Source organism: Prochlorococcus marinus XMU1406 (assembly GCF_017696055.1).
GTDB classification, from domain to species: Bacteria; Cyanobacteriota; Cyanobacteriia; order PCC-6307; family Cyanobiaceae; genus Prochlorococcus_A; species Prochlorococcus_A marinus_W.
The window spans coordinates 1-230686 of the sequence record NZ_JAAORG010000001.1 but is presented as its reverse complement, the minus strand read 5'-3'; the positions used below and the strand labels follow the sequence as shown (position 1 = coordinate 230686).

The window sequence follows — 230686 nt, the reverse complement described above, 5'->3', positions numbered from 1 at the left end:
CTGAATATTTTCCACAATTTTTAGCTGAAATTTTGTCTTTTGAGGTTTAACAACCATTTTGCATTAAACTAAGCGGCTTCAGAGTTTGATTGAATCTTAGTATTTCCTTCTAATAATTCAAGTAATGCTTCTAACTGAGCCATTAAGCTTCTTAATTCGCCTGGTTCAGGGAAAAAGTCATCTTCTTTTATTCCTAAATGCATTTCTCTGAGCTCTTGCCTTAAATAGCGTATGTGACTAATGACTTGCTCTCTTTTGGTTTGCGACATGATATAAATTTTACACCAACATTTTAAGAAATAATATTTTTGAAAAGGAGATTTTGTATATTTATGACTGAGAATGAAGATAAATGACCTAACAACAATTTGAAAAGATTCTGAAAATTGAAAATTATCATAATACTTGAAAATATGTACTTAATTCTCATATCAATTTTAAATAATTACTTGAGGCTTTATTATTAGAGTATATTGACTTGAATCAATATGAAATTCATTTCTGAAAATAAAATAAGTGAGGAACTAGTAAATTCTTTTGACGAAGAAATGACCCTTGAGCTCGCTAAAAGGCTAGAGGAAGATAATTATAATACTCCATTTGATGGTTTAAAAGACTGGCACTTACTTAGGGCTCTTGCAATCAATAGACCTGAATTAACAACTAATTATACCCATCTCCTCGATCAGGAACCTTTCGATGAAAACTAAAAGTAAGGACTCCAAAATAAAGGTTCTTTTATTAATAACTGGGAGTATTGCAGCTGTAAGAGTTCCATTATTAGTAAGCCAATTAGCGAAAGAAAATTATGAAATAAGATGCGTTTTATCAAAAAATGCAGAAAAATTAATAAAGCCGCTTTCTCTTTCTATTTTAAGTAGAAACCCGTGCATTTTAGAAAATGATCAATGGTCTGATAGTCAATCAACACCTCTTCACATAGAACTAAGTAATTGGGCTGATATTTTAATCATCGCCCCTTTAACAGCGACAACGTTAGCAAAATGGGTAACTGGAAATGCAGAGGGATTAATCCCAAGCATCTTAATAGCAAATATAAAGCCAATTATTGTTGCACCAGCAATGAATACACAAATGTGGCTAAATAAAGCTGTCCAAAAAAATTATGAGAATTTACAGAATTACGAAAATGTTTTGTCTTTACAACCAACTGAAGGACTCTTAGCATGTGATGCTATTGGCATCGGTAAGATACCTCCAAATGATCTAATCCAATTAGCTCTTGAATTTATAGCTTCACACAAACAAAATGAATATCGCAAAGATTTACTTAATAAAGAAATTTTAATAACTGGAGGGTGTACCTCAGAGAAAATTGACGCGGCAAGACATATTACTAACAAAAGTTCTGGAGCTATGGGCCTACTACTTTCTCAAGTAGCGAGGTTCAGAGGAGCACAAGTAAAATATGTTCATGGGCCTCTGAAAATCGATAAGAATCTTACTGATGGAATAAAAAGATATGAAATTGAAACTAGTGTTGATTTAATTAGGGCACTTAATAATGAAATATCAAATTGCGATTATTTTTTCATGAATGCAGCAGTATCTGATTTCAAGATAAACTCTGATAATTCAGCTAAAATTCCAAAAAATCAAATTAATGCTCATTTGAATCAAAACTTTGAGCTAGTCCCAGATATTTTAAAAACAATTAGTAAATCAAAAAAAGATAACCAAGTTTTTGTAGGCTTTTGTGCTTTTACAGGATCTATCGAAGAAGCACGAATGACGATTAAAGAAAAGATTATCCAAAAGGGTTGTGATTATCTATTCGCGAATCCAATTGATCTTGAAGGGCAAGGATTTGGCTTTTTAGCACAAAATGAAGGTTGGCTATTCGATACTAACAATATGGAACACTACATTAACAAGACATCAAAAATTGACTTAGCAAATAAATTAATAACCCAAATTGTTTCATTAAAAAAATAAAAAAAATTTTTTAATTTGTATTTTTTTGTAATCTTAATCATTAAAAATAATGTGATAGCTTAAAATAATTCCAGTTTTTTAAAATCTAAAAAGCTACGGGTTGTTTCGAGGATTTAATAGTCCTATCTTTTATGGTCCTTTCCCTTGTAATATCCGTACTGAACTTATTAGATGACCTTTAATCTATCGTCACAGAACTTTACTGCAACTTTAATTATGAGAATTCGTTCTTTCTTAGCTTTTGTTATTTCAATTTGTATAACTTTTGCTTTCGTGCCTGTTAAAACATTTGCCTTTTCTGAAAGAGGAAATGCACAATTCACAGATGTTGTTAACACAGGAAAAGCTAATGATTGCCCTACATTAGACTCATCTCTTGTCGGATCAATATCTCTAGGGAATGGAGATAGCCTTAAAGGAATATGCATGCATCCAACAGAAGTTTATGTAAAAGTGCCAGGGACAAAACGAAAAGCTGCAGAATTTGTTTCTACAAAAATTATTAGTCCTAGAAATAACACCACAGTGACAGAAGTTTATGGAGATATAGATTCAGGAACTTTCACTGAAAAGGGTGGTATTGATTTTCAACTTATCACTGTATTAACTCCTGGTGGTTTAGAGGTACCATTTGCATTCTCAGCTAAAGATCTTACAGCTGATTTGCCTTCATCTATTGAGCCAGGCACTGAGGTAAGTGGTTCAACATTTACACCTAACTACAGAACTGGTGACTTTCTAGATCCTAAGGCAAGAGCTAAAAATACAGGTGTTGAATATGCTCAAGGTTTAGTTGCATTAGGAGGAGATGACGAAGAACTTGCAAAAGAAAATATTAAAGTTGATGTAAACGGTACTGGCGTTATTACTCTTTCAATCAACAATGTAGATTCTGACACAGACGAATTTGCTGGTACTTTTGAAGCTATCCAACCTTCAGATACAGATATGGGTTCAAAGGATCCACTTGATGTAAAAATAATTGGGGAGCTTTACGGAAGAAAGGCATAAATCCTACTTAACAGAAAAAGGGGGTTAAACCCCTCTTTTTTTTTCAAAATTTTTCTTTATCAATTTAAAAAATGGAATTACAACAAAAAACTAAAACAGATACTAATGGACTAATACCGCCTTATGGAGGGGAACTAAAAAATTTAATTATCAAAGATAAAAACCTTAAAAATGATCTTATCTCTAAAGCTACTTATGAGATCGAATGTAGCGAGAGAAATGCATGCGATGTAGAACTTTTGATGGTTGGAGCTTTTTCTCCGTTGGAAGGTTTTATGGATGAAAATAACTACAATTCGGTAATTAAAAATAATAGAAATACAAACGGGTTGCTTTTTGGCTTGCCTATTGTATTTGATTCAAATAATGAAAAAGTAAAAACTGGAGAGACAATATTGCTTACTTATAAAAAACAAAAAATAGCAGTTTTAGAAGTTAGCTCTAAATGGGAGCCTGACAAATCCTTAGAGGCTGAACTTTGTTATGGTACTAATTCTTTAGATCATCCTGCTGTTAAGATGATTTTTAACGAGAGAGGGAGATTTTATATAGGAGGAAGAGTTTATGGTTTCGAACTACCAATTAGAGAATTCCCCTGCAAAACCCCAGAAGAAGTTAGATCTACACTGCCATCAAATCATGATGTAGTTGCATTTCAATGCAGAAATCCAATTCATAGAGCACATTATGAATTATTTACTAATGCCTTACTTTCAGATAATGTATCCTCTAACTCAGTTGTTTTAGTTCATCCAACTTGTGGGCCAACTCAACAAGATGATATCCCTGGAAAAGTTAGATATTTGACCTATAAAGAATTAGAAGAGGAAATATCAGATAAAAGAATAAAATGGGCTTTTTTACCTTATTCAATGCATATGGCAGGGCCAAGAGAAGCTCTTCAACATATGATAATCAGAAGAAATTATGGCTGCACCCACTTTATTATTGGTAGAGATATGGCTGGTTGTAAGTCGTCATCAACTGGTGAAGATTTTTATGGTCCATATGATGCCCAGAATTTTGCGAATAAGTGCGCAGATGAATTGATGATGAAAACTGTTCCTTCAAAAAATTTAGTTTATACGAAGGAAAAAGGATATATAACAGCTGAAGAAGCTAAAGAATTTAATTATGAAATTATGAAACTTAGTGGTACTGAATTTAGAAAGAAATTGAGGAATGGCGAACCAATTCCTGAATGGTTTGCATTCAAAAGTGTAGTAGATGTTCTAAGACGCTCTTAATATTGTTTTATTATTAGTATTATAGATTTATTAAAGATTTTTTATCGTGAACAAACGTTGGAGAAACGTAGGGCTTTATGTCCTAGCTGTCATTACTGTAATTTTCATTGGTACTTCAGTTTTTGATAAGCCTAGTACTGAAAGTTCTACAAAGACCTTGAGATATAGTGATTTTATAGAGGCAGTACAAGATAAAGAAATCAGTAGAGTCTTAATATCTCCAGATAATGCCACAGCTCAAGTTGTTGAAAATGATGGGAGCAGGTCTGAGGTCAATTTAGCCCCTGACAAAGATTTATTAAAAATACTGACTGAGAATAATGTAGATATAGCTGTAACTCCTACAAAATTAGCCAATCCATGGCAACAAGCTGTAAGTAGCTTAATTTTCCCAGTACTTTTGATTGGAGGCCTATTTTTTCTTTTCAGAAGATCCCAAAGTGGTAATGCTGGAGGTGGTAACCCTGCCATGAGTTTTGGCAAGAGCAAAGCTAGACTGCAAATGGAACCATCTACACAAGTAACCTTTTCAGATGTTGCTGGTGTTGAAGGTGCAAAATTAGAACTCACAGAAGTTGTAGATTTTCTTAAGAGTCCAGATAGATTTACTGCAGTCGGAGCAAAAATTCCAAAGGGAGTTCTTCTTGTTGGCCCTCCTGGTACAGGAAAAACATTATTAGCAAAAGCAGTAGCTGGAGAAGCAGGTGTACCTTTTTTCTCAATATCTGGTTCAGAATTTGTAGAGATGTTTGTAGGAGTTGGAGCTAGCAGAGTTAGAGATCTTTTTGAACAAGCTAAAAAGAATGCTCCTTGTATTGTGTTTATTGACGAAATAGATGCAGTTGGAAGACAAAGAGGCGCTGGTATGGGCGGAGGAAATGATGAAAGAGAACAAACATTAAATCAGCTCCTAACTGAAATGGATGGTTTCGAAGGTAATTCAGGAATAATAATAGTTGCTGCAACCAACAGACCTGATGTCTTAGATTCAGCTTTAATGCGCCCTGGAAGATTCGATAGACAGGTAACAGTAGATAGACCAGATTATGCTGGAAGATTACAGATATTAAATGTTCATGCGAAAGATAAAACTCTTTCAAAAGACGTTGATTTAGATAAAGTTGCTAGAAGAACACCAGGATTTACTGGTGCAGATTTAGCTAATCTTTTAAATGAAGCAGCAATACTAGCAGCTAGAAAAGATTTAGATAAAGTAAGTAATGATGAAGTCGGTGATGCTATTGAAAGAGTTATGGCTGGTCCAGAAAAGAAAGATAGAGTCATTAGTGATAAGAAAAAAGAATTAGTTGCTTATCATGAAGCTGGTCATGCACTCGTTGGAGCATTAATGCCTGATTATGATCCCGTAGCAAAAGTTTCAATAATTCCTAGAGGTCAAGCTGGGGGTTTAACCTTCTTCACTCCAAGTGAAGAAAGAATGGAATCTGGTCTTTACTCTCGTTCTTACCTTCAAAATCAAATGGCTGTAGCTCTTGGTGGAAGAGTTGCTGAAGAAATAGTTTATGGTGAAGAAGAGGTAACAACCGGAGCTTCAAATGATTTACAACAAGTTGCCAATGTAGCAAGACAAATGATCACTAAATTTGGTATGAGTGACAAAATAGGTCCAGTAGCTCTAGGTCAATCTCAAGGTGGAATGTTTCTCGGAAGAGATATGAGTTCTACGAGAGACTTCTCTGAAGACACAGCCGCCACAATTGATGTAGAGGTTTCAGAACTTGTTGATGTTGCCTATAAGAGAGCTACAAAAGTTTTATCAGATAATAGAACTGTTCTTGACGAAATGGCTCAAATGCTAATTGAAAGAGAAACTATAGACACTGAAGATATCCAAGATTTGCTCAACCGATCAGAAGTAAAAGTCGCAAACTATATTTAATGGCGAAAGTTTAAATTTTTAATGAATAATAAAGAAGATTCTTTTTCGGAGTTCCTGAAAAAAGAGTCTTTTTTTTTACTAATAAAACCAGAAGATAATATTTACTCAAATACCTCTATAAGAAATTCATTTTTTGAAGAATTAGAAAGTTTAGTAAAATTAGGATTAAAGAATATTGAAATAAGTTGGTCAAACAACGAAAATTGGTCAGATTTTGTTTCCGATATCAAAATTAAGTATCCAAAAATTAATTTAGGCTCTGCCTCCATAGTTAATAAGCAATCAATAGAGGATTCTTTAAAAATTGGATTAAATTTTTCGATGATGAAATTTTGGGATAAAGATCTTTTCAATTATGCGCAGTCAAAGAATTATTTATTAATTCCAGGAATTAATAATTTAAAGGATCTTAAGGAAGCGATAAATTTTAATTGCAACATCATCAAAATTTACCCAATAAAAAGTAAAGATTGTTCGATAGATATACTCAACTTTAAAAATATTGATTTCATTGCTGCTGGAGGACTATCAATCAATGATTTAAAAACTTTTAAATCTTTAGGGTATAAATCAGTCGTAATTGGAGATAAAGCTATCATAAATAAAAAATTTGATCCAAAAATATTTGAATGGCTCAAAAATAATTGAATTAAGGATGAATATATTTATTCAACAAAACAACTACTTATTTATTAAGTCACATTGGGCATGATTTAGAAGCAAATGATCAGCGAGTACTAAAGCGACCATAGCATCAACCATAGGAACTGCTCTTGGTAGAACGCATGGATCATGTCTCCCTTTTGCTTTCATCAGTACCTCTTTCCCTTCAGCATTCACTGTTTTCTGTTCTTTCCCGATGGTTGCTGTAGGTTTAAAAGCTATCTTCATCTCAATATTTTCACCATTACTTATTCCTCCCTGTATACCTCCTGAATTGTTAGATGTTGTTCTTAACTTACTAGAATCATCAGACTTAATGAACGAATCATTATGTTCGCTTCCTTTTAAATAAGTTCCAGAGAAACCTGAACCTATTTCAAAGCCTTTCGTAGCGGGCAAAGACATCAAAGCCTTTGCTAAATCAGCTTCTAATTTATCAAAAACAGGCATTCCAAGACCAGAGGGGGCATTTCTTACTAGACATTCAATAACACCGCCGCAAGAGTCTCCTTGACGCTTTAATTCCTTAATCCTCTCTATCATTTGCGCTGATACTTTTTCATCAGGACATCTAACAATATTAGAGTCTATTTTTTTTAGAGAAATCTTCTCTTTATTTATATCAGAATCAATATCATGTATACGCTTTACCCAAGATAGTATTTCAATGTTACAGAAGGTTTTTAATAATTGTTTCGCTACAGCACCAGCAGCAACTCTGCCAATTGTTTCTCTGGCAGAGGCTCTTCCACCGCCAGAACTTGCCTGAATTCCATATTTGATATGATATGTACCATCTGCATGAGAAGGTCTAAATACCTGCTCCAAATTATTATAATCGCCTGGTCTTTGATCTTTGTTTCTTACCAACATTGCTATTGGAGTTCCAAGTGTTAACCCTTCCTTTATCCCACTTAATATTTCAATTTTATCTTCTTCATTTCGGGGTGTTGTAATGTCACTTTGGCCAGGTCTGCGCCTATCTAAATCATTTTGTATCAGATTTATATCTACTTTTAACTTAGGGGGACATCCATCAAGGATAACTCCTACTGCACCACCATGTGATTCTCCAAAAGTACTTACACGAAAAATCTTTCCAAAACTACTACTCATAGAAATATCAAATGTTTTATTTATATATAAACATTATATGAAACCAATTGAAAATTAAACAAAAAAAAACCCCCGAAAGGGGGCTTGTAAATTTAAGAACTTTAAGCTTAACCGATAGCTGGAGCTGAAAGAGCTACTGTTGTAGACTCAGCTGCTGCTAGATCAAGTGGGAAGTTGTGAGCGTTACGCTCGTGCATTACTTCCATACCTAGGTTTGCTCTGTTAAGAACGTCACCCCATGTAGGAACAATCTTACCGTTTGCATCAACAACTGACTGGTTGAAGTTGAAACCGTTAAGGTTGAATGCCATTGTGCAGATACCCATTGAAGTTAACCATACACAAACAACTGGGAATACAGCTAGGAAGAAGTGAAGACTTCTGCTGTTGTTGAAACTTGCATATTGGAAGATCAAACGACCGAAGTAGCCATGAGCTGCAACGATGTTATATGTTTCTTCTTCTTGTCCAAACTTGTAACCGTAGTTCTGAGATTCTGTCTCAGTTGTTTCTCTGATTAGAGATGAAGTAACAAGTGAACCGTGCATAGCTGAGAATAATGATCCTCCGAACATACCAGCAACACCAGCCATATGGAATGGGTGCATAAGAATGTTGTGCTCTGCCTGGAAAACAAACATGAAGTTGAATGTTCCAGAGATACCTAGAGGCATTCCGTCAGAGAATGAACCTTGACCGAATGGGTATACAAGGAATACTGCGAAAGCTGCTGAAACTGGTGCAGAGTATGCAACACAGATCCATGGACGCATACCTAAACGGTATGAAAGCTCCCACTGTCTTCCCATGTATGCTGAGATACCAATTAGGAAGTGGAAAATTACAAGCTGGTAAGGACCACCGTTGTATAACCACTCATCTACAGTAGCTGCTTCCCAAATTGGGTAGAAGTGTAGACCAATAGCGTTAGATGAAGGAACAACTGCACCTGAGATGATGTTGTTTCCATATAGGAATGAACCAGCAACTGGCTCTCTAATTCCATCAATGTCTACTGGTGGTGCTGCGATGAATGCAACGATGAAGCAAGCCGCTGCTGCAAGTAGGCATGGAATCATTAAGACGCCGAACCAACCAACATAAATTCTGTTGTTAGTTGATGTTACCCACTCACAAAACTGTGGCCAACCTTTTAACAGCGAAGAACGCTGCTGCTGAATAGTTGTCATGAGTTCGTAAAGTATGTCTCTAATGTGAGACGTGTAAATAAAAACGGAAATATATTCCGCTTCGAAGATTTTAGACCAAAATCGCTAAAAATGTGTAATTTTTTTTCTTTAAGTAAACTTATTTTTTGGAATATCAAAGAAAAGAACCTCCATGTCTTAATATTTTCTTTGTTATTGAGGATTTAACTTGGTAATAATCGAATGGCTTCTTAACGGAAAAAGATCGAAAGAGGTGGTTTCCTTAAGAGAGGCTAAGCAAAGAAGACTGCAATTAGAGGCTTTTGGAGCTTTTATTTATTGGAGCGAAAGAATTTAAGGTTTTAAGGATTGAGACTTAGCAAAAAAATAAAAGCATTAAATATTAAATAAACTTATCTTTTAAATAAAAAATCCTTATTAGTTTTCAACAATTTATTGTTCCGGTTTCTTAATTTAAAGACTTTCAAACTCATAAACCCATTGTTTTTTGGAACAAATCACTTCTTTCTTCGTGTAGCTCATCGCAATTTTTTTTTCCTTATAGGCGACTTCACCAATAAAAACAGGCCAAATCGATTCTTCTCCATCATATTTATGAATTATTCCTTGGCTATCAAGAAATAATGGATCTCCTTTTTTAATCATTTTCCAATCTTGGTTTATTCTTTCAGGATGTATTAGGCCATCAATATATCCTTTTTCATCTCTTGGATAATCTATACTCCCTTGATGAACATGAACAACCAATTCCTTTGGAAGTTCTATGAGGTTGTTTTTTAATTTATCTATCTCTTCCCTTAAAGATCTAATAATTATTAAGAATCTATCAATGATTGTTGGATCATAAAAATTTTGTGCGACAGCTCCTATTTCAATAACTAAACCACATGGCCAAGCTTCTACAAGAAAGCCTGTTTGAGCTTTGTCTTTTTCGTGCAAATAAATAGGCAATCCAAATTTGTTCTGTAGTAATGCAGCTAAACAAAAATCTTTGAATCTCCTCCCATATAAAACAATGCTTGTTCCCATATTTGCAGTAGTAGTATGCAAATCAATTGCAATTTGACACGGCTTAGATCCATGGATTCCAAATTGATCGACTAAAAAATTAGCTCTATTAATTTCATAAACACTATTATTGTCTTGATCATGATTTTTAATTTTTTTGAAAGATCTATTTAAATCTTCATCTATATATCTATAACCTTTTTGATAGGCAACTGGATTTCCTATGATGTACTCATACTTGATACCATGATTTAAACTATTTTCCTCTCTATTAAATTTCTTAACCGCCCAAACAGGATTAATTTCATTCCCATGAGTGCCTGAAATGATAAGTATTCTTTGAACAGTCATTTTTTCATTAAAAATAAAATTTTATGCAAAATAAATACCTTATAAAATCCACCAGAAAATTCTGGTTTTGGTTTTGGACCCAATTAATGAATGGCTTCGCACCATCAGATATATATGGTAACTATAAAAGGCCTAAAGGGATAACAATTGATAGTGAATACGATATTAATAATGAGAATGGACAAATTTATTTATTGGTAGGGAATTCTTGTCCATGGTGTCAAAGAACTTTACTCGTCCAAGAAATAAAACATTTATCTAAAAAAGTTAAAGTTATTTTTTTAAAAGCAGATCTTGAACATGGCGAATGGATTTTCAATAGAAAGTTTAAGGGATGCATGAGACTTTCAGACCTTTACAAAAAAGCTAATAAAAAGATTATTTTTAGAGCGACATTGCCTCTTTTAATTAGTTTTGTAAAAGATGAAGTAAATATTTTGTCTAATGAAAGTTCACAGATTATAAGACTACTCAATTCAATAAAAATTCAATCAAAAATTCAGATATTAACTATTAAAGACTGTAATCAAAAATTTTTGGATTTAATTAATAACAGCATTAATGATGGCGTATATAAATGTGGTTTCGCCAGAAACCAGTCAGCTTACGAAAATGCAAGTCAAAATCTTTTCGCAGCTATAAATGAAGTTGAAAATTTTCTACAGAAAAACAAAGGGGACTGGATATTTGGAGAAGAGTTAACCTATGCAGATATTTACCTTTTTCCAACGCTTATAAGATGGGAATTGATATATAGCAAACTTTTCAAATGTACTGAACAAGAACTATCAAGTTTCGAAAAGATTATTGAATGGAGATTAAAATTCTTTAAATTAACTAATGTTAGTAAGACTTGTTATGGCAATGAATGGAAAAAAGATTACTACAAAGCTTTATTCCCTTTAAACCCAAATCAACTAATCCCAGTTTTACCATCGCTAAATGAAATACTGAAAGTAGAGACCTAAAAAATACAAAAATCAATTTCGAAAAAAAAATGATGTTGTAATGAACACTTATTTAGTTCATAGATAATGCAATTTTAATTGAAATTAACTATGTTATGTATGTCTACTAAAGTACGAAAAGCTTAAAATGAAATCCATTGACGAACACATCCAAAAAGATCAATCGGAAATCGAATCTGCCAAAGCAGAGGGCAATCTTCCAAAGGTCAGACATTTAACTGAAGAACTAAAAGAACTCGAAGAATATAAGGATCATCATCCAGAGGATAAACATGATCCTAATGCTTTGGAACTATTCTGCGATGCCAACCCGGATGAACCAGAATGTCTTGTTTATGATGATTAATTTTTCTTTTGATAGATAATTCACAATAAAAAGGGGCTCTAAAAGCCCTTTTTTTTATTTATTAATTCTATTAGTAATCTCTATTAAAGTCAGATGGACTTCCTGTAAGTGAACATACAACCGACTCTTCATTTTTCATTTCCTTGACTTCTACAATTGGTCTTCCCATTTTCTTCAAAACCTCAATATCTTGGATGGTTTGACATCTAGCTATTATTTTTCCTTGTTGGTCAAAGCAAGTATAGAAATTCATATTGTGTTTAAAGAAGTATCTTATTTATGACTAATTTTCATTATTAAATCAAGTGTTTTTTTTACAAAAAAATTTTAAATTCAAGTTAGATCCTTTTCCATACTTCAGAAAGCAGTGAAGATAAACCTTTTTTTAAAGATGAAGAAATAACTAAAACTTTCTTTTTAGATAAATCTTCTAACTTTTTTTTAATTATTTTCAAATAATCATCATCTACAAGCTCCATTTTATTCAAAACTATTATCCTCTCTTTCTCTAAAAGACCTTTTCCATATTTTTTTAATTCCTGCTCAATAATCTCAAAATCATGTAAAGGATTTTCTGCTATTGCATCAATTAAATGAACAAGTATCTTCGTTCTTTGGATGTGCCTTAAAAAATCATGGCCTAAACCTACTCCATCAGCTGCCCCTGATATTAATCCAGGAATATCCGCAAAAAGGCAACCATTCCCATCCATTTTTCTTACTACACCTAAGTTAGGTATTAGAGTTGTGAAAGGATAATTTGCGATTTTTGGACGGGCAGATGACACAACAGAAATCAAGGTACTTTTCCCAGCATTTGGAAGGCCTATAATCCCAACCTCTGCAAGAAGTTTTAGTTCTAATTGAACCTCCCATATCTCACCATCTTTTCCTTCAGTGAATGATTCTGGAGCTCTATTTTGATTACTTAAATAGTAAGCATTACCATGTCCACCTCTTCCTCCAATGGCAATAATTAAATTCTGTTTATCTTTAGTTAAGTCTCCTAAAATAATACCGGTTTTAATATCCCTTATTTCTGTACCGCAGGGTACTTTAAGGATTGTATCCTCACCTGAAGCACCTGATCTCTTGTTAGGACCTCCTTTGCATCCATCTTCAGCAATTATTTCACGTTTGAATTTGAAATCTAATAATGTTTGAAGATTATTATCAGCCATCAAAATAACTGAACCCCCTCTTCCACCATTTCCCCCCGAAGGTCCTCCAGCAGGAACGAATTTTTCTCTTCTAAATGAAACTATTCCATTTCCACCTTTTCCAGCTTTAAGAATAATGTTGGCTTGATCAATAAATTGCACTTAATTACGCTTATTAAATTGTTTTCTAGGTATTTTAAATTTTATTTTATCCACGCAATACTGCAACCAGGGCCACCCTCGTTGTTGGCTGCATCTTCAATCTTATCAACATAATTTAAACCTGATAACCAATTTCTTAGTCCTTTTTTTAATTTTCCTGTGCCAATTCCATGAACAATCCATAGCGGTCCATGAAATTTTCTTATTTTCTCCTCAATAATTATTTCGGCTTCATGAACTCTTAACCCTCTTACGTCAATTGTATTTTTACTCGTTCTAATTTTAGAAAAAGAAAAATCTTCTCTTGTAGAATTGATCTCAATTTTTGACCTTTTGAAATTAGGCTTTTCTCCATTAATACCTTCAAAGTCATTTACAGATAATGTGCTTCTGAATGAACCACATTTAATTTCATAAAAACCACCTTTTTTATCTAAATCTACAATTTGTCCCGTACTATTTAGACTTTTAATTTTTACAAAATCACCTACCTGAGGGTTCCAAGATATTGACTTTTCAGATTTTTTTTGGGTTAAATGTTCAGTTTCAATTTCCTTTAATCTTTTTCCAATAATTCTCGTATCCTCTCCATTAACATTTTTATCTCTTAATTTTTTAATCAAATCTATCACCTCTTTTTTAGCGGCTACAATATGTTTTGATAATTTAGACCTTTCAATTTCCTGGATTTTTTCAGCATTTATTTTTTGATATTCATAATTTTTCTTCAGTTCATCATGTAATATTTCAGTCCTTGCAATCAATTCTGCAGCAGCTTCTGCAGAATTTTGTTGTTTAATCTTCTCTTGCTCAAGTCCTTTAATAATACTGTTAATATTGTCAACTTCTTTTGGCTTTAGATAATTTGCAGCTTCATTGAGTATGCTTTCATCGAGACCAATTCTCTTTGAAATTGACAAAGCATTACTTCTCCCTGGAATACCCCAGTTGAGTATATATTTTGGCTTCAAAGAATCCTCATCAAAGGCAACTGATACGTTTTCAAATCTTGAGTCGTTATATTTTAAAGCCTTAACATCTCCATAATGTGTAGTTGCAAAAGTGATATCAGATTTATTTGCAAATTCTTTTAATAAAGCCATCGCAAGAGCACTTCCTTCAAGAGGATCTGTGCCAGATCCAATCTCATCTAGCAAAACAACTGATAATCCTTTCTTATAATCAAGTGAATCTAATATCTCTTTTATGCGAGATATATGCCCACTGAAGGTAGATAAATTTTCTTCTAATGATTGATTATCTCCTATATCCACATATATATTTGGACAAAAAGGGATAATAGGATTATTAGTTGAAGGTATCAATAATCCTGCTCTAGCCATAAGCAAAGACAAGCCCAAACCTTTTAAAGCTGCTGTTTTACCTCCAGTATTTGGACCTGTAATAGCTACAACCTTAATATTTCTATTTATATAAAAATCAACAGCTACTGGTGGAGCTGCTCCTTTTTTCTTATGTTCCCAAATCAATAACGGATGAGAAAAACCAATTAAGGAAATAATAGGATTTTTCTCAAACGTAGGAGTTTTGCCTCCAATCCATTTCGAATATCTTGAACGAGTTAGGGCATTTTCTAATTTCAATAAAATAGATGCCATTTCAATAAGATTTTCTGAATTATCACTAACAACTTGGGACCATTTCTTAAGTAATTTAAATTCTTCTGCTGTGATCCTAGCCTCCAAGGAAGCAATCTTATTACCTTTAGTTACTACACTTTCAGGCTCAAAATATACTGTATTTCCTGAAGATGAAGAATCATGAATTATACCTTTAAATTTTTCTACATAATTAACTTTTACTGCTAAAACCGGCCTGCCATATCGGTCTCCAATAGTAGTATCTTGCAAATAAGCTAAATTCTTTTGAATAAATTTCTCAACTAATATTTTTCTTTCAAGTTTCTTAGATAATAATTCTTTTCTAAGAATAGATAGTTCATTACTAGCATTATCTGAAATCCTTCCATTTGATTCAATTCCTTTTTTAAAAATCGTTTCGATATTCTGATGGTCAATTAAATTTTTTATAAATGATGAAATATAGGGCCTTTGTTCAAAATCTAATAAGATTTTTTTTAAATTTCTGGCCGCAGCAATTGTTTTCGCTATTTCTAATAAATCAGAAGATAAAATTACACCTCCCTTGGAACAAATTTCAATATTTCGACTAATATCAAAAACACCAGAAAAACTAATTGATTTATCTAAATTATTTTCTAGCTCAGTTATTTCAACCGTTTCATTCAAAAGTCTTTTAGATAATTCGTATTCTGAAGGAATTTCAAAACTTAAAATTGCTCTTTTACCCATTTCTGTAGAGGCAAATGAGGCTAAATGAGTTTTTAGTGAATCCCACTCTAAAAGGGTTATAGATTCATCTTCTAAGGTTGTTTCTGAATATGATTTTTTAGAATGAGTTTTCTCTTGCATACCAAAAAAAAGAATCAAACATTCGATTGAATCCCTTCTGGAGGAACATAAAGCATCTCGAGCCAGTTTCCTTCAGTATCCTTCATATAAAAGGATGCTGTTCCATCTCTATGTTCATGTAAAGGACCAACTTTTAAACCAGAATTTTTTAAATCATTTTGAATATTTACGACTTCTTTTTTATTTTCAAAATGAAAAGCGAAGTGCGGTCCTGCAGCTTTATAGCTTGGGCCTAACAATGCGAGTCCATCTTTACCTTTACCAGCTTCCAAATAAGACCAATCTTTATCATCCCAAACCAAGTTCATACCCAATTTAATATAAAAAGATTTCGCCCTTTCGAGATTCTCTACTCTTAGTGCGATGTGACCAATCCTATTTACTCCTTGTGAAAACTTCAAAACAAAGACATGAATTTATTATTAATCTAAGAATAAACCAAATTTTTGTTAATAATGAGTTTTTAAGTATCCTTCAACCATTGAGATGCATCACAAGCATGATAAGTAAGTATTAATTTTGCTCCTGCTCTTTTAAAACTAAGCAATGTTTCTAAAACAATATCTTTTTCATTAATCCAGTTCTTCATAGCTGCAGACTTCACCATGGAATACTCGCCACTTACGTTGTATGCAGCTATAGGTTTATTTGAAAAAGTGCTTAGTCTATAAACAATATCTAAATATGAAATTCCAGGTTTTACCATCAAAATATCTGCTCCTTCATATTGATCCAATGCAGATTCAATTAAAGCCTCTTTTGAATTTGCAGGGTCCATTTGATATGTAGACTTATTATCTGGAATTATTTTCTTACTATTTTCTCTTGGAGCTGAATCTAAAGCAGTTCTAAACGGACCATAATAAGCAGATGAATATTTTGCTGTGTAACTAATAATACCTACATCACAAAATCCTTGACTATCAAGAGCATTTCTAATTGCTCCAACTCTCCCATCCATCATGTCACTAGGGCCAATAAAATCTGCTCCTGCACTAGCTTGTGTTAAAGCTTGTTTTTTCAAAATTTCGATTGTTTCATCGTTCAATATTTTTCCAGTTTCATCAACTAATCCATCATGACCATCACAGGAGTATGGATCCAAGGCAACATCTGTCATTATTGCCATTTCTGGAATCTCTTTTTTTAATATTCGAATAGCTCTAGGTATTAAACCTTTTTCATTAAAACACTCTGCACCATCTTCAGTCTTTAAGCTATCGTTGATTTTTGGGAAAAGAACCACACACCTTATTCCCAATTCCCATGCCCTAGTAACTTCCTTGATTAAGCCATTTATATCCCATCTAAAAGTTCCTGGCATTGCCGAAATTTCCTCTTTAAAATCTTTTTCATGAATAAATAATGGATATATAAAGTCCGAAGCTTTTAGATGGTTTTCTCTTACCATTTCTCTAATTGCCTCAGACCTTCTTAATCTTCTTGGACGAATAATCGAATTCATTTGAATATTATTTAAATTAAAAAATATTTATTTAATACATTAATCGCTCACCTCACACTTAAATCAATCAGAGACTCCTTTTGTTCAGGAAAATTAACTAAAATTTATGTAAATAAGAGAAAAAAAGTTACAAAAATATTTTGCACAAAGTTCATTTTTCACAAATTTACGTCATTTAGAGATAATATCTTCTAGTTAAGTATTTATTTTAAGGAGAGCATCTTTGAAAATAATTAATGGATTTCATCTAAAAAATGTAAGAGGCGATATTCTTGGAGGCATCACAGCCGCAGTGGTAGCTTTACCTCTCGCTCTTGCTTTTGGTAATGCTGCGTTAGGACCTGGCGGAGCAATTTATGGACTATATGGAGCAGTAGTAGTTGGTTTTTTAGCAGCATTATTCGGCGGAACACCTGCTCAAGTTAGTGGACCTACAGGTCCCATGAGTGTTACTGTTGCAGGTGTAGTGGCAGGCTTAGCAGCCATAGGGGTTCCAAGAGATCTTTCTGCAGGACAAATTTTACCTTTAGTTATGGCAGCGGTAGTCATTGGCGGCTTACTGCAAATATTATTCGGAATTTTAAAATTAGGTAAATACATTACTTTAGTTCCATATTCTGTTGTTTCAGGATTTATGTCTGGTATTGGAGTAATAATAATTGCGCTTCAGATTGGACCATTACTTGGAATTAGCACTCGAGGTGGAGTTGTCGAATCTTTAACTACTGTATTTTCAAATTTCCAGCCCAATGGTGCTGCTATTGGAGTAGCAATAATGACACTAGGTATAGTATTTCTTACTCCTAGAAAAATAAGTCAGTGGGTTCCTTCTCCTCTCTTGGCCCTATTGATAGTTACCCCAATATCAATATTAATTTTTGGAGATGGAGCTATTGATAGAATTGGAGAAATCCCAAGGGGAATTCCATCTTTAAATTTCCCAAGTTTTAATCAATATTTCCCAATTATTTTCAAAGCAGGATTAGTCCTAGCAGTTCTTGGCGCAATTGACTCCTTACTGACATCTCTTGTAGCAGACAATATCTCTCAAACAAAACATAATTCTGATAGAGAACTTATTGGTCAAGGAATAGGAAATGCTGTTGCAGGTCTGTTTTCAGGTTTACCTGGAGCAGGAGCAACAATGAGAACAGTTATAAATGTTAAATCTGGAGGATCAACTCCAATTTCTGGTATGGTTCACTCGGTTGTGTTGTTGATAGTTTTAGTTGGTGCAGGACCTTTGGCTGAGCAAATACCAACTGCATTGCTAGCAGGAATTCTTATAAAAGTAGGTCTAGATATTATTGATTGGGGATTCTTGAGGAGGGCTCACAAATTATCTTTAAAAACATCATTAGTAATGTACGGAGTACTTTTAATGACTGTTTTTTGGGATTTAATTTGGGCAGTTTTAGTCGGTGTATTCATAGCAAATATGCTCACTATTGATTCAATAACCGAAACTCAACTAGAAGGTATGGATGAGGATAATCCTTTATCAGAAGATGATCAAGGGAAAAATGCTTTGCCTGCTGATGAAAAAGCACTTCTAGATAGATGTTCAGGCGAGGTAATGCTTTTTAGACTTAAAGGTCCACTTAGTTTTGGAGCAGCTAAAGGCATATCTGAGAGAATGATGCTTGTAAGAAACTACAAAGTTTTGATATTAGATATTACTGATGTACCACGACTTGGAGTTACCGCGACTCTTGCAATAGAGGATATGATGCAAGAAGCAAAAAATAATTCCAGAAAAGCATTTGTTGCTGGTGCTAATGAAAAAGTAAAAGATAGATTAGCTAAGTTTGGAGTTGAAGGCATTATTGAAACAAGAAAAGAAGCTTTAGAAACTGCTCTAAATGAAATATCCTAGTAATTTATGGAAATAAATCCAATTCTGCAAAATGTATTAGCCCCGCCCGTTCTTTTCTTTTTGATTGGAGCAATTTCGGTACTCTTTAAATCTGATTTAGAAATACCAGCTCCATTACCTAAACTCTTCTCCTTATATCTGCTACTAGCTATTGGGTTTAAAGGAGGTATAGAGATACAGAAAAGTGGTTTTACAGATCAAGTATTGCCTACTTTAAGTGCTGCAATACTGATGTCACTTCTAATCCCGCTGATTGGATTTTTAATTTTAAGATTTAAGTTTGATGTCTTTAATTCAGCTGCAATAGCAGCAGCATACGGTTCAATTAGTGCTGTGACATTTATTTCCGCAGAAAGTTTTTTGGAAAGTCAAAAAATAGCCTTTGATGGGTTTATGGTTGGCGCCTTAGCTTTAATGGAATCTCCTGCAATAATTGTTGGATTATTACTTGTAAAATTTGCAGCTCCCCAAAATAGACCAAAATCAAGAAAAATGCATCTAAGCGCAATTTTACACGAATCACTTTTGAATGGATCAGTTTATTTATTGCTCTCAAGCTTAATTGTAGGATTTCTGACTGCTTCCAGTAATCCCTCAGGGATTGCAAAAATGGAGCCTTTTACTGGACAATTATTCTATGGAGCAGAATGCTTCTTCTTGCTAGATATGGGAATAGTCGCTGCTCAAAGATTGCCGAGACTTAAGAATGCGGGTTCTTTCTTGATTGGCTTTGCCATTTTTATGCCTTTGTTTAACGCATTTATTGGTGTTTTCGTTGCAAGATTTTTATCTTTAGGTCCTGGCAACGCACTTTTATTTGTGGTTTTATGTGCAAGCGCCTCTTATTTAGCAGTTCCTACAGCGATGAGGATGACAGTTCCAGAAGCCAAATCTAGTTATTATATTTCAACTACACTAGGTCTAACTTTCCCATTCAATATAGTTCTTGGCATTCCCATATATATGAGTTTAGTAAATACCATTATCCCATTGTCCCCTCTATAAAAATGAAAAGATTAGACTTGATATTTAGTGAAAGAGAACTAGATGCAATCATTAAAACATTAGAAAAAGCTAATGTTCCTGGATATACAGTTATGAAACACGCTACAGGCAGAGGGCCTGAAAGAGTTGTTACTGAAGATATGGAATTTACAGGATTAGGAGCAAATGCTCATGTAATTGTTTTTTGTGAGCAAGAATTAATAGATAAAATGAGAGATAACATAAGAGACGATTTAAGCTACTACGGAGGAGTTGCTTATATTTCAGAAGCAACACCCCTTTAAATTAGAGAAGCAAGATTTATTTTTAAGAATGAATCCAATCAACTCTTATATTTTTTCGACTATTTAAGTATCTATCAATTGACATTGCAGCAATACATCCATCAGAAGCCGCAACTACGGCTTGCTTAAATGGTGTATTTCTTATATCTCCAATAGCCCATACTCCATCAGAGTTTGTAGACATAAAATCATCAACAATAACTCCTCCGTCTTCTTTTAAAGCAATTTGATCCCCTAAAAAATCAGTAATCGGCTTTGAACCACTCATGTAGACAAACACTCCATCTAAATTTAAATTGATAGGATTTTCTTCTTGTTTATTTTTCACAACAACCCCATTCACTCCCATATCATCGCCCAATATTTCCAATAATCTTGTTCTACTCCAATGTTTTATATTTGAATTATCCATCAATTCCATAGCTTCTTCATTATCTGATTTAGGATCACTTGATGTAATCCAATGCACAGTTGATGCAAATTTAGTTAGAACAGTTGCCTCCTCAATTGCCTCCTTATTCACTCCAACAACGGCAACTTCTCTATTTTTATAAAAAGCCCCATCACATGTAGCACAATAACTTACTCCTTTGCCAAGAAAATCGGCTTCGCCCTTAAATGATGCAGGCCTACCCATGGCTCCACTTGCAAGTACAAGTGCTTTAGCTTTGAAAGTACCTTCGGGCGTATAAACCATTTTCCATTCTCCACTAGCGTCTATTCCAAACACTTGCGCTCTTCTATAATCTGTGCCGTATTGCACAGCCTGCTCTCTCATTAGAGTAAGTAATTTTTCTCCACTTATATCAACCGGAACACCTGGATAATTAGCTATTTGATGAGTTATTGCTAAGGCGCCAACAGATGGATTTTTATCTAAAATTACTGTCTTTAAGTTTGAACGAGATGTATAAAGTGCGCAAGTACATCCGGCGGGGCCTCCTCCGATAATAACTACATCTGACTCAATGATTTCCAATTTTTAAAAACTCCTTTTTTAGTAGTTAATTAGATGAGTTCTTGGTTAGAAGATATTTTTAGAGTAAATACCTGAACCTTTATATAGATATAAGTTAAAAGAAAAAAGAGAAAAAAGCTTAATATAGAAACAAACTTACATAGGAAAAACATAAAAAATTAATTATCAAAATGATCAGTTACGTGAAATGTTCTGTATTGATCTATTATTAGGTCATATCGAAAAATCAATTGCCGTTGAAACATTATATTTTTCATGACCAACTCTGATTACCTTTTAAAAGCTGCCATTAAGAAAGTAACCGAAAAATTAAACGAAATATTGGTTGAAAAAATTGAAGAAGCAACAAATATTGCACAGGACGCTCCAGAAATTCTCAAAAAAGAATTTGATAGTTTAAAAGAATCCATAATCGAAGAAGCATCAAGACTGGAAAAAGCCGAAAATATTCAAGAAAATGAGTCTAAAAATACTTATCAAGATTCCAAAATAAATAAAGCTTTAAATGAAATTGAAGGTATCAATAAGCAAATTGATCTCTTTAACAAAAATATAAATAATCAAATTAAATGAGTTATCACATTCTTCATTATCCTTTAAAAAAATTGAAGAGGGCCTTTCTTATTTGGATAACTCTGATTTCGCTTTTAATAAATTTATGGATAGATAATATCAGATTTACAATTTTCCAAAATAAGAATAATGAAAAAAGTAGGGTCCAAATTAAAAGAGCTAGGTGGTTTACTAATCAATTAATAACGCTTGGATCAGCATTTATTAAAATTGGACAATTATTATCAGCGAGACCTGATTTAATTCCTAATACCTGGATACAGGAATTGTCTAAATTGCAGGATCAAGTTCCTAATTTTTCATTTGCGCAAGTTGAAGAAACTATAAGAGAAGAACTAGGATGTAAGTTTAATGAAATAGATCAAATAATATGTGAACCGGTTGGATCAGCATCACTAGCTCAGGTCCATAGGGCGACTTTAAAAGATGGTAAGAAAGTAGTTTTTAAAGTTCAAAGGCCTAACTTAAAAGAATTGTTTATTATAGATTTGGGCATAATGCAGCAAATAGCAGGATTATTGCAGAAAAATAAGAATTGGAGTCGAGGTAGAAACTGGGTTGAGATTGCTAAAGAGTGTAGGAAAGTTCTCATGAAGGAGCTTGATTTTAATTCTGAAGCACAATATGCAGCAAGATTTAGACAGCAATTTCTTGATGATGAAAATGTTGAAGTTCCTGAAGTAATTTGGGATATGAGCAGTGAAAAAGTCCTTTGTTTAAGTTATCTAGAAGGAACAAAAATAAGCGATTTAGAAAAATTACAATCACAAGAAATTGATTTACCTAAAATCGCAGAAATAGGCGCCATCAGTTATTTGAAACAATTAGTAAATTACGGTTTTTTTCATGCAGACCCTCATCCAGGGAATCTAGCAGTTTCAAATGAAGGTAAATTGATTTTTTATGATTTTGGAATGATGGGCAATATCTCAAATAATCTTCAAACAAGATTAGGGGGGATGGTTAAGGCTGCTGCTTTAAGAGACGCCTCATCACTTGTCAGTCAATTACAACAAGCTGGACTAATTTCAAAAGATATTGATGTAGGACCAGTCAGAAGATTAGTCAGATTGATGCTTAAAGAAGCCTTAACTCCACCATTTAGTCCAAATATTATTGAAAAATTATCTGGAGATTTATACGAACTTGTTTATGAAACACCATTTCAACTACCAGTAGATTTAATCTTTGTGATGAGAGCTTTATCAACTTTTGAAGGAGTTGGTAGAATGCTTGATCCAGGGTTTAACCTTGTATCAGTTACCAAGCCTTATTTAATAGAACTTATGACTTCAAATAATCAAACTCCCAACGATTTAATTAACCAATTTGGAAGGCAAGTAGGTGAACTAGGATCGAAAGCTGTTGGCATTCCCAAAAGAATAGATGAAAGTTTAGAAAGATTAGAGCAGGGCGATTTACAATTGCAAATAAGAATGGGAGAGTCTGATAGGCAATTCAAAAAAATGTTTACTGCTCAAAAAACTTTAGGCCATTCAATTCTTATAGGAAGCTTATCAATTGCATCTGCTTTACTAGTAACCAATAAACAAAATAATTTTGCATTGTTGCCACTTTTTTTTGCACTACCAATAAGTATTGATTGGATAAAGTGCCAATTAAGTATGAGAAAAGGCTCACGTTTAGAAAAACTTAAGCGCTAAAAACTATATATTTTTGGGACCTAATCCTAAAGCTCCAGCGAATCTTGCTTGATTTCCCAATTCCTCCTCAATTTTTAAAAGCCTATTGTATTTTGCAATCCTTTCACTTCTGCTTAACGAGCCTGTCTTGATCTGACCCGCTCTTGTGGCTACAGATAAATCTGCAATTGTTGTATCTTCAGTCTCACCACTTCTATGACTAATAACACTTGTGAAACCAGATATTTTAGCTAACTCAATAGCTTCCAAAGTTTCAGTTAATGTTCCAATTTGATTTACCTTTATTAGGATTGAATTGGCAGATTTTTCCATAATCCCTTTCCTTAATCTTTCTGTATTAGTAACGAATAGATCATCACCTACAAGCTGAACTTTATTTCCTAATTCTTTGTTTAATTCTGACCAACCCTCCCAATCATCCTCAGCTAAACCGTCCTCTATTGAAACTATTGGATAATTAGAAACTAATCTTGAAAGATATGAAATCATTTCAGAACTATTTAAACTTTTACCTTCATATTTATAAATACCATCACTATAAAATTCAGTACTAGCAGCATCTAAAGCTAAAGATACCTGCTCACCAGGCTTAAATCCGGCTTTTTGAATTGCTTCTAATAATAAGTCCCCTGCTTCTTCGCTTGATGACAAATTAGGTGCAAATCCACCCTCATCCCCTACAGCAGTAGATAGACCTTTTTGATCAAGTAATGATTTTAATGAGTGAAAAATTTCAGTACCCATTCTTAATGATTCACTGAAATTATTAACTCCATGTGGGACAAGCATAAATTCCTGAAAATCAAGACTATTTGGTGCATGAGCACCACCATTTATTACATTCATTAATGGGACTGGAAGGAGATTGGATAATGGATCTCCAAGATACCTATATAGTGGAACGTCTAAAGCATTTGCTGATGCTCTGGCAGTTGCAAGACTTACTGCAAGGATTGAATTTGCTCCAAGGTTAGATTTATTAGGAGTTCCATCAATTTCAATCATTAATTTATCTACTGCAGTTTGATCTAAAGCTGACAAACCACATAAAGCCGGGGATATTGTTTCATGAATTTTATTAACAGCATTTAAAACACCCTTCCCCATATATTTTGAACCACCATCCCTTAATTCATGTGCCTCATGAGCACCAGTGCTAGCTCCGCTGGGAACAATTGCTCTACCACTTGCACCACATTCCAAAAATACTTCTGCCTCTACAGTTGGATTACCTCTTGAATCAAGGACTTGCCTTGCTTCAATAGTATCAATAAGAAAATCAATAGTTTCTTTCACAATTTAATTATTACTATTTAAATCCTATTAATAGCTGAACTATTTGGCTAATATCTGAAATATATATGTTAAACAATTATAATTTTTAGTTTCATAACAACTCAAATATTAGTTAACGCTTTTATTAATTCTAAAGTCCCTGCAACCCCTCTTATGAACATATTTTTCAAATTCATCTTACAATTTAAAAATTATTGGATGATTATTAATGCAGATACTATTTAGAATATTAATTAATAATCAACTATAGTTTTTATAGTTTATGAGAGAAACACTTACATCCAGTCCTGAACTATTTAGCGATATCAGTTGGAATCTTCTTTTATTAGGGGAAGAAACAGCAAAAAAATGGGATCATAGCGAGTTTAATATTGAACACATAATTCATACATTGTTCTCATCAAGTGAATTTTTTGCTTTTATAGAAAAATTATCAATTGACCAAGATACAGTTTTAGATATAACAGAAGATTTTTTAGAAGATACTCCAACAAATGAGTCAGATATTTTTACTATCGGAGAAGATTTAGAAATTTTATTAGATAATGCGAATCAGATTAAAATTCAATGGGGATCGAGATTCATAGAAATCCCTCATTTACTAATTGCTCTTGGAAGAGATTTAAGAATTGGAAATTATGTTTTTGAAGAAGGCAACCTTTCGATGGAAAAATTAGAAGAAGAATTAAAGTTTTTCCCAAATATTAATCAATCAAAAGATTCTTTTAATTATGAGAATGTACTTGAAATAAATAATCAATCAAATAAAGAGACTTTAGTTAAAGAAGAAAAATTTAAAGAAACTATTGTCCCATTACCCAAAAGTAAACTTCAAATTGAAACCAAAAAACAAGTTGGGAAAGATGAAAATGCTCTCTTAATTTATGGAAAAGATTTAACAGAATCAGCTACAAAAGGCTTACTGGATCCTGTTTTAGGGAGAGAAAATGAGATCAATAATTTAATGAGGGTACTTTGCAGAAGAAACAAAAATAATCCTATACTTATCGGCAATCCTGGAGTTGGTAAAACCTCAATTGCAAAATTACTTGCGCAATTAATTGTAGACAAAAAAGTTCCTGATTCTTTAACAGACTTTAAAATTATTTCGCTTGACTTAGGTGCTTTAGTTTCTGGGACAAAATTTAGAGGCCAACTAGAAGAAAGGCTAAGCTTAATAATGCAAGAACTAAGCAATCCAAACCAAGGAATGATTCTATTTATTGATGAAATTCATTCAATATTAAGTTCTGAAAGATCTTCTACCGACATTAGCAATATCTTAAAACCTTTACTGGCTGAAGGAGAACTTAGATGTATCGGTACAACAACTCCTGAGAAATTTCGTGAAACTATTGAAAAAGATCAGGCATTAAATAATTGCTTTCAAAAGATAGTTGTTAATGAACCTTCAGTAGAATTAAGCGCAAAAATACTGCAAGGTATAAAAAAGAAATATGAATCACATCATGGAATAAAAATTTCTGAAGAAGCTGTAAACTATTCTGCAAAATTGGCCGACAGATACATCAGTGATAAATGTCTTCCTGATAAAGCAATAGATTTAATTGATGAAGCAGCTGCAGAGTTAAAAATCGAGTCTAATAAAAAGCCTCAAATAATTCTCCAACAAGAAAATAAACTTCATACTATTAATGAAAAACTGAATAATTTGCAAGGAGAAAATATCGAAGCTCAAGAAAAACTGCTGAATATGAGGCAACAATCAGAGTCAAAATTGAACGTTCTTTTGGACAATTGGAACATTTTAAGGGAAGAAATGGAGCAATTATCTATTTTAATGAAAGAAGAAGATAAGCTAACAAAACAAATTAAAGATAAATCAAATCGCAAAATTGAAAATGATCTGGATTATTTAGAAAAGCTTGAAGAAGAGTTAAATGAAATAGAAAATGAAATACAAAAAGTTGAAGAGAACTTTAATAAAATAAAGAAAAATAGAAATTTCCCTTTTAAATATCAAGTTGAACCTGATGATATTGCGGATGTTGTCTCAAAAATTACAGGTATTCCAATTTCTAAAGTAGTTTCAAATGAACGTAAGAAATTAGTCAATCTAGAAATAGAACTTAGTGAAAAAGTTATTGGACAAGAAAAAGCTATAGAAGCTGTTTCTGCTGCAATTAGAAGAGCTCGCGTTGGCATGAAAAGTCCTAAAAGACCTATCGGATCTTTTTTATTTATGGGTCCTACAGGTGTTGGTAAAACAGAATTAGCAAAATCTCTTGCAACAGCTTTATTTGATGAAGAAGACGCACTTTTAAGATTAGACATGAGTGAATATATGGAGAAAAATGCCGTAGCAAGACTTTTGGGAGCTCCTCCAGGTTATGTTGGTTATGAAGAGGGAGGTCAATTAACTGAAGCTGTAAGACGTAAACCCTATTCAGTAATACTTCTTGATGAGATAGAAAAAGCACATTCAGAAGTTTTTAATATCCTTTTACAAGTCTTAGATGAGGGAAGATTAACGGACTCTCAAGGAAGGACCGTAGACTTCAAAAATACCGTAATCATTATGACAAGCAACCTAGCGGGTAAATCTATACTGGAGTATTCACAAAAGATTTCTAAAAGTGAGGGAAAGTTAGAAAAAGACCAACAAATCTTAGATGATTCCATTAGTAATACATTGTCTTCAATTTTTAGACCTGAATTTTTAAATAGAATTGACGAAGTTGTAAAGTTTAATCCATTATCTATTGATGAACTTCAAAAAATAATAATTTTACAAACAGAAGATTTAAAAAACCTGCTACTTGAACAGAAAATAAATATAGCTATAGACAAAAAAGTTATTAATAAAATTGCAAACGATTCTTACGAACCTGAATATGGTGCTAGGCCACTTAGCAGGGAACTTAGAAGACAAATAGAAAATCCCTTGGCTGCAAAACTTTTAGAGGATAACTTCAAAAACAAAAAAAATATAACAATTAAACTTAACCCTGCTAAAAAAGATGAGATCGTTTTCAAACCTAGCTGAGGAGTAAATCAATAAGCTAAAATAAAAATTAAAGCCTAAAGCTTAATTTCAAAAAAAATTTTGTGACAAGTCCTACTACTAATAAAGAACCTCTTAAAAAGGATTCTCCTGAAGTTGAAGAGCCTAAAAAAAATAATAATTTTTTTAGATCTACCTACGATGAGCTTAAACTTGTCGTGTGGCCTAACAAACAACAACTTTTTAGCGAATCAGTAGCAGTTATAATTATGGTATCGTTTTCTGCTGCAGCCATTGCTTCTGTTAGCAGATTCTATGGATGGGCAGCCTCGCAAATTTTTGGTTGAATTATCTCCCGAATATCCATTAATAAAGATCTTAATTAAGCTTCCAGAAAAATGAGTAATGAATTAACTACAAGCCTTGCTTCTTCAAAAGCAAATACAAGCATCGCAAGATGGTATGCAGTTCAAGTAGCATCAAGCTGTGAAAAAAAAGTAAAAGCGACTCTTGAGCAGAGATCAGTAACTTTAGGTGTTAATAATAGAATCATTGAAATTGAAATTCCCCAAACTCCAGGAATTAAATTAAAAAAAGATGGAAGCAGACAAACTACTGAAGAAAAAGTTTTTCCAGGTTATGTCCTCGTAAGAATGATTTTGGATGAAGATACAATGATGGCTGTTAAAAGTACTCCAAATGTAATTAACTTTGTCGGTGCTGAAGACGGTAGAGGCAGCGGAAGATCGCGAGGTCATATCAAACCTCGACCATTATCAAGACAAGAAGTTAATAGAATCTTTAAGCGCGCATCAGAGAAAAAAGCTGTAATCAAGTTAGATATTGAAGAAAAAGATAGAATCATTGTAACTAGTGGTCCATTCAAGGATTTCCAGGGAGAAGTTATAGAAGTTTCTGGAGAAAGAAATAAATTAAAAGCATTACTATCAATATTTGGGCGCGAGACTCCTGTAGAATTAGAATTCTCCCAAATCAATAAACAAAATTAATTTCTAATTGTTCTTGTTTATCGAGTAAAATTATGATTTTCTACTTCAGCTTAAATTCTCTAATCTAATGGCAAAAAAAATTGTTGCAGTTATCAAGCTTGCTCTACAAGCAGGCAAAGCAAATCCTGCTCCTCCTGTAGGGCCAGCTTTAGGACAACATGGTGTCAATATCATGGCATTTTGCAAAGAATACAATGCAAGGACACAAGATAAAGCAGGTTTTGTAATTCCAGTCGAGATTTCTGTTTTTGAAGATAGAAGCTTTACTTTTATCACAAAAACACCTCCTGCTTCCGTCTTAATAACAAAAGCAGCTGGTATAGAGAAAGGATCAGGTGAATCTGCAAAAGGCTCTGTTGGGAATATAAGTAAAGCTCAATTAGAAGAAATAGCCAAAACTAAGCTTCCTGATCTAAACTGTTCTAGTGTTGAATCAGCAATGAAAGTAATTGAGGGTACTGCTCGTAATATGGGCGTTTCTATTACTGATTGAGTTCAATACAAAATTTCTCACTATTTAGGGGAGGTTAGTTAATAACCGTTTGCACCCAATATTATTATGAAAAAACTATCCAAAAGAATGGCGGCTCTATCAACAAAGATAGAAGATCGCATTTACGCACCACTTGAAGCTCTTAGTATTATCAAGGAAAATGCTAATGCAAAATTTGATGAAACTATTGAAGCACATATACGTTTAGGTATTGATCCAAAATATACTGATCAACAATTAAGGACCACTGTTGCATTACCGAATGGTACTGGCCAAAGCATCAAAATTGCAGTAATTACAAGCGGGGAGAATGTATCAAAAGCTAAGGCTGCTGGTGCAGATTTATTTGGCGAAGAAGATCTTGTGGAAAGCATCAACAAAGGAAATATGGAGTTTGATCTACTTATTGCGACTCCAGATATGATGCCAAAGGTTGCAAAATTAGGAAGAGTTTTAGGACCTAGAGGTTTAATGCCTAATCCTAAAGCTGGAACAGTAACTAATGACATTGCTAATGCTATAAAAGAATTCAAAGCTGGTAAGCTCGAATTTAGAGCAGATAAGGCTGGAATCGTTCATGTCCGGTTTGGAAAAGCAAGTTTCACAAAAGAAGCTCTATTTGACAATTTAAAAACCTTACAAGAATCAATTGATAAAAATAAACCAAGTGGAGCTAAGGGAAAGTATTGGAAAACTTTTTATGTAACTTCAACAATGGGGCCTTCAGTTCAAGTTGACATAAATGCTGTACAAGATTACCAACCTGAAGGTTAACGCGTTGTAGTATAATTTAAATTGCAATAATACGGCCAAAGAAAGTAGGTTAATTTAGTTACTCTAAATTTTTAATTCCTACCGAGGACTCGTCTTAAATTATTTCTTTTTGGATCTAATAAAAGCGGCCTCTTTAAAAGGACTTTGCCGCATTTCCTGCTCTCCCTAAATTACGATCCAAAAAACATCAATGGGCCGAACACTAGAGAATAAGCAACAAATCGTTACTGAGATTAAATCTCTATTAAACGATTCGGAAATGGCTGTAGTTCTTGACTATAAAGGTTTAACTATCAAAGAAATGTCAGATTTGCGATCTAGATTGCAAACAACTAACGGCATTTGCAAAGTTACTAAAAATTCATTAATGCGTAAAGCTATTGATGGAGATAGTAATTGGAACGATCTTGAATCTTTACTGACTGGAACAAATGCTTTTGTCTTAATCAAAGAAGATGTTGGAGGTGCTGTAAAAGCTATCCAATCTTTTCAAAAAGACACCCAAAAATCCGAAACCAAAGGAGCTTTATTTGAAGGCAGACTACTAAGCGATTCTGAAATAAAAGAAATTGCAAGTCTTCCATCTAAAGAAGTATTGATGGCAAAAATTGCTGGCGCTCTTAATGGCGTTGCAACAAAAATTGCGATCTCTATTAATGAAGTACCTTCTGGACTTGCTAGATCACTTAAACAACATTCTGAAAAATCAGAATCCTAAATTCAAAACCTAATTAACTTTTAAGAAAATGTCCGCAAAAACTGAAGAAATTCTTGAATCATTAAAATCCCTATCACTTTTAGAAGCATCTGAGCTTGTAAAGCAAATTGAAGAGGCTTTTGGTGTATCTGCTGCAGCTTCTGCAGGTGTAGTAATGGCAGCTCCAGGAGCAGCTGGCGGTGATGCAGATGGTGGCGCTGCTGAAGAAAAAACTGAATTTGATGTAGTTCTCGAAAGCTTTGATGCAGCTGCAAAAATCAAAGTCCTTAAGGTTGTAAGGAATGCAACTGGTCTTGGTCTTGGCGATGCAAAAGCACTTGTCGAGTCAGCACCAAAAACAGTAAAAGAAGGAATTGCTAAAGCAGATGCTGAATCTTTAAAGAAAGAGATTGAAGAAGCTGGCGGTAAAGTTACACTTAAGTAAGAGAAGATTTTTACAAGCCGATAATCTTAATATCGGCTTCAAAAATTATGAATAGTGATAGTATTGCAATTGAAGCTGCAACTGATGGAGCCTGCAGTGGCAATCCAGGTCCAGGTGGTTGGGGTGGTCTAATAATTTTTGACGACAACAGTGAATTAGAAATAGGTGGCTCCGAACAAAATACCACTAATAATAGAATGGAGCTCACTGCGGCCATAAAAACACTTGAGAAATTAAAAAGCTATAAATTAAAAGAGAACTTTAAATTAAGAACTGATAGTAAATATGTCATAGAAGGGTATACAAAATGGATTATTAATTGGAAAAAAAATGGATGGAAAACAAGCTCAGGAAAATCAGTTCAAAATCTTGATTTATGGCAAAAAATTGATCAATTAAGAATTAATGGCCTTGTAATGGAATATGTTAAGGGCCATAGCGGTGACAAACAAAATGATAGGGTTGATAAAATCGCGACCAACTATAGTAAAGGTATATCTTTAATAAGTAACTTTAAAGAGTCCGAATCTTCAGTAGACTTTTTTGAAAAAAATGCACCTTCAGAAATTCAGGAATTATTTACAAGAAATCAATTAATTCAAAAATTTGCAGAAAAAAAGTACTTATTAAGTTCACCAGAACTAAGCACCTTGTTAGGTGAAGATAACCACTTAAAGATAAAACAATATTCACTTTTTCAATGGCGTAATTGGATATTGATTCCCAAAGATAAAAAATATTGGATAATAGAAAAAAAAGAAGCCTAATTTTTTATGAATGAACAGAAGGGAGGATTTAAAAATCTATATAAAAACTTGATTACCCCTGTATTAAAAAGAGACTCTGGAATTGACGCAGAATACTTAACTAATTTATCTCTTAGCCTTCTATCATTCAGTTCAAGGAAATATAATTGGCCTATCGTTTCATCAATCCTAAAAAATCTAAATGAAGAATTTTCTATAGTTGATAAAAGGTTAAGTCAGAACATATGTGGAATAAATTTTTGTAATCCAATTGGTTTAGCTGCGGGTTTTGATAAAAATGGAAATGCTGCAAATATATGGAAAGATTTTGGTTTTGGATTTGCTGAACTTGGTACAGTAACTAAATTTGCACAGAATGGAAATCCCAAACCAAGATTGTTTAGATTGGCAGAGGAAGAGGCAGCATTAAATAGAATGGGTTTCAATAATAATGGTGCTGAAAATCTAGTTAAAAACTTTGTCGAACAAGGAATTGAGTTTAAAGAAAATAGAAAGAATATTTGTTTAGGGATAAATTTTGGCAAGTCAAAAATTACAGAATTATCTCAAGCAAAAGATGATTATTTAACATCTCTAAAATTATTAATTCCATATTGTGATTACGCAGCAATAAACGTAAGTTCTCCAAATACTGAAGGACTAAGAAAGTTGCAAGATCCAATTCTTCTAAAAGAACTTATTAAAGAAATTAAAAACTTACCCAATTGTCCACCATTATTTGTCAAAATTGCGCCAGATTTAAGCTTTAAAGATATTGAAGATATTTGCCAATTAATAATCGCGGAAAACATCGATGGAATAATTGCTACTAACACCAGCATAGATAGATTAGGTCTTGAAAATAGAAAGATCATGCAAACCGGATTATTACTTTCTGAAGAGAATGGAGGATTAAGTGGAAGGCCTCTACAAAAAAAAGCAAATCAAATAATAAAACATATACATAATATTGATAAAAAAATTATTTTAATTGGCGTTGGTGGAATAGATAGTCCTGAGTCAGCATGGGAAAGAATTTGTTCTGGAGCATCATTAATTCAACTTTATACAGGATGGATATATAAGGGTCCACAATTAGTACCAGATATACTTCAAGGAATTTTAATGCAACTCAATAACCATAAATTATCAAATATAAAAGAAGCCATTGGATCAGATTTAAAATGGATTGAATAAAGAATAAAATGAATAATGAATAATGAATAAATCGGAAACTAATGATTACAAAATATTAGCAATGCAATCATCAAACTTAAAGCATGGGGGGAATGTATATGCAAAAGCAAAGAAATTAAATTTATTACCCTCTGAAATTATTGACGCAAGTGCCTCATTAGTACCCTTTGATCCCCCTGAAATCTTAATAGATTCATTAAATGCAGAAATTAAGAATCTTGGATTTAGATATTACCCTGAGAGAAACTTAAGTGATTTGAAAGAAATAATTGGTAAATTTCATGGGATAAATCCAGACAATATATTGCCTGGAAATGGAGCTTCTGAGCTAATAACCTGGGCAGGGTATGAAGCATCCAAATTTGGAATTAGTTGTATTCCCTCTCCAAGCTTTGTTGATTATGAGAGATCTTTAAATTGTTGGAATAGCAATTTCGTTCATTGCGAATTACCAAAAAAATGGGAAAATATTTTTCCTCAATCATTTCCGCTTTATCCTAAAGGAGATGTTATTTGGATAACAAATCCACATAACCCTACTGGTCAATTGTGGGGGAAATATTCATTAGAGAAAATTATAAAAAAATATAAATTAGTTATCTGTGATGAGGCTTTCTTATCCATAACACCTAATGGAGATAAAGAATCTTTAATACCATTAATCCAAAAATATGATAATTTATTAGTCTTGAGAAGCTTAACCAAAATCTTCAATATTCCAGGGCTTAGATTGGGTTACGTTATTGGCTCATCGAAAACACTTAAACAATGGAAAATTAATAGAGATCCTTGGCCTTTAAATTCTTTTGCTATCAAAGCCGGAATTGAATTACTAAGTAATAAGAAATTCTATGAAAAATGGACAAGTCAGATTCACCGCTGGATAAATATTGAAAGAGAGAGAGTATGTAAAAAATTATCAAAAATAGAAAACCTTAAAGTTCATAACTCTTCAACCAACTTTTTTTTAATAGAAAGTAAAACATCATTGTCGCCAAATATAAAATACCTAGAAAGTAAGGGAATATTGCTTAGAGAATGTACTTCATTTAGATTTCTTGACGACAAGTGGGCAAGAATAAGTTTGCAGAGTAAGAAAAATAACACTCTTTTATGTAATGAAATTCAAAATTCCTTTAAAAAATAATTAATAAATTTTTTAATCTCAATTTTAGATTGAATTTTATTATTATTTTTCATATTCTTCTTCATAAGATCTAATATTTCGTAGTTATTTTTTCCATTTTTTAATTTTATTTTAAAAATTCTCTCTAGAGTTTCTTCAAAAACTTCTTTGGAAATATTATTTTGATTCATTAAAACTGAGCCGCCACTTTCAGCAAGAATCATTGCATTTTTCTCCTGGTGATCATTTTTAGAATAAGGATATGGAATTAAAATTGAAGGTTTTTCAGTTTCTATTAGTTCAGTTATTATTCCTGCACCAGATCTCGATATTACAAGATCACAGTTTTGAATTAAAGCTGCGATTTCATTAGTAAATTTCTTTTGAACATAATTTTTTGAATTTTTTAAATGAAAGATTTTTTGATTACATTCTCCAACAATATGAACTATCCGAAACTGTTTTTTCATTAAAAATTCTAGAGATTCAAGAAGAATTTGATTTATAGCTTTAGCTCCTTGACTACCTCCCACAACAATCAAAAGAGGTCCTTTCCCTTTAGGAACCCATTCTGGTAAGAGATTAGATTTATAGAATTGTTCTCTTAAAGGGGTGCCAGTAAAAATAGTTTTGCAATTTTTTAAATAAGAATTTGTTTTATTAAATCCTAAAAGGACATAGTTACATAAAAAACCAAAATATTTAGTTACCATTCCTGGTACTAAATTTGATTCATGAATAATTATAGGTATCCTAAGAAGTTTTGAAGCAACAATAGTAGGCGCTGATATATATCCTCCAGTGGTAAAAACTAAGTTAATTTTTTTTTCTTTTAAAATCCTAATTATTTGTAAAGTTGACATTAAAATTTTTATATATTGATAAAACAAAAAAACATTTTTTCTTGGTGTCTTTATATTCAAAGTCTTCAAATTATATTTTTTGGGAATAAAATTTCCATCAAGTCTTTTATGAACCCCCAACCAATGAATATTCCATTCATCTTCTATCTCTTTACAAACGGCTAAAGCTGGGAAAATATGGCCACCTGTTCCACTAGCTGCAACTAACAAATTATTTTTTTTAGACATAAAAACTTTAATTAGTAAAATGAAAATAACACATAATAAATATGTTTAATTTAGACTTATTCAAAAATATAGGAGTTTCTCTCTACTTATTTATTTATCTCATTATTCCTTATCCAGCAATAACGCAAACTTTAAAAGTTGAATTTATCAGAAATCTAGAAAGCTCTTTAAATGCTAGAGATTTAGAATTTTTAAAAAAAAATTTTAGGAATGATGATAACCAGAATATCCAAAAACAATTTTCAAAGATAATAAATGATTTCCCTGAAAGCAAATGGAAGATCAAAAAATTAAAATCTAATATTCCAAATAAAGATATTTTGCGAATAAAAGTTTCTGGAAAAAAAATAGTTAACGGAGAAATACATATACTCGAATCCAATTTTGATTATTTATTTTCAATCGTAAATGGAAAAATAGCTGAAGGGATTATCAAAAATTTATTCACAACAATAAGAAATGATGATAAAAAGATAAATATTAATTTTAAAATTCCTGATAGAGTTCTTACTGGTTCAAAATATGATATTGATATAATTCTAAATGAGCCTCTTGAAGAAGTCATTATTGCTGGAGCTATAAAACCTCATCAAGTTAATTCATTTTTCGAACAAGAAATATTATTGGAGCCATTGGTATCAGGGGGGATTTTTAAAATGACAAGAGCTCCTTCAAAACCCGGTATACAAATTTGGTCAGGAATCATAGCTCACCCTGAGGGAATGATTACTTTCACAAAGAGTATTAATATTGTTGATGAGTTATAACCTAGGCGTCGTTTAAAGCAGCTACACCAGGTAAGGTTTTACCTTCTAAAAGTTCCAAACTCGCGCCACCACCAGTAGATATATGAGACATTTTCTCAGCTAATCCTGCTTTCTCAACTGCTGCAACTGAATCTCCACCACCAATTATTGTACAAACTTCAGAAAAAGCACTTAAGTCAGCAAGGGTCGTAGCTATTGCATTTGTACCTTCTGCAAATTTATCAAATTCAAAAACTCCCATTGGACCATTCCAAATAATAGTCTTACATTCTGCAAGAGCATTCTGAAAAACTTTTATGGAATCTGGACCAATATCGAGACCCATCCAATCCCCACTAATTGAATCAATTTGAGATATTTTGCTTTCGGCATCAGGAGAAAATTCATTAGCTAAAACAACATCAGTGGGTAATAATAATTCAACTCCTTTTGCTTTTGCTTTTGCTTCTAAATCTTTAGCAAGCTCAAGTTTATCTTCTTCTACAAGGCTTTTCCCGACATCTAGACCTCTAGCTTTATAAAAAGTAAAAATCATACCTCCACCAATCATGATTTTGTCACACTTATCTAGTAAAGAATCAAGCACTCCTATTTTGCTACTCACCTTTGATCCTCCAACTATTGCTGCCAATGGGCGCTTTGGAGCATCTATTGCTCCTTGTAAGTATTTCAATTCTTTTTCTAAAAGGAATCCAGCTACTGAGGGATTTAAATAATTAGTAACACCCTGAGTTGAAGCATGAGCTCTGTGAGCAGCACCAAAAGCATCATTTACATACATATCTGCATGTGATGCTAAATTTTTAGCAAAATCCAAGTCGTTCTTTTCCTCTTCTTCAAAAAAACGAACATTTTCAAGTAAAAGAACATCTCCATTATCTAAATTATTTGATTCTGCAACTGCTTCATCACCTATACAACTATTAGTAAGAGCTACATTTTTTCCTAACAATTCAGTTAATCTTCCTGCTACTGGAGTTAATCTCATTTTTTCATTTACCTGACCCTTTGGTCTTCCAAAATGGGCAGCTAAAATAACTTTTGCAGAATTATTAATCAGATATTCAATTGTTGGGATCGCTGCTCTAATGCGTGTATCGTCAGTTATCTGGCCACTTTCATTTAATGGAACATTAAAATCTACTCTTACAAGAACTTTTTTGCCTTCTAAATGTGTCTTATCAAGACTGGAAAGAGATAATTTTGACATTAAATAAACTATTTTAATCTTAAGACCCTAACGTTTATTTGGACTTATTGGGTTAAAAAGTAGTAACTGTTACCTATGCCTTAATAAATTTTAAAAATTAACTATGATAAAAATTTTTTTAGTTATTTAATTTATACTAAAATTTAAAAGTAAATGCTTTTGAAACTAATAAAAATTAAAAGGAATACAAAATTTTATTTATTTTATTGAAGTGGACATACCCAAAATTCAATGGTACCCAGGCCATATCGCAAAAGCAGAAAAAAAATTATCTGAAGTCATCAATAAAGTAGATTTAGTTATAGAAGTTAGAGATGCACGAATCCCAATATCAACAGGGCACCCACATTTAAATAAATGGATCAACAATAAAAAACATATTCTTGTTATTAATAGATCAGACATGATCTCTCCTGACACAATAACTAGTTGGAATAAATGGTTTAATGAAAAAGATCAATATCCGCATTGGTGTGATGCTAAAAGAGGTATAGGTATTAACGAAATTTGTAAATCTGCAAAAGAATCTAGATCATCAATTGATGCTAGAAGGATTTCTAGAGGTATGAGAATAAGGCCAATAAGAGCCCTCACACTTGGTTTCCCAAACGTAGGTAAATCAGCATTAATTAATAGAATTGCAAAAAAAAGAGTTGTCGATAGTGCTAGGAAAGCTGGAGTCACACGTCATTTAAGATGGATAAAATTAGATGGTGGTATTGATCTACTAGATGCTCCTGGTGTTATACCTCCTAATTTAGAAAATCAAAAATCAGCACTTAATCTTGCACTATGTGACGATATTGGAGAAGCTGCTTATGAAATAGAGAGTGTCGCAATTGGATTTATCAAAATTATGTCCACTCTAAACAAAGATAAAAATGCGAATATCTCAGTAAAAAAAATATCTAATAGATATGGAGTTGATATTGCAAAAGGCTTTGAAAGTCCTTCTGATTGGATTGATGAAGCAGCTTCAAAACATACCTCAGGCGATAAAAGAAGAATGTCTCATAAATTATTGGAAGATTATAGAAATCAAATGCTTGGTAAAATTGCTTTAGAAGTCCCACCATGGAATTAGATACTAAAAATTCTTTCGGTATTGGAGAGGGTGAACTTATAGAAATTATTTATGAGCTACCTCTTCCTATGAGACTAGATAGATGGTTGGTAAGTAAAAGGCCAGAACAAAGTAGAGCAAGAATTCAACATTTTATCAATTCAGGGTTAGTACTTGTAAACTATAAGACTGCGAAAGCAAAGACCCCATTAAAAAATGGCGACAATGTTCAAATCTGGATGCCTCCTCCAGAACCTCTTGTATATTTGAAACCTGAAAAAATGGATTTAGAAATCCTTTTTGAAGACGAACACATCATAGTAATCAATAAACAATCAGGACTAATTGTTCATCCAGCCCCGGGACACAAATCAGGAACTCTAGTCAATGGATTACTTTTTCACTGTAATGATCTTCCTGGAATTAATGGGAAACTAAGACCTGGTATTGTTCACAGATTAGATAAAGATACCTCCGGATGTATGGTGGTAGCAAAAAGCCAAGAAGCATTGGTAAATCTCCAGAAACAAATAAAAGAAAAAATAGCTTCACGCGAATATATTGCAGTAATACATGGAGCACCTAATTCTGAAGAAGGCCAAATAGTAGGACATATTGGCAGAGATAAATTCAATAGATTGAAATATAAAGTAGTTGAAGAAGCTGCAGGAAGATATGCCTGCACTTATTGGAAATTAAAAGAAAGATTGGGTAATTACTCATTAATGAATTTCAAATTAGATACTGGTCGAACGCATCAAATAAGAGTTCATTGCGCTCACATTAATCATCCTATTGTGGGTGATCCTTTATATGGAAGATGCAAAAAACTTCCATGTAAATTAGAGGGCCAAGCATTACACGCTTTTAAGCTTGGCCTTATACATCCAATCAATGGCAAAGAAATGATATTTGAAGCAGAATTACCATTAGATTTTCAAAAATTACTAAACGTTCTTAAAGCTAAATAATATTTAAAGAAGAATTTAAAAGAGATTTTGTATAGATGTTTTTAGTTTTAGTGAATATTGTAGAACTTTCTCCTTCATCAACTATCTTTCCCTGATTCATTACTAGCAACCTATTACAAAATCTTTTAGCAATTCCTAAATCATGTGTGATAAAGATAATGGTTAAATCCATTTTTTCTTGCAAGACTCTAAGTAATGAAAGAATTTCTATTTTTACTGAAGCATCTAACATATTAACGCTCTCATCACAAATCAAAATTTTTGGTTTCAACAATAGCGCTCTGGCTAATGAAATTCTTTGCAATTGACCACCAGATAATTGGCTAGGATAAGAATTTAAAAATTCACTCTTAAAAGGAAGACTTAAATTTCTAAACATGAGTTTTATTTCTTTTTCAATTTTTCTTTTATCTGAAATTTTTTGAATAAAAAATATATCTTCCAAAATATTTTTAATTGTCATTTTCGGATTCAAACTTGAAAAAGGATCTTGAAAAATAATTTGCATATTATTGTGCTTTTTAAAAATTTTATTTTTTTTTGATGCATGATTTTTATTATAAATTTTTATTTCACCGCCTCTTACTTTCAGAAGTCCAATTAAAGCCCTACATAATGTACTTTTACCGCTACCTGAAGAACCAACTATTCCAAGAGTCTCATTCTTATATAATTTAAAACTAACTTCATTTAAAGCCTTATTCCATTTATTTATAAAAATTGAAGAATTTAATTTATACCAATGTCTTAAGTTATTTACCTCTAGAACAACCTCATCTCGAACATTATTTTTAGCATTTAATTCTAATAATATTTTTGAGGCATTTACTAACTTTATCCCAATATCTGATTTTGGTGATTGAAAAATATCTAATATATTTCCTTTTTCAACAAGCAATCCTTTTTCAATTATTGCAACTTTTTTACACCACTTTGCTGCAAGATTAATATCGTGACTAATTAAAATCAAAGTAGTATCGAATTCATTACATAACTCAATAATTTCTTGCATAATTTCAAAACTTGTTTTGGTATCTAAGCTTGTTGTAGGTTCATCAGCTATTAATAATTTAGGTTTTAAAGCAAGAGCCATTGCTATAGAAACTCTCTGTCTCATTCCACCGCTAAATTGATGTGGGAAAGAATCAAGTCTGCTTTCTTCAATTCCTACTTTTTGAAAAACTTCTTTTACTAATTTTTTTATAAGTAAAGATGATTTAGTTTGATCATGAGTTTTAAATAATTCATATAAATGATCCCCAACTCTCATTAGTGGATTAAGTTTTTTTATGGAATCTTGATAGATAAATCCAAAATTTTTTCTTCTAAATATTTGCGCTTCTTTGTTATTTATTTTCCTAGGATCTACGCTAGAAATCGCCAAATACCCTTCAGAAGTGGCTTTATCAGGCAATATATTTACTAATGTTTTTGCAAAAGTAGTCTTCCCACATCCAGAGGGTCCTATTATGGCCAAATGATCTCCTTTATCTATTTCAAGATTAAAATTTTTGATGATAGGTTGCTGTATTAAACCATATTTAACAGTAAGATTTTTAACTACAAGAATTTTTTCTTTATTTATTTCCATGATTTTATAGCAAATTTTTCTAGACCTAAATAAAATACATCTAAAGCAATATAAAATGTCTGAGGCAGCTGCAAATTCAAAAGAAAAAAACGAAATTAAAGTTTCCAAAACTATTTTGCCTGAAAATAAAAAATTTGAAAGTAAATCTTTGAATAATCAAATAAAAATACCCGATTGGCTTCTTAACGATATTAATAATTTTGAAAAATCAAATAAACAAAATAATGATAATCAAAACCTTATAGTGAAGGCTTTTAAACTTGCTTATAAAGCTCATGATGGACAATTCCGAGCGAGTGGCGAGCCATACATTATCCACCCAGTTGCCGTAGCAAATCTCCTCAAAGAAATAGGTGCTAGTTCATCTGTTATTGCTGCAGGACTTTTACATGATGTTGTTGAAGATACTGGTGTTGATTTATCCGAAATAGAAACAAATTTTGGATTAGAAGTAAAAATACTTGTGGAGGGTGTAACAAAATTAGGAGGTATTCACTTTAATAACAGGACTGAAGCACAAGCTGAAAATCTTAGAAAAATGTTTATGGCTATGGCTAGCGATATCAGAGTTGTTTTAGTAAAACTGGCAGATCGACTTCATAACATGAGAACAATTGAATGGTTAAATGATGAGAGAAAAAAAAGAATAGCCAGAGAAACAAGAGAGATTTATGCACCTTTAGCTAATCGATTAGGAATAAATAGATTTAAATGGGAATTAGAAGATTTAGCGTTTAAATTTCTGGAACCTAAAGAATATCAAGATCTAAAAGATCAAATCGCTGTGAAAAGGAGTGATAGAGAAAAAAGATTAAAAGTAACCCTGAATCTTATGAAAGAAAACTTAGTCGCAGCAGGTTTAAAAAACTTTGAAATAACTGGAAGACCAAAACATCTTTATGGCATCTGGAGTAAAATGGAAAGACAGCAAAAACAGTTTCATGAAATTTATGATGTTGCTGCTCTAAGAATTATCGTTGATAATTCAGATAGTTGTTATAGAGCTTTAGCGGTTGTACATGATACTTTCAAACCAATTCCAGGAAGATTTAAAGATTATATAGGTTTACCAAAACCTAATGGATATCAGTCCTTACATACTTCAGTAATTGGGAGACATCGACCTATTGAAGTACAAATTAGAACTACTTCTATGCATCAAATAGCAGAATATGGAATTGCTGCTCATTGGCAATATAAAGAGGGTGGTTCTCCTGCTAAAAGCAATGCTGAAAGATTTAATTGGCTAAGACAGCTAGTCGAATGGCAACAAGAAGGTAATGAAGGTGATCATAATGATTATTTAGCTTCAATTAAAGAAGATTTATTTGATGAAGAAGTATTTGTAATTACTCCTAAAGGAGACGTTGTTGGTTTAAGAAAAGGATCTACCGCAATAGATTTCGCCTACAGAATTCATTCTGAAGTTGGAAATCACTGTAATGGAATAAGAATTAATGAAAAGCTTTCTCCATTATCTACAGCACTTCAAAATGGTGACTTCATAGAAATTTTGACAAATAATAATGCCACTCCGAGCTTGGATTGGCTTAACTTTGTAGTTACGCCAACTGCTAAAAATAGAATCCGCCAATGGTATAAGAAAAGCCATAGGGATGAGACGATTAAAAGAGGTAGAGATTTACTCGAAAAAGAAGTAGGTCGAAATGGTTTTGAAACATTACTTTCAAGTGATGCTATGAAAAAAGTTGCGAATCGATGCAATTTAAAAAATACTGAAGACCTTCTTGCATCACTTGGTTTTGGTGGTTTAACTTTACATCAAGTATTAAACAGACTAAGAGAAGAAATAAAATTACAGACAGAGGATATTAAAAATGATTCTGATTCTGAAATAGCAAAATCTCTTAAAAACAATAGTAATTTATCCACCAATAAAACTTATACAACGACTAAATCACCAATTTCCGGGATAGAAGGTCTTGATTACAGAATAGGTAAATGCTGCACCCCACTTCCAGGCGAGGATATTGTCGGAACTGTCTCGCTCGGCAACCACGGTATAACCATACATAGGGCAGATTGTGAAAATGTCATGCCAATTCCATTCGAGAGAAGATTACCTGTTTGTTGGAATCAAGATAATAAAACTGGCGATAATAAGTTCCCAATTCAGCTCCGCATAGAAGTAATTGATAGAGTTGGAGTCCTTAAAGATATTCTTATGCGGTTATCTGATAAAGGTATAAATGTTAGCGATGCCAATGTTAAAACTGCTTATGGCAAACCAGCTATTATCAATCTCTGCGTAGGTCTAGAAAGTTATAATCAACTTCATAAAACAATTGACCAAATTAAATCAATGGCAGATGTTTTAGATATAGCCAGAGTTGAACAAAGTTAATTTCAAAACCAGATCAATCTATCTTTTACTTTTTATCTTGTAGATAAAGAAAACAATACTGCCGCAAATCAAAGCTAATAAAATACCTACACAAGATGAACCTAAAAGTAATTTTAGGGAAAAAATTTTACCTTGTTTCCATAAGTCATCAATAACTAAATTTTTTTCAAGAATTGTATTAGAAGAATTATTTAAAAAAATCGAACCAACTTTATAGTTAAAATAATAAAGTGGAATATAAGTAAAAGGGTTGCTAATCCAGGTACCAATTGCAGCTAGAACAATATTTCCCTTAGCTATTTTTGCAAAAAATATCCCTATTAAAGTCTGAAACCCAAAAAAAGGAAAGCAGCCACTAAATACCCCTATAGCTAAACCTTTAGCATTAAATAAAGGACTTCCATTTTGATTCCTAAATAATGATAGAATTTTCTTATAGGTAATAGCTCTTTTAAATCTCATTCAGAAAGAAAATTTCAAAATTAAATTCTTGATAATCTTACTTAATTATCCATAACAAAGCGAGAGATGGATTCGATAGTTACTACAGAAGATACGATAGCGGCAATTGCTTCAGCTATAAGTATAGGAAAAGGAGGAGTTGCGATAATAAGAGTATCAGGGAAAGACTCAATAAATTCTTGCAAAAAGATTGTTCAAACTAAATCTAAATATGCATGGGAATCACATAGAGTTTTTCATGGTTTTATTAAGGAAAATAAACAAAATAAATTTATAGATGAAGTTTTAATATTAGTGATGAAATCACCAAATAGCTTCACAGGAGAGGATGTTGTTGAACTTCATTGCCATGGAGGAATTATCCTAGTAAATAAAGTTCTAAAGAGATTATTATCTAGTAATTCTAGAGTTAGACTTGCAAACCCAGGAGAATTTAGTCAAAGAGCTTTTCTTAATGGGAAAATAGACCTTACTCAAGCCGAATCGATTAATCAATTAATTAATGCAAGCAATACCAGATCAGCAGAGTTAGCTTTTAGTGGAGTTCAAGGGAAAATAAAGAAAAAAATTAATGATATTAAAAATGACCTTATAAATCAACTTTGCGAAATAGAAGCGAGAGTTGATTTTGAAGAAAACTTTACAGATTTTGATTATACCAAATTTCTAAAAAACATTAAAAAAGTGAAAGAAAAAATAGAGTTACTTATAGAAAATTCACAAAGAAATTCATATATTCATAATGGTATATCCATTGCGCTTATAGGTAAAACAAATGTTGGTAAAAGTTCTTTGCTAAATTTGCTAGCAAAAAAAGAGAAAGCAATTGTAACTAATATTCCTGGAACGACACGAGATGTTATTGAAGTTAATTTAACTATTAATGACATTCCAATGAAAATAATTGATACTGCTGGCATAAGAGAAACTCATGAACAAATTGAAAGTATTGGAATTAAAAAAAGTTTTGGGAAAATTAAAGAGTCAGATTTTATAATTTATATTTATAGTCTTGAAGAAGGATTTAATGAAGAAGACAAAAAAATAATAAAAAAAATACCCAAAGAAAAATTAATTACTATTTTGGGTAATAAAAAAGATTTAATTGAATCTAAAAATATTAATTCAAATGAGTTGAAAAACACAATTCTTATGAGCATTAAGAATAACGATGGTGAAAGATTATTAATCAACACAATCAAAAAAAAATGTGGATTAAAACAATTAGAAAATATCAATATATTTTTAAACGAAAGACATCTAACGAATTTGTCTGCTTGCCTATCTAATTTAAATGATACTGATACAATAGTTAAAAATAGATTGCCATTTGATTTATTATCAATAGAACTTAGAGATGGTATTCAAAACTTATCTAAAATAACTGGTCAAGAATTAACAGAGGAGCTGCTAGATAATATTTTTTCTAAGTTTTGTATTGGTAAATAAATTTGAGTTAAATTACATAGTGATTTATAGTTAATTCTCTAACTTCAGTTGAATTTTTATCAATTATTTTTTAGTTTAGTGGATCTGAATACTCCAAAAATAAGTAAGATCATTGAAAATTGGATCGATGAAGATATAGGTAGGGGAGATCTAACAAGTTCCTCTATTACAGAAGAGAATGGCAATGCATATTGGATTGCAAAAGAGGAGGGTATATTTTGTGGGGTTGATATTATAAAAGAAATTTTTAAAAAAATTGATTTAAAAATCAGTCCAAAATTTAATATCTCGGATGGAGATAAATTTATTAAAGATCAAAAACTCTTAGAAATATATGGACCTTCAAAAAGTTTACTCGCTAGTGAAAGGATCAGCTTAAATATAGCAATGCATTTATCTGGAATATCAACACATACAAAGAATCTTGTAGATAAGTTAGAAGGCACAAATATAAAATTAGCAGATACTAGAAAAACGACTCCTGGCTTAAGAATATTTGAAAAATATGCATTCAAATGCGGAGGTGGAGTGAATCATAGAATGGGATTATACGATGCGGCTATGATAAAAGAAAATCATATTGCATGGACAGATAATCTTAAGAATGCAGTACAAAAAATTCGCCTAAATTCGCCTTTTACAACTCATATCATTATTGAAGCTGAGAATATCGAACAGGCAAAAGAAGCAGTATTAGCGGGAGCAGATAGTGTCTTATTAGATGAACTTAGTCCTGAAACAATCAAAAAAAACGTTCAAGAATTAAGAGATTTATCAATTAATAGCTTAAAAAAAGAAGTCAATAAAAATTTGATAATAGAAATTTCTGGAATTAACCCTGAAGAAATTAGTAAATATCTAATAAAAGGTATTGATTTGATTTCAACAAGTTCTTCAATTACCAAAAGTGATTGGATTGATTTAAGTATGCGTTATATTAATTAATCATATAGAAAAATAATTGAATAAATAATGCTAATCATTTTTAAAGAATTAACAAATAACTTTGAACAATCTCTTTTAGATAGTCTTAAAAAAAATGATAAAGAAAGAGAGTTCGAAATCCTTAGAAAAAATTTAATTACACAATCGTCAAAAGAGGAATTTGGTGATTATCAATGTAATGTTTGTTTAAGTTTATCTAAAATATATAAAAAGAATCCAAGAGAGATTTCTAATGATTTAATTAACCTTTTAAATAAAAATAAAAGCATATCAAAATTATGTAAGAGTCTAGAAATAGCTGGACCTGGATTTATAAATATAAAATTAAAAGATGAAGTTCTCATAAATGAAATTAAATCAAATATTCAATCCCAAAGGGCTGGAATACCTCAAATTAAAAAAGATTTAAATAGTGGCTTATCAAATAAAGTCATTGTAGATTTTTCTAGTCCTAATATTGCTAAAGAAATGCATGTAGGACATTTAAGATCAACAATAATAGGCGATTCAATATCCAGAATTTTCGAGTTAAGAGGTTATCAAGTATTAAGACTAAATCATGTTGGCGATTGGGGAACGCAATTTGGAATGCTTATTAATCAGCTCAAAGATTTATATTCAAATGATTTAGAAGAGATAGGGAAAATCAAGATAAGTGATTTAGTTGAATTTTATAAAGAATCAAAAAAAAGATTTGATAATGAATCAGAATTCCAAAAAAGATCTAGAGAGGAAGTAGTAAAGTTACAAAGTGGAGATATTAAATCGATTAAAGCTTGGAAATTATTATGTGATCAATCTAGAAAAGAATTTGATGAAATATATAAAAATTTAAAAATAAAAATAGAAGAAAGAGGTGAATCTTTTTATAATCCCTTCTTAAAATCAGTTATTGACGATTTAAATTTAAAAAAAATATTAGTAGAAGATCAAGGAGCAAAATGTGTATTTTTAGATGGGATGACTAATAAAGAAGGCAAACCTTTACCGCTAATTATTCAAAAAAAAGATGGGGGTTTTAACTATGCCACCACAGATCTTGCTGCTATAAGATATAGATTCAATAAACCTCCTAATGGGGATGATGCTTCAAGAATTATTTATGTAACTGATCATGGACAAGCAAATCATTTTGCTGGAGTTTTTCAAGTTGCAAAAAAAGCAAAATGGATCCCAGACAATTGTCAAGTAGACCATGTTCCTTTTGGATTAGTTCAAGGAATTGATGGCAAAAAACTAAAGACAAGGGAAGGTAAAACAATACGTTTAAAAGATTTATTAAAAGAAGCCGTTAGAAGAGCAAAAGAAGATTTATTGAAAAGATTAGAAGATGAAAATCGTTATGAGACAGAAGATTTTATTGAAAATACTTCAAGAATCATTGGATTAGGAGCTGTTAAATATGCAGATTTAAGCCAAAATAGGATTACTAATTATCAATTTAGTTTTGATAAAATGCTTTCCCTGAATGGTAATACGGCGCCTTATTTGTTATATACACTTGTAAGAATTGCAGGAATTAAAAGAAAAAATGATTTTGCTTATGACTCTAAAGATTTTCAATATATAAATTATGAACATAAATCTGAGTGGAAACTTATAAGAAAATTACTTAAATTCGATGAAGTCATAATATCTATTGAAAAAGACTTAATGCCAAATAGATTATGCAATTATCTGTTTGAGCTATGTCAAACTTTTAATAGATTCTATGATCAAGTTCCAATACTCAAAGAAGAAAAATATATAAAAATTTCTAGACTTAATTTATGTGATCTAACTGCAAAAACACTAAAATTAAGCTTAGAGCTTCTAGGAATTGAAACTTTAGAAAGAATGTAATGAATGATTTTGATCAATTAAATAATCTTTTCCCAAAACCAAGAGAAGAAATAATAAATATGCAGTCTTACTCTGCACCTTTAGAAAATAGAAGAAATTTACTCCGCTTAGACTTTAATGAAAATACTCTAGGTCCAAGTCCTATTGTTTTCGAGGCATTACAAGGGATAAAATTGGATGAGATTTCAATTTATCCAGAATATAATTTATTAAAAAAATTTTTATGTGATAAATATCTTGATTCAAGAAAATTTGATAATGATGAAATAGGAATTTTCAATGGAGCAGACGCAGCAATAAATGCAATTTTCAATTGCTTTGGAGAAAAAGATCAAATATTTCTAACGACGAATCCAACTTTTGGTTACTATTCTCCTTGTTCAGAAATGCGAGGAATGAAGAAAATAACTTGTTCTTACATTGGAGAAAATTTTCTATTCCCCATCGAAGAATTTAATGAAAAAATCATAAAGTATAGTCCAAAGTTAATATTTATTTGTAATCCAAATAATCCAACAGGAACAGTTTTAAGTGCTCAAGAGATAATTAACTTAGCAAATATCAAAAACGATTCATTGATAATTGTTGATGAACTATATGAAAAATTTAATGGAGATAGTCTTCTTGAATCGATAGATTTTGAAAAGAATAACAATATACTTATAATCCAATCCCTCTCAAAAACAGCTGGTTTAGCTGGTTTAAGAATAGGTTTTACTTTTGGCAATAAAAATTTAATTAATTACATTAATAAAGTTACGGGACCATATGATGTAAATAGCTTTGCTATAACGGCAGCATTAGCAGCACTTAAAGACAAATCATATATTGATAATTATGTTTTAGAAGTAAAAAAAGCAAGGGAATGGATTTTAAATAAATTTAAATCAACAAAAATCAGAACTCACTTTAGTGGTGGTAATTATTTCTTAATTTGGCCAAAAAAAGATCCTAAAATTTTAATACAACAAATGAGAGAAAAAGGAATTCTTATCAGAAGTATGGAAAATAAAAAAGATATTGATAAGTCAATAAGGGTTAGTATTGGAACTAAAGAACAAATGATTTTTTTCTGGGACAATTACAAGGTTTTAGATTTAATAAATTAATTACCAAAAATATAAATTGTATTTTGATCGATTCTTTTAGGTTTTATTTTAAAATCTTTTCCAACATATTTTACTTTAAAATCTTTCATATTTTCGATAAATAAATCAGCATTTGAGAAATCACATTCTTTATTAATTTTTTTGCCACGAGCAAAGTGAACAGGAATAACTACCTTAGGTTTTAGAAGCTTAACTATTCTTGAAGCCTCTTGCCCATCATAAGATTTTATTCCTCCTCCAATTGAAATAAATAAGATATCTGGGCGAGACAAAATAATTTGACTATTAATATCAATATCACCAGCAGCGCCTCCCATATGAACAATTTTAAGATCATTCTGCTCCCAACTCCAAACAGTTGCCATACCAAATCTTCTTCCATCCACTCTGTCATGTGGGACGGAAATTCCATTCAATAAAATATCCTCAAATTGATAGATTCCGGGTTCAACAAACATTAATTGATCATTAGGGTTATATCCTTCATCTGGAAGCCTAGAACTAGCCAAAATAAAATCGGCATTGACTTCTTTTGGCTCCTTTAAATTGCTTGCACAACCTATTGCTTTAAAGGGATTTATAAGAATCGATTTTTCTGTACTATTAATTAAAAAACTACTATGTCCCAGACTTTTTATTAATAAATTCCTAGCCAATAATGGGGTAGGTAAGAGAGAGATAAATAATATAAAAAAGAAAATGTTTTTAATTTTAGAAATCATAATATTAATTTTTTTGTATTTTACTTTTGTTCAGCCATTTTTAGAAAATTACTAATTAATTTATGACCAAATTGTGTCAATACACTTTCAGGATGAAACTGTACACCATTTAAATGTTTATATTCTTTGTGAGAAATAGCCATAATAGTTGAGTCTTCTAAAGTCGCAGTTATATCGAAACAAGATGGTAATGAACTTGAATCAACTATAAGACTATGATATCTAGTCGCCACAAATGGAGTCTCGATATCTTTAAACAAACCTTTTTGATTATGAAATATTTTGGATGTTTTACCATGCATAAGTTCTTTCCCAACTACAACCTTACCTCCAAAAGCTTGGGCCAAAGCTTGATGCCCTAAACAAACTCCTAATGTAGGAATATTTTTAGATAATTTTTTTAGTATTGGCAGACAAATTCCAGATTGATCTGGATTGCCAGGACCTGGAGATAATAGGATGCCACTAGGATTTAGTTTGATAATTTCTTCTAAAGTAATTTCATCATTTCTTTTAACTATTAATTCTCTAGTTATTTCATGCTCAACAGAAAGTTCTCCTAAATATTGAACAAGGTTATATGTAAAACTATCGTAATTATCAATAACAAGAAACATATTTATATGGATTCAAATAACAACTTTATTTTAGGAACAAAGATATATACAGCAATAATAACAGAATTAATGGAAGCTAATAAGACTGCTCCTGCAGAAGTATCTTTTGAAATTTTAGCCAAATTACTAAATTCTTTTTTCACTACTAAATCAACTATTGATTCAATAGATGTGTTTAAAATTTCTAATATTAAAACAGACATAATTGTGGCAATCAAAATTACATAATTTCTTTGACTAATTTGCAGTAAAAAACCAATCATTAAACTTGTAACTGCAAAAATTAATTGAATTTTAAAATTTCTTGAAGTTTTTAATACGTAACTAATTCCACTAAAAGCATACTTAAAACTTTTTAATAGATTACTAGAAGTTTTGTATGATTCTATTCTATTTTTTAAAGAGTTTATTTTTTTTTCCATATATTTTTAATCTAATTTTTTAATTAAATATTCCTGAAAATTTAACATATTTTCTAAATCAAAATCATTATTATGTTCCCATCCCAAAAGATGTAAAAATCCATGACTAGCCAACCAGAGCATTTCTCTATAGATTGAATGTTTGTATTCATAAGATTGCTCAATTGCAGTCTCTAATGATATAAATATATCTCCCAACTCTAAATGATCTAAATTATTTAGAGATTGATCAGAAATGATTGGAAAAGATAGAACATCAGTTGGTCCATTTTTTTGCATCCACTTCTGGTTCATAAAAGCAATTTCTTGATTAGATATTATCTGTAAGCCTAATGAAAAAGATTTTTTTTCAAAAATTAAATTTAACAATTTATAATCGTCTTTTTTTAATATTATTTTTATCCAAGATAAAAAAACTTTCTCCCAAAAAATAGATTCAAAAATAAGCTTATTTTTAGAATCTTTTAACTTATTTGAAAATTGGGAAAATTGATTACATTTAAAAACCAAGTCTAAATTTATTTCAGAAATAATTTTTTCTGTCATACATTCTTATACAGGAATATTGGGCTTACCTATTGTGGCTATAAGTATTAATATCCCAATTAAAACTAGAAAGGTTATTGAAAAATGAGAAATACTTTTTGAACCCTTCCTTACCATATTTCGCATAGCAAGCTTTATAAAGCTTGGAGGAGCAACTTTTTTTTCTATATTTTCGTTTTTATTTTTCATTAGTTATTCAATAGATTCATTAGAAGAAATATTCATACGTAATAATTCATGAATAAATGGTTCAAGCCCACCATCTAAAACACTATCTAAGTCGTTAGTCTCCTGCATAGTCCTGAGATCTTTTACCATTTGATAGGGATGGAAAACATAATTTCTTATTTGATTGCCCCATGCAGCTTCCACAATATCACCTTTAATATCAGCGACTTCTGCAGCTCGTTGTTCTTTAGCAATCACTAGTAGTTTAGACTTAAGAAGTAACATAGCTTTTTCTTTATTTTGTAATTGAGATCTTTCTTGGGTACATCTTACTGAAATCCCTGAAGGCAAATGAACAATTCTTACTGCTGTTTCTACTTTATTAACATTTTGTCCTCCAGCCCCTCCGGATCTACTTGTTGTAATTTCTAAATCTTTTTCAGGTATATCAAGTGAAATATTTTCATCTAATTTTGGCATTACCTCTACCCCAGCAAAGCTGGTTTGTCTTTTACCATTAGCATTGAAAGGAGAAATTCTTACTAATCTATGAGTTCCTTTTTCATGTTGTAAATATCCGTATGCATATTTTCCATCAATTTCAAAAGTTACACTTTTAATACCTGCTTCTTCTCCTTGAGATAATTCATTGATGATAAAACTCATTTGATTATTATCAGCCCATCTTGAATACATTCTCAATAAGATCTCTACCCAATCCTGTGCATCTGTTCCACCAGCACCTGCATTAATAGAAACTACTGCTCCTTCCTTATCGTATTCACCACATAACAATCTTTCAAATTCCCATTTATCTAGATTCTCTCTTAATTTCTTTAGGCCCTGCTTGGATTCCAAAATCATTTCCTCCTCTGGTTCTAAAGAATAAAGCTCAAGAGAAGCATTAGCATCAGAAATAAAAGTTTTCCATTTATCCAACAATGCGAGTTGTGCCTTAACATCATCAAGGATTAACATTTGTTTTTTAGCTTCTTCTTGATTCTCCCAAAATTCAGGCTGAGCAGAAATTTGCTCTAACTCTCTCCTTTTCGCTTTTAATCTTGGAACGTCAAAGACAATCCTGAGCATTACCCAGGCGCTCTGTTAGTTCCGAAAGATCTTTTTTGAAATCCGTAATATCTATCAAAATAGAATTTATTCGTTATTTATAATCTAACAAGCACTTTTATTTAATAGTATAAACTAAGTATTATTTTAAAAAAATGTCTAATGTTGAAATTTATACTTGGCAATATTGTCCATTCTGTATTCGAGCAAAATCTCTACTCAAGAAAAAAAATATAAATTTTACAGAATATAAAATTGATGGCGATGAAGATGCCAGAGCATTGATGACTGAAAGAGCAGATGGTAGAAGAACATTACCACAAATATTTATAGATAATGCGGGTATCGGAGGATGCGATGATCTCTACACATTAGAAAATGAAAATAAATTAGACGCATTATTAAACTAGATCTTATGAAATTTCTATTCGTCATAGATCCAATAAAAAATATAAATCCCTCAAAAGATTCATCTGCTGCTTTAATGCAAGCATCATCCAAAAAAAATATTGAAATCTGGAGTTGTACTCCTCAAGACCTTGAAGCTAGAGGTGATGAAGTATGGGCGTCTTCCGTAAAAGTTGAAGTAAATCCTTGGATTTCTTTCAAAGAGAATAATTGCATTCCTCTAGCCGAATTTAATTGCATTTGGATGAGAAAAGATCCCCCTGTAAATGAGGCTTATTTATATGCAACCCATCTTTTAGAAGTTGCCGAAAGAAAAGGAGTAAAAGTAATTAACAAACCTTCATCGTTAAGAGCATGGAATGAAAAACTAGGTGCTTTGAGATACAGCCACTTAATGGCCCCTACAATAGTTGCGAGTAAGGTAAAAGATCTTATTAATTTTGCAAATATAAATAATGAAGTAGTCATAAAACCACTTGGAGGGAAAGGTGGTCAAGGAGTTATAAGGATAAATAAAAAATCTCCAGGTATTAAATCAATCATTGAATTAATTACTTCTCAAGAAGAATTACCCGTTATGATGCAAAAATTTATTCCTGAAGTTATAGAGGGTGATAAAAGAATAATTATCGTAAATGGTGAAGCAATTGGATCTATAAATAGAATTCCTCAAGGAGGTGATTTTAGGAGTAATTTGGCAATGGGCGGGAAGGCCGAACCTACATTACTTACAGAAAAAGAAAAAAGTATCTGCTCAGAGTTATCTCAGCACTTCAAAGATGAAGGTTTATTTTTTGTTGGTATTGATGTTATAAATGGAATGCTTAGCGAGATTAATGTAACCAGTCCAACAGGTTTAAGAGAAATAGAAAATTTATCCAATAAGAATGTTTCAGAGGAAGTTATTGAAAAATTAGTAGAAATTATCTCGGATTTTTAGCGAAACATATTTGTTTTACTATTGATTCAAATTTTAATTTAATCTCATCTATTTCTTTATCTATAACAGAACCTGAAACTATGCCTGAACCTGCAGTAAATTCAATATTTTCTTCAATATATCTTGCACCTCTTATTGCTAAAAGAAATGAAGCATTTCCAGATGCATCAACCCAACCCATTGGAGAAGCATAATTTCCTCTAGGAAAAGACTCAAGAGTGTTTATCCAATCTAATGCTGCATTTTTTGGGTATCCACAAACAGCAGGAGATGGATGCAAATTTTTAAGCAATTCAAAAGGACATATATTTTCAACTTTAGAGAAAATGAGTGTCTGCAAATGTGAAATATCTCCAAATGAATTTACCTTGATATCACTTTTTTTAAAGTTTGTTATTTTTGAAACTTCTAAACATTTAATCAAATATTGTATTACATAATTATGTTCTTTTAAGTCTTTAGTACTTTTTAGGAGTTTCTTAAAATTTGAATTAGTAGAGATAGTCCCAGCAAGAGCCTCCAAAGTTAAATTAGGTTTAGTATAAGAAAATAATTTTTCTGGAGATGCTCCAAACAAAATATCCTTACTATTCCTTTTCCAAACGTATCTGCATGTATTTGGTTGATTCTTTTTTAATCTTTTTAAAATTGCTACTAAATCTAATTTATTTTTAAGTTTTATTTTAATCCTATTTGCTAAAACTATCTTTTCGAGTATACCTTTCTCTACTAATTGAATTCCTTTGTTTACTACTTTTTTCAAATTTGTATTAGAATTTTCTAAGGAGTGCAAAAAATCATCAATAATAGATAAATCAAAACTAGTTTTTAAGCCAGGTAATTTTATTAATTCTGGGCCAGAATTAATAACTTGATTTCTAATTGTCCATATTTCTTCAATTAATGTTCTTAATGATGATTTACCTTCAACATGACCATTTATTCTTAACCAGCAATTCTTATCACTTTTAATAATTAATATTTTTGGTAAGATAGCTTCCAAACTTGGGACATCTGAAGATAAATTCTTATTATTCAAATTTTCAGAAAAAGAAAATAAATAAATTATTTTTGAAAGTGCAGAATTATGAGATTCATTAGTTAAGTTAATTAAATTTTTAAAATTCTCAGAATTAAACTCTTTTGCTAATTCAAATCTTTTTGGACCATCCAAAGTAACATATTTACATTTCTCGAAAGCAATATATGAAATGCCATCAGATTCCTCCCAAAATGAAGAAAACGAATATTTATTTATAAACAATTCATATACATGAAATAAATCAATACAAGGAATCTCAACACAAATACTTACTAATCCAGAATTTTCCACTTTCTTATCGAAAGAGGAAAATAAATCTTTTAAAAAATCTGTTAAGTTTAAATCATTTTTCATTACTTATTGAAAATAACTAAAAATCATGCAATAAAGTAAAAAATGTAACTCAATTTATAAACTACGTTTAATAATTATCTTATTTTGTGTGTTAATTAAAAATGGACGAAGATAAAAAAAAATTATGGAAACAAGCAATAAAATGGCCTCTTTATTCTGTTGCCATACTTCCTGTTTTAATAACAGGGGCTTATTTACTCAATCAATATGAAAAGGTAAAAATTTATAATTTAATTGCATTTACTTTAGCTGCAATTTTGATATTACTTTGGGAAAATCTAACTAATGATTTATTCGACGCAGAAACAGGGATAGATGAATTTAAATTCCATTCAATTGTAAATCTTGTAAAAAATAAAAAAATAATTTCATTTATTGCATATACATCTTTAGTTGTTGGTTTATCAATAATTTCAATTATTTCAGTATCAACAAGTATAAACATTTTGATTTTAGTAGCAGCTAGCTGCTTCTTAGGATACTTATATCAAGGACCTCCTTTTAGATTTGGCTATCAAGGTTTAGGAGAACCATTATGCTGGCTTGCATTTGGACCTTTTGCTTACTCTGCAGTCTTAATTGCGTTAAATTCATCTAATATTTACTTCGAAGATATTCCCTGGAAAGTTTCTTTATTACTTGGTTCAGGACCTTCCATGGCAACAACTCTTGTATTATTTTGTTCTCATTTTCATCAAATTTCTGAAGATAAAAAGCATGGGAAAAATTCACCTTTAGTTCGCTTAGGGGCAAAAAAAGGTTCTCAATTTGTGCCATGGATAATTTTTATAATATATATTTTTCAACTATTCACTATAGTTACTGGATTTATTCCAGTTTTTTGTATCCTTTATTTGATTAGTTTTCCTCCAGCAATAAGACTTATAAATTTATTAAAATCTTCATATAAAAAACCTTTTGCAATTAAAAATTGCAAATTCATCGCAATAAAATTTCAAACTCTTAATGGATTTGGCTTGATCACAGGATTAATATTTAATTACTTGCTTAATAAATGAACTTAATATTTCAAAAAAAATCTTATAGTTTTAAGTTATCCACCAAACTAAAAAATTCTAAAACCACTTACCTTAAAAAATTGGGATGGATAATTAAATTAACAAGTAATGATAAAAAAATTGGGTTTGGAGAAGTTTCACCGCTTTATAAAGAAGACTTAAAAAAGTGTGCGAAACAACTAGATATGATCCCTGATTATGTAGAAGTATTTAATTTATCTGAGCAAATCAATATTTTTCACCCATGCATCCAATCTGCAATAAATTCTGCATTAGCTGAGATAAATGGAAAAATAATTTTTAAAGAAAACTGTTACTTTGATGAAATTGATAAAACAGCCATACTATTAAATCCTGAAAATGTAATTTCAGATCTAAATAAAATTAAAAAAATACAATCTAATATTGGAAAGTCAGTAACCATAAAATGGAAAGTAGCATTAAAAAATAATCATCAGGAAGAAGCAAATTTAGAAGAAATTTTAAGCCAAATAGATAATAATATTAAGTTAAGAATTGATGCTAATGGTTCTTGGGGAAGAGAAATAGCTAATAGATGGGCTGATATTTTGAAGAATAACAAAAATCTAGATTGGTTAGAACAACCTCTCTGTGTTGATGATATTGATGGGATGACAGAACTTAACAAAAAAATCCCTATAGCCTTAGACGAATCACTTTTAAAATTTCCAACTTTGATTGATGAGTGGAAAGGTTGGCAAATTCGAAGACCTTCTCAAGAAAATAATCCAGTTAAGCTTTTAAGAGAATTAGAAAATAAAAAAGCTTTAATATCTATAAGTACCTCATTTGAAACTGGTATAGGGAATAGATGGCTTTATCATTTATCGTCTCTACAATTACAAGGACCAACTCCAAAAGTTCCTGGTTTAGCAATGAATAAATTCCCTAATTCGTTTCTATTTTTAAATGAAGCAAAAAAGATATGGGATCTACTATGAAAAATAAAATTCATACTATCGAAGTTGAAAATAACGAAACTCAATCTGTAGAGAAAATTATTGAAAAAATTAGAGAGAATAAAATTATTTATGTAAAAAACAAATTTTATGAAGACAAAGATGTATTAGATTCAATTAATGAAAATGGGCCAGCAATTATCTTAAACAGTAGTGGGAGTTCTGGAAAACCGAGACAATGTTTTCACCATCTAGAAAATCTTAAATTATCTGCGGCTACATCAGGTCAATGGCTAATAGAGCAAGGATTTGAATTGCAAAACTGCTTAATTTTAAATACTTTACCCCTGAACCATATAAGTGGATTAATGCCAATTTTTAGAAGTCAAACTTGGGGATGTGCTCATATTAATATTTCTCCGAATTTGATAAAAAAAACTCGAGAACTTTTACTTTTTACAATTAAAGCTAAAAAAAACAAAAAACACTTGATTACGTCATTAGTACCTACCCAATTACAAAGACTTTTAGCTAAAAAAGATGGAATTAGTTGGCTAAAAATTTTTGATCTAATTTGGATAGGTGGAGCTTCAATTTCAGACGAAACTGCGGAACAATGTATAAAAGAAAAAATAAAATTAGCACCTTGTTACGGCGCAACTGAAACAGCAGCAATGGTTACGAGTTTAAAACCAAAAGAATTCTTAATGGGTTTTAAAAATGTTGGAGAAATACTACCTGATACAAAAATAAGAATTAACGCACAAGGATTAATCGAGATAAAATCAGCCAGAATTGGAATCGAAATAATAAACTCTTTAAAAACTGAAAATTTCAAAAATAAAAATGGGTGGTGGCAAACAGGTGATTTAGGTGAAATTAATCAAATCAATAATTCTTTATATTTAAACTTTTTTGGAAGAAGTGATAATGCCTTTAATTCCGGAGGAGAAATCGTTTTCCCTGAAGTAATTGAATCTAGATTAAATGATTTCATTATGAAAGAAAATATCCCAATTAATAAATTCAATATTTCAAAAGTATCTAACAAATTATGGGGAAATAAAATTAAAGTAATTGTTGAATTTAGAGAACTTACAAATAATAAAAATATTGAAATTTCTTTAAATTTATTAAAAAAATTTTCTCAAAGTTGGCCCAAACATGAAAAGCCTGAAAAGTGGATTGTTAAAAACAAAAATAGCATTACAGAAAAAATAAACTATAAATTTAAAAAATAATAATTAGCATTCTTTTAAATTTGTACTTACATTTGAAGCCTCTATCCATCTTTCTAACTGATCGGGAAGTTCTATTTTATTTCTTGAATCAACATCTAAAGAACAATGTATAATTTTTCCTTCGGCTACTTTATTTCCATTTTTTATAAAAAAGCTATTTACTTGGAACAAATGGGTATTAATTTTATGAGGGGCAATTTTTACTTTTAAGAAATCTCCAATTTTTATAGGCGCAAGAAAGTTTGCTTCACAATTTACTATTGGAAAAATAATTTGACTTTTACGTATAGAAAAATCTGGAAAAATATCTTGAGAAGGAATCCCATAAATTTCAATACTTTCTTCCCAAGCTTCATGCGACCATTTTAATAAGTTATGAAAATGAATTACACCTGCAGAATCACAATCACCAAATCTTACCTTCTTCTGCAATATTAACCAATCAGCGGGTTTCATTTAAAGAAATTATCTATCAACAGATCCCATAATGACATCTATTGAACCAAGGATTGCCATAATATCTGCGATTTTGGCACCTTTAAGAATATGAGGCAATATTTGCAAATTATTTAAATCAGCTGCTCTGATTTTAAATCTCCATGGGGTAACTTCATTATTTCCTTGAATAAATACACCTATTTCTCCTTTGCCGGACTCTAATCTTGTATATAATTCTCCATTAGGAATTTTAAAAGTTGGAGCAACCTTCTTAGCTACGTATTGATAGTCAATACCAAAAATTTCACTTTTCTTATCTTCAGTCGACATTCTTTGAGCTTCTAAATTTTCTGTTGGACCTCCTGGAATCATTTTGCAGGCTTGGCGAATGATACTTAGTGATTGTCTCATCTCTTCAACTCTTACTCGATATCTCGCATAACAATCTCCTTCTTTTTCTGAAGCAATCTGCCAATCAAAATCGTCATAACATTCATAACTATCGACTTTCCTTAAATCCCAAGAAACTCCAGAAGCTCTAAGCATTGGCCCAGACAAAGACCAATTAATTGCCTGGTCTCTTTGTATTGTTCCTAGACCTTCAATTCTTTTTCTAAAAATTGGATTATTTGTGATTAATTTTTCATATTCATCTATCTTAGGACCGAACCAATCGCAAAAGTCTATACATTTTTCTAACCATCCGTATGGGAGATCACATGCGACACCACCTATCCTGAAGAAATTATTATTTATAAGCCTTTGTCCAGTAGCAGCTTCCCAGAGATCATAGATCATCTCTCTTTCTCTAAAAATATAGAAAAATGGAGTTTGAGCTCCTACGTCTGCTAAAAAGGGACCAAGCCATAAAAGATGATTAGCAATACGATTAAGTTCGAGCATAAGAACTCTGATGTAACTAGCTCTTTTGGGAACTGGAATATTAGCTAATCTTTCAGGAGCATTTACTACAATAGCTTCATAAAACATTCCTGCTGCATAATCCATTCTGCTTACATAAGGGACATACATTACATTTGTCCTATTTTCAGCTATCTTTTCCATTCCTCTATGTAAATATCCAATTACTGGCTCACAATCAATGACATTCTCACCATCAAGAGTTACAACTAACCTTAAAACCCCATGCATTGAGGGATGGTGAGGGCCAAAATTGACCACCATTGGTTCTGTTCTAGTCTCTAGCTGAGCCATTCGAAATTTAACTTCTAAATAAATCTTAGTCGAAAGTTATGCAAACTGACCTATCTGATTCATCTTTTTTCAATCATCAATCAGTTATGACAGATGAGATTATGGCCTCATTAGAGCATTACCCACTTATACATAACAATCAACTTCAGGGAATTGACGCAACTTTAGGCGGAGGCGGGCACTCTTATCATTTATTGAGAAAATATTCGGATTTAAATATAATTGGACTTGATCAAGATCCATTCGCAAGAAAATCAGCATCAAAAAAACTTGATGAGTTTAAAAATAGGATTGATATAAGGGCTTCAAATTTTGCGGATTTTGTACCAAAAGAAAAAGTTTCTTTTGTAATTGCAGATCTTGGAGTAAATAGTAACCAAATTGATGACCCTAAAAGAGGATTTAGTTTCCAAAAAGATGGTCCGCTTGATATGCGCATGAATCCTTTTCTTGATGTTGATGCAGAGAAATTAATTGAGTATTTAAATGAAAAAGATCTAGCTAACTTAATCTATAAATATGGAGATGAGAGATTATCAAGAAAGATTGCTAGGAAAATAAAATTGGATTTGAAGGAAAATGGGAAATATTCTGGGACAAAAGAGTTAGCTTATTCTATTGCAGGCTGCTTCCCACCAAAACAAAGATATAAAAAAATACATCCAGCAACAAGAACATTTCAAGCACTAAGAATTGCTGTTAATAAAGAAATTGAAGTATTAGAAAAATTTTTGCAAGTTGTACCTGAATGGCTTTTGCCGGGGGGTATTATTTCTATTATTAGTTTTCATTCCCTTGAGGATAGGTTAGTAAAAAGTTGTTTTAAGAATGATCAAAGACTAAAAAACCTGACAAAAAAGCCAATAACTCCTTCCGAACAAGAAGTCGCACTAAATAAAAGAGCTAGAAGTGGAAAATTAAGAATTGCTCAATTAAATTAAATTAAAATCCAATAATTTCTATCGTAATGATCTGATCGTATTTGTAAGAATATCAATTGCTTGTTTTATGTCTTTTGAATTAGTGCTTAATCCAATACTTAACCTTATTGAAGATTCTGCTTCTTTAAAAGATCTACCTAAGGCTATTAAAACATGAGATGGTTCACCATTACTACATGCAGATCCAGTAGAACAAATTATTTTAGATTTTAAAAGTTTATGAAACTTTGCTCCGTTTAAATCCAATACAGTCAAATTTAAATTGTGAGGTAATCTTTTTTCTATGGAGCCATTAATTAATAAACCAGAATTATTTTTTAACAACCCCTCTAAAAGGTTATTTCTATAAAAAAGTAATTTCTCAGTATTATTTTTTTGATTAAAAACTGCTATCTCTATTGCTTTAGCAAAGCCAACTACTAAAGGAAGAGGTAATGTGCCAGACCTAAGACCATATTCCTGACCTCCTCCAACAATTAAAGGCTCAAGATTAATTTCTTCATCAATCAAAAGAAGTCCTATCCCTTTAGGACCATATATTTTGTGAGAACTCATCGTTATCATATTTACATCTGATAAAAGATTGTCTAACGCCATATAACCTAAACATTGTGCAAAATCAGAGTGAAATGTTATTCCTCTCGATTTACATATTTTTGAAATATTCTCTATGGGCTGAATAACTCCTATTTCGTTATTTGCCAACATGACACTAACCAGAAATGTATCTTCTCTTATATTTTTTTTGAAGTGTTCTTCTGAAATTAAGCCATCTTTCTCAGGATTAATTTCTGTAACCATAAATCCCTCTTTTTTTAGCTTGTTTAGGGGCTCCAAAACAGCTTTATGCTCCGTTTTTAAGGTAATAATATGTCCATAATTTCCTGTTTTTTTATAGAAATTTCTAGCAAAACCTAATAAGGCTAAGTTATTAGATTCAGTTGCCCCACTTGTAAAAATAACTTTTTTATTCTTAAGAAATAAACTTTGTTCTATTTTTTCTCTTGAGGCTTCCAATATAGCGCTTGCGTTAATCCCCGCCAAATTAGACTTGCTTGCAGGGTTAGAAAATATCTCACTCCAAAAAGGTTTCATAGAATCAACAACATCTTTAGAGCAAGGAGTCGAAGATTGATAGTCTAGTAGTATTGGAGTTGATAGCATTATATTTAGTATATAAAATTCTGTTTATTACTAGAAAATCAAATTAAAGAATTTAAAAAATGAATGAAATTAATCAAATAAATAATGAACCGGTAAGAAAATCAAGAATTTTATTAGTTGATGATGAGCCTGGTTTAAGAACAGCTGTTAAAACATTTCTAGAAGATGAAGGCTTTGAAATATTTATTGCAGTTGATGGAGAGGATGGATTTGAAAAAGCTCAAACAATTTTCCCCGATTTGATAATTAGCGATGTTATGATGCCCCGAGCCAACGGTTATGCTTTATTAGAAAAAATTAGAGAGGATGAAAAATTAGGAGGAACTCCAGTTATTTTTCTAACTGCAAAAGGAATGACCCTAGACAGAACAGAAGGTTATCTTGCAGGAGTTGATGATTATATTTCCAAACCTTTCGATCCCGATGAATTAGCTGCAAGAGTTAAAAATGTAATCAACAGACAAGAACGATTATTAAAAGAAGCGGCACGATTCGCAGATATTGACGTAAGCAAAATGGCAAAACAAATTACTGAAATAAAATCTATGCTCACAGACCAAAACCATACTAATCCAGAAAATAAAATAAATCTTCCTAGTTTTACTCCTAGAGAAGCAAGTGTGCTTCAACTAGTAGCAGAGGGACTGATGAACAAAGAAATTGCAAGACAGCTTGAAACATCTATTAGAAATGTTGAGAAATATGTAAGTAGACTTTTTATCAAGACAGGTACATCTAGCCGAACCGAATTAGTTCGTTATGCACTTGAAAATCGTTTAGTAAAATAAATTATTTAATTTTTTCGAATTCAATTAGTTTTGAAAAATAAAAAGGAGCTTGATTTAATTTATTTGTAACAACTTTAAATCCTCTTTCTTTAGCAGCATTAATAATACCCTTTTCTTTTAATGTATATGCTCTTGTAGTTTTACTTGGCCCAGGAAATAATTTTCCAATATTTTTTAGAACAGCAAGAACTGGAGTATAAGGCGCAAAGCTAACGATTAGTTTTTCTTTGCTTAAATCGCATAGATGTTGAACCATTTCTTCTGCGACCGGTTGAGGATAATGAATAAATACATCCAAACAAACCACAACATCAAATAATCCTTTTAATTTTTCCAGATCACAGACTTCATATTTAATTTTCCCTTGATTCAAACCTAATTCATGAATGCGTTTTTTTGTTTCTTTAATCATTTCAGAAGAAATATCGCTCATCTGTATTTCTTTTATCCCGAGTTTTAGTAAAGGTATGGAAAGACTTCCTACACCACAGCCTGCATCACAATAACTTTTTTTTGTTAGTTCAGGATAATTTTTGATGTATGAGACTACATCATCTACAGTTTTTTGATGTCCTTTCCTAATATTTTTCTGAACTGTATTAATTTCATGAGATTTGCTATAAATTTTATTCCATCTTTGAAAGCCAGTACCGTTAAAATACTCTCTTACTTCACTTTTTTCGATAATCTTATTTGACGTCATAATATTCTATGAAAATTTCTTCTTTTCATACTAACTAACTGGCGCCAAATTAATTGCACGCCATTATAGGAAAGAATTGATTTGTTATTTTGTCAGAATTGAATTCTAAAGATATTTATAAAATTGCTGTCGTAATGGGTAGTGATTCAGATCTAAATACACTGAAACCAGCCATTGATATTTTAAGAGAATTTGGAATAAAAACTGAAGTTTGTATACTTTCTGCTCATCGAACACCTATTGAAATGATGGAATATGCAAAAAATGCAGAATCAGAAAACATAAAAGTAATAATTGCCGGTGCTGGGGGTGCTGCTCATCTTCCAGGAATGCTGGCATCCATAACTTGCATTCCTGTAATTGGAGTACCAGTAGAGAGTAAGACACTGAAGGGTATTGACTCTCTTTTATCAATCGTTCAAATGCCCGCTGGAATTCCAGTTGCAACAGTTGCAATTAATGGAGGACAAAATGCTGGATTATTGGCAATAGAGATGATCAGTTTATTTGATGAATCTATAAAGAAAAATTTAAAAGAATTCAGAGAAAATCTACATAAACAGGTAAGAACTAAAAATAATAAGTTATCAACTATTGGACCTGACAATTATCTTCAAAATAAATGAACTAATATTTTTCTATTAGGCCTTGTTAAGAAAGTTTTCTTTTTTAAGGTAGTTAATAACTTTTTCAACGGAATCATTTAAATCTAACGAACCTGTATCAACAATAATTTCGGGATTATGAGGAGCTTCATATGGACTAGAAATCCCTGTAAATTCCTTTATTTCACCCAAACGAGCTTTCTTATAAAGACCTTTAGTATCCCTATTTTCGCAAACTGTGATATCAGCTGAACAATAAACTTCAATAAAATCCTTAGATCCAATAATTTTTCTCACCTTATCTCTATCGCTAATAAATGGCGAAACGAATGCTGTAATAGTTATTATCCCAGCATTCATAAATAAATTCGCAACTTCGCCTATTCTTCTTATATTTTCTTCTCTATCTTCATCCGAAAAACCAAGATCTTTACATAAACCGTGTCTAATATTATCTCCATCCAACACATAAGTCGAAAACCCATCTAAGTGTAAAACTTCATTTAAAGCGTTGGCCAAAGTACTTTTACCAGAACCAGATAAACCTGTAAACCAGATAACCATACCTTTATGACCTCTCATTTTCTCTAACTTTTCTCTATCAATAGTTAAGTTGTGCCACTTTATATTGGTTGACTTTGTTTGATCTTGTTCTTTCATTTTTTGCATCATCAAAATTAAAAACCTATCCTAACCCTTGCTTCATAAATTATGAAATCCCTCTTTACGAAGAAACTCAATTGATTTCGATACCATATCACCCTGTAACTGGATATTTCTATCAATCAATGTTCCTCCAGTCCCACAAAAAACTTTAATTTTTTTTAGTAATTCTTTTAATAAGATTTCATCCTCAGTGCCTAAACCTCTAATTAAAGTTACAGTCTTGCCCTTTTTACCTTTTTTTTGTTTTGAAATATTTATTTTTGATCTTTTGTTAACAGTATCTACCTTAGCTGTTTCTTCAGATTTTTTTTCTTGATTATCAAATTCGATCCAATTCTTTTTTCCCATTATTTTCAATATAATCTATAGTTAGTTAATACTTATTCTATAGAAAAAGTGGTAAGTACATTTTCTCGCAAAGATCAAAACTATAAAAATGACGATTTAAATCAACCCTCCAAAGAGGGAAGATTTGGAAAATATGGTGGTCAATATGTTCCTGAAACGCTAATGCCTGCTCTTTTTGAGCTTGAAACAGCTGCATCTAATGCATGGAAAGATAAACTTTTTGTAGAAGAATTAAATCATTTACTTAAGACTTATGTAGGAAGAGAAACACCACTTTATGAAGCCAAAAGACTTACTGAACATTACAAAACCAAAAAAGCAACTCCTAGAATATGGCTTAAAAGAGAAGATTTAAATCATACTGGGGCTCACAAAATTAATAATGCCCTTGGACAAGCTTTATTGGCAATAAGAATGGGCAAAAAAAGAATAATTGCAGAAACTGGAGCAGGTCAGCATGGAGTTGCTACTGCTACTGTTTGTGCGAGATTTGGCTTGAAATGTATTATCTACATGGGTGCTGAAGACATAAAAAGGCAATCCCTTAACGTTTTCAGAATGAAACTTCTAGGCGCTGAAGTTAAAGTTGTAAATTCTGGAACTGCAACACTTAAGGATGCCACTAGTGAAGCCATTAGAGATTGGGTTTCTAATGTCGAAACCACACACTACATTTTAGGATCTGTTGCAGGCCCACATCCTTTCCCAAAAATTGTGCGAGATTTTCATTCAGTTATAGGTGAAGAAACTAAAAAACAATGTTTAGAATCATTTGGATCTTTTCCCGATATTTTGCTTGCTTGTGTAGGTGGGGGATCAAATGCAATGGGGCTTTTCCATCCTTTTGTAAAAGAAACTTCTGTGCGTCTTATTGGAGTTGAAGCTGCAGGAAACGGAGTTGACACTGACAAACATGCTGCCACTATCACTAAAGGGTCAGTTGGAATTTTACATGGCTCAATGAGTCTTCTCTTGCAAGATGATAATGGTCAAGTGCAAGAAGCCCACTCAATAAGTGCAGGTTTAGATTACCCTGGAGTAGGACCTGAACATAGTCATTTAAAAGATATAGGTAGAGCAGAATATGGATCAGTCACAGATCAAGAAGCTTTAGATGCTTTAAGACTTGTTAGTGAATTAGAAGGAATTATACCTGCACTTGAAACTTCCCATGCCTTTGCTTGGTTAGATAAATTATGCCCTACTCTTGAAAAAGATACTCATATAGTTATCAATTGCTCTGGTAGAGGCGACAAAGATGTTAATACTGTTGCATCTTCATTAGATATTTAATCAATACCTTGGAATTGATGGGTCAATATATCTACTCCATCCATCAATACCCTCCTCCAAATTCCATATCTCGCTCACAATATTATTATCTAAGCACCATTGAGAAAAGTTATAACTTCTTATTCCTGCATGACAGGTAACTACAATTTCTCTGTCTAATAAACCAGCAAATATTTCTTCAACGTATTCAGATGTGACTTTACTAATTGGTATGTGTAAAAATTCTTTTGAGAAACGAGCTATTTCGATCTCTGCCTGTTCTCTTACATCAATCAAGACTGGATCTTCTTTCTCAGAATTAAACCAATCATTGAGACTAGAAGCATTTATAGATTTTGGATAACTTTCCAATTTATAGGATAAATTATGTGTTATTTACAATTTAATAAATTAAGTTGCAGTAAGAAGTTTATTGTTAAAAATAAAAATAAACATTGATAATGAAACTTAGAGTGGTAGCAATAATACTATTATTATCTTTATTACTTTTTTTTGGTTTTAAAAAAGTTTCTGCTAATAAAAATAAGGAGCAAAGTACAAATAAGGAGCAAAGTACAAATATTGAGCAACTAAATATCTTAAAATATATACCTGAAAACAATAAATTATTATTTATTTCAAATTTAGATAGTTTTAATATTAATAATAATAAAAAAGATCAAAATCCAATAAATAAAGATAACTTTAATTTAATAAAAGACTCTATATTAGATTACTTAGGTATAGATCTAGGCAACAATAAATTAGAAGATATCTATAACAATGAACTTATAATCTCAACTTTTGAAAATAATAAAAAGCTTAAAGATGATATTTTGATTGTTTTTAAAATTAAACCAGAAAAAATAATAGACGATTTATTAAATTTCCCTAATAAAGTTGATCAGGTTGATGAGATAATTCCAATTAAAAGAGAAAACAAAATAAATTTCCTTAACTATATATACCGAACCGATGATAATTATATAATTGCTTCATCAGATAAAAAATTGATCAAAAATAGTATTAACTCTAGTAATTATTTTAAAGAAAAAAAATTTCAATATGAGGGAGAACTTTTTGGACTCAAAAATCAAAAAAATATATTATTCTCAAAGAAATTTGGGGAAAGTATATTTTTTGATAAAGAAATTTTTACTAATAAAAATAAGGATATTGTAGCTACAACATTTGACTTAAAAAATAAACATTTAGTTTTAAAATCATATTTACTAAATAATAAAAAAAATATTGATATTCTTGCTTATGAAAAGCTTATAAATAAAGAAAATACGAATAAAGATAATCCTAAAGTTTCAATTTTTACTGAAATTAAAAATTTTGAAAAATGTCTAAAACCTTTTTTAAATAATTTTGAACTAAGTTTTTTTGAAGATTTCAACCAAAATACAAATCAAAACATCTTAATTCTCAATTCAAAAAAAGATTGGCTTTTTACATTTGAAAAAAATACTGAAAATCAATTTGATTTAATTGCTTTAAAAAAACTAAAAGATTTCAACAAATATACTTTGAAACAAAATGAAGATATTTACTCAATATATTCCAAAGATATTCTTGAAGAAAAAAACGATGTAATAAAACAATTAACTTTTGAAAATATCTATTCAATAGAATCAGGAGGTTTGCAATTCATAAGTAATTTTTTAATAGATAGTAAAAAACTAGAAACAATCTCAAAAAAATTTTTCAACCTAAAAAGTTCTAAAGATAAATCTACTTTTCTTTATACAAAAGTTGATATCAAAGATGAAAATTCCAATAAAATTAGATATTTACCTGATTTGAAAGATCTTAATTTTCTCATTAGAAATATTTTAAAAATATCAAATGAAGAATATCTAGAAATCATCAGTCAATCTATTCCGGAAAAAAATCCAATTCTTTATACCGAAACAAGTTTAAAAATACCTTAATTAAGTTATTCAAATAAGCTTCAAAGAGAATCATTTGAAATTCTTGTGAAGTTAATAACTTGTGGTTAATTAAAAATTAATTGACTATCTTTAATCTATAAGTATTTGATATTGAATTAAGCAATTGGACACTAACAAACTAATTTTAAAACCAGGATTAGAGGGTGTCCCAGTTACTAATTCATCTATATGTGATATTGACGGCAACAAAGGTAAATTATTGTACAGAGGCTATTCCATTGAGGAACTATCCAAAAAAAGCAGTTTTTTAGAAACTGCTTACCTATTGATTTGGGGTGAATTACCTACAGCTATTCAACTGAGAGACTTTGAACAAGAAGTTCAGATGCATCGAAGGTTAAGTTTTAGAGTCAGAGATATGATGAAATGTTTCCCTGCGACAGGTCATCCTATGGACGCTCTTCAATCTAGCGCAGCTTCTTTGGGGCTTTTCTATTCGCGTAGAGCAATAGATGATCCTAATTACATTTACAACGCAGTGATAAGACTGATAGCAAAAATACCCACTATGATCGCTGCATTTCAACTTATTAGAAAAGGACAAGACCCTATTCAACCTCGTGATGATTTAACTTACTCATCAAATTTTCTTTACATGCTGACTGAAAAAGAACAAGATCCGATAGCTGCAAAAGTTTTTGATAGGTGTTTAATTCTACATGCCGAACATAGTTTAAACGCGAGTACATTTAGCGCTAGAGTGACTGCGAGCACTCTTACAGACCCATATGCTGTTATCGCATCTGCAGTAGGAACTCTTGCTGGCCCCCTCCACGGAGGAGCAAATGAAGATGTGATTGCAATGTTAGAAGAAATCAAAACTCCAGAAAATGCTGCTTCTTTTTTAGATAACGCGATAAAAAATAAAAATAAGATAATGGGCTTCGGTCATAGAGAATATAAAGTCAAAGATCCAAGAGCAATTATTCTTCAAAAGCTGGCAGAAGAGCTTTTTATTAGATTTGGAGCAGATGAAATGTATGAAGTTGCTAAATCAATAGAGGTAGAGGCAATACCAAGACTTGGCCCAAAGGGTATATTCCCTAACGTTGACTTTTATTCTGGTCTTGTTTATAGAAAACTTGGTATTCCTCGCGATTTATTTACTCCAATTTTTGCCATATCTAGAGTTGCAGGTTGGTTAGCTCATTGGAGAGAGCAACTGGGAGCAAATAGAATTTTTAGACCATCGCAAATCTATACCGGTTCAGCACCAAGAGATTGGATCAGCCTAGAAAATAGAGAATAATATTTGCAGCTTTTCATAAAAAACACACATATCGTTTGTGAAGAGTTAATGTATTAAGTAAATAACAAAAAAATTTTGGAATACGGATTAGATCTCGAATATATTTTTAATGAATTCTTAAAAGGTTTTGGCCTTTCTAGTGAAATCGCTCATATAATTTGGCTCCCTCTACCTATGCTTTTGGTTTTAGTAGCAGCAGTAGTTGGCGTTTTGGTAACAGTTTGGCTTGAAAGAAAAATATCTGCTGCTGCTCAACAAAGAATAGGTCCCGAATACGCAGGAGCTCTTGGCGTACTCCAACCAATTGCAGATGGCCTTAAATTACTTGTCAAAGAGGATATTATTCCTGCTAAAGCGGATGGAATTCTCTTCACTGCAGGGCCTATATTAGTTCTTGTCCCAGTAATTCTCTCCTGGCTAATTGTTCCTTTTGGACAAAATCTTTTAATAAGTAACGTTGGTATTGGAATTTTCCTATGGATCGCTTTAAGCAGTATCCAGCCAATTGGACTTCTTATGAGCGGATATGCATCAAATAATAAATATTCATTATTAGGAGGACTAAGAGCAGCAGCTCAATCAATAAGTTATGAAATACCTTTAGCTTTATCTGTACTAGCTATTGTACTAATGACAAATTCTCTTAGTACTATTGACATTGTCAATCAACAAAGTGGAGCTGGAATCCTAAGTTGGAATATTTGGAGGCAACCAGTTGGTTTTATAGTCTTTTGGATTTGTGCTCTTGCAGAATGCGAAAGACTTCCATTTGACTTACCTGAAGCTGAAGAAGAGTTAGTTGCAGGATACCAAACTGAATATGCAGGAATGAAATTTGCACTGTTCTACCTTGGGAGTTACATTAATTTAATCCTTTCAGCTTTATTAGTATCAATTCTTTATTTAGGAGGATGGGGTTTTCCAATTCCAGTTGAATTAATTGCTAAGTTCCTAAATTTACCCATCAATGCACCCTTTATACAGATTTTCACCGCATCAATAGGAATTGTTATGACTGTATTAAAAGCATATCTTTTAGTTTTCATTGCGATATTATTACGTTGGACAACTCCTAGAGTAAGAATAGATCAACTTTTAGATCTAGGATGGAAGTTTCTTCTTCCAATTTCTCTTGCTAATCTTTTGATAACTGCGGGATTAAAACTTGCTTTTCCGCAATTCTTTGGTGGTTAAATTTAAGTAAAAATACTTAAATTATAAATTAATCCACTAAAATAAAACTACCAAGTGAATTCTTCAAAATGAAAAATTTCCTTCAACAAATAAATAGCTATATCAAAGAAGCATTTAATGCTGGCAAATATTTATATAATGGTTTATCGGTAACTTTTGATCATCTTCGAAGAAGACCTGTTACTGTCCAATATCCGTATGAAAAATTAATACCTTCCGAAAGATATAGAGGAAGGATACATTACGAATTCGATAAATGTATTGCTTGTGAAGTTTGCGTGAGAGTATGTCCCATAAATCTACCAGTAGTTGATTGGGTAATGAATAAAGAAACCAAAAAAAAGGAACTAAGAAATTACTCTATAGATTTTGGAGTTTGTATATTTTGTGGGAATTGTGTTGAATATTGTCCAACTAATTGTCTTTCAATGACCGAAGAATATGAGTTAGCTACTTTTGACAGACACAATCTAAATTTTGATAATGTTGCACTTGGTAGGTTACCTACAAACGTCACAACAGACCCTTCAGTTAAACCTCTAAGAGAACTTGCCTATCTTCCTAAAGGTGTCATGGATCCTCATGAAATCCCAGCCTCAGATAATAGAGTTGGTAAATTACCTGAAGAAGTCTATGATTGGATGAGATCAGAATCTAAAGAAAATAAAGATAAAGTTTCTAATCCAAATAACTAACTTACATTAATTTATGTCTATTGCAGTAACAACTCAAATTATTTGTTTTACAATTTTATCTTTAGTTATCCTTATTGGAGCACTCGGTGTTGTATTGCTAGAAAGTATTGTTTATTCAGCCTTTCTTCTAGGAGGAGTTTTCATGAGTGTGGCAGGATTATATCTTCTTTTAAATGCAAGTTTCGTTGCTGCAGCACAAGTTTTAGTTTATGTAGGTGCGGTTAATGTATTAATAATCTTTGCAATAATGCTAGTCAATAAAAAAGAAGATCTAAAGCCAATAAATGACATTAAATCCAGAAGAATCATATCAACATCAATATGTTTAACACTGCTAAGCCTTTTAATAAGAGTTGACTTGACTAATGTATGGAGCCTATCAAGTCCTCAAAACTCTATAGGAGAAGAATCAACAATCAGAATTGGAGAACATCTATTTAGTGATTATTTACTCCCATTTGAAGTAGCCTCAGTTTTACTTTTAATGGCAATGATTGGAGCTATTGTTTTAGCTAGAAGAGATGTAATGAGCAAGGATATTTCCACTGGATTACCTGTTGATCAAGAGTTAATTGAAAAATCATCAGAACCATTACTTACAAATAAAAATTAACCTTTACCCTTTCTTATGATGAGTTTAGAATCAATTCCTATTCAAGCATTTTTAATAGTATCTTCAGCACTATTCTGTATTGGGATTTGGGGATTATTAAACAGTAGGAATGCAGTAAGAGTTCTTATGAGCATTGAGTTAATGCTCAACGCAGTAAATATAAACTTAATGGCGTTTTCTTCCTATGTTGATAATAATTTAATTCAAGGACAAGTTTTTACAATTTTTGTGATTACAGTTGCTGCCGCAGAAGCAGCAGTTGGATTAGCTATCTTATTATCTCTTTATAGAAATAGGGTGACTGTAGATATGGAAAGTTTTAATTTATTAAAATGGTAAAACCACTACATGAAACTTTCATTAGTGCTTATTTTATATCGTTCAGATAGTTCTATAGCTCAAGAGGCTTCTAAATTCTGTGAAGAAGTCCTTAAAGCTAAAAATATAAAATCAAATAGAATTGAAAGTGATTTTCAAAAAGATGAAATTGAAAAATATCTTTCTAATCCAGAATTGCGACCAAATATTGGCATAGTTCTTGGTGGGGACGGAACCTTCCTAAAATGTGCAAATGCTTTAGCTGATTATGACATTCCTTTATTGAGCATTAATATTGGTGGTAATCTGGGATTCCTTACGCAAGAAAAAGATTTTTTGTTTGACAAATCTTTTATTGAAATCCTTGAGAACGAAGAATATACAATTGACTTTCGTAACAGATTAAATTGTAATGTTTGTATTAACGTGACAAATTCTGAGAAAAAGATAATAAAAAGCTACGATGCCTTAAATGATTTTTATTTTAAATCTGTTGAAGAAGACATTTCCCCTACCAACCAAATACAAATTAAAATAGACAACGAGAAGGTGAATGAATATAAAGGTGATGGATTAATAATATCTACATCTACAGGTTCAACAGCCTACTCAATGGCTGCAGGTGGTCCAATAGTGCATCCTAGTATTGATGCCATGATAATTAACCCTATATGCCCAATGAGCTTGGCAAGTAGACCAATAGTTATACCTAATACAAGTAAGGTAATAATTAAACCTGTAAAAAAAAGTAAAGGGGAAATTAAATTATGGAGAGACGGTTCAAAATGTATGACTATTAAGGAATCTTATTATTGTGAGATCAAAAAAGGGGCATCACCCTGCAAAATAATAAAGTTTAAAAAAAGCACTAATTACTATAAAACCCTCATAAAAAAACTAGATTGGAAAGGTGATTTATCTCAAAAAAATCCAAAAAATTAAATGGCCTTAGAAATAGAAAGAAGATTTCTTATAAAAAATGATAGTTGGAAAGAATTCATAATTAAAAAAACTTATATTGAACAAGGATATTTATCCAACACTCTAGATGGTTGGATTATTAGAGTAAGGGTCTCAAGCAAAGACTCTAAAATTACACTCAAAAAACATATCAAAGGCTTTACCAACTTTGAATTTGAGTACTCCATTCCGCGAAGGGATTCTGAAACAATAATGTCAAATCTTACAAGTATAATTAAAAAAGAAAGATACTTTTTAGAAGTTAATAAAAAATCTTGGATTATAGATTGCTTTAAAGAAAATAATTATCCACTTGAAATTGCAGAAATTGAACTTTCTAATGAAGAAGAAGATTTATTTTTCCCATCTTTCATTTCAAAAGAAATTACTGGGCTGACTCATTACTCCAATTTCAGTCTTGCTAACAATCCTTTTTCAGAGTGGAAAGAAGACTATTTGACAACTTTCAAAATTAACTAGTCAAAGGAGTCGCTCATCATTTATATTTTCTTTATATTCAAGCAAAGTAATTTTTATTTTCTTCAGATGTATGGTCTTTACGACAAAGAAGGAATATTAAGATTTGTTGATTCAGACAAAGATGCTTGTATTGCATATGCTGAACTCTTCGAATTAGGTTCTACAAATTATTGTTTGATGGATTTGGCTAATAGTAAAAAAACAGTAAAGGGTAATACTAAGCTTGATCAGAGTCTGGGAGTGAACAACAATTAAATCCATCCCTACAAATTTTTCCATTGTCCATTGCCCAATTCAAAAGTGCTACTCTGTTTTTAGAACCAGTTTTTGTAAACATATTACTTACATGATTATCAACAGTTCTTTTACTAATGGTTAGTTTTACCGCAATTTCTTGATTTGTAAGCCCATCAGCTACGAGATCAATGATTTCCATCTCTCTTGCTGAGAGACCCATCATGTCAATGTTGTTTACTTCTTCTTCAACCATTTGCATTTAAACAGTTCCTTTTTTATATTAATTAAGTTTAGCAATCTCAGTACACTTGTTAACCAACTAGGAAACAAAAGCAATTGAAATCAAAACTTCAGCAGACTTTAGAAAAAAAATCTAAAGTAATAACGGCAGAGTTAATGCCGCCAAGAGGTGGAGACCCCATAAGATCTCTTAAGATAGCACAACTTTTGAAAGATAAGGTACATGCTGTTAACATTACTGACGGAAGCAGAGCTGTAATGAGAATGTGCAGTTTGGCAATGTCCAAACTATTACTGGAAAATGGAATAGAACCAGTAATGCAAATATCTTGCAGAGATCGTAATAAAATTGCTTTACAATCAGATATTTTGGGAGCAAATGCTTTAGGAATTAGAAACATCTTATGCATCACCGGTGATTCAGTAAAAGCCGGGGATCAACAAAATGCTAAAGCAGTACATGAGTTTGAGTCAGTTAAATTGCTTAAGCAAATTCAGGCTTTCAATAAAGGAATTGATCCTACGCTAGGCGAACTTTCCGATAAAAAAACATTTATTTTCGCAGGTGCCGCAGCTGATCCTAGTTGCAGAAATAAAAAAAGTTTAGAAAATAGAATAAGAAAGAAAAAAGAGGCTGGAGCTGGATTTATACAAACTCAAATGGTTATGGAGAAAAAAAATTTGATAGAATTTTGTGAAAAAATTAGCAATCCTCTTGAAATTCCTGTTATTGCAGGTGTATTCCTATTGAAGTCTTACAAAAACGCTCTATTTATAAACAAATACGTTCCAGGCGCAAGCATTCCTGAAAATATCTTAAATCGTCTTAAAGATGCTAAAGACCCTTTACAGGAAGGTATTAAAATTGCAGCTGAACAAGCTCATGATTTTTTTAATATCTCAAATGGTGTTCATCTAATGGCCGTGAAGGCAGAGCATTTAATTCCTGAGATTATTAAAAAAGCTGATCTTAGTCTGGAATATTAATCAAATCAGTACCTAATAATTCTGCCATAGCTTTCTGCTGAGGCGACGGCTCAGTCAAATCAGATCTTCTTGAATCTGTTATTAACCAATCTAAAGATGCATCTTGCAAATCAAAATGATCTCCATTTTTCCCAACACAATATTTACCAAATACTAACTTATCCATAAGCCGTACACCTTTACCAATTTTTGAATAATCAAAAATAATTGAGTTATCTATAGTTGCCCCCTCGCAAATGCAACAACTAGGTCCAATCATGGAAGGGCCAATAATAGTTGCTCCATCCTCTATCCTAGTCATGCCTCCTATATAAACCGGCCCGGTAATATTAACTTTGTCCCAGTTAGCCGCTACATTCAAACCAGTAAAAACTCCTGGTTTAATTTCCTTACCTGGTATTTGCACTTGTCTTACCTTACCTTGCAATACATTTCTAATAGCACTCCAATAATCAGGAACTTTTCCAATATCTACCCATTCAAAGTCCATTGGTAATGCAAAAAATGGTAAATCCATTTCAACAAGTTTAGGAAAAAGATCAGCTCCAATATCAAATTTCTCAGCTGAAGGTATGTAATTAAAAATTTCGGGTTCGAAAAGATAAATTCCTGTATTTATAGAGTCACTTAAAGCTTGATCAACAGATGGCTTTTCCTGAAAAGCCTTTATCCGCCCATTTTCATCTGAAACTACAACACCATAACTTGATACTTGATCTTTAGTTACCTTCTTTGTTATTAAGCTCGCAATAGCTCCTTTCTGCTTATGTTTTTTAACAGCTTGAGTTAAATCTAAATCAACTAAAGCATCACCACATAAAACAACGAAAGTTTCGTCAAAGAAATTTTGAAAGTCCTGAATTTTTTTTAATCCTCCTGCAGATCCTAAAGCATCACCTATTAATTCCCCATCTTCAATTCTTCCCTCAAAACTATATGCAATTTCTACTCCAAATCTTTGCCCATCCCTAAAATAATTTTCAATTTCTTCAGCAAGATGAGAAACATTTACCATTATTTCCTTAAAGTTATGTTCTCTTAAAAGTTCCAAGAGAAATTCCATAACAGGTTTTTGTAAAATTGGAATCATCGGTTTTGGAATTACATGAGTAATAGGCTGAACACGTGTGCCTTTACCTGCCGCAAGTATCATTGCCTTCATAAATTCAAAACCATTTTCTAAAATTATACGTTATTACTATTAAGCTTCTAAGCAGCCGAGGAAGAGGCATTACTTACCTCAAGATTTTCTATAGGCAACTGAGCTACGCTACCATCAGGTATTATTCTTTTAATTCGAATTGGGCCATATAAGGAATTAATTTGTTTAATTTCAATTTTGTTTTCAGATGATAAAAATAACAAAGCCCAAAAAACACCCAAACGATCTTTATCTAAATCATTTTTTACAACTGTTTGCCATTTCTTAACTAAATATTCAAAATCTATCCATTGTAATGCTTTTTCCCACCCCTCAATAAATTTCCCTAATGCTTTAGTGGTTTCTGGAAGTTTCTCCCGATGTGCTAAAGATTTTACTTGAGAAATTAAAGCCTTATCAGAATATTTTTTATTTATTTTTCTCTTCATGAGCAGAAGATCTTGGGTTTCTATAACTTCTGCTATGGACTCTAACTGACTTACAAGTTCTCCTAATGTTGTTGTACGTTTAAGAATTGGTTGTGCAATTGATCTTCTCCTTAGATATTTTTCAGGATTTTTTGGAATATCAAATTTCTTATCAATCCAATCTTGATCATATAAGTACAATTCTTCTTCAAAATCTGAAGAATTGTCTTTGAAAACATCAGATTCCAAAACCTGAGCCTTTAAATTAACTAGTACGGAAGCCGCAAAAAATGCTTCGCTTGTTTCAGCTAAATCCTTTTGATATGAGCTATGACTATTTGAAGATTGATTAAAAGTATTTGAGTATTGCTCTAAAAAGCTATCAATTACACTTATTACGTCAATATCCCATGGATCAAGTTCACCTTTACCTGCGGCGTCTTGAAGAAACTTAATCAACAACCTAGGGCCTAATTGTTGCTTATCAATAGGATTAAAATAAGATATTTTGAAATAGATAAAAGCTAATCACAAGATATCTTTTAATTTATATAATGCCAAACAATATTGAATTAATTTAAAGAAATTATAGTGTTGGAGCTTTTAGGATTTGACTATTTTTAGTTCCTGAAAAAATATTTGTTTTAACAGCACTTTTAACTGCATTTAAATCTCTATCAACTAAATTATTGATAGATGCAATATAACTTTCAGTCACTAATCTTGGATACAAACCTATTCCAATAATCGGTAAAAGTAAACAAGCGATGATATAAACTTCCCTTGGCTCTGCATCTATAAGTTTTCTTTCTTCAATTAATTTAGGATTTTCTTTACCAAAGAAAATTTCTCTTAACATTGAAAGTAGATAAATAGGAGTAAGTATTACACCGATAGCAGCTAAAGAGGCCATAACTACCCTAAAAGGAAGTGTATACACTTCATCGGTAACGAATCCTGTAAAAACCATTAATTCTGAAACAAATCCACTCATACCAGGTAAAGCCAGGGAAGCCAGAGAGCATGCAGTCCATAGAGCAAACATGATTCTCATTTTTTGTCCTACACCACTCATTTCATCGAGTTTCAGAGTCTTTGTTCTGTCATAGGTAGCACCAACAAGAAAAAATAAACTTGCACCGATTAATCCGTGACTAACCATTTGCAACATAGCCCCACTTGTTCCAAGGCTACTAAAACTCCCTATTCCAATAAGAACGAAACCCATATGACTTATTGAACTGTAGGCAATTTTTCTTTTAAGATTTCTTTGAGCAAAGGAAGTTAACGCAGCATAAATTATATTAACTACCCCTAGAACTATTAATAATGGGGCAAATTGAGCATGCGCAATGGGCAATAATTGTGCATTAAACCTTAAAAGAGCATATCCTCCCATCTTTAATAAAATCCCTGCTAGAAGCATGTGAACAGGAGCTGTAGCCTCTCCATGAGCATCTGGAAGCCATGTGTGAAGAGGTACTATTGGGAGTTTCACTCCAAATGCAATTAATAGCCCCACATAACATAATATTTGGAATTTTTGACCAAAATCTTGAGCTGCCAAGTGAGAAAACTCAAAGTTGGGAATTTCTGTACCATAGAAACCCATTGCTAAAGCTGCTAGAAGAATGAAGATAGAACTGCCAGCTGTATAAATGATGAATTTTGTCGCTGCATATTGTCGATTTTTGCCACCCCATATAGCCAGTAATAAATATACGGGTATCAATTCAAGTTCCCAAGTTAGAAAGAATAAAAGCATATCTTGTACGGCGAAAACAGCGATTTGTCCACCATCCATAACTAATATTAAGAAGAAAAATAACTTTGGTTTGAACTTTACTGGCCATGCAGCAAGAACTGCTAAAGCAGTGATAAAACTAGTTAATAATATTAACGGCATAGACATACCATCAGCACCAACAGACCAAGTAAGACCTAAATCAGGAAGCCAACTAATATTTTCTTGCAGTTGAACATTTTCATTATTAATATCAAAGCCATTTATATATGAACCTACAGTTATTAAAAAAGTTATTAATGCAATAGACAATGCAAACCATCTCACTTCTTTGCCATCCCCTTTATCAGGGAAAAAAGGTATCACAAATGCACTACCAATTGGGAATAAAATTGAGGCAGATAACCAAGGAAAATTAGATAATCCAGCTCCCAAAGTTCCCAAAAGTTGAGTCGCAAAATGTGTAAAAAAATAAGTACTCAATTGAATAAGAAATTTATCTTAAATAAAGTCTAGAAATTTTCTGGATTTTTTCACCCCTATGGACAGTGAAGACACACAATTGTAATTAAGATACTTGAGGAGATTGAAACCCAAATATGGCAACTAGAAGAATTACTCCTCCAAAAACAATGAGAGCATAAAATTGAGCCCTGCCGGTCTCAAAATATTTTAAACCTTCTCCACTACCTAAAGTTACAAGTCCAGTAAGATTTACGACTCCGTCAACAACCTTAGAATCAACTTCTAAAACTTCTTTAGCAAGTTTTCTAGTTCCCTTAACAAAAAGTTTTTCGTTAATATCATCTAGATACCATTTATTAGATAAAAATTGGTTTATATTAGGAAACTTTTCGGCAAATAAAACTGACAAATTAATTTTTTTCACAAAATATGCCTGATAAGCAATAAAGATTCCAGCTGATGCAATAACTACTGAAGCTATTGCTAAAGGCAAAAATTCTTTTAATTCGAAGGCTTTTGCAGCAGTCTCTGCTTCTTCAGGATCTAATAAATTTGCAATTTTACTATCCCATGGAAGTCCCATAAAGCCAATAATTAGAGAGGGCACAGCTAAAAATACCAAGGGAAATGTCATGGACCAGGGCGACTCATGAATAGAGCCATGTTCTTCATGCTCTTCTTCATTTTCTTCATCTAAGTCCGATTTAGAAGCTATTAAAAGCTCTTTTTGCAATTCCTTATTCTCCCCTCTGAAATCTCCTTCAAATGTCAAGAAATAAAGCCTAAACATATAAAAAGCAGTCATTCCAGCTGTTAGAAGTCCTATAAACCAAAAAGCTGGAAATGATATAAATGCATTTCCTAGAATCTCGTCTTTACTCCAAAAACCTGCCAATGGTGGTATTCCACTAATTGCTATACAACCTATTAAAAACGTTGTTGATGTATAGGGCATTTTTTTTCTTAGACCACCCATCAATCTCATATCTTGAGCTAATACAGGCTGATGTCCAACTACTTCTTCCATAGCATGTATTACTGAACCAGATCCCAAAAATAGCATTGCTTTAAAGCAAGCATGAGTAACTAAATGAAAAATTCCTGCTACTGGTGCTCCGCAACCCATTGCGAGCATCATATAACCAAGCTGAGAAACTGTGCTGTATGCTAAACCTTTTTTTAAATCCATTTGGGTCAAAGCTATAGAGGCCCCTAAAAAACAAGTAATGGTCCCAACTAACGCAATAATGAACTGGATAGAGGGAAATAATGAATACAAAGGTTGTAGTCTTGCTACAAGAAATATTCCTGCTGCAACCATTGTTGCAGCATGGATAAGTGCAGAAATAGGTGTCGGGCCTTCCATCGCATCAGGCAACCATACATGAAGAGGAAACTGAGCAGATTTTGCCATTGGCCCTAAAAAGACTAAAAAACATAGTAGTAAAGCAGCCCAAATTGGTATTGAATTGTCAGATATTGACGCAGAAATTCCAGTAGCTATTTCATTAAAGTCAAAACTATTTGTTGCCCAAAATAGACCAAGAATTCCTAGTAATAAGCCAAAGTCTCCCACTCTATTAACAACAAATGCTTTTTGTGCAGCGTGTGCGGCGCCATCTCTGTCGTACCAAAAACCAACTAATAAGTAAGAACACATTCCAACTAATTCCCAAAAAACGTAAATTTCTAATAAATTAGGACTAACTATTAATCCCATCATTGAACTACTAAATAACGCTAAATATGTAAAAAATCTGACATAACCCTTGTCATGCGCCATATAACCATGAGAGTAAATCATGACAAGCAAGGTTATTGTAGTGACTAAAGCAAGCATTACACTCCCCAAAGGATCAAGGATGAAACCCATTGGAATTGTAAAATCCCCAGCGTTGGCCCATACAAATAATTTTTCTACTGATTGATAACCATTCACTTGTTCAATCAGAGCTTTATAACTAATTACCGCAGAAATTCCCACGAAAGAAATCAGACCTAAAGAAACAATTTCTCTTGAATTATTAATTTTCTTATTGATACTTATTAGTCCTAAACCAGAAAGCACCGCTCCAACAAGTGGGAAAACAGGAATCAACCAGGCAATTTCTGAAGCTTGAGGCATTTTTTAAAAAACTTATATCTTGATTTTAAACTGTCAATTGAAAAATTCAGACAAAAATGATGAATTAAATGTTTTAACAGCAATATTTATATACTGATGAGACCACCAAAGTACAACTATTGCAATTAATATACCAAGTTGAGATATCCTAAAAAATTCTTTAATCTTAAATTCTTGCCTTCCTTCAAGTATTGCCATAAAGGGGATTATTGAAGTATTTTTTTTAAACTTTTCAAATTCTTCTCCAAATCTATTTGATAATCTCTTATCCCCATGCCAGATTGCGAAAAGATGATGCAAAATTAAGCCAATAGAAGTTATTAATGTGAATGATGTCCCAATCCATAAAGTATGAGCAAAACACCAAATTATCTGACCAAATGCTTGGGGATGTCTTGTGATTCTCATTATCCCAGTCCCATAAATTCGAACTCTAGGTTTTAGAACCGATGGAATTTCTAGCAAATTGTAAGTAGCGGGATATAAAAATAAAAAACTTATTGCAGTTAAGAACCAAACCATCATAAAAACGAAATTATTACCCTGTAGGTTCCATAATCTGATTCCGTCATATCTATGAGCTAAAAAATAACTAATCAAGATAATTGCAGATGGCAAACTAAAAAAAACAAAACATAACCGCCATAACCTCGGACCCATTATAGATTCCGCTTTGACTCTTAAAGCAGCTCCACCACTATGAATTACCGCAAAAATGAAAATCAAGAGTAAGATTATTAGAGAAGTTTTATGAGTCTCCATATAATTAAATTATTCAAATAATTTTTTTTCTTAACAAGAATGCTTCTAAGTATTAGAATTATAAGTAATTGTAGGCATAATAGATGCCAGAATTACCATTTACACTTGACCAATTAAGAATATTAAAGGCTATAGCAGCTCAAGGAAGTTTTAAAAAAGCTGCAGACCTTTTATATGTAACCCAACCTGCCGTAAGTTTACAAATACAAAATCTAGAAAAACAACTTGAAATCACAATTTTCGACAGAGGAGGTAGGAAGGCTCTTTTGACTGAAGCAGGGAGACTATTGCTTGAATATTGCGAACGAATTTTGAATCAATGCGACGAAGCTTGCAAAGCTATTGAAGATTTAAATAGCCTGAGAGGTGGAACCCTTGTCATTGGAGCAAGCCAAACAACAGGAACCTATTTAATGCCGAGAATGATAGGACTATTTAGACAAAAATACCCTGAAGTATCCGTTCAACTTCAAGTTCATAGTACTAGAAGAACTGGTTGGAGTGTCGCCAATGGACAAATTGACTTAGCCATTATTGGCGGACAATTACCTGGAGATTTAGAAAATTTGCTACAAGTAATTCCATATGCCACAGATGAATTAGCACTAGTTTTACCCTCAAAACACCCACTTTCGATCAAAGAAGGGCTTTTAAAAGAAGACTTATACAAATTAAATTTTGTAACATTAGACTCTCAATCTACAACAAGAAAAGTTGTTGACAAACTACTTAAAGATTCCGGGCTTGATATTCAAAGATTAAAAATTGAGATGGAACTTAACTCTCTTGAAGCAATTAAGAATGCAGTTCAATCAGGTTTAGGAGCTTCTTTTTTGCCTGTGGTTTCTATTGAAAGAGAATTATCGGCTGGAACAATCCACAAAGCATTCGTTGCTGACTTAGAGGTCAAAAGAGAACTTAAATTAATTACTAATCCTTCAAGATATACATCTAAAGCATCAGAAGTCTTCAAGAAAAACATTTTGCCACAATTTGCTAGTTTAGAAAGCCCTTTGAAGCATATATAATTTTGATCAAAACTGAATTGCTTCTTTATTAATACCTACTCCTCCATCTTCGGCTTGTCCATCGCCTTTGATTATAAATTTATTTTCATTTACATCAGTTTGATAAACGCACTTAACTATTGGCTTGTCTCTTATGGATCCAATATAAGCAAAAGTATTCATCCTTTGCTTACATTCTCTTACATCTTCATTACTAATTGCGCCCTGTTTTTGTAAAACTGTCCAATTCTCTCTTCTAATCACACAACCAGGCTGAAGAGCTGGTTGTGTTACAAAACTAGTGGATGGATTCAAAGTTGTATACATTTCAACGTCAATTACAAAAGCACTAGCTCCCCATTGTCTGCAAAATTCAGGGTCTGGAACAGCCATATCTAATTGTTGCTGACTAGCTATGTTTCCCTGTCCACCATCTGTTGTACTTGTAATAGCGCTCCCAATACCAACTCCTAAAATCAGTACTCCAGCAAGCACGGCAATGGTTCCTGTACTGAAGTTGATCTTTTGTTCAGAAGAAGCAGGTAATCTACCATTTCTCTGGCCATACGAATCCATTTCTCTTGAATTTGGAGGGTAATAACTTCTATTTGAGCCTCTCCTTGGCCTTCTATTTGAGGATGATCTATTCACAGCACTTCATTCGTCTTTGGCAACCCCATTGAATAATTCATAACTCTACAATCAGGGTTATAACTAAGCTGACCATTTTGAAGCAGAAATTTGATTAAACCTTCGATTTCTGAACCTATTTTTCGAAGTTCATAATCATCTAAATCATTTCCTGCCCTCTCTTTAATTAACTCATTGAATTTTTCATTTATTTTGTTTAGAGAGTCTTCGTTCCAAATAAATTCGTTATCGGGATCCAAGTCAAGAGTTAATTTGTTTGGATGAAATTGTAATTCCTTATCAACTACTTCAGCAGTAAAAATTCTTACGTGTCTAGTAGTCGATTTTAAAAGCATTTTTTCCATAATTTTGAGAAATAATCAACGAAAAAAACTATTATGTTCTAACTTTAATGTAGCTTATTAGTAAGTGTTAATTTATTTCTTGATTTAATAATGCGTGTTGTAATTGCTGGTGCTGGTTTAGCGGGTCTTTCCTGTGCAAAATATTTAGTTGATAAAGGACACATTCCCATTGTACTGGAAGCGAGAGATGTTCTAGGGGGCAAAGTTGCCGCATGGAAAGATGAAGATGGAGATTGGTATGAAACTGGTTTGCATATATTTTTTGGAGCCTACCCTAATATGTTACAACTTTTCAAGGAATTAGATATTGAAGAAAGACTGCAATGGAAAAGTCATTCAATGATTTTTAATCAGCCATCAGAGCCTGGAACTTATAGTAGATTTGACTTTCCAGATATACCTGCTCCTATAAATGGAGTTTCAGCAATACTTAGAAACAACGATATGCTTTCATGGAACGAAAAAATCCTGTTTGGATTAGGTTTAGTGCCTGCAATGTTGAGAGGCCAAAAGTACCTAGAAAAATGTGATACGAAATCATGGACTGATTGGCTAAAAGAACACAATATCCCAGAAAGAGTTAACGATGAAGTTTTCATAGCAATGAGTAAAGCTTTAAATTTCATTGGGCCGGATGAAATATCATCTACAGTCTTATTAACTGCATTAAACAGATTTTTGCAAGAAAAAAATGGTTCCAAAATGGCATTCCTTGATGGAGCTCCTCCAGAAAGACTTTGCCAACCAATGGTTGATTATATTACTGCTCGTGGCGGAGAAGTTCATATGAACAGTCCATTGAGGCAAATCAATCTTAATGAAGACAGCACTGTTAAAAGCTTTACAATTGCCTCCTTAGATAACAATGAAAAGAAAGAACTAATTGCCGATGCTTATGTAAGTGCAATGCCTGTAGATCTCTTTAAATTAATGATCCCTAAACAATGGAAAGGTTTAGATGCTTTTTCTAAATTAGATGGCTTAAATGGTGTGCCAGTCATTAATATTCATTTGTGGTTTGACAAAAAATTAACAGACATTGACCATCTACTATTTAGCAGATCTCCACTGCTTAGTGTTTATGCAGATATGAGTATTACATGCAAAGAATACGAAGATCCAAATAGATCAATGCTTGAATTAGTTTTCGCACCAGCTAAAGATTGGATAAATAGAAGTGATCAAGACATTGTTGATGCAACTATGGAAGAACTGAAAAAATTATTCCCATCACATTTCATGGGTGACGATAAGACAAAATTAAGAAAATATAAAGTAGTTAAAACTCCAAGATCTGTCTACAAGGCAGTTCCTGGATGCCAAGATTTCAGACCTAGCCAAAAATCTCCCATAAAAAACTTTTTCTTAGCTGGAGATTATACAATGCAAAAATATTTAGCATCTATGGAAGGAGCTGTTTTAAGTGGTAAATTATGCGCGGAATCAATCAATAATGAGAATTCCAAAACCCCTCAAAATGTTTCTTAAGAACATTTACAAAATTCTTAAATACAGCTAAAAATTCTTGAAAAATTCAATTTCTCAACTAGATCAAGCATATGAGATATGCCGAAAAGAAACTCAAGAATGGGCTAAAACCTTTTACTTGGGAACTCTTCTGCTACCACAAGAAAAGAGAAAAGCTATTTGGGCTATCTATGTTTGGTGTAGAAGAACAGATGAAATAATGGATAGCGTAGAAGCCTCAACTAAGTCGCAAGATGAGCTTTCAGACAATCTAGATGAATGGGAAGAAAATACTAAAAATATATTTAAGGGTAATATTAAATCTGAATTAGACTCTGTTCTATCAGATACCATTGAGAAATATCCACAAAGCATTCAACCTTATCTAGACATGATAGATGGCCAGAGAATGGATCTTAATAAATTTAGATATAAAGACTTTAATGAATTAAAACTCTATTGTTATAGAGTCGCAGGTACTGTTGGTTTAATGACTCAGAATGTAATGGGGATTGATAGCGCGTATACATCAGCCCCATGGAGTGCTGTACCTGACCCGTCTGAAGCAGCTATAGCTTTAGGAATAGCGAATCAATTAACAAATATATTAAGGGATGTGGGAGAAGATAGGCACAGAGGAAGAATTTATATCCCGCAAGCGGACATTGAAAAATTTAATTATTCTGAAGAAGAACTCTTACAAGGAAAAATAAACAATCAGTGGAAAGCACTGATGAACTTTCAATTAACAAGAGCTCGCGAATGGTTCCAAAAGTCTGAAGATGGTATTAAGTGGCTATCTTCTGACGCAAGGTGGCCAGTATGGACGTCATTACGTCTTTATAGAGGAATATTAGATTCTATTGAAAGATTAGATTATGATGTTTTTAATAATAGGGCTTTTGTAAAAAATTCAGTAAAAGCTCTAGAGATTCCAATATCTTTTTTAATTTCTCGAATTAAATAACTAAGCAGGTGTCTTTTGATTAGCCAACAAATCTTTTAATTTAGATAGTTCACCAGCCCATCTTGGATCAGGAGCTTCCAAGTTAGGAGCATCACTATGAACAATTTTTTTAAAGTCTTTCCTCTTCTTATTCTTGTTAAATTTTTCGCTATTTCTTTTGTTTGAAGCAGAATCTTTCTTTTCTGATAGCTCTACTCTCAATTTAGAACCATTAAATTCAAAACCATTTAATTTTTGAATTAATAAATTAGCATTGTCTTCATTATTAGTTGTCGCAAAACCAAACCCTCTACATTCTTTCGTTTCCTTGTCTAAAACTGCTTTAAATCTTATGGAATCAGATATTGATTTTAAAAGATTATCAAATTCTTTTGGATTAAATCCTTGTGGTAAGTTGCCAATGTAAATACGAATACTCATAAATTTTTAAAAATAATTTTGAAGTCTGAACTCCTAAACAAAACTAAGCTATGTGTATTTAATCACATTTTGGCGCATTTTGTTCAATCCATAGCTTTGCTTTATAAATAGCTTCATCAAAATTATTCAATCTCTCATATGCAAGCTCCTTTGAAAGATACTGTAAAAGCTCTCCTAATATAGGCCCATCCTCTATTTTCAAATTTTTTTTAATTACATCACCATTAAGTAAATTTGAGGGATGAAATAATTTATCTTCCTTGTTACGCCATCTTTTCATCCAATCAAAGCGCAAATTGTTAGGTAAATAAAAAATAAAAGATGGAAGAAACAGTTCTAATTCTTGATGTAATTTAAATCTATCTAATTCATTTAACTGAGAGATATTTTTGTTATTCACAAAATAGTGCCATTTTCTCAATAACTTAATATTTGAAATTTCAGCTTTACTGCATTGAAGCTTCTCTAAAGATACAATATCCAAAATTTGGGCAATATAAAACAATGGTAAAAATTTCTCTTTTTCTTCTTGATTGAGTTCCGAATAACTAATTTTCTCTAAATCAACAAAAAAAGAATCTTGATATAAATCATCAGAACCAAATATATTAATTTTTTTCAACATCATTACCGCATCACGAGCATTTGCTCCATTTACTATTTTCTGTATTTCATAATTAATCCTCTCTTTAGCAACAAGATATAATTTCTCTTTATTGTTTTTTATAAAAGTAATTAAATTAAAATCAATTTTAAAATTCAATTCTGAAACGAATCGAAAGCATCTTAATATTCGTAAAGGATCATTTAGTAAATTGTTTTCAGAATGAGTTCTAAGCAAAGAAATCTCTAGATCTTTAAGACCATTTAGTGGATCAAACAGACACTTCTTATCAAATAAAAAAGCAATAGAATTAATTGAAAAGTCTCTAGAACATAAATCTCCTTCTATCGTAGCTGAAACCTGATTAGCAATATCAATATCAATATGATCAAGAAAAATTCTTCCTACTTCTCTTTTTTCATCTAAAATTATAAATTTTGATCCAATATTGTCTGCAATCTTTTTACCAATTTCAATTGCATTTAAAGGTACCACAATATCAAAATCTACCTTTTCAATTTCTCTTCCCAAAATAATATCTCTTATGTAACCACCAACCAAATATGATCCTTTAGGTAAAAAACCTAATATTAAATCCAAATTATGAAGTTTTATACTTTTTTCTAATTCATCAATTATTAGTGTATGATCTTTGAGAATGCTACTTTTCATTTTATTTATTAATTATGTGCATTTGCATCAACTGTAAGTGGGTTGATAGATGTATCACATATCATGATGTTGAGAAAAATCATGGTGTTGATCATATTTGTGATCTACCTGATTTTAAAGCAAAAAAACCATTCATTCATGTCAATATAGTTAAAGATAATAATGGTGATTATAAAACTGATTGGGATGTTCAATCTTGTGAAAGTTTTGAAAATGAATTTGGTAAATGGTCAAAGTGTAATCCAGGTATGGAATTACCTGTTTAAAGGTAATAGATGACAAATAAACTCAAACAAAGAGAAAATTACCCTGCATTAGTGATTCATAGCACAGACAATTCTTTTGGCTTTGGGTATAGAAAAAACAATAACCTTGAATCTGATGAATTATTTATCAAAAAATTTGATAATGACCTTTGCAACAACTTAATTAATGATCTGAACAAATTCATTTCCAAAGAAAATTTACAAAAAATAAATAAGTTATCTGTCTGCATAGGGCCAGCAAATTTTAATGCTTCACGACTAATTGTAGTTTTAGCAAGAACTATCTCACAACAAATAAATTGTCCCCTAGACGGTTTTAGTTCATTTGAAATAATTGCAAAAAGAATTGCATCAAAAAATAATATCTTTACAAACAAAAAATCATTCTGGATTTACAAAAAATTAAAACGGAAGGGTTTTATTGTAGGGAAATATGAAATTTGTCATAACGAAAAAAACTCCTCGGATCTAGTCATTCGAGAAACAGTTTTGCCAAAATTTGTCAAAGAACTTGAGAGTAAAAAACTTTCTTTTGAGGCTACTTATGATGATAAAGAAGATTTAAAAGAACTATTAGATTTATCAAATAAAAATTTATTAAATTCAAATGTAAATTCTTGGAGAAAAGTTTTGCCTCTTTACCCTATTTCTCCAATTAACTAAATTTCATCCAATCAAATTATTAATATTATCTTGAAGGTGCATTGTTACAGAATTCAGATCATCTCTTGATGAACTTTGTGGAGGTTGAACAGGTTTTCCCACTTTAATAACTATTTTTGAAAATAAAGGAATGAAGAATTTAAATCTTATTAGTCTATGTGAATTAACTATTGCAACAGGCAATAATAATTTTTGATTTTTAAAGGCTAATAATGCTGCACCTTGTTTGGGCTTATTCACTCGACCATTTTTTTGACGAGTGCCATCAATAAAAATTCCAATACAATTATCATCTGATAATTTTTTACATGCTGTTTTAATTGTATTTTTATCAGCAATACCTCTTTTTACAGGATACGCTCCACAAGCCTTGATAATAAAGCCGATAAAAGGAATTTTAAAAAGCTCTGCCTTGGCCATAAAAGATATATTACGTCCAAGGGCATGGCCTAACAAAGGAGGGTCAAATAAAGAACCATGATTAGAGACCATGATAAAGGAATCTTTTTTCGGGATATTTTCTCTACCTATTAATTGACCTTTAAATAAAAATTTATAAATAGGAAATACAAAAAGCGTGCTAACTAATTCATAGATTAATTTTTGTATATTATCATTTTTCATACAAATTAATAAGATATTTGATCTGAAGATGAAACTTGAGAAATTTTTACATCTTTAAGATGTCTTTTTCCTAAACCGCTTAATACATTAGAAGGGCCAATTTCAACAATATGTAGATCACTATCTTTTGCCATTAAATCCATAGTTTCGCGCCACCTCACTCCATTACACATTTGATTTTCTAATCTAATTTTAAGCTCGTTTGGATCACTACAAAGAGAAGGTTCATAATTGCTTATGACAGGGAAAGAGGGATTGTTAAATTTAATCTGTTTTAAATACTCAGAAAATTTTGATGAAGGTTCATTCATGAATGGTGAATGAAATGCACCTGAAACATTTAATTTCAAGAATCTTTTACAAGTAATTTCTCTCGATAAATTATCTAATGCTTCAGTAGATCCTGATAAGACAACTTGGGAAGAGCTATTGTCATTAGCAATTACAATATCATCAATTTTTTGTACTAATAGATCAAGTTGATTTCTATCAAAACCAATTACTGCTGCCATAGATCCTTTCCCAGCATTTACCATTAATTGAGACCTTTCTTTGATTAGAGAAACACAATCTTCGAATGGAAAAACATCCGCACAATATAGTGCAGTTATTTCGCCCAGACTATGGCCAGCAACATAAGTTGGTTTAAATCCATTTTCCTTTAATGCATCTAATAAAATTGATTCAACTAAAAAAAGACAAATTTGTGTATTTCTTGTGTTATTTAAATCAATAAGAGGATTTGTTGATTCAGTATTTAACTCACAAATTTCAAATAAATTCCTCTCAAATATTTCAGATGCATAACTAAACCTCTCTTTTGTGTTGGGCAAATTTTCAATTTGTTTTGCCATTCCAATTTTTTGCGAACCCTGTCCAGGGAATACCCATGCAACTGTCATAATGCTCCTTTTTTTTTAACCCCATTTAATGAGGGCTGCACCCCAACTTAACCCAGCACCAAAACCACTTGTTGCAATAATATCATTTTGTTTAATTCTATTGTCTCTAATAGCCTCATCCATCACAAGTGGAATTGTTGCTGCTGAAGTGTTACCGTATTTTTCTAAATTGCTAAGAATTTTTTCTCCAGGAATTTTTAACCTTTCTCCTACAGAATCCAATATCCTTTGATTAGCTTGATGCAATACAAGCCAATCAACTTCATCGGAAGCATAATTCATTTTTTTGAACAACTTTTCAAGAATTATCGGAACTTCTCTCACTGCAAATTTATACACTTCCTGCCCATTCATCTGAATTGGAGAAAAAGCTCCACTTGAGAAATCAATATTATCAATTATTGAATCCTTATTATTTTTTGATGGGAGATTAAGAAAAGAACCCCTTTCTCCATCAGTTTTCATATCAAAACCAATTAAATTATCATATTGATTAGTGGCTTCAATTGCTAATGCACCTGCACCATCTCCAAAGAGAATACAACTTCTTCTATCATTCCAGTCAACAAAGCTTGATAGTTGATCTGCTCCTATAACAATAGCTCTTTTAAAACTACCCCCTTTTAAAAATTGTGAGGCTGTAATTAAGGCAAATAAGAAACCACTACATGCCGCAGTTAAATCGAAAGCCACAGCATTAGCTGCCCCTAATTTAGCTTGAATGGATGGCGCTGATCCAAATAAATCATGCGGAGTAGAAGTAGCTAAAACAATCAAATCAATCGTTTTAATATCCCAATTAGCCGTTTCTATAGCAGTTAGAGCCGCCTTATAGCCCATCTCAGTAACATTATCTCCTAAGTTAGAGATTCTTCTCTCAGAAATGCCCGTTCTAGATTTTATCCATTCATTGCTTGTATCAACCTTTTGACTAATTTTTTGATTAGTCAGAATTTGATCAGGTACATAACTTCCGCTCCCCTTGAATGATACTCCAATCTGATTAAAATTTATTCCTTCCAAAAGAGTTTTTTAGTTACTTATATTAGTCAAACATAAATTTGACTCAATATGTTTTATGAATTTAAAACTTGAAGCTTTTGAAGTTGATTTAAATTGTCCATAACACCATGATTCACTGCGGAGTGAGCCAAGCGAAGAGCACTAACTACTGATAAAGATTTGCTACTTCCATGACCAATAACGCAAATTCCATTCACCCCAAGTAATAAAGCTCCTCCATGTTCGGCATGATCTAACCTTTTCTTAATTCTGAGTAGATTACTTTTTAAAAAAGCTGAACCAACTTTCCCCCGCCTTCCACGTGGCAGCTCAGATCTCAAAATATCTAATAAAACCCCTCCCACAGATTCAAGAAATTTCAATAATATATTTCCAGTAAATCCATCACAGACTACTACGTCGAAACTACCTGATAATACATCTCGCCCTTCACAATTACCTCCAAAATGAAAACTTTTTTCAGAAGATAATAATTCAAATGTTTTTAGGGATAAATCATTACCTTTGCATTCTTCTTCTCCAATATTTAAAAGGCCAATTCTTGGTTTTTTTACTTGTAAGACATCTTTTGCATAAATGTTACCTAGAAGAGCAAATTGATGCAGATAAGATGGCTTACAATCAGTATTTGCACCAACATCTAAAACTAATACCGGGCGAGTTTGATCCCTTGTTGGAAATAATGCTCCTATAGCTGGTCTATCAATTCCTTTCAATCTTCCAATTCTAAATATGGCAGAAGCCATCATGGCTCCTGAATTACCAGCTGAGTAGACAGCTTCAGCTTTATTATTTCTCACTAAATCCATCGCAACGTTTATACTTGCATTTTTCCTTTTTCTAACTGCAGTAGCTTCTTCATTCATCCCAATAGGCTCTCCACTATCAATTAATTCAAGACGATTATTATCAATTTCATTTCCTAATATTTCTGCTAAACCAGTTTTTTCTGCTGCATCTTTAACTTTTTCAATTTTACCGACAAACTTTATATTTATTGGAAATCTACTTATTGCTTCGAGGCAACCCTCAAGAATTGGACCAGGAGCATAATCTCCACCCATACCATCAACTGCGATCCAAATTCTTTTAGATTGAGATTCCTCTACCCTATCTAAAATATTATCATTATTTTGTAATCTTTTTAATGGGTCAAAAACTAATGGCTGTAATGTATTTTTAGCTATTGAACTAGCATTTGAAACAACACTGCTGGCAGTATTCACAACAGATTCAGCGCTTGAAACTACATTACCTGCAACATTACTCGCCACATTACTAGCTGTGCTCACAACAGAACCAGCACCAGAAACTACATTACCCGCAACATTACTAGCCGTCACCGCAGAACTAGCAGCAGTATCTACTATTGAAGTTACAGCAGAGTTTCTTTTGTACCAAATAACTAATCTTCTGATAGCTCTGGGCTTATTAATTTTTTGCACACTTTCTTTGCCCATTTATTTACCATCAAAAGGAGCAATATCTACAATCCTTTGAAAAAGATATCCTGTGCCCCTCGCTGTTAATATCAATTCAGGATTTGCGGGATCAGCCTCCAGTTTTGATCTTAATCTTGATATATGAACATCCACTACTCTTGTATCAACGTGTCTCTCAGGTGTATATCCCCAAACTTCTTTCAAAATCTCTCCTCTACTAAATGGCTCTCCTGACCTACTTACCAAAAGCTCTAAAAGACTAAATTCCATTCCAGTTAACCTAATTCTCTCATCACTTTTAAAAACTTGTCTTCGATTTGTATCAATTTTTATATCTGTAACCAAAATCAATCCTGAATTAGGCATTCCAGGGATTTGTTCTTTATCGATTCTTCTCAGAACACACCTAATCCTAGCTTCTAACTCCTTTGGGCTAAATGGTTTTACGACGTAATCATCAGCCCCTAATTCTAAACCTGTTATCCTATCTGCAACATCTCCTAATGCAGTTAACATAACAATTGGAACATCAGAATCTTTCCTTAATTCTTGACACACTCCATAGCCATCTAATTTTGGCATCATAACGTCAAGCACGACTAAATCAGGGTCATAATCTTTAAATAACTTTAGTGCTTCTTTACCATCACTTGCAGTTACGACTTTGTAGCCAATCATGGAGAGGCGCGTCTCCAGAATTCTTCTAATACTTGCCTCGTCATCTGCGACAAGAATTGTTTCTTTAGTTTGACTAGATAGAGCCATTTGTTTCTATTAGCTAATCAGTAAGAGAATTAATTATTATCCTAATCTAACTTGTAGAGGGGCAATATCCCAAACATTCTAGTTCTAATACTTTATTCAAAAACTAAATGTCTAGCAAATTATCGACTTTTATTTGTCAAAATTGCGGAACTGAAACTTCTCAATACTTTGGGAAATGCCTTAACTGCAACTCATGGAATTCGATTGTAGAAGAAATTAAAAGCAAGAGATCTAGACATCAAAATATTAAAAATAATAAGAAATCTATCTCTTTTAATGAAATTTCATCAAAAAAAATATCAAGATTTACAAGTGGTTTTAGAGAATTTGATCGAGTTCTTGGAGGTGGAATAGTACCTGGATCTGTTGTCTTACTTGGAGGAGAACCAGGTATAGGTAAAAGCACAATAGTTCTTCAATCAGCAGGAAAAATATCTCTAAATGAGAAAGTTTTATACATAACTGCAGAAGAATCCCTAGAACAAGTAAAAATTAGATGGGAAAGATTAAATCAAAACAGTATTGATTTAAAAATTTTTGCAGAAACAAATTTATCCCTAATTATTGAAGAGATCAAAAGTGTAAATCCAAGTTTCGCAATTATTGATAGTATTCAAGCCATCCACAATCATGAAATGGAAAGTTCGCCAGGATCGGTTTCTCAAGTTAGAGCATGTTCGTCTGAGTTGCAAAATCTAGCCAAAGACAATAATATTGCGCTTCTAATAATTGGTCATGTAACCAAGGATGGTGCGTTAGCTGGCCCTAAAACTCTTGAGCATTTAGTTGATACAGTAATAAACTTTGAAGGAGATAATATTTCATCTCATAGATTACTAAGAAGTATAAAAAATCGATTTGGATCGACCTTTGAAATTGGAATTTTTGAAATGCTTGAAGAAGGTTTAAGAGAGATAAAAAACCCAAGTTCAATTTTTACAAATAAAGAAAATATTTCAGGTGTAACAACTACGATTACAAATGAAGGCACTCGACCATTAGCAGTTGATATACAAGCACTGGTAAATAAAACTTTCTACAGTAATCCAAGACGAACTACAACTGGAATTAGCATAAATAGGTTGCATCAAATTCTTGCTGTTATTGAAAAACACGTGGGGATAAAATTATCTGAATTTGATTGTTATATTGCTACTGGTGGAGGTTTTGAGATTAATGATCCCTCATCTGACTTAGGTGTAGCAATATCAATTTTATCAAGCTTGAAAAATATTCCTGCTTTAGCTAGTACCTCATTTATTGGGGAATTGGGTTTGAGCGGTCAAGTTAGAAAATCGAATAACCTTCGAACAAAGATTGAAGAAGCAGTAAGATTAGGTATCAAGAATATCATAGTCCCAAAACTAGAGGAGGAACTAAATAATAATTTTCAAAATTTAATAAATATCAAAGAGATATCCAATATTAAAGAAGCAGTTGATTATTCTTTTTCAAAATAAAAAATCAAAGGTACATATCAATTGAGCTTCTGCCCGAGTTTTTCAACCAATTCTCAATATCTAGATACCCACCTGGATATAGTCTCACCGCTTTAGACCAGACTTCAGCAGCTTTATCAAACCAAATATCTCTCTGATCTAAATCACCATTTTGCTCAGCATATCTTCCCCTTTTTTCATAAATTAAACCGATATTTTTTAAGCATGATGGCTGTTTGGGATTTTCTAGTAATGCTTTTTCATAAGTTTCAATAGATAAATCCTCTTCACCGTTACTCATATATATAATTGCCATGTTTTTTAGAGTCTCACCCCTATCAATTTTATTTTCTTCAAGAAGTAAACTCTCTTTGTAATACTCTAATGCTTCCGAATAATCCCCATTATTTTGTGCAGCTAAGCCATCTCTATAATAAATATATGCCTTTTTTTCTTTCTCAGCGATAGGCATTATTTTTACAATAGATTCAGCAATTACAGTAAAAGCTTTATCAATAAAATTGTCTCTGTTTTGATTACTAGGCACTGCTCTAAATTTAATAAAATTAATATAGTAATTTAAAAAATAACTATTTAAAAAGTCTATTACATTTATTATTATAGTTAAAATAAAGTTAAGCATTAATATGCTTTTATCGTGAAAAATATGGAGAGCATTCAATTAAACGTCACAGGAATGAAATGCGGCGGTTGTGTTAGTACTGTTGAAAAAATATTGAATAATTCTGAGGGTATTGAAAATGTTTCTGTTAACTTGCTTACTGAAAGTGCATATTTTGAAATTACCAAGAAACATATAGAAATAGAAACAGTTCTCGAAAATCTAAAAGAAAATGGTTTCCCATCAAAGATTTACATAAATGATTTTTCAAAAAAAATAAATAAAGCAGAATTAAAAAAAAAAAAGAAGTGGAATAATCAATGGAAAAAACTAACTTTTGCCCTATTACTTTTATTATTTTCAGGTTTAGGTCATCTAGCAGAAGGAAGATATATAAATTTTCCAATATTAGGGAATATATTTTTTCATGCTTCATTAGCAACTTTAGCTCTATTATTTCCTGGCAGAGGAATAATTATTAATGGATTTAAATCATTTATTAAGAACCATCCGGATATGGATTCTTTAGTCGCTCTTGGAGTAATAAGCGCATATGCAACAAGTCTTCTATCCTTAATATTTCCAGCCACTGGTTTTCCTTGTTTTTTTAATGAACCAGTTATGCTTTTAGGCTTCATACTGATTGGGCGTTTCTTAGAAGAAAGAGCAAGACATCAAACTGGTTCATCCATTGGAGAATTATTAGATCTTCAACCTGAAATGGCAAATATCTACACAGAAGACAATCAAATAAAGTCAATAAGAGTAAACACTTTAAGACCTGATCAAGAGATTCAAGTTTTAGCAGGAGACAGAATACCTGCTGACTGCATTGTTACCAGAGGCAACTCATATGTTGATGTTTCACATATTACTGGAGAATCCAAACCTATCGAAGTAAAAGAAGGCGAGAATCTATCTAGCGGGTCTTTAAATCTTAATTCAACTCTTAGACTTAAAGTACAAAAAGTCGGAGGAGATTCTTCTCTTGCAAAACTAGTAAATCTTATTGAGTCTGTAAACTCTAGAAAACCTCGCATTCAAAGAATTGCTGATGAAATTGCAGGCAAATTTACTTACTTTGTACTTATTTTTTCTACATTAACTTTCTTCTTTTGGTGGAAGGGGGCAAGAAGCATATGGCCTGATTTATTAAGTCATAAACATGAATTCATTGCTCACTCAAGCCATACACTGCATAGTTCGCTTGGTAGTAATGCTGAAAATTACCTGAGTTTAGCAATTCAATTGTCAATTGCTGTTTTAGTAATAGCTTGTCCTTGTGCATTAGGTTTAGCCACTCCAACTGTAATCACTGTCGCATCAGGTAAAGCAGCAAAAAAAGGGGTTTTATTTAAAGGTGGGGACAAAATAGAGATGGCTTCAAAAATTAATCACATTATTTTTGACAAGACAGGTACTTTAACAAAAGGTAAGCCTTTTATTGTTAATTATAAAAATAATGATGACAATTCATTTTTATTAAGAATAGCTGCCAGTTTAGAAAAGGAAAGCAGACATCCAATTGCGGATGCTTTAATTCAAGAGGCAAAAAAGCAAAATTTAATTTTATTTCCAATAAAAAAAATTTTCACACATTCAGGTCGAGGTATTTCTGGAGAACTTGAGTCAATTGATGGACTTATTAATATTGGAAATATTGAATGGCTACTAAGCAAAGGAATAATTATTGATAGTGATGCAAAAAAAGTAATCGAAAATGAAGAAACAAAAACGAACACTATCATTGGAGTAAGTATCAAAGATAAGTTATTAGGCTTTATTTTGCTAGGAGATTTACTCAGAGATGATTCAATTAAAACAGTTCAAAATTTGAGAGAAAACAAATTTAAAATTAATATTTTAAGTGGAGATAGGAAACAAACAGTTTTAGCTTTAGCAAAAAAAATTGGTTGTAAAGAAACAGAAGTAAAATGGGATCTTCTTCCTGAAATGAAGCTAAAGACTATAGAAAATTTAAAAATTAATAATAAAGTAGCAATGATTGGTGATGGTATTAATGATGTCCCAGCCTTAGCATCCTCAGACTTAGGAATTGCAGTGGGATCGGGGACTCAAATAGCCAAGGCAAATGCAGATGTAGTATTGATGGGAGATCAACTCAATGGATTACCCTACGCCTTAAATCTTGCAAAAAAAACTATAAGAAAAATAAAGCAAAATCTAACATGGGCTTTTGGTTACAACTTACTCGCTATACCTTTAGCCGCGGGCTTTTTATTCCCTAAATACGGTATTCTTCTCACTCCCTCAATTGCAGCATTATTGATGGCTATTAGCTCTATTACAGTTGTAATTAATGCTTTATCTTTGGATTAAATGAAAGGAAAATTTATCGTTATTGAGGGTATTGATGGATGTGGTAAGACTACCCAAATAGATGAACTATCTAAATGGCTACCTAATAGTGGTCTAATAAAGAAAGGGTCTAAATTAATCACAACTAGAGAGCCTGGAGGCAGCCTATTAGGAAAAAAACTTAGAGGACTGATTCTTGATAATAATGCAAATAACAAACCCTCATCGCTCGCGGAATTATTGCTTTATTCAGCTGATAGAGCGGAACACGTTTCAAAAATTATTTCACCTGCTTTAAATAAGAATGATTGGGTAATAAGTGATAGATTTTCTGATTCCACACTGGCTTATCAAGGTTATGGAAGAAATATAAATTTAGAAATAATTAAAAATATTGAATCTATTGTGTGTCAAGGAAAGTCTCCTGATCTAACTTTCTTCTTAGAAATTTCTCCAGAAGAGAGTATATTCCGAAGAAAACATGAAATCCCAGATAGAATGGAATCAGAAGGTATTAGATTTCTAGAAAAAGTAAATGAAGGATTCAAACTAATTGCCAAAGAAAAACAATGGGAAGTGATATCTGCCTCACAAAATGTTGAAACTATTTCTAATCAAATTAGACAAACCATACTAAAGAATTTTTCTAATAACAAATGATTGAGGTTAAAAAAAATAATTTTTTATTTGATGAAGAAGTCAATATCTGCCTTAACAGCATAATTAAAAACAAATCATTTGCTAATGGTTATATATTTTATGGTGCTGAAGGAGTGGGGAAAAAGCAAACTGCTTTTCGATTTATAAAAGAGATTTTCAAACAATTAACACCTTCAGAGAATATTGAAGAGAAAATTACCAACAATAACCATCCTGATTTACTAATTATCGAACCTGATTCACTTTTAGCCACAAAAAGTTCAAGTAGTTCCGATCTTGAAAAAAAAATAAAAAGTGGATCTGAGATTATTAAGATTGCTCAAATACGTAATATCAAAACTTTTCTTGGTCAGAAATCAATAAACTCAGAAAAAAAAATTGTTTTAATTATTGATGCACACCTTTTAAATGAAGCAGCCTCAAATTGCCTTTTAAAAACCTTAGAAGAACCTAGTAATGGCATTTTTATTTTATTAACATCTAAATTAAACCTTCTCTTAGATACGATCATCTCAAGATGTCAAATTGTCAGATTTCGATCCTTTTCTAGTAAACAAATAAAGTCTATTTTGAAAGATTATTTAGATACTTCTAAATTAAATATTAACAAAAAATTAAAATTGGATGATTTAATAAATTCTGCAAATGGATCCCCAAATAAATTATTAAAAAATATTGAAATTTTGAATGATTTTTCAGATGAAATTATAAGTAAATTGGATTCTCCAATGAAAAATAGTTTGGAAATTCTAGAAAGATCTAAATTAATATCTGAAACATTAGAAATATATCAACAGATTTGCTTAGCCAATTATATTCAAACTATTTGGTGGAGAAAGACAAAAAATATTAGTTTAGTTAAAAAACTTGAAAATTTAAAATATCTTTTAAGAAAAAACATTCAACCAAGGTTGGCTTGGGAAATTACTTTATTAAAAATTTCAATGGAAGATATATTGGATTAATCTAGTACAGAATTTATTAAATCAGGATTTCTTGCTTGAATAAACTCTTGCCTAGCAGTTTCAACTTGAGAACCAATAGGTAACTCAAGACAATATCCGGCACCATAAACAGTTTTTATATATGTAGGCTTACGTGGATCAGGTTCTAATTTAGTGCGTAAGTGCCTAATATGAACTCTTATTGTCTCAATATCATCGTCAGGTTCATATCCCCAAACTTCTTTAAGAATTAATGCTGGCGATACAGTTTGACCATGTCTCTGCAAAAGACAGTGAAGCAATTCAAATTCAAGATGCGTTAATCTAACAGGAGATTTAAACCATATAGCTTCAAATCTTTCCGGAACAAGAGTTAAAGGTCCATAATTCAATATTTCTTGCTGGTTACTAGAATTCAATTGTGCTCTATTGGTTCTTCTTAGTAATGCTTTTATGCGAACATGTAATTCTTCTAGATCGAATGGTTTAGTGATGTAATCATCTGCTCCAGAATTAAATCCAGTCACTTTATCTTTAAGGCCACCTAAAGCAGTTATCATTAGAATTGGAATATTTGATGTTCTTTCATCTCTTCTAAGTCGCTGGCATAAAGTTAACCCGTCAACACTTGGCAGCATCAAATCTAAAAGTATTAAATCTGGTGAGTATTGAAGAGCTAACGCCTGCCCTTTAATGCCATCTTCAGCTTTTTGTACATCGAAACCAGAATGTTCTAAATGCCTAGCCACTAAATCACGCATATCACGATCATCTTCTATCAAGAGGATTGAAATTTTCATATTGATTGACTATTAAATTAAAATAAAGTTTTAGTAATAAGATTCTCTCAAGAATTTATTAAGATTGCTGGATTAGTGTAAACATTTTTATCAATTCAATTTATGAATTAACTTAATGATGACAAGGTATTAGAGAGAAATTGCAAATTTTTAAAAAAGTTTAAATTTTACAATTTCTTTCGATTCTATTTACTTTTTCTTAACAATCAAAGGAAAATTAGAAAAGATATTGATTTTTTTTGAAAAAATATCGAATTCAAATTGCCATAGGCAAAGGTATCTGAAAATAAAATTAAATAGTGATTCTCAGTTTTCAAAGAGGATTTAACTGAATTTAAATTTTTAATTTATTCTGAGTGGTTATAGTAATAATTTTGTCTATATTAAAAAAAATTTAAATATCTATGAAAAAGAAGTCAATTATCTATTCTGATTTATCAAAAAAACAACTAGAAAAACTTAAAGAATTATATATTCAAAAAAAAGTTGAATCGATGAGTCATCAAGATCTTAAACAATATGTACTAGAAATTATTTCTCATCAGATAAACGATACTATCGACAAAGAAGAAGAAATAGAAGCTTGGAGTGAAATATCAGATTTTTTTGGAGAGCAATTTGAGATAGTTATCCTAGAAATACAAGCAAAATACATTGACGAGAAAAAAGTTCTTGAAACAGAAATAGATTCTCAGAAACAAAGAATAGAATTACTTAAGAGAAATAACTCAGATCAAGAGAAAACGGATATGTGGGCTGATTAGAATTTCCTAATATGTATAATTTATACAATACAAAAAAGTTTTACCTTGACTAGATAAAACTTAAAAATCAATTAAAGAATTTATAGATTTTAAAAGAAAAAATACAGCCAAGAACAATATTTCTACAACAGATATTAGAATACAAATATCTATGAAAACTAATTTTCAACAAATAACCCTTATTTAGTAATTTGTTATAAAATAACTAGATTAATAGTAAAAGAACTATCATAACTTCTTTGAATTTCAGTATCAACAATTAATCGCCTAATCAAAAGAGGAAAATTTCCTCCAAAAGTTAAAATATCACCCAGAAGAATGGTTTTTATGAAGTATTAAATTGATAAATGGATAGAGAATCAAAGGAATAATTAGTAAATTTTTCTGATAAATTAGAAATACAATTTTTGTGCAGTAAATATGATTGATAAGAAAATAGTGCACACCAACAAAGAAATATTTATTAAAGCAATCAATTTTCAAAAGAAGGGTAATATTTCAGAAGCATCAAAAATTTATCAATCTCTTATAAAAATTGGTTTTATTAACCCTTTTCTTTACTTTAATTATGGATTAATTCTATTTAACGGAGGTCAATTAGTCCAAGCAGAAAAATGTTTTCTCAAAACTATAGAAATCAAACCAGATTTTTTGAATGCTTACTTTTACATTATTAATATTTTGCTAAAACTTCAAAAATTTTCAAAAGCAGAAATATTTGCTCGTAAAACAATCGTATTAAATCCTAATTCATTTGAAACCCATGCAAATTTAGGTGGGATTCTCAAAGAACTTGGGAAATTAAAAGAAGCAGAAATATCAACAAGAAAAGCGATAAATCTAAAAAACGATTTTGCTCCTGCTCACTACAATCTAGGGATTATACTAAACAAACTTGGGAAGTTAGAAGATTCAAAAATATCTTTTCTCAAAGCGATTGAAATAAAACCAGATTTTTATAATGCACAATATAGTCTTGGCATAGTATTTACCAATCTTGGAAAATTAAAAGAAGCAGAAATATCTTTTCTCAAAGCGATTGAAATCAAGCCGGATTATGCAAAAGCATATTTTTCTCTTTCATCCCTGAATTATTCTGATGACAATAATTGGAAAAAATATCTATTCTCGAAAGATATTTTAAAAAATCAATCAAGAAGTGATTTAGTGGATATTTATTTCGCTAGAGCAAATATATGTCACAAAGAAAAAAACTATGAAGAAAGTTCTAAATTTCTCATTTCAGCAAATGAATTGAAACTAAAAATTCAACCCTCAAATAGAGAGATTCTTTATAAAAAATCAAAAAAACTATTATTAGAGTGCAACAAAAAAAAAATAAATAGAAAATCTTCAGCAAAATCCCCTGAATGTATTTTTATTGTGGGTATGCCAAGAAGTGGTTCAACTCTAATAGAGAATATCTTGAGTATGAATCCTAAAGTTACTCCATTAGGAGAGGTTAATATTCTTGAAGAATCATTTAAAAATTACAAAAAAAATATTGAAGGGTTGCCATTAAATGAGATTTATTTAAAAAAGCTTAATGGGTTGGGGTATATAAACATTATTACTACAAATAAAAATTTAGGAAATTACAAATATGCTGGAATAATTGCAAATGAAATTCCAAATGCAAAAATCATACATTGTTTCCGCAATCCTCTAGATAATATTTTATCCATGTTTAGAGCAAATTTTAAATCTGGAATTAATTATTCATCTTCAATCATTGATTGTGCATTGATTTACAATAACCAAGAGGAGATAATGGATAATTATAAGAAGGAATTCAGGAGTAAAATATACGATTTAAACTATGATTTGTTGGTAGAAAACCCTACCAAAGAAGTAGAATCTCTAATCAATTGGTTAGGTTGGAAGTGGAACAAATCATATTTATCACATCATTTAAGCGAAAGATCCGTTCTGACTGCTAGCAGTGTAGAAGTGCGTTCCCCAATTAACTCAAGGTCAAAAAAGGGATGGAAAAATTACAAAAAGATGCTAAATCCTGCAATAAAAATAATTATAAAAAATAAGAAATATAAGAAACTATTAGATGAATAGTATTTTTGATGTGTATTTTTCGATTCGATGAATTAACCTTAGAATTTTCTAGTGATAGTTAATTTTTTAAAATCGCTCTCCTAATGCGAACTTTTAGTTGCTATTGCCTTACTCCCCTTATTTCAAGTAAACCTAGAAAATCGAAGAAAGAGGTAAATTTCACTGCCATATTCCCACCATTTATAAATTACTTCGCCACCATTTCCCCACCATTTTCAAAAATAGAAATTTTTTAATAAAAAAACACTAAAAAAGACCCTTACTGGGTCTTTTTCTGTCTTATAAGACTTATATTGAATTCCCCGGGCGGTAGTGAGTTTAACAAAATAAGTCTTGATATTACGCGATTTGTCATGACATATAAGAGAGAAATTAGAAAATGGACGAATATTTTGACGAATAAATTAGTTTTTTATTTTTTTAATTTTTTCTAAATTCCATTTATCAAATATTAATTTCATTTCTCTTTCGTAATATCTTACTTTCTTTGAGAAAGGTAGTTGTTGAACAATTATCCCAAAGGGGAATTTAAAAAAAGAAGAAACATAAACAATATAAAACTCGATAAATGAAGGTTTTGGTGGGAGAGGTAAATTTTTTACATATGCCCAATCAATGCATGGTTTTAGTTGCTTATCACTAGCGATAATATTTTTTTTACATCTCCACCAAGAAAATAGATAAATGCAAATAAAAATTGGTAGAGGAAGAAGTCTCAACATTAAATATCAAGGATTATTTTCTTTTAATTAATTTTATAAATGATAGTTTATTTTTTATGGAAATTCTTGATGATACCTCAAAGCACTTCTACTCGGGTAATAATACTCTATGAATTTCAAGTTAATAGGAGGACAATATAGATATAGATCTAGGAGGTCTTATGAAACTATTCAATCAATTCAATGTCCTTCCAAGATACCTAACTGCATTTAATTATGCAGGGTTAAACTTGAATGAGACTCCACAAGAACTAGAAAAATGTAATCCTGAGTTTCAAAACTTTTGGGATAAGGAATGTAGAAAACATCCGACTAATCAGAATTGTTTAATTTATTGCGACTGAGGATAAAAACGTGAAAATAGCAGTAAAAGTGACTAAAAATCTGGACGAATATTTTTACTAAAAGACGAATAAAAAGACGAATACTGGACGAATAAAATTGCACTATAGTGTCATTATTCGTCTAGACATTTTTCACTGAGAAGGTAGTTATAGGCAAAAAAAGTCACCGAATAGGTGACTTAGCATGACTTTTCTTGACTTTAAAACTCCCCGGGCGGGATTCGAACCTGCGACCAATCGATTAACAGTCGATCGCTCTACCGCTGAGCTACCGAGGAATATAAAATGAATTTAACTCTTTAAAGTGCCTTATGACAAGTAAAATATCTAATTATATTGAAATTTTGATGGTTCTTGCCAGCTAGATAAAAAACCATTTTTCAGTTCTGCTACTGAATCAGCGTAAGTTAATTCTTCATAACGATGAGTAATCCATAAAGCGGATAAAGGTCTCTTATGGTCACTTGTAAGATCTTTAACAGTTTTTAAAACTCTTAATTGGCTGGTTTGATCAAGTAACGCTGTAGGCTCATCTAGAAGAATAAAATTACTATTACTAATAAGAACGCAAGCAATACTTAAGCGTTGTTTTTGACCACCGCTTAAGGTGTGAACTGGCCTTTTTTCAAAACCATTCAATCCCACCTGAGCAAGAACATATTCAATTTTTTTATTAATTTCATAATCACTTATATTTTGGTTAATATTGATGAGAAGTTCGCTCCTGCAATTTGGCATCAATATTTGATGATCAGGGTTTTGAAATACCATCCCTATATTTGCATTAGATTGTATGACTCCATTGATGGGGTTAATTATTCCATTAATTAATTTTAAAAGGGTACTTTTTCCACTCCCGTTTTTACCGACTACCATCCAAAATCCAGGTTTTTCTATAGAGAAATTACATTTAAGAATTAAATTTTCTTTTTTCCCAGGATATGAAAAAGTGACATCTTTGAAATAAATATGAGGTATTTCATTTTCAAGAACATCTGGCATTAATTCTATCAATCTATGTTGAGAGAAAATCCTGGTCTTTTAGCTCCTCCTGCGACAGATGATTTTTCATATATCTGAACAGAAATGATTTCTTTAGCTCTGACAGCAATTAATTTATTTTGTACTTTGTCACACCTTAGTTCAATCAAGTTTGTGGATTCTAAAGTTTCATTCATAGAATTTTTTATTTCATCATAAATTCGTTTAACATCATCAAATTCTTTCTTCTGAATTGAAAGTGGAAAAGGTGAATATTTCATACTTAGTTCCAGCGAAAACATAATCTTTATAAAATACAACTTTTCATAATTATAAATATTTTTACAAAAAAAGTTATTATAAATTAAATTCTTTTGAGAAAATTATATAAAAGATCTTTAAATACAATTATTATGGAAAAAGGAGATTTAATTTTGCAATTTAAAAAATCATTCCATGGAAATCGCAAATGATATTACTTCTCTAGTTGGAAATACCCCGTTAGTTAAATTAAATCGAATCAGAAAGTATTTTAATTGTTATCCTGAAATAATAGCAAAACTAGAAAGTTTCAATCCATCAGCGTCCGTTAAAGATCGCATCGCTTATTCAATGTTATGTAAAGCTGAAGAAGAAGGATTGATTACACCGGATAAAACAACGTTAATTGAAGCAACAAGTGGAAATACTGGGATCGCATTAGCAATGGTTGCTGCAGCAAAAGGCTATAAATTGATATTAACTATGCCGGATACTATGAGTATTGAAAGAAGGGCAATGTTGAGAGCATATGGAGCTGAATTACAGCTAACACCTGGGAGAGAAGGAATGAAAGGAGCTTTAGATTTAGCTAATGAGTTGTCTTCAAGCATTGCAAATAGCTATCAATTTAATCAATTTGAAAACTTTGCTAATCCAGATATTCATGAAAAAACAACGGCTCAAGAAATATGGGCCCAATCCAATTCCAATTTAGATGGATTAGTTACGGGAGTAGGCACAGGAGGAACAATTACTGGTTGCGCACGTTTTTTGAAAAAAGTTAATCCAAATTGCAAAATTTATGCTGTTGAGCCCAAAAAAAGCGCTGTCATTTCTGGAGAAAAAGCAGGTTCTCATTCGATTCAAGGAATAGGAGCAGGTTTCGTACCGAAAGTCCTTAATACTAAATTGATTGATGAAATTATAAAAATAGACGACGATGAAGCATTTCATTATGGGCGTTTATTAGCTCGATTAGAGGGTCTTCTATCAGGCATCAGCAGCGGAGCAGCTTTAGCGGCAACGATAAAAATCGGCGCAAGAAAAGAACTAATTAATAAAAGATTGATAGTAATTCTTCCAAGTTTTGGTGAAAGATATTTATCAACGGCAATGTTTGAATCCAATACCTCTATTCAAGCGAGAAAAGATGGTTACCTTTAATTCCTAATTTATAAAAATGGAAAAGAATTTATATGAAGAATTAGGCCTCAAACAAAACGCAACCAAAAGTGAAATTAAATCTTCATATCGTTCTTTAGTTAAGCAACATCATCCTGATGCAGGAGGAAAAAAAGAACGATTTCTTGCAATACAAAATGCCTGGGAGATTCTAAAGGACCCTATCAAAAAAGAAAAATATGATAGAAATTTCTTCTCTTCCAGTTCATCATTTGATTCATTAAATGAAAATTGGGAAGAGAAATTTAATTCAAAAAAAAATAATTCATCAATTAAAGACAGAGAAGTTGAAACATGGATTAAAGAAATTTACACTCCGATCAATAGATCAATTAGCCAAATCATTAAACCTTTAAAAAACGAAATCAAAGAACTTTCTGCGGATCCATATGATGACCAACTAATGGAGAATTTTTGTAACTACATAAATCTTTCACAAAAGAAAATAGAAAAAGTTGAAAAAATTTATAATAAAAAAATTGTTCCAAACTCTATTGCAGCTTTAGGGCTCGATCTGTATCATTGTTTTTCACAAGTGAAAGATGCACTATCTGAATTTGATAGATATACACAAGGATATGTAGATGATTACTTATTCGATGGCAAAGAAATGATAAAAGAAGCAAAAAGAATTCAATCAAAAATGTCTGCAGAGAGAAAAAATAAAAAATTTTAAATATAAAAATTTATTGAATATATTCTTTAAGTTGATCCAATTTCAACCAGACATCTGGAACCGGCATGCGCCATCGAACCTGAGCATATTCGTCTTTGACTGCAAGAATCTCTCCAGGACCTTCAAAGACATAATTAGGTAGATCTTTATCACTGGCTAGCGCCTCGATACTTTTTAGATAATTTTCTCTATCGACAAAAACTAAGCTTCCTTTCTTGAGAGGTCTTATTGGAATAGAATCTGTCATAATACAGTTAACCAAGTTATTTGAAATTTATTATACAAAAACTTGTTTGATAAATATTTAAAAAAATTGATAACGGAATAATAATTACAAACGTCTTAAAAATTTAATAGCCTTAAATAATAAACATCTATATGATATGCGTCTTTTACTACTTGGCTGCACTGGATTTGTTGGTAAAGAATTAGTACCAACACTACTCAATGAAAATCACGAAATATACATTATAAGTAGAAAACCCATAAGTAAATTAAAGGTTGATTTAGATTTCAATAAGTTTAAATTTTTTCAAATAGATTTATCAAAAGAAAAAAATTGGAATAACGAAAATCTTCTAAATATTTTAACAGAGACAGATGGAATTATTAATTTGATGGGAGAACCCATAGCAGAAAAAAAATGGACTTCTGAACAAAAACAGGAGATTGAAAATAGTCGTATTAACACCACGAAATTTATGATGAAGACCCTTAAAAATTTAAAAATAAACCCAAAAGTCATTATTAATGGATCAGCAATAGGTTATTACGGTACAAGTTTGTCTGGTGAATTCACTGAAAATAGTATTGGAGGAAAAGACTTTTTAGCTAATCTTTGCAAAAAATGGGAAGCGGTCGCTGCTGAAAAACCATTTTTCTCAAGGTTAGTTATTTTAAGAATTGGAATTGTTCTAGAGGCAGATGGAGGAGCATTAGGAAAAATGCTTCCTATATTTAAAGTTGGATTAGGTGGACCAATTGGAGATGGTAAGCAATGGATGAGTTGGATTCATAGATCTGATTTATGTGCATTAATTATTCAAGCATTAGTTGATAAAAAGTATTCTGGAGTATTTAATGCTGTTGCACCAAATCCAGTATTAATGAGAGACTTTTCTCAAACTTTAGGCAAATGTCTGAATAGACCTAATTTACTTCCAGTGCCTGGAGCGGTTTTAAAAATATTGTTAGGAGATGGCGCAAAAGTTGTATTAGAAGGACAAAAAGTAATTAGCAGTAAACTCAAAAATTATAATTTTAAATATCCTCTTCTTGAGAAAGCAATTTATGCCTCCACCAAGAATTAATACCGTTTACTAAGGCACCAATAATAAGAATTGTTATCAATGGAACTACTAGAGGATTCCAAACTATCTGAATGAAATTAATAAAAATAAATATGCCATTTAATTGCATGATGATTGCAAAAATAAAAAATATTGCAAAAAAAATGACTGTAAATAAATTTATTAATAACAAATTATCAATAATTTGTTTTAACTTATTTTGATTATCCTCCTTAGTCATTTTTTATAACAATATTCATATCATCAACCATTCTAAGACAAGCTTTGTTTTCACCCAGTCTTTTTTTGGCATTTTCATTACATGAGATCATAAACTTCTTATTTAGCTGTATAAGATATATTATTTTTATGATCAATTCTATTGTCTGATTGATTTGATCATTCTTATCTTTATAATTACTGGCACAAAAAATATATTTTCCAAGCAAACGTCTCTGCGCTTCTGCGAAAGTTTTTGTAAATTGTGGACCTTTACCTTCAATCTGAATAACCGGTTTTCCTAATCCAATCGCTTGCTCTGCAGCTGTTCCTGCCATACTGATACAGAAACTACTTTTCAATAATATTTTTTCAAAATTATTCCAATATATATTCACTTCTAAAAATTTATATTGGAATTTCAAGAGATTATTATCTTTTATGTGTTCTAGTTTTAACCATCCTCTTTTTTGAAATATCTCCTTTATTTTTAATGAAGATAAAGCATTAACTATTGCAAAATTAAACTTAATTTTTTGAAAATATTTTAAATCTGACAATACCTCTAAGACCTCTAAAATCAAAACAAAATTATCTATAGTCTCAGGGAATCGACTTCCTGGAAATAATCCAATACTAAATTCAGATTTCTTTAATTCTTTGTTTCTAGGAAAAAACTTATCCATAAATGGGTTGCCTAAAAAAGACACTTTCTTTTTTAGTTGCAAAGTTAAATCATTAGCTGTAAGGGAATCTCTCGTATATATTTTTTTTGCTTTTTGCGAAAGCAAAAAAAATTTAGAAGGCCATGGTAATTTTAACTTTCCTTCATAATGACTGGAATAAGCAACTAGATATGTAAAAAAATCTTTCTTACAAAACCATGCAAAAAAAACTGGCACAATATCTCCTACTACAAAAAAATAATCATATTTTTTTCTTATTTTAAAAGTTAAATATAATCTTCTTAGAAGATAAAATATTTCTCCTCCTAATATCTCAGTGAGTCTTCCCTTAAAAGAATTATAGCCAATTCCTCCAGTACAAAATTCTTTAGTTTTACCGATAATCTTAATTTTTTCTTTTTCGTAATGGTTTCCTATACCAACAATTGGCAAAGCATGAACAGAATAACCACTTTTTACTAATTGCTTAGCTATTAGACTGCCAGATAGATCTTCTCCATGTCCATTACTTAATATTAGAATTTTAAACAATTTAAAATTCCAACCATTTTTTTACTTTTGTTAATTCAGGCCAATCTGGATATCTACTGAATCCGTCTTCAACAGATTCTTTCAACTCACTTTTCACATCAGGCATCATTATAGACATTTTTTTTATTAACTCAATATGATCCCTAACACCTTTATTATTGGTAGCCAAAAGAGCTAAAGACAAATTCATTCTTGCTTGTGGATCTTGCTGATTTAATCGAACAGCTTGTCTGGCAGCTGACAAAGCTTCTTCATTATTTTTCAAAAGTAATTGGAGCCATGATAAACAAGTCCAGGCAGCAAAATGATTTGGGATTTGCTGTATAATTTTTTGAAAATCTTGAACGATTGGAATTAAATCTTGACCTGCTTTATATCTTGATAGAGCTGCATTAAAATTCTCTTCGATAAGATTTATTTCGTTATTCATTTTTTTTAAACTGCAAAGGAACTTCCACAACCGCAAGTTTGAGAAGCATTGGGATTTACAAAATTAAAGCCACCTCCAATTAATTCCTTACTAAAATCTAATTGCATTCCATAAATATATAAAAGACTTTTAGGGTCACAAACTACTTGAAAGCTTTGATCAGCTTTTAATGAATAATCATAAACTTTATCATCGGGATTTATTTCATTGGTTCCTATAAAATCCATCGTATAACTCATCCCACTACAACCGCCTGATCTTACTCCTACCCTTAGTGCTTTTTTATCACTTTGGCCCTTCAATAAATTTGAAATTTGTTCTATAGCATCATTCGTAATTAAGATACCTTTGCCATCATCAGAATTTTTAATTTCCTGTTTAACTTCTACATTTTCCATAAACAAAGTATTTCTCCTATTTATAATATAAAAACTTAATCGATAGTATGCATAGAACAAACATTATCCAAACTTGATTTGTTATAATTTTAAGAAAAAGTGAAAATTGCAATAGTTGGTTCTGGATTAGCTGGTCTTACAGCAGCAGTAAATTTAGTTGATGAAGGCCACGAAGTAGAAATTTATGAGAGCAGGTCATTTTGGGGAGGTAAAGTTGGAAGTTGGGAAGATAAGGATGGCAACCACATAGAAATGGGTTTACATGTATTTTTTTATAATTATGCAAATCTTTTCAAATTAATGAAAAAAGTTGGAGCTCTAGACAATTTACTCCCGAAAGATCATACTCATCTATTTATCAATAATGGTGGTAATTTAAAATCTTTAGACTTCAGATTCCCTGTAGGTGCTCCATTTAATGGACTAAAAGCTTTTTTTACCACCGAACAAATTACTTGGGTAGATAAGTTTAGAAATGCCTTAGCTTTAGGGACAAGCCCAATAGTTAGAGGATTGATAGACTATGAAGGCGCAATGAAAATAATTAGGGATCTAGATAAAATTAGTTTTAAAGAATGGTTTTTAAACCATGGTGGAAGTGAAAAAAGTTTAGAAAGAATGTGGGATCCTATCGCATATGCTTTAGGTTTCATTAATTGCAAAGATATTTCAGCAAGATGCATGCTAACTATCTTCATGATGTTTGCTTCAAAAACAGAAGCCTCAAAACTGAATCTTTTAAAAGGTTCTCCACATAAGTGGTTAACTCAACCTATTGTCGACTACATCATAAACAAAGGAGCAAAAATTCATCTTAACCATAAGGTAGAAGAAATAATTTATGAAAAGGAATCTTCCTCTTATTCAGTTACCAAATTAAAAATATCTTCTACTGAAGGAATTAAGGCAGTTTTTGCAGATAAATTTCTAGCTGCCTGCGATGTTCCTGGAATAAAAAAAATAATTCCAAAAGAATGGTATCAATTTAAAGAATTTGAAGGTTTAAAAAAACTTAGAGCTGTTGCTGTTGCCACAATCCAATTAAGATATGACGGTTGGGTTACTGAATTACAAAAAGATAATACAGGAAACGAACCAATTGGATTAGATAACCTTCTTTATTCTGCTGATGCCTCTTTCAGTTGTTTCGCTGATTTAGCACTAGCAAGTCCAGCAGACTATAGAAAAAAAGATATGGGATCACTTCTCCAATGTGTTTTAACTCCTGGCGATCGATGGATGGGAAGATCTACAGAAAGAATTACAAAAGAAATAGATAAAGAGGTTCGTCGTCTATTCCCATCCTCAAAAAACCTTAAATTGCTTTGGAGTAATGTAGTACAAATTCCACAATCTCTCTATAGAGAAGCTCCAGGCATGGAACCTTTCAGACCTAATCAAAAAACATCTATATCTAATTTCTTCATGGCTGGTAGTTATACAAAACAAGATTACATAGACTCTATGGAGGGAGCTACAATGAGTGGTCATTTGGCTGCTGCTGCAATTTTAGAGAAGAAAGCAGAATTAGCAAAGAATCTTGCGGTCAGTTAATTAATGGGTACTTGGCTAAAACATGACGTAATAACAGTTGTTAATGCGCCTCTTGAAAATGTTTGGGATACATGGAGCGATTTAGACTCAATGTCACTTTGGATGAGCTGGATTGAATCTGTAAAAACAGTTGATGAAGAGACCAATACATTACCAGATTTAACAGAATGGACTTTGGCAGCAAATGGCTTTAGGTTTAAATGGAAAGCTCAAATTACAGAAAGGGTCGAAAAAAGCAAACTTAAATGGAAATCAATAGGAGGTTTACCAACTCAGGGATCAGTAGTTTTCGAAAGTAAAACTGATCAAATCACCACTGTAAATTTAGCAATAACTTATGAGCTACCTAAAATGATTGCACGATTTATGGAACAAAATATCTTAGGCAAAATAGTTACAAACGAATTACAGGCCAATATTGATAGGTTCAAAGATTTAGTTGAAAAGAACTATTCAAAAAATTTTTCTAACTAAAAATATTAATTGCCAAATCTAGCAGTCCTTCAAAGGTATATTTTTGTGCCTGACTATCAACTCTGCCAAAAATCTTATTACATATTTTTGTTGTCTGAGGTCCAATAGATAACAACTTAATCTGATCAAAATATTCTAACCATTGTTTACCAAGTTTTTTTTCTAGTAAAAAAGCAGCATTTACTACGGTTTTACCGCTTGAGAAAATAATTGCATCTACTTTTCGATTAGAAATAATATCAATTGTTTCTTCCGGAATTGAGTCAGGACATCTAGTTTCATATGCAGCAACCTCAAATACACGAGCACCAGCCTTTCTAAATTGATCTGCAATTAGATCCCTACCACCTGTTTGAACTCTTGGTACAAAGACTCGAAGTCCATAACCAGATATAGGAAAATTATCAATTAAACTTTCAGCAACGAATTCTGGAGGTATGAAATCAGCCTTAATCCCAAAATCAACAAGAGTTTTTGAGGTTTTTTCTCCGACTACGGCGATTTTTGTTTTTTTAGAACATTCTTTTAATGAACTATTAAAGTATCTAAGTCTTTTATCTACAAATTTGATCCCATTACTACTTGAAAAGATAATCCAATGAAAATCATTAATTTGATTTAATGCTTCGTCAAGAGGATTCAAATCATCAGGATCACCAATACTTATTGCAGGCAAATCAAATACATTAGCACCCTTGCTTATGAATATCTTTTTTATATCCAATATCCCTTCTTTTGATCGAGTAATAATTATATTTCTTTGATCAAGGGGTAGATCAACTATTGGCATCCTTTTCCTCAAAATTATTATTTTGATTTTTATTTTTTAATTCATCGAGAAGTTTCAAGACTGATAATCCTTTATCAAGAACAACATCGTCTTTAAAAATTATCTCTGGAACTCTTCTCATCTCTATTCTTTTTCCTAAACTATGCCTAATAGAGCTTTTAGAAGTATTCAAGTTTGCTACAATCTCTTTCCTCACTTTCTCTTGAGCAGTTGAAGTTATGTAAATTTTACAGTGTTGCAAATCACCTGATAAATCAATCTTTGAAATATTGACGAAATGATCTCTAATAAGATCATTTTCCAAATCATTCTGCAAAATAAGGGTTATTTCTTTCTTCAAAAGAGAAGAAACTTTTGCAAGACGGTAATTATTTGGCATTATGGTTGTAAATTTATTGGGTTTGTCATCGCTTGCAAGACAAAATAAACAGTTATGAAAGCACTTAAGACAGAAGATATCAAACCTACTATTGTGAGTGGATTTGATCTATTTTTGAATAAAGGTTCAAGCAAAGCAACAAGTCCCCCAACAATGATGGATATCAAATACTTTGGATATCTTGCAACATTAGAGAAAAATTCGCCCATAAGCTCCACAAATAGATTACTTTTTTAGCTAGGTTTTAACAAACATTAAACAGCATGATTACATTATATCAATTTAGGCATAGTGCTTTTTGTTTAAAAACAAGAATGGCTCTTCATGCAAAAAAACTACAATATCGAGTTGAAGAAGTAACACCTGGAATAGGCCAATTTGAAATCTTTAAATTATCAGGTCAAAAGCAAGTACCTGTAATAGTTGATAGTAATGATCAAGTTATTAATGACTCTTCAACTATTTGCGAATATATAGATAAAAAAAATGATAACAATCCACTCTTTCCTGAGGACCCAATATTATTTGCACAATGCAAACTAATTGAAGATTGGGCAGATACTACAATGGCTACAACTTGTAGAAAAGTATTAATAAAATCTGCAATAGAAAATCCACAGCTAAGAACTGCATTACTTCCAGATGAAATACCTTCTTCAGTTAAAAGTATTGTAGATAGATTACCTTTTGAAAATCTTAGTAAAATTTCTAATGTAGTTTTGTCTTCTAAAGATAATTTAGAACTCCAAAAATTACTGGAAGCTTTATCAAAATCCTTGATCAACAAAAAATATTTAGTTGGAGATAGTTTATCAATTGCAGATATTTCAATTGCTGCTCAATTATCACTTCTTAAATTTCCAAAGTCTGCAGGACCAATTCTTTCAGGAGAGGGGAGCCAAGAATACATAAATAACCCATATTTAGAAAATCTTTTTATTTGGAGGAACAACTTAGAAGAATATCTTTTTAGTGCTAACTTTCAATAAATTCAAACGTCAATTTATATTTATTTGTTTTTATAGCATGAATAGAAGGATCACCAACTTTTGAACCATAAGAAGCAACATATTGCACTCCACAAATTGATGGTTTGATTGAATTATCAACTTCCAATATTTCTTCGGAACATTTTTGAAATTTACTAATGGTCTCTACCTGATTAATCCTTGAAGCGCCTGGCTTATGCGCTGTTTGTATAACTAGCTCATCTGCGAAAAAAATATCATCATCTTGGATCTGATTTCTCCCTGTAATTCTTGAATCGATGTAAAAATCATCTTTTAAATAAGTAATTTGATTATTAATAGATTGAGGATCATTTACAACCTTGATTAAGGTATCACCAAATATTGCTTTTCCAATAGATTCAGAATTTTTTGCACGATTACCAACAATTAAATCTGAATTATTCTTAAAGAAATTTACTTTATAAATAACTGGTTCTTCTGAATCATTAACTATATCTTGAGAAGTAACAAGCCAATTCCCCTCGAACCATTTAGGATAAACTAAATCTTTAGAGGTATCAGATAATTTAAAATTTGGCAAATATAATTCCGGCCATTGATTTTCACGATTTTCCAAAAAGTCTCGTACGTTAGAATCTATTAGAGCAAAAGAACTTTCTAAAAAAATTCCTTGAAAAATCAAGCAAAGAATTAATCCAATAAGAATCTTCATTATGTCAAATCCACTAATAAGAGCATCAGATCATTATGTATTATTAGAGCCAGATTCAAAAGAAAAAATTGTATCAAAGCAAGAAGCAATTTTATGGTTGAAGAATTGGCTTAGTAAGACAGAAACACAAACAATATATCAAAATATAGAAGATCCTGATCAGGAATTTTTTGAAGAATTATTGGAAAGCACTTATGAATTAGAAATAAAATTAGGATACGTTATTAAATGGTTTGCAGTAAGAATTGAACCAGATTAACTAATTATTTCTTTATGAATTGCATTAATTATTTTCATAGCTACTTCTTCAATATTTTCCCTTTTTACTTGAATTCTTAAATCTGCTTGAGAATACAAATTTTCTCTAGATTGAAAAATGCTCATATATAAATCATTTAGATTCTTTCCCTGAAGAAGTGGCCTATTTTCAATTTCATTTTTCAATCTTTCAATTGCTATATCTTTGTCGAGATCTATCCAAGCAATTATTCCCTGTCTTAAGATTCCCCAGTTTTCCAATTTAGTAACTATTCCTCCCCCAGTTGAGATTACTAATGAAGGAATTTTGATAGTTTCTTTAAGGCAGTTTGCTTCTAATTCACGGAAATTATATTCTCCTTCATCATTAAAAATTTGATTGATAGATTTTTTTGCCAACTTCTCTATTAATGAATCTAAATCAATATATTTATACTTCAATAATTCAGCCAACTTTAAACCAGTTTGTGACTTACCAGAACCCATCATTCCTATTAAAAAAATGCTTCTGCCCTTTAAAGTATGAACTGTTTTTTTGATAATGGATTGTTCCATAAAGACAAAAGTGTATTTAAAACCTTAATATAGTATTATCGCAGACAGGTATGACTTCTACACAATCCAAACCATTACATGGGAAAGGACGTGAATGCGTCATAACTCGACGTGCCTGCTTTAGTTCTAGTCACCGTTATTGGCTCCCTGAAAAAAGCCCAGAAGAAAATTTATCTCTTTTTGGAAAGTGCAGTATTGCACCAGGTCATGGTCATAATTATGAACTTATTGTTTCAATGGGTGGAGAACTCGACTCTGATGGAATGGTACTTAATCTCTCTGATGTAAAGCATTCTATTAAAGATAAGGTTACTGGACAATTAGATTTTCGTTTTTTAAATGATGTCTGGCCTGAATTTAATGTTAATAATCAAGAGGGTATACTTCCCACAACTGAAGCATTAGTAAAGGTCATTTGGAGTCGTCTAAAAGATGATTTACCTCTTACAAGTCTAAGACTTTATGAAAACCCAAATTTATGGGCAGATTATTTTGGAAAAAACATGGAAGCATTTTTAACAGTACAAACTCATTTTGCAGCCGCTCATAGACTTGCAAAAGAAGAAATATCCTTTGATGAAAATAAAAAAATCTATGGGAAATGTGCCAGAGTTAATGGACATGGTCATAACTATCTTGTCGAAATAACTGTAAAAGGAGACATTGATAAAAGAACAGGAATGGTTTGCGACTTATCTGCCCTCCAAGAGATAATTAATGATTTGGTTGTTGAACAACTAGATCATACTTTTCTAAATAAAGACATCGAATTTTTCCATAATTGTGTTCCAACTGCTGAAAATATAGCTTTATATATTTCTGATATTCTTCAAAAACCAATAGATAACCTTGGTGCAACATTACACAAAATAAGACTCCAAGAGAGTCCAAATAATGCTGCAGAAATTTATGTTGATCAGAAGTTAACCAATTCATTGAAGTTGGAATTTGAAAATAGTTTAGTCACACAAACTTGAGTCTCCCAAGAGTAATAATTGTTATAGCATCTAGTCTTGATGGGAGAATTGCATTTCCTGGAGGTGGAGAATCGCATCTTGGAAGTGAAGAAGATAAAAAAATATTAAATCAAAACTTATCAATGGTTGATGCCACCATTTTTGGTTTAGGTACTTTAATAGCCCATCAATCAACTTACTTAATTAAAAATCTCAATGAAGATGACGAAGTAAATATATCAAAAAGCCAACCAATTTCTATAGTTGCTTCAAATAGCAAAAACTTTAACAGTAATTGGAAATACTTTCGTCAACCAATTAGAAGATGGCTAATAAGCTCAAGTAAAGTTGATAATTCATCGAATAATGACTTCGAGAAACAACTCTTTTTCGAAGATTCATGGGGGAAAACTTTAATTTCACTAAAAAAACAAGGGATAAATAATCTAGCTCTTTTAGGAGGTGCAAAACTTATAAATTCATTTATAAAAGAGGATCTAATAACAGATATAAAAATTACAATAATTCCACGAATTATTGGAGGTAGATATACATGGATCCCTCCAGAACAAACAAATGAGATTTTTAATCTCAAAAGAGTATGGGAAATAAAATCAATTCAAAATTTAATGAATAATGAAATCCATGTTCATTACAAAAAAATTTGAAATAGATTGAATAATAAATGAACCAAAAAATACATAAAGTTGAAGTCAAATTGTCAATTAAGGAAATCTCAAAGGAGATATGGAATGAATTAGCAAATGAAATTAATAATCCATTTTATGAATGGACTTGGCTTAAAAACCTTGAAATATCAAAAAGTGTTTCAAGAGAAACTGGTTGGCAACCTCTATATTTTGTTGCTTATAAAAATGAAGAAATATTAGGAATTGCTCCACTTTTTTTAAAAAATCATAGCTATGGAGAATTCATTTTTGATCAATCATTTGCACGATTGGCTCGAGAGCTGAATTTAAATTATTACCCTAAATTAATTGGAATGAGTCCTTATAGTCCTGTAAATGGATATCAATTTCTTTATAAAAAAAATAAGGATAAGAAAGAAATTACAAATTTACTCATAAACAATATCGAAAGCTTTGCGATTACAAACAAAATTTTAAGTTGCAATTTTTTATATATTGATGAAAGCTGGGGCAACCATCTTAAATCTTTGGGATACTATAAATGGATAAATTCCAGCAGTGAATGGAGGAGTAACGGAGAAAAAACGTTTGATGATTTTCTTTCTAGATTTAACTCTAATCAGAGAAAAAATATCAAAAAAGAGAGGAAATCAATTACTAAACAAGATATTAAAATAGAAATTTTTAATAAAGATGATATCAACCAAGAAATCCTCAAAAAAATGCATAATTTTTATGAACAGCATTGCTCGAGGTGGGGAGTTTGGGGAAGTAAATATCTAACATCTACATTTTTCGAAAAAATTGTTGATAATAAAAAAAATCTTTTACTTTTTAGCGCATCAAAAAATGATTCAAGTGATATTTTTGCTATGTCAATGTGCGTTAAAAATAAAAACAACTTATGGGGTAGATATTGGGGCAGTCAAGAAGACATATCTTATCTACATTTTGAATTATGTTACTACCAGCCAATTGAATGGGCAATAAAAAATAGTATCCATTTTTTTGATCCTGGAGCAGGTGGTAAACATAAAAGGCGGAGGGGGTTTTTTGCAAAAAGCACCATTAGCTTGCATAAGTGGTTTGACAAAAATATGGAAAATATAATTTATCCTTGGCTAAATGAAGTTAATAAACAAACCGAGACGGAAATTGAATTTGAGAATAATTCTATACCCTTTAAATAAAAAATTATTTGGCCTTACGAAAGATTATATTAGTAATATAGTTTTTATTAACTTCTAAGGATGGATTCTAGTAAAAGTTTAGATGAAAAAATAAAGATTGATAATAATCTATCCAACCGATATATAGCATTAGATCCAAATGGTTATTTTATTATAAAAGTAAATTTAGAAGAAAATAAAATAATTCTAGAGCACTTTTTAAATAACATCGATGAGGAAGGCTATGCGCTTGACCCAGAAACAAATGAACAAATCAAATGCGACTCTCAAAATAAAAGAGTTAGTAATGAAGTTTTTAAAGGTATTAGTGCGAAACAACTTGGAATTTTGATTACTGAAGAAAGAAATGACTTAATAACCAGATTCGACCATGCTCTATATTTAGGCCGGGAACTACAAAAAGCAGAAGAATGCTTATACAAAAAATTACCCTATATCCAAGATTAAGAAATTAAACGAAAAAATTTAATCTTTTCATCTGATGTTAAATTAAATAAAAATAAAAAAATTAATGAACATCATTTTCTATTTTGCATTTATCGGTTTTGGTTTTGGAGCCGCTTTCGCATTAGATAAGCTCTTAAGAGCAGTTAAATTAATTTAAAAAAACTACAAAATTTTAATAGTTTCTCCATACAAATCATATTCATCCGCAAACGAAATATTTGCTTCAACAAATTTTCCAATATATTTTTTCAAATCAATTTTATCTTTAACAGATAAAATTACAGTTCCGTCAATTTCAGGAGCGAAATTGTAGGACCGACCTATTAATTCGTTATTGTCTGATATTTTTTCTACCAAAATCTTCATTTTTGAACCAACATATGTCTGATTTTTATCTTTAGAGATATTTTGTTGCACTGAAATAACGTTATCTTTTCTTGCCTCTGCAACCTCTGAAGATACTTTATTTGGCAAATGAAAAGCTGCAGTTCCTTCCTCAGGAGAAAAAATAAACACTCCCACATGATCAAATTTGTGCCTATCCAAAAATTCGAGAAGATGTTCAAAATGTTCTTTTTTTTCTCCTGGGAACCCAACAATGAGACTAGTTCTTAATACAGCAGATGGAATTTCTTCTCTAATTTTCTCCAAAATTGATTTATTCAAAGAAGCTTGCCAAGGTCTATTCATACTCTTCAACACATCTGGATGACTATGCTGAAGTGGCAAATCAAAGTAAGGTACTATATTCTTTGAATCTTTGAAAGCTCTAATAACTTCATCAGTTAAACCTGTTGGATAAGCATAATGTATCCTTATCCAAGGAATTGGAACTTTAGAAAGCTCATTCAAAAGTTTGGCTAATGATGGTTTTCCATAAATATCTTGACCATAATTAGTTGTTATTTGACTAATTAATATGATTTCTTGAATACCCTTTTTTGCAAGACTTTTGGCTTCTGAAACTATAGATTCTATTGTTCTACTTCTTTGAGGACCTCTCAACTTAGGAATAATACAAAAAGCGCAATTATAGTTACAGCCTTCAGCAATGCGAAGATACGCAACAAATTTATTTTTATCTACAAAACGAGGCATTTCCTCATCTGCAATAAATTCAGGTATTTTTGAAACTTCATTAACGATTTCCCCTTTTTCTACTCTGTCTAAAACCTTGGCTATCTTTTGATAATCTCCTGTTCCAACCAAACCTTTTATTTCAGGGATTTCTTTTATAAGCTCATCTTTAAAATGCTGAGCCATACAGCCTGCAACTATTACTTCCTTTCCTTGATTTGTATATTCTAGAATTTTTCTAATAGATTCTTCTCTAGCAGTTTCAATAAAACTGCAAGTATTTACAACAACAACATTTGCATCATTTATATTGCTGTCAACTTCATAACCCTCTTTATCTAATAAGCCTTGCATATGTTCAGTATCAACAAGATTTTTCTCACAACCAACATGACTAAATGCGATCTTAGATAGTTTTTTTTCTTTTACATTGAGACTATTTTGTTTCACAACTTGAAAAATAAGAATTAAAAGATTTGAACAGCATTTCGTATATAACTCTCATGCCAAGATAATATTAGGATAGATAATGTAAATAACAAACTTTCTTTTTGTATGGCCCTTAAGACTTTAAACAGAAGAAATAAAAAAGATTTGAAATGGCCAAAAATCATAATCGCAATTCTTAGCACTATAGGCATAGTTGACACAGGTTCGATTACTTTAAAAAACTGGGGATTATTTACTTCTCTTTCATGCCCAGGGATACAAAATGGTTGTGAAACAGTTTTAAATAGTCCTTGGGGTACTTTATTTGAAAATAATCAAGTTAATATACCTCTCTCATTAGCTGGATTTATAACATATTTATCAATATTAGTTATCACAATAATACTCTCGCTTAATTTAATTTCCCCAAAAGAAAAACTAAATAAGTTTTTATGGTGGTTAGTATTTCTAATTTCTTGTGCGTCATCAACCTTTAGCTTTTTATTGATAAATATAATGTTTTTCAAGATTCAAGCATATTGCTTTTTTTGTATACTTTCAGCAATTTTATCGTTTTCTATCTTTATAATTTCTATGATTGGAGCAAAGTTCGAAAGTAGAGAACCTATGATTTTTAGAGGTTTCATTGTAGCCATTAGTGTCCTGCTGGGGGGCCTAATTTGGTCAACAAACGTTGACCCCTCTAATGCTATTGATGTTGCAAACCCCACTGAAAATGTATCGCCAATAATTACCACTTCAAGCTCTCCCCAGAAGGTAAAGTTTGCAAAATTTTTAAGTGAAAACAATATTGTTATGTATAGTGCATACTGGTGCCCGCATTGCCACGATCAGAAACAATTATTTGGTAAGGAAGCAGTTAAAGAATTAAAAGTAGTTGAGTGTGCTAAAGATGGTAAAGATAATGAGTATGAGCTATGCCAAACGAAAGGAATAAGTGGATTTCCTTCTTGGGAAATAAATGGAGAAATTACTAGTGGTACTCGTGACTTAAATGAATTAGCAACAAAAACCGACTATCAAGGAGATCTTAATTTTTAATAAATCTTTTTTGAATTTTTTGATCTAACTGTTGTCTAGTATGGCATTCCCAATTTTTATCTTTATCAGGGAAATCATCTCTATAATGCCCTCCTCTACTTTCTTCTCTAAATAGACAAGCCTTTAATAAAGTTATGGTGGTTATTTGTCTATTCTTTAAATCAAGTAAAAGATTTAATGCTCTTCTATTGCGTTCACTAAGTTTTATTTTTTGATCAAATTTTATTTTTTCAAGACTATTTAGTAAATCATTTTTATTTAATTTATCTATATCATTTTGAATGTAATTTAAAAATTTACTCATATTTACCTTATTTCGAGATACACCTAAATTTAACCAACATAGTTTTCTTAGATTATCAATTTTTTCAGCAATTATAGAAATTTTATCTTCTTTAGGATCTTCAATATCAAACTCTTGAAATGATCTATCAAATTTTTCAAATTTAGACAGGTCATTCAAAACAATTGAAGACATTTTTCTTGCGAAAACAAGACACTCCATCAGTGAATTACTTGCCAGTCTATTAGCACCATGCACTCCTGTAGAAGCAACTTCTCCAACGGCATATAATCCTTTTCTTGTTGAAGATGCATTTAGATCAGTTTTAACACCGCCCATCCAATAATGAGCTGCAGGGGCTACGGGAATAACTTCATTTAAAGGGTTAACGCCATAATCCTGGCATCGACTTAAGATCGTGGGGAAGCGCTCTACAATTTTTTCTGGGTCAATATACCGAAGATCTAAACCAACATGGTCTACATTATTATCATGCATATTTTTCATAATTGCTCTACTTACCTGATCTCTAGTAGCTAGATCACGATTCTCAAGATTTTTAACTGGACTTTCACCATTTTTATCAACTAAAATCGCTCCTTCCCCTCTAAGTGCCTCAGATATTAAGAAGCAAGGTGCACCATAAAATTTTAAAGCTGTTGGATGAAATTGCACGAACTCTAAATCTTCAATAGCAGCTCCTGCTTTCCATGCAAGAGCAATCCCTTCACCAGAGGATTGAGCAGGATTAGTTGTATTTGTAAATAAGTGTCCACCCCCACCTGTAGCCAAAACAACAGCTCTAGATTTAATCCAATATAAATTTGCTCCATCAAGAACCTGAACTCCTCTACATTCTTTATTTTCAATGAGAAGTTCAGTTACTCTTACACCCCTGCAATGAAGAATATTTTTTTGATTCTCAACATGATCTTCTAGAACTTCAACTAATGCTCGTCCAGTACGATCTTTAACATGTAAGACTCTTCTTCGTGAATGGGCTGCTTCCAAGGTAGTAGCTAGTTGATCAGAACTTTGATCAAAAATCATCCCTAAATTCTGCAACCTTTCTACACAACCTGGAGCTTCTTTAACTAGCATTTCTACAGCTTGAAAATCACATAGTCCATCACCTGCTTTTAAAGTATCCTCAGCATGAAGATCAAATGAATCATCTTGTCTAACAACAGATGCAATTCCGCCTTGAGCCCATCTACTAGAAGATACCTTACTAGTATTTCTATTTAAAAGAAGTACTTTTAAATTTGAGGGTAATTCAAGACAAGTCATAAGGCCAGCAGCTCCAGCGCCTATAACGATTACATCCCAATTATTTATTGGTATCGGTTCTTGCGAAAATGGAGGCCTTAACATCAAACCAATCCACTAAAAGTTGGTTGCAGAATTGCTAAAACAATAAAAATACCATCAACAATTAATGTCGTTTGAATTACGTAACCAGAAACTAAGAGTGCTTTACCACTAGTAGTATTAATTGTGCCAGAATCTAAAATTTCTTTTGAAATAAACCAAAGTATAAGAGCAACAAAAACGATAATAGATAATGATTTTATTTGAATAAGACTCTCTGAAGTTTTTTGAAGAATCATGGGTGCATTTTCAGAATCTGCTGTAATTACCTGCCTCCATTGATCCATGATTCCAATTAGAAATATTGTAATGTCGGTAACTGCGGTTCCAAATAAAGAAGAGATATAAAAACTTGAACCTATTTTCCAATTAGTACCAAATCCAATTAAAGCTAATGGAAGAACTACAGCTTCAACAGGTATGTGTAGGATAGGAAATGGGCTTAACCATCCCCAGAACAAACATCCACCAAGCCAACTACCTGATATACCAACTAATAATGAACTGACAATAAACCACTTATTTGATCCTTTTTTATTCAAAACAATTGCCACTAAGAAAATAACAAAAGTAAAACAAAGAGCACTTATTGGTTCAAATCTAACCCAAGGGGCTTGAACAAAAATAGGTAAAATTACAAAAAAAGAAGACCACAATCTTAAAGATATAGGATTTGATAAAAAAATATTTTCGTATGAATCAACTGTCTTTTGGGATTCATAGTTGAATTTATCTTTTACTTCTAAATTTTTTGTAATTAATTCTTTCAATGAAAAAGGTTATTTTAATTAATCTAAATCGTGTTTTAGAAAACTGCGAATGTCATATTTTAATAAATAAAAGGCCCATAATTTCACACCTATATTTAGTTTTTTAAAAGTATTTAATACACTTTGAGTCATATATAAGTCTAGAATAAATATAAATAAGAGTATTTGGCCTTAAATTGTGTGGCAAGAAATTAATTACAATGAAGATACCATTGATTTTTTGGTTCCTAATATTACTTATAAAATTAAACCTGCAGAAATTGAAAGTATTGAAGCTAATTCTATTGCTGAAGAAATAGGATTTGAATCAGGTGATTCAATTATTAGTATTAATGGGAAAAAACCAAGAGATTTAATTGATTATCAGATTCTGATTAGTGAAGAAATTTTAGATATATCAGTTTTAGATAAAAATCATGAGATTCACAATATAAATATTGAAAAAGATCAAGACGTTAATTTAGGTATAAATTTTAAAGATGCATTATTTGATTCAATCAAGCAATGTAATAATAGGTGTCCATTTTGTTTTATTGATCAACAGCCAAGTGGAAAAAGAAAAAGCCTTTATATAAAAGATGATGATTATAGATTAAGTTTCCTATATGGCTCTTATTTAACTCTTACGAATTTAAAAAAAGAAGACTGGGAAAGGATTGCTATGCAAAAACTATCCCCACTTTTTATTTCAGTTCATGCTACTGATCCCGCCACAAGAGAAAAATTATTAAAAAATAAAAAAGCAGGAGTGATACTTGATCAAATTTCATGGTTTGAAAAAAACTCTATTCAAATACATGCTCAAATTGTTGTTTGTCCAGATATAAATGATGGGGATATTCTTGAGAAATCAATTTTGGAGCTTGCTGAATTTTACAAAAAAACCTCTCAAACAGTACTTTCAGTGGCAATAGTTCCTGTAGGACTTACAAAATTTAGACCTGAAAATGATGGATTGAAAGCAATAAACCCAGAATACGCAAAAAACACTATTAAACAAGTAGAGAGAATTCAAGCCTCTCTACAAATTACTCTTGGGACTCGTTTTTGTTGGCTAGCAGACGAATGGTATTTAATTGCTGGTACAAATTTACCTAGTTACAAAACCTACGAAAATATGCCACAAGAATCTAATGGAGTTGGGACTATTAGAAACTTTCTAGAAGCATTAAGAGAGAAGACTCAAAACCTACCCCAAAAAGTAAAAAATCCAAAAAAAGTTAGTTGGATTGTTGGTAAATTAGTTTATGAAGCACTAATTCCTACAGTTAAGAAATTAAACTTAATTAATGGATTAACAATTAATTTATATGGTTTGCCAAGTATTTATTGGGGTCAAGATCAAGTTGTTACAGGTCTTCTTACTGGAGAAGATCTAATTTACGGGCTGAGAAATAAGGATTTAGGAGAAGCTGTTTATATACCATCTATTATGTTAAAAATTAATACTGATTTATTTTTAGATGATAAAAATATTCAAGAAGTTGAGAATCAAATAAATACTAAAATTCACGTTCTTGATGATTCAAATGATATTATTAATACTTTGATTGGTTAATCAAATATTTTCGAAACTATAAAAGATGCTTAGAAGAGTAATAAAACCTTTTTTATTATTGCCACTTACTCTAAGTATGCATACCTTTAATGTTCTATCGAGCGAAACAGAAAATTACATTGATAATGTTTTAGAAGAAAAATCAAATATTACTTTTGTTGATCATCAAGAAATAGAAAAACTTATATTAAATAATCAAGAATTAAAATCATTACAAAACCTAGTAGCCTCTGCAAGCTTTAATCTTTCCAGTCAAATTGCCAAAAGATACCCATCCTTAGATTTTCAAGCCAATGGGTTACCAAAATATGTCACAGGTAAAAAGTACAATAGCAATTCACCTACTTTAAAAACATCACAATTTACGGCTAATCCCTCCCTGAATATTAAATGGGATGTAATTGCCCCACTAAGAGGATCTGAAATCAAAATTGCCAAAACAAATTACAAAATTGCAGAAAATAATTTTGAGATTAAGAAAAAAGATTTAATTCAAGAAGCAAGAATCAGATATCACAAATACAAAAAGTCATATCAAGATATTCAGAATAAAAAATTTACGCTTGATTTATCAATTACAAGTTTAGAAAATGCTAAAGCGAAGCTAGATGCTGGAATTGGTACAAAATTTGAAGTTCTTGAAGCAGAAGCTCAATTATCTCGAGATCAACAATCACTTAATGAAAAGAAAATAGAACATGAAATTAATAAAATTTCTCTTAAAGAGATTCTTAATGTTAAGGGAGATTTCGAAACTAATAAAGAGCAAAATCTTATAGGGTTTTGGAATCATAAATTGAATAAGAATATTAATGAGGGTTTGGATAAAAATCTTTCCTTAAAAAACCTTATTCTTCAAAAATCAATCAAAAAGAACCAAGCTGAGAGCTTTTTAGCTCAAAATAAGCCAAATATCTATATCAGTAATTCATTATCTAGTACATTTTCAAAGGGTGACTCTCTAGCAACTAATATCGACTCTGATAAATCTGGATCTAATTATACAAATACCATAAGTCTAAATTTTGCATGGAGTATTTTTGATGGAGGACAAAACAAGAATTCCTACAAATCAAAAATAGCAGATGCTGAAGCTGAAAAATATGCTTATGAAAATCTAAAAAATGTTTTGACCACAAGCATTAGCAAAGCTTACCTAAATCTCAAATTAAATGAAGAGAAAATAATTTCTTCTCTTAAGGAAATTGAATCTAGTGAAGAGTCTGTAAGGCTTTCCAGGCTTAGATATGATGTTGGAATATCAACCTTAAAAGATGTTCTTGTTAGACAAAGTGAATTAAGTAATGCGAAATCAAAAAATATTAATGCAATATATAATTACAATTTGAATTTAGATGAATTAGAAAGATTAACTTTTATTGATATAAGTAAAAGTTGTTTGGGAATTAATAATACTAAAATTAAAGATACAGAGTCTATTTGCAATATACAAAGATGAATGCACCAAATTTAACTGATAATCAACTAAGTGAATTAGATTCTTTATTTGAATTAGTTAGTCAACGTCAGAAAAAAGATTTTGGTAATATTAGCGCCAGCAATAAAGCAGATGGATCATTATTAACAAGTTGTGATTTATGGAGTGACAAAACAATCGTAGATGGCTTAGCTTCAATAGCTCCAGGTGAGGGCGTCCTTAGTGAAGAAGGGCAAAAGTCAGTTCCAAACTCAAAAGCTTATTGGGTGGTCGATCCACTAGATGGGACAACAAATTTTGCTGCGGGCATTCCTTACTGGTCTATATCAGTGGCAAGGTTCGTTGATGGTAAACCGGAATCTTCTTTTTTAATAATTCCTACATTGAAAAAAAAGTTTGTATCAATTAAAGGTAAAGGGGTCTGGTTAAACAACCAAAAAATAGATCCTAGCCAAAATAATCGTCAAAGTGAATGCATTTCTTTGTGTAGTAGGTCTATAAAAATTTTACAAAAAAAACCAAATTCAGTATTTCCTGGCAAAATCAGACTCTTAGGCGTATCAAGTTTAAATCTAACGAGTGTAGCTATGGGACAAACTTTTGGAGCGATAGAATCAACCCCAAAGATATGGGATATTGCAGCAGCCTGGCTGCTATTAGAAGAACTCAATTGTTCTATAGAGTGGTTAGAAACAGACCCTTTAAATTTAGTTGCAGGAGAAGACTTGAGCAATGTTAATTTTCCATTAATTGCTTGTAGATCTATAGAAAAATTTGAAATTTTAAAACCATGGGGCAATTTATTATTGGGAAAATAGTTGCATCATAAATAAATAATTGCTTGAAAAAATTCTTAATCAGATACAATAAAAAATAAATAAATAAAATATTTGAAGAAAATTAATATGCAGCGGAGTTCAACATGGATACTTAAAAGTTTATGGGGAGCTTGTGAGCGATGGAGCAAATCTGATTGTGTTGATTTAAGCGCTGCATTTGCATACTACACACTTCAATCATTTTTTCCTATTCTTCTGATTTCTCTTTCAATAGCTTCATGGTTTCTAGGAAAACAAGAAGGATTAGATCAACAAATAATTTCTATTGCTGCTCAGATTTTACCTCCTTCAGTAGTTGAGTTAGTAGAAACAACATTATTTAATTTGATAGATCAAGGTTTTGGGGCAGGTATCCTGGGAGCTATGTTTTTGCTTTTTACAGCAGGAAATGCATATCTATCTCTTCAAAGAGGTTCAGATAGGCTTTGGGAAGACGAAATTCCTTCTAAAAAAGTAAATGCTGCTTGGAGAGTCCAAGCTTCCAGGTTTCTCAGAAATAGAGTTGAAGCCTTTTTAATAGTATTCTTTATTGGTTTTTTAATGGTCCTAGATCAGATTAGTGCAAATCTTAGGATGATCCCAAGTAACGTTTTAGAAAATCTTTCAAAATCTAATAATCTTATTTCTGATTTATTATTAAAGTTGCCGCTATTACAGGTTGGTCAGTTTGCAATACCATTAATCGGTTTTTCTTTAATGGCTCTTTTATTACAAGCCCTTTTACCCAGTAGAAAAGTTCCCTTAAAACCACTTTTACCTGGATCTTTTCTGATTGGAATTGGCCTAACCACTTTAAACTTAGCAGTAAGTAAAAGTATTCTCTCACTTGGAGCAAGATTTCAAGCATATGGTTTTATTGGAGGATTTCTTGTACTTACTTTGTGGGTATGGTTACTAGGAGTGATTTTATATTTTGGACAGTGCTGGAGCGTCGTTATTGCTAGTATGACTTTATTAAATAAAAAAAGAAAACATAGATAACAATAACAAAGATGAATTATTTTCTTAAGGCTAATAAAAATTTTCTTACTTACTCATTAATCATACTTATAGTACTTCCAATTTTTGGAATAAACTTTTTTATAAGCTTTCTCGGTAAAATTCTACTGCTATTATTTTTAATTCCTCTACTATTAGTAATATTAGTACTAATTGGTTTTAACTTTTACAAATCAAAAATTAATACATGTAATAGTTGTGGATCAATATCCTTAGGCTCAAATGAAACCTGCATGAATTGTGGGGCAAATATAGAAAATATTAGTAATAACAATCAATTTAATAAAAAGCCTAGTGAAAGCACCATTGAAGTGAAAGCAGAAGAAGTAAAGTAAAAATCCTAACCTATTCCGATTTGTCGAAGAATGCTTTGTCCAGTAATTAATTCAGTACCAAGACCAATCAAAATACCCATCATTGCCATACGACCGTTCCAGGTTTCTGCATAATTGACGAAACCAAATCTTGGTTGATTGTCATCTTTCATAATTAACTAAATTATTTATTAGATCATTTTAACGTTTTAAGGAAGAATTTATGAAAAATAATAAATTATTTATTTAACATGTCTTACACCATCAACAGGTCGATACTCATCTCCAGTTAATTCCTCATATACAATTGCTGGTAATCCTGTATCAAACATTGTTTGCAATGCTTCTTTCAACATAGGGTTCCAACCTCCAGTACTAACTTTTCCATGTCTTACAGTCCAGTCCCAAGTCCCTTGGAGATCTCTAGGCAATCTACCTTCTCTATCTCTTCGAGCGACCAAGTCTAAAGATTCAACTAAACCAACAGTTACTGGATTTTTACCGTAAGAAGGGGTAAGACTTAGTTCAAGTCTGACTGGATCTTCTTTAACCATTTTTAAACGAAACCTTGGGGGTAATTTGAGAGATCTTATTACCGCTGAGACAATTTTTGTTCTAAATTCCAATTTCTTTCCTAATGTAATTTGATTAATCAGTTGTTGAACCCTTTTCTTCTAATGTAGAGTCATTATCATTCGAAAACCTTACTGTTAATAACTCCTCTTCTGTTATGTTCCCTGATTTATCTAAAAGTTCTGGATGTATTGTGTACTTTTTTTGTTTAAAACTGGAAGTACTGAAAGATTTATTTTTATTATCGGATATACCCCAACCATTAGACATTACTCTAAAAGCCTTCCAAACTAAATAGGTTAAGGCTGCAGAATATATTATTGGGAATAAAATAGTCATTAAACTTATAAATTAATTATTTGTATTTTTAATATCATAGCCTGAAAAAAATAAATTTAGCTGTTTTAGGATAAAAAATTATTCTCTAGATTAAATTAAATTTTCTAGTAGTTATATTTAAATTACAATAATATATTATATAGAATCCTTCGAAGAACTTAATAAAGTCAAAATTGAAAAAATACATCCAAAAGCTATTACTACTAGCCTCTTTAATTAATGTGGGCATTACATGTCCTGCAAAAGTAATATCCCAACCATTAAGTAAACCAAACATTAATGAAGTTAATTTATTTTCAAACAAATCTTTTATAACTAAAGCTGTAGAAAGAACCGGTGCAGCTGTAGTGACAATAGATACTCAAAGATATATTAAAAAAAGAAAAATACCAAGAAATTCTCAACTATTTCTAGACCCATATTTTGAAAGATTTTTTGGATTAGATTTACCTAATGACAATCGTCCAAGGATAGAGCAAAACCAGGGAAGTGGATTTATATTTGCAGATGGACTTGTAATGACTAATGCTCATGTTGTGAATGGATCCGATAAGGTGATTGTTGGTTTAACCAATGGCAAAAAATTAAACGCAAAACTTATAGGGCAAGACTTTTTTACTGATTTAGCTGTGCTAAAGATTGAAGGAAAAGGACCTTGGCCAAAAGCAAAATTGGGCAATTCGGATAAGATTAAAGTTGGTGATTGGGCTATAGCAGTTGGAAATCCATTTGGACTAGAAAACACAGTTACACTTGGTATTATTAGTAATCTCAATAGAAACGTAACTCAATTAGGAATATATGATAAAAAACTTGAACTGATACAAACAGACGCTGCTATTAATCCTGGAAATTCTGGAGGTCCATTACTGAATGGAGATGGAGAAGTAATTGGTATTAATACCTTGATAAGATCAGGGCCAGGAGCGGGTTTAAGCTTCGCAATCCCAATTAATAAAGCAAAGGAAATTTCCTATCAACTTATAAAAAATGGAAAAGTAATTCATCCTATGATTGGAATTAGTCTAGTAGAAGAGAGTAATTCCGAAAGGAAAGATTATGTCGTAAAAGTTGGATATATAGTACCGAACAGTCCAGCTGAAAAGAGTGGAATCAAGATAGATGATATTTTAATAAAAGTAGGAAATAAAGATATTGAAACCGCATCAGACGTTATAGACCAAATAAGTAAAAATGGCATCAATAAACAAGTCAATATATTGTTGAAGCGTAAAAATAAATTTATTAAATTAAAAGTAATCCCAACTGATATAACTAATCTACAAAAAAACTAAAAAAGATTTAACTGCCATTCTCTTTAAGTATTTCCACGCACCTAGAAATACATCTACCATCCCTTATATCGCAGGTAGCAATGCATTCAAAATAATTTTCAATAGGATCGGAAATTGGAAACTGTTTTTCTTGGAAATCGTAATTTTTCATATTAATTTTAAAAACTTATTTTTGTATTTTTTAGACTAATCAAGAACCGTAAACTATGTAAAGATAAATGAGTGATCTTGCTTAGCCAAATGTAAACATTATTAAGAGCAATCAAATTTTTTTATGGCTTTGAGTTTTTTCTAAAAAATATTCGTAATTACCATCATATGAAAATAACTTTGAATCTTTAATTTCGACAATTCTATCTGCAACCTTTGAAATAAAATACCGATCATGAGAAATGATTAATAATGACCCTTTATAATTTCTAATTGCTAATTCTAGGTTTTCCTTAGATTGCAGATCCAAATGATTAGTTGGCTCGTCCAAAAGAAGAAAATTACTGGGATTAATAATCATTAGTGCCAATGCTAATCTTGCCTTTTCTCCCCCACTGAGATGTTTAATATATTTAAAGACAGTTTCATTTGAAAAGCCAAAACCTCCTAAAAATGTTCTTACTTTTTTTTGGGACCATTCTGGAGACTTATCACATAATAAATCAATAACCCTTTCCTCAGGGGAAAGTGCTTCAGCCTGATTCTGTTCATAATAGCTAGTAATTATATTGTGTTTACCAAGAATAATTTCTCCAATTTCAGGAGATATTTTTTTCATAATAATTTTAAGCAAGGTAGATTTACCGCAGCCATTAGGTCCTAATATTGCTATTTTCTCACCCGAAGAAATCTTTAAATTAACATCTAAAAAAAGAATTTTATCCTCAAAACTATGAGACAAATTTTTGATATTTAGAACTAATTTTCCAGAGCGAGGACAATCTGGAAAATTAAAAACAGGACTTTTTGTTTTTGCTATGGGAGCCTCAATTTTAGAAATCTTTTTTAATTGTTTTTCTCTACTCTTTGCTTGGGAACTTCTTGTTGCACTAGCTCTAAATCTATCTATATACTTTTTCTGTAACTCAATTTCTTTTTGTTGTAGTAGATATGCCTTATTTTGAGATTCATCATTTAAAGACTTCTGTTGAACAAAAAAAGTGTAGTTCCCATTATATATTTCAGATGTTCCTCTATCTACAAAAATTATTTTTTTACATAATTTGTCTAAGAAATACCTATCATGGCTGATTATAATAACTGCAATCTTAAGCGAAGATAGATATTCTTCGAGCCAGAAAATAGTATCTAAATCTAAATGATTGGTTGGTTCATCCAGTAACAGTAAATCAGGTTTTTGTAAGATTATTTTTCCAAGTGCAACTTTCATCTGCCAACCACCTGAAAAATTGCCTACTAATTTATCAGCATCTTCTATAGAGAAACCTAATTTTGGTAATATTTTTTCTACATCAGATTGCATTTTATAACCACCTAGAGCTTCAAATTGTTCTTGATATTTAGCGAGTTGATTTACAAATATTTCAAGTTGATCGGAATGTTTTTTTATATTCAATGATTTCATTTTATTCTCAATTTCTAAAAGTTTAATAGCAACAATTTGTATATCTTTGAAAGAACTTTCTAATTCTTGTCTAACTGAAAAATTCAAATTACAATCAAACTCCTGTTTTAAATGGGCAATTTTAGGATTTCCCTCTTTAATGATCGTTCCACTTGTTTGCTCTTCCTCTCCAATTAAAATCTTAAATTGGGTTGATTTACCTGCGCCATTAGAACCAACTAAGCCAACTTTTTCTCCTTTCTTAATCTCCCAATTAATATTTTTTAAAACAACATCTGTAGAATAAATTTTACTAACACCTTCGAATCTAATCACTGTTTTAAAAATAGAATTTACAAAATCTGTGGCTTATTTACTAAAAAATATTTTGTGGAATAAAATTAAATTATGAAAAGAATAGAACAAATTGTAGTAATTTTCATAGCTGCAGCTCTTGCAATACCAAGTTATTGGTTTTTTTGGACTTTAGCTGGTGGAGGTGGCTACAACAAAAGAATAAAACCTATGACTAATACAAATAATAGTTATTCTAAACCCTTTCCTAAAGACCTCCTCGAGCCTTAATTAACCACATTTTAGTTGCCTCATCATCAATAGTACTTAAATATTCAATAACCTCTTCTTTAGTCACAGAAATATTTAAATCTTTGCCAATGTCGCATATTTTATCTAAGGCTTTTTTGGGATTAGTTAAGGCTATCATAAACAAACTCTGTTTCTTTTTGGAGTCGTTAGATATTAACTTATAGAGCTTCTCAGCATTAGTGGACATGTTTTTAAAATCTATTTATTAATAGACTATTACTTCAAGCTACATTTTGTTCATTATATTTATTAATAGATAAATCATTATCCGCATCTTGTATTTCTTTTGCTGAGGCATCTGCCATACTTCTTGCGTCTAAACATAAAACTTTTCTAAGTTTCGCGAAATTAGCTGCATGAGATTTTCTTCCATCTTTTTGGGCATAGTACTCAGACTGCTGAAGAATATGGTGAAGATGAGTTAACAAATATGGACTAATTACAGCTGATACCAAAACATCACTATTTTCATTATCGTGAGAATCAGAATTAACTAATCTTTTTTTCTTTTTATCAATTATCGACCTTTTAGGAGAATCAATTTTTCTTGAATTTTTCATGGGACAATAAAAACAATTAATTGATAGGGACATAAATTTCCTTACTAATAATATACACAAAGATAGTATCCTTGACTAACTGTGTATACTTATAAGTAACAGTTATCAACTTTGACTAATGGCTACCCGTCAAAACTCAACTAATGGGAAGCCTAAATCCCCTCGAATTCAGGTAGTTCTTCCAGAATCAATATGTGAGCAGTTAACTACTTTAGCTAATTGTGAATCTAGGACAGTTAGTAATATGGCAAAAGTGTTAATACAAGAGGGTATAAAAAAATACTTCGAGAAAGAGGGTCGATCACTGTTCTCAGAAAATAATTTAAATACCGATAAATTTAGAGACGAACTTGAAAAACAAAGCGTAAGAAGATTAAAAAGAGCTCCTCAAAGGATTAGATACTATAAAAAATCTGACTAAAATATTTAATTCTGCGGCAATTTTTGTAAATCTGCAGTTTTTCCCATTACTACCAAAATGTTTCCTCTTTCCAAGATATATTTTGCTGGAGGATTAACTGTTAACTCTTCAGCAGGTCCTGCTGCAAGAACATTTACTAAATAATTTTTCCTCAAATTTAAATCTCTCAAAGATCTACCAATAAATTCCTCTGGAACAGTTATTTCATCTATACCAGTTTGGTTATCGAGTTCCAATCTTTCAATAAGATTTGGTCTTACTAGTTCTAAACCTAATCTTTCTCCTTGCATTCTAGAAGGGAAGACAACTTTATCTGCACCTACCCTTTTTAACATTTTTTCGTGCAAATCACTCGTAGCTCTTGCTATTACTCTTTTCACTTTGCTACCTTCACTATCTTTAGCAATAAGTGTTGTAGTTATACTTGCTTCAATAGGTTCACTTATACCTACTACGACAGTATTCATTTCAAGTATTCCGGATTCTTTCATAGACTCTTCATCAGTACAATCTACAACTCTAGCTTCTATAGAAGGTTCTAATTGTCTCAAATCATCAATAGCTTTTTCCGAATAATCTGCAGCCAAAACATCTGCACCATTACTTATAAGTTCTCTACAAACAGCAGTTCCAAATCTTCCAACGCCAACAACTGCAAAAGTGAGGGCTTCTTTTTCTCTCTTTTGAGACCACTGCCACCAATCAGCCATAATAAAACTTAGTCAATCCTAAACATAAAGATCAGCCCTAGGATAGCCAATTCTCTTTTGCCTATCTATTCTACTCTTATAAAGAGCCTGCCAAAGTGCACTTAAAAGCAAAAGGATACCAAGTCTGCCCACAAACATTCCAACAATAAGAATAAATTGGCCGAAATGATTTAATTTTGCAGTTAAACCAATATCAAAACCAACAGTTGCAAATGCAGATATGCAAGTAAACAGAATTTCTAGGAATGTGAAAGATTCTTTCTTAACAAACGTATTTGTTGTACTTAGCAACATTGCCATTAAAAGAACAAAAAGTAAAGATCCAACTGTGATTCCAACTGCCTTTAGAATAACTTTATCTGAAATTAATCTATTGCTAATAATTACATCTTTCTGACCTCTTAAAGTTGATCTAGTTGCAGCCATTAAAGCAATAAATGTAGTTGTTTTTATTCCTCCGCCAGTACCTCCGGTACTCGCTCCTATAAACATCAAAGTCATTAATAACAAAAGACCAGTATCTGAAATCGAGTTCAAAGAGATTGGATAATGTGTAAATCCTGCAGTTCTTGCACTTACTGTTTCAAAGATTGATGACAATAACCGTTCAAACAAATTCAAATCATTAAAAAATTGACTATTAAGCAATGATTCAGTGATAAAGAATCCTAATGATCCGAATAATATTAGAGACAAACTCGTCCTAATAACTAGTCTGGAATGAAGGCTTAATTTTTTATAAGAAAGATTTTTTTTATTACTCCAAATATCATCAATAACCCGCCATCCCAATCCACCCATAAAAATGAGAAAAACAAAAACACTATTTACCAAATAATTTGTTCTATAGTCTTGAAGACTATTTGACATTAAAGAAAATCCTGCATTGTTATATGCAGATATGCTGTGAAAAATAGAGGACCACATTCTTTCCCAATTATTTTGAATGTCTACAAATCCAAAAGAATATAAAACAATTGCGCCCAAGGATATGATACTAATCGCCGTAATAGCTATGCTTTGAAAAGTTCGACCAATTCCTCCAACTCCAAATTCATCTAGAGTCTTTCCTTTGTCTAATCTAGTTCTTAGCTTTGTCCCCTTTACAACAAACCCTTGCAAAAATGTTGTAATAGCCATTAATCCTAAACCACCCGATAAAAGCATAAAAGCCAAGAAAACTTGACCAAATAAATTTAAATCAGCACCAATATCTATTATGGTTAATCCAGTTACGGTTATAGCAGAAGTAGATGTAAAAAATGCTTCCCACAAACCAACTTTTGAAGATGAACATAATGGAGAACTCAAAATTAAAGTTCCCAGGCAAATAATAAACAAGCCTGTAACAATAGTAAATTGAGGTACAGATAGCTTTTTGTAAGCATCTTTTAACTGATAAACCTTACTTGTGAATTTCAAAATATTACCCGTAATTTAAAATGATCAATGCTGGTATCGTAAATGACATTATAAATGTCAATCCAGCGCCGTATTTTGCGATATCGAAAAATCTATATCTTCCAGGACCATAAACCATTAAATTCGTTTGATAACCCATTGGAGTCAAAAAAGATTGACTTGCACCGAATAAAACAAGCATTATTAAAGCGCTTGGTGAAATGCCTAATACATTTGAGAATTCAATAGCAACAGGCAAAATCAAAGCAACGGATGCAGCATTGCTTATAAATTGTGTAAGAATAACTGTCGATACAAAAATTACAACTAGTGCAAAATAAAGAGGCATTCCATTAAGGGCAAAGTTTAGATTGACTGCTATTAAATCTGCTAATCCTGTTACTTGCATAGCGACACTAAAGCATGATAATGAGCCCAACAATAAAATTACGTCTAACCTAATTGATTTTTGTATCTCTGCAGGTCTTAAACATCCACAAGCAACCATAGCTATAACTGCTAAAAGTACTGAACCTACTAATGGAATATTTGAAACCGAAGGCAAAACCACCATTCCTATTGCAATTCCAATCGATATAGGTTTTTTTATCAAGAAAGGTAAATCATCTTCAAATTGATCTAAAATAAGCAAATCATTACTTGCTTGCAAACCTCTTATTGAATCTAATGGTGCTTGCAATAATAAAACATCTCCAGCCCTTAACACAGCTTGACCTAATCTCTCCTGAACAGTTTGTTGACCTCTTCTTAGTGCCAAAACTGTTGCATTATGACGCTGTCTAAATCTTAATTCTCTCAAACTTGCACCAGCCAGAGTTGAGCCAGCTGGCAAAAGGGCTTCAAAGGTCTTTATACCTTCATCATCTGAGAAAACATTTGCTCCATCGAAAGATGTTTTGTTTTCGCCTAAAAGAATGGTATGTTCCTGCTGCAGCCTAAATAAGTCTGCCCTTGTAACGCGAATTATTAATCTATCATCCGGTTCAATCTTCCTATCAGCCAAAGGAGGAAGAATAACTTTTCCATTTCGTTGTAATTCCAGAACATCAACATCAAATCGTCTTTGCAATCTACTATTTCTGACAGATTGTCCAACCAATTCTGAAGTAGAGGGAATAGTAACTTCAGTAAAATATATATTCATATCACCATTTTTAATAAATTCCTTATCCCTCCCTCTATCTGGCAAAAGCATGTCAGAAACAAGAATCATATAGGTTGTACCTATAAGCCATACTGGAATTCCGATTGAAGTCAAACTAAATAATTCCAAAGATCCATAACCTAATTGTTGACTAATATCACTTACAAGAAGATTTACTGAGCTTCCTAATAATGTCAGGGTTCCACCTAATAAAGTAGCAAAAGAAAGAGGTAATAAAACTTTTGATGGTGATATATTTCTCCGCTCACACCAACCTTCAATTAAGGGTAACAAAGATGCTACTACAGGAGTATTAGGTACAATTCCAGATATTGGAGCAATAAGAAAAGCTATTAAAGAAATTAATTTCCTTGGAGTTCTAATACTTTCAGAAGAAATCAATTCTCTTACTCTGTCTAAAGCACCACTTTTAAATAATGCAGAAGAAACTGCAAATAAACCCATAAGCGTAATTAAGGATGGGCTACCAAATCCAGCTAAAGCTTTTTCAGGAGAGAGAACACCTGTAGCTATAAATATTCCAACACATAACAAACCAGTCAATTCTGGCGCAATAGTATTTTTAACAAACAAAATTATTGACATTATTAAAACAACTACCGTTATAAACGCATCAAAATTATTACTAACTACTGCAATTAAATTCATACGAAACTTATTTAACTCAATATACCCAAAAACAATATTTCAAAAAAGTTTAATCGGAATTATCTTTTTTAAGAAACTTTTTAAAAATAGATTTTTTTTGGAATATCCATGAAGATGCAGATTTTAAGCTTTCAGTAATATCAGGCAACTTAGAAGCATATATAAGTCTTCTTACCTCAAAAGCTAATTTCCCAGATAAAGTAACCCCAAGCCCAGAGATTGAAGCTTCGCTTATTCCTAAGCTAATCATTTCACCATTGTCTTTAAATTCAAAAGGTAAAGGATCCTTTCCTTGAATTAAAAGTTCTAAATTATTAGCCAGATGATTTCCTTCCTGCATAGCGACCTGAGCGGTGATGGGTAAATCCTCCATTCCTTCAATAACTGAAATATCGCCAATAGCAAAACAGTTTTTATAGTTTTCTATTTGCAAATTATTATTAACTAAAATTCGTCCAAACTTTTTTGTTATTACATCAGTTTCTAAGTAAGACAAATTAGGTTTAACACCTGCAGTCCAAATAACAATATCTTTATCCAAAGAAGTTATTCCAATATCACTAGAAATACTAATTTTAGTTTCTGAAACTTCTTTAACTGTGGAATTCAAAAGAACGTTGATTTTTCTTTTTTTTAATGCTTTCTCTGCTTGTTCTCTATTAAAAATTTTGTTTTTATTAAGAATTTCATTTGATTTTTCTATTACATTAATTTCAAATTGTTCTGAAAATATATCTTTAATTTTGCATGCCAACTCTATGCCAGAGGGACCACCTCCAATTATGAATAACTTTTTATGAAACACAGTTTCTTGTGATTTTTTTAAAAAAGAATTCAATTTATTCATATCATGAAAATCATTAAAAAAATAACAATTTTCATCTACACCTTTTATTAAAAAACTATTTGGAATAGATCCTGTACAGATCACAAGATACTGATAACTTAATTTTAAATCGTCACTAAATTCAAGAATATTTTCTGTGAAGAAAATCTTGGTTAAACGATTTCTTAAAAAAGTTATCCCCGCATCAGAAAAAATATTTGCAAATTTTGGGGTGGCTTCCCAACTTCTTACTTCTTTACTTAAAACTTCATACATTAAAGGTTTAAATATAAAGTTAGTTTCAGAATCAACTACAAGAATGGGTAAAGAAGGATTAAGATTCTTTAAATTCAAAGCAAATGTCATACCTGCAAAACCTGCTCCAACTATTACTATTGGTTTTTGTATTGATTTCATTAGAGAGATATTGTTATGCGTAAATGTATTATTAAACTATACGAATAATTTTTAAATTGAGCGAAATAACATTAAACTCATAATCAAATTGAAGAATGATTAAAAACATCCACAAAGATATTCAAACTAACTTAAGGAAATATAATCAAGAGCTAGAAGATAAAAAACCTGAAGGAATGCTTACATGGGGTTATGAAAAGTTTGATAATCAATTTGCTATTACAACAAGTTTTGGTATACAGTCATCAGTCCTTTTACATATGGTTAGTAAATTACGTCTACAAAAAAAAATCAAAATATTTTGGATAGATACAGGGTACCTACCTCCAGAAACATACCATTACGCTGAAAAGCTAATTTACGATTTATCCTTAGAAGTAGAAGTTCTGCAAAGTGAATTATCTCCAGCAAGAATGGAGGCTAAATACGGAAAACTTTGGGAAACAAATAAAGAGAGTGATTTAGATAAGTATCATGATTTAAGAAAGATTAAACCTTTAGAAAATGGTCTAGAAAAATATAATATTTCCTGCTGGGCAAGCGGTGTTAGATCAAGTCAAACAAACAATAGAAACAAAATGAAATTCCTTGACGTAATTCGTCAAAGACTTTCTTTAAGACCTTTATTAAATTGGACAAATAAAGATATTTTTTATTATATGGAAGAGAATAATTTACCTGACCATCCTCTTTTTATTAAAGGTTATTCTTCTGTAGGCGATTGGCATTCAAGTGGCCCCGATGGTATGGAGACAAAAGGCAGAGATACAAGATTTGGGGGAGTTAAACAAGAATGTGGAATACACACCAATAATTAAATTGCTCATAGAACAATGGTCCCAGATATAAATTTTTTATTAGTAGGCAATAGTAGGCTTCATTGGGCAAAATATTCTAGAAATCAATCTAAATTCTTCCATACCAAAAAAGAGCAAAAAGTTCCAGAAAATATAGATCTTGATGAATTAATTTGGGCTTCTGTAGGAAAACTACCAAATTTTTTGCTGAAAAAAGAAAATGAAATAAAAACTAAAGATATTCAGTTATCAAATCTTCCTGATTATTTTGGAGTTGATAGAGCTCTTGCCTGTATTGCAGCTTTAAAAATTATTGAAAACCCATTCAAAAAAGATTTGCTAATTGCAGATTTTGGAACAATATTATCAATAACAAAATTAAATTCATATGGATCGATTCTTGGTGGTCAACTTGTTCCAGGTTTTCTAACACAATTAAAATCAATGGAACAAAACACAAAAAATCTTAAAGTTCCAGAAAAATTTGAAATCCCTAAAAAAGATTTTTTGTTTAATACAGAAGAGGCGATTTTAAAAGGTGTAATCAACTCTCTTACTGGAGTTATTAATAGTTTATTTAATCCCAAAAAGGATATTTTAATAATCTGTGGAGGAGACTCTGAATTCTTCACAAAATCTCTAGAAACTCAAAAAGAAAATATTATTAATGCTCCTAATTTAGTTATGGAAGGGATGATAATTCATCAGCTATATATGAAAAATTTAATTTAAACCAAGGTCTGCAATTATATGATCAGCCATTATTGCTGCTTTTACCTTTAAGTAAATTTTTTCGATGTTACCATCAGAATCAATCAAAAAAGTATTTCTCATCATTCCCATATATTCTTTTCCCATGAATTTCTTAAGTCCATAGCTATCGTAATCAGAAGAAACTTTAAAAGGTTCAGGATCAGTTAAAAGAATAAAAGGTAAATTAAATTTTTCTATAAACTTCTGATGAGAGGAAGCATTATCTTTGCTAATACCAAGCACAACAATATTATTTTTTTGGAGTAAATCCCAATTCTCTTTAAAATTACATGCCTCTTTAGTACATCCTGGAGTATTATCTTTTGGATAAAAATATAGTATTATTCTTTTACCTTTAAAATCACTAAGAGAAACTTCTTTCTCAAAAGAATCTTTTAATTTAAATTCTGGTGCTTTGTCGCCAACCTTAAGAGCCATTGAAATTATTAAATGAGTATGAATATAAAATACCAAAAATTTGGTTTTATGAGATTAAAGGTGTGCAAGATGTCGCAACTATAGAGGAAATTAAAACCGCAAAAAATCTATCAAGTTCAAGATCAAAGGTTTTCTTAGAAACAAGAGCTTATTTGAGACAATCACTTTCAACACTTTTTGATTTAGATCCGCTTGAAATTCCCATTAATGCTAATCCTGGAAAACCTCCAAGTTTACCCTCTGGCATGGGAAATATAAGTTTAAGTCATTGCAAAGATGCCATTACTATAGTCTGGCATAAAAGCAAAGTAGGGATTGATATTGAGAGAACAGATAGAGATTTCAACCATTTAAAGTTTGCAGAAAAATATTTTTTTCATACCAATAAATCAATGCATAATAATTATTTGACAAAAAATATGATATTAAATCAATGGTGTGCTGTTGAAGCGGCGGTAAAATGGGATCATGGAAAATTAGCTAAAGACATAAACCATTGGCAATATTTTGAAAAGCCAAAAGAGTTATTTCATAAGAAGAAAAAAATACATTTAAATTATTCACAGATTAACTTCCATAATTGGACTATTGCTTTAGCCTATGAAGAAAAAGCTTCTTTCAATCCTGAGATTATTTGTTGTTCGAAAGATTTTTAATTTTCTTTTCTTCTAAGCAGTTCGTCATATTTAATTTTCTCCCATCCATTATTATTTGGTTCCCATATTTTTAAACCTCTTAAAAATTTAGGAAGATATTCTTGTGCAACCCAATTGCCTGGATAATTATGAGGATTGACATAACTATTAGAATTATTTTTTAAATGAAGAGGAACATCAAAAGCATTGGTACATTTGATTGTTTCAATAGCTTTAAAAATACTTTTCGTACTGTTACTTTTTGGAGACATAGCTAAATATAAAGAAGCCTGCGTTAAAAAATATAATCCTTCTGGCAAACCAACTCTATCAAAAGCATCACAACAGGATTTTACAACTACTATCGCATTAGGATCAGCCATTCCAATATCTTCACTGGCAGATATAAGTAGTCTTCTAAAAATAAAATTAGGATCTTCACCAGCCTCAAGCATATTCGCAAGCCAGAATAAAGTTGCATCTGGATCAGACCCTCTTATGGACTTTATAAAAGCACTTATTACATCGTAATGATTTTGACCATTTTTATCGTAAACAATATTTTTCTTTTGAATTGCATCCTCTGCTATTGAGAGATTAATGTTGATTTCTTTAGCGTCATTTTCAGCAGTTGTCTCTATGGCCATCTCTAAGGCATTGATTAATGTTCTTGCATCACCGCCAGAAAATTTAATTAAATGACTTATTGCATCCTTGGTTAAATAAACCTTTTTTAAATCTTTTTGTTTTGAATAGTGAGTTATGACTTTTTTTATTATTTTCTGCAAATCATTTTCAGCCAAAGGAATTAATGTAAAAATACGAGACCTGCTAACAAGGGCTTTATTAACAGCAAAGAGAGGGTTTTCAGTTGTAGCACCAATAAAAGTTATAGTTCCATTTTCTATTGAGGGTAATAGGGCATCTTGCTGAACTGCTGTAAATCTATGAACCTCATCTATAAATAAAATTGTTTTTCTTTTTGAATTTATTAATCTATCTTTTGCACTAGCGATTTCATTTCTTAATTCTTTAACACTTGATAATACTGCATTTAACTTAATTAACTTTGAACGCGTATTAAAAGAAATAATTTCAATTAAAGTTGTTTTTCCAACACCAGGAGGGCCAGAAAAAATAAAATTACTAATCTTATCGTTTAATATTGCACTTCTTAAAAGCGAATTCTCATTCAGGATTGGTTGTTGACCAAAAAAATCATCCAATTTCTTTGGTCTTAATTTATCTGCCAAAGGTGCATTATCTTCTATTTGAGAATAATTAGTAAATAAATTTTGTGAATGCATATAAATAAAATCAAAAAATAATTACTTTCAATTCTATGTAATTACTGTAGGAGTTTCCATTTGAGTAAGTTTTGAAATATTCAATAAAGCATCTAAATCGTTTATTAGAGGTTTTAAAGCGATCTGAGGATTTAACGAAAGATTCTGTTGAGGATCGAAAAATTTCTCAAAGTAAAGTCTTAATGTTGCTCCCTTAGTTCCAGTTCCCGAAAGGCGCACAATTACTCGAGAATTATCATCAAGGACCAATCTTAAACCTTGATTTTCACTTATGGAATTATCAACGGGATCTAAATATGAAAAGTTATCTGCAACTTTAACTAAATGGCCAGCAAAACTATTTCCTTTTAAATTTTCGAGCATAGAAGTAAGATTTGCAAAGATTTGATTAGCAATATTTGAGGGAATTGACTCATAATCATGTCTTGAATAATAATTCCTACCAAATTGTTTCCAATGATTCTGGATCAAATCACTTACAGAACTTTTTTTCTCAGCTAAAACTTGCAACCAATACAAAACTGCCCATAGTCCATCTTTCTCTCTCACATGATTACTACCTGTTCCGAAACTTTCTTCTCCACATAAAGTAATTAAATTGGAATCTAAAAGATTTCCAAAAAACTTCCAACCAGTAGGTGTCTCGAAACAAGGTATATTTAATGCTCGAGCAACATTATCAACCGCTGAGCTGGTTGGCATAGATCGTGCCACACCTGTAATACCATCTTTATAACCAGGGACACATTTTGTGTTAGCAGTGATAATTGCAAGGCTATCACTAGGATTTACAAAACATCCACTTCCTAAAATCATATTCCTATCTCCATCTCCATCACATGCAGCACCAAAACTGTAAGATTTTTTATTTAATAACAAATCAGCCAAGTGGGATGCGTAAGTAAGATTAGGATCAGGATGTAAACCTCCAAAATCTTTTAACGGGGTACCATTCATGACACAATCATGTGCAAGACCCATTTTTTCAACAAAAATATTTTTTGCATATGGACCTGTAACCGCATTCATTGCATCAAAGATTAACGAGAAGTCTTTTTTTAAAAAATCACTAATTTGATCAAAATCAAAAATTTTCTCCATCAAATTAGAATAATCTTTTAATCCATCAATAATTTCTAAGGTAGTTTCACCGTAAGAGTAAGTTCCATATTCACTAAAGTCAGGTAATTGAATTTTACAAATTTTATAACTAGTTAGTAATTGTGAAGCCTTGAAAATCTTGTTAGTAATTATCTCAGGAGCTGGGCCACCATTAGAGATATTCAATTTCACTCCAAAGTCGCCATCAATCCCACCAGGATTATGGCTTGCAGAAAGAATAATTCCACCAATAGCGTTTTCTTTTCTAATTAAATGTGATGTCGCAGGAGTAGATAATAAACCGTATTTTGGAACAATAACCTTTTGAACTTTATGAGCAATGCATATTTGGACAATTTTTTCTATTGCTTCAATATTGCCATATCTGCCATCACCACCAACTACTAATGTTGAACCTTTTAAATCTTCCAATGATTGTAAGATTGCTTCAATAAAAATTTCTAAATAATGTTCTTCCTGAAACTTTAAAGTACTTTTTCTTAAACCAGAAGTGCCTGGTTTTTGATCTAGAAAAGGGGAATTGATATTAATTACATTAACTTGAGTCATATTTTTAAAAAACTTCCAAAAATCTAACTAAATTAATGAGGCATTTCGGATGTTCTTAACATAGCGATAAACCATAATGAAGAAATTAATAATGCACTAAGAATTCCATAGTTAACACCAAATTTAGAAATTGTAATTGGAACTACTAATGGAAACGTCAATGCCCCAAACAATGGAGTGAAAGCCACAATTTTTTTCAGCATTAATTTAATTTATTAAAACCATTCAGTCTCAGCTTTATCTTTTTCATTAGTATCGTCAAGTGGTGTAGTTCTATCAAATTTCATTGATATACTTTTCTCTTGCTCACCAGATATATCAAATGCTTTAATATCATATTTTTGAGTCCCATCTCTAAATGGAACTTGAATTCTAAAAGTACCATCTGCAGCAAGGGGTACATCTTCTCCACCTATTGTCAGTTTTGCAGAAGGCTCTGTAGCTCCATAAACAATTAATTCAGCATCAGCAACGAGCCAAAAAGATCGATTTTTAAGAATTCCGCTTCCAGAATCATTTAAACCTGATGACCATTTACCAGCACCTGAGTCTGTGAGATTATCACTAAGATTTGTTGAATTTACATTTTCCATGAATTCTTCAGAACCAACTTTTCTTCTGAGAGGAATATTAGTTGCTGCTTGGTATAACCTTTCATGCATACCATTTTGTTCTGAAACAACAGGATTTGAAATATCTAGGATTGACTCAGAAGTAGAATCCAAATTAAAAGGTACAAATTTATCAAGAATTTGCTCAGAAGGATGAGAGCCAGGAACGTGGCTTATTGATGAAAATGCCAATGACATCCAGTTAAAACCATATTTATAGCCTAATTCAACTTTATAATCTCTGTCTGCAAGTGGAATTGGCAAGTACCACTCAGTACTGTAGCTATCAACTGCTATCTCCCTTAGTGTCCCTTGATTCAAGTTGCTTCCTTCAGAACCAGATGCATCAAATAATCGTAAGCATAATTTATTGGCTCCCAAAGATTGTGCTTTTTCTCGATCTGCATCAGAAATTTGCCAAAAAACGTAAGCCCAATCTGGATCTCGGGGTAGAAATACTACATTTGTTTTAACTTCTTCACTACTGCTGAAAGAATTGGACTCAACAATTTCTTCAGATTTTGACTGAGATGAGGTAATGAATGTTTTCTTTATAGATTTTTCTTGATATTCGAGTATTAAATCAACTAAAACAGCTTTTGTTTTGCGACTGTATAGCGGAACTGATAATTTACTTGCTTCTTGACGTAATTGCCTGAGGGTAAGTGAGAGTAATTGATCTTTTTTCATGATCTCATCAGCCACTTTAAATTCTCCGTTTTTGCTTGGGATCAGTATGTTCTTTTTTTTTGGGAATTGTGTGTCTTTTTGCCCTGTCGTCAGGATCCTCTGACTACTAAAAAATTCTCAAAATTAATATTTATCTTCAAAACAGTTGGTATCAAAGCAATTAATTAATTTTCAGATCTTTTTTAAATGTAAATTAATTTTCTTTTTTTTTAAATTTTATTACCTGAATTTGTTAACGACTCAACAAAAATATATTTTTTCTTCGGGATCAATTAAATGAGACTTCAGCGTTGTTCAACTAGAAGTACTAAATCATCTATCTCTAAATCCTCAATATTTTTACCAATTTTTTTTGAAAAAGTACTTAATTTTTTCGAAGCTGATTCTAACTGCTCATAAAAAAGATCACTAAATTTTTTATCATCAAATTTTTTGGATTGGTTATCACACCATTCTCTCAGGGAATTTTTATTTTGATATTCAAAACTATTCTCTTCACTGATAATTTTTAAAATCTGGAGGCAATGAGCGAGAATTCTTAAATGATGTTTCTGCATTATAGGAAGATCAAGATTATCAATTTCTTGAATAATTTCTATGTTTAATGGGTTAGACAAGGGATCAAGATGATTAGACATTAAATTTTAGTTTTAATAAAGGGAAAAAACTCAATATTGGGGGTATCTTTCGTTAAAGTATATAAAGCTAATTGTAATAAGTTATTTTTGATAACATGGTCAACGAAAATTTAGTTAAAGATGTAGTAAAAGAGCCTTATAAATATGGTTTCGTTACTGATATTGAAACTGAAAAAATAGAAAAGGGGTTAAATGAAGATATCATAAGATTAATTTCTCAGAAAAAAGAAGAGCCAAAATATCTTCTTGATTTTAGATTAAAAGCCTTTAAAAAATGGCAAAAAATGAAAGAGCCTGATTGGGCAGGATTAGGATATAAACAAATTGATTATCAAGATATAATTTATTACTCTGCTCCTAAGCAAAAAGAGAAAATTTCTAGTTTAGATGAAGTTGATCCCAAACTTCTTGAAACTTTTGACAAATTGGGAATACCCCTTACAGAGCAAAAAAAACTCACAAATGTAGCAGTAGATGCAGTCTTTGATAGTGTTTCTATAGCCACAACTTTTAGAGAAGAACTTGCTGAACATGGAGTTATATTTTGCTCAATTAGTGAAGCAGTAAAAAATCACTCGGATTTGATTGAAAAATATTTAGGTACAGTAGTCCCAGCTAGTGATAATTATTTTGCAGCACTAAATTCTGCTGTTTTTAGTGATGGTTCTTTTGTGTATATCCCAAAAGGTGTTACCTGCCCTATGGATCTATCTTCCTACTTCAGAATTAATAGTGGAGATTCTGGACAATTCGAAAGGACACTAATCATTGCTGAAGAATCAAGTTCTGTAAGTTATCTAGAAGGTTGTACAGCTCCGATGTTTGATACAAATACCCTTCATGCAGCAGTTGTAGAGCTTATAGCATTAGACGACGCCTCAATAAAATATTCAACAGTGCAAAATTGGTATGCTGGTGATGAAGAAGGTATTGGCGGAATTTTTAATTTTGTCACCAAGAGAGGAAAGTGTTTAGGCAAGAGAAGTAAAATTAGCTGGTCACAAGTTGAAACAGGGTCTGCAATTACATGGAAATATCCTAGCTGTCTTCTTTTAGGGGAAGAATCTGTAGGAGAATTTTATTCAGTGGCACTCACCAATAATCTTCAGCAAGCAGATACCGGCACAAAAATGATCCATATCGGTCCTAAGACCAAATCAACTATTGTTAGCAAAGGTATTAGTGCAGGCAAGTCAATAAATAGCTATAGAGGTCTTGTCAAAATGGGAACAAAAGCTAAAGGATCAAGAAATTACAGTCAATGTGATTCAATGTTAATTGGGGATCAAGCTTCTGCGAATACATTCCCTTACATCAAATCTCAACAACCCAATTCCGAAATTGAGCATGAAGCAAGCACATGTAGAATCTCAGAAGATCAACTTTTTTACCTCCAAAGCAGAGGTATAGAATTTGAGGAGGCAGTATCTATGATGGTCAGCGGTTTTTGCAGAGATGTATTTAATCAATTACCTATGGAATTTGCTGCTGAAGCAGATAAGTTACTGGCACTTAAGCTAGAGGGATCAGTAGGTTAATGAATCAATTTCTAAACTGAAATGCAAAGTAAAATGAAAGAATCAGAGCCAATTTTAGAAGTTGAAAATCTCTCTGCATCTACTGATAATCTTCCAATTTTAAAAGGGGTTTCACTTACTGTCTATCCTGGAGAAATCCATGCCATTATGGGAAGAAATGGATGTGGCAAAAGTACTCTTTCGAAAATAATTGCAGGACATCCTTCGTATAATATTACAAATGGCGACATAAAATTTTTAGGTGAAAACATTAACTCTCTAGAACCTGAAGAGAGAGCTCAATCAGGAATTTTTCTTGGTTTTCAATATCCAATTGAGATCCCAGGTGTAAGTAATCTTGAGTTTCTTAGAGTTTCAACTAATGCAAGAAGGAAATTCCTCAACAAAGAAGAATTGGATACTTTTGATTTTGAAGAATTAGTTAAAGAAAAGTTAGAAATTGTGAAAATGGATCATGCATTCCTATCAAGGAGTGTAAATCAAGGATTTTCAGGAGGTGAAAAAAAAAGAAATGAAATTCTCCAAATGGCTTTACTTGAGCCCAAGATAGCAATATTAGATGAGACTGATTCTGGTCTAGATATTGATGCGCTAAGAATAGTGGCATCAGGAATTAAAAAAATATCTAATGCACAAACTGGGATAATACTTATTACCCACTATCAAAGATTATTAGATGAAATTGAACCAAATTATGTCCATGTTATGTCAGACGGACAAATCATAAAAACTGGTGAGAGTGATCTTGCTCTAGAGCTTGAGAAAAAAGGGTATGAATGGACTGATAACTTTATAAAAGAGACCTAAATAAATGGAAATTATTGAAAAAATAAAAACCAATAAATCGATTGATAATCAAACAGAAATACAAAAAATCTGTCTAAATAAATTACAATCAAGTCCCCTCCCTAATCCTAAAAGTGAACAATGGAGACTTTCAAATAAAGCAAAATTTTCAAACTTTTTAGACTACTCGGTTGCTGAAAAAGATCCAAAATTTGAGACACCTTTTCCGAATACTTCTCAAAGTACTATTAGGTTTGTAATTGGTAATAATTGCCAAATTAATTTAATAGAAGAAAATTATTCAATACAGCAATTAAGTCAGGATGAATTAGATAAATATATCAAGGCACAGATATCTTGCTTTGATCAAAACGAAAATTGGAGTGATTTGCTCAATCTGTCTTTGAGTAATACAAAAAATATCTTGGGATTAAAAATAAATGGCTCAAAAATTCCTCCTATTGAAATCTTTAGTCATTCATCAAGTAATTCATTAAACGCAAAAACCCTAGTAATATTTTTAGAAAAGAATTGTGATGTTGAATTACTACAAGTAAATCTTGTTAAAGAAAACTCTTCCTTATCTCAATCAACATACTTTTGTTTAGATGAAAATAGTTCTGTAAATCATGGTGTTGTTTCTTACGGTGAAAACAGATCAAATTTATTAAATTCTCTAAATGTAATTCAACAAAAAAATAGCGAATACAACTTAGGCTCTTTACATTTCAAATTCAATTATGCAAGATTTGAAATTAGTATTAAACAATCTGAAGGAAAGGCTAAAACCAATATTAAAGGTATGCAAATAACAAAAAAAGATGAGCAAATTTCTACTTATACAAAAATAGACTTTAATGGCCCAAATGGATTTCTAGATCAAATCAACAAATCACTTGCTGATGATGAATCACATGCAATATTTGAAGGTTCAATAATAGTTCCTAAAATTGCCCAGAAAACTGATGCTTCTCAATTAAGTAGGAATTTACTTTTATCAAATCTCGCACAAATAGATACCAAACCTCAATTAGAAATAATTGCTGATGACGTCAAATGCAAACATGGAGCTACAATATCGAAATTAAATGAAGATGAACTTTTTTATATGAGATCAAGAGGGATCACATTACCAGAAGCAAATAAACTACAATTAAGTTCTTACTTTCAAGAAATAATTTCATTTATTCCCGTTGCAAAAGATAGATGGGATTTGCTTGATAAACTTTTAAATGAAAAATAATGGGAACGATTCAAAATTTCTCTGAAATAACTAAGAAAGACTTTCCTCTTTTAAATAAAAACATAAAAAGTAATGAGCAAATCATTTATTTAGACCATGCTGCAACCACTCAAAAACCAATACAAGTCTTAGAAAAAATTAATGAATATTATAAAAACTTTAATGCCAATGTACATAGAGGAGCGCATCAATTAAGTGCTAAAGCGACAGAAGAATTTGAAAATGCAAGATACTCAATTAGTAAATACATAAAAGCAAATACGACAAAAGAAATTATTTTCACAAGGAATGCTACTGAAGCAATAAATCTAGCTGCTAGATCATGGGGTGAATATTCATTAAAAGAAAACGATGAAATTCTTCTATCAATAATGGAGCATCATAGCAATATTGTTCCATGGCAAATGGTTGCAGCAAAAAATAAATGTAAATTAAAATTTATAGGCATCGATAAAAATGGAAAATTAGATTTAGACGATTTTAAATCAAAACTAACATCTAGAACAAAGCTTGTTAGCCTAGTACATGTTAGTAATACTCTAGGTTGCTGTAATCCAATCAAAGAGATAACTAAATTAGCCAAACAAAAAGGTTCTCTAGTATTAATAGATGCATGCCAAAGTTTGGCGCATCAAAAACTGGATGTAATTGATCTTGATATAGATTTTTTAGCGGGATCAGGACATAAACTTTGCGGTCCTACAGGAATTGGTTTCCTCTGGTCGAGACAAGAAATTCTGAAAAAAATTCCTCCTCTCTTTGGAGGTGGCGAAATGATTCAAGATGTCTTTGAAGAGACAAGTACCTGGGCAGAGCTCCCACATAAATTCGAAGCTGGAACTCCAGCCATTGCAGAAGCAATAGGCCTTGCAGAAGCAATTAAATATATAAACACTATAGGATTAAATGAAATTCATAAATATGAAAAGACTATTACTAAATATTTATTTGAAAAGTTAAATCAAATAGAAAATATTGAAATTATAGGTCCATCGCCGGAGATAGATCCAGACAGAGCCTCACTTGCCACCTTTTATATAAAAAATATACATTCAAATGATATTGCTGAAATTCTTGATTCAAAAGGAATTTGTATCAGAAGTGGTCACCATTGCTGTCAACCTCTTCACAGATACATTGGAGTTAAATCAACAGCTAGAATCAGCATGAATTTCACAACCAATAAGGAAGAAATTGATATGTTTATAGAAAAATTAAAAGATACTATTGATTTTCTAAAAATCAATTCTTAAATATTCAAAGCATTTTTTAAAAATTGCTGAGATTTTTGCATTACCACTTCTTTATTTTCAATACTTTTAAAACCATGCCCTTCATTATCAAAAAAAATAACTTCTGAATATTTATTATTCTGAATCAAAATTTCTTGAATTTTTAAAGTTTGCTTATAAGAAATAACTGTATCTTTTTTTCCATGAAACAATAAGATTGGTTTTTTTATTTTGTTAATATGATTTACCGGGGATCTATTTATATAATCATCATAATTTTTTGCATAATTTCCTACCAAAGAATTTAAATAATCTTTTTCAAACCTATGAGTGTTGTAATGCATATCCTTCAAATCAATAACAGGATATTTACAAATTGCTGCTGTAAAAATAGATCCATATAATAAACAATTCAGGGCAGTTAAACCACCAGCACTATTCCCAAAAATTACTACTTTTTCACTATCAACTTGATTTGATTTAATCAATTCAAGAGCTAGTGCTTTGCAATCATAAGAATCAACAATGCCCCATTTATAATTCAACCTCTCTCTATATGCTTTACCAAATCCTGATGATCCTCCATAATTAACTTCAGCAACAAAAAATCCCTTCGACGTCCAATATTGAACTTCAGCATTATATGATCCATCAAAACATGAAGTTGGTCCACTATGTGCTCTAACAAGGAGCGGTGGCTTTCTAAAATTTTCAACAAGCGGCCTATAAAGAAAAGAATGAGTAGATTGAGCTTCAAAACCTTTAAACCAAAATGTTTCAGGTTTTGAACAATCTTTTATATGATCAAAAAATATCTGCTCAGAAAAATTTGATAAAACTTTTTTTGCAAAATCAATTTCAAATACAATTCCTAAAAAATCAGATCCATTACCTTTTAAAAGAACTTTTTTCCGAAAAACACTGAAATCACTTATTGAGGTAAAAGGAGTAAAAAATTCTTTAACGAATTCAAGATCTTTATATTGTTCCACTATTAAAATATTTTCTTTTTTTGCTACACAAAATAAATTCTTTATAGTCCCTGAAAAGAATGTTATTCCAGTGACCCATTGTGGTACTCCATATTCAATTAAATTTTTTTCTACTCTTTTCTTAATAAAAATATTCTCAATTTCACTAACATCTAAAAACAATAAGTTCCACCATCCAGAACTATCTTCAGAACATACTAAAAGTGTTTCACTTATCCAATAGGGTTGGAAAAAAGAAACGTTTTTTTTGGAATTTATCAGCTTATTTGAGAATTTTTTTATTTTTTGTATCTCGCCATCTAAATCTATTTGAGCAAAAAAGAGCTCATTTTTCTCCCAAGGCATATATGGATAATCCCACTCTATCCAAGAAAGTAAGTTAACAGAGGTATTAGAAGATAATTCTCCAGCAAAATTTTTAAATTTTTTTATTCGATGAATATCTTGTTTAGTTTTTTTTAAATTTAAAGAAAATAAATAATCTCTATTATTTATTTCGCAAATTCCATACAAAAAATTTTTTTCAGAAATGACAAATGAAGAATCGAAATTTCCATCAATTGATTTAGATAGTTGACTAGGTTCTTGAACTGAAACTAGATATTTATTTTGGCTTCTATAATTTGACGCTGACTCTTTAAAAATTTGAAACCATAATGCCTTGGTAATCTGATCTATCCATATCAAATAAAAATTATTTTTAAAATTTATACATTTATAAGATTTACCACCATATCCATGAAAATTATTTTTAATATTATATTTTTTACTTGTTAATTTCTGAGGAAACGCTTCTTTGTCATGAAATGGTCTTGCAAAAATGGCATTTTCATTTTGACCTTCACCAACTACATCAATCCAAAAAATGGTATCCCTAACAATAGTTAATTCCTTAAAAGCTTTTTTTTTAGATTCAGTTTGAATAACTTTTAGCTTATCATTATTACTCATTTAAAAAATTATAAAGAACGTAAATTAAAGTGCTAGTATTTTTATAGCTAAACTCTTAATTAAAAACTTTTAAACGTGGCAAACCATTTTTCACAACTTGCAAAAAAGTCAAGAACAAATGGGAGCTCGGAAAAAATTGCAAAAGAACAAACAGGTAAGCCATCTCTAGACATTTATAAGCTTGGTGATGATGTATTAAGACAAAATTCCAAGAGAATAACTAAGGTTGATGAATCGATTAGAAAACTTGCTAGAGAAATGCTGCAAAGCATGTATGCAGCTAAAGGAATTGGACTTGCCGCACCTCAAATTGGTATCAACAAAGAGCTTCTTGTCATAGATGTAAATTTTGAAGATTCAGCAGCAGAACCTCTAATATTAATCAATCCAGAAATTACAGACTTTGGAACAACCCTTAATTCATACGAAGAAGGCTGCTTGAGTATACCTGGCGTCTATTTGAATGTAGTTAGACCATCAACTATCAAATTAAAATTTAGAGATGAAATGGGGAGACCACGTAAAATGAAAGCAGATGGACTTCTGGCGAGGTGTATTCAACACGAAATGGATCACTTAAACGGAATATTATTTGTTGATAGAGTTACATCAAAAGATGATTTGAACAAAGAGCTTTTAAAGGAAGGGTTTAACGAAAAAGACGTAATTTCTATTAATTAACCTAATGACTGAAACTACAATATTTCAAAAAATAATTAATGAGGAAATTCCCTGCGATAAGCTTTATGAAGATGAGTTTTGTATTGCCTTTAATGATATACAAGCGCAAGCACCAGTACATTTTTTAGTGATTCCAAAAAAGCCAATTATTAGTTTATTAGATTGTATTGAAGAAGATGCAAATTTATTAGGGCATTTACTGTTTGTTGGTAGCAAATTAGCTAAATCAAAAAGTTTAACTAATTGGAGAACAGTAATTAATACTGGAGCAGAATCGGGACAAACAGTTTTTCATTTACATATTCATTTTTTATCTGGAAGAAAAATGAATTGGCCCCCAGGTTAAAACTCTCGAAAGAAATGTTTATGGGTTATAAATAAGTAAAAACAAAATGAATACACCAGATTCCTTAAATACAGAATCCAAAAATTTATTCAATTTAATTTCAAAAAATTGGGAAGAGTTAGACGATTCACTCAAAACTAAGTTAATAAAAATTTGGAGAGTTTTAACTTATAAATGGCAATTACAAATTCTATTTAATCTACCTTTTCTTTTATGGTGGGTATTAGATAAATCTTTTCCGAAAATTCATCAATTTGATACAACAATCTTGAATTACTTAAATTTACCTGACTGGGCCCTTTCATTTATTGGCTTTGGTCAATAGACTGCTAAAAGTTATAATTTACCTTATAAAACTAGTCAAGCAATGAAGAAAGCAGTTAATAATAAATCTAAAATACTGTACCAATTACAAAAATTAAGGAAGCTATCTCAGCCATTTTTTCTTCCTATAGATCAATGTAATGGATTACAGTTCATATGGCTTTTGATTTCTCTTTTATTTTGTGTTGGTGGAGTAGTACTTGTTGGTCTTACAGGAATAATCAGTTTTTTTGAAAGCTTCCAACCAATTTTTATTGAAAAGTATTTCGGAGGTGTAGTAAATACTGTCAATTCAATTTGGGCTGGAAGCTGGGGATTGCTTTTCTCTGCCTTATTTCTAATTGGATCAGGGAGCTTTTTTAGCTTAAGACGTCAATTAAAAAACAGAAGATGGCTACATTGGTTATTCCTTGCGATAATTGTATTAATGCTTCTAGCTGTAAACGGAATAAACGCAGGTATTGGATTCATTGCAAGAGATTTAACAAATGCTTTAGTAGAAAAACAAGAAGATGGATTTTATCGGATATTGGGTATTTACGCTTGTTGTTTCGCTGTGGCTCTACCAATACGTGTTTCTCAAATATTTTTTACATATAAGTTAGGAATAATTTGGAGAGAATGGCTTTCAAAAAGTTTAGTCAAAGATTACATGACTAATAAAGCTTATTACCAACTAAATCCCAATGATGAAGAACAAACTGATGTAGATAATCCTGATCAAAGAATCACAGATGATACACGAGCTTTTACCGGGCAAAGTCTCTCTTTTACATTAGGTATTTTTGATGCCCTACTAACATTTTCACTTAATATTCTTATTTTATGGAGTATTAGTACAACACTTACTTTTTCTTTATTTGGTTACGCTGCCTTTGCAACTTCTATCCTTTTAATTGCTGGAAAAAATCTTGTAAAGATTGACTTTGATCAACTCAGATATGAAGCTGATTTTCGATATGGCTTAGTACATATAAGAGATAATGCTGAATCAATAGCCTTTTACTCTGGGGAGAACCCTGAGCGAAGTGAAACTGAAAGACGCCTAGGTGAAGTGGTGAGAAACTTTAATTTACTGATTATATGGAGAGTAATAATAGATGTCATGAGAAGATCCATTAATTATGCTGGAAATTTCTTTCCATATTTAATAATGGCAATCCCTTACTTTAAAGGTGAAATTGATTATGGACGCTTTATTCAGGCAAGCTTTGCATTTGGAATGGTTGAAGGTTCATTATTTTTCATTGTTAATCAAATCGAAGAACTTGCGAAATTTACTGCTGGTATTGGCAGATTAGAAGGATTCCAATCAAAAGTTGAATCCATTAGTCAAACCAACCCAACAAGCAATCAAAACGTTATTTCTGATTACCCCTCGATTCTTATTAATAATGCTGACCTTTGCCCTCCAGGATCAAATAAAACAATAATTAAAAATTTAAATTTGAGCATCGACAATAATCAATCACTTTTGGTTGTAGGACCATCTGGGTGCGGAAAAACATCTTTACTAAGAATGATTAGTGGTTTATGGGAACCCGATCAGGGAGTAATTAAAAAACCAAAAATTGGGGAATTATTATTCATACCTCAAAAACCATATATGTTACTTGGTTCTTTAAGGGAACAATTATGTTATCCGACAGAAGTTAAGAAATTTAGTGATGAACATCTTACTTCTGTACTTCATGAAGTAAATTTAAAGACCCTAGTGGACAGGTATCCTAATCTTGATATCAAACAAGATTGGCCACGAATTCTTTCCCTAGGCGAGCAACAAAGATTGGCTTTTGCAAGACTCTTACTAAATTCTCCAAGATTTGCAGTACTTGATGAAGCAACAAGTGCTTTAGATATTAACACTGAAAAAAAACTATATAGTTTACTAAAGGAACGAGAACTTTCTCTTATTAGTGTTGGACATAGACCTAGCTTAAAAGATTTTCACGAGAATATTTTAGAATTAAATGGACAAGGAGACTGGAAATTATTGACTTCTGATAAGTATAATTTTAAAGATTAACAAAAAAAATGAATCCTAAAGAAGAACAAACTAACTCAGAAACCACTAATTTAGAGAATGAGAGTTCTATAGAACAGAATAAAGATCCAAATTACATTAATGAACAAATTGGCGACAATAAAGTAGATGAAAAATCTATAGAAATTAAAGATGAATATAAATTTGGATGGAGTAGTTATTCTGAAATAACTAATGGAAGATTTGCAATGATTGGCTTCCTTGCAATAATATTGATTGAATTATTTAGTAAACAATCGTTTTTAAAATGGGCAGGAATCTTATAATTAATCATCAAATCTAGAACTGTTATCTCTAGGTTTCTTCTTGTTTGTTCCAACGTTATATCTACTATTTTGATTTTTTGAACTTGATCTAGCTTGAGAGCTTACTCTACGAGTCTCACGCGGTTTTTTGGCTGGATTAGCATCTTTAAATGAAGCATCTTCTACTTGAGCTGTTGAAGTTTGCTGCCTAATAGGGGATCGAGTAGGTTTCTTTCTAGATGGAGAATCACCTGGAGCAGAAATATTATCTTGTCTAGAAACTGTACGATTCATTCTGGGCCTTGACCCTGTTTTAACCTCATCGCGAGATGAATTTCTTCTCTCACCAAAATTATTTGTTTCTTGTTGTTTACTATTTCTATCTCCAGCAGTCTGTCTTCTCCTTCTTATAGGTTCGTCATTTTCAAACTGACTTATTTCCCTTGTAGATGGCCTACTTCTACTTGCTGCAGCAGAGGGTATAGCTCTTGAAACATTCCTCCTACGAGATCTCCCTTCCGTATAGTCTTCTTCAAATTCATCTTCTTGAGGTTTAAATCTTCTGGATGGCCTATCAGATTCTTCAAACCTATCATAATCATCATTAAATCGGCCTCTAGAATTTCTGGGCACATCAGAAATAGGATCATCATCAAAATAAGATGACCTTCTAGCTTGATCAGTAGCAACTCCCCTCAATCGCACACTTTCATATGCGAAAAAAACTGTAGTTCCTGCTAATAAAAACTGACCAAACTGAAGGATAGGATCTAACCTCCAGCCTTGAAAAAATAATATTCCTCCGCACAAAAGTCCAATTGCTGCGAAGAAAACATCATAATCCCTTGCCAAGGCAGGCTTAAAGGACCTCAAAAAATAAAGGCCTCCTCCACATACAGCGAGAACTATACCAACAATACTGGCCCAATTGAGACTAGCATTGACCACATTCTTTCTCCAAAAATTTATTTTTAAAAAGGGTTACTTATATGCCCTATATATATAGTGTACTTAAAACTTCTACAAAAACTAGCGTCTTCCAGTAGAAGTACGATCGAGTGAATCTTTCTGGCTGACAAAAATCAAAAATGCAGTGGCTGGAATAACGATAAGTAAGGCAGCGGCAATAAAACTACCAATCATTCCAACTGCGGAATTATTTGCAACTTCAGCAGAAAAATCTGCGACTAGTAATAAATTAGAGATTGGAAACACTTTTTAAATATTAAATTCTCAATTTATAATACGAATTAAATACGTTTGAATGGGTTATTTATTAAGATGAATTAAACAATTGTGATTTCATTGCTTGTAAATTCTCTTCAAATTTTAGATATTAGTTTAGGAATTTCTCTTTCATATCTAACTATAGTTTTTCTAATAAGATTAATACTTACTTGGTACCCAAAAATTGATTTAAATAAAGGTTTTTTGTTATTAATTTCAATACCATCAAGTTCTATTCTTAATTTAACAAGAAAACTAATTCCTCCAATTGGAGGCGTTGATGTTGGCCCCGTAATTTGGATCGGAATTATAAGCTTTTTAAGAGAAATTTTAGTTGGTCAGCAAGGGCTTATAAAACTTGCAATGCATACTCATATTTCATAGAAATCATTTAATTATTTCTCAGTAATTTGGCAATAATTCTTCTTCTACATATTTAGTATGTATCTTACCCTGCTTAAATTTAGATTTATTCAGTAAGGTTAGATGAAAATTAATTGTTGTTGGAATACCAGTTACTGCACATTCATTTAAAGCCCTATTCATACGTTTAATTGCAGTATTACGATCTTTTCCCCAGACTATTAATTTACCAATTAATGAGTCATAGAAAGGAGGTATTTCATAGCCTGTATAAACATGACTATCCACCCTTACACCAGGGCCACCAGGTGGAAGCCACCCAGTTATTTTTCCAGGTGATGGTCGGAAATTGTGAGAGGGATCTTCAGCATTGATTCTACATTCAATGGCATGGCCGTTTAAATGGATATCATCCTGATTAAATTCCAAGTTTGCTCCGCTTGCAATTTTAATTTGCTCAGCTATTAAATCAACTCCTGTAACCATTTCAGTAACAGGATGTTCAACTTGAATCCTAGTATTCATTTCCATAAAATAAAAATTATTATCATCATCAACTAAAAATTCAACTGTCCCCGCTCCTTCGTAGCCGATACTTTTTGCAGCAGCAATAGCTGCGTTCCCCATTTTTTTTCTTAGCTCAGTATTAATTGCAGGACTAGGAGACTCTTCTAGTAACTTCTGATGTCTTCTTTGAACTGAACAATCTCGCTCTCCTAAATGAACAACATTACCCGACCTGTCAGCCAAAATTTGAATTTCTACATGTCTTGGCTTCTTTATAAATTTCTCCATATATAAACCATCATTACCAAAAGCTGCTTCTGCTTCGCCTTGAGCTGCTTTAAACATTTTTTCAAGATTATCAGAGTTTTCAACCAACCTCATACCTCTTCCACCTCCTCCAGCAGTCGCTTTAATAATTACCGGATAGCCAATATCATCTGCCAATTTATAAGCCTCATCAACATTTGATAACAAGCCTTTACTACCAGGTACTGTTGGAACTCCAACTGCTTCCATAGTTTCTTTAGCTGTAGATTTATCTCCCATAGATCTAATAGCTTTAGAAGATGGGCCAATAAAAACTATGCCATGATCGTTACACATCTCAGCAAATTTATCATTTTCCGCAAGAAATCCATAACCAGGATGAATAGCATCAACTCCTCTGGATGTAGCAGCAGCAAGTATATTTGGAATATTTAAATAACTCTTATTACTTAATGAATCTCCGACACAAACCGCCTCATCAGCAAGCTGAACATGCAATGCTTTTTTATCTACAGTGCTATAAACTGCAACGGTTGCAATACCTAGTTCTCTACAACTTCTGACAATTCGTAAAGCTATTTCTCCACGATTAGCAATTAAAACTTTTTCAACCATTATGAAAATAAAATTGAAGAAATGAAATGACTTAAAATAAAAAATTATTTGCCAAAGTATTCAACAAAATTTTTTAGTGATCAGAGGACATTTTTTACAATACAACCTAAAACGTTATATATGTATAAATATTTGTTTTATGCAATAGAAAAATTATTCATCTTATTCAAAAAACTCTTTTCAAACTACATGCTTATTTCAGCCAATAATGTATGATATTTTTAAGGTTTAGGTATCTCTCGGTTGCTGAAAACCCTTTGCGGACGTGGCGGAATTGGTAGACGCGCACGTCTAAGGAGCGTGTGGCTTCGGCCTTGCGAGTTCAAGTCTCGCCGTCCGCATTTAATGTATTCTGGTTTAACTGCAATGAATAAAAAATCAGTTGCAGTAGTTATAATTTCCAATGGTCCTGGTGAATTAACGACATGGGTGAATCCTTTAGTGGATGAGCTTAACAAAATAAATAAATCAAAAGGAGATGGCGATAAACACGATTTCACTCTGAGGTTAGTTCTTGTTCCTTGCCCAAATGCCACTGGTAAAGAATTTTTAGTTGCAAATTCATGGAATAAATTCGAATTAATTACAAAATCAAAAAGTTTTTGGAAATTATTAATAAAGCCACATTCTTTTGCTTATTGGCCAAAAAAAGGGGTAGTTATTTTCCTGGGTGGGGATCAATTTTGGAGCATTTTATTAGCTAAAAGATTAGGTTATTTAAATATCACTTATGCTGAATGGGTTTCGCGATGGCCTAAATGGACCAACGAAATTGCTGCTATGAATGTAAAAGTAAAAGAGTTAATACCAAAAAAATATAAATATAAGTGTAAAGTAATTGGCGATTTGATGGCAGATATCAAACTTAATAGCGAAATATCATTAAAAAATAAAGAAAAACACTACATTGCATTGTTGCCTGGTTCTAAGAAAGCAAAGCTTTCTATTGGAATTCCTTTCTTTTTAGAAGTTGCTGATCATATCGCTGAAGAAAATCAAAATATACATTTTATAATTCCCATTGCCCCAACCACTGATCAAAGTGAATATTTATTTTTTCAAAGCAACAAAAATCCAATAGCTAAATATTACTCATCAAAAATCAAAACAATTAAAAACTTCAAAGATTCTAATTTTGATTATGTAATTGAAACATCAAAAAATACAAAGATTTTTTTAATCGAGAAACATCCTTGCTATGAAATATTAAAAGAATGTGATCTTGCAATTACAACTGTAGGAGCAAATACTGCAGAATTAGCAGCGATTAGTCTTCCAATGTTAGTTGTTCTGCCAACTCAACATTTAAATATGATGAATGCATGGGATGGTATTTTTGGAGTAATTGGAAAAATTTCATTCATAAATAGATTCCTAACATTTATAATTAAGAATTTGTATTTTAAAAAAAAGAAGTTTTTTGCTTGGCCAAATATTAAAGCTAAAAGAATGATTGTCCCTGAAAGGATAGGTAATATTTCGCCAATAAAAATTGCAAGAGAAGTATTATTTCTTATTAAAAATAGAGATCAATTAAAAATTATTAAGGATAATCTACAAAAAGAAAGAGGAGATAAAGGTGCTGCAAAAAAACTTGCTTCTATAATTGTTAATTCAATAAAAAAACTTTAACAATTACCAGGGATCATCAATTTCAAACTTTTCTGATTTTTTATTATCTTGAACTAAATTTTGTTCATCTAGTGGTTCAATATCTAAAGTTTCAGTTGCATTTTGAATTGGTCTTTTCGAAGCTAAATTAGTAGTTGGTTGTTTCTTTTGCTTAAAATCAATATTGTTTTTTTCATCTATTTGATTAACACTATTTTGATTCTCGATCTGATCAGAATCATCATTATCCATGTATAGCTTTTTTCTGTTATTAATTTCCTCTGAGGAACCCTTTATTTCAACATATTCAAGTTCATCTTCATAATCATCTGCATAATCATCTTCATAATCATCTTTTTCAACAACTTCTTCATATTCCTCGACCAAATTATTTTGCTGTTCTGATTCAGAACCTGAAAGTAACTGATTCTCAACAGGTACAAGATTTGCTGAGTATCCATTTGCTTCCCTTTCATCCCATGAAGAACCCCCGACTCCAAGTTTCTCAAGTAATCCACTACTTAGTTGCTTCAATTTCTCTTCCGCACCTTCATAAACAATAATCCTATCAGTACCACTACTTACAATTTCCTCAACAGGTATTTCCCATGTACTTAAAACTCCCTCACCTAAAAGCGGAACACCAACAGCACCCATAACAAGAGATATCAAATCCCCAGTCTCAATATCAAAAGAAAAGCCAAGAACTCTTCCTAAAAGTTGTCCAGATTCTGTAATTACTTGACAATTAATTACCTTCCCATATCTTTCTGGAGAAAAACTCTCACTCAAAGAATCTAAGGAGTCAACTAATATGACATCTCCAACTTGCTTTATACTTTCTAAAGGCATCCATTTTGGTAAACCTGGTAAAAATCTTGTGAGTGGATTATCTCTTAGTCCCAAAGCGACAACCTCTCTTCTATCGATATCAACAACAACTTCGCCAACTACGCCTAGACGCCTCCCAGTATCAGTAGTTATCACTTGTGTTCCCATTAATTCTGACCTTAACCATAAACGTTCGCTAGGAACAGAGTTAGGGAGATTCTTATTAGCAGATGTGTTAGACAAGCTCATAAATTTCTTTTTATCATTCTGACGTATAAATTAAAAAAAGTGTGTTTATGCAGCATTTGGTAACCCAAGAACTTGAGTATTAGCACCTCTTGCTTGCGCAACCCCAATTGTTCGTTCAGACGCACTAATCATAGGCCTTCTATGACTTACGACTATAAATTGAGCATTTGATGACTGATTCGATATTAGTTTTGACAACCTTTCAACGTTAATGCCATCTAAAAAACTATCAACCTCATCTAATGCATAAAAAGGTGAAGGTTTATACTTTTGCAAAGCAAATAAAAAACTTAAAGCAGTTAACGATTTTTCACCACCTGACATAGAGGCTAACCTTCTGACATTTTTTCCCTTAGGATGAGCTACTAAAGTTAATCCTCCTTCTAAAGGAGAATTAGGATTTTCAAGTTGGAGAAATCCATCTCCATCAGATAAATTTGCAAAAATTACTCTAAAGTGTCTATCAACTTCTGTAAATGCTTGCATAAAAGCCTCTTGACGCATCGTAGATACAGTTTCTATTCTGAGCAATAATTCAGATCTTTCATTAGATAGAATTTCTAATTTTTCTCTCAAACCATTTAATCTCTCAATTAATTCTTCTAGTTCATCAAGAGCCAACATATTAACAGGTTCTAAGCTTTGTAGTTTTGTATTTATAATCGAAATTTCTGATTGTAGAGATTCAAGACTCTTCCCTTCATATTCTCCAAACTCCGGAGAAGGATTAGGTAGATCTTTTTTATAATTTTCTAGTTTTATTTTCTCGCTTCTCATCTCTTCTTTAAGAGAATGCATATCCCTTTCAAGATATTCGAGCTTCAACAGATAATTATTATATTCTTGCCTTTTATTTGAAATTGAAGCGTTTAATTCATCTCTTTTCCTTCTCAATAAACCTAAATCCTTCTCTAGAGAATTTTTTTGATTATCTAGATCTAAAAGCTCTTTTTTAAATTTATCTCTTTTTTCTATCCATTCACTATGAGCAATTGCGAGTTGTTTAATAGATTCCTGCAAGTTTTTTTCTTGTAGTAAAGTAATTTTTAATGAATTATTGATACGCTCTTTATTTAAAGCAAATTGATTCTTTTTATCTAGTAATGTATCTCTCTCCTTAATAAGTAATTCAAGTTTTTCATCAAGATTATTGAAATGGTTATTAAAAGCTATTAATGATGATTTTTGATTTTTTTCATAATTTGCCTTTTGAATGGTTTGTAATTGATCAAACTTATCATAATAAGGCTTCAATTCATTTTTTAAATGATCTAACTCGTTAACTAATAAATTATTAGCAGCATCAAGTTTATTTAATCTCGATTTACAATCCTCAATTCTTTGCGAAACAGCCTTAAGAGAATCTTGATTTACTTCAATTTCTTTATTAAATGAGGCACAATCCTCAATTATTTGACTGCGGTTAGAATTTAATTTACTAAGTCTATTATTTTTTATTATCAAATCATTATTTGACTCTTTTAAAGCTTCTTCGATAACTAATAATCTTTCTTTTATAGGACTGGAATCATCAATATCATTGTTAATTCCAAACCTATAAGCCAAATCTTTATTTAACTTACTACCTCCTGTAATAGCACCACTTGCTTCTAATAATTCACCACTTAAGGTAACCAACCTATTTTTTTGTGTAGATAACCTAGCTGAGGATAAGTCTGAAAAAACCAAAGTATCTCCAAAAACATATCGAAAAACATCTGAATAGACTTCATCAAAAGTAATTAGATTAATAGCTTTATCAATAAATCCATTCTCCCTGTTATGTTCAAATCTTGAAATTGCATAATTCTTTTTTTGACTTTTAATTCTATTCAAAGGTAAGAAAGTTAATCTTCCCGCTTTCTTCTTTTTAAGGATTTCAATTGCTTTAGCAGCAATATGATCATTATCAACAACAATTTGTCCTAATCTATTTCCAGCAGCAATTTCTAATGCATATCTATTTTTCTCACTGACCTCTCCAAGTTGAGCTACATAACCATGTATACCCTCTAACCCTGCCTCTAAGAGAATTCTGAGAGCATATGAACCTCTGGATTCGTTTAAAGCTTCCTTCCTACTTTCTAATCTAGAAAATTCCTTTTCAAGTCTTAATTGCTCATTGTTTAACCTTGATTTAGTTTTAATTAATAAATCAATTTCATTTTTTAAAGAATTAATTTCTGAACTATTACTTGCCAAGTTTTTATTCTTTGTATCGGATGTCTCTTTTTTGCTTTGATTTCCCTCAAAAAGTTTTTGCTGTTCTAAGTCTAAGGAATCAATCTGAGACAATATCTCATCTTTTTGAATATTATTTTGAATAATTTCTTCTTCAATTTTCCTTTTTTTTATTTCCAAAGGATTAATTTGATTTTTTATAGTTTCAAGCTCAGCATTTAATTTGATACTTTGTTTTGAGAATTCTCCAGACTCTCCAGCCGCATCAGAAAGTTTTTTTCGAGATAGTTTATGTTTTAACGTGAGATCATCAATTTGCAAGTTCAATTGTTTTAAAAAATTTTCATCGAAATTTTCTTGTCTCATCTTTTCTGACTCGATATTCCTCTTAGAAATTGCAATTTCATCTCTCTGCTTTTGTAATAGAATACCTTCTTCTTTATTCAGACTTGATATCCTATCAAGTTCTCTCAAGCTAGAATTAATACTTCCAATATCAGAATTCACTTTTATCAATTTATCCTCTCCTTTCTCCTTTAGCTCATCAACCAGTATTTTCAAAGCATCTTCTAAGACTGATATTTCTTTACTAATAGATTCTTTTTGTTTATTAAATAATATTGTATTTTTTTCAATTTCACTTTCTTTTTTTTCAATAGATTCAACATGCTTAACTTGTTTATCAAAAATAAGAACTTTCTCTAATTCCTTTATTTGTAATAGTTTTGCCTTTAACTCTTTATATCGCTTTGCTTTTTCACATTCTTTTTCAAGCTTATTCTTACTAGATTGCAATTCATTTTCTAAAATTTCACATCTTTCTTGTCTTTCGAAAACGTCATTTAATTTTGCATTAGTTTGTTCTATTCTTGTATCAAAAAGTGCGACTCCTGCTAATTCATCAATAAGATTTCTTCTCTCCTTATTATTCATTGATACTATTCTTGTTACATCACCCTGCATAACAACATTGCTCCCCTCAGGATCAACACTAATATCTCTTAATATTCTTTGTACTTGTTGCAAGGTACATTGTTTTCCATCAGAAGTATAAGTAGAAGCATAAGAACCACCTGGCATAAGCCTTAATTTTCTAGAAACTATCCATTCTTTTTGACCTTTATTAAGGGCAATTTCTTCTTCTTCTAGTTCCAAAGGCGGAAGGTCCTCTCTGGGAGACCAATCTTGAATATTAAATTTTACCGATACAGATGTTTCTGATGACTTACCCTCTTTAACTTTGGAGTTATTTATTAAATCTGGTAATCTTTCAGCCCTCATCCCTCTACTATTAGCTAGACCTAAACAGAATAAAATTCCATCTAAAATATTACTTTTCCCAGAACCATTAGGACCCGTAACCACCGTAAAACCTTCTTCAAGAGGAATTTTTACATTTCCCCCAAAAGATTTAAAATTTTCAAATTCGACCTGATTGATATGTACCAATCTCAAGTCTCAATAGCTAAATAAGAATAACTAATTTCCAAAAATTCTCAATAGAAATATTACGTTTATTTATAAATGAATATTAATAATTTTTGGTCAATCTACAAGAATTACCCGAAATTTCAAACAAGCCATAAAGAAGTTCACCATCCAAAAGGAATCTATAATATTCAGAGTCCAATTTATCAGAAACGTTTTTAAATATTCCATTATCAATTCTTTTTACAAACCCTCTATTATCAGAAAGTTCATGTTCTATCCTGGATAGCCATACAAGTCTATGATTTGGCTGCTTAGAAATTTCTACAGAAGCTTGATTTAATAAAGGTAGTTTTAAAAATTTCCAAGTTAGACAATCTATGCCATTTTCAACAAGAAAATCATAATGAATATCAAAAGAGTTAGCAGAATAAACTTTATGTTCAAGCAAAACCCATTTATTCATTATCTATTTGATAAATAAATCAAATCTATTTTCAAAACAAAGTTGAGATAAAGATATATTTTCTTAAAGATGGTTCCTGTTATTTAATTACTTGCATCAGGAACAAATCTTAAAGCAATGAAAAGCAAACTTCCAGCTCCAGCGATAGCTGCAGCTACTAGTCCAAAATCTGTAGGGATTGTGCGAGATGCAAAAATTAATGATGCAAATGTAATATCCATGATAAAATTTAAACTCATTTAATAAATTCAGTAATAGCTTAACAAAACCTTCTCGCAGAACAGAGTAGATAAATAAAATGTAAATAAAATTTTATATGTTTTTTTTTATAAATCGTACAAATCTTTAGATAAGGGTTCCAAATAAAGAAAATAGGGTCTAATCTTAAAATAAATAATATTAAATAATGGAGACTTACCATCCTCCCAAAGAAGTAGAAGAAAAAGAAGATAACTCTGAACTTCCTGAAAAAGAAGTTATCTCGGAGAAATGGTTACTTGAAAAAATTGACAGTTTAATACCTTTAATAAAAGAAAAATGGCCTAACATTGCACAACAAACCCTTGAGGCCACAAAAGGGAGTATTGATGATTTAGTTGAAGTAATAGCAAGCCATAGTGGAACCTCAGCAATTGGAATAAAACACCAACTATTTGAAATTATTGATTCAATAAAAGAAAAAAATTGGGAAATATCAGAAAAGATTGAACCTATCGAAAGTCAATTAGAAGAGTTATTAGAAGAACTTAACAATACTCTTAGACCAAAAATAGAAAGTCCAATAAGAAAAAAACCGCTATTATCTATAGCTATTGCGGCTGGCATTGGTTTACTAATAGGAACTCTCCTAAACAGTGGCAAAAAATAATATGGAAAAACCAAAAAATAAAAACTTTGCAAATACCGCTTCAAGAATTTCAGCTATCGCAAGTTCAGTGATGGATTTGCATGTAAGAATAGCTCTTCAAGAAGTAGATAGAGAAAAAAGAAGATTAATTAGTGGTGGAATATTTTTGGCAATTGGAAGCACATTACTATTATTAGTACTAATTTGCATCCATATTATTTTTTATCTTTTTCTAACAAAATATAATAACTGGAATATTGAATATAATTTATTACTCATAATATTTATCGATTTATTTCTTGCAGGTTTAAGTTTGAAGCTTGGAGGAAAATTAGCCAAAGGACCTTATCTCCCTCAAACATTAGAGGGTTTAGGTAAGACAACAAAAGCCGTTTTGGGCAAAAAATAAATTACCTTATTAAATACTTTATCCATCTACAATCTATCCCCCCATTACTAACAGGAATTTTTAATGAGGATTTCATTTTCAAATATTTTGTTAGTTTTGGATTTCCACTTAGCAACCAAAATTCCCAACCTGAAAAATTATTCTTTAGGAAGATTCCCATTTGCTCGTATAAACTAATCAATTCATTTTCATCACCCAATTTTTTGCCGTATGGAGGATTACATATAATGATCCCAGGTGTGCATGCTAATTGGAGTTCTAAAAAATCATCATTTATAAGTTGAATATAATTTTCGAGTCCAGCCAATGATATGTTTACTTTCGCCTGCTCAAAAACCTTTTTATTAATTTCGCAGCCTATTATTATTGGTAATTTTTCATAATTTATAATTTTATTTTTTGCCTTATTTTTTTCAATAAGATAAATATCTTTCCTAAAGTCCAACCAATTCTCAAAAAGATATACCTGATCAATATTTATGGGAACATCAAGAAATTGATTTACTGCCTCAATTAAAAAAGTTCCTGAGCCGCACATAAAATCAATTAATGGGACTTTGCCATTCCATTGAGTCATATTTATCAATCCAGACGCTAAATTTTCTTTTAATGGAGCTTTTCCAACAGCAGGTCTATAGCCTCTTTTGTGTAAGCTTTCCAAACTACTTTGAAGACTCATAATTGCTTTATTATTATTTAAATGAAGATGAATTATTAAATCAGGATTATCTAAAGAAATATTTGATCTTTTATTCCAAACTGCCTGTTGCAAATCAGTTATAGAATTTTTTACTTCAAGTGCGGTGAAATGTGTATGAGTTAGAGAAGATGTTCTCCCAGTGACTTGAACATTAAACGTTTTTTCAAAGTGCAACCAATTTAACCAATCAAATGAATCTCTAACACCCTCATATAAAGATTGCCTGTCATAGCAATTAAAACTTGCAATTTTTCTATAAAAACGAAAAGCTAATCTGGAAAAAAAATGAACTCTATAAAAAGTTTCAAAATCACATTCAAAATTAATAAATCTTTTATGAGTATTAATATTAAATCCACCTAAATTTGAAATTTCCTCAGCTAAAGATTTCTCTAGTCCTACTGGAGCTGATGCAACTACATTCATATACGATAAAACTTAACAAAAAAACTATTCAATACTCATTTTGCCTGTCAGAATATAAATGTCCAATTGGACTAGGTGATCTCAACCGATGTTTCGGACAGCGGTTCGATTCCGCTCAACTCCACTATTTGGGGTTGTAATGGTTTCGACGGGGCATAAGGAAGGTGACTGAAGCCGGCTCGGTTAGAGCAAAAACACAAACGCTAACAAAATCGTTAGTTTCTCCCGTCAAACAGCACCAGTTGCTGCTTGATCCTTAAGGAGATGGGGTCATATCAGCCTTATCAACCAAATGATACGAGGAGTCTGGAAGGACTCCACTTTTTAAATAACTAAGAAGTTGTATTAGATAATTTATTAATGTGTAAATATTGCTGCAATTAATTGTATTAAAAATAATTTTTTTAATTTTATAGGTATTAATACTGAGAAGATAAGTTTTAAATTAATTTATCTTATTAAAAACTCCAATCATACAAAATGGAACCTAATAAAAAACTAAATGACTTGATAATAAATCTCAAACCTAAAGTTATTAGATTCACTGGTGAAAAATTTCCCACGGAACTATGGAATAATGGTTGTCAAATAAAAAAAAATAAGAAAATATCTACTTAAAAATTTAATTAAGTACTCGAAAAAGGATTTTTCGGCATTTTTTTTAAACAATTTTTTGAAACTTCCTGAAGTAATTTAAATTCATTTTTATTTAAATTCCACTTGAATACATTTGATAAATCTATTACTTGAGATTTTTTTCGCATTCCAACGAGTGGAATAGTCCCTTGATAACAACACCAATTAATTGCTACTTGAGCTTGGGAAACTGATCTTATATTCGCAATTCTTTTTAAACATCTACGCAATTCATATGTTGGCTTTTTATAGTTTTCAAATAAAGCATTACGAATAAAACTTTTTTCTATATTTTCTTCTTTATCTGGATCAATACAAAGTATTCCAAAGGACAAAGGACTATAAGCAAAGAAATCAATATTATTTTCTTCGCAAATCTTTTTTACCTGATATTGTTTTTTTAAATCGGGCGCAAGCAAAGAAAACTGTACCTGAACACTTTTTAGCCTCTGATCTCTTTTTGCCAAGAAATTAATTAATTTTGTCAATCTTTTAGGGCCTATATTTGATAAACCAATTTGAAAATCAAAGCCTTGATCTTTTAAATCGCAAAGATTTTTCAACAGCCCTAATTCCTGCCAAGGATTATATTTTGCAGTCGACCAATGTAATTGCACTATATCTAATTTGTTATTAAGTCTCTCTAAACTTTTCAAAAAAGGTTTGTTAAAACCTCTGTCACCGATTCTCCAGGGATAAGGTGCGAGTTTGGTTGCTACTTGAATTCTTTTTTTCTTTGCAGAAGGAGTATTTAGTAAAAATTTGCCTATCAATAATTCACTTCTACCCTGAAGATTCCCAGTGCCATAAGAATCTGCAGTATCAATAAGATCGAAACCTCTGCGCAACGCTTCATTATACGTCTCACGTAAATCATCATCATTTGTAGATTTGTAATTCCAAAAAAGCTTATTGCCCCAAGACCAAGTACCTAATCCAATTCTTTTCTTCACTAGCCTATTTATATAATGAACTTTATAAGGTTATCTAAAAATATTAACCTCTTTAGAATATTTCAAAAAATAAGTTTTAAAGCATTAAAAATCAATTTCTCTTGACATTAAGAAATTATTCTCCAAAGTAAAAGAAATAAAAATAAAAAATTGTTCATTACCGTTTGCGGACAAAAAGGGGGAGTAGCCAAAACCTGCACGAGTATTCACCTTGCTAGTGTTTGGCATTCTGAAGGTAAAAAAGTTTGCATAGTCGATGCCGACAAGAATAGATCTGCATTAGCGTACTCATCAAGAGGCAATCTTCCATTTCCAGTTTTCCCAGTCAATTCAGCTGCTAAAGCATCAAGATCATCAGAAATTGTAATAACTGATGGTCAGGCTAGCAGTGATCAAGAAGAACTTAAACACTTAGCTTATGGTTCAGATTTAGTTATCTTACCTACAACTGCAAAAGCCAGATCAGTAGAATTAACTGTTGAACTAGCTAATTTATTAAGCAACTTAAAAGTTAACCATGCAGTAGTAATAGTAAAAGTTGATTTTAGACAGCAAAAAGCAGCGCAGCAAGCAAAAAAAGCCCTAGAAAATTTTGGTTTATATGTTTTCGATACATTTATACCCTTACTTTCAGCGTTTGATAAAGCAGAAGCCTTGGGTAATGCTGTTTTCGAAGCTGTAGACGATTTAGGTAGATCAGACCCTCGTCGAATGACGGGCTGGTCTGCTTATTGTTCAATTGCCTCCCAAATTCCATGCCTGATTTCGAAGCCCTCATCCGACACCAACAACTTAAACAACCCACAACCAATCAGCGCTTAAAAGTAGTTAATAAGCCTGATTTTGAAGAAGAAAAAAACGAAGAGCCAACTATTAAACAATCTGGATTATTAGTTAATTTTTTTGGAGGTTTTATAGGTTCTGTAATTGGAACTTTAACAATACTATTCCTTTATGTAAATGAATATCTACCAATAGATTTACTAAAACTTAAGTAGTATATTGGCTATTTATTTCAACATATTTTTTAGAAAGATCGCACCCCCAAGCTGTGCCTTTCGATTCGCCAGAATTTAGATTAATCATAATTTTTACAATATCATCTACCAAATATCTACCTTTCATTCTGGACTTAATATAGTCTGTGACTTTTTGTGGATCATATTTATTTAACTGGCCTTTTTCCAAAATGTGAGCGTTTCCTATATACAAGTCAACGTCATCTAAATTAAATTTAACTCCAGAATTACCTGCAGCAGAAATGATTCGTCCCCAATTTGGATCACAACCATGTATCGCAGTTTTTACCAAGGCAGAATTACAAATAGATTTCGCGAGCATAATTGCATCATCTATATTTTTTGCTCCTTGAACCAAAACTTCTAATAAACAATTTGCTCCCTCTCCATCCCTTGCAATATTTTTTGCCAAGTTCTGACATACAATATCAATCCCTTGTTGGATAATTGGAAAAAACCTTTTTTCAATTTTCTCTCCTGCATTTATTCCAACAAAAGAATCATTTGTGCTTGTCTCTCCATCAACTGATATTGCATTAAAAGATTTTTGAACCGCAATAGCAATCATTTTGTCCCATTCTTCTTTTTGAATACCCGCATCACAGGTTAGAAAAGCAAGCATTGTAGCCATGTTGGGGTAAATCATTCCTGAACCTTTTGCAAATCCTGCTATTTTTATTTTTCTACCTTGAATAATCGTCTCTATTGACACTTTTTTCAAAGTCAAATCAGTAGTTAAAATTGCTTCTGCTGCATTTTCAAAATTATTACCCTTTAAATCACTAACTAAATTCGGTAAATTTTTTACTAAATCATTTATTTTTATTGGAACACCAATTACTCCAGTTGAGCACATTAAAACTTCTTCTTCTTTTATTCCTAAAAGTTCCGCAATCTTTCCTGTAGCAATTTGAAAATGTTGAATACCAAGATTTCCTGTACATGCATTTGCTTGTCCAGAATTAATTAGTATTGCTCTTACAAAACCTAAAGTTGTTTTAATCCTTTCCTCACAAATATCCACACAAGAAGCTCGAACTATTGATTGGGTAAACATCCCACTAAAAATACTTCCTTCTGGAGCGAGTATTAGTGCTAAATCTTTTTTATTAGAAGCTTTTAAACCAGCAGATATCCCAGCAAAAAGAAACCCCTTGGGTGTCACCTTACTGTCATCAACAAACGACCAATTGGAATCTAACTGGCTCAAACTTTTTGGTATTTTAATTCATACTAACTACTCTTTAATACTAAAGAAACTAAGTAATTAGATTATTATTAATTATATGGATATTCTTCAAAAATTAAAAAACAACCAAAGAAGGATTGGTTTAACAGGAGGTATTGCAAGTGGTAAGACAACCATAACTAATTACATAAGAAAACATAAAAACATACCAATATTAGATGCAGATCATTTTTCAAGAGAATTAATCAAACCAAACACATATGGATATAAGAAAATTTTAGATTATTTTGGAAATAAAATTATTGATAATAAAAACAATTCAGAAAGGGAAATAAACAGAAAACTTTTAAGGAACATTATTTTTAAACATTCAGCAAGCAAGGAATGGATTGAAAAACTACTTCACCCCTTAATTAAAGAAAGAATGATAGAAGAATGCAGTCAATACAGAAATAATCAAACTATAGTATTGGCTATTCCATTATTGTTTGAAGCAAAATTTGAAGATATTTGCACTGAAATATGGTTAGTTAAATGTCCTAGAGAAATACAAAAAAACAGACTTATCACAAGAGATAAAATTAGCGAAAAAGAAGCATACGAATTGATAAATTTTCAATTAAGTTTTGAAGAAAAAAGAAAATTCTCAGATATTATTTTAGAGAATTCAGATGATCAAAATAAATGGATCAATACGATAAAAGAGCTTCTTTAAGCTTTAGCTATTTAATTTTTCCATAAGAAGTTTATTTGCAAGTTTAGGGTCAGCTTTACCTTTTGTTCTTTTCATAAGTTGACCAACAAAAAAACCAAGTAACTTAGTTTTGCCATTTTTAAATGCTTGAACTTCATTTGGATGTTCATTTATAAGTTCATCAATTATTGGTGAAATACTTGAAGAATCAGATATCATTGCCAACCCTTTTTCTTCAACTAATTTTTTCGGGGAAATATTTTTTTGAATAAGTTCAGGTAAAATTTCTTTTGCAATTTTTCCACTAATTATATTTTTTGAAATCAAGTTAATCATTTCAGCAAGATTTTCAGGACTAAGCTTTAATTCACTAAAACTTAGTTTGTTTGATTTTAAATAGCCCACAATATCACTTGTTACCCAATTTGAAGCTAATTTAGCCTCAGCACCATTTGCTACTGTTTGTTCAAAAAAGTTTGCCATGCTTATTTCATCAGAAATTACCCTTGCATCATATGCAGACAACCCAAATTGACTTACGTATTTATATCTTTTCTTTGAAGGTAATTCTGGTAGTTCTTTAAACCATATTTCTTGTTGGGCTTTTGTTATTTCAATTGGACCTAAGTCAGGATCAGGAAAATATCTATAGTCACTGCTACCTTCTTTTAATCTCATACTTTTCGTTAATTGCTTAGCTTCATCCCATAACCTTGTTTCTTGGAAAATTTTTCCTCCATTTTCATAAACTTCTATTTGTCTGGCTATTTCATAATCACAAGCCTTTTGAATTGCAGAAAATGAATTCATATTTTTTATTTCCACTTTGGTGCCAAAAGGAGCATTGGGTCCTTTTCTAACTGAAATATTGACATCGCAGCGTAATGAACCCTCTTGCATATTTCCGTCTGATACCCCTAGATATCTAACTGTTCTTCTAATCTCTGAAGCATATTCAGATGCCTCTTTACCTGATCTAATGTCTGGTTTACTTACAATCTCACAAAGTGCTATTCCGGCACGATTATAATCAACTAAAGAATACTTAGAGCCAGCTAATCTATCACTTCCTGAATGAACTAGTTTTCCGGCGTCTTCTTCCATATGTAGCCTTTCTATACCAATTTTTTTGATATAAGGTTCTTTGTCCTTTTCAATTATTTCAACCTCTAACCAACCATTTTCAGCTAGTGGCTCATCAAATTGTGAAATTTGATAATTTTTAGGAAGATCAGGATAAAAATATTGTTTTCTATCAAATTTACAATGTTCTGCAACGTTTAAATTTAATGCTAATGAAGTTTTTACAGCATACTCAAGAACAGTCTCATTCAGAACTGGAAGAGTTCCTGGCAACCCACAAACTACAGGATCTATATGGGTATTAGGTGCATCACCAAAAGCTGTTGACGCAGATGTGAATATTTTACTTTTCGTATTAAGCTGTACATGAGTTTCCAAACCAATCACAGCTTCCCAAGATTCCAAATTGTTCATTATTAAAAGTCTCTTTATTAATATTATTGGATATAAAGGAAAAGAGGACCAAAACACAAATAAAAATATTAATTTTTAAATGGCACAAGAAACCAAAAATTCAATATTAATAATTGGAGGTGGACTTTTAGGTTTATCAATTGCTTATGAATTTTCTAGAAATAACTTCAAAGTTTTAGTTTTAAGCAAAAACAGAAATGAATCAGCTGGATTTGTTGCTGCAGGAATGTTAGCTACTCATGCCGAAGGGCTCGAAGATGAATTACTAAAATTTGGCAAAGAAAGTCAAAATCTAATTCCAAAGTGGATACGAAGTATTGAACAAGATAGTAATATTAAATGCGGTTTAAAAAAATGTGGCATAGTAGTTCCTTTTAAAAACAAAGAAGATCTTGAAGAGTTTCCCACTTATAAATATGGAAAATATTTAAATCACAAAGATCTTCAAACAGAAATCAATGGAATGAATTCTATTTGGAAACATGGTTTACTTTTTGAACAAGATGGTCAAATAGATAACCGAAGAAAACTGATGCGTGCTCTTGAGAGAGCATGCTCCTTGAATGGAGTCGAATTTCAAGAGGGATCAGAAGTAGAGGATTTGACATTCGAAAAAAACAAAATTACAGGTGCAACAGTTTTATGTGCCACTGGGGAAATAAAAAAAATTAACTGCGAAAAAGCAATTATTTGCAGCGGTGCGTGGAGTAAAAAAATTTTTAATAAGATTCCAGTCTTTCCTGTAAAGGGACAAATGCTATCAATACAAGGTCCAACAAATTTTTTGAAAAGGGTTATTTTTGGTCCAAAAACTTATCTAGTTCCCCGTGATGATGGACTTATTATAGTTGGAGCGACAGTTGAAAAAGATGCAAAATTTAATCAAGGTAATACTCCTAATGGAATAAAACAACTGCAAGAAGGCATTCGCTCTTTATTGCCAGAAGCTATTAATTGGCCACAAATGGAACATTGGTGGGGCTTTAGACCTTGCACACCAGATCTAAAACCAATAATTGGAAAATCAAAAATTGATAATCTTTATATAGCTACAGGACATTACAGAAATGGAGTTTTATTTTCTGCAATAACAAGTGATCTTCTTTTGAAAATAGTTCAAAATAAAAATCTCAAAGAAATTGAGAAAAGCTTTTTAGAAAAATTTAGTTTAGATAGATTTGCGATTTAAATTTTAATTTTCAGATCGCCATTTCGAATCAGAAGTTTCCCACTCACATAATTCCTCTTCGTTAAACCATAGATCAATTTCAAATTTTGCTGTATCTTCCCCATCAGAACCATGAATAATATTCCTCCCAATATCAATAGCTAAATCACCTCTAATTGTTCCAGGCTCTGCTTCTAGTGGTTTTGTTGCACCTATTAGTTTTCTAGCACTCAAAATAACTCCTTCGCCTTCCCACACCATTGCTACAACAGGGCCGCTTGAAATAAAGTCTACTAAATCACCAAAAAAGGGTCTTTCTCTATGTACTCCATAATGATTTTGAGCAAGTTCTTTTGAAGGAATTAATTGCTTTAATCCAACCAATTTAAATCCTTTTTTTTCAAATCTGCCAATAATCTCAGAAACATATCCTCTTTGAACTCCATCTGGTTTAATTGCAATAAAGGTTCTCTCTTTAGTCATTTAGTTAATAATCACTCTATGTATATTCAACTTTTGGGTGGTAACTTGGCAAGTAATCATTAAAATAAAAGATATTGTTTTAAGTTATTTTCAAAAACATTTATTAATCACTAAGACATAAATTGACCAATTTTGAGCCGCAAAAATTAAAGAATATTTGGACTATTGAAGATAGTATTTCGACTTATAACATAGACAAATGGGGAGATAAATATTTTTCTATAAATTCCAAAGGAAATATATCAGTAACTAAAGATATAAAATCTGAAAATAAGATTGATCTTTTTAAGCTTGTCAAAGAACTTAAGAGTAGAGAAATAAATCCTCCATTAATCATAAGATTTAATGATATCTTGAAAGATCGAATAAATGCATTACATGACTCTTTTTTAAAAGCAATAAAAACCTATAAATATAAGAACATTTATCAAGGCGTTTTTCCTGTCAAATGTAATCAACAGAAAAATGTCCTAGAAAAGATAATAGAGTTTGGTAGCCAATGGAATTTTGGTTTAGAAGTAGGAAGTAAATCAGAACTATTAATTGGCCTTGCACTTCTTGAAAACCAAAATTCATTATTAATATGCAACGGATATAAAGATAAAAAATATATTGAGATTGCTACTTTGGCCAGAAAACTCGGTAAAAATCCAATAATAGTTATTGAACAACGAGACGAGGTAAAAAGAATTATTCAAGCAGTTCAAGAACTTAACGCGACTCCATTGATAGGAATTAGAGCAAAGTTATCAAGTAAAAGTAGTGGTAGGTGGGGTAAATCTGTTGGAGATAATTCCAAATTTGGATTATCAATCCCAGAAATTATGTTGACAATAAAAGAACTAAAAGAAGCAAATCTTATCAACGAAATGAAATTGCTCCATTTTCATATAGGCAGTCAAATAAGTGAAATTGCTGTGATCAAAGACGCATTACAAGAAGCGAGTCAAATATATGTTGAACTATGCAAACTAGGAGCCCCAATGCAATATATCGACGTTGGGGGTGGATTAGGAATAGATTTTGATGGAACTAAAACCTCATCCAACACTTCTACTAATTATTCTCTCCAAAATTATGCTAACGATGTAATTGCAACTATTAAGGATTCATGTGAATTAAATAATATAAAGCATCCAACCATAATCTCAGAAAGTGGAAGAGCAATAATTAGTCATTGTTCAGTTTTAATTTTTAATGTCTTAGGAACAAGTCATGTCAGTTCCAAACTAAAAATTTTTGATAAAAAAAATCAACAATTAATAATTTCAAATTTACTTGATACTTTCTATGAATTAAAAAAACTTAAAAATAAAAAAATAAATTTATCTCAAATAATTGAACTATGGAATGATGCAAAAAAGTTTAAAGAAGATTGCTTAGTCGCTTTTAGATTAGGATTTTTAAGTTTGGCAGAAAGAGCTTATGCCGAAGAACTTACTTGGGCTTGTGCAAAAGAAATTTCTAATAACCTGAATAATGATGAAATCAATCACCCTGATTTATCTGAAATTACAGAAACTCTTGCATCAACTTATTATGCAAATTTATCTATCTTTAAATCTATTCCTGATAGCTGGGCAATAAATCAGATTTTTCCAATAGTACCAATACATAGGCACTTAGAGGAGCCGTTCTGCAAAGGCAACTTTGCAGATTTAACTTGTGATTCAGATGGGAAACTAAATAATTTTATTGATAATGGAAAAATTAAATCACTACTAAATTTGCATAAGCCAGAAGAAGATAAAGATTACCTAATTGGAATTTTTATGACTGGAGCCTATCAAGAAGCATTAGGAAACTTGCATAATTTATTTGGCAATACCAACGTTGTTCATATAGACATAAATCAAGATAATTCATATAAGGTCAGAAATATTATTAAAGAGGACAGTAAATCTGAAATTTTACAATTATTAGATTACAGTTCAGCTTCTTTGGTTGAATCTATAAGAATTAATACTGAATCAGCAATTGATCAAAAAAAATTAACTATTGAAGAAGCAAGGAAATTAATGGATCAAATCGAAATTAGTCTCAGAAAAAGTAGTTATTTATCAGAATGATTAGCTAATGTTTTTTGCAAATAATTTTTAGCATAATCTAAAGCATCACTTAACTTATCAATATCTTTAGCACCTGCCTGAGCAAAGTTAGGCTTTCCTCCTCCACCTCCTGAACAAATTCTTGCAATCTCATTAATTAATTTACCTGCATGCAATCCTTTTTTTACTACATCATCACCTAAAGAAACTACAAATAACAACTTTCTATTTTCTGGATTTGGTATTCCCCCAAGAATCACTATTGCTTTATTTCCTAAATGAGAAGTTAAATTAAGTGCTGCAGATTGCAAAGAATTCCCATCTAAGCCATCAATCTGATTTACTAAAATTGAAAAAGAATTTACTATTTCTGCGGATGATTTTATAGAAGAGTATTTAAAATATGCAATTTCATCTTTCATTTTTTGTATCTCTTTATTCTTATTAATAAGCTCTGCTTGCAAATTATTAACCCTTTCAAAAAGTTGATTAGGATTTGCTTTTAACAAATCACTTAGTTGGTTTACTAATGCATTTCTATCACTGAAATAGTCTAATGCTGATTGGCCTGATAATGCTTCGATTCTTCTGACTCCAGCTGAGATTCCTTCCTCACTAATTATTTTGAAAGAACCTAATTCGGATGTAGTTTTAACATGTGTGCCACCACAAAGTTCCATTGAAACTCCTGGTACATTAACGACGCGTACTTCATCATCATATTTTTCTCCAAACATGGCGACTGCGCCCTTTTCAAGAGCCTCACTCTTAGACATATTTTTTATTTCTAGGGCATGATTTTCCATAATCCAAGAGTTAACTAAAGTCTCAATCTTAGAAATTTGATCTTTAGAAATAGGATTAGAGGAATTAAAGTCAAATCGTAATTTATTAAAGGCTACTAATGAACCTTTCTGTCCAACACTTTCATTAATAACTGATTTAAGTGCAGATTGTAATAAATGAGTAGCTGTATGATTTGCAGCAGCCTTAGCTCTATTAGAGGAGCTAACATTAGTCTTAACTTTTTGTCCAATAGTTAATTTTCCTTTTTTGATCGTTCCATAATGTAAAAAAACATTTTTCTTTCGCATGACATTATCAACCAAGACATCAACATCGTTTGAAAATATCGTTCCAATATCACCAACTTGCCCGCCAGATTCTCCATAAAAAGTTGTCTGATCAAGAACAATTAAAACTTTCTGACCTTCAGTTGCTTCCTTAACTAATGTTGAATCCAAGAATATACCCTTTATTTCAGCTTCCGAAAGGAGTGACTTATAACCATTAAAAACAGTTTTGTTAAAAAGATCTATTTCTCGCTCTAATGATCCCTCTAATGTCAAATCAATATTACTTGAAGCAGCTTTAGCTCTTTCTTTTTGTACATTCATTTCTTCTTCAAAACCCTTTACATCTACACTGATACTATGTTCTTCAGCAATTTCTACAGTAAGTTCTAGAGGAAATCCATAAGTATCATAAAGTTCAAAAGCTTTAAAACCAGAAATTAATTTCTGCCCTGAAGAAATTAACTCATCTAGCAATTTCTCTCCTCTTTCAAGAGTTTCCCTAAATCTTATTTCTTCAATTTTTATCTCATTCAAAATTAAATCATTATTATTTTTTAAATCAGGATAATTATTTTGCATTAAGTTAATTCCGACAGTAGCAATATGAGGTAAAAATTCATTTGTTATACCTAATAATCTGCCATGTCTGACCATTCTTCTAATAAGCCTTCTTAATATATATCCCCTACCGAGATTACTTGCTGATACTCCATCAGAAATTAAATGAATAACAGCTCTTGTATGATCACCAATGATTTTTAAAGAAATTTTGTTTTTATCATCTGAAGAAAAATAATCAATATTTGCAATCTCACAAATTTTTTGAATAATAGGAAAAATTAAATCTGTCTCATAATTATTTTGCTTTTTTTGTAGTATTTGAGCCATCCTTTCAAGACCCATTCCTGTATCAATATTTTTAAATTTTAAATCTGTCAATTTTCCATTGGGATCACGATTATATTGCATAAAAACAAGATTATAAAATTCAATAAAACGATCTCCATCTTCTAAATCAATATTCTGCAGACCCAGTTCAGGATGAAAATCATAATAAAGTTCTGAACAAGGTCCACATGGACCTGTTGTGCCAGATGACCAAAAATTATCTTTTTCACCTAGTTTCACTATCCTATCCGGATGAATACCAATTTCATCTCTCCAAATTTTTGCAGACTCTTCATCTTCTTGAAAAACACTCACAATTATATTTTCAACAGAAAGTTGATAAATAATAGTAACTAATTCCCAAGCCCATTGAATAGCCTCTCGTTTAAAATAATCTCCAAAAGAGAAATTACCAAGCATTTCAAAAAAAGTGTGATGTCTAGCTGTAACTCCAACGTTGTCTATATCGTTTGTTCTGATGCACTTTTGGCTAGATGTAGCCCTTTTTGATGGTCTTTCTTTTAAACCTAAAAAGACTGGTTTAAAAGGTAGCATTCCAGCAATTGTGAGCATAACCGTAGGATCATCTGGAATCAAAGATGCACTTGGAATGATTTTATGTAATTTTTCACTGTAAAATTTTAAAAAAGCATTTCTTATCTCATCTCCAGTAACTATTTTTTTAATTAATTGAGATGTCATTTATCCAGAATAAGAAGAATAAAAATTAAAGAAAAGCATAATTTCGGTTATTTCGCAAAAATGATCACGCGGATCTATATTCTATATAACTAAAGTTATTTTATAAAGCGAATTATTCTATGATAGCCTCTGCCCAGACAAGTAATTCTAAATTGGCACAAATAAATAACAAGTTGACAGTACAATCTCAAAACTTTACTGATGATTCTTGTGCCATAAGATCTCTGGATTGGGATCGCAGTAGATTTGATATTGAATTTGGTCTAAGAAATGGAACTACTTACAATAGTTTTATTATTAAAGGCGAAAAAATAGCAATTATTGATACTAGTCATGCAAAGTTCGAAGAATTATGGTTTGAAGAATTACTGAAAAAGGTAAATCCGCAAGAGATTGATTATCTAATTACAAGCCATACAGAACCTGATCATTCTGGTTTAATAGGTAATCTTTTAGAGTTAAACCAAAATATCACAGTAGTTGGATCAAAATTAGCCCTTAAATTTATTGAAGACCAAATTCATATTCCCTTTAAGCATTTAGAGGTTAAGAGTGGAGAGTTTTTAAATCTAGGAACTAATCCTAATAGCGGTTTAGAACATAATATTGAATTTATAAGTGCACCAAATTTACATTGGCCAGATACCATATTTTCATATGATCACAGCACACATGTTCTTTATACATGCGATGCATTTGGACTTCATTATTGCTCTGACGAATTTTTTGACACTGATCAAAAAAAAATATACGATGATTTCCGTTTTTATTACGATTGCCTTATGGGTCCAAACGCTAGAAGCGTTCTGCAGGCAATTAAAAGAATAGATAAGCTACCTGAATTAAAAACAATAGCTGTTGGTCATGGGCCTTTGCTCCATAATCAGGTCAATTTTTGGAAAGGAAAATATCTCGAATGGAGTAGCAATAAAAGCAAAGGTAATGATTTTGTCTCAGTTTGCTATATCAGCGACTATGGTTATTGTGATCGACTAAGTCAAGCGATATCTCATGGAATAAGTAAAGCGGATGCACAGGTTCAATTAATTGATTTAAGATCTTCTGACCCGCAAGAATTAACAAGTTTGATTTCCGAATCAAAAGCAGTAGTCATTCCTACATGGCCAGTAGACTCAGATAATGAATTAAAAGAATCTCTCGGTACTTTATTTGCAGGACTAAAACCGAAACAATTTACTGCTGTCTATGATGCATTTGGTGGAAATGATGAACCAATAGATTCCTTAGCAAATAAATTAAGAGAACTTGGTCAAAAAGAAGCTTTTTCCCCTTTAAGAGTTAAAAATATCCCAGATCCCATTGTTTATCAACAATTCGAAGAAGCTGGAACTGACTTGGGTCAATTGATCAATAAAAAGAAGAATATAGCCTCTATGAAGAGCCTTGATTCAAATTTAGATAAAGCGTTAGGTAGATTAAGTGGAGGATTATATGTAGTTACAGCGAGCCAAGGGGAAGGCTCGACATTTAGACAAAGTGCAATGGTTGCTAGTTGGGTTAGTCAAGCAAGCTTTTCTCCACCAGGTATTACAGTTGCAGTGGCAAAAGATAGGGCTATTGAATCATATATGCAAGTTGGGAAAGGTTTTGTAGTGAATATCTTGAGAGAAGATAACTATCAAAAAATGTTCAGACATTTTTTAAAGAGATTTGCCCCTGGAGCTGATAGATTTGCAGATGTAGATGTAATTAGCAACATAGCTGAAGGAGGACCAGTTCTCTCAGATTCACTCGCCTTTTTAGATTGTAAAGTTAGTTCCAGACTGGAGACTCCAGACCATTGGATAATATATGGAATTGTTGAAAATGGTAATGTTTCTGATTTATCATGTAAGACAGCAGTTCATCACAGAAAAGTTGCTAATCACTATTAGAAAATAAGTCTTTAAAATGTCAGATATTAATATAGGCTTACTTGCAAAAAATCAAAACTTTTCAGAATTTGAAATTACCGAAAATTTTTCTTGCGTAAGATTCTTAGATCAAAATAAAGAAAGATTTGAACTTGAATTTAACCTTGAAAAAGGAACCTCTTTTAATACTTTCTTCATTAGAAGTCATGAGGAACTTTTTATTATTCATCCACCTGAAAAACAATATTTAAATTCATTTAGTAAAGTAATTTCTAGGTTTTGCGATGAATTTAGATTAGATAAAATCAACTTCATTTCTGGCCATATTAATCCCCAAATTATTGAAACTTTAAAAAATATAAGTACCCAATTTCAAAACACAACTATTACTTGCTCTAATCCAGGTTATAAACTTATTAGCGAACTTTGGAATCAAAGAAATCCTACCTTAGATAACTTTATTGAAATTCAATTACCTGGAATAAACATAATTAAAAAAGAACTTAATTTAGAATTAGACAACATTTCACTAGAGTTAATTCCTATTCCAACAGCACGTTGGCCTGGTGGCCTGATAATTTATGAACGTAATCAAGAAATACTTATTAGTGAAAAAATTTTCTCTGCACACATTGCATCTAAATATTGGTCTGAAACAAATCGAGTTAGTACAGAAATTGATAGGAAACATTTTTATGATTGCTTGATGGCACCAATGTCTAATCAAGTAGTATCAATAACTGAAAAAATTGCAGATTATGACATTAAAACTATTGCGCCATTACACGGACCCGCGATCGAATATAGCTTAAAAAGCTTTTTGAATGACTACATTAGATGGGGAGAGAATCTCTCAACAAATAATCCTAAGATCGCTCTGATATATGCTAGTGCATATGGAAATACAGCCTCAATAGGTGATGCATTAGCTAAAGGGATAAATAGAACCTCAGTAGAAGTTGAAAGTATTAATTGTGAATTTACACCTAATGATGTACTTATAAAATCTATCCAAAATGCTGATGGATATTTAATAGGCTCTCCCACATTGGGTGGTCACGCACCAACTCCAATAGTTAGTGCACTAGGAACATTGTTAGCAGAGGGCAATAGAGATAAGCCAGTGGGAATTTTTGGCAGTTTTGGCTGGAGCGGCGAAGCTATAGATTTACTTGAAACAAAATTAAAAGACGGTGGTTTTAAGTTTAGTTTTGACCCTATAAGAATTAAATTCAGTCCAAATAAACCAAAGATTAAAGAGCTAGAAGAAATAGGAACTCATTTTGGAAGAAAAATTTTAAAAAAAGTAAAAACAAAACCTAGAAAGTCTGATACTGGAATGATTACAAGCAAAACGAATCCAAAGCTACAAGCTCTTGGAAGAGTAATTGGCTCACTCTGCGTTCTAACTGCCTCTAAGGGCAAAGATGAGAATAATATTAAAGGAGCTATGCTTGCATCCTGGGTTAGTCAAGCAAGTTTTTCTCCTCCGGGGTTAAGTATTGCAGTAGCAAAAGATAGATCGGTAGAGTCTCTCCTGCAAATAGGAGATTCATTCGCATTAAATATTCTTAGTGAAAAAGATTTTAAAGAACCTTTGAAAAGATTCACAAAACCCTTTGCGCCAGGCGAAGATAGATTTGAAGGTTTAAATATTGAATTAACTCCTAATGAACAAATAATCATTCCTGAATCTTTAGCGTGGTTAGACGCTTCAGTAAAAGAGAGAATGGAATGTGGAGATCATTGGGTAATATACGCTGAAGTACTACACGGTAATATACTAAAATCCGATAGTCTGACAGCAGTTCATCACCGTAAAACTGGTGCTAGCTATTAAATTTATTTATCTAATTTATGACTGAATCAAAAGATCTTATAATCATTACTGCTAGTTGTGGAAAAAATCTAGAACTTTCTGAAAAATTCCTTGAAAAAAGTAATGAACTGAAAATAAGTTCTGAGATATTAGATCTTACGACTCTTGATATTCCGTTATTTAATCCAAGAATTCACAGCAAAGATAATATCCCAGTTGTAATAGAAGAATTAAAAAAAAAGCTTTTCGCAATAGAAAAGTGGGTGATTTGTGCTCCTGAATATAATGGATCTATTCCCCCTATTCTCTCAAACTTTATAGCTTGGTTATCTATTTCAGGAGATGACTTTAGGAATTTATTTAATGGTCAACCAATCGCAATTGCTACATTCTCTGGTGGAGTAGGTTTAGAGCTACTCACCTCATTACGCATTCAATTAGTGCATTTAGGAAGTCAGGTATTAGGAAGACAACTTTTGTCCTCATATAGTAAACCAATAGATACAAAAACTATTGAAGATATTATTCAAAGACTTCTACAAATGAAAAAAATAAAAACATAAAAATTTGTAATTGAAAACTTCTTATCAATTATTTTTATTCCAAACTTTTAGAATTTCTTTCGCCATAGGAAGTGCATGAACTGACCCTCCACCTGGTGTATTTTGGGCAAAAGCGACAACTAGAAGTTCACTTGCCTCTGATGGAGTAAAGCATACAAACCAAGCATGGTCCAAACCAGTCTTCCAATCTTCAGCGGTTCCCGTTTTACCAGAGACTGGGGGCATATTAGTGACTCCAGTATTAATTCCTACACCTGTTCCAGATTCAACAACTTTTCGTAAACCATTTTTTAATAACTGGATATGCTTTGGATCAATATCAAGTTTAATTCTTGATTTATCAGGCAAAGATTCTCTATATTTTTGAGTTAAATAAGGAGTTACTAAATAACCTCCATTAGCAATCGCTGAATATGCTCTAGCAATTTGAATTGGAGTTACTTGAACAACCATTTGCCCAATAGACATACTCGCAATATCTTCTGGAACCCAAGGAGTTCTTCCTGGCTGCCCCCATCCTCTACCTTCTTTAGCCCATTCACTACTAGCTACTAATCCTATATTTTCTTGTTCAGAAATTTCAATTCCAGATAAAGAATTAAAACCAAGCTTTCGGGAGATCTTATGAATTTCATCAACTCCTACTCCATAACCTACCTGATAAAAAAATGTATTACTAGAAACTCTTAAAGCATCTTCATAACCTATTACTCCAAAGCCTAAATCATTATGCTCTCTAAAGCATTGACTCCCATAAGTTATACATGGTTTGGTATCTAACATTGTATCTCTAGGAAATTTTCCACTTTCCAAGCCCGCTAATGCTGTTACAATTTTCCAAACACTTCCTGGATCATAAGCATTTAATGCTCTATTAAAAAGAGGTTTTTCAGGAGAATTAAAGATATTATTGTATTCCTTTTCAGGCTTAAAATCCTTTGAAAAAAAATTCAAATCAAAATTAGGCTTACTTACCATCGCTCTTATTGCACCATCTCTTGGATCCATTACTATTATCGCTCCAGCTTTTTTATCTTGAAGAACTTTCTCAGCAACTAATTGCAGATTAAGGTCTATTGTTAATTCAATATCATTCCCTTGTACTGGAGGTCTTATACCCAATGATCTTTGAAATTTTCCTAATGAATTTACTTCAACCATTTCTCCACCCCATTCCCCTCTTATAAAATCTTCGTAAACATATTCAATTCCTGTTCTTCCTATTAAGTCATTTAATTTATAACCTTTCTTAGATAAGAATTTATATTCTGATTCAGTAATTGGCTGAGTATAACCAATTACATGGGCAGCAAGGGATTTATAAGGATAATATCTAATTAATTTGGTAGCTATTTCAAAACTAATTAAATCACCTTCATTTTCCTTGAATTTTATTAATTGATCTACATTTAAATCATCAAGAATAGTTACTGAAAGTTTTTGATTTTTTAGACCATCAGAATATTTTTTTTGAATTTCATTACTTTCAATATTTAACAAGTTAGAAATACTTGATTTATGTCTTTCCCAATTGGTTTTATTAACAGATTGAGGCTTTATTATCAAAGAATATTTAACTCTACTATCTGCTAAAACATAACCATTTTTATCTAGTATTCTTCCGCGTATTGGCTGTGAAGCAATAAGTCTGATCCTATTCTCATCTGACATCTTCTTAAAAGATTCATAATTTAAAAGTTGTAAAAAAATTAACCTAAATAGAATCAATAGAAACGAAATAGAAGAAAAAATAAGTAAGACTAAAGATTGTCTCTTTATTGAAATAAGTTTTTTATTAGGACTTGTTTTTATCAAAAATATAAAATTTATTTAAATATTGTTTTTTCCAATAAACCAATGATTGATTTTATCTCTTTAAGTCTAGTGATTAAATCTTTATAATCACTATCTTCATTGTTCAAATTAATTTCGTCATTTACAATATTATTTGAATTAAAATTTCCACTCATAAAACTTAAGCTTTTTAAGCAATCATTTCAATTAATATAATCTAATCTTAAAAAAGAAAGGTATTTTTTCAAATTTATATTAACTTAGATAGTTTAAAAAATATCAAAAATAAATTAATTTAGTTGATCTATATTTTGTTCAAAATAAGGATTACAACTATTCTTTGATATCCCTAAAGACCATCCAATAAATGAAGAAATAAATATTGTGACGATTAACGGCAAAATGGCTTGTTGAGTATTTACAAGACTAAACCATTCCCTCCAACTACTAAAAAATCTTTCTCTTTGAAATTTTCTTTTTTCATTTTCTAATAATCTCGCTTTTTTCGCGAAAGATTTTGTTACCCACTTTTCGAAAGGAATTTTTTTTATAATCGCCATTTTTCTCTCTACTTCTAATAATTGTCCGGAACTAAGATAAGGATGAAAAGTACTTATCAATTCAAGAGTTTTTAAAAACATCTCAACAGTTGCATCTTTTATAAGCTTTTGCTCATGACTTAAATCAGCCCACTCTATTTCTGGATAAAAACGGTTCCTGTTTGGTGAAATTTGATCCTCTGACATTTGACCAGGTTCTCTAAGCCATCTATTAGTATTTTCGTCAAATCTGCGCCAATATAAAAAAGGATTAATAAAAATTGTTTTACCAGATACTTTGACTACATCTTGTTGGAGATGATTAGTTATCTTTCTTTCAGAATTTTTCGATTTTATCAAAAGTCTAAATAAATAATCTAATTAAAGATTATCTTTTTTTCACTATTTTTCCAGAAATATGAAAAAATTTCCTATGAATATTAAGTTATGGATAACTGCCAACGCTTCTTTAAATAATTACAGTACTCACAATTTAAGGAAGGTTTGGGGAAAACATCCGAACGTAATAAATTAACCGTATCAATTATCTTTTTTTCTACCCATGAAGTAGAGCAATCTAATTTAATAAGATGAACGTCAAAATTTAATTGGTTATTAAATAACTCTTCATTTTTCTTTCCATTGAAATATAAAAGATAAGCTTCTTTGGCGACTTGAAAACCGTTTTTTTTAAATAACCACTGATACATTTCTAATTGCCTCTTATAAGCTTTTGCATATTCGTATTTATTAAAAGTTTCAGACCAATCAAAATTATTTCTAGATGTTGCTTTTACATCAATAATAATAAGGTCACCATTTTTTTTCTGCCAAATATCGTCCACAGCTCCACCAAAATCATAATTATGTTCAATTGACTTATATCTTATACCTTGAAAATTACTTCTCCAAAGTTCCAAATCTTTGTGTTTGAAAGGAACAGCATCAATCCCATGTTCAATAAATAAAGGATGTGGCGCCTGAATTTTTCTGTAGTAATCAAATTCATTTTTACATAAATTATCTACAGCAATATTTAAAGTAAATGGTAATGATGGTGGTTTTATTTGATATTTTTTATCAAGTACACAACATCTTGGACAACTAAGATATTTCTCAACAGTAGATCGACTTAATTTTAAAATTCCGCTCATTACAATTAATATCTCATTAAAAAGTATTTCTTACATAAAATAAAAGTCTTAAATTTTTTAGAAAAATTGTTCACTTACTCCTGCTCAGTAGTCCCATTGGTAAATTCGATATTTTAACCCTTGAAAGTGACTAGCATCACTGAAGAGTTGAACTTATAGTATCACAAGTAAATTGGTGTGTGACGAATGTGTGATGGAATAGTTATCTTAAGATAAAGAAATCATAGAACTATAAGATGTTTTTCTACAGAGAAATCATGGAGTAAACAGAGTGTAGATAAAAAGAACTTTGGAGAAATCAAGAAAAGAATCCATTATGTGAATAAGTCATTATCATTACTCGAGTTTGACAAGTGGGAACATATAGATTTTGAGCATAGTGATCTTCCAGTTTGCCCTCTAAAAGACCCATAAATCTTGTACATAGTAATAGATACGTTATCCATACTCCCAACTTGAATCCACTCACTAAAACAATACATCTATTACAAAAACAACACACTAGCAACAAAACAAAAACGTCCAAAACAAATACTGCTTACATTCTCAAAGATTGAGGAATATTTACTAACAAGATGTGAGTTACAGAATGTTGGAATACATTGCTTAACTACATAACAAATCTCTGCCTAAGTTTTTAACTGAATGGTCGCTTCAAGAGTATCAAAAACACGAGAGGTAACCATTTTATAGAAACCTAAAAAGTAGGATTGGCAGTTATAAAAAGCAAGATACTAAAAACTTGAAAAGTGATAAGTAATAATTTTGAAAAATTTCACTAACTCCCATAAACTAAGAACTATTGTTTAGTAAGTTTTGATGTCAATAGATATTGAAGACAATAAATCATCAAAAAAAAGTCAATACCGTCCAGAGATTGATGGTTTAAGAGCATTTGCGGTAATCGCTGTCATTATCAATCACTTCAACAAAAACATCTTGCCGGGTGGATATCTTGGTGTCGATATCTTTTTTGTTATCTCAGGATTTGTCATAACATCATCTCTTTATCAAAGACCGAGTAAAAACTTCAAGGATTTCATTAGTGGATTTTATGAACGAAGAATCAGAAGATTAATCCCAGCACTTTCAGTATTTGTTTTGATTATGAGTATTGCAATCTGCTTATTCAATCCAAATCCAATTTTATCTCTGAGAACGGGTCTTACATCGTTATTTGGATTATCAAATCTATATCTAATAAGACAATCAACGGACTACTTTGCACAATCAACAGAACTGAATGTATTTACACACACTTGGTCTCTTGGAGTTGAAGAGCAGTTCTACTTCCTATTCCCATTTCTGATTTGGTTCTCTGGATTTGGAAGACAAACAAAGAATGGTTCTCGAAACCTTTTTCTAGTAGTTGGGGCACTTACAATTGCCTCGCTGATTGGGTTTATTTATTTGTATCAAATAAACCAACCCGCAGCATATTTTCTAATGCCAACTAGATTTTGGGAAATGGCATTTGGTTGTTTACTCTTCATTGGATTTCAGAAGAGCAAATACATAGAGCAATTGCTTGAAAAGGCGCCACCCCTTCTAGTACTTGCATTGATTGTTGGGGTAATGTATTTGCCTATGTCTTGGGCAACAACATCGACAATTGCAGTTGTTGCTCTATCTTCACTTCTTATCGTCTCTTTGAAGAAAGAAACAACAGCATTCAAGGTTTTTACTAACTCAAAAGTTGTTTATCTCGGACTAATATCCTACTTGCTTTATCTTTGGCACTGGGGAGTTCTTTCAATCAGTCGCTGGACTATTGGAATTCATTGGTGGTCAGTGCCATTTCAAATCGCACTAATTCTTGGTCTTGCAATCGCTTCATATCGATATATAGAAACACCACTTCGTAAAGGCAACTGGTTTGAAAAGTTTTGGAAAACGTTTTTAGTAGGTATAGGAATAATTATTCCACTTTCCGGAGGTATTATTACTCTGGAGAAACCACTGAAAAGCAAATTATTTATTGGGAACAAATACAATAAATGGAATATGAAAATTTATAATCGAAAGATCGTAATTAATAATAGTCCACTACTCCCAACAATTTATCTTTTAGGTGATAGTCATGCTGGTCATTATGGAGCAGTTATAGATCATTTAGCAGCCAAAAAAAAACATAATTTGAAAATGCATCCAGGAAAATATGGACTAAACGGACGGAAAATTAATAAAGATCAATATATACTTGCACCTCTCCGAAAATATAAAAACGAATTCAAAAAAAATGACATTATTATTTTTTCAGCACATACAGACCAGTACAAAAAAGGTAAGGACTGGACAAAAAAATATGAAACTTACTTATATCAAACACAAAATATAGGAATGAAATTCATTCTGATTTCCCCAACCCCACACTTTTCAGGATTGAAAGAAGGATACACTTGCCAAGAAGAATGGTACAGACCTTATTGGGCGATCTCTCCTTTTTGTTTTAAAGAAGTAAAAAAGAGCGAATGGTTTGCTTCTAACGCTGCATCTATTGCCAAAATCGAACAATTTCTCTTAGCAAACCCAAAAGTTTCCTATCTTGATGCGTTTTCTATACTTTGCCCAGATCCATACTGCAAAAATCATGACCAACTTTCAGTTATGTATAGAGACGAACATCATCTAAGTTCGTACGGGGCAATGAAAGTAAGCAATGCTATTGAAAATTTTATTGGATCAAAATAATCAAAATTCACGATACGACTCATTCATTATTAGTTTTCAAAGTAAAAAAGAATTGAGGACACATATAAAAACAGTAGATACTACAAACCTACAAAACTTTGAAATAGTCTTTGAGATAGCAATATTTGTTAAACATACTCAGCATAAGTAGGGCAATTGTTTCCAGGGAAACCCATAATTCTTAATTTTGTAAGTTTATAAACATATCTAAAGTGCCGATCTAAGATTTCTCTGTAGAGACGCTTCAAACTTCTATATATGATGGAAGTAAATGGTCGTCTTAGAATCCTGGGGAAAGAAGTTTATAATTTCTTTTTGTAACCTTTGTGTGATGATTCTGATCACCCATTACCCTTTATTATAAGAAGATTATAAGAACATCAACTCCTTAGAACTACTCCCACTCAATAGTTCCAGGAGGTTTGCTTGTAATATCATAAACAACTCTATTAACTGAAATTACTTCATTTACGATTCTATTTGAAATCCTCTCCAAAATCTGAAAAGGAATTTTTGACCAATCGGCTGTCATACCATCTTCACTTGAAACACAACGTAAAACTATTGGCCATGCATAAGTCCTTTTATCACCCATAACTCCTACAGTTTTTACAGGTAACAATACTGCAAAAGCTTGCCAAATATCATTGTAAAGTCCTGCTTTTTTAATTTCGTCTCTTACTATCAAGTCTGCATCTCTTAAACAATCAAGTTTTTCATTATTCACCTCTCCCAAAATCCTAATGGCTAATCCTGGTCCTGGAAATGGATGCCTTTTTATAATTTCATTCGGCAAACCTAAAGCAGCTCCAACTTTTCGGACTTCATCCTTAAAAAGTTTTCTTAATGGCTCAACTAATTTAAATTGTAAATCCTTTGGCAATCCACCCACATTATGATGACTCTTAATTTTTACAGCTATTCTTTCACCTGTCTTAGGATCAATATTAGTACCAGCACTTTCAATAACATCAGGATAAAGAGTACCTTGAGCTAAATACTGAAAAGGTCCCAATCTATTGCTTTCTTCTTCAAATACTCTAATAAATTCTTCACCAATAATTTTCCTTTTTTGTTCTGGATCGGTAATCCCTTTTAATTTGGCAATAAACCTTTCTCTTGCATTAATATATTCAACTTTAATATGAAATTTATTATCAAAAAAATTCATTAAAAATTCTGGTTCGCCTTTTCTCATGAAACCTTGGTCTATAAACATGCATGTAAGCTGATTTCCAATTGCTTTATTAAGAAGAAAAGCAAGAGTTGAGGAATCAACTCCTCCTGATAAGGCAAGCAAAACTTTTTTATTGCCAACTTGCTCTCTTATCCTGGGAATAGTTTCCTCTATGTAGGTTTCGGTAGTCCAATCAGCCACGCAACAAGAAATTTTATAAATAAAATTTTTAATTACCGTCATCCCAAACTCTGAATGAATAACTTCAGGATGAAATTGTACGCCAAATAATTTCTTTACATCATCTGAAATTGCTGCATGGATTGTGTTCTCGGTATGAGCAATTTTATTAAATCCATCAGGCAAACAATTAATTGAATCGCCATGACTCATCCACATTATAGATTTATCTTCTACATCAAAAAGGAGGTCAGATTCTTGATCTATATTTATTGGTGCTCTACCATATTCAGCTTTTTTGGTTGCCGAAATAACAGATCCTCCAAGTTCTTTAACCATTAATTGCATTCCATAGCATATACCAAGAATAGGAATTCCCAAATTAAAAATTTTTTCATCACATTTAGGAGCATTTTGTTCATATACAGAATTCGGGCCTCCACTCAAAATGATCCCTTTAGGATTAATTTCATTAATTTCCTCAATTGAAATACAATTACTTACTACAAGAGAAAAAACATTGGTTTCTCTAATTCTTCTTGCAATCAATTCAGAATATTGAGATCCGAAATCTAAAATTAATATTGAAGGATCTCGTTCTTTTTTTAAAGCTGTTTGACTCATGTATAAAAGTTAGCTCAATTTAATTACAAAAGCATAATGAATCACAAATTAGTCTAATTGAAAATAAGAAATATACTTATTACCGTAAATTCCAGTCCACCTTATTTTCCTTTTTCTATCAAAAATAATTGATGCGATTTCCATATCAGTTTTTACGTACCTATTTACATAAATCAAAGAACGCTTTTCAATCGTATTTGATAAATTCTTGAATAATTTATCAGCTAAAGATTGATTAAATCTTTCAAGAAGTAGTAATGCATCCTCAAGATTATTTAACTTAGATAATTCAACTATTATTTCAGAAGGTACCTTTTCTTGAACAGCTAAATAAACAAGAATCTCAATTCTTGCATCAGCTAAGTGATTATGTGTATGAAAAATACCACCTGCCAATTTAATTAATTTTCCGTGATAACCAAAAAGAATTACAGTTTTAACTTTTTTTATTGCAGCATCAACTAATAATGGTCCTATCCAATTTCCAATTTTGATAATTGGCAAATTAACATTATATGTTTTGGCCAAATTTAAGCCATTTTCGCCAATAACAAAAACAACTTCCCCTTTAAAATCATTTTGAATTACCTTTGCTAGATTATTCTTAGCCTCTTCCAATTGCTCAGGTGAAGCACTCAAATAAGTCTCAGCAGAAGTACCAATAATAGATAATCCATTAACAATACCAAATGACTTATTGCTAGTTCTTTCAGCTAAAAATGCACCATTTGGGAAAATAATTTCTAATTTCAAATTAAAGCCCTCAGGAATACTATCTAATAAATTTTCATATAAAACTTCTTTTGCAAAATTAGAAATGCATATCTCTGATGTATCTTCTTTAATACCTACACCAGATCCTGCAATAATATTTATTGGAATTGTTTGAACAGGATTATTAATAGAAATTTTTTCTAAAGAGGCTATTGTCCATATTTCTAAGTTTTGTGTAATGTCAAGATCTAAACCTGACTTTGCAAAGGTAATTCCTAATGCATGCGAGTCATCTTTAAGTAAACCAACTGAATGAATCTCGATTTTTATTTCTTTTTTTTCATTAGGAATTTTTATTAGTTCATAATTCTCAAATGGTAGCCCTACTAGTTTTTTTAATGCTGACCTAGCAGCTCCAGCAACCCACAAAGGTAAAGAAAATCCTTTTTTCAAATCAAGTAATTGAAAAATATATAATGAGAACTAATCTAAGAATGACCTATTTAACAAAAAGTGGCCATACAACAAAAATTATCATTGATGATTCCTGGACCCACACCAGTTCCAGAAAAAGTTTTACAAGCATTAAGTAAGCATCCAATAGGCCATCGCAGTAAAGAATTCCAAGATCTCGTAGAGAGTACTACTAAAAATTTAAAGTGGCTTCATCAAACTCAAAATGATGTTCTAACAATCACTGGTAGTGGGACCGCCGCAATGGAGGCTGGAATAATTAATACCTTAAGTAGAGGAGATAAAGTAATTTGTGGAGAAAATGGAAAATTTGGAGAAAGATGGGTGAAAGTTGCTAAAGAATTTGGTTTAGAAGTAATAAAAATTGATTCCGCATGGGGAACTCCACTTGATCCAAAAGAATTCAAAAGGGTTTTAGAAGAAGATAAACAAAAAGAAATAAAGGCGGTCATTTTGACTCATTCTGAAACCTCAACAGGTGTAATTAATGATCTAGAAACTATAAGTTTATATATTCGCGAACATAACACAGCTTTATCAATTGTTGACTGCGTTACAAGTCTTGGAGCTTGCAATGTCCCAGTAGATAAGTGGGCATTAGATATCGTTGCTTCAGGATCACAAAAGGGATATATGATACCGCCAGGCCTTAGTTTTATAGCAATGAGCCAAAAAGCATGGAAAGCTGCAGAAAAATCTAATTTGCCAAAATTTTATTTAAATTTAAAATCCTACAGAAAAAGTCTTTTAAGTAACAGTAATCCATATACTCCAGCAGTTAATTTGGTTTTTGCTTTAGATGAAGCTTTAAAAATGATGAGAGAGGAAGGATTAGATAAAATTTTCCTCAGACACAATAAACATAAATTAGCAATGAGCAATGCTGCAAAGACTTTAAATCTAAAATTATTTGCTGATGAAAAATATTTAAGCCCTTCAATTACTGCAATAAAAACCGAAGGAATGGATGCAGAAGAATTTAGGAAAACAATAAAGAATAATTTTGATATTTTACTTGCTGGTGGTCAAGATCATTTGAAGGGAAAAATATTTAGAGTCGGACATTTAGGTTATGTTAATGATAGAGATATTATTACGATAGTTTCTGCTATAAGCATTACACTTCTCGACCTAGGTAAAATTACAGCCCAACAAGCTGGTGAAGCATTAGTTGTCGTATCTAGATATCTGAAAGGAAATTAAATTAAGTACCTGGCTCTTCGACATTTCCGCCTAATTCAACAATCTTTTTTCTAAGAACTATTGATTTTTGTTCATCACCGTTGGTTTGAGCTATTGCAAGGGCAAACTCTAATTTTTCTAGCTGGTGGCCACCCTCAAAAAAAGATAATTTTTTCTTTATGCGGTTTTTATTATCTTTATATGAAATTTGTGAAGACATAAAAATTCATGCTTTAATAAATATTATGCCAACAAAAGGGGACATTACGAGAGAAAACCAAAAATATTATTTGACTATAAACTTAAACGGAAAAATTTTTTTCTAATATTATATTCAAACGTCTTTCAAATTTATGCCTAATATAAATTTAATCTATTATCTAATTGCAGGTTTTATTTTTGGAGCTTTAGCTTTAAAAACGGGAATTCCTGCGGCTCCTCTTGCAGGTGCTTTAATAGGCTCAAGCATGCTTAGCATTAGTGGCAAAGTCGACATAGCAGATTGGCCAATAGGCACAAGAACAATTTTGGAAATAGGGATTGGAACAGTTATCGGTACATCATTAACAAAAAACTCATTAGTTGATATTCAAAACTTATGGAGGCCAGCCATACTAATAACCTTTACTTTAGTTATTACTGGATTAGCAATTGGCTTATGGACAAGCAGATTACTTAATATAGATGTAATAACAACAATTCTAGGAGCCGCACCAGGAGGAATTAGTGGAATGAGTCTTGTAGGGTCTGAATACGGAGTGGGAGCTGCAGTAGCCACTCTACACGCAGTAAGATTAATTACTGTGCTTTTAATTCTTCCTTTAGTAGTGAAATGCTTGAATGTATTTGGAATAATTAAATCTTAAATTTCTATAGACATATTCACAAAAAAAGATATTTTAAAATAGTGGAAAAGTTTAATGCAAACATTTAAACCAAAAAAACTAATATTATTAACTTTAGGATTATTCACTCCTTTAGTTTTTACTACGTCAAAAGTTAATGCAGGCTCATTTGGGGCGGAAATTTTCTGTACAATGAGAGATGGAGGAAATGATCATGAAAGTAGTTGGGATGCAGCATATACCTATATCAAAAAACAAAAAGGAGGAATTTTCAAAGTCTCACCTAAACAAGCCGCAGCACAAATTACTGAATCAGTAATTAGAGATAGAGAAAGCTTTAGCTATTGTGTAGAGTACCTTGACAAACTTCATCCAAATAGGAAGCTAATAAGAGATTTGCAAAAAGAAAAAGAAAGAAAAGAAAAAGAAAGAAAAGAAAAAGAAAATAAGAGAAAAAAATTAGAAAAAGAATTAGAAGAATCTAATGCAGATTTCTCAGAAGAAACATTTGAACGATACAGCTATTAATAAAAGCTTTGGAATTTTCAATTTTTTGAAGAAGTTATATAATAACTTTCTTTTGTATCTATCAACACTAAATTATATTTTTACAAGCTAATTTAAGCGAAATAATAATAATTAAATATTGACTTTTGATATATTCAGGCCATTATTCAATTAACTAAATGGTCTGAATGCATATTAATGATGCTGTGTTTTTAGAGGATTTATGCCCTAAGTTCAGATTTAGACAATGGCGGAAATCTATTCATAGATTTACAGGCAAAAGTTGTATATATTGCGGAAAACCATCTGAATCTATCGACCATGTAATACCAAGAAGCCAAGGAGGATTAAGTTCAACAGAAAACTGTGTCCCTGCATGTCTTTCCTGTAATGGGGATAAATCAGATGAAAATGCATTGTATTGGTACAGAAGGCAAAAATTTTATGATCCTCGAAGAGCAATGGCTATAAGAGCTTGGTTGGAAGGGGATTTAAGATTAGCTATTAGATTACTGCAATGGGCTAATCCAAACTTTAAGGTAAAAAATGAAAGTTACGAAAAAGATAACTCAGAATATAAAGCAGCTTGACTACCAAACATTACATATTTTTCTAGAGTTATAGATTTCACATATATTTTCCAATTCTCTTGGCGATTCTGGGAATATTAAAATTGTCGAAAATGAAATAAGAAAAACAAATAATTTTTGGTAGAATTTAAAGTTAACTACACCTATTTCTTTCTCGATAAAACGGGGATAACTTTTGCTAATACAGAAAGTTTTTGATTTTAAATCGGGCTTAAGAGCTGTCTTCATCATCAGTTAATACATATGTACTATTTTAGAACAGCATGAAAAGGCCTGCAAGTTTACTCAGCAATAAAAATAAATTTTTAATCTTAGGATGTGGTTTCAGTGGAAGTTTTTTTGCAAAAACTATTAGAAAATTCGGTTGCACTGTTGTAACAAGCTCAAGATCTGCAAGCAGTCATCCAAATAGTTTTGTTTTCGACAGTGAAAGCGATATGGTCCCTGATGAAAAAATTTTTGATGGAGTGACGCATATTCTTAGTTGCATCCCTCCTGACAAAAATGGAAAAGATCCAGTACTGAGAAGTCTTAAAAATGAACTAAAAAGTTTGCCTCTTGAATGGGTCGGCTATTTATCTACAACAGGAGTTTATGGTGACACCAAGGGTACTTGGGTTTCTGAAATTGATGAACCAAACCCTTTTCAAAAGAGAAGTCATAAGAGGTTAAATTGTGAAAAAGAATGGATTGAATCTGGTTTACCTGTTCAAATTTTTAGGTTACCAGGTATTTATGGGCCTGGACGATCAACTTTTGAAGCGATAAAAAATAAAAAAATTCGTGTTATTTCAAAGAAAAATCAGATATTTTCGAGGATTCATGTTGCTGACATTACAAATGCAATTATCTATCTATTACAAAATAAAAATTTATTAAAGTTTTACCAAATTATTAATATTGCAGATGATGAACCCTGTTCTCAGATAGAAGTTATTCAATATTGCTACGATTTACTTGGTTTAACAATGCCAAAGCCAATATTATTTGAAGATGCAAAAGAGGAATTGTCACCAATAGCTAAATCTTTTTGGATGGAAAATAGAAGAGTTTCAAACAAACTTTTATGCGAAACACTCGGATATAAACTAATTTATAAAAACTATAAATTAGGGTTAAAAAATTGCTACCTGAACAGTTAAAAAAAAATTAGAAACTTTTTATGAATTTTCAAAATACAAATAAAATATTGCAGATAGTATTAAGCGTCGGAGATGAGTCAGGTATTGGACCTGAAATAATTTTAAAAGCACTTTGTTCTAATCAGATACCCAAAAATATTGACTTTATATTAGTTGGATCAAAAAAAAATCTACAAAATACATATAAATATCTTAGATCATTAGGATTAGAAAACCTTGCAAATCCTAAAAATTTCAAGATACATGATCTTGAAATTTCTTCATCAGATAATGGCTCTAACTCAAGTTACGGCAATTCAAGTTTCCAATATTTAACAAAAGCAATAGAAATTGTAAAACAATATCCTAATTCAGCACTTGTAACTGGACCAATTTGCAAGAAATCATGGTCTTTAGCAGGTCATTACTTCTCTGGTCAAACTGAAGTACTGGCACAATCATGTGGAGTAAAAAACGTTGGCATGTTATTCACAGCTAAATCACCAATTACAGGTTGGAGATTTAATACTTTATTAGCTACAACTCACATAGCCCTTTCTGAGGTTCCCAAGAAATTAACTACAGAATTAATCCACTCTAAATTGGATCTTTTCAAAGATTTTTGTAATACCTATACCGATAAACCTAGTTTAAAAGTAGCAGGATTAAACCCTCACGCCGGCGAAGAGGGTATTTTAGGTCAAGAAGAGAAAGATTGGCTCAATGATGCATTAATTACTTGGAACGAAAAGAATAAAGGTATTGAATTATTAGGCCCTTTATCACCAGATAGTTGCTGGAATTCTTCTGTAAAAGCTTGGAATGACAAAAATGCTGAAAAGCATGATGGCATTCTTGCTATGTATCATGATCAAGGTTTAATACCAATGAAAGTGATAGCTCTTAATTACTCAGTCAATACCACAATCGGGTTACCTTTTATAAGAACATCTCCTGATCATGGAACGGGATTTGATATTGCTGGCAAAGGAATTGCTCAATCTCAGAGCATGATTGAGGCTATTAAGGCTGCCGTAGAAATGACTAATAATTCAAGACTGCTTAACACGCATTAAAACTTGACCAAATTCAACTGGTGTTCCATTTTCAACGAGAATCTCTACTATTTCAGCATTAAATTCAGATTCAATTTCATTCATTAACTTCATTGCTTCCAAAATGCAAATAGTTTGACCGACCTTAACGTTATTCCCTACTTCGACGAATGGGTCCTCACCAGGCGCTGCAGCCCTATAAAACGTCCCTACCATAGGTGAAGTAATTTCAGTTAGATCAGAACGTCCTAGGGGCGCTACCTGAGGCGCTTCAGGCTCATTAACAACAGAAATATTATCATTCATAGTTTTTTGATTAGCAATTGTTTGCTTATCAAATGAAGTATTAGAAACTAAATTATTAAATACTTGGTTCTGATCAAATACATTCCTTTTAATTTCGAGTTTAAAATCTTCTCCCTCTAGCGAGAACTCTTGTATGTCACTTGTAGAGATCTTCTCTATTAAGCGATTTAAGTCATCATGATCTAATTTCATAGCCATTAATTTTCACGTCCTAGATAACTGTCATTACGAGTATCAACTTTAATCATTTCTCCCACAGAAATAAATAAAGGAACCATAACTTGAGCACCTGTTTCTAGAATAGCTGGTTTCGTGCCCCCACTAGCAGTATCACCTTTAACTCCAGGATCAGTCTCTGTAACTTTCAAAGTAATAGATATTGGAAGTTCTACTTCTAAAACTTTACCATTATGAAAAATTACATTAACCTCCATTCCCTCTTTCAAATACTTTGCACCTTTACCGATTTGTTCAGAGGTAAGTCTTGTCTCTTCAAAACTTGTCATATCCATAAAAACATAATCACCAGACTCCACATAAGTATGCTGCAGGTTAGACTTCTCAAGGATAGCCTGCTGTACTGATTCTCCGGCTCGAAAAGTTTTTTCAACAACGTTGCCGCTTTGAACTGATTTTAATTTTGTTCGCACGAAAGCAGAACCCTTGCCAGGCTTGACATGTAGAAATTCTACAACACGCCAAACTTGCCCATCCAATTCGATGGTAGTACCTGTGCGAAAATCGTTACTGGAAATCATTCCTGTTTTACATCCCCAAGGATCATAAACCTGCAAGAGTGCTATGCAAAAATTCTTATCAAATCAGAACAAACTTTTCTTAATTCTATCTATTGTAATTTTACAAGTTTTTCTTATAAAACCGATCAAAGTACTAGCTGATTTACCTACTGGAAATGCAGTAAAAGATCCTAGTGCAATCCTCAGAAACGCACTCCCTATAAGGCAAGTTGAGTTGCAAGAACTTCAACACAAATTAGAAGAAACTAGTGACCTTGTGAGAGGAGGAAGATGGCCCGCTCTTACGAAAACTGTTACAAAATGTCAATCTTTACTAAAAAAATACCAGAATAAAATTATTCAAGAATTACCAAACGATAAAAAGAAAATTGCTGAAAAAACATTTTTAGAGCTCAAAGAAAATTTTGATAGTCTTCAAGATTACTCTAAATCAAAGGATAAATACTCATTTATAGCGACCCGAAGAGATGCTTTAGATAAAATAGGTGGATTAGAAGAATATTTTCTACCAAATGAATTTCCATACTCTATTCCCCAGGAATTTGATAATTTACCAAGATTACTAGGCAGAGCAAAAGTCAATATAAAAACTTCCAAAGGAGATATGCAAGCTATTGTGGATGGATTTAACGCTCCACTTACAGCAGGAGCATTTATAGATTTATCTTCTAAAAACTTCTACAAAGATTTGCCTATCAACAGAGCAGAAGAATTTTTTGTACTACAAACAGGTGATCCAATAGGTGAAGATATTGGTTACATAGATCCTGAAACAAACGAAGAACGTCACGTCCCCTTAGAAATTAGGATTCCTAAAGAAAAAGAGACTTTTTATAATCAAACTTTTGAAGATTTAGGTCTTTACACAGAGACGCCAACATTACCTTTTGCAACACTTGGAACTCTAGGATGGTCCCATTCAAATACCGCTGTTGATGATGGGTCATCGCAATTTTTCTTCTTTTTATATGAAGCAGAATTAAATCCAGCAGGTCGCAATTTAATTGACGGAAGGAATGCTGCCTTTGGTTATGTTGTAAATGGATTTGATGTATTAGAAGAGCTTACTAAAGATGACATAATAATTTCAATTGATGTTTTAGAAGGGATTAAAAACCTCAAATTAAATGCATAAAGAAATATTAGAAGATATAGGTGAAAAAGAATTAATAAATAGGCTAGGAAAATTTATGCCTAAAAACCAAATTTCAGATGATTGCGCTTTAATCAAAACTAAAAATAACAATTTACTTGTTAATACTGATTCTTTGGTAGAAAATGTTCATTTTAATGACATTAGTATTTGTCCTAAGGACCTTGGGTGGAAAGCAGTTGTAAGCAACATCTCTGACTTATTATCCAGTGGAAGCAAAAAAACTATAGGTATTACAATAAGCCTCGTTCTACCTGCTAGAACTGAGTGGATTTGGGTTGAAGAATTATACAAAGGAATAAATAAAGCATTAAAAGAATATGGCGGGAGGATTCTAGGGGGAGATTGCTCAAAGGGAAATGAAAAAATCATTTCAATTACAGCTTTTGGAATTCAAGGTGAACTTGAATTACGAAGAAACGCATGTAAACCAGGAGATATAATCTTAACTACAGGAATTCATGGTCTTAGCAAACTTGGATTTTTGATACAAAATCAAATTAATTTTGATAATGAATTTTCACTTAATGAAAGATTAATCATTAAGTCCATTGAACATTTTTGTCGCCCTAGAGTTTACCCAAATTTCCTAAATAATCTCCTCAAAACTCGCTCCAATAAAAAAATAAAGAGAATAGGATGCACTGATAGTAGTGATGGTCTATTTCAAGCCTTACAAGATTTAGCAATAGCGAGCGACTGTAAAGCGATCATAAATTATGAAAAAATACCTAAAGATAAGGATTGGCCTAAAGGAGATAAATGGGAGGAATATTATTTTTTTGGAGGTGAAGACTATGAATTAGTTTTCTCATTACCGAAAAAATGGGCAAAGAAATTATCTAAACTTGATAAAGATATTAAAGAAATTGGTTTTTTTGCTGATGGTGAACCATCAATAGAATTTAAAGATAATAAAAAAAACAAATTATTTAATAATAAACCTTTCAAACACTTTTAATTATTCCCAATTTTTAGCAACAATCTCTGCTAAATCTACAACTCTCTGACTATAACCCCACTCATTGTCATACCATGCAAGAACTTTTACAAGGTTATCGCCAATACACATAGTAAGGTCACTATCTACAATTGATGACTCGTTGGTACCTGCATAATCGCTTGATACTAATGGTTCATCTCCATACTTAATAATGCCTTTCATTGAGTTTAGAGATGCTTCCTTGAGAGCATTATTGACTTCTTCAGTTGTAACAGATTTAGAAGATTCAAAAACGAAATCTACTGCTGAAACGTTAGGAGTTGGAACTCTCATTGCAATTCCTGTTAATTTGCCTTTCATTTCTGGATATACCAGTGCTACTGCTTTTGCAGCACCTGTAGAAGTAGGAACGATGTTTGTAGCAGCGGCTCTAGCTCTTCTTAGATCTCTATGACTATTATCTAAAATTCTTTGATCCCCTGTATAACTATGAATTGTAGTCATCAAACCTTTGTTAATCCCAAAAGTTTGGTCTAAAACTTTAACTACTGGAGCTAAGCAGTTCGTTGTACAACTAGCATTACTCAAAATATCAAAATCTTTGTGTTTATATGTATCAGCATTAACTCCAACTACAAAGGTACCAACGCCATCGCCTTTACCAGGAGCAGTTAGGATAACTTTTTTTGCTCCTACTTCTAAGTGCTTACTTGCACCTACATCTGTATTAAAAACTCCAGTAGATTCAATAACCAAATCCACACCCCATTCTTTCCAAGGAAGATTCAATGGGTTTCTATCAGAGAAACACTTAATTGTCTTATTATTAATTACAAAAGTATCATCAGTATACTGAATATCAACACCATCAAGCTGGCCAAGAACTGAGTCATACTTTAATAGATGGGCATTAGTCTTAGGATCTGAGGTCACGTTAATTCCAACTACTTCAATATTGGTGTACGCCCCTCTACTAAGCCAACAACGCATAAAGTTTCGACCAATTCTGCCAAAGCCGTTAATTGCAACACGCAAAGTCATAACTAATAATTTCTAAATGATTAACCTAAGTTGCTGATCATACTGAATTTTGTGCAATAACGTAAGGTTTTTTTGATTTATTAAGCAAATAAGACTAGTTTTGTATTAATTCAAGGGAAAAAAACATTTTTTTTTAAGAAAAAATAGCAAAATTTTACCTAGAAGTTATTTTGATTTAAGTAAAAGATAAACATTGGATAAAGAATTACTATTGAAAAGTCATTTTCATTTTATTGGGATTGGAGGGATTGGAATGTCAGCATTAGCAATGGGTTTACTTAAAAAAGGCTGTTCAGTTTCGGGATCTGATTTAGTTAAAAACGATGAAACTAATAAATTAAAAAAGTTAGGTGCAGTAATCTTTACTTCTCAAGTTGGACAAAATATTGAATTTGTTATTTCAAAATTTACCAACAAATTGATTAATTTTGTTGTAAGCTCGGCGATCAAGCCAGAAAATGAAGAATTTTCGTACTGCAGAGAAAAAAAATTATCAATAAAACATCGTTCAGAGATACTTGCAATGCTAATGCGCACTTACACTACATTGGCGGTATCAGGCAGCCACGGAAAAACATCAACCAGTACATTTCTTTCTACAATACTTGAGTTATGCACACACAATTCTTCATCAATAACTGGAGGAATAATTCCTATCTACAATTCTAATTGTCATTTAGAAAATACAAAATACTTAGTAGCTGAAGTTGATGAATCTGATGGGACAATTAACAAATATAAATCTGACATTGGAATAATCAATAACATTGATTTTGATCATTGCGATTATTTTTCTAATTTAAGTGAAGTCATATCTTCTTTTAAAAGTTTCGCTACAAACTCAAAGAAATTATTAGTTAATTTTGATTGTGAAACCTCAAGAAATAATTTTTATTCTAATTATAAGTGGTCAAACACTACGGCTAAAAACGTAGCCTATGCAATAATCCCAACTGAAATTAACTCAAAGTATTCAATTGGAAAATATTATGAAAATGGAAATTTTGTTAGTAGTTTAAAGATTCCAATTCCAGGATTACACAATTTATCTAATATCACCGCAGCCATAGCAGCTTCAAGAATGCTAGGAGTAGATTTTATAGAAATTAAGCAAAATATAAAATATCTGAAACTCCCAAAAAAAAGATTTGAATTAAGAGGTGAAATAGATGCAAGAAGTATATATGATGATTATGCACATCACCCAAACGAAATAAAAGAGGCGATTAAATTAGGAAGATTATTTATTAAGCAAAAACATAATACGGAAGTTCAAGAAAATAGACTAATAGCTATATTTCAACCCCATAGATACTCTCGAGTAAAGCAATTTACTAAAGAATTCGCCGAAGAACTATCAAAAGCAGATGTTATTTATGTAACCAGTATTTATGGAGCAGGAGAAGGAAACGAAGATAAAATTACTTCAAAAATTATCACTGATCTGATTTATAAAACAAATAAAAATGTTTGTTATGTAAACAATTATTATGAAGTTGCAAAGAATTTTTACGAATTAACTCAAAAAGGGGATTTAATTTTGAATATGGGAGCTGGCGATTGTCATAATTTTTGGTCAATTTTAAATGAAAAAAATAATTAAAATAAGTAATTAATTTATGAATAAAAAGATTTTTTCTGAAAACTGTAATTTAAGTAGTTATACAACTATAAAAGTGGGAGGAGTAGCTGAATATTTTGCGGAACCAAGAAGCATTGAAGAATTTTCATATCTAATAAAATGGGCAATTTTAAACAAACAAAGATGTCAAATAATTGGTGCAGGATCAAATCTTTTAATAAATAATATTTTCATAAAAGGCTTAGTTGTGTGTACAAAAAAATTGAAATCATTAAAGATAGAGCCAAATTCAGGCATTATTGAAGCCGAAGCGGGTGTGATGCTCCCAACATTATCTAATGCTCTTGCTAAAAATGGATTACAAGGAGGAGAATGGGCTGTCGGAATTCCAGGAACATTAGGAGGAGCAATTTATATGAATGCTGGCACAGGTGATTTATCGCTAGCAAAAAATCTTATTTCCGTAAAAGTTATAAATAATAAAACTCATGAAAAACTTGAAATTGAAAAAAAAGATATCAATTTTGAGTATAGATTTAGCTCTTTTCAAACAAATGATTTGACAATTATTAGTGCAAAACTACACTTTGAGCCTAATGGCAATCTAAAACAATTAATTCAAACAACCAAAAATAACCTTAAATTTAAAACAGAAACACAACCATATAATCAACCAAGTTTTGGTAGTGTTTTTAAAAATCCTGAAAATAATTATGCAGCAAAATTAATTGATGAAATGGGTTTAAAAGGATTTAAAATTGGCGATGCTGAAATTTCTACAATACATTCAAACTTTATAATTAACACTTCTTCAGCGAGTTCAAGAGATATTTATGAATTAATAACAGTAATTCAACAAAAAGTACTACAAAACAAAGGAATTTTTTTGCAACCGGAAGTAAGAATGATTGGTTTTGACTATCCTAACTAAAGAAACTTTTTTACAAAATGGCGGGTTTTGGACTTCCTAACTTTGGGCAACTTACAGAAGCTTTTAAAAAAGCTAAACAAATTCAGCAAGATGCTCAAAAATTACAAGATGAACTTGAAAATATGGAGATTGAAGGAAAAAGTGATGATGAAATGATAAAAGTCTGGATAAGTGGTAACCAACTTCCTTTAAAGGTAGAAGTACAAGAAAATATTTTAAATGCAGATAAAGAAAAAATAGAGAGAAACATTTTACAAGCTATTCAAAAAGCTCATGAATTATCAACTACAACTATGAAAGAGAGGATGAATGATTTGACTGGTGGATTAAATCTTAATCTTCCTGGTTTTGATAATAGTGACTCTTAGAAGACTCCATCATTTCTTTATAAAAAGAATATCTTTCAAAGGATTTATTTAAATTACAGCCCTCATCGTTTAAATGTAAGCAGTTACGATATTTACACTTAATTCCTTTATCGATTACTTGTTTATATATTTCTGAATAAAGATTTGGTAACAACCTAAAATTAACCTCTAGAGGTTGCATATTAAAACCAGGAGTATCCACAATGTAACTTTGATTTGATATAGAAAATAACTCAACATTTCGAGTAGTATTTTTACCTCTCTTAATTTTATTAGAAACTGGAGCAGTACTATTTTGAAGACCTGGGATTATCATATTAAGTAAAGTTGTTTTCCCAACACCTGATGGGCCCATAAAAATTGAACACTTTTTTTGCTTTAACTCAACTAATAAATTATTAAAGTTATTAGATTTCTCTAAATTCAAAGTTATCGCTTGATAACCCCATTTCTCAAATTTATCAATTAAAAAAGATTTTGTCTTATCCGAAATTAAATCACATTTTGTCAAAACTAATGACACTTCAACTCCCATAGATTCTGCTGATATCAAAAACCTATTAACTTGAGAAAAATTTAACTCTGGCTCTGCAACGGAAAAAGTAATATATATGCTAGAAATATTTGCAACTGAGGGTCTAACTAATAAATTTTTTCTTTTTTTTAGAGTTGTTATTACTGCACGTTTGCTTTTGAAATCAATTTTGTCAATTACTACTTCGTCTCCAACATAAATTAATTGATCCTTAAAATTTATCGATTTCCTCACCTTACATAAGAATTTCTCATTATTTCCAAAGTTTTCTTGATTTGTTAAGTCAACTAAAAAAAAATCATTAAATTTTTTCGTAACTAAACCTAAATATTTACTATTAGTTTTCATTCAATATTTGTATTTTTATAAATTTTTCATTTTCTTTAATTTGTTTAAACAAACATCCCATCTCTTTTAAATTGTTTAATACCATTTCTTCTGGTTCACCCTTATCTAGTTCGATTATAAGCTGTTCATTTTTGGATAACTTCTCTAAAGCCAATTTGATCTTGACAACATTTAAAGGACATGGAACAGATTTAAGATCCAAATGCTTTAAAGAAGTCATTAGGATTCTTTTCCAAATAATTTACTAAAAAGTCCACTACTGGAATTAATATTTTTATCTGAATATTGAGAAGCTAAACCCTCTAAAAGCTTTCGTTCTTCGTCAGTTATACGAGTTGGCAATTTTACCTTTACTAAGACTTCATGATTTCCTCTAGCAACTGGATTACCAAGTCTAGGTACCCCTTTATTCTCAAGTGAAAGAGTTGTATTAGGCTGGGTACCACTTGGAATTTTTAAATTAACATTTCCATCAACTGTAGTAATTTCAACAGTATCTCCTAAAATAGCTTGTAAATAATTCACAGCTATTTCTGAGTAAATAGTCACACCATCTCTTTTAAGTTGTGAATCATTCTTAACCTTAATAAACACATAAAGATCTCCAGGCGGGCCCCCTTTCAAGCCAACATTTCCCTCTCCTGAAACTCTTAATTTAGTGCCAGTATCAACTCCTGCAGGAATATTGATTCTTAATTTTTTTCTGACTTGCTTTACTCCATTACCACCACAACTTACACATGGATCTGCAATTATCTGACCAGTTCCGTTACATGAAGGACATTCAGCTACTTGTGTGAAATTACCAAAAGGTGTTCTCGTAGCTCTTCTAACTTGTCCACTTCCTCCACAGGTTGAACAAGTTTTTGGTCCGGTTCCTGGCTTAGCACCTGTTCCCCTACAAACTTCACATGTCTCTAGATGAGGAATTTTAATTTCTCTTTGTTGGCCAAATATTGCATCTTTAAAGTCGACATTAAGGTCATAACGTAAATCATCTCCTTGTTGAGGACCTCTTCTTTGAGTTCTTCCTCCCTGAGGATTTTGTCCGCCAAATCCATTAAAAAAAGTTTCAAATAAATCCGCAAAACCGCCCATATCCCCCATATCAGGCATACCAGCGGCACCTCCAAGGCCAGCCTCTCCAAACTGATCATATCTAGCTCTTGTTTCAGGATCGGCTAATGCTTCATAAGCCTTGCCAATTTCTTTAAATTTATCTTCAGCGCCAGGTTCTTTATTAACATCAGGATGGTATTGTCTCGCTAATTTTCTATAAGCCTTTTTTAAGGTATCTGCATCAGCATCTCTTGAAACTCCAAGTATTTGGTAAAAATCAGCCATTAGATAATGATCAAAAAAGAATTTGGAATTTATACATCTTCAGAAGTATTTACCTCTGAGTCAATATCCCCTTCAACTGTATCCTTTTCTACTTCCTGTTGTGAATTTTGTTTACCAGGCCCCATAGAAACCTTAACCAATGCATGTCTTAAAACCTTTCCTTCTAAATGATATCCTCGCTGCAATTCTTCAATAATATAATCTTCATTCAACTCTTCACTAGGCTCTCTTAATACAGCTTCATGTAAATTTGGATCAAATTGCTGACCAACAACTCTCATCGGTGACACTCCCTGTTGTTTTAGAACTTCTACCAATTGTTTATACAATCCTTGATAACTTCTATGAAGAGCTTGAGCTTCTTCACTTTCTGGTTTAAGTTGTTGTCTTGCTCTCTCAAAATTATCAACTATAGGCAGTATTGCAGTTAAAGTCTTTGAAACAAGTTGTATTTTTAAATCGTCCTGATCTCTAGATTGCCTTTTTCTAAAATTATCAAAATCAGCTGAAATTCTTACATATTGATTTTTTAATGTTTCATGCTCTTTTTCTAATTGTTCTAATCTTGCATCATTATTGGAAATAGTATTTTTTAATTCTTCAGTATTTATTTCTTCTGTTTTATGAAGAGATAATTCATCATTTTCAATCTTTAGATCTTTCTCTGATGAAGTTTCTTCAGGAAGATTATCCTGATTAGCGACATCATTATCTTTATTATCGGTAATGTCTGATTGATTTTCGACCATTTTTCTAAAATTTAATAAAACTATTCTCCAATAAAGTGAATCACAAAACAAGTTGCGGAAGGCCGCACAATTTTTTAGTCAGGAACAAACCTTAATGCTAATCCGTTGTTACAGTATCTTTTACCAGTGGGAAGTGGACCATCATTGAAGACATGTCCTTGATGGCCTCCGCATCTAGAACAATGATATTCAGTTCTAGGGACAATTAACTTGAAATCAACCTTTGTTTCAACTGATCCTTGAATTGAATCCCAAAAGCTTGGCCATCCTGTACCACTATCATACTTTTTATCTGAGGAAAAAAGAGCCAAATCACATCCTGCACAGTGAAAAATCCCTTTTCTTTTCTCATTATTTAATTGACTGCTGAAGGCTCTTTCAGTCCCTTCCTCTCTCAAAATATAATACGATTCTGGACTAAGCCTAGATTTCCATTCGTCTTTTGAGAAATTCCACTCTTCTTTAGAAGAAAGTGAAGATGCTAATACTTGTATAGGCTTAAAGATTATTTTTAAGATTGACATAATAGGAATTAGAATAAAAGTTCTTCTCGATAGAAATTGATTCATATATTTAAATCACAAAAAAGTAATGAATTTTATTCAACCTAATTCTATTAAAAATATTCATAAATTAAGTATTGCTCCAATGATGGATTGTACTGATAGACATTTCAGGATGATAATGAGAAAAATAAGTTCTGAGGCTTTATTGTATACGGAAATGATTGTGGCCCAGAGTTTAGTTTATACAAATAACAAAGCAAATTTTCTAGATTTTAATAGTCAAGAACATCCGATATCGATTCAGTTTGGTGGAGACGATCCAAAAATCCTTAAAGAGGCAGCCCGAATGGCACAGGATTGGGGCTACGACGAAATAAACTTTAATGTTGGTTGTCCGAGTCCAAGAGTCTGTTCTGGAAATTTTGGCGCTTCACTTATGAAAGACCCTAAAACAGTAGCAAAATGTATAGAATCCTTAAAAAATAATTGCAACTTACCGGTTACTATCAAACACAGAATAGGTGTAGACAACGATGATAGCTACATTAACTTGAATAATTTTGTAAGAATAATCGCAAATGCCGGTGCAGACAGATTTACTGTTCACGCAAGGAAAGCCATATTAAAAGGTCTAAATCCAAAACAAAATAGAACAATCCCTCCACTAAATTACGATATTGTAAAAAAATTGAAAAAATCAAATCCAGAATTATTAATAGAAATCAATGGGGGTTTAACAAATATCGACGAATCATTAAAAGCCTTAAATGATTTTGATGGGGTCATGATTGGACGGTCAGTATATAAACATCCCTTAAGATGGTCTGAGATTGATAAAAAGATCTATGGAATTAATACAAAACCCAAATCTGCTTCAGATATTATATTCTCCTTAATTCCATATATAGAATCACATTTAAGTAATGGAGGAAAATCTTGGGATATTTGTAAACATCTTATAAATTTAGTTGAAGGTATACCAAAAGCGAAAATTTGGAGAAATCAAATTTCAAATAAATCTATAAAAAAAGAATTAAATATTGAATATATATTTAAATTAACGACAGCGCTTGAAGAAATGGGTTTCTAATTTGTCTCATTTGAAGAATTACTCTCATTAGACACTCCCCTTTTTCTCCTGCTCCTACCACTTTCGTAATCAGAATTTTCAGAAGAATTCCCATAACTTCTATCTTCCCAACCATCTGCTCCAGAAGATTTATTAGTGTATGAGCTATTAGATTCAGAACTACCACCACCATAGCCACCGCCACCACCGTAGCCACCATTATTGCCGCCACCACCGTAGCCACCATTATTGCCGCCACCACCGTAGCCACCATTATTGCCGCCACCACCGTAGCCGCCGCCACTGTAGCCACCATTATTGCCGCCGCCACCGTAGCCACCGCCACCACCGTAGCCACCGCCACCACCGTAACCACCATTATTACCGCCACCACCGTAGCCACCTCTTCCTCCTTTACGAGATCCACCAGAACCTCTTGGCTCAGCTTTATTAATTCTTAATGGTCTACCCATAAGTTCCTTGCCTTGCAAGCCATCTATCGCTGTTGACTCAATAGCTTCATCTGCCATTTCGATAAATGCGAATCCTCTCTTCCTACCAGTATCTCTCTCTAGGGGAAGAGAACAATTTAAAACCTCACCAAAAGGGGTAAATAACTGTATAACATCTTCACGCTCTGCGCGGAACGGCAAATTGCCAACAAAAATACTCACTTTAAACTCAACAAAGAAAATTTACCTTATAAAAAAACTACAATGGGTAGTTCGATAACGTTGCTTTACTATTCTACTTCAAAGCATACCCATGTTGTAGAAAAATAATTGAGATTCAAATTAACAATTTTTTTTGCCAATTATTTATCTCTTTTTCTACCTGAAGAAAACCTGTACCACCTTCACTATTTCTTGATTTAACGACATTAAGAGGTTTAATATCCGCAAAAACATCCTCATCAAATTCGGGATGAAATTTTTTAAATTCATCAATCTTGAGATTTTTAAATAACATTTTTCTCTCCAGGCAATATTTAACTATTTCACCAACAACTTGATAGGCGGTCCTAAAAGGAACATCTTTACCAACTAAGTAATCTGCCAAATCAGTCGCATTAGAAAAGTCATTTTCTACAGAATCAGATAAATTTTTGATATTAAATTCAATGCCCTCATTAATTAGAATAGTCATTGCTTTAATACAAGATGATATTGTTTCTGAAGTATCAAATATTGGCTCTTTATCCTCTTGAAAATCCTTATTGTATGAAAGTGGCACCCCTTTGACCATAGTTAATAATGCCTGAAGATGTCCAAACACTCTTCCCGTCTTACCTCTTATCAATTCTGGAACGTCAGGATTTTTTTTCTGCGGCATTAAACTACTTCCTGTGGCACATTTATCTGTTAATTTTGCAAAAGAAAATTCATCAGTTACCCATAAAATTATTTCCTCTGAAATTTTACTTAAATGAGACATTAACAGGGCAGATGCAGAAACAAACTCTATACAAAAATCTCTGTCACTTACAGCATCAATACTATTTTTATAAATCTTTTCAAAACCCAATTCTGCAGCTGTAAATTGCCTATCTATTTTTATTTTTGTTCCAGCTAATGCTGCAGCGCCTAAAGGAGAAATATTAACTCTTGCGCGTACTTCTTTAAACCTTTCACGATCTCTTTGGAGCATTTCTATGTAAGCCAATAAATGATGAGCCAAAGATAATGGTTGAGCTCTTTGCATGTGGGTATATCCAGGAATTAAGGTATAAATATTAGATTTGGCATGATTTAAGAAGGATTTTTGCAAATGAGTTATTAAAATTTCAACATTGTCAATCTCTTTTCTTAGCCACAATCTTATATCTGTACCGACTTGATCATTTCTACTTCTACCTGTGTGTAATTTTTTTCCAGTTTCACCAATTAAACTGATCAGTTTTTCTTCTATGCAATAGTGAATATCTTCAGAAGGTGGACTAGGAGAAAATTTACCCTCCAAATATTGAACTTTTATTGACTCTAGACCATTAATAATTTGCGAAGCTTCAATAGAAGATAAAACTTGAGTTTTGCCAAGCATTTTCGCATGAGCAACCGAGCAATCTATATCTTCTAAAATAAGCTTTCTATCAAAACCAATTGAGGCATTAAACTTTTCAATAAAAGGGTCAAGTGCATTATCAAACCTCTTACTCCAAACTTTTGCCATATTAATTAAAAACTTTAATTACCTCTAATAAAGCATTTTTTTATAAAAGTGACAAAAATATCTATTTCAATTGAAAAATAACCATAGATGCGTCATCTTCCAGATGTCTATTTTGACCTGTAAAATCATCTAACTTTTTAAATATTTTATTTAAAATTTCTTGTGATGTATAAGATTGCTTACATAATTTTATAAGGGTTTTAATTAACCTTTCCTCATCAAATCTTTCCCCTAAAGAATTAGAAGTATCAATTACTCCATCTGTGTAATAAAGAACTAAATCATTTTCATTAAGCTTGATTTCACCACAATGATATTCAGCATTTTTTTGTAGTCCAAGTACAAATCCTTCTGCATCTAATTTGATAATTGTCTGATCTGAACTTTTCCAAAGTAGAGGAGGATTATGAGCTGCATTAGCGAACCTCAATTTTCTAGTTCTAGGGTCATAATCTGAGTAAAATAATGTCACAAATCTATGCGATTGATCTAAATCATTTAGTGCTAGTTGATTCAAATCATGCAAAATTCTATCTGGAGGCAGACCTGTAAGAACCTCTGCACGTAGCATTCCTCTTAACATAGTCATTAAAAGACCGGCTGGAATACCTTTACCCATGACATCACCTATTACAAAGGCCCACCTTGCTTTTTCTTTTCTTTTTTCAGAGATATTCGTCTTTAAACACATAAAATCATAGTAATCCCCTCCGAGCTGGAGAGCTGGTCTACAATGCGCAGCCAGGTCTAGACCATAAATAACTGGACAATAATCTGGGAGTAATTGAGATTGAATTTCTGCACCAGTGGAAATTTCTCTATCTACGTTTTCATGCTTTTTCTTTGCTTTTATTAAATAATGATTTTCTAATCCAACAGCTAGACAATTTTCGACAAAATTAAAATTACTGTCTTCAGTAATCGACTGCTCAGAGATGTCTTTGCTAAAAATGTAAATAAATCCTCTACATTTACCTCTAGATAGTATTTTTTTTGTTTCAATGTTATATTCTTTGAAATTATTTTTTAAAGCATTTTCAAAAGTTAGAATTTCTCTTATTTTAAAATTTTTTGAAAAATGAAATTGATTCAAAAAACTATTAATTTCCTCATGAATTGTTAAATGTTGATCATTAGCAGAAATTTTTATATTTTCGTTCCATATCTTACCCTCATAATTTAAAGGAATGATTAAGATAATATTCTCAGAAAAAATATGTTTAAAAATTAAGCATACATAATCCAGTAATTTATTTATGTTGGAAAATGATTTTAAATAATACGCTAATGAAGATGCGATTTCAGCAAATTTATATTTATTTTTTAAAGTTTCTATAGATTCGTTTTCTAAAAAATTTTGAATAAATTTGTTCGAAAATATTTTGTCTTTTTTATTATTTGTCAAAACAAATCTAATAGATAGTTATGTTTTAACATTAAATTTAAATTTTTAAAAAAAATTAATTAAATATTTATTTATCTGCGAGCATAGCCTCTACAAATTCATAACTATTAAATGGTCTCAAATCTTTTATACCTTCTCCAGCTCCAATAAACCTTATAGGCAAATTTACTTCTTCAGATACAGCTAAAGAGACTCCTCCTCTAGAAGTCCCATCTAATTTAGTAATAATTGCTCCACTTAAATCTGCTGATTTCGCGAAACTTTTTGCTTGCTTTAAGCCGTTTTGACCTTGACTTGCATCTAAAACTAATAATGATTCAACAATTGCATCTGGAACCTTTTTATCAATGATTTTTTTTATTTTTGCTAATTCATCCATCAAATTATTTTTTGTTTGTAATCTACCCGCTGTATCAACAAGTAATAAATCTACATCTCTTTTTTTTGCAGAATTAATTGCATCAAAAACTACAGCAGCTGGATCAGCATTTTTTGATTGATTAGATATAACGTCAACATTACTTCTATCTCCCCATACTTTAAGTTGTTCTACTGCAGCCGCTCTAAAAGTATCAGCCGCAGCTATCAAAGTTTTATAATTACTTTTGGATGACAAATATGCTAATTTTCCTAATGTAGTAGTTTTACCGACACCATTTACTCCTACTAATAGCCATATATTTAACTTACCCTTTTGTGGAACTAAGAGATCAGTACCAGAATTTTTTATTGGTTTATCGATAATTAATTTTAATTGATTCTTCAAGAATTTTATTCCTGCTTCTCCACCAACGACTTCCTCGTTTAATTTTGTTCTGAGAGAACTTATAACTTTATCAGTTGAATCAATCCCTACATCAGCTCTTATTAATAGAGTCTCTAAATCATCAAGAGACTCAGGCGTAAGAGGATCGTCTCCAAATTTATCCAATAATTCTGTAACAAATCCTTTTCGGGTTTCTTCTAATCCTTTCCGTAATTTAGTTAACCAATCAATTTCATCAATCGATATTTGATTTATTTTTTTTCCTTGAGCAGCTAATACCATTGCAGACCAAGTAAAGTTATCATCAAATTCTCCTAATTCAGCTTCAGCAATAGTTTTAGACTGTCCAGAAATATTTTCTTTATTAGCAATAACAATCAATTCTTGCTTTTGTTCTTCCTGTTTCTGTAATTCTTGCTTTTGTTCTTCCTGTTTCTGTAATTCTTGCTTTTGTTCTTCCTGTTTCTGTAATTCTTGCTTTTGTTCTTCCTGTTTCTGTAATTCTTGCTTTTGTTCTTCCTGTTTCTGTAATTCTTGCTTTTGTTCTTCCTGTTTCTGTAATTCTTGCTTTTGTTCTTCCTGTTTCTGTAATTCTTGCTTTTGCTCTTCCTGTCGTTTTTTTAAAAGTGCATAAGCTTGTGCAGCCCACTCACGAGAATTATCGGAATCAGTATTAGTCATTATTATTTAAAATTCGTATTTAATAATTTTAAAATACTATTTATTTATATCAAATAATAATGATAATTAAATTGTTTGTAATCTCCTTAAAACTCCATTTATAAATTTTCTTCCTTGTAGATCACTATATTTATTAGCTAAATTAACGGCCTCATCACAAGCAACAGCGACAGGTGTGTTCAAAAAATTGATGTCCACGTAAGCTAGACGCAAAATATCCCTGTCAATTCTTGGTAATCTTTTTAATCTCCAACCATCCATTGCTTGATCGATATCAGAATCAATACTTTTAAGGTTGTTAATTATATTACAAATCCTTTGATTCACATCCTCTCTAATGTCAATATGACCGCTTGAAACAATTAATTTTGGAAAGTCTAAAGTTACTGAGAGTGTATTCATAACAGTTTCAATTTTTATTAAAGATTTTTTTAACTCATCTCGAACATTTGCATAAGACGAATCAACGCCTTCTTGCAATTCACTATCTAATATTTTTTGTGAAGCATTTTCTAATTGTGACTCGCAATTATCTAATTCCTCTCTGCAATGGTTTATTAGAGCGTCCAAAGCAGATTCAAAAATTTCCTCTATCTGAAATTTATTTAATTTAAAATCACCTTTATCTTTTATTAAGCCGAGAGAAATTAAGGATAATTCTCTCGAAAGAGATCTATTATGCATCAATTAAGAAGAAGTATTAGTTGAAGCTCGTAATTGAGAAAACAATTTTGAAAATGTTGGATTTGTAGTGTTATTTTTCTCATCTGGATTAACTATTCCTGCCGAAATTATTGTTCTAAAAGCATCTTCAACTGAAATATCCAAATCCTTAACAGAAGATTCAGGAACGAGTGTATACCACCCAGTTGTTGGATTTGGTGCTGTAGGTATAAAAACACTAAGTAACTTTTCTTCTAATTCTGGCTGTAGAGAAGGTCCTACATCTCCAGTTACAAAACCTACACTATAGAGTCCCTCACGAGGATATTCGACTAAAACAACTCTTCTAAACCTATTAGATTTATTACTTAGGAAAGTTTCCAGCAATTGTTTAAGAGTTTTATAAACCGCTCCAGCTACTGGAATTTTTGATAGAGTCCCCTCTCCAAATTCTAATAACCACCTTCCTACAAAATTTCTCGCCATCAAGCCTATAAGCAAAATAGCTAATAAAGGAACAGTTAAGCCTAAAGTAAGATTAATTAAATCTTGTAATAAAGGATTTAAAGTAATGAATGGATTTAATTGCTTTGGAACTGAAGTAACTAACGTTAAAACAAATTTACTAACTAATGATGATAGCCAGATTGTTGTTGCTAAGGGTATTACAACCAACAATCCAGCTATAAGATCATTTTTTAGATCTTGTTGAAGCCTAGATCCTAAATTCGAATCTTGATTTTGATTAGATTTAACCAAAATAACGTATCTAACTATATTAACTTTACTAATAATTTAACTGTTTTTAATGAGTTAGGATATATTTTTTTTAAATATGTCTATTTTTATTTATAAGTTGATTCTCCAAAAAATAACTTTTAAAGGAAATACAATAAAAAAATAAAGAAATGATTGATACGATTCAAGAAAAAAAAGAAATAAGTCAACAATTAAAAGAAAGGGCTATTTTCGAAGGTTTTACAATTGCTGGAATAGCTTCAATACCAGGTAGTTCGCGGATAAAATTAAGAACTAATGCTTTAGAAAGATGGTTATCAAATAACAACCATGCTGAAATGAAATGGATGGAAGCAGAAAAAAGAAAAAATATAGGATCACTTTTTGAAGATGCAAAAAGTGTTTTAAGTGTTGGATTTGCTTACATTAATTCAGAAAATAACAATAATAATTTCCTCAAGGTAGCTAAATTTAGCCAAGGAGAAGATTATCATAAAGTTATTCACAAAAAATTAAAGAATATTGGTAAATGGATCAATCTAAAAATTCCTGATTGCAAATGGAAAATATGTGTCGATACTTCTCCTCTTCTTGAAAAAGCATGGGCTGAGGAATCAGGGATAGGTTGGATAGGTAAAAATAGTAATTTAATAAGCAAAAAAAATGGTTCTTGGTTTACTTTGGGTTTTATGATCCTTACAAAAGATTTAATGCCAGATAAACCTCATCAATCACTTTGCGGAAAATGTGATATCTGTATTGAACGTTGTCCCACAAAGGCCATAGTCGAACCCTTTGTAATACAGTCAGATCTATGCATTGCGTATCACACAATAGAAAACAGAGAAAAAACTATTCCAAAGATAATAGAAAAAAATTTAGACGGATGGGTTGCGGGATGTGATATTTGTCAAGATGTATGCCCTTGGAATCAATCAGTACCATACAACAATAATTTTGAAACTACACCAAAAGAATGGATTAATAATCTTAATGTTGAGTCGTTAACTTGGGACGATAAAACTTGGAAAAAAAATCTTAAAGGAACTACATTAAAAAGAATTAAACCATGGATGTGGAAAAGAAATATAAAAGCAAATCTAAATACTAAAAAATAAAAATATGAAAAAGTTTTTAAAAAAAATAATCTGTTTCTCCTTAATCAGTTTTTACTTTCTTCAAATAGAAAAAGTTCAAGCAATAGTTCCTTACTATTATTTCCCAACTACAAAACATTTACAAAAACAAAGTTTAAATATTGGCAAAAATGCATATCAACTACTTTATTTTGGACAATATGAAGACAGTCTCAACTTAGCCAAATTAGCTATAAAAATAAATGCAAAAGATGAAAAACTATGGTTAATTTTGGCTGAATCACAAATAGCTAATAAAAAATACAAAAACGCATTAAATTCTTTAAATAAAGCAGAACAAATCAATTCAAATATTAGCGAAATATATTTTGCTAAAAGTAATATTTACTTAAAAATTTCCCAACAATCAAAGGCTAAGAGATCTTTAGAAAAAGGTATAAAGATAGAACCTAATAACCACAAAGCTATTTTTCAATTAGGAAATATTTTATTAATGGAAAAAAATTACTTGGAAGCTATCAAATTCTTTGATAAATCTATAAAAATTAAGCCTGATTTCTGGCAAGCAATCAATAATAAAGGTTTAGCTTATTTTGAGAAAAGCAATATAAATCTATCAATCAAACTTTTTAAAAGTGCAATCTCATTTCAAGAAAATGCTGAACCATTACTAGGACTGGCTTCATGTATGAGAATTAATGATACTAAATTAGCAATTCAGTTAGCAAAAAAAGCTTTGGCTAAAGATCCCAAATATGTCAATTATGACTATAGAAAAGAACAGTTATGGGGAGAAAAATTACAAGCCTCTACAGAAATTCTTTTACAAAATGAACAGCTTAAAAAAGATGTAATACTGGCAAAATCTAAAATAATTGAATCTTCTTGATTTTGAATACTGGTAAATATTGTTATACCTATTAGTCTTAATTTAGTTAATCAATAATTTTTCAATTATGCGCTCTAATGGATAAGAAAAACTTCACTTCTATCTCACTTCAGGAAGAAATGCAACGTTCTTATTTGGAATATGCAATGAGCGTAATAGTTGGACGTGCTCTTCCCGATGCAAGAGACGGTCTTAAGCCTGTACAAAGAAGAATACTATTTGCAATGTACGAATTAGGCTTAACACCTGATAAACCATTTAGAAAGTGTGCGAGAGTTGTGGGAGACGTCCTAGGAAAGTACCATCCTCATGGAGATCAAGCAGTATATGATGCATTAGTAAGGCTAGTACAAAATTTTTCTACTAAATATCCTACTCTTGATGGTCATGGAAATTTTGGATCTGTAGATAATGACCCACCAGCAGCTATGAGATATACTGAAACAAGATTAGCGCCGATAGCTCATAAAGGATTTCTTGAAGAAATTGGATTAGGAACAGTAAACTTCTCAAATAACTTTGACGGTTCTCAAAAAGAACCAAATGTTCTTCCAGCACAACTTCCATTTTTATTGTTGAACGGCTCTTCAGGTATTGCTGTTGGCATGGCAACAAATATACCCCCTCACAACCTAGGCGAAATTGTAGATGGCTTAGTTGGTTTAATAAAAAATAAAGATATAAGTGATAAAAAACTTTCTAACATTATTAAAGGGCCTGATTTTCCTACGGGCGGAGAGTTAATTTATAGCCCAGCAATAGAGGAACTTTATGAAACAGGAAAAGGATCCTTAACAATAAGAGGAGTTATAAATACAGAAGAAGTAAATGTAGGCAAAGGGAAACATAAAAAGAATGCATTAATCATTACTGAACTTCCTTACCAAATTAATAAAGCAGGTTGGATTGAAAAACTAGCAGAACTTGTTAATTCAGGAAAAATTCATGGGATCTCTGATATTAGGGATGAGAGCGATAGAGATGGAATGAGAATTGTAATAGAGCTAAAAAAAGATTCTAATTCTGAACTTGTTATTTCTAATTTATATAAAAAAACAACTCTCCAAACAAACTATGGCGCTATATTCTTAGCTTTAATAAAAGGGAAGCCTGTACAACTAAACCTAAAAAAATATCTCAACTATTTTCTTGAATTTAGAGAAGAAACAATTAGAAAAAGAACTTATTATTTTCTAAAAAATACTCTTGAAAAATTAGAAATATCAGAAGGTTTATCTAAAGCCACAAAAAACATTAAAAAAGTTATAACAATTATTGAAGAATCTGAAAATTCTGTGGAAGCTAGATCAAAATTAATTAAAAATTTTTTCTTAAGTGAAAAACAGGCAAATTCAGTTTTGGATATGCCACTAAGAAAATTAACAAATCTAGAAAAAAATCAAATTAATAATGAAATAAAAAATTTGGAAGAAAAAAAGAATTATTTTCAAAAATTATTAAACGAAAGAGAATTATTACTTGAATTGCTTATAGAAGAATTATTAATATTAAAGAAAAAATATAATGTTACTCGTAAAACAAAAGTAATAAAGAATATAAATGAAAATGAAGAATTAGAAACACTTAATAATCAAATATTAGAAGACCATATAAATAAAAAAACTAAATTATACATAGACAATAGACTTTACTTGAAAAAGATGTTTTTTGCTAATTACAAAAAATCATTTGAGGTCGTAAATAAAATTATAGATAATAAAAATATTCAAAAATTTATATGCAATATTGAAAAAAATATAAAATTAATTGGAATCACAAATACAGGGAAGGTTTTTAACATTGATTGGGAGTCAAATCTTAATAAAGAATATAAATTAGATAATAAAATTCTTGGAAATATTCATCCTAGTGAAATAATAAATTTTCATTCAATTAAAAAAGAAATTAAAAATTATTTATGCATCTTAAATTCAGATGGAAGATTTAAAAAAGTTTTATTTGATGAAGATATGCTTAAAAGTAACAGATCTTTCACAATTACAAAATTAAAAAATAATTTAAAAACTATTGATTCATTTATTTCTAATGAAAACAAAGATTTAATAATATTAACCTCGATAGGAAGGATTTTTAGATTTAATTTATCAAATAAATTTTTAATGCCAACTTCTAAACAATCCCAAGGATTAATTCTTGCAAAACTTTTACCAACTGAAAAAATTGTTTCTTGTTGCACATACCATAATGGAGAAAATATTTTCTTAATATCTAAACAAGGAAAACTCTTTTGTATAAATAGTAATGAAATTTATTACTCAAATGAATATAATTTGGGATACCTAAATGAAAAAACGGAACTTAAAAACGATTCCTTCCTGAAAATAATAACTAATAAACATTACCTTGATATTGAAACTAATAAGAATAAATCTGCAAGATTGGAACTAAATCAATTAAATTTCAAATCCAATAAATCAAATTTTTTGATTGATTTTTTAAAATTAGATAAGGATGAATATATTGAAAATTGTTTCCGACTGGAAAACTTTTTCGACTAAGATTTGTATTCATTTTCAACCCAATTTAAGTATTCTTGGTTTACTGTTCCTGTTACATAAGAACCAGTAAAGCAACTCATCTCCAAATCTTTAATAGAAGAATCACTTATTATAGATTTACGCAAACTTTCAACACTTTGATAAACAAGGTTGTCAATTTCAAGATGATCAGCAATTTCACTTATTGTTCTATCGTGAGCTATTAATTCATCTCTATTAGGCATATTAATTCCATAAACATGGGGATAACGAACAGGAGGGGCTGCTGATGTAAAGAAAACTTTATTTGCTCCTGCATCTTTAGCCATCTGGACAATTTCTTTTGAAGTAGTACCTCTTACTATCGAATCATCAACAATTAATACATTTTTATTTTTAAACTCTGCACTCATAGCATTTAATTTTTGTCTTACAGACTTCTTACGTTTCTGTTGACCAGGCATTATGAATGTTCGGCCGACATATCTGTTTTTAAAAAAACCTTCCCTATATTCTATCCCTAACTGTCTTGCAACTTGCATTGCCGCAGGTCGAGAAGAATCAGGAATAGGCATAACAACATCAATATCTCCAGAATTAATTGTCTCTTTTATTGTTTCTGCCAAATAATCTCCCATCTTTAAACGAGCTTTATAAACTGAAATACCATTCATAATTGAATCTGGCCTAGCTAAATAAACATATTCAAAAGCACAAGGAAATAACATTGGATTTTCAGAACATTGCTTAGAAAAAAACTCACCATTAAGATTTATAAAAACAGCTTCTCCAGGATCTACATCTCTCACTATTTGATAATCGTTATTCTCAAGCACTAAAGATTCACTAGCAACCATCCACTCTTCTTTTTTTGTGATTAATGAAAATCTTTTTCCTATGACTAAAGGCCTTATACCGAAAGGATCTCTGAATGCTAGTAAACCATGTCCTGAAATTAACGCAATTGAAGCATATGATCCCTGAATTCTTTTATGTAAAGATTTGACGGCATTAAAAATAATATCAGGTTCTAATTCTTGATTATGAATTTGTTCTTGTAATTCTGTCGCAAATACATTTAACAACATTTCAGTATCACTTGAAGAATTTGTATGCCGCTTATCAATATTAAATAATTGTTTTTCTAAATCTCTGGTATTCGTCAAATTGCCATTATGTATCAAAACAATTCCATAAGGAGCATTAACGTAAAAAGGCTGTGCTTCTTCTACACTTTCGGCTGATCCCTTTGTTGCATACCTAACATGACCCAATCCAATTTTGCCGATTAAATTCCTCATATCTCTTGTTCTATAAGCAGTATTAACCTGACCTTTAGCCTTATGTATATGAAAAACAGTATTTTCCATTGTTGCTATACCTGTTGAGTCTTGACCTCTATGCTGCAGAAGCAAAAGACTATCGTAAATTTGTTGATTTACATCATCTGAAGAAACAATGCCAACTATTCCGCACATAACTTATTATCTTAAAAATTTAAATAGTTGAGAAATATTTTTCATATTTATTTAAAAGTAATCTGAAATACTATTATTAAATTTTTCGGATAATTCCTCAACCCTAATATTGCAGATATTTTTATCTTGAATTTTTATCATAAGAGTTTCACTAGATACATATCCGATTTTTTTTACATACACACTTGATGGAACATTTATTTGATTTTGTTTTAAATAATTAAGCCATTCATTTTGTTTCATTTTGCTAATTGAAAAAATAATTCTAGAACCTCCTTCTCCAAACAATAAATTATCATCTCTATTTAAATCTTTATTTAATTCTATCGTTGCACCTTTTGCGGACAAAATACAAGACTCTGCTAAAGCTATAGCTAGACCACCATCGCTGATATCGTGAGAAGAAACTACAAGACTTTTTGAAATCCCATTTCTTAAAAAACTCTGGCAAAACTTTTCATCCAGCAAATCTATTTTTGGAGGCCGACCTGTAATTTCTCCATGAAAATATTCCAAATAAGAACTAGCTGCAATTTTTATTTCTGATTTATGCGAACCAATTAACCAGATTTGATCATCAATATTTTTCCATTCACTACTTATAGCTTTTTCTACATTATCTATCTTTCCAACCATTCCAATAACAGGAGTAGGATTTATAGGAGTAATTAAATTATCTTTATTTTTAGATTCATTGTATAAAGAAACATTACCTCCTGTAACAGGAGTTTCTAAAGCTTTACAGGCTTCAGCAATTCCATTGCATGATGATGACAATTGCCAATATCCTATTTCATTTTCAGGAGAAGAAAAATTTAAATTATTTGTAATTGCTACTGGTTCAGCCCCAACACAACTAACATTTCTAGCGGACTCTGCAACAGCAGCGATAGTTCCTCTAAAAGGATCTAAAGCAACCCATCTACTATTACAATCAACTGAAGCAGCAACACCAGAAAATACTTTAATTTTATGTTTTTTATTTTGTTCCCTTAGTCTTATTACTGCTGCATCTGACTTCCCAGGTTTAAATACTGTATTTGCCTGCACTTGAGAGTCGTATTGTTTATAAATCCATCGTTTAGAAGCTATTGATGGATTAGAGAGTAGTTTTAAAATGATTTGTGAATAAGAAAAATACTTGTTTTCCTTCAATGACAATATTTTTTGGTCATTAATTTCTGGCAAATCATTTTCTTGCCATTCCCATTTCTTTAAAAGATTATCAGGTGGATTATTAATCACATTGTGAAAATTGACAGGGGTATCATCAGATAAAGCAGAAGTAGGTATTTGGGCAACAACTTTACCTTTATGAGAAATAATTACTTCATTAGTTCCTATTACTTCACCAATTACATTGGCATATAATCCCCATTTATTAAATTTTTTAATAAGATCATTAATTTTTTCTTCTTTAACGACAAACAACATTCTCTCTTGCGATTCAGATAATAAATATTGGTATGAAGACATCTCATCTTCTCTAGAGGGAACCAAATCTAAATCAATAGATATCCCTAAATTCCCATTTGCAGCCATTTCTGCACTACTGCATGTTAGACCTGCTGCACCCATATCTTGAGCCGCAATTACATCTCCTGTCTTAAAAGCATCCAAACAGGCTTCAATAAGACTTTTCTCAATAAATGGATCACCTACCTGAACTGCAGGTCTATCATCTAATGAGTTTGTAGTTAATTCTGAACTAGCAAAACTGGCACCACCAACACCATCTCTGCCAGTAGTATTGCCAACATATAGAACTGGTGATCCTACATTTTTAGCTCCAGAACAAACAATTTCATCAGTCTCTAAAAGCCCTAAAGCCATAACATTAACTAAAGGATTTCCAGAGTAACTATCATCGAAATCAATTTCACCTCCAACAGTCGGCACACCTACACAATTCCCATAATGTGCGATACCGGATACAACTCCTCGCAGTAAAGCAACATTAGATGATTGATCAAGGTTTCCGAATCTTAGTGAATTCAATACTGCGATTGGCCTTGCACCCATTGTAAATATATCTCTTAAAATCCCCCCTACACCCGTAGCTGCACCTTGAAAAGGTTCAATAGCAGAAGGATGATTATGACTTTCTATTTTAAAAACAAGTTTTTGATTATTTCCAACATCAATAACGCCAGCATTTTCTCCAGGTCCAACTAAAACATTTTTACCTTTAGTGGGAAACTTAGATAGTAAAGATTTTGAATTTCTATAGCAACAATGTTCAGACCACATAACACCAAACATGCCTAATTCCGTTCTATTTGGTTTTCTCTTTAATCTTTTGCAAATCTCTTTGTAATCATTAAGTGTTAAATTCTCAACTTTGAGTGCCTCATTAAGATCATAAAGATCATGATTTTCTTGATTTATCATTCTTTATATCCAAGGTTCATCTTCTTTTTTTTCACTAAACTGTTTAGATGAACTATCATCATTATAAAAACTTTTTTGTTTAAAATCTAAGTTTTGGCGCATATCTTCATCTTCTTCAAGCCAATCCTCTAATCTATTCGAAGCAATATTTTTCATATCATCAAATCTATCAATAATTTTTTTTCCTTTTTGCAAAAATTCATTTTTAATACTTGATTTTATTAAAGATAAATCATCTAAAGAATTAATTTCACAAAATACCATTCCAGGTTGTTGATCAACAATATTTTTAATATTTAATTGCCATCTACTAGAACCTGGAATTTTAGGATTAGATCTAGAGACCAAATAATATTTAATCTCACCCGTTTTCATTTCAAATAAAAAATCTGCAATAACTCCTATTTTTGATCCACTTACATTTATCAGATTAGCTTCTATTAAAGTTGGAAATCTATTTAAAGTTCCTAAATCAGAAATAGCTGGATCACCTTTAACATAAATTTGATTATCTATTATTTGAGTAATTTGATTTAATCGCCAAACATTCCTTTTTAAATCAAAATTTGAAGGGCGAGAGTACCATCCTAAAATTCGATGAACTGGAGGATGCATCCAAACATTTTCACCATTTCCATAATTCAGGACCATATTACCCTTAACACTATAATTTAGTAATTCACTTAATAAAATTTCTTTAGGTAATTTCAAGTTAAGAACGAACCTGCACAGGCATAACTAGGTAAGTAAAAGAATTTAAATTATCTTCAGGTACAAAAACAGCTGGAGTAGTGGCGATATTACACTTTAAAATTACATTTTCAGAAGCAATAACTTTTAAACCTTCTAAAAGATATCTAACGTTAAATGCAATATCAAAATTTTCTCCAGAGTAAACAACAGGTATTGATTCATTTGCGTTTCCAATATCTTGAGCATCAGCACTGATAGAAGCTAAGTCTGTATTATCCAATTTTATCTTTACAACACTGCTTTGCTGATCAGCTAAAATAGCAATTCTTTCTAATGCATCAATTAATTTTTTTGTATTAAAATTCAGAATCTTAGAAAAAGAATCAGGAATCAATTGAGAATAATTAGGATACTTACCTTCAAGGGTTCTTGTTGTAATTATTTGATTAGAAGAAATAAAGACTACCTGACCTTTGTCATAGAAAAGCTTTATTGAATTTTCTGAGCTTCTTAAAGATACTAGTTTTTCAATTTCTCTTAATGATCTCGTTGGAATAGTTACTGATAAGTCACCATCATTTGAAGATAAGGTTTCTTTATTTTCGATACATTCTTCGTTGCCAATTAAAGCAACAGCCAATCTATGACCATCTGTAGAAGCAGACTCTAAATAATTTGTTTTGAATGTAAAATTGACACCTGTGAGTAATTGCTTTGAGTCATCATTACTACTAGCAAAAATAGTAGATTTTAAAGCTTTTAAAAAAGAACTAGGATCAATATTCAAAGAAGTCCCACTTTCAACAAATGGTAAATTAGGATATTCATCAGAGGGTATCCCTTTAAGATTAAAAGAACCTCTATCGCTTTTTATTAAAATATTATCTGAACTCTCATCAACTTTTAAAGAAACAGGAGTTTCGTAGGGTAGTTTGTTTACTATTTCTGATAAAAGTTTTGAAGGTATAGTAATAGCTCCACTATTTGTAACAGTTCCATCAAAAGAAGTTTGAATTCCTAAGTTAAGGTCAAAACCTGTCAAGCTAATTTTATTGGTTCCTTCGTCAGCTGTTAAAAGTATATTTGCAAGAATTGGATGGGTTGGTCGAGAAGCAACTGCTTTGCTCACTAGTTGTACTGCATTATTTAATTCATTTTGATTACAAATAATTTCCATCGGAATTTGGAACTTTTTACAAATACAATATACTTTTTTCGTAAATTAAATTCAATAAAGTTTTTTCTCTCTTTCTAATATAAAAATAAAATAATAAAATAAAAAAATTAGTAGTAGTAGTTATTGTGGAAACTGTGGAATTCTTAAATTAAAAACCTTATCT

At 31.4% G+C, this 230686-nt stretch carries 244 protein-coding genes and 2 tRNA genes (1 of these 246 cut by a window edge); 126 read left to right on the top strand and 120 right to left on the bottom strand.

Features of this window, described 5'->3' with window-relative positions:
* Positions 1-57, bottom strand: the 5' portion of a protein-coding gene (locus HA149_RS01225) for a DUF565 domain-containing protein (RefSeq protein WP_025892528.1). It extends 285 nt beyond the left edge of the window; only the first 57 of its 342 coding nucleotides appear in the window; the start codon lies at positions 55-57; its stop codon lies beyond the left edge, outside the window.
* An 11-nt stretch (positions 58-68) separates the two neighbouring features.
* Complete coding sequence (locus HA149_RS01220; RefSeq protein ID WP_209112294.1) at positions 69-269, bottom strand: hypothetical protein; 201 nt, start codon at positions 267-269, stop codon at positions 69-71.
* A gap of 219 nt (positions 270-488) precedes the next feature.
* Here HA149_RS01220 and isiD point away from each other — a divergent pair, with 219 nt between their 5' ends.
* The 6 genes from isiD (at position 489) to HA149_RS01190 (ending at position 6762) form a co-directional block, all read left to right on the top strand.
* Complete coding sequence (gene isiD / locus HA149_RS01215) at positions 489-710, top strand: protein IsiD (RefSeq protein WP_025971674.1); 222 nt, start codon at positions 489-491, stop codon at positions 708-710.
* Positions 700-1956 (top strand): bifunctional phosphopantothenoylcysteine decarboxylase/phosphopantothenate--cysteine ligase CoaBC, encoded by a 1257-nt coding sequence (coaBC, locus tag HA149_RS01210; RefSeq protein WP_209112292.1) that lies wholly within the window; start codon positions 700-702, stop codon positions 1954-1956. The genes isiD and coaBC overlap by 11 nt, the downstream gene beginning before the upstream one ends.
* A gap of 216 nt (positions 1957-2172) precedes the next feature.
* Positions 2173-2967, top strand: a complete 795-nt coding sequence (locus HA149_RS01205) for a photosystem II manganese-stabilizing polypeptide (RefSeq protein WP_025890347.1) — start codon at positions 2173-2175, stop codon at positions 2965-2967.
* A gap of 71 nt (positions 2968-3038) precedes the next feature.
* Positions 3039-4214: a sulfate adenylyltransferase gene (gene sat / locus HA149_RS01200; RefSeq protein ID WP_209112290.1), complete on the top strand. Its 1176-nt coding sequence runs from the start codon at positions 3039-3041 to the stop codon at positions 4212-4214.
* A gap of 46 nt (positions 4215-4260) precedes the next feature.
* Positions 4261-6114, top strand: a complete 1854-nt coding sequence (gene ftsH / locus HA149_RS01195; RefSeq protein WP_042849723.1) for an ATP-dependent zinc metalloprotease FtsH — start codon at positions 4261-4263, stop codon at positions 6112-6114.
* Positions 6115-6135: 21 nt separating this feature from the next.
* The gene (locus HA149_RS01190; RefSeq protein WP_209112288.1) at positions 6136-6762 is read left to right on the top strand and encodes a bifunctional 4-hydroxy-2-oxoglutarate aldolase/2-dehydro-3-deoxy-phosphogluconate aldolase; all 627 of its coding nucleotides are present in this window, start codon (positions 6136-6138) and stop codon (positions 6760-6762) included.
* A gap of 33 nt (positions 6763-6795) precedes the next feature.
* Here HA149_RS01190 and aroC read toward each other — a convergent pair whose 3' ends face one another.
* Both aroC and psbA read right to left on the bottom strand, forming a co-directional pair.
* Positions 6796-7893: a chorismate synthase gene (aroC, locus tag HA149_RS01185; RefSeq protein ID WP_209112286.1), complete on the bottom strand. Its 1098-nt coding sequence runs from the start codon at positions 7891-7893 to the stop codon at positions 6796-6798.
* Positions 7894-8000: 107 nt separating this feature from the next.
* On the bottom strand, positions 8001-9083 hold the full coding sequence (gene psbA / locus HA149_RS01180; protein WP_011375791.1) for a photosystem II q(b) protein: 1083 nt from the start codon (positions 9081-9083) through the stop codon (positions 8001-8003).
* 187 nt (positions 9084-9270) lie between these two features.
* Here psbA and HA149_RS09565 point away from each other — a divergent pair, with 187 nt between their 5' ends.
* The gene (locus tag HA149_RS09565; protein ID WP_280634141.1) at positions 9271-9399 is read left to right on the top strand and encodes a hypothetical protein; all 129 of its coding nucleotides are present in this window, start codon (positions 9271-9273) and stop codon (positions 9397-9399) included.
* A 116-nt stretch (positions 9400-9515) separates the two neighbouring features.
* Here HA149_RS09565 and HA149_RS01175 read toward each other — a convergent pair whose 3' ends face one another.
* Complete coding sequence (locus HA149_RS01175; RefSeq protein WP_209112284.1) at positions 9516-10421, bottom strand: aspartoacylase; 906 nt, start codon at positions 10419-10421, stop codon at positions 9516-9518.
* 23 nt (positions 10422-10444) lie between these two features.
* Between HA149_RS01175 and HA149_RS01170 the strand changes: the two genes are divergently transcribed.
* Both HA149_RS01170 and HA149_RS01165 read left to right on the top strand, forming a co-directional pair.
* Positions 10445-11389 carry a glutathione S-transferase family protein gene (locus tag HA149_RS01170; protein WP_209112282.1) on the top strand — a complete coding sequence of 315 codons (945 nt, stop codon included), beginning with the start codon at positions 10445-10447 and terminating at the stop codon, positions 11387-11389.
* Between the two features lie 127 nt (positions 11390-11516).
* Positions 11517-11735 (top strand): CP12 domain-containing protein, encoded by a 219-nt coding sequence (locus tag HA149_RS01165; RefSeq protein ID WP_011817713.1) that lies wholly within the window; start codon positions 11517-11519, stop codon positions 11733-11735.
* Between the two features lie 70 nt (positions 11736-11805).
* Here HA149_RS01165 and HA149_RS01160 read toward each other — a convergent pair whose 3' ends face one another.
* The 5 genes from HA149_RS01160 to hemB form a co-directional block, all read right to left on the bottom strand.
* On the bottom strand, positions 11806-11988 hold the full coding sequence (locus HA149_RS01160; RefSeq protein WP_011817712.1) for a hypothetical protein: 183 nt from the start codon (positions 11986-11988) through the stop codon (positions 11806-11808).
* Positions 11989-12073: 85 nt separating this feature from the next.
* The gene (gene obgE / locus HA149_RS01155; RefSeq protein WP_209112280.1) at positions 12074-13057 is read right to left on the bottom strand and encodes a GTPase ObgE; all 984 of its coding nucleotides are present in this window, start codon (positions 13055-13057) and stop codon (positions 12074-12076) included.
* A 41-nt stretch (positions 13058-13098) separates the two neighbouring features.
* Positions 13099-15510, bottom strand: a complete 2412-nt coding sequence (locus tag HA149_RS01150; protein ID WP_209112278.1) for an endonuclease MutS2 — start codon at positions 15508-15510, stop codon at positions 13099-13101.
* A 14-nt stretch (positions 15511-15524) separates the two neighbouring features.
* A complete protein-coding gene (locus HA149_RS01145; RefSeq protein WP_209112276.1) occupies positions 15525-15911 on the bottom strand; it encodes a VOC family protein in 387 nt (128 codons plus the stop codon).
* 62 nt (positions 15912-15973) lie between these two features.
* On the bottom strand, positions 15974-16975 hold the full coding sequence (gene hemB / locus HA149_RS01140; RefSeq protein ID WP_209112274.1) for a porphobilinogen synthase: 1002 nt from the start codon (positions 16973-16975) through the stop codon (positions 15974-15976).
* Between the two features lie 223 nt (positions 16976-17198).
* On the opposite strand from hemB, the gene HA149_RS01135 reads away from it, so the two are divergent.
* The 3 genes from HA149_RS01135 to HA149_RS01125 are packed head-to-tail and all read left to right on the top strand — an operon-like array spanning position 17199 to position 20140.
* On the top strand, positions 17199-18851 hold the full coding sequence (locus tag HA149_RS01135; protein ID WP_209112271.1) for a SulP family inorganic anion transporter: 1653 nt from the start codon (positions 17199-17201) through the stop codon (positions 18849-18851).
* Between the two features lie 6 nt (positions 18852-18857).
* Positions 18858-19856 carry a sodium-dependent bicarbonate transport family permease gene (locus HA149_RS01130; protein WP_209112269.1) on the top strand — a complete coding sequence of 333 codons (999 nt, stop codon included), beginning with the start codon at positions 18858-18860 and terminating at the stop codon, positions 19854-19856.
* A 2-nt stretch (positions 19857-19858) separates the two neighbouring features.
* Positions 19859-20140: a P-II family nitrogen regulator gene (locus HA149_RS01125; RefSeq protein ID WP_002805886.1), complete on the top strand. Its 282-nt coding sequence runs from the start codon at positions 19859-19861 to the stop codon at positions 20138-20140.
* A 22-nt stretch (positions 20141-20162) separates the two neighbouring features.
* Here the strand turns inward: HA149_RS01125 and HA149_RS01120 are convergent, their stop codons facing one another.
* Complete coding sequence (locus tag HA149_RS01120) at positions 20163-21119, bottom strand: NAD(P)/FAD-dependent oxidoreductase (RefSeq protein ID WP_025913212.1); 957 nt, start codon at positions 21117-21119, stop codon at positions 20163-20165.
* 255 nt (positions 21120-21374) lie between these two features.
* Between HA149_RS01120 and HA149_RS01115 the strand changes: the two genes are divergently transcribed.
* Together HA149_RS01115 and HA149_RS01110 are read left to right on the top strand one after the other, a co-directional pair.
* Positions 21375-21692 (top strand): hypothetical protein, encoded by a 318-nt coding sequence (locus tag HA149_RS01115; protein ID WP_209112267.1) that lies wholly within the window; start codon positions 21375-21377, stop codon positions 21690-21692.
* Complete coding sequence (locus HA149_RS01110; RefSeq protein WP_209112265.1) at positions 21689-23356, top strand: ABC1 kinase family protein; 1668 nt, start codon at positions 21689-21691, stop codon at positions 23354-23356. The genes HA149_RS01115 and HA149_RS01110 overlap by 4 nt, the downstream gene beginning before the upstream one ends.
* A gap of 3 nt (positions 23357-23359) precedes the next feature.
* Here the strand turns inward: HA149_RS01110 and eno are convergent, their stop codons facing one another.
* Positions 23360-24652: a phosphopyruvate hydratase gene (gene eno, locus HA149_RS01105; RefSeq protein ID WP_209112263.1), complete on the bottom strand. Its 1293-nt coding sequence runs from the start codon at positions 24650-24652 to the stop codon at positions 23360-23362.
* A 262-nt stretch (positions 24653-24914) separates the two neighbouring features.
* Here eno and HA149_RS01100 point away from each other — a divergent pair, with 262 nt between their 5' ends.
* The 10 genes from HA149_RS01100 to HA149_RS01055 all read left to right on the top strand — a co-directional run bounded on the left by HA149_RS01100 (position 24915) and on the right by HA149_RS01055 (position 34126).
* The gene (locus HA149_RS01100; protein ID WP_209112261.1) at positions 24915-27659 is read left to right on the top strand and encodes an ATP-dependent Clp protease ATP-binding subunit; all 2745 of its coding nucleotides are present in this window, start codon (positions 24915-24917) and stop codon (positions 27657-27659) included.
* Positions 27660-27721: 62 nt separating this feature from the next.
* Positions 27722-27964: a preprotein translocase subunit SecE gene (secE, locus tag HA149_RS01095; protein WP_079317897.1), complete on the top strand. Its 243-nt coding sequence runs from the start codon at positions 27722-27724 to the stop codon at positions 27962-27964.
* 51 nt (positions 27965-28015) lie between these two features.
* Positions 28016-28627 carry a transcription termination/antitermination protein NusG gene (gene nusG / locus HA149_RS01090; RefSeq protein ID WP_032517322.1) on the top strand — a complete coding sequence of 204 codons (612 nt, stop codon included), beginning with the start codon at positions 28016-28018 and terminating at the stop codon, positions 28625-28627.
* Between the two features lie 67 nt (positions 28628-28694).
* The gene (rplK, locus tag HA149_RS01085) at positions 28695-29120 is read left to right on the top strand and encodes a 50S ribosomal protein L11 (RefSeq protein WP_002805232.1); all 426 of its coding nucleotides are present in this window, start codon (positions 28695-28697) and stop codon (positions 29118-29120) included.
* Between the two features lie 66 nt (positions 29121-29186).
* Positions 29187-29894, top strand: coding sequence for a 50S ribosomal protein L1 (gene rplA / locus HA149_RS01080; RefSeq protein WP_209112259.1), 708 nt, complete (start codon positions 29187-29189; stop codon positions 29892-29894).
* 190 nt (positions 29895-30084) lie between these two features.
* Complete coding sequence (rplJ, locus tag HA149_RS01075; RefSeq protein ID WP_209112257.1) at positions 30085-30612, top strand: 50S ribosomal protein L10; 528 nt, start codon at positions 30085-30087, stop codon at positions 30610-30612.
* 28 nt (positions 30613-30640) lie between these two features.
* A complete protein-coding gene (gene rplL, locus HA149_RS01070; RefSeq protein WP_011817694.1) occupies positions 30641-31036 on the top strand; it encodes a 50S ribosomal protein L7/L12 in 396 nt (131 codons plus the stop codon).
* 47 nt (positions 31037-31083) lie between these two features.
* Positions 31084-31803: a ribonuclease HI gene (gene rnhA, locus HA149_RS01065; protein ID WP_209112255.1), complete on the top strand. Its 720-nt coding sequence runs from the start codon at positions 31084-31086 to the stop codon at positions 31801-31803.
* Positions 31804-31809: 6 nt separating this feature from the next.
* The gene (locus tag HA149_RS01060; RefSeq protein ID WP_209112253.1) at positions 31810-32979 is read left to right on the top strand and encodes a quinone-dependent dihydroorotate dehydrogenase; all 1170 of its coding nucleotides are present in this window, start codon (positions 31810-31812) and stop codon (positions 32977-32979) included.
* 22 nt (positions 32980-33001) lie between these two features.
* On the top strand, positions 33002-34126 hold the full coding sequence (locus HA149_RS01055) for a pyridoxal phosphate-dependent aminotransferase (RefSeq protein ID WP_209112251.1): 1125 nt from the start codon (positions 33002-33004) through the stop codon (positions 34124-34126).
* Here the strand turns inward: HA149_RS01055 and HA149_RS01050 are convergent.
* Complete coding sequence (locus tag HA149_RS01050) at positions 34105-35196, bottom strand: UDP-N-acetylglucosamine--N-acetylmuramyl-(pentapeptide) pyrophosphoryl-undecaprenol N-acetylglucosamine transferase (RefSeq protein ID WP_209112249.1); 1092 nt, start codon at positions 35194-35196, stop codon at positions 34105-34107. The genes HA149_RS01055 and HA149_RS01050 overlap by 22 nt on opposite strands.
* 41 nt (positions 35197-35237) lie before the next feature.
* Here HA149_RS01050 and HA149_RS01045 point away from each other — a divergent pair, with 41 nt between their 5' ends.
* The gene (locus HA149_RS01045; RefSeq protein WP_209112247.1) at positions 35238-35963 is read left to right on the top strand and encodes a hypothetical protein; all 726 of its coding nucleotides are present in this window, start codon (positions 35238-35240) and stop codon (positions 35961-35963) included.
* A 1-nt stretch (position 35964) separates the two neighbouring features.
* On the opposite strand, the gene HA149_RS01040 is transcribed toward HA149_RS01045, so the two are convergent.
* Positions 35965-37173 carry a phosphoglycerate kinase gene (locus tag HA149_RS01040; RefSeq protein ID WP_209112244.1) on the bottom strand — a complete coding sequence of 403 codons (1209 nt, stop codon included), beginning with the start codon at positions 37171-37173 and terminating at the stop codon, positions 35965-35967.
* 211 nt (positions 37174-37384) lie between these two features.
* Between HA149_RS01040 and ylqF the strand changes: the two genes are divergently transcribed.
* Complete coding sequence (gene ylqF / locus HA149_RS01035) at positions 37385-38257, top strand: ribosome biogenesis GTPase YlqF (protein WP_209112242.1); 873 nt, start codon at positions 37385-37387, stop codon at positions 38255-38257.
* Entirely contained in the window at positions 38248-39207 is a 960-nt protein-coding gene (locus HA149_RS01030) for an RluA family pseudouridine synthase (protein WP_209112240.1), read from the top strand. The genes ylqF and HA149_RS01030 overlap by 10 nt, the downstream gene beginning before the upstream one ends.
* Here HA149_RS01030 and HA149_RS01025 read toward each other — a convergent pair.
* A complete protein-coding gene (locus tag HA149_RS01025; protein ID WP_209112238.1) occupies positions 39200-40798 on the bottom strand; it encodes an ABC transporter ATP-binding protein in 1599 nt (532 codons plus the stop codon). The two genes, HA149_RS01030 and HA149_RS01025, sit on opposite strands and share 8 nt — an antisense overlap.
* Before the next feature lie 55 nt (positions 40799-40853).
* On the opposite strand from HA149_RS01025, the gene HA149_RS01020 reads away from it, so the two are divergent.
* Complete coding sequence (locus HA149_RS01020) at positions 40854-43163, top strand: RelA/SpoT family protein (RefSeq protein ID WP_209112235.1); 2310 nt, start codon at positions 40854-40856, stop codon at positions 43161-43163.
* A gap of 18 nt (positions 43164-43181) precedes the next feature.
* On the opposite strand, the gene HA149_RS01015 is transcribed toward HA149_RS01020, so the two are convergent.
* On the bottom strand, positions 43182-43625 hold the full coding sequence (locus tag HA149_RS01015) for a DUF2062 domain-containing protein (protein ID WP_209112233.1): 444 nt from the start codon (positions 43623-43625) through the stop codon (positions 43182-43184).
* A 66-nt stretch (positions 43626-43691) separates the two neighbouring features.
* Between HA149_RS01015 and mnmE the strand changes: the two genes are divergently transcribed.
* The 4 genes from mnmE (at position 43692) to HA149_RS00995 (ending at position 48970) form a co-directional block, all read left to right on the top strand.
* Positions 43692-45074 carry a tRNA uridine-5-carboxymethylaminomethyl(34) synthesis GTPase MnmE gene (mnmE, locus tag HA149_RS01010; protein WP_209112231.1) on the top strand — a complete coding sequence of 461 codons (1383 nt, stop codon included), beginning with the start codon at positions 43692-43694 and terminating at the stop codon, positions 45072-45074.
* 78 nt (positions 45075-45152) lie between these two features.
* Complete coding sequence (gene nadC, locus HA149_RS01005) at positions 45153-46019, top strand: carboxylating nicotinate-nucleotide diphosphorylase (protein WP_209112229.1); 867 nt, start codon at positions 45153-45155, stop codon at positions 46017-46019.
* A gap of 27 nt (positions 46020-46046) precedes the next feature.
* Positions 46047-47861 (top strand): arginine--tRNA ligase, encoded by a 1815-nt coding sequence (gene argS, locus HA149_RS01000; protein ID WP_209112227.1) that lies wholly within the window; start codon positions 46047-46049, stop codon positions 47859-47861.
* The gene (locus HA149_RS00995) at positions 47861-48970 is read left to right on the top strand and encodes a pyridoxal phosphate-dependent aminotransferase (protein ID WP_209112225.1); all 1110 of its coding nucleotides are present in this window, start codon (positions 47861-47863) and stop codon (positions 48968-48970) included. The genes argS and HA149_RS00995 overlap by 1 nt, the downstream gene beginning before the upstream one ends.
* Here HA149_RS00995 and HA149_RS00990 read toward each other — a convergent pair.
* The 6 genes from HA149_RS00990 to prfB all read right to left on the bottom strand — a co-directional run bounded on the left by HA149_RS00990 (position 48967) and on the right by prfB (position 52592).
* Complete coding sequence (locus HA149_RS00990; RefSeq protein WP_209112223.1) at positions 48967-49692, bottom strand: MBL fold metallo-hydrolase; 726 nt, start codon at positions 49690-49692, stop codon at positions 48967-48969. The genes HA149_RS00995 and HA149_RS00990 overlap by 4 nt on opposite strands.
* A 20-nt stretch (positions 49693-49712) precedes the next feature.
* A complete protein-coding gene (locus HA149_RS00985) occupies positions 49713-50309 on the bottom strand; it encodes an anthranilate synthase component II (protein WP_209112221.1) in 597 nt (198 codons plus the stop codon).
* Positions 50310-50311: 2 nt separating this feature from the next.
* A complete protein-coding gene (locus HA149_RS00980; RefSeq protein ID WP_209112219.1) occupies positions 50312-50731 on the bottom strand; it encodes a diacylglycerol kinase family protein in 420 nt (139 codons plus the stop codon).
* 6 nt (positions 50732-50737) lie between these two features.
* Positions 50738-51277 (bottom strand): rRNA maturation RNase YbeY, encoded by a 540-nt coding sequence (gene ybeY / locus HA149_RS00975; protein ID WP_209112217.1) that lies wholly within the window; start codon positions 51275-51277, stop codon positions 50738-50740.
* Between the two features lie 6 nt (positions 51278-51283).
* On the bottom strand, positions 51284-51466 hold the full coding sequence (locus tag HA149_RS00970; RefSeq protein ID WP_209112215.1) for a DUF3285 domain-containing protein: 183 nt from the start codon (positions 51464-51466) through the stop codon (positions 51284-51286).
* 3 nt (positions 51467-51469) lie between these two features.
* A protein-coding gene (prfB, locus tag HA149_RS00965) for a peptide chain release factor 2 (RefSeq protein WP_209112213.1) occupies positions 51470-52592 on the bottom strand; the annotation gives its coding sequence in 2 pieces (ribosomal slippage) (positions 51470-52516 and positions 52518-52592; 1122 coding nt in all).
* A gap of 76 nt (positions 52593-52668) precedes the next feature.
* On the opposite strand from prfB, the gene grxC reads away from it, so the two are divergent.
* Positions 52669-52923 (top strand): glutaredoxin 3, encoded by a 255-nt coding sequence (grxC, locus tag HA149_RS00960; RefSeq protein ID WP_209112211.1) that lies wholly within the window; start codon positions 52669-52671, stop codon positions 52921-52923.
* Between the two features lie 5 nt (positions 52924-52928).
* A complete protein-coding gene (gene gshB, locus HA149_RS00955; protein WP_209112209.1) occupies positions 52929-53861 on the top strand; it encodes a glutathione synthase in 933 nt (310 codons plus the stop codon).
* Here the strand turns inward: gshB and HA149_RS00950 are convergent.
* Complete coding sequence (locus HA149_RS00950; protein WP_209112207.1) at positions 53845-55257, bottom strand: chorismate-binding protein; 1413 nt, start codon at positions 55255-55257, stop codon at positions 53845-53847. The genes gshB and HA149_RS00950 overlap by 17 nt on opposite strands.
* Before the next feature lie 101 nt (positions 55258-55358).
* On the opposite strand from HA149_RS00950, the gene menA reads away from it, so the two are divergent.
* From menA to HA149_RS00935, 3 genes are read left to right on the top strand one after another with little or no spacing between them, the layout of a single operon-like run.
* Complete coding sequence (gene menA, locus HA149_RS00945) at positions 55359-56276, top strand: 2-carboxy-1,4-naphthoquinone phytyltransferase (RefSeq protein ID WP_209112204.1); 918 nt, start codon at positions 55359-55361, stop codon at positions 56274-56276.
* Positions 56273-57238, top strand: coding sequence for an o-succinylbenzoate synthase (locus HA149_RS00940; protein ID WP_209112202.1), 966 nt, complete (start codon positions 56273-56275; stop codon positions 57236-57238). Before menA ends, HA149_RS00940 begins: the two co-directional genes overlap by 4 nt.
* Positions 57235-58437 carry an AMP-binding protein gene (locus HA149_RS00935; protein WP_245154643.1) on the top strand — a complete coding sequence of 401 codons (1203 nt, stop codon included), beginning with the start codon at positions 57235-57237 and terminating at the stop codon, positions 58435-58437. Before HA149_RS00940 ends, HA149_RS00935 begins: the two co-directional genes overlap by 4 nt.
* 3 nt (positions 58438-58440) lie before the next feature.
* Here HA149_RS00935 and HA149_RS00930 read toward each other — a convergent pair whose 3' ends face one another.
* Positions 58441-58893 carry an acyl-CoA thioesterase gene (locus HA149_RS00930; RefSeq protein WP_209112198.1) on the bottom strand — a complete coding sequence of 151 codons (453 nt, stop codon included), beginning with the start codon at positions 58891-58893 and terminating at the stop codon, positions 58441-58443.
* Positions 58894-58902: 9 nt separating this feature from the next.
* Positions 58903-60090 (bottom strand): NAD(P)H-quinone oxidoreductase subunit H, encoded by a 1188-nt coding sequence (locus tag HA149_RS00925; protein WP_011862217.1) that lies wholly within the window; start codon positions 60088-60090, stop codon positions 58903-58905.
* Between the two features lie 38 nt (positions 60091-60128).
* Here HA149_RS00925 and rsmH point away from each other — a divergent pair, with 38 nt between their 5' ends.
* Positions 60129-61031, top strand: coding sequence for a 16S rRNA (cytosine(1402)-N(4))-methyltransferase RsmH (gene rsmH / locus HA149_RS00920; protein ID WP_209112196.1), 903 nt, complete (start codon positions 60129-60131; stop codon positions 61029-61031).
* A gap of 18 nt (positions 61032-61049) precedes the next feature.
* On the opposite strand, the gene HA149_RS00915 is transcribed toward rsmH, so the two are convergent.
* The gene (locus HA149_RS00915; RefSeq protein ID WP_209112194.1) at positions 61050-62195 is read right to left on the bottom strand and encodes a cysteine desulfurase family protein; all 1146 of its coding nucleotides are present in this window, start codon (positions 62193-62195) and stop codon (positions 61050-61052) included.
* 59 nt (positions 62196-62254) lie between these two features.
* Between HA149_RS00915 and HA149_RS00910 the strand changes: the two genes are divergently transcribed.
* Positions 62255-62983 carry a response regulator transcription factor gene (locus tag HA149_RS00910; protein ID WP_209112192.1) on the top strand — a complete coding sequence of 243 codons (729 nt, stop codon included), beginning with the start codon at positions 62255-62257 and terminating at the stop codon, positions 62981-62983.
* 1 nt (position 62984) lies between these two features.
* Here HA149_RS00910 and bchM read toward each other — a convergent pair whose 3' ends face one another.
* On the bottom strand, positions 62985-63686 hold the full coding sequence (bchM, locus tag HA149_RS00905; protein ID WP_209112189.1) for a magnesium protoporphyrin IX methyltransferase: 702 nt from the start codon (positions 63684-63686) through the stop codon (positions 62985-62987).
* Positions 63687-63775: 89 nt separating this feature from the next.
* Between bchM and purE the strand changes: the two genes are divergently transcribed.
* A complete protein-coding gene (purE, locus tag HA149_RS00900; RefSeq protein ID WP_280634140.1) occupies positions 63776-64312 on the top strand; it encodes a 5-(carboxyamino)imidazole ribonucleotide mutase in 537 nt (178 codons plus the stop codon).
* Between the two features lie 15 nt (positions 64313-64327).
* Here the strand turns inward: purE and cysC are convergent, their stop codons facing one another.
* Together cysC and HA149_RS00890 are read right to left on the bottom strand one after the other, a co-directional pair.
* Positions 64328-64951 carry an adenylyl-sulfate kinase gene (gene cysC / locus HA149_RS00895; protein ID WP_025974873.1) on the bottom strand — a complete coding sequence of 208 codons (624 nt, stop codon included), beginning with the start codon at positions 64949-64951 and terminating at the stop codon, positions 64328-64330.
* 42 nt (positions 64952-64993) lie between these two features.
* On the bottom strand, positions 64994-65305 hold the full coding sequence (locus HA149_RS00890; protein ID WP_209112187.1) for a translation initiation factor SUI1: 312 nt from the start codon (positions 65303-65305) through the stop codon (positions 64994-64996).
* Between the two features lie 48 nt (positions 65306-65353).
* Between HA149_RS00890 and trpB the strand changes: the two genes are divergently transcribed.
* Entirely contained in the window at positions 65354-66598 is a 1245-nt protein-coding gene (gene trpB, locus HA149_RS00885; RefSeq protein ID WP_209112185.1) for a tryptophan synthase subunit beta, read from the top strand.
* On the opposite strand, the gene HA149_RS00880 is transcribed toward trpB, so the two are convergent.
* Positions 66599-66949, bottom strand: coding sequence for a rhodanese-like domain-containing protein (locus HA149_RS00880; RefSeq protein WP_209112183.1), 351 nt, complete (start codon positions 66947-66949; stop codon positions 66599-66601).
* An 89-nt stretch (positions 66950-67038) separates the two neighbouring features.
* Between HA149_RS00880 and HA149_RS00875 the strand changes: the two genes are divergently transcribed.
* The 8 genes from HA149_RS00875 to HA149_RS00840 all read left to right on the top strand — a co-directional run bounded on the left by HA149_RS00875 (position 67039) and on the right by HA149_RS00840 (position 74044).
* Positions 67039-68514 carry a hypothetical protein gene (locus HA149_RS00875; protein ID WP_209112181.1) on the top strand — a complete coding sequence of 492 codons (1476 nt, stop codon included), beginning with the start codon at positions 67039-67041 and terminating at the stop codon, positions 68512-68514.
* Positions 68515-68638: 124 nt separating this feature from the next.
* Entirely contained in the window at positions 68639-69784 is a 1146-nt protein-coding gene (locus HA149_RS00870; protein ID WP_209112179.1) for a citrate synthase, read from the top strand.
* Between the two features lie 75 nt (positions 69785-69859).
* Complete coding sequence (nuoH, locus tag HA149_RS00865; RefSeq protein ID WP_209112177.1) at positions 69860-70978, top strand: NADH-quinone oxidoreductase subunit NuoH; 1119 nt, start codon at positions 69860-69862, stop codon at positions 70976-70978.
* 68 nt (positions 70979-71046) lie between these two features.
* Positions 71047-71673: an NAD(P)H-quinone oxidoreductase subunit I gene (gene ndhI / locus HA149_RS00860; protein WP_209112175.1), complete on the top strand. Its 627-nt coding sequence runs from the start codon at positions 71047-71049 to the stop codon at positions 71671-71673.
* Positions 71674-71686: 13 nt separating this feature from the next.
* Positions 71687-72286, top strand: coding sequence for an NADH-quinone oxidoreductase subunit J (locus HA149_RS00855; protein WP_209112173.1), 600 nt, complete (start codon positions 71687-71689; stop codon positions 72284-72286).
* A gap of 18 nt (positions 72287-72304) precedes the next feature.
* Entirely contained in the window at positions 72305-72625 is a 321-nt protein-coding gene (nuoK, locus tag HA149_RS00850) for an NADH-quinone oxidoreductase subunit NuoK (RefSeq protein ID WP_032567656.1), read from the top strand.
* 9 nt (positions 72626-72634) lie between these two features.
* Entirely contained in the window at positions 72635-73546 is a 912-nt protein-coding gene (locus HA149_RS00845; RefSeq protein WP_209112171.1) for an NAD(+) kinase, read from the top strand.
* On the top strand, positions 73547-74044 hold the full coding sequence (locus HA149_RS00840; RefSeq protein ID WP_209112169.1) for a CYTH domain-containing protein: 498 nt from the start codon (positions 73547-73549) through the stop codon (positions 74042-74044).
* Between the two features lie 217 nt (positions 74045-74261).
* Here HA149_RS00840 and HA149_RS00835 read toward each other — a convergent pair whose 3' ends face one another.
* Positions 74262-74540: a helix-turn-helix domain-containing protein gene (locus HA149_RS00835; RefSeq protein ID WP_209112167.1), complete on the bottom strand. Its 279-nt coding sequence runs from the start codon at positions 74538-74540 to the stop codon at positions 74262-74264.
* Positions 74541-74617: 77 nt separating this feature from the next.
* On the opposite strand from HA149_RS00835, the gene HA149_RS00830 reads away from it, so the two are divergent.
* Positions 74618-75508 carry a methylenetetrahydrofolate reductase gene (locus HA149_RS00830; RefSeq protein WP_209112165.1) on the top strand — a complete coding sequence of 297 codons (891 nt, stop codon included), beginning with the start codon at positions 74618-74620 and terminating at the stop codon, positions 75506-75508.
* Here HA149_RS00830 and HA149_RS00825 read toward each other — a convergent pair.
* From HA149_RS00825 to HA149_RS00805, 5 genes are all read right to left on the bottom strand, one after another.
* Positions 75492-76670, bottom strand: coding sequence for a nucleotidyltransferase family protein (locus HA149_RS00825; protein WP_209112163.1), 1179 nt, complete (start codon positions 76668-76670; stop codon positions 75492-75494). The genes HA149_RS00830 and HA149_RS00825 overlap by 17 nt on opposite strands.
* 47 nt (positions 76671-76717) lie before the next feature.
* Entirely contained in the window at positions 76718-77539 is an 822-nt protein-coding gene (locus tag HA149_RS00820) for a segregation/condensation protein A (protein ID WP_209112161.1), read from the bottom strand.
* 124 nt (positions 77540-77663) lie between these two features.
* A complete protein-coding gene (locus tag HA149_RS00815; protein WP_209112159.1) occupies positions 77664-79304 on the bottom strand; it encodes an NAD(P)H-quinone oxidoreductase subunit 4 in 1641 nt (546 codons plus the stop codon).
* Between the two features lie 85 nt (positions 79305-79389).
* Positions 79390-81411 (bottom strand): NAD(P)H-quinone oxidoreductase subunit 5, encoded by a 2022-nt coding sequence (locus HA149_RS00810; protein WP_209112157.1) that lies wholly within the window; start codon positions 81409-81411, stop codon positions 79390-79392.
* A gap of 33 nt (positions 81412-81444) precedes the next feature.
* Positions 81445-82173: an NnrU family protein gene (locus HA149_RS00805; protein ID WP_209112155.1), complete on the bottom strand. Its 729-nt coding sequence runs from the start codon at positions 82171-82173 to the stop codon at positions 81445-81447.
* A gap of 83 nt (positions 82174-82256) precedes the next feature.
* On the opposite strand from HA149_RS00805, the gene HA149_RS00800 reads away from it, so the two are divergent.
* Entirely contained in the window at positions 82257-83201 is a 945-nt protein-coding gene (locus tag HA149_RS00800) for a LysR family transcriptional regulator (protein ID WP_209112153.1), read from the top strand.
* Between the two features lie 6 nt (positions 83202-83207).
* Here HA149_RS00800 and HA149_RS00795 read toward each other — a convergent pair whose 3' ends face one another.
* The gene (locus HA149_RS00795) at positions 83208-83831 is read right to left on the bottom strand and encodes a DUF3172 domain-containing protein (protein WP_209112150.1); all 624 of its coding nucleotides are present in this window, start codon (positions 83829-83831) and stop codon (positions 83208-83210) included.
* A complete protein-coding gene (gene ndhM, locus HA149_RS00790) occupies positions 83828-84175 on the bottom strand; it encodes an NAD(P)H-quinone oxidoreductase subunit M (protein ID WP_209112147.1) in 348 nt (115 codons plus the stop codon). The genes HA149_RS00795 and ndhM overlap by 4 nt, the downstream gene beginning before the upstream one ends.
* A gap of 90 nt (positions 84176-84265) precedes the next feature.
* Between ndhM and pds the strand changes: the two genes are divergently transcribed.
* Entirely contained in the window at positions 84266-85663 is a 1398-nt protein-coding gene (gene pds, locus HA149_RS00785; RefSeq protein ID WP_209112144.1) for a 15-cis-phytoene desaturase, read from the top strand.
* A gap of 37 nt (positions 85664-85700) precedes the next feature.
* Entirely contained in the window at positions 85701-86609 is a 909-nt protein-coding gene (locus HA149_RS00780; RefSeq protein ID WP_209112142.1) for a phytoene synthase, read from the top strand.
* On the opposite strand, the gene HA149_RS00775 is transcribed toward HA149_RS00780, so the two are convergent.
* Positions 86610-87029 (bottom strand): RNA recognition motif domain-containing protein, encoded by a 420-nt coding sequence (locus tag HA149_RS00775; protein WP_209112140.1) that lies wholly within the window; start codon positions 87027-87029, stop codon positions 86610-86612.
* A 58-nt stretch (positions 87030-87087) separates the two neighbouring features.
* Positions 87088-88305 carry a CCA tRNA nucleotidyltransferase gene (locus HA149_RS00770; RefSeq protein WP_209112138.1) on the bottom strand — a complete coding sequence of 406 codons (1218 nt, stop codon included), beginning with the start codon at positions 88303-88305 and terminating at the stop codon, positions 87088-87090.
* Between the two features lie 14 nt (positions 88306-88319).
* On the opposite strand from HA149_RS00770, the gene HA149_RS00765 reads away from it, so the two are divergent.
* Positions 88320-88571 carry a Ycf34 family protein gene (locus HA149_RS00765; protein WP_209112136.1) on the top strand — a complete coding sequence of 84 codons (252 nt, stop codon included), beginning with the start codon at positions 88320-88322 and terminating at the stop codon, positions 88569-88571.
* Between the two features lie 9 nt (positions 88572-88580).
* Positions 88581-89234 carry a molecular chaperone gene (locus HA149_RS00760; RefSeq protein WP_209112134.1) on the top strand — a complete coding sequence of 218 codons (654 nt, stop codon included), beginning with the start codon at positions 88581-88583 and terminating at the stop codon, positions 89232-89234.
* Between the two features lie 3 nt (positions 89235-89237).
* On the opposite strand, the gene HA149_RS00755 is transcribed toward HA149_RS00760, so the two are convergent.
* From HA149_RS00755 to rpaB, 5 genes are read right to left on the bottom strand one after another with little or no spacing between them, the layout of a single operon-like run.
* On the bottom strand, positions 89238-89858 hold the full coding sequence (locus tag HA149_RS00755; protein WP_209112132.1) for a lysophospholipid acyltransferase family protein: 621 nt from the start codon (positions 89856-89858) through the stop codon (positions 89238-89240).
* Positions 89859-89863: 5 nt separating this feature from the next.
* A complete protein-coding gene (gene fabD / locus HA149_RS00750; RefSeq protein WP_209112130.1) occupies positions 89864-90760 on the bottom strand; it encodes an ACP S-malonyltransferase in 897 nt (298 codons plus the stop codon).
* Positions 90761-90775: 15 nt separating this feature from the next.
* Positions 90776-91783, bottom strand: a complete 1008-nt coding sequence (locus HA149_RS00745; protein WP_209112127.1) for a beta-ketoacyl-ACP synthase III — start codon at positions 91781-91783, stop codon at positions 90776-90778.
* Between the two features lie 53 nt (positions 91784-91836).
* Complete coding sequence (gene plsX / locus HA149_RS00740) at positions 91837-93243, bottom strand: phosphate acyltransferase PlsX (RefSeq protein ID WP_209112125.1); 1407 nt, start codon at positions 93241-93243, stop codon at positions 91837-91839.
* Entirely contained in the window at positions 93244-93990 is a 747-nt protein-coding gene (rpaB, locus tag HA149_RS00735; protein ID WP_075486978.1) for a response regulator transcription factor RpaB, read from the bottom strand. It abuts the gene before it with no gap.
* 107 nt (positions 93991-94097) lie between these two features.
* Here rpaB and radA point away from each other — a divergent pair, with 107 nt between their 5' ends.
* Positions 94098-95450 carry a DNA repair protein RadA gene (gene radA, locus HA149_RS00730; protein ID WP_209112123.1) on the top strand — a complete coding sequence of 451 codons (1353 nt, stop codon included), beginning with the start codon at positions 94098-94100 and terminating at the stop codon, positions 95448-95450.
* A 4-nt stretch (positions 95451-95454) separates the two neighbouring features.
* Here radA and HA149_RS00725 read toward each other — a convergent pair whose 3' ends face one another.
* Positions 95455-95976 (bottom strand): photosystem I assembly protein Ycf3, encoded by a 522-nt coding sequence (locus HA149_RS00725; RefSeq protein WP_162512861.1) that lies wholly within the window; start codon positions 95974-95976, stop codon positions 95455-95457.
* Between the two features lie 120 nt (positions 95977-96096).
* Between HA149_RS00725 and HA149_RS00720 the strand changes: the two genes are divergently transcribed.
* From HA149_RS00720 to HA149_RS00710, 3 genes are read left to right on the top strand one after another with little or no spacing between them, the layout of a single operon-like run.
* The gene (locus tag HA149_RS00720; RefSeq protein ID WP_209113898.1) at positions 96097-98391 is read left to right on the top strand and encodes a heavy metal translocating P-type ATPase; all 2295 of its coding nucleotides are present in this window, start codon (positions 96097-96099) and stop codon (positions 98389-98391) included.
* Positions 98392-99030, top strand: coding sequence for a dTMP kinase (gene tmk / locus HA149_RS00715; protein ID WP_209112120.1), 639 nt, complete (start codon positions 98392-98394; stop codon positions 99028-99030).
* On the top strand, positions 99027-99995 hold the full coding sequence (locus HA149_RS00710; protein ID WP_209112118.1) for a DNA polymerase III subunit delta': 969 nt from the start codon (positions 99027-99029) through the stop codon (positions 99993-99995). Before tmk ends, HA149_RS00710 begins: the two co-directional genes overlap by 4 nt.
* Here HA149_RS00710 and HA149_RS00705 read toward each other — a convergent pair.
* Positions 99992-100774 carry a response regulator transcription factor gene (locus tag HA149_RS00705; protein WP_209112116.1) on the bottom strand — a complete coding sequence of 261 codons (783 nt, stop codon included), beginning with the start codon at positions 100772-100774 and terminating at the stop codon, positions 99992-99994. The two genes, HA149_RS00710 and HA149_RS00705, sit on opposite strands and share 4 nt — an antisense overlap.
* Before the next feature lie 404 nt (positions 100775-101178).
* Here HA149_RS00705 and HA149_RS00700 point away from each other — a divergent pair, with 404 nt between their 5' ends.
* The 3 genes from HA149_RS00700 (at position 101179) to HA149_RS00690 (ending at position 103608) form a co-directional block, all read left to right on the top strand.
* Positions 101179-101538 carry a DUF7326 family protein gene (locus HA149_RS00700; protein ID WP_209112114.1) on the top strand — a complete coding sequence of 120 codons (360 nt, stop codon included), beginning with the start codon at positions 101179-101181 and terminating at the stop codon, positions 101536-101538.
* Between the two features lie 243 nt (positions 101539-101781).
* On the top strand, positions 101782-101877 hold the full coding sequence (locus HA149_RS09670; protein WP_209113896.1) for an AlpA family phage regulatory protein: 96 nt from the start codon (positions 101782-101784) through the stop codon (positions 101875-101877).
* A gap of 81 nt (positions 101878-101958) precedes the next feature.
* The gene (locus HA149_RS00690) at positions 101959-103608 is read left to right on the top strand and encodes a sulfotransferase family protein (protein WP_209112112.1); all 1650 of its coding nucleotides are present in this window, start codon (positions 101959-101961) and stop codon (positions 103606-103608) included.
* Between the two features lie 404 nt (positions 103609-104012).
* On the opposite strand, the gene HA149_RS00685 is transcribed toward HA149_RS00690, so the two are convergent.
* A complete protein-coding gene (locus HA149_RS00685) occupies positions 104013-104330 on the bottom strand; it encodes a hypothetical protein (RefSeq protein WP_209112110.1) in 318 nt (105 codons plus the stop codon).
* A gap of 161 nt (positions 104331-104491) precedes the next feature.
* Here HA149_RS00685 and HA149_RS00680 point away from each other — a divergent pair, with 161 nt between their 5' ends.
* Positions 104492-104674 (top strand): hypothetical protein, encoded by a 183-nt coding sequence (locus tag HA149_RS00680; RefSeq protein ID WP_209112108.1) that lies wholly within the window; start codon positions 104492-104494, stop codon positions 104672-104674.
* 206 nt (positions 104675-104880) lie between these two features.
* On the opposite strand, the gene HA149_RS00675 is transcribed toward HA149_RS00680, so the two are convergent.
* From HA149_RS00675 to HA149_RS00665, 3 genes are all read right to left on the bottom strand, one after another.
* Positions 104881-104952: transfer RNA gene (locus HA149_RS00675), tRNA-Asn, on the bottom strand.
* Between the two features lie 49 nt (positions 104953-105001).
* Positions 105002-105676, bottom strand: a complete 675-nt coding sequence (locus HA149_RS00670; protein WP_209112106.1) for an ABC transporter ATP-binding protein — start codon at positions 105674-105676, stop codon at positions 105002-105004.
* Between the two features lie 8 nt (positions 105677-105684).
* Entirely contained in the window at positions 105685-105957 is a 273-nt protein-coding gene (locus HA149_RS00665) for a hypothetical protein (protein WP_209112104.1), read from the bottom strand.
* Positions 105958-106111: 154 nt separating this feature from the next.
* Here HA149_RS00665 and cysK point away from each other — a divergent pair, with 154 nt between their 5' ends.
* Together cysK and HA149_RS00655 are read left to right on the top strand one after the other, a co-directional pair.
* Positions 106112-107080: a cysteine synthase A gene (cysK, locus tag HA149_RS00660; RefSeq protein ID WP_209112102.1), complete on the top strand. Its 969-nt coding sequence runs from the start codon at positions 106112-106114 to the stop codon at positions 107078-107080.
* 16 nt (positions 107081-107096) lie between these two features.
* Positions 107097-107774, top strand: coding sequence for a J domain-containing protein (locus tag HA149_RS00655; RefSeq protein WP_209112100.1), 678 nt, complete (start codon positions 107097-107099; stop codon positions 107772-107774).
* Positions 107775-107784: 10 nt separating this feature from the next.
* Here the strand turns inward: HA149_RS00655 and HA149_RS00650 are convergent, their stop codons facing one another.
* Positions 107785-108021 (bottom strand): NAD(P)H-quinone oxidoreductase subunit O, encoded by a 237-nt coding sequence (locus tag HA149_RS00650; protein WP_209112098.1) that lies wholly within the window; start codon positions 108019-108021, stop codon positions 107785-107787.
* Positions 108022-108157: 136 nt separating this feature from the next.
* Here HA149_RS00650 and HA149_RS00645 point away from each other — a divergent pair, with 136 nt between their 5' ends.
* Positions 108158-109084: a TIGR01777 family oxidoreductase gene (locus HA149_RS00645; RefSeq protein WP_209112096.1), complete on the top strand. Its 927-nt coding sequence runs from the start codon at positions 108158-108160 to the stop codon at positions 109082-109084.
* On the opposite strand, the gene HA149_RS00640 is transcribed toward HA149_RS00645, so the two are convergent.
* The 4 genes from HA149_RS00640 to HA149_RS00625 are packed head-to-tail and all read right to left on the bottom strand — an operon-like array spanning position 109035 to position 111327.
* Complete coding sequence (locus HA149_RS00640) at positions 109035-109304, bottom strand: hypothetical protein (RefSeq protein WP_209112094.1); 270 nt, start codon at positions 109302-109304, stop codon at positions 109035-109037. The two genes, HA149_RS00645 and HA149_RS00640, sit on opposite strands and share 50 nt — an antisense overlap.
* Positions 109297-110499, bottom strand: coding sequence for a lipid-A-disaccharide synthase-related protein (locus HA149_RS00635; RefSeq protein ID WP_209112092.1), 1203 nt, complete (start codon positions 110497-110499; stop codon positions 109297-109299). The genes HA149_RS00640 and HA149_RS00635 overlap by 8 nt, the downstream gene beginning before the upstream one ends.
* A gap of 1 nt (position 110500) precedes the next feature.
* Positions 110501-110929, bottom strand: coding sequence for a tetratricopeptide repeat protein (locus HA149_RS00630; RefSeq protein WP_209112090.1), 429 nt, complete (start codon positions 110927-110929; stop codon positions 110501-110503).
* 5 nt (positions 110930-110934) lie between these two features.
* Entirely contained in the window at positions 110935-111327 is a 393-nt protein-coding gene (locus tag HA149_RS00625) for a HesB/IscA family protein (RefSeq protein WP_209112088.1), read from the bottom strand.
* A gap of 99 nt (positions 111328-111426) precedes the next feature.
* On the opposite strand from HA149_RS00625, the gene zds reads away from it, so the two are divergent.
* Complete coding sequence (gene zds / locus HA149_RS00620; protein WP_209112086.1) at positions 111427-112881, top strand: 9,9'-di-cis-zeta-carotene desaturase; 1455 nt, start codon at positions 111427-111429, stop codon at positions 112879-112881.
* Between the two features lie 3 nt (positions 112882-112884).
* On the top strand, positions 112885-113355 hold the full coding sequence (locus HA149_RS00615) for an SRPBCC family protein (protein WP_209112083.1): 471 nt from the start codon (positions 112885-112887) through the stop codon (positions 113353-113355).
* Here HA149_RS00615 and HA149_RS00610 read toward each other — a convergent pair.
* The 3 genes from HA149_RS00610 to HA149_RS00600 are packed head-to-tail and all read right to left on the bottom strand — an operon-like array spanning position 113348 to position 114733.
* A complete protein-coding gene (locus HA149_RS00610) occupies positions 113348-114145 on the bottom strand; it encodes a uroporphyrinogen-III synthase (protein WP_209112081.1) in 798 nt (265 codons plus the stop codon). The two genes, HA149_RS00615 and HA149_RS00610, sit on opposite strands and share 8 nt — an antisense overlap.
* Positions 114132-114524 (bottom strand): 30S ribosome-binding factor RbfA, encoded by a 393-nt coding sequence (rbfA, locus tag HA149_RS00605; RefSeq protein WP_209112078.1) that lies wholly within the window; start codon positions 114522-114524, stop codon positions 114132-114134. Before rbfA ends, HA149_RS00610 begins: the two co-directional genes overlap by 14 nt.
* Positions 114524-114733 (bottom strand): DUF751 family protein, encoded by a 210-nt coding sequence (locus HA149_RS00600; protein WP_002806502.1) that lies wholly within the window; start codon positions 114731-114733, stop codon positions 114524-114526. Before HA149_RS00600 ends, rbfA begins: the two co-directional genes overlap by 1 nt.
* A 54-nt stretch (positions 114734-114787) precedes the next feature.
* Here HA149_RS00600 and HA149_RS00595 point away from each other — a divergent pair, with 54 nt between their 5' ends.
* Entirely contained in the window at positions 114788-115513 is a 726-nt protein-coding gene (locus HA149_RS00595) for a glutathione S-transferase family protein (protein ID WP_209112076.1), read from the top strand.
* On the opposite strand, the gene HA149_RS00590 is transcribed toward HA149_RS00595, so the two are convergent.
* Entirely contained in the window at positions 115500-116207 is a 708-nt protein-coding gene (locus HA149_RS00590) for a DUF6816 family protein (RefSeq protein WP_209112074.1), read from the bottom strand. The genes HA149_RS00595 and HA149_RS00590 overlap by 14 nt on opposite strands.
* Before the next feature lies 1 nt (position 116208).
* Here HA149_RS00590 and HA149_RS00585 point away from each other — a divergent pair, with 1 nt between their 5' ends.
* On the top strand, positions 116209-116466 hold the full coding sequence (locus tag HA149_RS00585) for a chlororespiratory reduction protein 7 (protein ID WP_011375677.1): 258 nt from the start codon (positions 116209-116211) through the stop codon (positions 116464-116466).
* On the opposite strand, the gene HA149_RS00580 is transcribed toward HA149_RS00585, so the two are convergent.
* Positions 116463-117020, bottom strand: coding sequence for a shikimate kinase (locus HA149_RS00580; protein WP_209112072.1), 558 nt, complete (start codon positions 117018-117020; stop codon positions 116463-116465). The genes HA149_RS00585 and HA149_RS00580 overlap by 4 nt on opposite strands.
* Before the next feature lie 50 nt (positions 117021-117070).
* Here HA149_RS00580 and HA149_RS00575 point away from each other — a divergent pair, with 50 nt between their 5' ends.
* The 5 genes from HA149_RS00575 (at position 117071) to petL (ending at position 120420) form a co-directional block, all read left to right on the top strand.
* Entirely contained in the window at positions 117071-117997 is a 927-nt protein-coding gene (locus tag HA149_RS00575; protein ID WP_209112070.1) for a 6-pyruvoyl trahydropterin synthase family protein, read from the top strand.
* Positions 117994-118644 carry a dihydrofolate reductase family protein gene (locus HA149_RS00570; RefSeq protein ID WP_209112068.1) on the top strand — a complete coding sequence of 217 codons (651 nt, stop codon included), beginning with the start codon at positions 117994-117996 and terminating at the stop codon, positions 118642-118644. The genes HA149_RS00575 and HA149_RS00570 overlap by 4 nt, the downstream gene beginning before the upstream one ends.
* A 17-nt stretch (positions 118645-118661) precedes the next feature.
* Complete coding sequence (locus HA149_RS00565) at positions 118662-119816, top strand: peptidogalycan biosysnthesis protein (protein WP_209112066.1); 1155 nt, start codon at positions 118662-118664, stop codon at positions 119814-119816.
* A gap of 60 nt (positions 119817-119876) precedes the next feature.
* On the top strand, positions 119877-120263 hold the full coding sequence (locus HA149_RS00560) for a DUF4346 domain-containing protein (RefSeq protein WP_209112064.1): 387 nt from the start codon (positions 119877-119879) through the stop codon (positions 120261-120263).
* 64 nt (positions 120264-120327) lie between these two features.
* On the top strand, positions 120328-120420 hold the full coding sequence (gene petL / locus HA149_RS09665) for a cytochrome b6-f complex subunit PetL (protein ID WP_011375671.1): 93 nt from the start codon (positions 120328-120330) through the stop codon (positions 120418-120420).
* Between the two features lie 5 nt (positions 120421-120425).
* Here petL and rimO read toward each other — a convergent pair whose 3' ends face one another.
* Positions 120426-121790: a 30S ribosomal protein S12 methylthiotransferase RimO gene (rimO, locus tag HA149_RS00555; protein WP_209112062.1), complete on the bottom strand. Its 1365-nt coding sequence runs from the start codon at positions 121788-121790 to the stop codon at positions 120426-120428.
* A gap of 105 nt (positions 121791-121895) precedes the next feature.
* On the opposite strand from rimO, the gene HA149_RS00550 reads away from it, so the two are divergent.
* On the top strand, positions 121896-122831 hold the full coding sequence (locus tag HA149_RS00550) for a vitamin K epoxide reductase family protein (RefSeq protein WP_209112060.1): 936 nt from the start codon (positions 121896-121898) through the stop codon (positions 122829-122831).
* On the opposite strand, the gene nadB is transcribed toward HA149_RS00550, so the two are convergent.
* Together nadB and HA149_RS00540 are read right to left on the bottom strand one after the other, a co-directional pair.
* Entirely contained in the window at positions 122821-124488 is a 1668-nt protein-coding gene (gene nadB, locus HA149_RS00545; RefSeq protein ID WP_209112058.1) for an L-aspartate oxidase, read from the bottom strand. The genes HA149_RS00550 and nadB overlap by 11 nt on opposite strands.
* Positions 124488-125255: a DUF3120 domain-containing protein gene (locus HA149_RS00540; RefSeq protein ID WP_209112056.1), complete on the bottom strand. Its 768-nt coding sequence runs from the start codon at positions 125253-125255 to the stop codon at positions 124488-124490. The genes nadB and HA149_RS00540 overlap by 1 nt, the downstream gene beginning before the upstream one ends.
* Before the next feature lie 178 nt (positions 125256-125433).
* Here HA149_RS00540 and HA149_RS00535 point away from each other — a divergent pair, with 178 nt between their 5' ends.
* The 5 genes from HA149_RS00535 (at position 125434) to HA149_RS00515 (ending at position 130424) form a co-directional block, all read left to right on the top strand.
* Complete coding sequence (locus HA149_RS00535; protein WP_209112054.1) at positions 125434-126813, top strand: TIGR03279 family radical SAM protein; 1380 nt, start codon at positions 125434-125436, stop codon at positions 126811-126813.
* 25 nt (positions 126814-126838) lie between these two features.
* A complete protein-coding gene (locus HA149_RS00530) occupies positions 126839-128272 on the top strand; it encodes a TolC family protein (protein WP_209112052.1) in 1434 nt (477 codons plus the stop codon).
* Positions 128269-129069 carry an inositol monophosphatase family protein gene (locus tag HA149_RS00525; protein ID WP_209112050.1) on the top strand — a complete coding sequence of 267 codons (801 nt, stop codon included), beginning with the start codon at positions 128269-128271 and terminating at the stop codon, positions 129067-129069. The genes HA149_RS00530 and HA149_RS00525 overlap by 4 nt, the downstream gene beginning before the upstream one ends.
* Before the next feature lie 87 nt (positions 129070-129156).
* Entirely contained in the window at positions 129157-130071 is a 915-nt protein-coding gene (locus tag HA149_RS00520; protein ID WP_209112048.1) for a YihY/virulence factor BrkB family protein, read from the top strand.
* An 11-nt stretch (positions 130072-130082) separates the two neighbouring features.
* Positions 130083-130424, top strand: coding sequence for a hypothetical protein (locus HA149_RS00515; RefSeq protein WP_209112046.1), 342 nt, complete (start codon positions 130083-130085; stop codon positions 130422-130424).
* 5 nt (positions 130425-130429) lie between these two features.
* Here HA149_RS00515 and HA149_RS00510 read toward each other — a convergent pair whose 3' ends face one another.
* The 3 genes from HA149_RS00510 to HA149_RS00500 all read right to left on the bottom strand — a co-directional run bounded on the left by HA149_RS00510 (position 130430) and on the right by HA149_RS00500 (position 131315).
* Complete coding sequence (locus HA149_RS00510; protein WP_209112044.1) at positions 130430-130576, bottom strand: high light inducible protein; 147 nt, start codon at positions 130574-130576, stop codon at positions 130430-130432.
* A gap of 69 nt (positions 130577-130645) precedes the next feature.
* Entirely contained in the window at positions 130646-131029 is a 384-nt protein-coding gene (locus HA149_RS00505; protein ID WP_209112042.1) for a hypothetical protein, read from the bottom strand.
* Between the two features lie 22 nt (positions 131030-131051).
* On the bottom strand, positions 131052-131315 hold the full coding sequence (locus HA149_RS00500; RefSeq protein WP_209112040.1) for a DUF2973 domain-containing protein: 264 nt from the start codon (positions 131313-131315) through the stop codon (positions 131052-131054).
* Between the two features lie 173 nt (positions 131316-131488).
* Between HA149_RS00500 and HA149_RS00495 the strand changes: the two genes are divergently transcribed.
* On the top strand, positions 131489-132610 hold the full coding sequence (locus HA149_RS00495; protein ID WP_209112038.1) for a trypsin-like peptidase domain-containing protein: 1122 nt from the start codon (positions 131489-131491) through the stop codon (positions 132608-132610).
* 7 nt (positions 132611-132617) lie between these two features.
* Here the strand turns inward: HA149_RS00495 and HA149_RS00490 are convergent, their stop codons facing one another.
* A complete protein-coding gene (locus tag HA149_RS00490; RefSeq protein WP_209112036.1) occupies positions 132618-132761 on the bottom strand; it encodes a hypothetical protein in 144 nt (47 codons plus the stop codon).
* Positions 132762-132872: 111 nt separating this feature from the next.
* Positions 132873-134501, bottom strand: a complete 1629-nt coding sequence (locus HA149_RS00485) for an ABC-F family ATP-binding cassette domain-containing protein (protein ID WP_209112034.1) — start codon at positions 134499-134501, stop codon at positions 132873-132875.
* A 72-nt stretch (positions 134502-134573) separates the two neighbouring features.
* Here HA149_RS00485 and HA149_RS00480 point away from each other — a divergent pair, with 72 nt between their 5' ends.
* Positions 134574-134750, top strand: a complete 177-nt coding sequence (locus tag HA149_RS00480) for a hypothetical protein (protein WP_209112032.1) — start codon at positions 134574-134576, stop codon at positions 134748-134750.
* Here the strand turns inward: HA149_RS00480 and HA149_RS00475 are convergent.
* Together HA149_RS00475 and HA149_RS00470 are read right to left on the bottom strand one after the other, a co-directional pair.
* On the bottom strand, positions 134728-134958 hold the full coding sequence (locus tag HA149_RS00475; RefSeq protein WP_209112030.1) for a hypothetical protein: 231 nt from the start codon (positions 134956-134958) through the stop codon (positions 134728-134730). The genes HA149_RS00480 and HA149_RS00475 overlap by 23 nt on opposite strands.
* Positions 134959-134992: 34 nt before the next feature.
* Positions 134993-135331, bottom strand: a complete 339-nt coding sequence (locus HA149_RS00470) for a hypothetical protein (protein ID WP_209112028.1) — start codon at positions 135329-135331, stop codon at positions 134993-134995.
* A 118-nt stretch (positions 135332-135449) separates the two neighbouring features.
* On the opposite strand from HA149_RS00470, the gene HA149_RS00465 reads away from it, so the two are divergent.
* On the top strand, positions 135450-135752 hold the full coding sequence (locus tag HA149_RS00465) for a ribbon-helix-helix domain-containing protein (RefSeq protein WP_209112026.1): 303 nt from the start codon (positions 135450-135452) through the stop codon (positions 135750-135752).
* A gap of 5 nt (positions 135753-135757) precedes the next feature.
* Here the strand turns inward: HA149_RS00465 and HA149_RS00460 are convergent, their stop codons facing one another.
* Genes HA149_RS00460 through HA149_RS00445 form a run of 4 tightly spaced genes read right to left on the bottom strand, consistent with a single transcriptional unit; the run spans position 135758 to position 140940 of the window.
* On the bottom strand, positions 135758-136462 hold the full coding sequence (locus HA149_RS00460) for a potassium channel family protein (protein ID WP_025915394.1): 705 nt from the start codon (positions 136460-136462) through the stop codon (positions 135758-135760).
* 18 nt (positions 136463-136480) lie between these two features.
* The gene (locus HA149_RS00455; RefSeq protein WP_209112024.1) at positions 136481-137884 is read right to left on the bottom strand and encodes a potassium transporter TrkG; all 1404 of its coding nucleotides are present in this window, start codon (positions 137882-137884) and stop codon (positions 136481-136483) included.
* 4 nt (positions 137885-137888) lie between these two features.
* Positions 137889-139697, bottom strand: a complete 1809-nt coding sequence (locus HA149_RS00450; RefSeq protein WP_209112022.1) for an SLC13 family permease — start codon at positions 139695-139697, stop codon at positions 137889-137891.
* Between the two features lie 49 nt (positions 139698-139746).
* Positions 139747-140940 (bottom strand): NAD(P)/FAD-dependent oxidoreductase, encoded by a 1194-nt coding sequence (locus HA149_RS00445; RefSeq protein WP_209112020.1) that lies wholly within the window; start codon positions 140938-140940, stop codon positions 139747-139749.
* Between the two features lie 95 nt (positions 140941-141035).
* Here HA149_RS00445 and HA149_RS00440 point away from each other — a divergent pair, with 95 nt between their 5' ends.
* Together HA149_RS00440 and HA149_RS00435 are read left to right on the top strand one after the other, a co-directional pair.
* Entirely contained in the window at positions 141036-141758 is a 723-nt protein-coding gene (locus HA149_RS00440) for a phosphoadenylyl-sulfate reductase (protein ID WP_209112018.1), read from the top strand.
* A 15-nt stretch (positions 141759-141773) separates the two neighbouring features.
* Positions 141774-142469: a type III pantothenate kinase gene (locus tag HA149_RS00435; protein ID WP_209112016.1), complete on the top strand. Its 696-nt coding sequence runs from the start codon at positions 141774-141776 to the stop codon at positions 142467-142469.
* Here HA149_RS00435 and bcp read toward each other — a convergent pair.
* Entirely contained in the window at positions 142461-142928 is a 468-nt protein-coding gene (bcp, locus tag HA149_RS00430) for a thioredoxin-dependent thiol peroxidase (RefSeq protein ID WP_209112014.1), read from the bottom strand. The genes HA149_RS00435 and bcp overlap by 9 nt on opposite strands.
* On the opposite strand from bcp, the gene HA149_RS00425 reads away from it, so the two are divergent.
* Positions 142928-143584, top strand: coding sequence for a 4'-phosphopantetheinyl transferase family protein (locus HA149_RS00425; protein ID WP_209112012.1), 657 nt, complete (start codon positions 142928-142930; stop codon positions 143582-143584). The two genes, bcp and HA149_RS00425, sit on opposite strands and share 1 nt — an antisense overlap.
* Here the strand turns inward: HA149_RS00425 and HA149_RS00420 are convergent.
* From HA149_RS00420 to HA149_RS00400, 5 genes are all read right to left on the bottom strand, one after another.
* Positions 143581-144870, bottom strand: coding sequence for an AAA family ATPase (locus HA149_RS00420; RefSeq protein ID WP_209112010.1), 1290 nt, complete (start codon positions 144868-144870; stop codon positions 143581-143583). The two genes, HA149_RS00425 and HA149_RS00420, sit on opposite strands and share 4 nt — an antisense overlap.
* Before the next feature lie 33 nt (positions 144871-144903).
* Complete coding sequence (locus HA149_RS00415) at positions 144904-146541, bottom strand: alpha-D-glucose phosphate-specific phosphoglucomutase (protein WP_209112008.1); 1638 nt, start codon at positions 146539-146541, stop codon at positions 144904-144906.
* A 32-nt stretch (positions 146542-146573) separates the two neighbouring features.
* Complete coding sequence (locus HA149_RS00410; protein WP_032523000.1) at positions 146574-146744, bottom strand: hypothetical protein; 171 nt, start codon at positions 146742-146744, stop codon at positions 146574-146576.
* Positions 146745-146756: 12 nt separating this feature from the next.
* On the bottom strand, positions 146757-147857 hold the full coding sequence (locus tag HA149_RS00405) for a DUF4912 domain-containing protein (RefSeq protein WP_209112006.1): 1101 nt from the start codon (positions 147855-147857) through the stop codon (positions 146757-146759).
* 269 nt (positions 147858-148126) lie between these two features.
* Positions 148127-148480, bottom strand: a complete 354-nt coding sequence (locus HA149_RS00400) for a hypothetical protein (protein ID WP_209112004.1) — start codon at positions 148478-148480, stop codon at positions 148127-148129.
* Positions 148481-148575: 95 nt separating this feature from the next.
* Here HA149_RS00400 and sufB point away from each other — a divergent pair, with 95 nt between their 5' ends.
* The 4 genes from sufB to HA149_RS00380 are packed head-to-tail and all read left to right on the top strand — an operon-like array spanning position 148576 to position 153300.
* The gene (sufB, locus tag HA149_RS00395; protein WP_209112002.1) at positions 148576-150018 is read left to right on the top strand and encodes a Fe-S cluster assembly protein SufB; all 1443 of its coding nucleotides are present in this window, start codon (positions 148576-148578) and stop codon (positions 150016-150018) included.
* 21 nt (positions 150019-150039) lie between these two features.
* Positions 150040-150825, top strand: a complete 786-nt coding sequence (sufC, locus tag HA149_RS00390) for a Fe-S cluster assembly ATPase SufC (RefSeq protein ID WP_079292776.1) — start codon at positions 150040-150042, stop codon at positions 150823-150825.
* A 4-nt stretch (positions 150826-150829) separates the two neighbouring features.
* Positions 150830-152047, top strand: coding sequence for a SufD family Fe-S cluster assembly protein (locus tag HA149_RS00385; protein WP_209112000.1), 1218 nt, complete (start codon positions 150830-150832; stop codon positions 152045-152047).
* Positions 152047-153300, top strand: coding sequence for an aminotransferase class V-fold PLP-dependent enzyme (locus tag HA149_RS00380; RefSeq protein ID WP_209111998.1), 1254 nt, complete (start codon positions 152047-152049; stop codon positions 153298-153300). Before HA149_RS00385 ends, HA149_RS00380 begins: the two co-directional genes overlap by 1 nt.
* Here the strand turns inward: HA149_RS00380 and HA149_RS00375 are convergent.
* Positions 153297-155222 carry an alpha/beta hydrolase family protein gene (locus tag HA149_RS00375; protein WP_209111996.1) on the bottom strand — a complete coding sequence of 642 codons (1926 nt, stop codon included), beginning with the start codon at positions 155220-155222 and terminating at the stop codon, positions 153297-153299. The genes HA149_RS00380 and HA149_RS00375 overlap by 4 nt on opposite strands.
* Positions 155223-155297: 75 nt before the next feature.
* On the opposite strand from HA149_RS00375, the gene def reads away from it, so the two are divergent.
* The 5 genes from def to HA149_RS00350 are packed head-to-tail and all read left to right on the top strand — an operon-like array spanning position 155298 to position 158883.
* Positions 155298-155903, top strand: a complete 606-nt coding sequence (gene def, locus HA149_RS00370; protein ID WP_209111993.1) for a peptide deformylase — start codon at positions 155298-155300, stop codon at positions 155901-155903.
* 4 nt (positions 155904-155907) lie between these two features.
* Positions 155908-156249, top strand: coding sequence for a histidine triad nucleotide-binding protein (locus tag HA149_RS00365; RefSeq protein WP_209111991.1), 342 nt, complete (start codon positions 155908-155910; stop codon positions 156247-156249).
* A 46-nt stretch (positions 156250-156295) separates the two neighbouring features.
* A complete protein-coding gene (locus tag HA149_RS00360; protein ID WP_209111989.1) occupies positions 156296-156574 on the top strand; it encodes a hypothetical protein in 279 nt (92 codons plus the stop codon).
* Between the two features lie 42 nt (positions 156575-156616).
* The gene (locus HA149_RS00355; RefSeq protein ID WP_209111987.1) at positions 156617-158599 is read left to right on the top strand and encodes an ABC transporter ATP-binding protein/permease; all 1983 of its coding nucleotides are present in this window, start codon (positions 156617-156619) and stop codon (positions 158597-158599) included.
* Positions 158600-158607: 8 nt separating this feature from the next.
* A complete protein-coding gene (locus HA149_RS00350) occupies positions 158608-158883 on the top strand; it encodes a chlorophyll a/b-binding protein (RefSeq protein WP_209111985.1) in 276 nt (91 codons plus the stop codon).
* Here the strand turns inward: HA149_RS00350 and HA149_RS00345 are convergent, their stop codons facing one another.
* On the bottom strand, positions 158884-159810 hold the full coding sequence (locus tag HA149_RS00345; RefSeq protein ID WP_209111983.1) for a Ycf66 family protein: 927 nt from the start codon (positions 159808-159810) through the stop codon (positions 158884-158886). It lies immediately after the preceding gene.
* Between the two features lie 81 nt (positions 159811-159891).
* Positions 159892-160077: a photosystem II reaction center protein PsbX gene (gene psbX, locus HA149_RS00340; RefSeq protein WP_209111981.1), complete on the bottom strand. Its 186-nt coding sequence runs from the start codon at positions 160075-160077 to the stop codon at positions 159892-159894.
* A gap of 90 nt (positions 160078-160167) precedes the next feature.
* Between psbX and HA149_RS00335 the strand changes: the two genes are divergently transcribed.
* Positions 160168-160473, top strand: coding sequence for a YggT family protein (locus HA149_RS00335; protein ID WP_209113894.1), 306 nt, complete (start codon positions 160168-160170; stop codon positions 160471-160473).
* Between the two features lie 18 nt (positions 160474-160491).
* Here the strand turns inward: HA149_RS00335 and accC are convergent, their stop codons facing one another.
* Positions 160492-161841, bottom strand: a complete 1350-nt coding sequence (gene accC, locus HA149_RS00330) for an acetyl-CoA carboxylase biotin carboxylase subunit (RefSeq protein WP_209111979.1) — start codon at positions 161839-161841, stop codon at positions 160492-160494.
* A gap of 259 nt (positions 161842-162100) precedes the next feature.
* On the opposite strand from accC, the gene HA149_RS00325 reads away from it, so the two are divergent.
* Positions 162101-162182: transfer RNA gene (locus HA149_RS00325), tRNA-Leu, on the top strand.
* Between the two features lie 4 nt (positions 162183-162186).
* On the top strand, positions 162187-163473 hold the full coding sequence (locus HA149_RS00320) for a glycosyl transferase (protein WP_209111977.1): 1287 nt from the start codon (positions 162187-162189) through the stop codon (positions 163471-163473).
* Positions 163474-163476: 3 nt separating this feature from the next.
* Here the strand turns inward: HA149_RS00320 and HA149_RS00315 are convergent, their stop codons facing one another.
* The 4 genes from HA149_RS00315 to HA149_RS00300 form a co-directional block, all read right to left on the bottom strand.
* Complete coding sequence (locus tag HA149_RS00315; RefSeq protein WP_209111974.1) at positions 163477-164532, bottom strand: PRC-barrel domain-containing protein; 1056 nt, start codon at positions 164530-164532, stop codon at positions 163477-163479.
* 45 nt (positions 164533-164577) lie between these two features.
* Entirely contained in the window at positions 164578-168168 is a 3591-nt protein-coding gene (gene smc / locus HA149_RS00310; protein WP_209111972.1) for a chromosome segregation protein SMC, read from the bottom strand.
* Between the two features lie 76 nt (positions 168169-168244).
* A complete protein-coding gene (locus HA149_RS00305) occupies positions 168245-168607 on the bottom strand; it encodes a hypothetical protein (RefSeq protein WP_209111970.1) in 363 nt (120 codons plus the stop codon).
* A gap of 83 nt (positions 168608-168690) precedes the next feature.
* The gene (locus HA149_RS00300) at positions 168691-168828 is read right to left on the bottom strand and encodes a hypothetical protein (RefSeq protein WP_002806908.1); all 138 of its coding nucleotides are present in this window, start codon (positions 168826-168828) and stop codon (positions 168691-168693) included.
* 185 nt (positions 168829-169013) lie between these two features.
* Between HA149_RS00300 and HA149_RS00295 the strand changes: the two genes are divergently transcribed.
* Entirely contained in the window at positions 169014-169475 is a 462-nt protein-coding gene (locus tag HA149_RS00295; protein ID WP_209111968.1) for a DUF883 C-terminal domain-containing protein, read from the top strand.
* Position 169476: 1 nt separating this feature from the next.
* Positions 169477-169863, top strand: coding sequence for a phage holin family protein (locus HA149_RS00290; RefSeq protein ID WP_209113892.1), 387 nt, complete (start codon positions 169477-169479; stop codon positions 169861-169863).
* Between the two features lies 1 nt (position 169864).
* Here the strand turns inward: HA149_RS00290 and HA149_RS00285 are convergent, their stop codons facing one another.
* Complete coding sequence (locus HA149_RS00285) at positions 169865-170989, bottom strand: THUMP domain-containing class I SAM-dependent RNA methyltransferase (protein WP_209111966.1); 1125 nt, start codon at positions 170987-170989, stop codon at positions 169865-169867.
* 480 nt (positions 170990-171469) lie between these two features.
* On the opposite strand from HA149_RS00285, the gene HA149_RS00275 reads away from it, so the two are divergent.
* On the top strand, positions 171470-171607 hold the full coding sequence (locus tag HA149_RS00275; RefSeq protein ID WP_209111964.1) for a hypothetical protein: 138 nt from the start codon (positions 171470-171472) through the stop codon (positions 171605-171607).
* Positions 171608-171615: 8 nt separating this feature from the next.
* Here HA149_RS00275 and HA149_RS00270 read toward each other — a convergent pair whose 3' ends face one another.
* Entirely contained in the window at positions 171616-172578 is a 963-nt protein-coding gene (locus tag HA149_RS00270; RefSeq protein ID WP_209111962.1) for an aldo/keto reductase, read from the bottom strand.
* Positions 172579-172728: 150 nt separating this feature from the next.
* Between HA149_RS00270 and HA149_RS00265 the strand changes: the two genes are divergently transcribed.
* A complete protein-coding gene (locus HA149_RS00265) occupies positions 172729-173400 on the top strand; it encodes an AAA family ATPase (protein ID WP_209111959.1) in 672 nt (223 codons plus the stop codon).
* Positions 173334-173576, top strand: a complete 243-nt coding sequence (locus HA149_RS00260) for a hypothetical protein (protein WP_209111956.1) — start codon at positions 173334-173336, stop codon at positions 173574-173576. Before HA149_RS00265 ends, HA149_RS00260 begins: the two co-directional genes overlap by 67 nt.
* On the opposite strand, the gene argJ is transcribed toward HA149_RS00260, so the two are convergent.
* Positions 173569-174807, bottom strand: coding sequence for a bifunctional glutamate N-acetyltransferase/amino-acid acetyltransferase ArgJ (gene argJ / locus HA149_RS00255; RefSeq protein ID WP_209111954.1), 1239 nt, complete (start codon positions 174805-174807; stop codon positions 173569-173571). The two genes, HA149_RS00260 and argJ, sit on opposite strands and share 8 nt — an antisense overlap.
* Positions 174808-174883: 76 nt before the next feature.
* Between argJ and coaE the strand changes: the two genes are divergently transcribed.
* Complete coding sequence (gene coaE, locus HA149_RS00250; protein ID WP_209111952.1) at positions 174884-175501, top strand: dephospho-CoA kinase; 618 nt, start codon at positions 174884-174886, stop codon at positions 175499-175501.
* 3 nt (positions 175502-175504) lie between these two features.
* On the opposite strand, the gene gatB is transcribed toward coaE, so the two are convergent.
* Positions 175505-176977, bottom strand: a complete 1473-nt coding sequence (gatB, locus tag HA149_RS00245) for an Asp-tRNA(Asn)/Glu-tRNA(Gln) amidotransferase subunit GatB (protein WP_209111950.1) — start codon at positions 176975-176977, stop codon at positions 175505-175507.
* 79 nt (positions 176978-177056) lie between these two features.
* On the opposite strand from gatB, the gene thiO reads away from it, so the two are divergent.
* Positions 177057-178166, top strand: coding sequence for a glycine oxidase ThiO (thiO, locus tag HA149_RS00240; RefSeq protein ID WP_209111948.1), 1110 nt, complete (start codon positions 177057-177059; stop codon positions 178164-178166).
* Positions 178167-178169: 3 nt separating this feature from the next.
* On the opposite strand, the gene ndk is transcribed toward thiO, so the two are convergent.
* Complete coding sequence (ndk, locus tag HA149_RS00235; protein WP_025932884.1) at positions 178170-178628, bottom strand: nucleoside-diphosphate kinase; 459 nt, start codon at positions 178626-178628, stop codon at positions 178170-178172.
* A gap of 122 nt (positions 178629-178750) precedes the next feature.
* Between ndk and speA the strand changes: the two genes are divergently transcribed.
* Positions 178751-180697 carry a biosynthetic arginine decarboxylase gene (gene speA / locus HA149_RS00230; protein WP_209111946.1) on the top strand — a complete coding sequence of 649 codons (1947 nt, stop codon included), beginning with the start codon at positions 178751-178753 and terminating at the stop codon, positions 180695-180697.
* Here the strand turns inward: speA and alaS are convergent.
* Entirely contained in the window at positions 180682-183342 is a 2661-nt protein-coding gene (gene alaS / locus HA149_RS00225; RefSeq protein ID WP_209111944.1) for an alanine--tRNA ligase, read from the bottom strand. The two genes, speA and alaS, sit on opposite strands and share 16 nt — an antisense overlap.
* A gap of 119 nt (positions 183343-183461) precedes the next feature.
* Here alaS and HA149_RS00220 point away from each other — a divergent pair, with 119 nt between their 5' ends.
* From HA149_RS00220 to HA149_RS00210, 3 genes are read left to right on the top strand one after another with little or no spacing between them, the layout of a single operon-like run.
* Entirely contained in the window at positions 183462-185237 is a 1776-nt protein-coding gene (locus HA149_RS00220; protein WP_209111942.1) for a diflavin flavoprotein, read from the top strand.
* Between the two features lie 16 nt (positions 185238-185253).
* Positions 185254-187056: a diflavin flavoprotein gene (locus HA149_RS00215; RefSeq protein ID WP_209111940.1), complete on the top strand. Its 1803-nt coding sequence runs from the start codon at positions 185254-185256 to the stop codon at positions 187054-187056.
* A 17-nt stretch (positions 187057-187073) separates the two neighbouring features.
* Positions 187074-187598, top strand: a complete 525-nt coding sequence (locus HA149_RS00210) for an NADPH-dependent FMN reductase (protein ID WP_209111938.1) — start codon at positions 187074-187076, stop codon at positions 187596-187598.
* A gap of 24 nt (positions 187599-187622) precedes the next feature.
* On the opposite strand, the gene mrdA is transcribed toward HA149_RS00210, so the two are convergent.
* The 4 genes from mrdA to HA149_RS00190 all read right to left on the bottom strand — a co-directional run bounded on the left by mrdA (position 187623) and on the right by HA149_RS00190 (position 191085).
* Positions 187623-189413, bottom strand: a complete 1791-nt coding sequence (gene mrdA / locus HA149_RS00205) for a penicillin-binding protein 2 (RefSeq protein WP_209111936.1) — start codon at positions 189411-189413, stop codon at positions 187623-187625.
* An 11-nt stretch (positions 189414-189424) separates the two neighbouring features.
* Positions 189425-189568 (bottom strand): hypothetical protein, encoded by a 144-nt coding sequence (locus tag HA149_RS00200; RefSeq protein WP_209111934.1) that lies wholly within the window; start codon positions 189566-189568, stop codon positions 189425-189427.
* Between the two features lie 114 nt (positions 189569-189682).
* Complete coding sequence (locus HA149_RS00195) at positions 189683-190291, bottom strand: hypothetical protein (protein ID WP_209111932.1); 609 nt, start codon at positions 190289-190291, stop codon at positions 189683-189685.
* An 80-nt stretch (positions 190292-190371) separates the two neighbouring features.
* Complete coding sequence (locus HA149_RS00190; RefSeq protein ID WP_209111930.1) at positions 190372-191085, bottom strand: PD-(D/E)XK nuclease family protein; 714 nt, start codon at positions 191083-191085, stop codon at positions 190372-190374.
* 819 nt (positions 191086-191904) lie between these two features.
* Between HA149_RS00190 and HA149_RS00185 the strand changes: the two genes are divergently transcribed.
* The gene (locus HA149_RS00185) at positions 191905-193776 is read left to right on the top strand and encodes an acyltransferase family protein (protein ID WP_209111928.1); all 1872 of its coding nucleotides are present in this window, start codon (positions 191905-191907) and stop codon (positions 193774-193776) included.
* Positions 193777-194170: 394 nt separating this feature from the next.
* On the opposite strand, the gene guaA is transcribed toward HA149_RS00185, so the two are convergent.
* Both guaA and cbiD read right to left on the bottom strand, forming a co-directional pair.
* Positions 194171-195757: a glutamine-hydrolyzing GMP synthase gene (guaA, locus tag HA149_RS00180; RefSeq protein WP_209111926.1), complete on the bottom strand. Its 1587-nt coding sequence runs from the start codon at positions 195755-195757 to the stop codon at positions 194171-194173.
* 48 nt (positions 195758-195805) lie between these two features.
* Positions 195806-196924: a cobalt-precorrin-5B (C(1))-methyltransferase CbiD gene (cbiD, locus tag HA149_RS00175; RefSeq protein WP_209111924.1), complete on the bottom strand. Its 1119-nt coding sequence runs from the start codon at positions 196922-196924 to the stop codon at positions 195806-195808.
* Between the two features lie 60 nt (positions 196925-196984).
* On the opposite strand from cbiD, the gene HA149_RS00170 reads away from it, so the two are divergent.
* Positions 196985-198148: a pyridoxal-phosphate-dependent aminotransferase family protein gene (locus HA149_RS00170; protein ID WP_432421766.1), complete on the top strand. Its 1164-nt coding sequence runs from the start codon at positions 196985-196987 to the stop codon at positions 198146-198148.
* A gap of 1 nt (position 198149) precedes the next feature.
* On the opposite strand, the gene HA149_RS00165 is transcribed toward HA149_RS00170, so the two are convergent.
* A complete protein-coding gene (locus tag HA149_RS00165; RefSeq protein ID WP_032523824.1) occupies positions 198150-198347 on the bottom strand; it encodes a hypothetical protein in 198 nt (65 codons plus the stop codon).
* 133 nt (positions 198348-198480) lie between these two features.
* Here HA149_RS00165 and HA149_RS00160 point away from each other — a divergent pair, with 133 nt between their 5' ends.
* From HA149_RS00160 to pdxA, 5 genes are all read left to right on the top strand, one after another.
* On the top strand, positions 198481-198993 hold the full coding sequence (locus HA149_RS00160) for an AbrB family transcriptional regulator (protein ID WP_209111922.1): 513 nt from the start codon (positions 198481-198483) through the stop codon (positions 198991-198993).
* A 54-nt stretch (positions 198994-199047) separates the two neighbouring features.
* Positions 199048-199500, top strand: coding sequence for a DUF6554 family protein (locus HA149_RS00155; RefSeq protein WP_209111920.1), 453 nt, complete (start codon positions 199048-199050; stop codon positions 199498-199500).
* A 167-nt stretch (positions 199501-199667) separates the two neighbouring features.
* The gene (locus HA149_RS00150) at positions 199668-200069 is read left to right on the top strand and encodes an HNH endonuclease (protein WP_209111918.1); all 402 of its coding nucleotides are present in this window, start codon (positions 199668-199670) and stop codon (positions 200067-200069) included.
* Positions 200070-200332: 263 nt separating this feature from the next.
* Entirely contained in the window at positions 200333-201211 is an 879-nt protein-coding gene (locus HA149_RS00145; protein ID WP_209111916.1) for an SDR family NAD(P)-dependent oxidoreductase, read from the top strand.
* Positions 201212-201231: 20 nt separating this feature from the next.
* A complete protein-coding gene (gene pdxA / locus HA149_RS00140) occupies positions 201232-202266 on the top strand; it encodes a 4-hydroxythreonine-4-phosphate dehydrogenase PdxA (protein ID WP_209111914.1) in 1035 nt (344 codons plus the stop codon).
* On the opposite strand, the gene accB is transcribed toward pdxA, so the two are convergent.
* Together accB and efp are read right to left on the bottom strand one after the other, a co-directional pair.
* Positions 202243-202749: an acetyl-CoA carboxylase biotin carboxyl carrier protein gene (gene accB, locus HA149_RS00135; protein WP_209111912.1), complete on the bottom strand. Its 507-nt coding sequence runs from the start codon at positions 202747-202749 to the stop codon at positions 202243-202245. The genes pdxA and accB overlap by 24 nt on opposite strands.
* Positions 202749-203309 (bottom strand): elongation factor P, encoded by a 561-nt coding sequence (efp, locus tag HA149_RS00130; protein WP_025965121.1) that lies wholly within the window; start codon positions 203307-203309, stop codon positions 202749-202751. The genes accB and efp overlap by 1 nt, the downstream gene beginning before the upstream one ends.
* A gap of 43 nt (positions 203310-203352) precedes the next feature.
* Between efp and HA149_RS00125 the strand changes: the two genes are divergently transcribed.
* Both HA149_RS00125 and thiL read left to right on the top strand, forming a co-directional pair.
* Positions 203353-204444 carry a peptidylprolyl isomerase gene (locus HA149_RS00125; RefSeq protein ID WP_209111910.1) on the top strand — a complete coding sequence of 364 codons (1092 nt, stop codon included), beginning with the start codon at positions 203353-203355 and terminating at the stop codon, positions 204442-204444.
* A complete protein-coding gene (gene thiL, locus HA149_RS00120; RefSeq protein ID WP_209111908.1) occupies positions 204437-205423 on the top strand; it encodes a thiamine-phosphate kinase in 987 nt (328 codons plus the stop codon). The genes HA149_RS00125 and thiL overlap by 8 nt, the downstream gene beginning before the upstream one ends.
* Here the strand turns inward: thiL and gap are convergent, their stop codons facing one another.
* Positions 205424-206446: a type I glyceraldehyde-3-phosphate dehydrogenase gene (gene gap / locus HA149_RS00115; protein WP_209111906.1), complete on the bottom strand. Its 1023-nt coding sequence runs from the start codon at positions 206444-206446 to the stop codon at positions 205424-205426.
* Between the two features lie 193 nt (positions 206447-206639).
* Between gap and murC the strand changes: the two genes are divergently transcribed.
* The 3 genes from murC to HA149_RS00100 are packed head-to-tail and all read left to right on the top strand — an operon-like array spanning position 206640 to position 209327.
* Positions 206640-208049: a UDP-N-acetylmuramate--L-alanine ligase gene (gene murC / locus HA149_RS00110; protein WP_209111903.1), complete on the top strand. Its 1410-nt coding sequence runs from the start codon at positions 206640-206642 to the stop codon at positions 208047-208049.
* Between the two features lie 16 nt (positions 208050-208065).
* Positions 208066-208959, top strand: coding sequence for a UDP-N-acetylmuramate dehydrogenase (gene murB / locus HA149_RS00105; protein WP_209111901.1), 894 nt, complete (start codon positions 208066-208068; stop codon positions 208957-208959).
* Positions 208960-208976: 17 nt separating this feature from the next.
* Positions 208977-209327, top strand: a complete 351-nt coding sequence (locus HA149_RS00100) for a YbaB/EbfC family nucleoid-associated protein (RefSeq protein WP_209111899.1) — start codon at positions 208977-208979, stop codon at positions 209325-209327.
* Here HA149_RS00100 and rsgA read toward each other — a convergent pair.
* The 5 genes from rsgA to msrB all read right to left on the bottom strand — a co-directional run bounded on the left by rsgA (position 209293) and on the right by msrB (position 212872).
* Positions 209293-210210 (bottom strand): ribosome small subunit-dependent GTPase A, encoded by a 918-nt coding sequence (gene rsgA, locus HA149_RS00095; protein ID WP_209111896.1) that lies wholly within the window; start codon positions 210208-210210, stop codon positions 209293-209295. The genes HA149_RS00100 and rsgA overlap by 35 nt on opposite strands.
* The gene (locus tag HA149_RS00090) at positions 210200-210430 is read right to left on the bottom strand and encodes a sulfurtransferase TusA family protein (protein ID WP_209111893.1); all 231 of its coding nucleotides are present in this window, start codon (positions 210428-210430) and stop codon (positions 210200-210202) included. The genes rsgA and HA149_RS00090 overlap by 11 nt, the downstream gene beginning before the upstream one ends.
* Positions 210430-211554: a molecular chaperone DnaJ gene (gene dnaJ / locus HA149_RS00085; protein ID WP_209111891.1), complete on the bottom strand. Its 1125-nt coding sequence runs from the start codon at positions 211552-211554 to the stop codon at positions 210430-210432. Before dnaJ ends, HA149_RS00090 begins: the two co-directional genes overlap by 1 nt.
* A 29-nt stretch (positions 211555-211583) precedes the next feature.
* Positions 211584-212303, bottom strand: a complete 720-nt coding sequence (grpE, locus tag HA149_RS00080) for a nucleotide exchange factor GrpE (RefSeq protein WP_209111889.1) — start codon at positions 212301-212303, stop codon at positions 211584-211586.
* A 74-nt stretch (positions 212304-212377) separates the two neighbouring features.
* Entirely contained in the window at positions 212378-212872 is a 495-nt protein-coding gene (gene msrB / locus HA149_RS00075; RefSeq protein ID WP_209111886.1) for a peptide-methionine (R)-S-oxide reductase MsrB, read from the bottom strand.
* A 22-nt stretch (positions 212873-212894) separates the two neighbouring features.
* Here msrB and dusA point away from each other — a divergent pair, with 22 nt between their 5' ends.
* Entirely contained in the window at positions 212895-213899 is a 1005-nt protein-coding gene (gene dusA, locus HA149_RS00070) for a tRNA dihydrouridine(20/20a) synthase DusA (RefSeq protein WP_209111884.1), read from the top strand.
* Here the strand turns inward: dusA and HA149_RS00065 are convergent.
* The 6 genes from HA149_RS00065 to HA149_RS00040 all read right to left on the bottom strand — a co-directional run bounded on the left by HA149_RS00065 (position 213896) and on the right by HA149_RS00040 (position 220321).
* The gene (locus HA149_RS00065) at positions 213896-214552 is read right to left on the bottom strand and encodes an RNA recognition motif domain-containing protein (RefSeq protein WP_209111882.1); all 657 of its coding nucleotides are present in this window, start codon (positions 214550-214552) and stop codon (positions 213896-213898) included. The genes dusA and HA149_RS00065 overlap by 4 nt on opposite strands.
* 115 nt (positions 214553-214667) lie before the next feature.
* Positions 214668-216047: an argininosuccinate lyase gene (gene argH, locus HA149_RS00060; RefSeq protein WP_209111880.1), complete on the bottom strand. Its 1380-nt coding sequence runs from the start codon at positions 216045-216047 to the stop codon at positions 214668-214670.
* 61 nt (positions 216048-216108) lie between these two features.
* Positions 216109-217452 (bottom strand): PP2C family protein-serine/threonine phosphatase, encoded by a 1344-nt coding sequence (locus tag HA149_RS00055; RefSeq protein ID WP_209111878.1) that lies wholly within the window; start codon positions 217450-217452, stop codon positions 216109-216111.
* 67 nt (positions 217453-217519) lie between these two features.
* Entirely contained in the window at positions 217520-218899 is a 1380-nt protein-coding gene (gene ftsY / locus HA149_RS00050) for a signal recognition particle-docking protein FtsY (protein WP_209111876.1), read from the bottom strand.
* Positions 218900-218965: 66 nt separating this feature from the next.
* Positions 218966-219583, bottom strand: a complete 618-nt coding sequence (gene nusB, locus HA149_RS00045) for a transcription antitermination factor NusB (protein ID WP_209111874.1) — start codon at positions 219581-219583, stop codon at positions 218966-218968.
* A 3-nt stretch (positions 219584-219586) separates the two neighbouring features.
* The gene (locus HA149_RS00040) at positions 219587-220321 is read right to left on the bottom strand and encodes a DUF502 domain-containing protein (protein ID WP_209111872.1); all 735 of its coding nucleotides are present in this window, start codon (positions 220319-220321) and stop codon (positions 219587-219589) included.
* Positions 220322-220470: 149 nt separating this feature from the next.
* On the opposite strand from HA149_RS00040, the gene queG reads away from it, so the two are divergent.
* From queG to HA149_RS00025, 3 genes are all read left to right on the top strand, one after another.
* Entirely contained in the window at positions 220471-221418 is a 948-nt protein-coding gene (gene queG / locus HA149_RS00035) for a tRNA epoxyqueuosine(34) reductase QueG (protein WP_209111870.1), read from the top strand.
* 4 nt (positions 221419-221422) lie between these two features.
* Positions 221423-222286: a tetratricopeptide repeat protein gene (locus HA149_RS00030; RefSeq protein WP_209111868.1), complete on the top strand. Its 864-nt coding sequence runs from the start codon at positions 221423-221425 to the stop codon at positions 222284-222286.
* Positions 222287-222363: 77 nt separating this feature from the next.
* Positions 222364-224805 carry a DNA gyrase/topoisomerase IV subunit A gene (locus HA149_RS00025; RefSeq protein WP_209111866.1) on the top strand — a complete coding sequence of 814 codons (2442 nt, stop codon included), beginning with the start codon at positions 222364-222366 and terminating at the stop codon, positions 224803-224805.
* Here the strand turns inward: HA149_RS00025 and purF are convergent.
* From purF to dnaN, 4 genes are read right to left on the bottom strand one after another with little or no spacing between them, the layout of a single operon-like run.
* The gene (purF, locus tag HA149_RS00020; RefSeq protein ID WP_209111864.1) at positions 224802-226262 is read right to left on the bottom strand and encodes an amidophosphoribosyltransferase; all 1461 of its coding nucleotides are present in this window, start codon (positions 226260-226262) and stop codon (positions 224802-224804) included. The two genes, HA149_RS00025 and purF, sit on opposite strands and share 4 nt — an antisense overlap.
* 51 nt (positions 226263-226313) lie before the next feature.
* Complete coding sequence (gene purL / locus HA149_RS00015) at positions 226314-228653, bottom strand: phosphoribosylformylglycinamidine synthase subunit PurL (RefSeq protein WP_209111862.1); 2340 nt, start codon at positions 228651-228653, stop codon at positions 226314-226316.
* 3 nt (positions 228654-228656) lie between these two features.
* Positions 228657-229364 (bottom strand): PRC-barrel domain-containing protein, encoded by a 708-nt coding sequence (locus tag HA149_RS00010; protein ID WP_209111860.1) that lies wholly within the window; start codon positions 229362-229364, stop codon positions 228657-228659.
* A 1-nt stretch (position 229365) separates the two neighbouring features.
* A complete protein-coding gene (gene dnaN / locus HA149_RS00005; protein WP_209111858.1) occupies positions 229366-230523 on the bottom strand; it encodes a DNA polymerase III subunit beta in 1158 nt (385 codons plus the stop codon).
* Between the last annotated feature and the right edge of the window lie 163 nt (positions 230524-230686).

Bases quoted from the DNA above. Each gene is read 5' to 3' on its own strand.
- dnaN (WP_209111858.1), bottom strand. From the start codon at position 230,523: ATGGAAATTATTTGTAATCAAAATGAATTAAATAATGCAGTACAACTA.
- HA149_RS00440 (WP_209112018.1), top strand. From the start codon at position 141,036: ATGATTAAAAACATCCACAAAGATATTCAAACTAACTTAAGGAAATAT.
- HA149_RS00410 (WP_032523000.1), bottom strand. From the start codon at position 146,744: ATGCTGAAAAAAATTGTGGCTTTCACTCCATTGTTTGGGGCATTGACG.
- murB (WP_209111901.1), top strand. From the start codon at position 208,066: ATGAATAAAAAGATTTTTTCTGAAAACTGTAATTTAAGTAGTTATACA.
- HA149_RS00515 (WP_209112046.1), top strand. From the start codon at position 130,083: ATGAATTATTTTCTTAAGGCTAATAAAAATTTTCTTACTTACTCATTA.
- HA149_RS00640 (WP_209112094.1), bottom strand. From the start codon at position 109,304: ATGACTAAGGAGGATAATCAAAATAAGTTAAAACAAATTATTGATAAT.
- HA149_RS00990 (WP_209112223.1), bottom strand. From the start codon at position 49,692: ATGATTTCTAAAATTAAAAACATTTTCTTTTTTATATTATTTATCTCT.
- HA149_RS00200 (WP_209111934.1), bottom strand. From the start codon at position 189,568: ATGAGTGGAAATTTTAATTCAAATAATATTGTAAATGACGAAATTAAT.
- HA149_RS00385 (WP_209112000.1), top strand. From the start codon at position 150,830: ATGGAAATTATTGAAAAAATAAAAACCAATAAATCGATTGATAATCAA.
- HA149_RS00300 (WP_002806908.1), bottom strand. From the start codon at position 168,828: ATGGATATTACATTTGCATCATTAATTTTTGCATCTCGCACAATCCCT.
- HA149_RS00805 (WP_209112155.1), bottom strand. From the start codon at position 82,173: ATGGAGACTCATAAAACTTCTCTAATAATCTTACTCTTGATTTTCATT.
- HA149_RS00510 (WP_209112044.1), bottom strand. From the start codon at position 130,576: ATGAAAGATGACAATCAACCAAGATTTGGTTTCGTCAATTATGCAGAA.
- HA149_RS00375 (WP_209111996.1), bottom strand. From the start codon at position 155,222: ATGAGTAATAATGATAAGCTAAAAGTTATTCAAACTGAATCTAAAAAA.
- coaBC (WP_209112292.1), top strand. From the start codon at position 700: ATGAAAACTAAAAGTAAGGACTCCAAAATAAAGGTTCTTTTATTAATA.
- bcp (WP_209112014.1), bottom strand. From the start codon at position 142,928: ATGGCTCTTAAGGTTGGCGACAAAGCACCAGAATTTAAATTAAAAGAT.
- bchM (WP_209112189.1), bottom strand. From the start codon at position 63,686: ATGACGTCAAATAAGATTATCGAAAAAAGTGAAGTAAGAGAGTATTTT.
- HA149_RS01165 (WP_011817713.1), top strand. From the start codon at position 11,517: ATGAAATCCATTGACGAACACATCCAAAAAGATCAATCGGAAATCGAA.
- HA149_RS01125 (WP_002805886.1), top strand. From the start codon at position 19,859: ATGAAAAGATTAGACTTGATATTTAGTGAAAGAGAACTAGATGCAATC.
- HA149_RS00530 (WP_209112052.1), top strand. From the start codon at position 126,839: ATGCTTAGAAGAGTAATAAAACCTTTTTTATTATTGCCACTTACTCTA.
- HA149_RS00680 (WP_209112108.1), top strand. From the start codon at position 104,492: ATGAAACTATTCAATCAATTCAATGTCCTTCCAAGATACCTAACTGCA.
- HA149_RS00155 (WP_209111920.1), top strand. From the start codon at position 199,048: ATGCAAACATTTAAACCAAAAAAACTAATATTATTAACTTTAGGATTA.
- HA149_RS00360 (WP_209111989.1), top strand. From the start codon at position 156,296: ATGAATACACCAGATTCCTTAAATACAGAATCCAAAAATTTATTCAAT.
- HA149_RS00925 (WP_011862217.1), bottom strand. From the start codon at position 60,090: ATGGCTCAGCTAGAGACTAGAACAGAACCAATGGTGGTCAATTTTGGC.
- HA149_RS00825 (WP_209112163.1), bottom strand. From the start codon at position 76,670: ATGAAGGCAATGATACTTGCGGCAGGTAAAGGCACACGTGTTCAGCCT.
- HA149_RS00470 (WP_209112028.1), bottom strand. From the start codon at position 135,331: ATGAAAAATTCAAGAAAAATTGATTCTCCTAAAAGGTCGATAATTGAT.
- HA149_RS00185 (WP_209111928.1), top strand. From the start codon at position 191,905: ATGTCAATAGATATTGAAGACAATAAATCATCAAAAAAAAGTCAATAC.
- HA149_RS00550 (WP_209112060.1), top strand. From the start codon at position 121,896: ATGGCCCTTAAGACTTTAAACAGAAGAAATAAAAAAGATTTGAAATGG.
- HA149_RS01170 (WP_209112282.1), top strand. From the start codon at position 10,445: ATGCAAAATAAATACCTTATAAAATCCACCAGAAAATTCTGGTTTTGG.
- HA149_RS00930 (WP_209112198.1), bottom strand. From the start codon at position 58,893: ATGAAACCCGCTGATTGGTTAATATTGCAGAAGAAGGTAAGATTTGGT.
- HA149_RS00705 (WP_209112116.1), bottom strand. From the start codon at position 100,774: ATGAAAATTTCAATCCTCTTGATAGAAGATGATCGTGATATGCGTGAT.
- HA149_RS00855 (WP_209112173.1), top strand. From the start codon at position 71,687: ATGTCTATTGCAGTAACAACTCAAATTATTTGTTTTACAATTTTATCT.
- HA149_RS00610 (WP_209112081.1), bottom strand. From the start codon at position 114,145: ATGCCAATAGTTGATCTACCCCTTGATCAAAGAAATATAATTATTACT.
- HA149_RS00445 (WP_209112020.1), bottom strand. From the start codon at position 140,940: ATGAAATCAATACAAAAACCAATAGTAATAGTTGGAGCAGGTTTTGCA.
- HA149_RS00165 (WP_032523824.1), bottom strand. From the start codon at position 198,347: ATGTCTTCACAAATTTCATATAAAGATAATAAAAACCGCATAAAGAAA.
- HA149_RS00690 (WP_209112112.1), top strand. From the start codon at position 101,959: ATGATTGATAAGAAAATAGTGCACACCAACAAAGAAATATTTATTAAA.
- HA149_RS00720 (WP_209113898.1), top strand. From the start codon at position 96,097: ATGGAGAGCATTCAATTAAACGTCACAGGAATGAAATGCGGCGGTTGT.
- grpE (WP_209111889.1), bottom strand. From the start codon at position 212,303: ATGGTCGAAAATCAATCAGACATTACCGATAATAAAGATAATGATGTC.
- HA149_RS00365 (WP_209111991.1), top strand. From the start codon at position 155,908: ATGACTGAAACTACAATATTTCAAAAAATAATTAATGAGGAAATTCCC.
- HA149_RS00465 (WP_209112026.1), top strand. From the start codon at position 135,450: ATGGCTACCCGTCAAAACTCAACTAATGGGAAGCCTAAATCCCCTCGA.
- HA149_RS00910 (WP_209112192.1), top strand. From the start codon at position 62,255: ATGAATGAAATTAATCAAATAAATAATGAACCGGTAAGAAAATCAAGA.
- thiO (WP_209111948.1), top strand. From the start codon at position 177,057: ATGGCACAAGAAACCAAAAATTCAATATTAATAATTGGAGGTGGACTT.
- accB (WP_209111912.1), bottom strand. From the start codon at position 202,749: ATGGCTATGAAATTAGATCATGATGACTTAAATCGCTTAATAGAGAAG.
- HA149_RS00315 (WP_209111974.1), bottom strand. From the start codon at position 164,532: ATGAGCTTGTCTAACACATCTGCTAATAAGAATCTCCCTAACTCTGTT.
- pds (WP_209112144.1), top strand. From the start codon at position 84,266: ATGCGTGTTGTAATTGCTGGTGCTGGTTTAGCGGGTCTTTCCTGTGCA.
- HA149_RS00630 (WP_209112090.1), bottom strand. From the start codon at position 110,929: ATGAATAACGAAATAAATCTTATCGAAGAGAATTTTAATGCAGCTCTA.
- rplL (WP_011817694.1), top strand. From the start codon at position 30,641: ATGTCCGCAAAAACTGAAGAAATTCTTGAATCATTAAAATCCCTATCA.
- HA149_RS00420 (WP_209112010.1), bottom strand. From the start codon at position 144,870: ATGCATTCACAAAATTTATTTACTAATTATTCTCAAATAGAAGATAAT.
- dusA (WP_209111884.1), top strand. From the start codon at position 212,895: ATGAATTTTATTCAACCTAATTCTATTAAAAATATTCATAAATTAAGT.
- HA149_RS01100 (WP_209112261.1), top strand. From the start codon at position 24,915: ATGAGAGAAACACTTACATCCAGTCCTGAACTATTTAGCGATATCAGT.
- HA149_RS01205 (WP_025890347.1), top strand. From the start codon at position 2,173: ATGAGAATTCGTTCTTTCTTAGCTTTTGTTATTTCAATTTGTATAACT.
- accC (WP_209111979.1), bottom strand. From the start codon at position 161,841: ATGGTTGAAAAAGTTTTAATTGCTAATCGTGGAGAAATAGCTTTACGA.
- HA149_RS00500 (WP_209112040.1), bottom strand. From the start codon at position 131,315: ATGACTATTTTATTCCCAATAATATATTCTGCAGCCTTAACCTATTTA.
- HA149_RS01015 (WP_209112233.1), bottom strand. From the start codon at position 43,625: ATGAGATTTAAAAGAGCTATTACCTATAAGAAAATTCTATCATTATTT.
- HA149_RS01025 (WP_209112238.1), bottom strand. From the start codon at position 40,798: ATGGAAATAAATAAAGAAAAAATTCTTGTAGTTAAAAATCTTACTGTT.
- msrB (WP_209111886.1), bottom strand. From the start codon at position 212,872: ATGAATCAATTTCTATCGAGAAGAACTTTTATTCTAATTCCTATTATG.
- HA149_RS00890 (WP_209112187.1), bottom strand. From the start codon at position 65,305: ATGGGAAAAAAGAATTGGATCGAATTTGATAATCAAGAAAAAAAATCT.
- queG (WP_209111870.1), top strand. From the start codon at position 220,471: ATGATTGATACGATTCAAGAAAAAAAAGAAATAAGTCAACAATTAAAA.
- grxC (WP_209112211.1), top strand. From the start codon at position 52,669: ATGTCTAATGTTGAAATTTATACTTGGCAATATTGTCCATTCTGTATT.
- HA149_RS01150 (WP_209112278.1), bottom strand. From the start codon at position 15,510: ATGCAAGAGAAAACTCATTCTAAAAAATCATATTCAGAAACAACCTTA.
- isiD (WP_025971674.1), top strand. From the start codon at position 489: ATGAAATTCATTTCTGAAAATAAAATAAGTGAGGAACTAGTAAATTCT.
- HA149_RS00100 (WP_209111899.1), top strand. From the start codon at position 208,977: ATGGCGGGTTTTGGACTTCCTAACTTTGGGCAACTTACAGAAGCTTTT.
- HA149_RS01220 (WP_209112294.1), bottom strand. From the start codon at position 269: ATGTCGCAAACCAAAAGAGAGCAAGTCATTAGTCACATACGCTATTTA.
- HA149_RS00710 (WP_209112118.1), top strand. From the start codon at position 99,027: ATGATTGAGGTTAAAAAAAATAATTTTTTATTTGATGAAGAAGTCAAT.
- HA149_RS00875 (WP_209112181.1), top strand. From the start codon at position 67,039: ATGAAACTTAGAGTGGTAGCAATAATACTATTATTATCTTTATTACTT.
- thiL (WP_209111908.1), top strand. From the start codon at position 204,437: ATGCATAAAGAAATATTAGAAGATATAGGTGAAAAAGAATTAATAAAT.
- HA149_RS00490 (WP_209112036.1), bottom strand. From the start codon at position 132,761: ATGAAAAATTACGATTTCCAAGAAAAACAGTTTCCAATTTCCGATCCT.
- HA149_RS01190 (WP_209112288.1), top strand. From the start codon at position 6,136: ATGAATAATAAAGAAGATTCTTTTTCGGAGTTCCTGAAAAAAGAGTCT.
- HA149_RS00995 (WP_209112225.1), top strand. From the start codon at position 47,861: ATGAATGATTTTGATCAATTAAATAATCTTTTCCCAAAACCAAGAGAA.
- HA149_RS00560 (WP_209112064.1), top strand. From the start codon at position 119,877: ATGGATTCTAGTAAAAGTTTAGATGAAAAAATAAAGATTGATAATAAT.
- tmk (WP_209112120.1), top strand. From the start codon at position 98,392: ATGAAAGGAAAATTTATCGTTATTGAGGGTATTGATGGATGTGGTAAG.
- rplJ (WP_209112257.1), top strand. From the start codon at position 30,085: ATGGGCCGAACACTAGAGAATAAGCAACAAATCGTTACTGAGATTAAA.
- argS (WP_209112227.1), top strand. From the start codon at position 46,047: ATGCTAATCATTTTTAAAGAATTAACAAATAACTTTGAACAATCTCTT.
- plsX (WP_209112125.1), bottom strand. From the start codon at position 93,243: ATGGGCAAAGAAAGTGTGCAAAAAATTAATAAGCCCAGAGCTATCAGA.
- HA149_RS01130 (WP_209112269.1), top strand. From the start codon at position 18,858: ATGGAAATAAATCCAATTCTGCAAAATGTATTAGCCCCGCCCGTTCTT.
- coaE (WP_209111952.1), top strand. From the start codon at position 174,884: ATGGATATTCTTCAAAAATTAAAAAACAACCAAAGAAGGATTGGTTTA.
- HA149_RS00595 (WP_209112076.1), top strand. From the start codon at position 114,788: ATGATTACATTATATCAATTTAGGCATAGTGCTTTTTGTTTAAAAACA.
- HA149_RS00260 (WP_209111956.1), top strand. From the start codon at position 173,334: ATGCCTGATTTCGAAGCCCTCATCCGACACCAACAACTTAAACAACCC.
- HA149_RS00915 (WP_209112194.1), bottom strand. From the start codon at position 62,195: ATGCTATCAACTCCAATACTACTAGACTATCAATCTTCGACTCCTTGC.
- guaA (WP_209111926.1), bottom strand. From the start codon at position 195,757: ATGAGTCAAACAGCTTTAAAAAAAGAACGAGATCCTTCAATATTAATT.
- HA149_RS00400 (WP_209112004.1), bottom strand. From the start codon at position 148,480: ATGTCTAATCATCTTGATCCCTTGTCTAACCCATTAAACATAGAAATT.
- HA149_RS00355 (WP_209111987.1), top strand. From the start codon at position 156,617: ATGAAGAAAGCAGTTAATAATAAATCTAAAATACTGTACCAATTACAA.
- HA149_RS00220 (WP_209111942.1), top strand. From the start codon at position 183,462: ATGATAGCCTCTGCCCAGACAAGTAATTCTAAATTGGCACAAATAAAT.
- HA149_RS00025 (WP_209111866.1), top strand. From the start codon at position 222,364: ATGGATAAGAAAAACTTCACTTCTATCTCACTTCAGGAAGAAATGCAA.
- nuoK (WP_032567656.1), top strand. From the start codon at position 72,305: ATGAGTTTAGAATCAATTCCTATTCAAGCATTTTTAATAGTATCTTCA.
- HA149_RS00350 (WP_209111985.1), top strand. From the start codon at position 158,608: ATGAATCCTAAAGAAGAACAAACTAACTCAGAAACCACTAATTTAGAG.
- HA149_RS01175 (WP_209112284.1), bottom strand. From the start codon at position 10,421: ATGACTGTTCAAAGAATACTTATCATTTCAGGCACTCATGGGAATGAA.
- HA149_RS00575 (WP_209112070.1), top strand. From the start codon at position 117,071: ATGACTTCTACACAATCCAAACCATTACATGGGAAAGGACGTGAATGC.
- HA149_RS00810 (WP_209112157.1), bottom strand. From the start codon at position 81,411: ATGCCTCAAGCTTCAGAAATTGCCTGGTTGATTCCTGTTTTCCCACTT.
- HA149_RS00580 (WP_209112072.1), bottom strand. From the start codon at position 117,020: ATGGAACAATCCATTATCAAAAAAACAGTTCATACTTTAAAGGGCAGA.
- rpaB (WP_075486978.1), bottom strand. From the start codon at position 93,990: ATGGCTCTATCTAGTCAAACTAAAGAAACAATTCTTGTCGCAGATGAC.
- HA149_RS00525 (WP_209112050.1), top strand. From the start codon at position 128,269: ATGAATGCACCAAATTTAACTGATAATCAACTAAGTGAATTAGATTCT.
- HA149_RS01115 (WP_209112267.1), top strand. From the start codon at position 21,375: ATGACCAACTCTGATTACCTTTTAAAAGCTGCCATTAAGAAAGTAACC.
- HA149_RS00145 (WP_209111916.1), top strand. From the start codon at position 200,333: ATGAAAAGGCCTGCAAGTTTACTCAGCAATAAAAATAAATTTTTAATC.
- ndk (WP_025932884.1), bottom strand. From the start codon at position 178,628: ATGACTAAAGAGAGAACCTTTATTGCAATTAAACCAGATGGAGTTCAA.
- HA149_RS00460 (WP_025915394.1), bottom strand. From the start codon at position 136,462: ATGGCTGATTGGTGGCAGTGGTCTCAAAAGAGAGAAAAAGAAGCCCTC.
- nadB (WP_209112058.1), bottom strand. From the start codon at position 124,488: ATGTTAAGGCCTCCATTTTCGCAAGAACCGATACCAATAAATAATTGG.
- purF (WP_209111864.1), bottom strand. From the start codon at position 226,262: ATGTGCGGAATAGTTGGCATTGTTTCTTCAGATGATGTAAATCAACAA.
- HA149_RS00160 (WP_209111922.1), top strand. From the start codon at position 198,481: ATGCCTAATATAAATTTAATCTATTATCTAATTGCAGGTTTTATTTTT.
- cysK (WP_209112102.1), top strand. From the start codon at position 106,112: ATGGAAATCGCAAATGATATTACTTCTCTAGTTGGAAATACCCCGTTA.
- HA149_RS00970 (WP_209112215.1), bottom strand. From the start codon at position 51,466: ATGAAAAATAAAAACGAAAATATAGAAAAAAAAGTTGCTCCTCCAAGC.
- HA149_RS00765 (WP_209112136.1), top strand. From the start codon at position 88,320: ATGTGCATTTGCATCAACTGTAAGTGGGTTGATAGATGTATCACATAT.
- HA149_RS00090 (WP_209111893.1), bottom strand. From the start codon at position 210,430: ATGACTTCTTTAAAGCATTTGGATCTTAAATCTGTTCCATGTCCTTTA.
- HA149_RS00980 (WP_209112219.1), bottom strand. From the start codon at position 50,731: ATGGAAAAAAAAATAAACTCTTTAAAAAATAGAATAGAATCATACAAA.
- HA149_RS00475 (WP_209112030.1), bottom strand. From the start codon at position 134,958: ATGTCCACTAATGCTGAGAAGCTCTATAAGTTAATATCTAACGACTCC.
- menA (WP_209112204.1), top strand. From the start codon at position 55,359: ATGGACGAAGATAAAAAAAAATTATGGAAACAAGCAATAAAATGGCCT.
- HA149_RS01160 (WP_011817712.1), bottom strand. From the start codon at position 11,988: ATGAATTTCTATACTTGCTTTGACCAACAAGGAAAAATAATAGCTAGA.
- HA149_RS00950 (WP_209112207.1), bottom strand. From the start codon at position 55,257: ATGAAAAATGATTTAAACTTAACAGATTTTTTAAAAGATTTATTTTCC.
- gatB (WP_209111950.1), bottom strand. From the start codon at position 176,977: ATGAACAATTTGGAATCTTGGGAAGCTGTGATTGGTTTGGAAACTCAT.
- HA149_RS00435 (WP_209112016.1), top strand. From the start codon at position 141,774: ATGGTCCCAGATATAAATTTTTTATTAGTAGGCAATAGTAGGCTTCAT.
- gshB (WP_209112209.1), top strand. From the start codon at position 52,929: ATGAAATTTCTATTCGTCATAGATCCAATAAAAAATATAAATCCCTCA.
- rplA (WP_209112259.1), top strand. From the start codon at position 29,187: ATGAAAAAACTATCCAAAAGAATGGCGGCTCTATCAACAAAGATAGAA.
- HA149_RS00670 (WP_209112106.1), bottom strand. From the start codon at position 105,676: ATGCCAGATGTTCTTGAAAATGAAATACCTCATATTTATTTCAAAGAT.
- HA149_RS00685 (WP_209112110.1), bottom strand. From the start codon at position 104,330: ATGTTGAGACTTCTTCCTCTACCAATTTTTATTTGCATTTATCTATTT.
- HA149_RS00935 (WP_245154643.1), top strand. From the start codon at position 57,235: ATGAAAAATAAAATTCATACTATCGAAGTTGAAAATAACGAAACTCAA.
- sufC (WP_079292776.1), top strand. From the start codon at position 150,040: ATGCAAAGTAAAATGAAAGAATCAGAGCCAATTTTAGAAGTTGAAAAT.
- HA149_RS00305 (WP_209111970.1), bottom strand. From the start codon at position 168,607: ATGAATAAATGGGTTTTGCTTGAACATAAAGTTTATTCTGCTAACTCT.
- HA149_RS00585 (WP_011375677.1), top strand. From the start codon at position 116,209: ATGTCAAATCCACTAATAAGAGCATCAGATCATTATGTATTATTAGAG.
- HA149_RS00520 (WP_209112048.1), top strand. From the start codon at position 129,157: ATGCAGCGGAGTTCAACATGGATACTTAAAAGTTTATGGGGAGCTTGT.
- HA149_RS00030 (WP_209111868.1), top strand. From the start codon at position 221,423: ATGAAAAAGTTTTTAAAAAAAATAATCTGTTTCTCCTTAATCAGTTTT.
- HA149_RS00590 (WP_209112074.1), bottom strand. From the start codon at position 116,207: ATGAAGATTCTTATTGGATTAATTCTTTGCTTGATTTTTCAAGGAATT.
- pdxA (WP_209111914.1), top strand. From the start codon at position 201,232: ATGAATTTTCAAAATACAAATAAAATATTGCAGATAGTATTAAGCGTC.
- HA149_RS00645 (WP_209112096.1), top strand. From the start codon at position 108,158: ATGCGTCTTTTACTACTTGGCTGCACTGGATTTGTTGGTAAAGAATTA.
- dnaJ (WP_209111891.1), bottom strand. From the start codon at position 211,554: ATGGCTGATTTTTACCAAATACTTGGAGTTTCAAGAGATGCTGATGCA.
- sufB (WP_209112002.1), top strand. From the start codon at position 148,576: ATGGTCAACGAAAATTTAGTTAAAGATGTAGTAAAAGAGCCTTATAAA.
- fabD (WP_209112130.1), bottom strand. From the start codon at position 90,760: ATGACAGTTGCATGGGTATTCCCTGGACAGGGTTCGCAAAAAATTGGA.
- HA149_RS00650 (WP_209112098.1), bottom strand. From the start codon at position 108,021: ATGACAGATTCTATTCCAATAAGACCTCTCAAGAAAGGAAGCTTAGTT.
- HA149_RS00940 (WP_209112202.1), top strand. From the start codon at position 56,273: ATGAACTTAATATTTCAAAAAAAATCTTATAGTTTTAAGTTATCCACC.
- psbA (WP_011375791.1), bottom strand. From the start codon at position 9,083: ATGACAACTATTCAGCAGCAGCGTTCTTCGCTGTTAAAAGGTTGGCCA.
- HA149_RS00800 (WP_209112153.1), top strand. From the start codon at position 82,257: ATGCCAGAATTACCATTTACACTTGACCAATTAAGAATATTAAAGGCT.
- HA149_RS00320 (WP_209111977.1), top strand. From the start codon at position 162,187: ATGTATTCTGGTTTAACTGCAATGAATAAAAAATCAGTTGCAGTAGTT.
- HA149_RS00450 (WP_209112022.1), bottom strand. From the start codon at position 139,697: ATGAATTTAATTGCAGTAGTTAGTAATAATTTTGATGCGTTTATAACG.
- HA149_RS00190 (WP_209111930.1), bottom strand. From the start codon at position 191,085: ATGAGCGGAATTTTAAAATTAAGTCGATCTACTGTTGAGAAATATCTT.
- rsgA (WP_209111896.1), bottom strand. From the start codon at position 210,210: ATGAAAACTAATAGTAAATATTTAGGTTTAGTTACGAAAAAATTTAAT.
- ndhI (WP_209112175.1), top strand. From the start codon at position 71,047: ATGAAAAATTTCCTTCAACAAATAAATAGCTATATCAAAGAAGCATTT.
- HA149_RS01055 (WP_209112251.1), top strand. From the start codon at position 33,002: ATGAATAAATCGGAAACTAATGATTACAAAATATTAGCAATGCAATCA.
- HA149_RS00840 (WP_209112169.1), top strand. From the start codon at position 73,547: ATGGCCTTAGAAATAGAAAGAAGATTTCTTATAAAAAATGATAGTTGG.
- HA149_RS00275 (WP_209111964.1), top strand. From the start codon at position 171,470: ATGGAACCTAATAAAAAACTAAATGACTTGATAATAAATCTCAAACCT.
- HA149_RS00215 (WP_209111940.1), top strand. From the start codon at position 185,254: ATGTCAGATATTAATATAGGCTTACTTGCAAAAAATCAAAACTTTTCA.
- HA149_RS00480 (WP_209112032.1), top strand. From the start codon at position 134,574: ATGAAAAGAATAGAACAAATTGTAGTAATTTTCATAGCTGCAGCTCTT.
- HA149_RS00700 (WP_209112114.1), top strand. From the start codon at position 101,179: ATGAAAAAGAAGTCAATTATCTATTCTGATTTATCAAAAAAACAACTA.
- HA149_RS00775 (WP_209112140.1), bottom strand. From the start codon at position 87,029: ATGAGTATTCGTATTTACATTGGCAACTTACCACAAGGATTTAATCCA.
- HA149_RS00755 (WP_209112132.1), bottom strand. From the start codon at position 89,858: ATGAAAAATGATAATATACAAAAATTAATCTATGAATTAGTTAGCACG.
- HA149_RS00600 (WP_002806502.1), bottom strand. From the start codon at position 114,733: ATGGGCGAATTTTTCTCTAATGTTGCAAGATATCCAAAGTATTTGATA.
- HA149_RS01030 (WP_209112240.1), top strand. From the start codon at position 38,248: ATGGAATTAGATACTAAAAATTCTTTCGGTATTGGAGAGGGTGAACTT.
- HA149_RS01060 (WP_209112253.1), top strand. From the start codon at position 31,810: ATGAATGAACAGAAGGGAGGATTTAAAAATCTATATAAAAACTTGATT.
- nusG (WP_032517322.1), top strand. From the start codon at position 28,016: ATGAGTAATGAATTAACTACAAGCCTTGCTTCTTCAAAAGCAAATACA.
- HA149_RS00845 (WP_209112171.1), top strand. From the start codon at position 72,635: ATGAAACTTTCATTAGTGCTTATTTTATATCGTTCAGATAGTTCTATA.
- HA149_RS00625 (WP_209112088.1), bottom strand. From the start codon at position 111,327: ATGGAAAATGTAGAAGTTAAACAGGAAATTAAAAATTCTGATGATGGC.
- gap (WP_209111906.1), bottom strand. From the start codon at position 206,446: ATGACTTTGCGTGTTGCAATTAACGGCTTTGGCAGAATTGGTCGAAAC.
- HA149_RS00290 (WP_209113892.1), top strand. From the start codon at position 169,477: ATGGAAAAACCAAAAAATAAAAACTTTGCAAATACCGCTTCAAGAATT.
- HA149_RS00985 (WP_209112221.1), bottom strand. From the start codon at position 50,309: ATGTTTCTTGTTATTGATAATTACGATAGTTTTACATATAACCTTGTT.
- radA (WP_209112123.1), top strand. From the start codon at position 94,098: ATGTCTAGCAAATTATCGACTTTTATTTGTCAAAATTGCGGAACTGAA.
- HA149_RS00760 (WP_209112134.1), top strand. From the start codon at position 88,581: ATGACAAATAAACTCAAACAAAGAGAAAATTACCCTGCATTAGTGATT.
- HA149_RS01050 (WP_209112249.1), bottom strand. From the start codon at position 35,196: ATGTCTAAAAAAAATAATTTGTTAGTTGCAGCTAGTGGAACAGGTGGC.
- aroC (WP_209112286.1), bottom strand. From the start codon at position 7,893: ATGAGTAGTAGTTTTGGAAAGATTTTTCGTGTAAGTACTTTTGGAGAA.
- mnmE (WP_209112231.1), top strand. From the start codon at position 43,692: ATGGATTCGATAGTTACTACAGAAGATACGATAGCGGCAATTGCTTCA.
- rbfA (WP_209112078.1), bottom strand. From the start codon at position 114,524: ATGCCAAATAATTACCGTCTTGCAAAAGTTTCTTCTCTTTTGAAGAAA.
- HA149_RS00665 (WP_209112104.1), bottom strand. From the start codon at position 105,957: ATGTTTTCGCTGGAACTAAGTATGAAATATTCACCTTTTCCACTTTCA.
- HA149_RS00835 (WP_209112167.1), bottom strand. From the start codon at position 74,540: ATGCAAATGGTTGAAGAAGAAGTAAACAACATTGACATGATGGGTCTC.
- rsmH (WP_209112196.1), top strand. From the start codon at position 60,129: ATGCAAACTGACCTATCTGATTCATCTTTTTTCAATCATCAATCAGTT.
- HA149_RS01040 (WP_209112244.1), bottom strand. From the start codon at position 37,173: ATGTCAAAATTATCTCTTTCCAGTCTTGATAAGACACATTTAGAAGGC.
- cysC (WP_025974873.1), bottom strand. From the start codon at position 64,951: ATGAAAGAACAAGATCAAACAAAGTCAACCAATATAAAGTGGCACAAC.
- ybeY (WP_209112217.1), bottom strand. From the start codon at position 51,277: ATGACAGAAAAAATTATTTCTGAAATAAATTTAGACTTGGTTTTTAAA.
- HA149_RS00415 (WP_209112008.1), bottom strand. From the start codon at position 146,541: ATGACTCAAGTTAATGTAATTAATATCAATTCCCCTTTTCTAGATCAA.
- HA149_RS00295 (WP_209111968.1), top strand. From the start codon at position 169,014: ATGGAGACTTACCATCCTCCCAAAGAAGTAGAAGAAAAAGAAGATAAC.
- HA149_RS00125 (WP_209111910.1), top strand. From the start codon at position 203,353: ATGCAAAAATTCTTATCAAATCAGAACAAACTTTTCTTAATTCTATCT.
- ndhM (WP_209112147.1), bottom strand. From the start codon at position 84,175: ATGGAAAAAATGCTTTTAAAATCGACTACTAGACACGTAAGAATTTTT.
- sat (WP_209112290.1), top strand. From the start codon at position 3,039: ATGGAATTACAACAAAAAACTAAAACAGATACTAATGGACTAATACCG.
- rnhA (WP_209112255.1), top strand. From the start codon at position 31,084: ATGAATAGTGATAGTATTGCAATTGAAGCTGCAACTGATGGAGCCTGC.
- hemB (WP_209112274.1), bottom strand. From the start codon at position 16,975: ATGAATTCGATTATTCGTCCAAGAAGATTAAGAAGGTCTGAGGCAATT.
- rplK (WP_002805232.1), top strand. From the start codon at position 28,695: ATGGCAAAAAAAATTGTTGCAGTTATCAAGCTTGCTCTACAAGCAGGC.
- HA149_RS00210 (WP_209111938.1), top strand. From the start codon at position 187,074: ATGACTGAATCAAAAGATCTTATAATCATTACTGCTAGTTGTGGAAAA.
- HA149_RS00150 (WP_209111918.1), top strand. From the start codon at position 199,668: ATGCATATTAATGATGCTGTGTTTTTAGAGGATTTATGCCCTAAGTTC.
- HA149_RS01110 (WP_209112265.1), top strand. From the start codon at position 21,689: ATGAGTTATCACATTCTTCATTATCCTTTAAAAAAATTGAAGAGGGCC.
- HA149_RS01020 (WP_209112235.1), top strand. From the start codon at position 40,854: ATGTCTGAGGCAGCTGCAAATTCAAAAGAAAAAAACGAAATTAAAGTT.
- purL (WP_209111862.1), bottom strand. From the start codon at position 228,653: ATGATAAATCAAGAAAATCATGATCTTTATGATCTTAATGAGGCACTC.
- HA149_RS00285 (WP_209111966.1), bottom strand. From the start codon at position 170,989: ATGAATGTAGTTGCATCAGCTCCAGTAGGACTAGAGAAATCTTTAGCT.
- HA149_RS00615 (WP_209112083.1), top strand. From the start codon at position 112,885: ATGGGTACTTGGCTAAAACATGACGTAATAACAGTTGTTAATGCGCCT.
- HA149_RS00655 (WP_209112100.1), top strand. From the start codon at position 107,097: ATGGAAAAGAATTTATATGAAGAATTAGGCCTCAAACAAAACGCAACC.
- alaS (WP_209111944.1), bottom strand. From the start codon at position 183,342: ATGACATCTCAATTAATTAAAAAAATAGTTACTGGAGATGAGATAAGA.
- efp (WP_025965121.1), bottom strand. From the start codon at position 203,309: ATGATTTCCAGTAACGATTTTCGCACAGGTACTACCATCGAATTGGAT.
- HA149_RS00565 (WP_209112066.1), top strand. From the start codon at position 118,662: ATGAACCAAAAAATACATAAAGTTGAAGTCAAATTGTCAATTAAGGAA.
- ftsY (WP_209111876.1), bottom strand. From the start codon at position 218,899: ATGACTAATACTGATTCCGATAATTCTCGTGAGTGGGCTGCACAAGCT.
- nusB (WP_209111874.1), bottom strand. From the start codon at position 219,583: ATGCATAATAGATCTCTTTCGAGAGAATTATCCTTAATTTCTCTCGGC.
- HA149_RS00380 (WP_209111998.1), top strand. From the start codon at position 152,047: ATGGGAACGATTCAAAATTTCTCTGAAATAACTAAGAAAGACTTTCCT.
- HA149_RS01045 (WP_209112247.1), top strand. From the start codon at position 35,238: ATGTTTAATTTAGACTTATTCAAAAATATAGGAGTTTCTCTCTACTTA.
- HA149_RS00770 (WP_209112138.1), bottom strand. From the start codon at position 88,305: ATGAAAAGTAGCATTCTCAAAGATCATACACTAATAATTGATGAATTA.
- argH (WP_209111880.1), bottom strand. From the start codon at position 216,047: ATGGCAAAAGTTTGGAGTAAGAGGTTTGATAATGCACTTGACCCTTTT.
- petL (WP_011375671.1), top strand. From the start codon at position 120,328: ATGAACATCATTTTCTATTTTGCATTTATCGGTTTTGGTTTTGGAGCC.